Annotated in this window: 198 protein-coding genes, 3 tRNA genes and 4 pseudogenes (1 of these 205 only partly in view); 98 read left to right on the forward strand and 107 right to left on the reverse strand. The window is 71.6% G+C overall.

Annotated elements, in window-relative coordinates:
- Positions 1-852, reverse strand: the 5' portion of a protein-coding gene (locus ACGF5T_RS07895; RefSeq protein WP_366766706.1) for an ABC transporter substrate-binding protein. It extends 468 nt beyond the left edge of the window; only the first 852 of its 1,320 coding nucleotides appear in the window; its start codon is at positions 850-852; its stop codon lies off the left edge, out of view.
- A 117-nt stretch (positions 853-969) separates the two neighbouring features.
- Here ACGF5T_RS07895 and ACGF5T_RS07900 point away from each other — a divergent pair, with 117 nt between their 5' ends.
- Both ACGF5T_RS07900 and purU read left to right on the forward strand, forming a co-directional pair.
- A complete protein-coding gene (locus ACGF5T_RS07900; RefSeq protein WP_356608330.1) occupies positions 970-1,470 on the forward strand; it encodes a hypothetical protein in 501 nt (166 codons plus the stop codon).
- A 112-nt stretch (positions 1,471-1,582) separates the two neighbouring features.
- A complete protein-coding gene (gene purU, locus ACGF5T_RS07905) occupies positions 1,583-2,476 on the forward strand; it encodes a formyltetrahydrofolate deformylase (RefSeq protein ID WP_053132812.1) in 894 nt (297 codons plus the stop codon).
- A gap of 24 nt (positions 2,477-2,500) precedes the next feature.
- Here purU and ACGF5T_RS07910 read toward each other — a convergent pair whose 3' ends face one another.
- Together ACGF5T_RS07910 and ACGF5T_RS07915 are read right to left on the reverse strand one after the other, a co-directional pair.
- Positions 2,501-3,931 carry a zf-HC2 domain-containing protein gene (locus ACGF5T_RS07910; RefSeq protein ID WP_366766705.1) on the reverse strand — a complete coding sequence of 477 codons (1,431 nt, stop codon included), beginning with the start codon at positions 3,929-3,931 and terminating at the stop codon, positions 2,501-2,503.
- The gene (locus tag ACGF5T_RS07915) at positions 3,928-4,518 is read right to left on the reverse strand and encodes a sigma-70 family RNA polymerase sigma factor (protein WP_356608326.1); all 591 of its coding nucleotides are present in this window, start codon (positions 4,516-4,518) and stop codon (positions 3,928-3,930) included. Before ACGF5T_RS07915 ends, ACGF5T_RS07910 begins: the two co-directional genes overlap by 4 nt.
- Before the next feature lie 372 nt (positions 4,519-4,890).
- Here ACGF5T_RS07915 and ACGF5T_RS07920 point away from each other — a divergent pair, with 372 nt between their 5' ends.
- From ACGF5T_RS07920 to ACGF5T_RS07930, 3 genes are all read left to right on the forward strand, one after another.
- Positions 4,891-5,271 carry an STAS domain-containing protein gene (locus ACGF5T_RS07920; RefSeq protein WP_053132806.1) on the forward strand — a complete coding sequence of 127 codons (381 nt, stop codon included), beginning with the start codon at positions 4,891-4,893 and terminating at the stop codon, positions 5,269-5,271.
- A gap of 137 nt (positions 5,272-5,408) precedes the next feature.
- Positions 5,409-5,921, forward strand: a complete 513-nt coding sequence (locus ACGF5T_RS07925; RefSeq protein ID WP_356608324.1) for an EF-hand domain-containing protein — start codon at positions 5,409-5,411, stop codon at positions 5,919-5,921.
- Between the two features lie 493 nt (positions 5,922-6,414).
- Entirely contained in the window at positions 6,415-6,888 is a 474-nt protein-coding gene (locus ACGF5T_RS07930; protein WP_356608705.1) for an ATP-binding protein, read from the forward strand.
- A 374-nt stretch (positions 6,889-7,262) separates the two neighbouring features.
- Here ACGF5T_RS07930 and ACGF5T_RS07935 read toward each other — a convergent pair whose 3' ends face one another.
- A complete protein-coding gene (locus ACGF5T_RS07935) occupies positions 7,263-8,360 on the reverse strand; it encodes a helix-turn-helix domain-containing protein (RefSeq protein ID WP_361015556.1) in 1,098 nt (365 codons plus the stop codon).
- Positions 8,361-8,431: 71 nt separating this feature from the next.
- Between ACGF5T_RS07935 and ACGF5T_RS07940 the strand changes: the two genes are divergently transcribed.
- Positions 8,432-9,748 (forward strand): MFS transporter, encoded by a 1,317-nt coding sequence (locus ACGF5T_RS07940; RefSeq protein ID WP_356608320.1) that lies wholly within the window; start codon positions 8,432-8,434, stop codon positions 9,746-9,748.
- 54 nt (positions 9,749-9,802) lie between these two features.
- Here ACGF5T_RS07940 and ACGF5T_RS07945 read toward each other — a convergent pair whose 3' ends face one another.
- Complete coding sequence (locus ACGF5T_RS07945; RefSeq protein ID WP_366766704.1) at positions 9,803-11,005, reverse strand: NAD(P)/FAD-dependent oxidoreductase; 1,203 nt, start codon at positions 11,003-11,005, stop codon at positions 9,803-9,805.
- Positions 11,006-11,119: 114 nt separating this feature from the next.
- Here ACGF5T_RS07945 and ACGF5T_RS07950 point away from each other — a divergent pair, with 114 nt between their 5' ends.
- Entirely contained in the window at positions 11,120-11,728 is a 609-nt protein-coding gene (locus tag ACGF5T_RS07950) for a GNAT family N-acetyltransferase (protein ID WP_366766703.1), read from the forward strand.
- A 101-nt stretch (positions 11,729-11,829) separates the two neighbouring features.
- On the opposite strand, the gene ACGF5T_RS07955 is transcribed toward ACGF5T_RS07950, so the two are convergent.
- The 3 genes from ACGF5T_RS07955 to ACGF5T_RS07965 all read right to left on the reverse strand — a co-directional run bounded on the left by ACGF5T_RS07955 (position 11,830) and on the right by ACGF5T_RS07965 (position 13,764).
- On the reverse strand, positions 11,830-12,501 hold the full coding sequence (locus ACGF5T_RS07955) for a pyridoxal 5'-phosphate synthase (RefSeq protein ID WP_361015553.1): 672 nt from the start codon (positions 12,499-12,501) through the stop codon (positions 11,830-11,832).
- A gap of 80 nt (positions 12,502-12,581) precedes the next feature.
- Complete coding sequence (locus ACGF5T_RS07960) at positions 12,582-13,007, reverse strand: pyridoxamine 5'-phosphate oxidase family protein (RefSeq protein ID WP_356608312.1); 426 nt, start codon at positions 13,005-13,007, stop codon at positions 12,582-12,584.
- 121 nt (positions 13,008-13,128) lie between these two features.
- Complete coding sequence (locus ACGF5T_RS07965) at positions 13,129-13,764, reverse strand: TetR family transcriptional regulator (protein ID WP_053132778.1); 636 nt, start codon at positions 13,762-13,764, stop codon at positions 13,129-13,131.
- Between the two features lie 134 nt (positions 13,765-13,898).
- Between ACGF5T_RS07965 and ACGF5T_RS07970 the strand changes: the two are divergent.
- A pseudogene (locus ACGF5T_RS07970) lies at positions 13,899-14,676 on the forward strand (VOC family protein).
- A 192-nt stretch (positions 14,677-14,868) separates the two neighbouring features.
- Positions 14,869-17,250, forward strand: coding sequence for a serine/threonine-protein kinase (locus tag ACGF5T_RS07975; RefSeq protein WP_366766702.1), 2,382 nt, complete (start codon positions 14,869-14,871; stop codon positions 17,248-17,250).
- 109 nt (positions 17,251-17,359) lie between these two features.
- Here the strand turns inward: ACGF5T_RS07975 and ACGF5T_RS07980 are convergent, their stop codons facing one another.
- The 3 genes from ACGF5T_RS07980 to ACGF5T_RS07990 form a co-directional block, all read right to left on the reverse strand.
- Entirely contained in the window at positions 17,360-17,545 is a 186-nt protein-coding gene (locus ACGF5T_RS07980) for a hypothetical protein (protein ID WP_366766701.1), read from the reverse strand.
- Positions 17,546-17,782: 237 nt separating this feature from the next.
- Positions 17,783-20,734 carry a BTAD domain-containing putative transcriptional regulator gene (locus ACGF5T_RS07985; protein ID WP_366766700.1) on the reverse strand — a complete coding sequence of 984 codons (2,952 nt, stop codon included), beginning with the start codon at positions 20,732-20,734 and terminating at the stop codon, positions 17,783-17,785.
- Positions 20,735-20,824: 90 nt separating this feature from the next.
- The gene (locus ACGF5T_RS07990) at positions 20,825-21,313 is read right to left on the reverse strand and encodes a nitroreductase/quinone reductase family protein (RefSeq protein WP_392887359.1); all 489 of its coding nucleotides are present in this window, start codon (positions 21,311-21,313) and stop codon (positions 20,825-20,827) included.
- A 95-nt stretch (positions 21,314-21,408) separates the two neighbouring features.
- Between ACGF5T_RS07990 and ACGF5T_RS07995 the strand changes: the two genes are divergently transcribed.
- From ACGF5T_RS07995 to ACGF5T_RS08005, 3 genes are all read left to right on the forward strand, one after another.
- The gene (locus ACGF5T_RS07995) at positions 21,409-22,224 is read left to right on the forward strand and encodes an endonuclease/exonuclease/phosphatase family protein (protein WP_366766699.1); all 816 of its coding nucleotides are present in this window, start codon (positions 21,409-21,411) and stop codon (positions 22,222-22,224) included.
- Between the two features lie 285 nt (positions 22,225-22,509).
- Positions 22,510-22,941, forward strand: coding sequence for a hypothetical protein (locus ACGF5T_RS08000; RefSeq protein ID WP_366766698.1), 432 nt, complete (start codon positions 22,510-22,512; stop codon positions 22,939-22,941).
- Positions 22,942-22,993: 52 nt separating this feature from the next.
- Positions 22,994-23,269 carry a hypothetical protein gene (locus ACGF5T_RS08005; RefSeq protein ID WP_366766697.1) on the forward strand — a complete coding sequence of 92 codons (276 nt, stop codon included), beginning with the start codon at positions 22,994-22,996 and terminating at the stop codon, positions 23,267-23,269.
- A 213-nt stretch (positions 23,270-23,482) separates the two neighbouring features.
- Here ACGF5T_RS08005 and ACGF5T_RS08010 read toward each other — a convergent pair whose 3' ends face one another.
- Positions 23,483-25,000, reverse strand: a complete 1,518-nt coding sequence (locus tag ACGF5T_RS08010; RefSeq protein WP_366766696.1) for a CehA/McbA family metallohydrolase — start codon at positions 24,998-25,000, stop codon at positions 23,483-23,485.
- Positions 25,001-25,219: 219 nt separating this feature from the next.
- Here ACGF5T_RS08010 and ACGF5T_RS08015 point away from each other — a divergent pair, with 219 nt between their 5' ends.
- Together ACGF5T_RS08015 and ACGF5T_RS08020 are read left to right on the forward strand one after the other, a co-directional pair.
- Positions 25,220-27,814 carry a bifunctional FO biosynthesis protein CofGH gene (locus tag ACGF5T_RS08015; RefSeq protein WP_356608296.1) on the forward strand — a complete coding sequence of 865 codons (2,595 nt, stop codon included), beginning with the start codon at positions 25,220-25,222 and terminating at the stop codon, positions 27,812-27,814.
- Positions 27,815-27,910: 96 nt separating this feature from the next.
- Positions 27,911-28,468 carry a hypothetical protein gene (locus ACGF5T_RS08020; protein ID WP_361015542.1) on the forward strand — a complete coding sequence of 186 codons (558 nt, stop codon included), beginning with the start codon at positions 27,911-27,913 and terminating at the stop codon, positions 28,466-28,468.
- On the opposite strand, the gene ACGF5T_RS08025 is transcribed toward ACGF5T_RS08020, so the two are convergent.
- The 5 genes from ACGF5T_RS08025 to ACGF5T_RS08045 are packed head-to-tail and all read right to left on the reverse strand — an operon-like array spanning position 28,452 to position 31,322.
- Positions 28,452-28,964: a DUF2165 domain-containing protein gene (locus tag ACGF5T_RS08025; protein WP_356608293.1), complete on the reverse strand. Its 513-nt coding sequence runs from the start codon at positions 28,962-28,964 to the stop codon at positions 28,452-28,454. The genes ACGF5T_RS08020 and ACGF5T_RS08025 overlap by 17 nt on opposite strands.
- Before the next feature lie 29 nt (positions 28,965-28,993).
- Positions 28,994-30,079, reverse strand: coding sequence for a tyrosine-protein phosphatase (locus ACGF5T_RS08030; RefSeq protein ID WP_366766695.1), 1,086 nt, complete (start codon positions 30,077-30,079; stop codon positions 28,994-28,996).
- Positions 30,080-30,128: 49 nt separating this feature from the next.
- Positions 30,129-30,329 carry a DUF397 domain-containing protein gene (locus tag ACGF5T_RS08035; RefSeq protein ID WP_356608289.1) on the reverse strand — a complete coding sequence of 67 codons (201 nt, stop codon included), beginning with the start codon at positions 30,327-30,329 and terminating at the stop codon, positions 30,129-30,131.
- On the reverse strand, positions 30,326-30,514 hold the full coding sequence (locus ACGF5T_RS08040) for a DUF397 domain-containing protein (protein WP_356608287.1): 189 nt from the start codon (positions 30,512-30,514) through the stop codon (positions 30,326-30,328). Before ACGF5T_RS08040 ends, ACGF5T_RS08035 begins: the two co-directional genes overlap by 4 nt.
- The gene (locus ACGF5T_RS08045) at positions 30,471-31,322 is read right to left on the reverse strand and encodes a helix-turn-helix transcriptional regulator (RefSeq protein ID WP_356608285.1); all 852 of its coding nucleotides are present in this window, start codon (positions 31,320-31,322) and stop codon (positions 30,471-30,473) included. The genes ACGF5T_RS08040 and ACGF5T_RS08045 overlap by 44 nt, the downstream gene beginning before the upstream one ends.
- Before the next feature lie 116 nt (positions 31,323-31,438).
- On the opposite strand from ACGF5T_RS08045, the gene ACGF5T_RS08050 reads away from it, so the two are divergent.
- Positions 31,439-31,870, forward strand: a complete 432-nt coding sequence (locus tag ACGF5T_RS08050; RefSeq protein ID WP_356608701.1) for an ATP-binding protein — start codon at positions 31,439-31,441, stop codon at positions 31,868-31,870.
- Positions 31,871-32,095: 225 nt separating this feature from the next.
- The gene (locus tag ACGF5T_RS08055) at positions 32,096-32,959 is read left to right on the forward strand and encodes a helix-turn-helix domain-containing protein (RefSeq protein ID WP_366766694.1); all 864 of its coding nucleotides are present in this window, start codon (positions 32,096-32,098) and stop codon (positions 32,957-32,959) included.
- Between the two features lie 90 nt (positions 32,960-33,049).
- Here the strand turns inward: ACGF5T_RS08055 and ACGF5T_RS08060 are convergent, their stop codons facing one another.
- On the reverse strand, positions 33,050-33,397 hold the full coding sequence (locus tag ACGF5T_RS08060) for a DoxX family protein (RefSeq protein ID WP_356608281.1): 348 nt from the start codon (positions 33,395-33,397) through the stop codon (positions 33,050-33,052).
- An 85-nt stretch (positions 33,398-33,482) separates the two neighbouring features.
- On the opposite strand from ACGF5T_RS08060, the gene ACGF5T_RS08065 reads away from it, so the two are divergent.
- The 5 genes from ACGF5T_RS08065 (at position 33,483) to ACGF5T_RS08085 (ending at position 40,489) form a co-directional block, all read left to right on the forward strand.
- Positions 33,483-34,391, forward strand: a complete 909-nt coding sequence (locus ACGF5T_RS08065; RefSeq protein WP_366766693.1) for a LysR family transcriptional regulator — start codon at positions 33,483-33,485, stop codon at positions 34,389-34,391.
- Positions 34,392-34,494: 103 nt separating this feature from the next.
- A complete protein-coding gene (locus tag ACGF5T_RS08070; RefSeq protein ID WP_366766692.1) occupies positions 34,495-35,610 on the forward strand; it encodes an ADP-ribosylglycohydrolase family protein in 1,116 nt (371 codons plus the stop codon).
- 342 nt (positions 35,611-35,952) lie between these two features.
- The gene (locus ACGF5T_RS08075) at positions 35,953-36,468 is read left to right on the forward strand and encodes a hypothetical protein (protein WP_356608275.1); all 516 of its coding nucleotides are present in this window, start codon (positions 35,953-35,955) and stop codon (positions 36,466-36,468) included.
- Positions 36,469-36,584: 116 nt separating this feature from the next.
- Positions 36,585-39,893, forward strand: coding sequence for an RHS repeat-associated core domain-containing protein (locus tag ACGF5T_RS08080; protein WP_366766691.1), 3,309 nt, complete (start codon positions 36,585-36,587; stop codon positions 39,891-39,893).
- A gap of 185 nt (positions 39,894-40,078) precedes the next feature.
- On the forward strand, positions 40,079-40,489 hold the full coding sequence (locus ACGF5T_RS08085; protein WP_366766690.1) for a VOC family protein: 411 nt from the start codon (positions 40,079-40,081) through the stop codon (positions 40,487-40,489).
- Between the two features lie 53 nt (positions 40,490-40,542).
- On the opposite strand, the gene ACGF5T_RS08090 is transcribed toward ACGF5T_RS08085, so the two are convergent.
- From ACGF5T_RS08090 to ACGF5T_RS08100, 3 genes are all read right to left on the reverse strand, one after another.
- Entirely contained in the window at positions 40,543-42,126 is a 1,584-nt protein-coding gene (locus ACGF5T_RS08090; RefSeq protein WP_356608269.1) for a sodium:solute symporter family protein, read from the reverse strand.
- A 202-nt stretch (positions 42,127-42,328) separates the two neighbouring features.
- Entirely contained in the window at positions 42,329-44,191 is a 1,863-nt protein-coding gene (locus ACGF5T_RS08095; RefSeq protein ID WP_356608267.1) for an MFS transporter, read from the reverse strand.
- A gap of 194 nt (positions 44,192-44,385) precedes the next feature.
- Entirely contained in the window at positions 44,386-46,950 is a 2,565-nt protein-coding gene (locus tag ACGF5T_RS08100; protein ID WP_366766689.1) for a D-alanyl-D-alanine carboxypeptidase, read from the reverse strand.
- A gap of 178 nt (positions 46,951-47,128) precedes the next feature.
- Here ACGF5T_RS08100 and ACGF5T_RS08105 point away from each other — a divergent pair, with 178 nt between their 5' ends.
- The 3 genes from ACGF5T_RS08105 to ACGF5T_RS08115 all read left to right on the forward strand — a co-directional run bounded on the left by ACGF5T_RS08105 (position 47,129) and on the right by ACGF5T_RS08115 (position 49,469).
- Entirely contained in the window at positions 47,129-47,890 is a 762-nt protein-coding gene (locus ACGF5T_RS08105) for a GPP34 family phosphoprotein (RefSeq protein WP_356608263.1), read from the forward strand.
- A 288-nt stretch (positions 47,891-48,178) separates the two neighbouring features.
- Positions 48,179-49,036, forward strand: coding sequence for a helix-turn-helix transcriptional regulator (locus ACGF5T_RS08110; protein WP_356608261.1), 858 nt, complete (start codon positions 48,179-48,181; stop codon positions 49,034-49,036).
- A gap of 241 nt (positions 49,037-49,277) precedes the next feature.
- Positions 49,278-49,469, forward strand: a complete 192-nt coding sequence (locus tag ACGF5T_RS08115) for a DUF397 domain-containing protein (protein WP_356608259.1) — start codon at positions 49,278-49,280, stop codon at positions 49,467-49,469.
- Between the two features lie 97 nt (positions 49,470-49,566).
- Here the strand turns inward: ACGF5T_RS08115 and ACGF5T_RS08120 are convergent.
- From ACGF5T_RS08120 to ACGF5T_RS08130, 3 genes and pseudogenes are all read right to left on the reverse strand, one after another.
- A pseudogene (locus tag ACGF5T_RS08120) lies at positions 49,567-49,887 on the reverse strand (MerR family transcriptional regulator); the annotation flags it as partial.
- A 25-nt stretch (positions 49,888-49,912) separates the two neighbouring features.
- Entirely contained in the window at positions 49,913-50,434 is a 522-nt protein-coding gene (locus ACGF5T_RS08125) for a glutathione peroxidase (RefSeq protein ID WP_366766688.1), read from the reverse strand.
- A 25-nt stretch (positions 50,435-50,459) separates the two neighbouring features.
- Positions 50,460-51,479 carry an ArsR family transcriptional regulator gene (locus tag ACGF5T_RS08130; protein ID WP_366766687.1) on the reverse strand — a complete coding sequence of 340 codons (1,020 nt, stop codon included), beginning with the start codon at positions 51,477-51,479 and terminating at the stop codon, positions 50,460-50,462.
- A 128-nt stretch (positions 51,480-51,607) separates the two neighbouring features.
- Between ACGF5T_RS08130 and ACGF5T_RS08135 the strand changes: the two genes are divergently transcribed.
- Positions 51,608-52,825, forward strand: a complete 1,218-nt coding sequence (locus ACGF5T_RS08135) for an MFS transporter (protein ID WP_366766686.1) — start codon at positions 51,608-51,610, stop codon at positions 52,823-52,825.
- Between the two features lie 24 nt (positions 52,826-52,849).
- On the opposite strand, the gene ACGF5T_RS08140 is transcribed toward ACGF5T_RS08135, so the two are convergent.
- Together ACGF5T_RS08140 and ACGF5T_RS08145 are read right to left on the reverse strand one after the other, a co-directional pair.
- Positions 52,850-53,590: a DUF5701 family protein gene (locus tag ACGF5T_RS08140; protein ID WP_392887363.1), complete on the reverse strand. Its 741-nt coding sequence runs from the start codon at positions 53,588-53,590 to the stop codon at positions 52,850-52,852.
- An 86-nt stretch (positions 53,591-53,676) separates the two neighbouring features.
- Positions 53,677-54,573: a virginiamycin B lyase gene (locus ACGF5T_RS08145; protein WP_366766684.1), complete on the reverse strand. Its 897-nt coding sequence runs from the start codon at positions 54,571-54,573 to the stop codon at positions 53,677-53,679.
- A gap of 67 nt (positions 54,574-54,640) precedes the next feature.
- Here ACGF5T_RS08145 and ACGF5T_RS08150 point away from each other — a divergent pair, with 67 nt between their 5' ends.
- The 8 genes from ACGF5T_RS08150 to ACGF5T_RS08185 all read left to right on the forward strand — a co-directional run bounded on the left by ACGF5T_RS08150 (position 54,641) and on the right by ACGF5T_RS08185 (position 63,364).
- Positions 54,641-55,285, forward strand: coding sequence for a TetR/AcrR family transcriptional regulator (locus ACGF5T_RS08150; RefSeq protein ID WP_356608247.1), 645 nt, complete (start codon positions 54,641-54,643; stop codon positions 55,283-55,285).
- 225 nt (positions 55,286-55,510) lie between these two features.
- Positions 55,511-57,040 (forward strand): MFS transporter, encoded by a 1,530-nt coding sequence (locus ACGF5T_RS08155; protein WP_366766747.1) that lies wholly within the window; start codon positions 55,511-55,513, stop codon positions 57,038-57,040.
- A gap of 112 nt (positions 57,041-57,152) precedes the next feature.
- Positions 57,153-57,512 (forward strand): hypothetical protein, encoded by a 360-nt coding sequence (locus ACGF5T_RS08160; protein ID WP_356608245.1) that lies wholly within the window; start codon positions 57,153-57,155, stop codon positions 57,510-57,512.
- Between the two features lie 392 nt (positions 57,513-57,904).
- Entirely contained in the window at positions 57,905-57,994 is a 90-nt protein-coding gene (gene kdpF, locus ACGF5T_RS08165; protein ID WP_037922167.1) for a K(+)-transporting ATPase subunit F, read from the forward strand.
- Between the two features lie 7 nt (positions 57,995-58,001).
- Positions 58,002-59,702 carry a potassium-transporting ATPase subunit KdpA gene (kdpA, locus tag ACGF5T_RS08170; protein WP_366766683.1) on the forward strand — a complete coding sequence of 567 codons (1,701 nt, stop codon included), beginning with the start codon at positions 58,002-58,004 and terminating at the stop codon, positions 59,700-59,702.
- On the forward strand, positions 59,699-61,891 hold the full coding sequence (gene kdpB, locus ACGF5T_RS08175; protein ID WP_366766682.1) for a potassium-transporting ATPase subunit KdpB: 2,193 nt from the start codon (positions 59,699-59,701) through the stop codon (positions 61,889-61,891). Before kdpA ends, kdpB begins: the two co-directional genes overlap by 4 nt.
- A gap of 5 nt (positions 61,892-61,896) precedes the next feature.
- Positions 61,897-62,565, forward strand: coding sequence for a potassium-transporting ATPase subunit C (locus ACGF5T_RS08180; protein WP_366766681.1), 669 nt, complete (start codon positions 61,897-61,899; stop codon positions 62,563-62,565).
- Between the two features lie 193 nt (positions 62,566-62,758).
- Positions 62,759-63,364 (forward strand): dihydrofolate reductase family protein, encoded by a 606-nt coding sequence (locus ACGF5T_RS08185; protein ID WP_366766680.1) that lies wholly within the window; start codon positions 62,759-62,761, stop codon positions 63,362-63,364.
- 103 nt (positions 63,365-63,467) lie between these two features.
- Here ACGF5T_RS08185 and ACGF5T_RS08190 read toward each other — a convergent pair whose 3' ends face one another.
- On the reverse strand, positions 63,468-64,193 hold the full coding sequence (locus ACGF5T_RS08190) for a phosphodiesterase (protein WP_356608235.1): 726 nt from the start codon (positions 64,191-64,193) through the stop codon (positions 63,468-63,470).
- Positions 64,190-64,495, reverse strand: coding sequence for a hypothetical protein (locus ACGF5T_RS08195; RefSeq protein ID WP_366766679.1), 306 nt, complete (start codon positions 64,493-64,495; stop codon positions 64,190-64,192). Before ACGF5T_RS08195 ends, ACGF5T_RS08190 begins: the two co-directional genes overlap by 4 nt.
- 180 nt (positions 64,496-64,675) lie before the next feature.
- On the opposite strand from ACGF5T_RS08195, the gene ACGF5T_RS08200 reads away from it, so the two are divergent.
- On the forward strand, positions 64,676-65,197 hold the full coding sequence (locus tag ACGF5T_RS08200; RefSeq protein ID WP_366766678.1) for a hypothetical protein: 522 nt from the start codon (positions 64,676-64,678) through the stop codon (positions 65,195-65,197).
- Between the two features lie 51 nt (positions 65,198-65,248).
- Here ACGF5T_RS08200 and ACGF5T_RS08205 read toward each other — a convergent pair whose 3' ends face one another.
- The 5 genes from ACGF5T_RS08205 to ACGF5T_RS08225 all read right to left on the reverse strand — a co-directional run bounded on the left by ACGF5T_RS08205 (position 65,249) and on the right by ACGF5T_RS08225 (position 69,186).
- Positions 65,249-65,791: a DUF1360 domain-containing protein gene (locus ACGF5T_RS08205; protein WP_356608229.1), complete on the reverse strand. Its 543-nt coding sequence runs from the start codon at positions 65,789-65,791 to the stop codon at positions 65,249-65,251.
- Entirely contained in the window at positions 65,775-66,746 is a 972-nt protein-coding gene (locus ACGF5T_RS08210) for a Rieske (2Fe-2S) protein (protein ID WP_356608227.1), read from the reverse strand. Before ACGF5T_RS08210 ends, ACGF5T_RS08205 begins: the two co-directional genes overlap by 17 nt.
- A gap of 110 nt (positions 66,747-66,856) precedes the next feature.
- On the reverse strand, positions 66,857-67,447 hold the full coding sequence (locus ACGF5T_RS08215) for a hemerythrin domain-containing protein (RefSeq protein ID WP_356608226.1): 591 nt from the start codon (positions 67,445-67,447) through the stop codon (positions 66,857-66,859).
- 10 nt (positions 67,448-67,457) lie between these two features.
- The gene (locus ACGF5T_RS08220; RefSeq protein WP_356608224.1) at positions 67,458-68,657 is read right to left on the reverse strand and encodes a hypothetical protein; all 1,200 of its coding nucleotides are present in this window, start codon (positions 68,655-68,657) and stop codon (positions 67,458-67,460) included.
- A 454-nt stretch (positions 68,658-69,111) separates the two neighbouring features.
- Positions 69,112-69,186, reverse strand: a tRNA-Arg gene (locus tag ACGF5T_RS08225).
- 585 nt (positions 69,187-69,771) lie between these two features.
- On the opposite strand from ACGF5T_RS08225, the gene ACGF5T_RS08230 reads away from it, so the two are divergent.
- The 8 genes and pseudogenes from ACGF5T_RS08230 to ACGF5T_RS08265 all read left to right on the forward strand — a co-directional run bounded on the left by ACGF5T_RS08230 (position 69,772) and on the right by ACGF5T_RS08265 (position 77,571).
- Positions 69,772-70,761, forward strand: coding sequence for a ParA family protein (locus ACGF5T_RS08230; RefSeq protein WP_366766677.1), 990 nt, complete (start codon positions 69,772-69,774; stop codon positions 70,759-70,761).
- A gap of 2 nt (positions 70,762-70,763) precedes the next feature.
- Entirely contained in the window at positions 70,764-71,753 is a 990-nt protein-coding gene (locus tag ACGF5T_RS08235; protein ID WP_366766746.1) for a PIN domain-containing protein, read from the forward strand.
- A gap of 521 nt (positions 71,754-72,274) precedes the next feature.
- Positions 72,275-72,499: a hypothetical protein gene (locus ACGF5T_RS08240; RefSeq protein ID WP_224317475.1), complete on the forward strand. Its 225-nt coding sequence runs from the start codon at positions 72,275-72,277 to the stop codon at positions 72,497-72,499.
- A gap of 8 nt (positions 72,500-72,507) precedes the next feature.
- Positions 72,508-73,240: pseudogene (locus tag ACGF5T_RS08245) on the forward strand (GntR family transcriptional regulator).
- Positions 73,237-73,536 (forward strand): hypothetical protein, encoded by a 300-nt coding sequence (locus ACGF5T_RS08250; RefSeq protein WP_366766676.1) that lies wholly within the window; start codon positions 73,237-73,239, stop codon positions 73,534-73,536. Before ACGF5T_RS08245 ends, ACGF5T_RS08250 begins: the two are co-directional and overlap by 4 nt.
- Before the next feature lie 524 nt (positions 73,537-74,060).
- Positions 74,061-74,981 carry a hypothetical protein gene (locus ACGF5T_RS08255; protein WP_366766675.1) on the forward strand — a complete coding sequence of 307 codons (921 nt, stop codon included), beginning with the start codon at positions 74,061-74,063 and terminating at the stop codon, positions 74,979-74,981.
- A 9-nt stretch (positions 74,982-74,990) separates the two neighbouring features.
- The gene (locus tag ACGF5T_RS08260) at positions 74,991-75,479 is read left to right on the forward strand and encodes a hypothetical protein (RefSeq protein WP_366766674.1); all 489 of its coding nucleotides are present in this window, start codon (positions 74,991-74,993) and stop codon (positions 75,477-75,479) included.
- 22 nt (positions 75,480-75,501) lie between these two features.
- Positions 75,502-77,571, forward strand: coding sequence for a hypothetical protein (locus ACGF5T_RS08265; RefSeq protein WP_366766673.1), 2,070 nt, complete (start codon positions 75,502-75,504; stop codon positions 77,569-77,571).
- Between the two features lie 13 nt (positions 77,572-77,584).
- Here the strand turns inward: ACGF5T_RS08265 and ACGF5T_RS08270 are convergent.
- From ACGF5T_RS08270 to ACGF5T_RS08280, 3 genes and pseudogenes are all read right to left on the reverse strand, one after another.
- A pseudogene (locus ACGF5T_RS08270) lies at positions 77,585-78,350 on the reverse strand (transposase family protein).
- 140 nt (positions 78,351-78,490) lie between these two features.
- Positions 78,491-79,366 (reverse strand): hypothetical protein, encoded by an 876-nt coding sequence (locus tag ACGF5T_RS08275; protein WP_366766672.1) that lies wholly within the window; start codon positions 79,364-79,366, stop codon positions 78,491-78,493.
- Complete coding sequence (locus tag ACGF5T_RS08280; RefSeq protein ID WP_366766671.1) at positions 79,366-80,859, reverse strand: AAA family ATPase; 1,494 nt, start codon at positions 80,857-80,859, stop codon at positions 79,366-79,368. Before ACGF5T_RS08280 ends, ACGF5T_RS08275 begins: the two co-directional genes overlap by 1 nt.
- Positions 80,860-82,251: 1,392 nt before the next feature.
- Between ACGF5T_RS08280 and ACGF5T_RS08285 the strand changes: the two genes are divergently transcribed.
- Both ACGF5T_RS08285 and ACGF5T_RS08290 read left to right on the forward strand, forming a co-directional pair.
- Positions 82,252-83,349, forward strand: a complete 1,098-nt coding sequence (locus ACGF5T_RS08285; protein WP_366766670.1) for a hypothetical protein — start codon at positions 82,252-82,254, stop codon at positions 83,347-83,349.
- A 288-nt stretch (positions 83,350-83,637) separates the two neighbouring features.
- The gene (locus ACGF5T_RS08290) at positions 83,638-84,813 is read left to right on the forward strand and encodes a glutathione-independent formaldehyde dehydrogenase (RefSeq protein ID WP_366766669.1); all 1,176 of its coding nucleotides are present in this window, start codon (positions 83,638-83,640) and stop codon (positions 84,811-84,813) included.
- Positions 84,814-85,002: 189 nt separating this feature from the next.
- Here the strand turns inward: ACGF5T_RS08290 and ACGF5T_RS08295 are convergent, their stop codons facing one another.
- The 10 genes from ACGF5T_RS08295 to dnaK all read right to left on the reverse strand — a co-directional run bounded on the left by ACGF5T_RS08295 (position 85,003) and on the right by dnaK (position 95,056).
- The gene (locus ACGF5T_RS08295) at positions 85,003-86,757 is read right to left on the reverse strand and encodes an FAD-dependent oxidoreductase (RefSeq protein WP_366766668.1); all 1,755 of its coding nucleotides are present in this window, start codon (positions 86,755-86,757) and stop codon (positions 85,003-85,005) included.
- On the reverse strand, positions 86,757-87,020 hold the full coding sequence (locus ACGF5T_RS08300; RefSeq protein WP_087808817.1) for a UBP-type zinc finger domain-containing protein: 264 nt from the start codon (positions 87,018-87,020) through the stop codon (positions 86,757-86,759). Before ACGF5T_RS08300 ends, ACGF5T_RS08295 begins: the two co-directional genes overlap by 1 nt.
- A 63-nt stretch (positions 87,021-87,083) precedes the next feature.
- Positions 87,084-87,512: a DUF2267 domain-containing protein gene (locus ACGF5T_RS08305; RefSeq protein ID WP_087808818.1), complete on the reverse strand. Its 429-nt coding sequence runs from the start codon at positions 87,510-87,512 to the stop codon at positions 87,084-87,086.
- Between the two features lie 70 nt (positions 87,513-87,582).
- Positions 87,583-88,077 (reverse strand): Hsp20/alpha crystallin family protein, encoded by a 495-nt coding sequence (locus ACGF5T_RS08310; RefSeq protein WP_366766667.1) that lies wholly within the window; start codon positions 88,075-88,077, stop codon positions 87,583-87,585.
- Positions 88,077-88,547, reverse strand: coding sequence for a thioredoxin (gene trxA, locus ACGF5T_RS08315; RefSeq protein WP_366766666.1), 471 nt, complete (start codon positions 88,545-88,547; stop codon positions 88,077-88,079). The genes ACGF5T_RS08310 and trxA overlap by 1 nt, the downstream gene beginning before the upstream one ends.
- Positions 88,544-91,186: an ATP-dependent chaperone ClpB gene (gene clpB, locus ACGF5T_RS08320; protein WP_366766665.1), complete on the reverse strand. Its 2,643-nt coding sequence runs from the start codon at positions 91,184-91,186 to the stop codon at positions 88,544-88,546. The genes trxA and clpB overlap by 4 nt, the downstream gene beginning before the upstream one ends.
- Positions 91,177-91,584 (reverse strand): chaperone modulator CbpM, encoded by a 408-nt coding sequence (locus tag ACGF5T_RS08325; RefSeq protein ID WP_366766664.1) that lies wholly within the window; start codon positions 91,582-91,584, stop codon positions 91,177-91,179. The genes clpB and ACGF5T_RS08325 overlap by 10 nt, the downstream gene beginning before the upstream one ends.
- On the reverse strand, positions 91,581-92,534 hold the full coding sequence (locus tag ACGF5T_RS08330) for a J domain-containing protein (protein ID WP_366766663.1): 954 nt from the start codon (positions 92,532-92,534) through the stop codon (positions 91,581-91,583). The genes ACGF5T_RS08325 and ACGF5T_RS08330 overlap by 4 nt, the downstream gene beginning before the upstream one ends.
- Positions 92,535-92,540: 6 nt before the next feature.
- On the reverse strand, positions 92,541-93,152 hold the full coding sequence (locus ACGF5T_RS08335; RefSeq protein ID WP_366766662.1) for a nucleotide exchange factor GrpE: 612 nt from the start codon (positions 93,150-93,152) through the stop codon (positions 92,541-92,543).
- Positions 93,153-93,160: 8 nt separating this feature from the next.
- The gene (gene dnaK / locus ACGF5T_RS08340) at positions 93,161-95,056 is read right to left on the reverse strand and encodes a molecular chaperone DnaK (RefSeq protein WP_366766661.1); all 1,896 of its coding nucleotides are present in this window, start codon (positions 95,054-95,056) and stop codon (positions 93,161-93,163) included.
- Between the two features lie 320 nt (positions 95,057-95,376).
- Here dnaK and ACGF5T_RS08345 point away from each other — a divergent pair, with 320 nt between their 5' ends.
- Positions 95,377-97,158 (forward strand): helix-turn-helix domain-containing protein, encoded by a 1,782-nt coding sequence (locus ACGF5T_RS08345; protein ID WP_366766660.1) that lies wholly within the window; start codon positions 95,377-95,379, stop codon positions 97,156-97,158.
- Positions 97,159-97,193: 35 nt separating this feature from the next.
- Here the strand turns inward: ACGF5T_RS08345 and ACGF5T_RS08350 are convergent, their stop codons facing one another.
- Both ACGF5T_RS08350 and ACGF5T_RS08355 read right to left on the reverse strand, forming a co-directional pair.
- The gene (locus ACGF5T_RS08350) at positions 97,194-99,407 is read right to left on the reverse strand and encodes an FUSC family protein (RefSeq protein ID WP_366766659.1); all 2,214 of its coding nucleotides are present in this window, start codon (positions 99,405-99,407) and stop codon (positions 97,194-97,196) included.
- A 132-nt stretch (positions 99,408-99,539) separates the two neighbouring features.
- Complete coding sequence (locus tag ACGF5T_RS08355) at positions 99,540-100,658, reverse strand: hypothetical protein (RefSeq protein WP_366766658.1); 1,119 nt, start codon at positions 100,656-100,658, stop codon at positions 99,540-99,542.
- 376 nt (positions 100,659-101,034) lie between these two features.
- Between ACGF5T_RS08355 and ACGF5T_RS08360 the strand changes: the two genes are divergently transcribed.
- Positions 101,035-101,484, forward strand: a complete 450-nt coding sequence (locus ACGF5T_RS08360) for a DUF1931 family protein (protein WP_087808829.1) — start codon at positions 101,035-101,037, stop codon at positions 101,482-101,484.
- Positions 101,485-102,026: 542 nt separating this feature from the next.
- Here ACGF5T_RS08360 and ACGF5T_RS08365 read toward each other — a convergent pair.
- On the reverse strand, positions 102,027-102,569 hold the full coding sequence (locus ACGF5T_RS08365) for a flavoprotein (RefSeq protein WP_366766657.1): 543 nt from the start codon (positions 102,567-102,569) through the stop codon (positions 102,027-102,029).
- Positions 102,566-103,780, reverse strand: coding sequence for a helix-turn-helix transcriptional regulator (locus ACGF5T_RS08370; RefSeq protein ID WP_366766656.1), 1,215 nt, complete (start codon positions 103,778-103,780; stop codon positions 102,566-102,568). Before ACGF5T_RS08370 ends, ACGF5T_RS08365 begins: the two co-directional genes overlap by 4 nt.
- 71 nt (positions 103,781-103,851) lie before the next feature.
- Between ACGF5T_RS08370 and ACGF5T_RS08375 the strand changes: the two genes are divergently transcribed.
- Positions 103,852-104,517, forward strand: coding sequence for a hypothetical protein (locus tag ACGF5T_RS08375; RefSeq protein ID WP_392887229.1), 666 nt, complete (start codon positions 103,852-103,854; stop codon positions 104,515-104,517).
- Between the two features lie 429 nt (positions 104,518-104,946).
- Here ACGF5T_RS08375 and ACGF5T_RS08380 read toward each other — a convergent pair whose 3' ends face one another.
- The 10 genes from ACGF5T_RS08380 to ACGF5T_RS08425 form a co-directional block, all read right to left on the reverse strand.
- Positions 104,947-105,291, reverse strand: a complete 345-nt coding sequence (locus ACGF5T_RS08380; RefSeq protein WP_366766654.1) for a helix-turn-helix domain-containing protein — start codon at positions 105,289-105,291, stop codon at positions 104,947-104,949.
- 175 nt (positions 105,292-105,466) lie between these two features.
- Positions 105,467-106,558, reverse strand: a complete 1,092-nt coding sequence (locus tag ACGF5T_RS08385; protein WP_366766653.1) for a tartrate dehydrogenase — start codon at positions 106,556-106,558, stop codon at positions 105,467-105,469.
- 109 nt (positions 106,559-106,667) lie between these two features.
- Entirely contained in the window at positions 106,668-107,588 is a 921-nt protein-coding gene (locus tag ACGF5T_RS08390; RefSeq protein WP_366766652.1) for a LysR family transcriptional regulator, read from the reverse strand.
- Between the two features lie 51 nt (positions 107,589-107,639).
- Positions 107,640-108,779, reverse strand: a complete 1,140-nt coding sequence (locus ACGF5T_RS08395; RefSeq protein ID WP_366766651.1) for a glycerate kinase — start codon at positions 108,777-108,779, stop codon at positions 107,640-107,642.
- The gene (gene dctA / locus ACGF5T_RS08400; RefSeq protein ID WP_366766650.1) at positions 108,779-110,101 is read right to left on the reverse strand and encodes a C4-dicarboxylate transporter DctA; all 1,323 of its coding nucleotides are present in this window, start codon (positions 110,099-110,101) and stop codon (positions 108,779-108,781) included. The genes ACGF5T_RS08395 and dctA overlap by 1 nt, the downstream gene beginning before the upstream one ends.
- Positions 110,102-110,441: 340 nt before the next feature.
- Positions 110,442-112,133 (reverse strand): relaxase/mobilization nuclease domain-containing protein, encoded by a 1,692-nt coding sequence (locus ACGF5T_RS08405; RefSeq protein ID WP_366766649.1) that lies wholly within the window; start codon positions 112,131-112,133, stop codon positions 110,442-110,444.
- Complete coding sequence (gene mobC, locus ACGF5T_RS08410; protein WP_366766648.1) at positions 112,130-112,648, reverse strand: plasmid mobilization relaxosome protein MobC; 519 nt, start codon at positions 112,646-112,648, stop codon at positions 112,130-112,132. Before mobC ends, ACGF5T_RS08405 begins: the two co-directional genes overlap by 4 nt.
- 236 nt (positions 112,649-112,884) lie before the next feature.
- Positions 112,885-113,691: a DUF2637 domain-containing protein gene (locus tag ACGF5T_RS08415; RefSeq protein WP_366766647.1), complete on the reverse strand. Its 807-nt coding sequence runs from the start codon at positions 113,689-113,691 to the stop codon at positions 112,885-112,887.
- 207 nt (positions 113,692-113,898) lie between these two features.
- On the reverse strand, positions 113,899-115,155 hold the full coding sequence (locus ACGF5T_RS08420; protein ID WP_366766646.1) for a DUF3631 domain-containing protein: 1,257 nt from the start codon (positions 115,153-115,155) through the stop codon (positions 113,899-113,901).
- 146 nt (positions 115,156-115,301) lie between these two features.
- Positions 115,302-115,538, reverse strand: coding sequence for a helix-turn-helix domain-containing protein (locus ACGF5T_RS08425; RefSeq protein ID WP_366766645.1), 237 nt, complete (start codon positions 115,536-115,538; stop codon positions 115,302-115,304).
- A gap of 385 nt (positions 115,539-115,923) precedes the next feature.
- On the opposite strand from ACGF5T_RS08425, the gene ACGF5T_RS08430 reads away from it, so the two are divergent.
- The gene (locus ACGF5T_RS08430; protein ID WP_087808844.1) at positions 115,924-116,205 is read left to right on the forward strand and encodes a helix-turn-helix domain-containing protein; all 282 of its coding nucleotides are present in this window, start codon (positions 115,924-115,926) and stop codon (positions 116,203-116,205) included.
- A 54-nt stretch (positions 116,206-116,259) separates the two neighbouring features.
- Positions 116,260-117,444, forward strand: coding sequence for a site-specific integrase (locus tag ACGF5T_RS08435; RefSeq protein ID WP_366766644.1), 1,185 nt, complete (start codon positions 116,260-116,262; stop codon positions 117,442-117,444).
- Positions 117,445-117,533: 89 nt separating this feature from the next.
- Here the strand turns inward: ACGF5T_RS08435 and ACGF5T_RS08440 are convergent, their stop codons facing one another.
- From ACGF5T_RS08440 to ACGF5T_RS08495, 12 genes are all read right to left on the reverse strand, one after another.
- The gene (locus ACGF5T_RS08440; RefSeq protein ID WP_133889062.1) at positions 117,534-117,881 is read right to left on the reverse strand and encodes a hypothetical protein; all 348 of its coding nucleotides are present in this window, start codon (positions 117,879-117,881) and stop codon (positions 117,534-117,536) included.
- 113 nt (positions 117,882-117,994) lie between these two features.
- Positions 117,995-118,067 (reverse strand) — tRNA-Arg (locus ACGF5T_RS08445).
- A 154-nt stretch (positions 118,068-118,221) separates the two neighbouring features.
- A complete protein-coding gene (locus ACGF5T_RS08450) occupies positions 118,222-118,866 on the reverse strand; it encodes an SDR family oxidoreductase (RefSeq protein ID WP_361019799.1) in 645 nt (214 codons plus the stop codon).
- A gap of 52 nt (positions 118,867-118,918) precedes the next feature.
- A complete protein-coding gene (locus tag ACGF5T_RS08455; protein ID WP_356608184.1) occupies positions 118,919-119,899 on the reverse strand; it encodes an aldo/keto reductase in 981 nt (326 codons plus the stop codon).
- Between the two features lie 49 nt (positions 119,900-119,948).
- On the reverse strand, positions 119,949-120,377 hold the full coding sequence (locus tag ACGF5T_RS08460; protein WP_366766745.1) for a MaoC family dehydratase: 429 nt from the start codon (positions 120,375-120,377) through the stop codon (positions 119,949-119,951).
- A gap of 7 nt (positions 120,378-120,384) precedes the next feature.
- Entirely contained in the window at positions 120,385-120,837 is a 453-nt protein-coding gene (locus tag ACGF5T_RS08465) for a MaoC family dehydratase N-terminal domain-containing protein (RefSeq protein ID WP_392887240.1), read from the reverse strand.
- A 37-nt stretch (positions 120,838-120,874) separates the two neighbouring features.
- The gene (locus ACGF5T_RS08470; RefSeq protein ID WP_366769504.1) at positions 120,875-121,951 is read right to left on the reverse strand and encodes a hypothetical protein; all 1,077 of its coding nucleotides are present in this window, start codon (positions 121,949-121,951) and stop codon (positions 120,875-120,877) included.
- A gap of 143 nt (positions 121,952-122,094) precedes the next feature.
- Positions 122,095-123,867: an acetyl/propionyl/methylcrotonyl-CoA carboxylase subunit alpha gene (locus tag ACGF5T_RS08475; RefSeq protein WP_392887243.1), complete on the reverse strand. Its 1,773-nt coding sequence runs from the start codon at positions 123,865-123,867 to the stop codon at positions 122,095-122,097.
- Between the two features lie 58 nt (positions 123,868-123,925).
- Entirely contained in the window at positions 123,926-124,729 is an 804-nt protein-coding gene (locus tag ACGF5T_RS08480) for an AfsR/SARP family transcriptional regulator (RefSeq protein WP_356609086.1), read from the reverse strand.
- 128 nt (positions 124,730-124,857) lie between these two features.
- Positions 124,858-125,631 carry a 4'-phosphopantetheinyl transferase superfamily protein gene (locus tag ACGF5T_RS08485; RefSeq protein ID WP_366766813.1) on the reverse strand — a complete coding sequence of 258 codons (774 nt, stop codon included), beginning with the start codon at positions 125,629-125,631 and terminating at the stop codon, positions 124,858-124,860.
- Positions 125,632-125,752: 121 nt separating this feature from the next.
- The gene (locus ACGF5T_RS08490) at positions 125,753-127,432 is read right to left on the reverse strand and encodes an MFS transporter (RefSeq protein WP_366766812.1); all 1,680 of its coding nucleotides are present in this window, start codon (positions 127,430-127,432) and stop codon (positions 125,753-125,755) included.
- A 258-nt stretch (positions 127,433-127,690) separates the two neighbouring features.
- A complete protein-coding gene (locus ACGF5T_RS08495) occupies positions 127,691-128,974 on the reverse strand; it encodes an alpha/beta hydrolase (protein ID WP_356609080.1) in 1,284 nt (427 codons plus the stop codon).
- Positions 128,975-129,162: 188 nt separating this feature from the next.
- On the opposite strand from ACGF5T_RS08495, the gene ACGF5T_RS08500 reads away from it, so the two are divergent.
- Positions 129,163-129,750, forward strand: a complete 588-nt coding sequence (locus ACGF5T_RS08500; RefSeq protein ID WP_356609078.1) for a TetR family transcriptional regulator — start codon at positions 129,163-129,165, stop codon at positions 129,748-129,750.
- 115 nt (positions 129,751-129,865) lie between these two features.
- On the opposite strand, the gene ACGF5T_RS08505 is transcribed toward ACGF5T_RS08500, so the two are convergent.
- The 4 genes from ACGF5T_RS08505 to ACGF5T_RS08520 all read right to left on the reverse strand — a co-directional run bounded on the left by ACGF5T_RS08505 (position 129,866) and on the right by ACGF5T_RS08520 (position 132,843).
- A complete protein-coding gene (locus ACGF5T_RS08505; RefSeq protein WP_356609076.1) occupies positions 129,866-130,315 on the reverse strand; it encodes an ester cyclase in 450 nt (149 codons plus the stop codon).
- 118 nt (positions 130,316-130,433) lie between these two features.
- Entirely contained in the window at positions 130,434-131,138 is a 705-nt protein-coding gene (gene fabG, locus ACGF5T_RS08510; RefSeq protein WP_356609074.1) for a 3-oxoacyl-ACP reductase FabG, read from the reverse strand.
- Between the two features lie 20 nt (positions 131,139-131,158).
- Complete coding sequence (locus ACGF5T_RS08515) at positions 131,159-131,836, reverse strand: HAD family phosphatase (RefSeq protein ID WP_356609072.1); 678 nt, start codon at positions 131,834-131,836, stop codon at positions 131,159-131,161.
- Positions 131,830-132,843 (reverse strand): ScbA/BarX family gamma-butyrolactone biosynthesis protein, encoded by a 1,014-nt coding sequence (locus tag ACGF5T_RS08520; RefSeq protein WP_356609070.1) that lies wholly within the window; start codon positions 132,841-132,843, stop codon positions 131,830-131,832. Before ACGF5T_RS08520 ends, ACGF5T_RS08515 begins: the two co-directional genes overlap by 7 nt.
- Before the next feature lie 272 nt (positions 132,844-133,115).
- On the opposite strand from ACGF5T_RS08520, the gene ACGF5T_RS08525 reads away from it, so the two are divergent.
- Both ACGF5T_RS08525 and ACGF5T_RS08530 read left to right on the forward strand, forming a co-directional pair.
- On the forward strand, positions 133,116-134,747 hold the full coding sequence (locus ACGF5T_RS08525; protein ID WP_366766811.1) for an acyl-CoA carboxylase subunit beta: 1,632 nt from the start codon (positions 133,116-133,118) through the stop codon (positions 134,745-134,747).
- A 35-nt stretch (positions 134,748-134,782) separates the two neighbouring features.
- Entirely contained in the window at positions 134,783-135,040 is a 258-nt protein-coding gene (locus ACGF5T_RS08530) for an acyl-CoA carboxylase epsilon subunit (protein WP_366766810.1), read from the forward strand.
- Positions 135,041-135,276: 236 nt separating this feature from the next.
- Here the strand turns inward: ACGF5T_RS08530 and ACGF5T_RS08535 are convergent, their stop codons facing one another.
- Positions 135,277-136,317, reverse strand: coding sequence for a ketoacyl-ACP synthase III family protein (locus ACGF5T_RS08535; protein ID WP_356609064.1), 1,041 nt, complete (start codon positions 136,315-136,317; stop codon positions 135,277-135,279).
- 205 nt (positions 136,318-136,522) lie between these two features.
- Here ACGF5T_RS08535 and ACGF5T_RS08540 point away from each other — a divergent pair, with 205 nt between their 5' ends.
- Genes ACGF5T_RS08540 through ACGF5T_RS08550 form a run of 3 tightly spaced genes read left to right on the forward strand, consistent with a single transcriptional unit; the run spans position 136,523 to position 139,159 of the window.
- The gene (locus ACGF5T_RS08540; protein WP_356609062.1) at positions 136,523-136,801 is read left to right on the forward strand and encodes an acyl carrier protein; all 279 of its coding nucleotides are present in this window, start codon (positions 136,523-136,525) and stop codon (positions 136,799-136,801) included.
- Positions 136,794-138,017 carry a beta-ketoacyl-[acyl-carrier-protein] synthase family protein gene (locus ACGF5T_RS08545; RefSeq protein ID WP_356609060.1) on the forward strand — a complete coding sequence of 408 codons (1,224 nt, stop codon included), beginning with the start codon at positions 136,794-136,796 and terminating at the stop codon, positions 138,015-138,017. Before ACGF5T_RS08540 ends, ACGF5T_RS08545 begins: the two co-directional genes overlap by 8 nt.
- The gene (locus tag ACGF5T_RS08550) at positions 138,014-139,159 is read left to right on the forward strand and encodes a beta-ketoacyl synthase N-terminal-like domain-containing protein (RefSeq protein ID WP_366766809.1); all 1,146 of its coding nucleotides are present in this window, start codon (positions 138,014-138,016) and stop codon (positions 139,157-139,159) included. The genes ACGF5T_RS08545 and ACGF5T_RS08550 overlap by 4 nt, the downstream gene beginning before the upstream one ends.
- Here ACGF5T_RS08550 and ACGF5T_RS08555 read toward each other — a convergent pair.
- On the reverse strand, positions 139,145-139,897 hold the full coding sequence (locus ACGF5T_RS08555; protein ID WP_356609056.1) for a response regulator transcription factor: 753 nt from the start codon (positions 139,895-139,897) through the stop codon (positions 139,145-139,147). The genes ACGF5T_RS08550 and ACGF5T_RS08555 overlap by 15 nt on opposite strands.
- Positions 139,894-141,105: an ATP-binding protein gene (locus ACGF5T_RS08560; protein WP_356609054.1), complete on the reverse strand. Its 1,212-nt coding sequence runs from the start codon at positions 141,103-141,105 to the stop codon at positions 139,894-139,896. The genes ACGF5T_RS08555 and ACGF5T_RS08560 overlap by 4 nt, the downstream gene beginning before the upstream one ends.
- Before the next feature lie 382 nt (positions 141,106-141,487).
- Here ACGF5T_RS08560 and ACGF5T_RS08565 point away from each other — a divergent pair, with 382 nt between their 5' ends.
- A complete protein-coding gene (locus tag ACGF5T_RS08565; RefSeq protein WP_356609053.1) occupies positions 141,488-142,150 on the forward strand; it encodes a helix-turn-helix domain-containing protein in 663 nt (220 codons plus the stop codon).
- 117 nt (positions 142,151-142,267) lie between these two features.
- On the opposite strand, the gene ACGF5T_RS08570 is transcribed toward ACGF5T_RS08565, so the two are convergent.
- Complete coding sequence (locus ACGF5T_RS08570; RefSeq protein WP_366766808.1) at positions 142,268-142,969, reverse strand: ScbR family autoregulator-binding transcription factor; 702 nt, start codon at positions 142,967-142,969, stop codon at positions 142,268-142,270.
- 156 nt (positions 142,970-143,125) lie between these two features.
- On the opposite strand from ACGF5T_RS08570, the gene ACGF5T_RS08575 reads away from it, so the two are divergent.
- The 3 genes from ACGF5T_RS08575 (at position 143,126) to ACGF5T_RS08585 (ending at position 146,421) form a co-directional block, all read left to right on the forward strand.
- A complete protein-coding gene (locus tag ACGF5T_RS08575) occupies positions 143,126-144,094 on the forward strand; it encodes a ScbA/BarX family gamma-butyrolactone biosynthesis protein (protein WP_356609049.1) in 969 nt (322 codons plus the stop codon).
- 11 nt (positions 144,095-144,105) lie between these two features.
- Complete coding sequence (locus ACGF5T_RS08580; protein ID WP_356609047.1) at positions 144,106-145,044, forward strand: NAD-dependent epimerase/dehydratase family protein; 939 nt, start codon at positions 144,106-144,108, stop codon at positions 145,042-145,044.
- Positions 145,045-145,437: 393 nt separating this feature from the next.
- Positions 145,438-146,421, forward strand: a complete 984-nt coding sequence (locus ACGF5T_RS08585) for an acyl-CoA thioesterase II (RefSeq protein WP_366766807.1) — start codon at positions 145,438-145,440, stop codon at positions 146,419-146,421.
- A 10-nt stretch (positions 146,422-146,431) separates the two neighbouring features.
- On the opposite strand, the gene ACGF5T_RS08590 is transcribed toward ACGF5T_RS08585, so the two are convergent.
- Both ACGF5T_RS08590 and ACGF5T_RS08595 read right to left on the reverse strand, forming a co-directional pair.
- Complete coding sequence (locus ACGF5T_RS08590; protein WP_366766805.1) at positions 146,432-148,045, reverse strand: IclR family transcriptional regulator C-terminal domain-containing protein; 1,614 nt, start codon at positions 148,043-148,045, stop codon at positions 146,432-146,434.
- A 106-nt stretch (positions 148,046-148,151) separates the two neighbouring features.
- Complete coding sequence (locus tag ACGF5T_RS08595; RefSeq protein WP_366766804.1) at positions 148,152-149,450, reverse strand: M6 family metalloprotease domain-containing protein; 1,299 nt, start codon at positions 149,448-149,450, stop codon at positions 148,152-148,154.
- A 304-nt stretch (positions 149,451-149,754) separates the two neighbouring features.
- On the opposite strand from ACGF5T_RS08595, the gene ACGF5T_RS08600 reads away from it, so the two are divergent.
- Both ACGF5T_RS08600 and ACGF5T_RS08605 read left to right on the forward strand, forming a co-directional pair.
- Complete coding sequence (locus ACGF5T_RS08600; RefSeq protein ID WP_366766803.1) at positions 149,755-150,408, forward strand: helix-turn-helix domain-containing protein; 654 nt, start codon at positions 149,755-149,757, stop codon at positions 150,406-150,408.
- A 205-nt stretch (positions 150,409-150,613) separates the two neighbouring features.
- On the forward strand, positions 150,614-152,149 hold the full coding sequence (locus ACGF5T_RS08605; RefSeq protein ID WP_356609037.1) for an MFS transporter: 1,536 nt from the start codon (positions 150,614-150,616) through the stop codon (positions 152,147-152,149).
- A 100-nt stretch (positions 152,150-152,249) separates the two neighbouring features.
- On the opposite strand, the gene ACGF5T_RS08610 is transcribed toward ACGF5T_RS08605, so the two are convergent.
- Positions 152,250-152,774 (reverse strand): MarR family winged helix-turn-helix transcriptional regulator, encoded by a 525-nt coding sequence (locus ACGF5T_RS08610; protein ID WP_392887259.1) that lies wholly within the window; start codon positions 152,772-152,774, stop codon positions 152,250-152,252.
- A 133-nt stretch (positions 152,775-152,907) separates the two neighbouring features.
- Between ACGF5T_RS08610 and ACGF5T_RS08615 the strand changes: the two genes are divergently transcribed.
- Entirely contained in the window at positions 152,908-153,669 is a 762-nt protein-coding gene (locus tag ACGF5T_RS08615; RefSeq protein WP_356609108.1) for a class III extradiol ring-cleavage dioxygenase, read from the forward strand.
- 63 nt (positions 153,670-153,732) lie between these two features.
- Here the strand turns inward: ACGF5T_RS08615 and ACGF5T_RS08620 are convergent, their stop codons facing one another.
- Positions 153,733-154,251 carry an N-acetyltransferase family protein gene (locus ACGF5T_RS08620; protein ID WP_356609033.1) on the reverse strand — a complete coding sequence of 173 codons (519 nt, stop codon included), beginning with the start codon at positions 154,249-154,251 and terminating at the stop codon, positions 153,733-153,735.
- Positions 154,252-154,480: 229 nt separating this feature from the next.
- On the opposite strand from ACGF5T_RS08620, the gene ACGF5T_RS08625 reads away from it, so the two are divergent.
- Together ACGF5T_RS08625 and ACGF5T_RS08630 are read left to right on the forward strand one after the other, a co-directional pair.
- Positions 154,481-155,479, forward strand: coding sequence for a sigma-70 family RNA polymerase sigma factor (locus ACGF5T_RS08625; RefSeq protein WP_356609031.1), 999 nt, complete (start codon positions 154,481-154,483; stop codon positions 155,477-155,479).
- 461 nt (positions 155,480-155,940) lie between these two features.
- Positions 155,941-156,693: a TetR/AcrR family transcriptional regulator gene (locus ACGF5T_RS08630; protein WP_392887263.1), complete on the forward strand. Its 753-nt coding sequence runs from the start codon at positions 155,941-155,943 to the stop codon at positions 156,691-156,693.
- Positions 156,694-156,797: 104 nt separating this feature from the next.
- Here ACGF5T_RS08630 and ACGF5T_RS08635 read toward each other — a convergent pair whose 3' ends face one another.
- On the reverse strand, positions 156,798-157,769 hold the full coding sequence (locus ACGF5T_RS08635; RefSeq protein WP_356609029.1) for a YafY family protein: 972 nt from the start codon (positions 157,767-157,769) through the stop codon (positions 156,798-156,800).
- A 62-nt stretch (positions 157,770-157,831) separates the two neighbouring features.
- On the opposite strand from ACGF5T_RS08635, the gene ACGF5T_RS08640 reads away from it, so the two are divergent.
- From ACGF5T_RS08640 to ACGF5T_RS08655, 4 genes are all read left to right on the forward strand, one after another.
- Entirely contained in the window at positions 157,832-159,352 is a 1,521-nt protein-coding gene (locus ACGF5T_RS08640) for an MFS transporter (RefSeq protein WP_356609027.1), read from the forward strand.
- A 226-nt stretch (positions 159,353-159,578) separates the two neighbouring features.
- Positions 159,579-160,340, forward strand: coding sequence for a DeoR/GlpR family DNA-binding transcription regulator (locus ACGF5T_RS08645; protein ID WP_366766802.1), 762 nt, complete (start codon positions 159,579-159,581; stop codon positions 160,338-160,340).
- Positions 160,337-161,284 carry a 1-phosphofructokinase gene (pfkB, locus tag ACGF5T_RS08650; protein WP_366766801.1) on the forward strand — a complete coding sequence of 316 codons (948 nt, stop codon included), beginning with the start codon at positions 160,337-160,339 and terminating at the stop codon, positions 161,282-161,284. The genes ACGF5T_RS08645 and pfkB overlap by 4 nt, the downstream gene beginning before the upstream one ends.
- 202 nt (positions 161,285-161,486) lie before the next feature.
- A complete protein-coding gene (locus ACGF5T_RS08655) occupies positions 161,487-163,613 on the forward strand; it encodes a fructose-specific PTS transporter subunit EIIC (protein WP_361013879.1) in 2,127 nt (708 codons plus the stop codon).
- A 120-nt stretch (positions 163,614-163,733) separates the two neighbouring features.
- On the opposite strand, the gene ACGF5T_RS08660 is transcribed toward ACGF5T_RS08655, so the two are convergent.
- The 4 genes from ACGF5T_RS08660 to ACGF5T_RS08675 all read right to left on the reverse strand — a co-directional run bounded on the left by ACGF5T_RS08660 (position 163,734) and on the right by ACGF5T_RS08675 (position 168,723).
- Complete coding sequence (locus ACGF5T_RS08660) at positions 163,734-164,480, reverse strand: DUF6227 family protein (protein WP_356609020.1); 747 nt, start codon at positions 164,478-164,480, stop codon at positions 163,734-163,736.
- 177 nt (positions 164,481-164,657) lie between these two features.
- Positions 164,658-165,881, reverse strand: a complete 1,224-nt coding sequence (locus ACGF5T_RS08665; protein WP_361013873.1) for an Ig-like domain-containing protein — start codon at positions 165,879-165,881, stop codon at positions 164,658-164,660.
- Positions 165,882-166,152: 271 nt separating this feature from the next.
- Positions 166,153-167,190: a P1 family peptidase gene (locus ACGF5T_RS08670; RefSeq protein ID WP_356609016.1), complete on the reverse strand. Its 1,038-nt coding sequence runs from the start codon at positions 167,188-167,190 to the stop codon at positions 166,153-166,155.
- A gap of 291 nt (positions 167,191-167,481) precedes the next feature.
- Complete coding sequence (locus tag ACGF5T_RS08675; protein ID WP_356609014.1) at positions 167,482-168,723, reverse strand: low temperature requirement protein A; 1,242 nt, start codon at positions 168,721-168,723, stop codon at positions 167,482-167,484.
- A gap of 143 nt (positions 168,724-168,866) precedes the next feature.
- Here ACGF5T_RS08675 and ACGF5T_RS08680 point away from each other — a divergent pair, with 143 nt between their 5' ends.
- Complete coding sequence (locus ACGF5T_RS08680) at positions 168,867-169,043, forward strand: hypothetical protein (RefSeq protein WP_356609012.1); 177 nt, start codon at positions 168,867-168,869, stop codon at positions 169,041-169,043.
- 55 nt (positions 169,044-169,098) lie between these two features.
- Here ACGF5T_RS08680 and mscL read toward each other — a convergent pair whose 3' ends face one another.
- The 6 genes from mscL to ACGF5T_RS08710 all read right to left on the reverse strand — a co-directional run bounded on the left by mscL (position 169,099) and on the right by ACGF5T_RS08710 (position 175,266).
- Positions 169,099-169,569, reverse strand: coding sequence for a large conductance mechanosensitive channel protein MscL (mscL, locus tag ACGF5T_RS08685; RefSeq protein ID WP_356609010.1), 471 nt, complete (start codon positions 169,567-169,569; stop codon positions 169,099-169,101).
- A 189-nt stretch (positions 169,570-169,758) separates the two neighbouring features.
- Positions 169,759-170,307 (reverse strand): hypothetical protein, encoded by a 549-nt coding sequence (locus ACGF5T_RS08690; protein ID WP_356609008.1) that lies wholly within the window; start codon positions 170,305-170,307, stop codon positions 169,759-169,761.
- A gap of 441 nt (positions 170,308-170,748) precedes the next feature.
- Entirely contained in the window at positions 170,749-171,591 is an 843-nt protein-coding gene (locus ACGF5T_RS08695; protein WP_366766800.1) for an S-methyl-5'-thioadenosine phosphorylase, read from the reverse strand.
- Between the two features lie 153 nt (positions 171,592-171,744).
- Entirely contained in the window at positions 171,745-172,080 is a 336-nt protein-coding gene (locus ACGF5T_RS08700) for an FmdB family zinc ribbon protein (protein WP_366766799.1), read from the reverse strand.
- Positions 172,081-172,148: 68 nt separating this feature from the next.
- Positions 172,149-173,474, reverse strand: a complete 1,326-nt coding sequence (locus tag ACGF5T_RS08705; RefSeq protein WP_361013863.1) for an MFS transporter — start codon at positions 173,472-173,474, stop codon at positions 172,149-172,151.
- A gap of 247 nt (positions 173,475-173,721) precedes the next feature.
- Positions 173,722-175,266: a potassium/proton antiporter gene (locus ACGF5T_RS08710; RefSeq protein ID WP_356609000.1), complete on the reverse strand. Its 1,545-nt coding sequence runs from the start codon at positions 175,264-175,266 to the stop codon at positions 173,722-173,724.
- Positions 175,267-175,541: 275 nt separating this feature from the next.
- On the opposite strand from ACGF5T_RS08710, the gene ACGF5T_RS08715 reads away from it, so the two are divergent.
- Positions 175,542-178,370 (forward strand): penicillin acylase family protein, encoded by a 2,829-nt coding sequence (locus ACGF5T_RS08715; protein WP_366766798.1) that lies wholly within the window; start codon positions 175,542-175,544, stop codon positions 178,368-178,370.
- 90 nt (positions 178,371-178,460) lie between these two features.
- On the opposite strand, the gene ACGF5T_RS08720 is transcribed toward ACGF5T_RS08715, so the two are convergent.
- The gene (locus ACGF5T_RS08720) at positions 178,461-179,075 is read right to left on the reverse strand and encodes a 5-formyltetrahydrofolate cyclo-ligase (protein ID WP_356608996.1); all 615 of its coding nucleotides are present in this window, start codon (positions 179,073-179,075) and stop codon (positions 178,461-178,463) included.
- Between the two features lie 93 nt (positions 179,076-179,168).
- Here ACGF5T_RS08720 and galU point away from each other — a divergent pair, with 93 nt between their 5' ends.
- From galU to ACGF5T_RS08755, 7 genes are all read left to right on the forward strand, one after another.
- Positions 179,169-180,071 carry a UTP--glucose-1-phosphate uridylyltransferase GalU gene (gene galU / locus ACGF5T_RS08725; protein WP_356608994.1) on the forward strand — a complete coding sequence of 301 codons (903 nt, stop codon included), beginning with the start codon at positions 179,169-179,171 and terminating at the stop codon, positions 180,069-180,071.
- A gap of 71 nt (positions 180,072-180,142) precedes the next feature.
- Positions 180,143-181,426, forward strand: coding sequence for a gephyrin-like molybdotransferase Glp (glp, locus tag ACGF5T_RS08730; protein ID WP_366766818.1), 1,284 nt, complete (start codon positions 180,143-180,145; stop codon positions 181,424-181,426).
- An 86-nt stretch (positions 181,427-181,512) separates the two neighbouring features.
- Complete coding sequence (moaC, locus tag ACGF5T_RS08735) at positions 181,513-182,034, forward strand: cyclic pyranopterin monophosphate synthase MoaC (protein ID WP_356608992.1); 522 nt, start codon at positions 181,513-181,515, stop codon at positions 182,032-182,034.
- Complete coding sequence (locus tag ACGF5T_RS08740; protein WP_366766797.1) at positions 182,031-182,534, forward strand: MogA/MoaB family molybdenum cofactor biosynthesis protein; 504 nt, start codon at positions 182,031-182,033, stop codon at positions 182,532-182,534. Before moaC ends, ACGF5T_RS08740 begins: the two co-directional genes overlap by 4 nt.
- Before the next feature lie 17 nt (positions 182,535-182,551).
- Positions 182,552-183,166: a GNAT family protein gene (locus ACGF5T_RS08745; protein WP_356608988.1), complete on the forward strand. Its 615-nt coding sequence runs from the start codon at positions 182,552-182,554 to the stop codon at positions 183,164-183,166.
- A gap of 172 nt (positions 183,167-183,338) precedes the next feature.
- Positions 183,339-184,631: a gephyrin-like molybdotransferase receptor GlpR gene (gene glpR / locus ACGF5T_RS08750; RefSeq protein WP_366766796.1), complete on the forward strand. Its 1,293-nt coding sequence runs from the start codon at positions 183,339-183,341 to the stop codon at positions 184,629-184,631.
- Positions 184,632-184,714: 83 nt separating this feature from the next.
- Positions 184,715-184,788: transfer RNA gene (locus ACGF5T_RS08755), tRNA-Ala, on the forward strand.
- A 149-nt stretch (positions 184,789-184,937) separates the two neighbouring features.
- On the opposite strand, the gene ACGF5T_RS08760 is transcribed toward ACGF5T_RS08755, so the two are convergent.
- Positions 184,938-185,423, reverse strand: a complete 486-nt coding sequence (locus ACGF5T_RS08760) for a GNAT family N-acetyltransferase (RefSeq protein ID WP_361013845.1) — start codon at positions 185,421-185,423, stop codon at positions 184,938-184,940.
- A gap of 48 nt (positions 185,424-185,471) precedes the next feature.
- Between ACGF5T_RS08760 and ACGF5T_RS08765 the strand changes: the two genes are divergently transcribed.
- Positions 185,472-186,296 carry an exodeoxyribonuclease III gene (locus ACGF5T_RS08765; RefSeq protein ID WP_361013952.1) on the forward strand — a complete coding sequence of 275 codons (825 nt, stop codon included), beginning with the start codon at positions 185,472-185,474 and terminating at the stop codon, positions 186,294-186,296.
- 60 nt (positions 186,297-186,356) lie between these two features.
- Here the strand turns inward: ACGF5T_RS08765 and ACGF5T_RS08770 are convergent, their stop codons facing one another.
- Entirely contained in the window at positions 186,357-187,583 is a 1,227-nt protein-coding gene (locus ACGF5T_RS08770) for a recombinase family protein (protein WP_366766795.1), read from the reverse strand.
- Between the two features lie 224 nt (positions 187,584-187,807).
- On the reverse strand, positions 187,808-188,461 hold the full coding sequence (locus ACGF5T_RS08775; protein ID WP_361013839.1) for a MerR family transcriptional regulator: 654 nt from the start codon (positions 188,459-188,461) through the stop codon (positions 187,808-187,810).
- A 133-nt stretch (positions 188,462-188,594) separates the two neighbouring features.
- Between ACGF5T_RS08775 and ACGF5T_RS08780 the strand changes: the two genes are divergently transcribed.
- The 4 genes from ACGF5T_RS08780 (at position 188,595) to ACGF5T_RS08795 (ending at position 192,307) form a co-directional block, all read left to right on the forward strand.
- Positions 188,595-190,160, forward strand: coding sequence for an NAD(P)/FAD-dependent oxidoreductase (locus ACGF5T_RS08780; RefSeq protein ID WP_361013836.1), 1,566 nt, complete (start codon positions 188,595-188,597; stop codon positions 190,158-190,160).
- Positions 190,157-191,101 (forward strand): alpha/beta hydrolase, encoded by a 945-nt coding sequence (locus ACGF5T_RS08785; protein ID WP_361013833.1) that lies wholly within the window; start codon positions 190,157-190,159, stop codon positions 191,099-191,101. Before ACGF5T_RS08780 ends, ACGF5T_RS08785 begins: the two co-directional genes overlap by 4 nt.
- The gene (locus ACGF5T_RS08790; RefSeq protein ID WP_356608974.1) at positions 191,098-192,003 is read left to right on the forward strand and encodes an SDR family oxidoreductase; all 906 of its coding nucleotides are present in this window, start codon (positions 191,098-191,100) and stop codon (positions 192,001-192,003) included. The genes ACGF5T_RS08785 and ACGF5T_RS08790 overlap by 4 nt, the downstream gene beginning before the upstream one ends.
- A gap of 88 nt (positions 192,004-192,091) precedes the next feature.
- Positions 192,092-192,307 (forward strand): hypothetical protein, encoded by a 216-nt coding sequence (locus tag ACGF5T_RS08795; RefSeq protein WP_361013830.1) that lies wholly within the window; start codon positions 192,092-192,094, stop codon positions 192,305-192,307.
- 85 nt (positions 192,308-192,392) lie between these two features.
- Here ACGF5T_RS08795 and ACGF5T_RS08800 read toward each other — a convergent pair whose 3' ends face one another.
- Positions 192,393-195,929: a S41 family peptidase gene (locus ACGF5T_RS08800; protein ID WP_366766794.1), complete on the reverse strand. Its 3,537-nt coding sequence runs from the start codon at positions 195,927-195,929 to the stop codon at positions 192,393-192,395.
- A 168-nt stretch (positions 195,930-196,097) separates the two neighbouring features.
- Here ACGF5T_RS08800 and ACGF5T_RS08805 point away from each other — a divergent pair, with 168 nt between their 5' ends.
- The 5 genes from ACGF5T_RS08805 (at position 196,098) to ACGF5T_RS08825 (ending at position 201,002) form a co-directional block, all read left to right on the forward strand.
- Positions 196,098-196,700 (forward strand): TetR/AcrR family transcriptional regulator, encoded by a 603-nt coding sequence (locus tag ACGF5T_RS08805; RefSeq protein ID WP_356608968.1) that lies wholly within the window; start codon positions 196,098-196,100, stop codon positions 196,698-196,700.
- 181 nt (positions 196,701-196,881) lie between these two features.
- Positions 196,882-199,152 carry an MMPL family transporter gene (locus ACGF5T_RS08810; protein ID WP_361013823.1) on the forward strand — a complete coding sequence of 757 codons (2,271 nt, stop codon included), beginning with the start codon at positions 196,882-196,884 and terminating at the stop codon, positions 199,150-199,152.
- A gap of 139 nt (positions 199,153-199,291) precedes the next feature.
- Positions 199,292-199,804 (forward strand): YbaK/EbsC family protein, encoded by a 513-nt coding sequence (locus tag ACGF5T_RS08815; protein WP_356608964.1) that lies wholly within the window; start codon positions 199,292-199,294, stop codon positions 199,802-199,804.
- Entirely contained in the window at positions 199,801-200,643 is an 843-nt protein-coding gene (locus ACGF5T_RS08820) for a DMT family transporter (RefSeq protein WP_356608962.1), read from the forward strand. The genes ACGF5T_RS08815 and ACGF5T_RS08820 overlap by 4 nt, the downstream gene beginning before the upstream one ends.
- 83 nt (positions 200,644-200,726) lie before the next feature.
- Positions 200,727-201,002, forward strand: a complete 276-nt coding sequence (locus ACGF5T_RS08825) for a DUF1876 domain-containing protein (protein WP_356608960.1) — start codon at positions 200,727-200,729, stop codon at positions 201,000-201,002.
- 42 nt (positions 201,003-201,044) lie between these two features.
- On the opposite strand, the gene ACGF5T_RS08830 is transcribed toward ACGF5T_RS08825, so the two are convergent.
- The 4 genes from ACGF5T_RS08830 to ACGF5T_RS08845 form a co-directional block, all read right to left on the reverse strand.
- Positions 201,045-202,259: a serine hydrolase domain-containing protein gene (locus ACGF5T_RS08830; protein WP_366766817.1), complete on the reverse strand. Its 1,215-nt coding sequence runs from the start codon at positions 202,257-202,259 to the stop codon at positions 201,045-201,047.
- A gap of 89 nt (positions 202,260-202,348) precedes the next feature.
- Positions 202,349-203,128, reverse strand: coding sequence for an ABC transporter ATP-binding protein (locus ACGF5T_RS08835; RefSeq protein WP_356608958.1), 780 nt, complete (start codon positions 203,126-203,128; stop codon positions 202,349-202,351).
- Positions 203,116-203,907, reverse strand: coding sequence for a cobalt ECF transporter T component CbiQ (gene cbiQ, locus ACGF5T_RS08840; RefSeq protein WP_366766793.1), 792 nt, complete (start codon positions 203,905-203,907; stop codon positions 203,116-203,118). Before cbiQ ends, ACGF5T_RS08835 begins: the two co-directional genes overlap by 13 nt.
- Position 203,908: 1 nt before the next feature.
- Positions 203,909-204,970 (reverse strand): energy-coupling factor ABC transporter permease, encoded by a 1,062-nt coding sequence (locus ACGF5T_RS08845; protein WP_366766792.1) that lies wholly within the window; start codon positions 204,968-204,970, stop codon positions 203,909-203,911.
- A 165-nt stretch (positions 204,971-205,135) separates the two neighbouring features.
- On the opposite strand from ACGF5T_RS08845, the gene ACGF5T_RS08850 reads away from it, so the two are divergent.
- The gene (locus tag ACGF5T_RS08850; protein WP_356608952.1) at positions 205,136-205,513 is read left to right on the forward strand and encodes an SsgA family sporulation/cell division regulator; all 378 of its coding nucleotides are present in this window, start codon (positions 205,136-205,138) and stop codon (positions 205,511-205,513) included.
- Between the two features lie 33 nt (positions 205,514-205,546).
- Here the strand turns inward: ACGF5T_RS08850 and ACGF5T_RS08855 are convergent, their stop codons facing one another.
- The 3 genes from ACGF5T_RS08855 to ACGF5T_RS08865 form a co-directional block, all read right to left on the reverse strand.
- A complete protein-coding gene (locus ACGF5T_RS08855) occupies positions 205,547-207,217 on the reverse strand; it encodes a penicillin-binding transpeptidase domain-containing protein (RefSeq protein ID WP_356608950.1) in 1,671 nt (556 codons plus the stop codon).
- Positions 207,218-207,329: 112 nt separating this feature from the next.
- Positions 207,330-208,964 carry a penicillin-binding transpeptidase domain-containing protein gene (locus ACGF5T_RS08860; RefSeq protein ID WP_356608948.1) on the reverse strand — a complete coding sequence of 545 codons (1,635 nt, stop codon included), beginning with the start codon at positions 208,962-208,964 and terminating at the stop codon, positions 207,330-207,332.
- Positions 208,965-209,109: 145 nt separating this feature from the next.
- Positions 209,110-210,855 (reverse strand): phospholipid carrier-dependent glycosyltransferase, encoded by a 1,746-nt coding sequence (locus ACGF5T_RS08865; protein ID WP_366766791.1) that lies wholly within the window; start codon positions 210,853-210,855, stop codon positions 209,110-209,112.
- 114 nt (positions 210,856-210,969) lie between these two features.
- Here ACGF5T_RS08865 and rsmI point away from each other — a divergent pair, with 114 nt between their 5' ends.
- The 10 genes from rsmI to ACGF5T_RS08915 all read left to right on the forward strand — a co-directional run bounded on the left by rsmI (position 210,970) and on the right by ACGF5T_RS08915 (position 223,407).
- Positions 210,970-211,827 carry a 16S rRNA (cytidine(1402)-2'-O)-methyltransferase gene (gene rsmI / locus ACGF5T_RS08870; protein WP_356608944.1) on the forward strand — a complete coding sequence of 286 codons (858 nt, stop codon included), beginning with the start codon at positions 210,970-210,972 and terminating at the stop codon, positions 211,825-211,827.
- Between the two features lie 157 nt (positions 211,828-211,984).
- A complete protein-coding gene (locus ACGF5T_RS08875; protein ID WP_356608942.1) occupies positions 211,985-212,413 on the forward strand; it encodes a hypothetical protein in 429 nt (142 codons plus the stop codon).
- A gap of 30 nt (positions 212,414-212,443) precedes the next feature.
- Positions 212,444-213,328, forward strand: a complete 885-nt coding sequence (locus ACGF5T_RS08880) for a TatD family hydrolase (protein ID WP_356608940.1) — start codon at positions 212,444-212,446, stop codon at positions 213,326-213,328.
- A gap of 153 nt (positions 213,329-213,481) precedes the next feature.
- Positions 213,482-214,783, forward strand: coding sequence for a ubiquitin-like domain-containing protein (locus ACGF5T_RS08885; protein ID WP_366766790.1), 1,302 nt, complete (start codon positions 213,482-213,484; stop codon positions 214,781-214,783).
- 58 nt (positions 214,784-214,841) lie between these two features.
- The gene (rsmA, locus tag ACGF5T_RS08890) at positions 214,842-215,702 is read left to right on the forward strand and encodes a 16S rRNA (adenine(1518)-N(6)/adenine(1519)-N(6))-dimethyltransferase RsmA (RefSeq protein ID WP_361013794.1); all 861 of its coding nucleotides are present in this window, start codon (positions 214,842-214,844) and stop codon (positions 215,700-215,702) included.
- A gap of 7 nt (positions 215,703-215,709) precedes the next feature.
- A complete protein-coding gene (locus ACGF5T_RS08895) occupies positions 215,710-216,609 on the forward strand; it encodes a 4-(cytidine 5'-diphospho)-2-C-methyl-D-erythritol kinase (RefSeq protein ID WP_366766789.1) in 900 nt (299 codons plus the stop codon).
- A 56-nt stretch (positions 216,610-216,665) separates the two neighbouring features.
- Positions 216,666-218,480, forward strand: coding sequence for an ABC-F family ATP-binding cassette domain-containing protein (locus ACGF5T_RS08900; RefSeq protein WP_361013788.1), 1,815 nt, complete (start codon positions 216,666-216,668; stop codon positions 218,478-218,480).
- Between the two features lie 250 nt (positions 218,481-218,730).
- Positions 218,731-220,512: a PQQ-binding-like beta-propeller repeat protein gene (locus ACGF5T_RS08905; RefSeq protein WP_356608930.1), complete on the forward strand. Its 1,782-nt coding sequence runs from the start codon at positions 218,731-218,733 to the stop codon at positions 220,510-220,512.
- 106 nt (positions 220,513-220,618) lie between these two features.
- Positions 220,619-222,544: a PQQ-binding-like beta-propeller repeat protein gene (locus tag ACGF5T_RS08910; protein ID WP_356608928.1), complete on the forward strand. Its 1,926-nt coding sequence runs from the start codon at positions 220,619-220,621 to the stop codon at positions 222,542-222,544.
- A gap of 188 nt (positions 222,545-222,732) precedes the next feature.
- Positions 222,733-223,407, forward strand: coding sequence for a LuxR C-terminal-related transcriptional regulator (locus ACGF5T_RS08915; protein ID WP_356608926.1), 675 nt, complete (start codon positions 222,733-222,735; stop codon positions 223,405-223,407).
- Positions 223,408-223,611 lie beyond the last annotated feature (204 nt).

The following is a 223,611-nucleotide window of genomic DNA, read 5'->3' on the forward strand; positions in this document are numbered from 1 at the left end:
GCCGAGCACGGTCGCGGTCCGCACCTCGGGGTGGTCCTCGCGGGCCCGGCGGAAGGAGTCCATGAAGATGCCCGTGCGGTCCCCGAGAACGGGCACCACGCACCCCCGGTCCGGTGAGCCGGCGGTCGCCCACCGCAGTGCCTGCTCGGACTGGCCGCCGTACTCGGTGGCGTCCTCCGCCGCGCGCTGGTCGTGGGCGTGCTCGTGACCGCCCGAGGCGAGCCCGGAGTCGAGCAGCACGGGCAGCTCGTCGCCCGCGATGGTGTCGGGCCGGACGAGGGTGACCGGCCCGCAGGAGCCGGCGAGGGCGCTGCCGAGGCCGGCCAGCAGCGCGGGCTGGCCCCCGTTGACCGGGTAGGACAGCGGGCTGGTGAACTCCGTGTTGGTGATGCCGTAGCCGCCGATGTAGGGGATTCCGGCGCCCTCCAGCACGGGGAGGAAGGAGTCGGCGTGCTGGCTGTAGGAGCCGACGACCGCGACCACGTTCTCCTTGACCGCGAGGCGGGCGCACTTCGCGGCGGTCACGCTGTCGTTGTGGTCGTTGCAGGTGAGGACGTTGAGCTTGCGTCCGCCGAGCCCGCCCTGGGCGTTGACGGAGCGGGCGTAGGCCTGGGCGAAGGCGGGCATGCCGGGCTTGTTGGTCGCGCCCGTGTCCTGGGGCGCCCAGGTCATGACGGTGATCGGGTCGTCGTCCCCGGAACCCCCCGTGGTACCGGGGACGACCCCGCAGCCGACGGCGAGCGACGCGCACGCCACCAGCGCGCCCGCGGACAGGACACCGGTGCGGGATGCCCGGGAGCGGCCGCGGAGGCCGCGGAGGAAGGTGCTGCGGGTGGGTCGCCTGCCGGTCATGTGCCCGCACGATTCCGTCACACGGCTAACCTGGAAGTGACCTGCGGTCAACGCAGGGTGACGCCGGGGTGAATTGCGGGGGCCGGTGAGGCGTGAGCGAGGGGGAACGTACGATCGATGACCGTGCAAGGTTCGGAGAACTCTTCCCGTCGCGGCCGCCGCTCCTCCACCATGGGCGGCATGCCACTCAACGACATGCCGTGGTGGCGCTGGCGCAGCCAGGTGCGCTCCGCGCTGCACATGCTCTCCGCCCCCGCCTTCCAGCGGGACGTCTGGCTCGCCGGTGTGGACGGCTACGGTGACGTCACGGACGCGGTCTACCGGCTGGTGGAGGACACCTGGCTGGACCACTGGTCCGCCGAGAAGTACGTGGGCACGGTCTTCCGGGACTCGCAGGAGGCGGCGCTCGTGGACACCGCCGTGCTGCGGGTGCTGCGGATCATGCACCAGGTGGGGCCGGACGCGCCGGTGACCGCCTACCTCGAACACCCCGACTGGCCGGAGGCGGTCCGGGCGGCGCGCGACGCGCACGTGCGGCTGGCCACCAGCGACGGCGAGGACCCGGAGGCGGAGCCGCGCACGCTGGAGGTGCTGCGCATCCTGACCCGGTCCGCCTGAGCGGGCGCCCGGGCCCGTCGCGCGGGCCCGCAGGGTCCGGCCGCGTGGCGTCCGGGTCCGCCTGGCGGGACGCCACTCGGCCCCGCGGCCCGGATATGGGACCCTGTCCTGCATGAATGAGCCGTCCCCCGCCGCCGTCCCGCCGGCCGTCGCCCCGGCCGACCAGTACGTCCTGACCCTGTCCTGTCCGGACAAGCAGGGCATCGTGCACGCCGTGTCCAGCTACCTGTTCATGACCGGCTGCAACATCGAGGACAGCCAGCAGTTCGGCGACCACGACACGGGACTGTTCTTCATGCGCGTCCACTTCTCGGCCGAGGCGCCGGTGACCGTGGACAAGCTGCGCGCCAGCTTCACGGCCATCGGGGACGCCTTCCACATGGACTGGCAGATCAACCGGGCCGACGAGAAGATGCGCGTCGTGCTCATGGTCAGCAAGTTCGGGCACTGCCTGAACGACCTGCTCTTCCGGGCCCGGATCGGTGCGCTGCCGGTGGAGATCGCCGCAGTGGTGTCCAATCACACCGATTTCGCCGAGCTGGTGGGTTCCTACGACATCCCCTTCCACCACATCCCCGTGACACGGGACACCAAGGCGGAGGCGGAGGCGCGCGTCCTGGAGATCGTGCGCGAGGAGAACGTCGAACTCGTCGTGCTGGCCCGTTACATGCAGGTCCTCTCCGACGACCTCTGCAAGCAGCTCAGCGGCCGGATCATCAACATCCACCACTCCTTCCTGCCGAGCTTCAAGGGCGCCAAGCCGTACCACCAGGCGCACGCCCGGGGCGTCAAGCTGATCGGGGCGACGGCGCACTACGTGACGGCCGACCTCGACGAGGGGCCGATCATCGAGCAGGAGGTCGAGCGGGTCGGGCACGACGTCACGCCGGACCAGCTGGTCGCCGTCGGGCGGGACGTGGAGTGCCAGGCACTGGCCCGGGCCGTGAAGTGGCACGCGGAGCGGCGGATCCTCCTCAACGGGCGCCGCACGGTCGTCTTCGCCTAGGGCCGCGGGGGCGGCGATCCGCTCCTACATCCTGCTCAGGCTCGCCGCGGCGAACAGCACGTCCCTGATCGCCTCGCGGTCCCCCAGCTGCCCCGCCGCGGCGTCCGCCGGAGGCACGTGGCCCGCGGCCAGCCGGCAGAACTCCACGCCGTCCAGCGCCACATGGGCCACCTCGTGGTCGGCGGAGCCCAGCGCGCCCGGGGAGTCGAGCGGGATGAACCACTCCCCGCCGCCCGAACCCTCGATCTCCAGGCGCAGGCTGCGCCCCGGCTCCCCCGCGGCCACCAGGCGCGGGCGGGCTGCGGGCGAGGCCAGCCCGTCCCGGCGACGGGCCGCGAGGACGTCCGGCAGCATCCTGGCCGCCAGGTCGATCATGCGGTGCAGGTGACGCGCGGAGGGCGGCCCGTACGGGTAGTCCACCGCCTCGGCGATGTCCTCCGCGTGCACCCAGCACTCGAAGGCGCGGTCCAGCATGGCGTCGTGCAGCGGCAGTTCGAAGTCGCCGTAGGACACCGGCATCCGGCCTGCCTCGCCGGTGAACGACACGGTCCGTACGATGCCGTGGCTCTGCTCGCGCCAGGGTGCCCGCACCGCGCGGGTGGGCGGGTAGTGCGACGCCCGCCAGTACGCCTCGGTGCGGCCGGCCGGGGCGGCGGAGGGCGCGGTCACGTCGCCCAGCGGGTCGGCGAGACCCAGGGCGACCGCGACCAGGCCGTCGACGCTCAGCAGGTGCGCGATGACCCCGGCGACGGTGGTACGGCGGCTCGCGGCGCCGTCGGCCTCGTACCAGCGCAGCCGGACCGGCGCGTGCCACTCGGCGTCGCCGATGTCCTGGAGCAGCGCGTCCAGCCGGGCCGTCTCGGCGTCGTACGGCGTCGCCCACTCGGGCACCGGGATGCGCGGCGGGCGCCGTTCCAGGCAGCCCTCCAGGACGCGGGTGCGCAGGGCGGGGTCCAGGTCGAGGCTCTCCGGGCGTTGCAGCAGTCCGACGGCCTCGCGCAGCCGCAGCGCCTCCTCGGCACAGGGGTCGCACTCGCCGAGGTGCTCCTCGACGGCGGCCGCCTCCTCCGCCGAGCAGGCCGCCAGCGCCCACGCGCCGAGCAGGGACGTCAGCACCTGGTGCTCCAGCGCGACCGGCCCGCCCGGCACCGCGTCGGGCAGCGCCCGCCCACCGTCCTCGACGGACACCCGGGGGAGCGGTATCCGCGCCGGGGACGCGTCGCCGCCGGGACGGCCGGGGTCGGCGGGGTCGGCGGGGTCGCCGGGGGCGACGGGGGCGTCGCGCTCTGTGCTACTGCCGGAGACTCCCGGACCTCCCGCGTCCCCGGCATCGTCCCGGGGCCCGTCCGTGCCGGGGCCGTGCCCGTCCGCGGGGTCGCCGTGGGCGCGCGGCTGCCCCGGGTTCTCGTGGTCGGTGTTCTCGTTCTCGTCGTGGGTGCCGTGCGCGTCCCTCATGCGGCGCCTCCGTATCCCGGCGGCGCCCCGGGTGCCCCCGGGGAGGCGGCGTCCCGGGCGGTGGAGAGGAGCTGGAGGCCGAGACGGAGGCGGCGGCGGGCCTCGTCCTCCGTGACGCCGAGGTCGACGGCGGTCTGGCGGTAGTCGCGGCGCTGGAAGTAGGCCAGCTCCAGGGCGGCACGCAGCGGGGCCGGCATGGACTGGACGATGTAGTCGGCGCGGGCGGCGACCGAGGCGTGGCGCACCCTGCTCTCCAGCTCCTCGGTGGTCCCGGTGCCGCTGCGGGCCAGGGCGGCCGTCTCGGTGGCCCGCAGCCGCTGCACGGCCAGGCGGTGCGCCAGCGTGGCGACCCAGGTGCGCAGCGGGCCCTGCCGGGGGTCGTAGGCGTCCGGATGCTCCCAGACGTACGCGAAGACGTCGCGGGTGATGCGGTCGGCGGCCCGCTCGTCACCGAGCACCCGGTGCGCGAGACCGTGCACGAGGGAGGCGAACCGGTCGTACAGCTCTCCCAGGGCGGCGGCCTCGCCGCGCGCGAGGCGCTGCTGCATCTTGCGGTCCCAGCGCAGCGGTGTGTCGCTCTTCGCCATACGGCCTCTCACCCCCAGTCCGTCGCCTGCTCGCGTCGTGCCCGTTCCGGTCTCCAGCCTGCGGCCGGCGTCCCTCCGAATGTAGTCGGCACGTCCGACGTCGCACGCCCCTTTGTGCCAATGCGCGCCCCCGGCCGCCCGTAGGTGATAAGCCCCTCCCCTACCCTCTATCGTGCGACCGGATGCGATCGAACAGGATCGAAACAGTCTGGAACAAGCCGTTTCCGATCGACTCCCGTTTTCCGTGAGGCGTTTGCGGGAACGGCCGCTGGGCAGGTGCGCGCCCAAGAAGCGTAAGCACGGCTTCCGTTTCAGGAGCATGTGGTGAGATTCGGGTGATTCCGGACGTCCGTTGACCGGCGAATGAAGGGCATGGTGGTGACGCTCAATGTGACCGGCGGTGAGCAGGGCGAGTGGGCCGTGCTCCAGGTGTCGGGCGAACTGGACCTGGTGACGTCACCGGTGCTGCGGCAGCGTGTGCACGACGAGGTGGCCGAGGGGCGGCACAGCCTCGTCCTGGATCTCTCCGAGGTCCTGTTCTGCGACTCCAGCGGGGTCGGCGTGCTGATCGCCTCCCGGCGGCTCATCCGCTCCTGCCAGGGCCGGCTGCGCCTGATACTGCCCGCGCAGGGCGCCGTGGACGGTTCCCACGTCAACCGCGTCCTCGGCGCGCTCGGCGTGCGACGGCTCTTCGACGTGCATCCGGACCTGGCCTCGGCGACCGGCGACGAACCGCGCCCGCTCTCCGCGTAGCCGTCCCGTCACGCGACCCCGCACCACCCACCCGACCGGCGCACAGACACGCGGAACCCGCCCGCGCCCGCGCCCGGCGTCGTACGCTCCGAGCGAGACGCAGACCACCCACCGACGTGAGGCGGCCGGAGAGAACAATGGTCAACAGCGAGTACGAGCGCAGGATCGCCGCGCGGTTCGCCACCTTCGACCAGGACGGCAACGGCTACATCGACCGCGCGGACTTCAACTCGGCGGCCAAGGCGCTGCTCGCCGAGTTCGGGACCGCCGCGCGGTCCGAGAAGGGGCAGGCCCTGTACGGCGGCGCGGAGGCGCTCTGGCAGGGCATGGCGGGCATCGCCGACCGGGACGGCGACCAGCGCATCACCCGTGAGGAGTTCGTCACGGCGGCGGTCAAGCGGCTGCGGGACAACCCGGACCGCTTCGCCGAGATCGCCCGCCCCTTCCTGCACGCGGCGCTGGCCGTCGCCGACACCGACGGCGACGGAGCCGCCACGGTCGAGGACGCCGCGCGCGTGCTCACGGCGCTCGGCGTGCCCGGGGACGGCGCCCGGTCGGTCGCCGCCGCGCTGGACACCGACGGCGACGGCAAGGTGGGGGAGGCGGAGATCGTCCCGGCCTTCGCCCGCTACTTCACCGTGCCCGAGTAGCGCCCGCCGGGCCGGCGACGCCCGGATGTCGCGGATCGTGGCGCGATCACGTCACTGAGCGTCGATACCGGGTCGTGTCCACCGCGTGACCCGTCACGGCCCGGAGTCGGCGCCACACTCCGGTACCTTGTGTGGGATGCGAGTGGTCCCGAGCGCCAGCCGTGCCGGAGTTGCCCCTGGGGCGGCTCCGGAAGCGGCGGTGTCCGCCTTGCCCCGCAGGGTGGAACGGCCGCCGGCCCCCGCCTGTTCGACTTCCCGTGACGGGCGTCGCACAGTATGCCGCACCCGTACTCCTTCGCGCTGGAATATGCCCGAAGCGCTTGTTGGCGTGACTGTACGTCAACCATGCTGTCCCACAGGGGATTCACGTTCCGTGATTCCCGGCCCGGCCGTTGTTCTGGCCATGCAGAAAATGGCCACGATCGTGGCCCTCATGAGGCGCGAGCCTATGTTTCCGCCGGTTCGGATGGTGTGAGCGGTGCAGGTGCTTCAAGTGCAGCTGGAGGTCCGGCCCGACCCCTCGGAAGTGGGGCGTGCCAGACGGTGGGCGCGCTCACGGCTCGCCGGTGCCGGGATACGGGACGACGAACCACTCGCCGAGACGCTCGTCCTGCTCGTCTCCGAACTCGTCACCAACGCCGTGGTGCACACCGGCCGTTCGGCCGTACTGCGACTGGTGCTGCCGGGTGCGGTGACCGAGGAGACGCAGGAGGCGACCGTCCGCCTGGAGGTGGACGACGCCAGCGAACGGGCCCCGGTGCCCCGTTGTGTGGACGGCGAGGCGACGGGCGGCCGGGGACTCGCCCTGGTCGACGGCCTCGCCGACCGCTGGGGCTGGAGCCGGGAGGGCACCGGCAAGCGCATCTGGTGCGAACTGGACCGCTGCCGCGGGCGGGAGGAGACCGCACCGGCCTGCGGGGGCGACGGCACGGTGACGTACGAGGGATTCGCGTTCGAGGTGGTGTGACGGCGGCGGCGCCTGGGGCGCCGGGTGCACGGAGCCCCGCTTCTCAGCGGAGCGGTGCGGCGGTGCGCCGGGGTGTGCTTCCGTGCGCGTCCCGTACGAACAGGGCGTGGGTGAGGAACCCCCCTGCGCCGGTTGACGGATCGTGACCGCCTCCTCACGCTGGGAGGCAGCGATTCGCCGCGAGGGGACGACGAGGGCTCGGTGACGGAGCCCTCGACGAGTGTGGGTCGTGATTCGGCGGCGGTGTCCTTCGGGGGCGGGGGGAGCCGGGCGGGGGCGCCGGAGTCGGGTGGCGGCGCGCGGTGCCATGCTCGGGGCGGACAGCGCCGCGCCGCCGGCCGACGAGTTCCGCGGAGGATGCCGCGGGGGCTCGCTCACTCTCCACAGGCTGTGGACGACTCCGCCCGGAAGGTCCGCCGGTAGGCGGTCGGCGTGACCCCGAGCGCCGCCTGCAGATGCTGCCGCATCGACTGGGCCGTGCCGAACCCCGCGTCCCGGGCCACCTGGTCGACGGAGAGGGCGGTGGACTCCAGCAACTGCCGGGCCCGTTCGACCCGCTGCCGGGTGAGCCACTGACCGGGGCTGACGCCGGCCTCCTCGCGGAACCGGCGGGTGAAGGTCCGCACGGACATGGACTCCCGCTCCGCCATGTCCCGCAGCTGGATCGGCTCCTGGAGCCGGCCGAGCGCCCAGGCGCGGGCGTTGGCCGTGGAGGACTGCTGCGGGTCGGGCACCGGCCGCGCGATGTACTGGGCCTGCCCGCCGTCGCGGTGGGGCGGTACGACGGTGCGCCGGGCCACCTCGTTGGCGACGGCGGCGCCGTGGTCCCGGCGCACGATGTGCACGCACAGGTCGATGCCGGCCGCGACCCCGGCCGAGGTGAGCACGTCCCCGTCGTCGACGAACAGCACGTCCGGGTCGACCCGCACCTTCGGGAACAGCCGCTGGAAGTGCTCGGCGGAGGCCCAGTGCGTGGTCGCCGGACGGCCGTCGAGGTGGCCGGCGGCGGCGAGGACGTAGCCGCCCGTGCAGATCGCGACGAGTCGGGTGCCGGGCCGGACGTGGGCGAGCGCGGCGGCCAGCTCCGCGGTCAGCACGCCCCGCTCGTGCACCGGGCCCAGCTCGTACGAGGCGGGGACGACGACCGTGTCGGCGGTCGCCAGGGCCTCGGGGCCGTTCTCGACCATGACGGCGAAGTCCGCGTCGGTGGCGACCGGCCCCGGCGGGCGGACCGAGCAGGTGACCACCTCGTACAGGGGGCGCCGCCGCTCGTCCCGGGCGAGGCCGAAGATCCGCTGCGGGATGCCGAGTTCGAAGGGGAGCAGGCCGTCGAGGGCGAGGACCACGACGCGGTGCGGCCGGGGCGGGGCGGACGGGGCGGGCACGGTGACCGGGCCGGGCACGACGGAGAGGCCGGGCGCGGTGGGCGGGCCGGGTGGGTCCGGCGGGCCCGGGCGGCGGGCGGACGTCATGGCCCGATCCTAGCGAACCATGTCCTTCGGGCCACTCGATCGGACGGGTGGCGCGCCGGAAGCTCTATGACGTGACCGAGACAACCGCCGCCGCAGCGGCCGACGCCCACCAGCCGGAGCCCGCCCGACCGCGCCCCCGGTTCCGGGTGCACCGCGCCTGGTGGGTCGCCGCCGTCACCTTCGTGACGATCATCGGTGCCGCCGCCTTCCGCTCGCTGCCCGGCATCCTCATCGACCCGCTCCAGGACGACTTCGGTTGGTCGCGGGGCACGATCGGCGCCGCCGTCTCCGTGAACCTCGCGCTCTACGGCCTGACGGCCCCCTTCGCCGCCGCGCTCATGGACCGCTTCGGCATCCGCCGGGTGGTCGCCGTCGCCCTGACCGTCATCGCGCTGGGCTCGGGGGCGACGGTCTGGATGGAGTCGGCCTGGCAGCTCATCCTCTGCTGGGGCCTGCTGGTCGGTCTCGGCTCCGGCTCGATGGCACTGGCCTTCGCGGCCACCGTCACCAACCGCTGGTTCACCGAGCGGCGCGGCCTGGTCACCGGCGTCCTCACCGCCGCCTCCGCCTCCGGGCAGCTGATCTTCCTGCCGCTGCTGTCCTGGATCGTCGAGACGCACGACTGGCGTCCCGCGGCCGTCACGGTGGCCCTGGCCGCCCTCGCCGTCGTCCCCTTCGTCTGGCTGCTCCTGCACGACCACCCCGCCGACGTCGGCCAGAAGCCCTACGGCGCCACGGAGTTCGTCCCCAAGCCGGCCCCCGTCCCGGGCGCCGCCCGCCGCGCCCTGCGGGTCCTCTTCTCCGCCGCCCGCACCGGCCCGTTCTGGCTGCTGGCCGGCACCTTCGCGATCTGCGGCGCCTCCACCAACGGCCTGATCCAGACCCACTTCATCCCCGCCGCGCACGACCACCACATGCCGCTGACGACCGCCGCCTCGCTGCTCGCCGTCATCGGGGTCTTCGACGTGGTCGGCACGATCGCCTCCGGCTGGTTCACCGACCGCTTCGAACCGCGCCGCCTGCTCGCCGTCTACTACGCCCTGCGCGGGGTCTCGCTCCTCTTCCTCCCCCTGCTGCTCGGGCCGAGCGTCCACCCGCCGATGCTCTTCTTCATCGTCTTCTACGGCCTGGACTGGGTCGCCACCGTCCCGCCCACCCTCGCCCTGTGCCGCGAGCAGTACGGCGAGGACAGCGCGATCGTCTTCGGCTGGGTCCTCGCCTCCCACCAGGTCGGCGCCGCCCTCGTGGCCTTCCTCGGCGGCGTCGCCCGCGACCGCTTCGGCTCCTACGACGTGGTCTGGGTCGCCTCCGGCGCCCTGTGCGCGGCGGCGGCGCTGATGGCGCTGGTCATCCGCCGGCGGACGGCACCGGTGGCCGCCCTGTCGTGACCCCGGCGCGTCCGCCCCCGCCCCCGCGTCCGGGGACGCGGGGGCGGCCGGGGTTCAGCGCGGCAGCCGGGAGGCCCGGGCCCCGTCCCGGCGGGCGAGCGCCTTGGCGATCCGCTCCGCGTCGCGGGCCAGCTCGCGGAGCATGCCGCTGATCGGGTTGGTGAAGCCGGTGAAGTACAGGCCGGGTGCGTCGGCCGGGGTGCGGGGGCCGTGGACGACCGGTCGGCCCCGCGCGTCGAGCACGCCGAGATGGCCGACCAGCCCCTCCAGCCCGCGGAGGTAGCCGGTGGCGGCGATCACCGCGTCGGGGGCGACCCGGGTGCCGTCGGCGAGGACCGCCTTGCCGTCCTCGAATCCCTCCAGGGCGGCCACGATCTCCACCCGGCCGCCGCGCACCGCGTCGATCAGCCCGACGTCCTGCACCGGGATCGCGCCCTCGGCGGCCCGGGTGAGGAGGCCGGTGTCCGGGCGCGGCAGCCCGTGCGCCGACAGGTCGGGCGTGCTGATCCTGGCCAGCGGCCGGGCGAGCCGGTCGACCAGGCGGGCCGGCAGCCGCCGCACGAGGACGCCGTTGTACTGGGCGGGCCAGCCCGCCGTGGAGCGGCGGACGATGTGCGGCGCGGTGCGCACGGACAGCCGCACCCGGGCCGCCCCGCCTTCCACCAGGTCCACGGCGATCTCGGCGCCCGTGTTGCCGACGCCGACGACCAGCACGTCCCGGCCGGTGTAGGGGACCGCGTCGCGGTACTCGGCGGCGTGCCGGAGCTCGCCGGTGTACGTGTCCCGGCCGGGCCACTGCGGCAGGCGCGGGGTGTGGTTGTAGCCGGTGGCGACCACGACCGCGGCGCCGGTCAGCTCGCGGCCCCCGGAGGCGTGCAGCAGCCAGCCGGTGCCGTCGGGCGCACGCTCGACGCGGAAGACCTCCACGCCGGTGACGATCTCCAGCTGGTGGTGCTCGGCGTACTTCTCCAGGTACCGCACCACGTCGTCCCGGGACACCCACCGTCCGAAGCGGCGCGGCATCGGCAGGCCGGGCAGCGCGGACAGGCGGCGGGTGGTGTGCAGGCGCAGCCGGTCGTAGTGGCGCCGCCAGGAGGCCCCGACCCGGTCCTCCCGCTCCAGGACGACGGCCCGGATGCCGCGGGCCCGCAGGGCGTGGGCGACGGCGAGACCACCGGGACCGGCGCCGATGACGTACACGGGGCGGTCCGCGGGGTGGGCGGGCTGCGGTTCAGCGGACGCTGTGGAGTCGGCCATGCCGCGAGCGTAATCAAGGCTCCGGTTGATGGGTCTCGGTCAAAGAACGGAATCGGTTGCGGATCGGTCACGGCCCCCGTCCGGGTGCGCCCGGCGGTCGGCTTGAATGGCTCGATGGCCTCCTCACGCATGCTCACCGTAGACCCGTCCCTGAGCGAACCCCGCGGCCACGGCCTGCGCCTGCGGCCCTGGGACGCCGGCTCCGACGACGACGCGCAGACCTGGCTGCGCGGTTTCCTGGACGCGGAGTTCCAGCGCTGGAACACCCCGCTCACCCTGTGGACCGACCTCGAGGGCGCCCGCGAGTCGCTGCGCGGACGGGCCCGGGACGCCCGGGAGGGCCGGTCGGCGTCGTTCCGGATCACCGACGAGGAGAACGGCGCGGCGCTGGGCCACATCGGGGTGAACGAGATCAACCTGCCGCTGAAGCTGGCCCGGATCGGCTACTGGGTGCTCCCCGAGGTCCGCGGCCGGGGCGTCGCCACCCGCGCCCTGCTCCTCGCCTCGCGCTGGGCCTTCGCCGAACTCGGCCTGCACCGCCTGGAACTGGGCCACGCGGTGGAGCATGCGGCCTCCTGCCGGATCGCCGAACGCGGCGGGTACGCCTACGAGGGCACGCTGCGCGGGGCGATGTTCGAGGCCGGCCGGCACGACACGTTCCGCGACGCGCACCTGCACGCCCGCCTCTCGACGGACGCGGAACCGGCGGCGGACGGCCGTTGAGGGGCGGCGGGCCGCAGGGGCTCAGGGGCTCAGGGCCGTAGAGGCTCAGGGCCGCAGGGCCGTAGAGGCTCAGGGCCGCAGGGGCTCAGGGCCGTAAGGGCTCAGGGCCAGAGGAGGCCCTTGGTCCAGCTCCCGTCCTCCGTGCGCCGGTAGGCGAGCCGGACGTGGCGGCGGCGGGCGTCGCCCTGGAAGAACTCCACCTCGTCGGGGTGCAGCCGGTACAGCGTCCAGGACGGGACGGGGGCGTCCGGTTCCCGGCCGGCCCGGTCCCAGGCCGCCCGCGAGGCGCGGGCCAGCTCGTCCGCCGAATCCAGGTCCTCGCTCTGCCGTCCGGTGAGGGCGGCGGCCAGGGCGCCGGTCGACCGTGCGTGCAGATCGGCCTGCGCCTCTCCGGCCGGGGCGACGGCGACCGGGCCGCGCAGCCGCACCTGGCGTCCCAGCACCGGCCAGTAGAAGACGAGCGCCGCGTACGGGCGGGCGGCGAGGTGGCGGCCCTTGCGGCTGTCGGCGTGCGTGGCGAAGGACCAGCCGTCCGCGTCCGCGCCGTGCAGCATCACCACCCGCGCGTCCGGCAGGCCGTCCGCGTCCGCCGTCGCCAGCGACACCGTGTGCGGCTCGGTCTGGCCGGCCGCCACCGCGTCGGCGAACCACCGGGCGAACAGGGGCAGGGGCGCGCCGGGCGCGGTGTGCGGATCGAAGGGCGGCAGCTCGGTGACCGCCGCGTCCCACACCCGCAGCGACCTCAGCGACTCGTGGAGATCGGTTCCGTCCATGCCCCGATTGTCACGCGCCCCCGCGCGCCCCGCCGCACCCCGCTGCCGCGCGCAGGCGGGAATCGTCGGACAGGGCAGCCCTAGACCGAACCGAGGTCGGAGGAGACCCAGCGCTCGGGCCGCATGCGGACGACGACCTGCTCGCCGTGGTTGGCGGTGGCGAAGGCGACGTACCCGTCGACCTTCTCGGCCGGGAGGTAGCGGGCGGTCATCTCCCGCAGGTGCTCCTCCGTGGCGGTGACCGTCTCCACGACCGGGCCCTCCACGGACACGTACCGGATGGTGGGCTCCAGGCGGTCGACCAGCAGGGAGAACCGGCCCGCCGCCTTGATCAGCTGGTTCTTGCGGCTGTCGAGCCCGGTCATGATCCACACGTCGCCGCCGGGTGCGTACTGGTACCAGATCGGCACGCTCAGGGGGGCGCGGCCCGCCTCCGCGTCGACCGCGAGTGCGGCGACGTGGGGTTCGGCCAGGAATGTCTCACGCTCTTCGCGGGTCAGTGCCATCGCGGTCTCCTCCAGCGGGTGCAGCGGACACGGGCGTCGGTCGTCGAGCACAACACCGTGCGGGCGGGCGGCTGTTCCCCGGAGGATGACAGGACGGGGCGCCGCGCGACTGCCCGGCGTGCTACTTGGCGGGCTTCTTGCCCGTGACGCCCAGGTGCAGCAACAGGGCGAGGGTGGGCTTGAGTTCCGCCTGCTTGACGCCCCAGGAGGAGAATCCCTTCTGGTGCGAGGCGGCGGCCGCGAGCATGACGACCAGGGAACCGGCGATCGCCGCGGGGTTCACGTCCTTGTCGATCTTTCCCTTGGCCTGCAGTTCGGCGACGGAATCCGCGAGGGAGGAGTTCACCGAGTTCAGGATCTTCATGCGGATCTTGGAGAACCGTTTGTCGCCCTCCGCGGCACCCAGGTCGACGACCCGGAGAATGGCGTCGTTCTTCCGCCAGAACTCCAGGAATCCGTCGACGAGTTCCTGCGCCGTCTGCCAGCCGGCCTTGCCGACCCACGAGCGTCCGGCCGTCGACTCGGCCAGTCCGGCGCTGTCGGCGGCCATGTGCTCGGCGATCTCCAGGACGGCGCCTTCGACGTCCGGGAAGTACTGGTAGAAGGTGGCGGGCGAGGTGCCCGCCTTGCGGGCGACATCGATGACCTTGACATCGCGATAGGGGGAGGAGCTGAGCATTTCGCTGAGGCAGTCGAGCAGTTTCTGCCGGGTCGCCTGCCCACGTCGACCGGCCACGCGGCCGTCAACGGTACGCACTTGTCCTGTCATGCCGTCAGCTTACCGACGGGGGATCTGAGCGCGATTCGGCCGACTGCAAATGGGGTGCACGGGCGGCGAGAGGCTGGTGTGCCTGGTCTGCGCGGTGCGGGCCGCGCGGTTACTTTGACGGCATGGCCGAAAATGGGGCATCCGCGAAGCGGACATCCAGCGACCCGTCGTCGTCTCCCTCCCCGCGGCGGGAGGGCGTCCCCTGCTGGGTGGACGCACAGCTTTCGGACGTCGAGGCGGGCAGGCGCTTCTACGGAGAGCTCTTCGGGTGGACCTTCGGGGCGGCCGGGGAGGCGGGGGAAGCGGGCGAGGGCCTCGTGTGGGCCCGTCTCGACGGCGAGCCCGTCGCCGCGCTGGTCCGCAAGACGGACGGGCGGATGCCCACCGTGTGGTCCGTGTACTTCCACACCCCGGACGCCGGCGCGCTGGCCGGACGCATCCGCGGCCGGGGGCCAGATCGTCGTCCCGCCCCACCCGCTCGGCGCCCTGGGCACCACCGCCCTCGCCGCCGACCCCGAGGGCGCCGTCTTCGCCCTCTGGCAGCCGGACGGCCACCCCGGCTTCGGACGCCGGCGCGTGCCGGGCGCCTTCGCCTGGGCCGAGCTGTACACCCGGGACACGGAGGCCGCCAACACCTTCTACGGTGACCTGTTCCACGACGCCCTCTTCGGCCCGGACGCCGCCCCCGACTTCGGCCGCGCCCCGGTCACCGACGTCTTCGCCGCCGAGATGCCGCCGCATTTCCTCGTCCACTTCCTGGTCGAGGACGCCGAGGCCGCGCTCGGCACGGTGACCCGGCTCGGCGGGCGGGTGCGCGTCCCGCCGTTCGAGACGTCGTACGGCGGGGTGGCCGTGGTCTCGGACGACCAGGGAGCGTCGTTCGCGCTGCTGCAACGCTGAACGGCGCCGCGCGTAGCACGTCCGTCTGCCCGGGATGGGATGAGACACCCTGATTGTCCTCAGGTTCGCCACCAGCGCTCCGGACAGGAAGAATCGGGGTGCGTGGCGCCACGGAGGTGCGGTGGTGAGACGCTGCACTTCGGTCGCGTACATATGTGGATGGCGTGGCCCGTACGGGGAGGTGGCAGGCAAGTGGTGGATCAGCTGACGCAGCACGATCCGCGGCGGATCGGGCCGTTCGAGGTGCTGGGGCGGCTCGGCGCCGGCGGCATGGGGCTGGTCTATCTCGCGCGCTCGGCGTCCGGCCGGCGCGTGGCGATCAAGACGGTCCGGACGGAGCTGGCGGAGGACCAGCTGTTCCGTGTCCGCTTCACGCGCGAGGTGGAGGCAGCCCGCGCGGTCTCCGGTTTCTACACGGCGGCCGTGGTCGACGCCGACCCGCGCGCGGCGGTCCCGTGGCTGGCCACCGCGTACGTCCCCGCGCCCTCCCTCGAGGAGATAGTGAACGAGTGCGGGCCGCTCCCGGCCCAGGCGGTGCGCTGGCTGGCGGCGGGCGTCGCGGAGGCGCTCCAGTCGATCCACGGCGCCGGACTGGTCCACCGCGACCTGAAGCCCTCCAACGTCCTGGTCGTCGAGGACGGGCCCCGGGTGATCGACTTCGGCATCGCGTCCGGCGTCTCCAACACCCGCCTGACCATGACGAACGTGGCCGTCGGCACCCCCGCCTACATGTCGCCCGAGCAGGCGAAGGACTCCCGCAGCGTCACCGGCGCCAGCGACGTGTTCTCGCTCGGCTCGATGCTGGTCTTCGCCGCCACCGGGCACCCGCCCTTCCACGGCGCCAACCCGGTCGAGACGGTCTTCATGCTGCTGCGCGAGGGCCCCGACCTGGAGGGCCTCCCGGACGAGCTGCGCCCGCTCATCGAGTCCTGTATGCAGATGGAGGCCACGGCCCGCCCCAACCCGGCCGACCTCCAGTCGCAGCTCGCCCCGCACCTGTTCGGTTCCGGCTCCGACGACAGCGGTACGGCGTCGGCGTGGCTGCCGGAGCGGGCGGTGGGCCTGATCGAGGGCCGCCGGGGCGGACGTCCCCCGGTCAAGCTCGCCACGACGGCCGGTGGCCGTGGCCCGGCCGGCGCCCATCCCGTCGTCCCGGCGCCGCCGCTCCCGCCGCCGCCCTCCCACGACCCGGTCGTCCCGGCGCCGCCGGTGCCCGCGCCGGCCGGCGCCCCCGACACCGGCCCGATCCGGCTGGCCGGCGCCGCGGTGCTCATCGGCCCCGGCCCGCGCGTCGCCGACATGCGGGCCGCCGCCGTGGCGGCACCCCCGCCGGAGTCCGCCCTGGCCGCGTCCTGGTCCCGGGCCCGCCCCGGCGTGAACGGCGCCGACCCGGCCGTGACGGCCGCGCCGCCCGCCCCCGCCGCACCGCCCGAGGCGTCGCCGGCCGGCTGGCGCCCGTGGCGCTTCCGCATGTCCAACGACGTGTGGGGCACCCCGTCCGTCGCCGGGGACCTCGTCTACGTCACCTCCTTCGAGGTGCACGCCCTCGACGTGGCCACCGGGCGCCGCCGCTTCAAGACCCGGGACGTCGCCTGGTCGATGGCGGTCGCGGACGGCCGTATCCACGCCTCCGACGGCCCTACCCTCTTCGCCCTGGACGCCCGCGAGGGCGGCGACCTGTGGCGGGTCCAGACCGACGCCTGGGTGTACTCCCTGCGGGCCGACCGGGGCACGGTCGTCACCGCCACCCGCGGCGGCGGCGTCCAGGCCTGGGAGGCCTCGGGCGGCCAGAAGCTGTGGGAGATCACCGGCTGCCAGAGCGACTTCGAGTCCCCGGAGGCGGGCGCCGCGGTCCACGAGGGCACGGTGTACGTCTGGCAGGACGCCCGGCTGCGCGCCCTGGACGCCCGTACCGGCGACGAGAGATGGTCGTACCCGATCGGCGACGCCGCGTCCTGCGGCGGGGTCCCGGTCCGGGTCGCCCCCGCCCCCGACGGCTACGTCTACGTCTCGGCCGGCACCCGGGTCCTCGCCCTGGAGGTCACGTCCGGCCACGTCCGCTGGCACTTCGAGGCCCCGGCGGTCTTCCTCGCCCCGCCGGCCTTCGTGCCGGGCCCGGCGGTGACCGGCGGCGGGGTCTACCTGGCCGACTACCTGGGCACCGTCTACGCCCTCGACGCCACCGACGGCCGCGACCGCTGGCGCATCGCCACCGAGGCACGGTCCTCGACCGACCCGGTCCTGGTCGCCGCCGGACACGTCCACGTGGGCAGCGGCAAGGGCCTCTACACGCTGGACGCGGTGACGGGGACTCCCAAGTGGCGCTTCCAGGCGGGCGGCGACATCGTGGGCGCCCCCGCGGTCGCCGAGGGCCGGATCCACTTCGGCTCCACCGACCACCTGCTCTACACCCTGAAGGCCGACGACGGCCGCCTGCGCTGGAAGCTGGCGACCGGCGGCGAGATCACCGGCTCCCCGGTGGTCCGCGACGGCATCGTGTACGCGTGCAGCAAGGACCGCTGCGTGTACGCGCTGGACGCGGAGAAGGGAACGGGGACGGCCCGCACGACCTGAGGCCGTGCGGGCCGTGACGCCGTGCGGGCCGGCGGGAGCGTCGGGACACACGTCGGCCGCGGCGGCTCCCCTCCGCGCCGCCGCGGCCGATCCCCGTGGGGAGGAAGGTCTACTTGCCGTCCAGGTCCAGCGCGGGCGGGGCCGGCATGGCGTTGTCCATCGTCGTGATCGCGTCCCGCGCGGGCCCGCTCGGCATGGCGTTGTCGAGCGTGGTGACGGTGGTGTCGTCCGCCGGCGGAGCCGGCATCGCGTTGTCCTGCGGCGTGGCCGCGGCGTCCTTGGTCGGGTCGCTCATGTCTTCAGTCCTTTGCTGCGGAGTCGGCGAGTGGGCAACGCCCGCCCGGTGGCTCCCCCGTGGGCCGCCGGACGGGCGTTCGGAGCCGCACGATACTTCCCGGGCTCCCGGCCACCCCGTCTGCCCCCCGACGCGACGGTGTGACATGGACGACTCTGCCGCAGGGCGATAAACGAACGCTGAACGCCGCGGTGGCGCCCCTCGACCCCCCTCACCGGCCCGCCGGGCCGGGCCGGTTCAGGCGGCGGTCGCCGGCGCGAGGAGGGCCTGCACCTCGGCGGCCTGCGGGGCGCCGCACTGCTGGAAGAGGCTGAGCGCTTCCTGCCAGCAGGCCTTGGCCCGGTCGGCCTGTCCCAGCCCGGCCAGTGAACGCCCCAACAGTGTCAGCACGTTGCCCCGCATCCGGTCGCCGCCGATGCAGCCCAGCGCCAGCGCCTGCTCCGCGTGCCGGGCGGCCTGCGCCGGGCGGTGGGCCGCCAGGTGCACCTCGGCGATACGGAAGTTGGTCGTCCCCTGCCAGAGGCGCTGCCGGTGGACCTCGAAGATGCGCAGGGCGTCGGCGAACTGCTCCAGGGCCTCGCCGTGGCGGTCGGCCGCGGTCAGCGCGATGCCGAGGGTGAAGTGCCCGTTGGCCAGCCGCATCGTCCTGCCGATGTCGAGCTGGGCGGTCAGCCCGCGGTGCGCGATGGCCACCGCCTTCGCGGTGTTGCCCATCCCCAGGTGGGCGCGGGACAGGTTGCACAGACTGAGCGCCTCGCCGGCGCGGTTGCCGGCCGCGCGGTAGCCCTCGATGGCCTGCTCCAGGAAGGTCCTGCCGTCCGCGTACCGGCCCTGGTGCAGCGAGATCAGCCCCCGGTCGTTGGCGACCCAGCTGACGGCGGTCGTGTCCTGCTCGGACTCCGCCAGCGACATGGCCGTCTCCGCCTGCTCGGCGGCCTGCTGGATACGGCCGGAGACCAGGAGGACGTTGGTGAGGGTCGTGCGGGCCCTGCCCTGCGCGCGCCGGTCACCGGCGGCTTCCGTGGCCTCGCACATCGCCCTGGCCGTCGTCTCGTACTGGCGCGAGTCGGCGCCGGACTCCGCCAGGTCCTTCGCCGCCCACAGCAGGTCCACCGCCCGCCGCAGCCGGTCCGTCCCGGCGGACTGCCGCACGCAGGCCAGCAGGGGCGACGCCTCGCTGTACAGCCAGTCCCGCGCCGCCGGTCCCTCGGTGAAGACGAGCCCCGGGTACGCCGTCGGCTCCAGGCCGTCCACCAGCCGGTCCCCGGGCCGCTCGAACGCGTACACCGCCGCCGCCGTGGCCAGGTAGAAGTCCAGCAACCGCGACAGCGCGGCCCCCCGTTCGCCCGGCGGGTGCTCGTCCCGCTCGGCGCACGCACGCGCGTAGAGGCGGACCAGGTCGTGCAGCCGGTAGCGGCCCGGCGCCGCCGACTCCAGCAGCGAGGTGTCCACCAGGGACTCCAGCAGGTCCTCGGTGTCCTCGGCGGGCAGGTCCAGTACCGCCGCCGCGGCGGCCAGGGAGATGTCCGGGCCGTCGGCCAGGCCCAGCAGGCGGAAGGCGCGGGCCTGGGCCGGTTCCAGTTGGCCGTAGCCCAGTTCGAAGGTGGCCTTGACGGCCAGGTCGCCGGCCTGGAGTTCGTCCAGGCGGCGGCGTTCGTCGGCCAGCTTCGCGGCGAGGACGGACACCGTCCAGGTGCGGCGGGCCGCCAGCCGGGACGCGGCGATGCGGATGGCCAGGGGCAGGAAACCGCACGCCCCGACCACGTCCAGTGCCGCCTCCCGCTCCGAGGACACCCGCTCCTCGCCCACGATCCTGGTGAAGAGCGCCAGCGCCTCGTCCGGCGACATCACGTCCAGGTCGACCAGGTGCGCGCCGGCGAGGTCCACCATCCGCACCCGCGAGGTCACCAGCGCCGCGCAGCCCTCCGTGCCGGGCAGCAGCGGGCGCACCTGGGCGGCGTCCCGGGCGTTGTCGAGGAGGACGAGGACGCGGCGGCCGTCCAGGACGGACCGGTAGAGCGCGGCCCGTTCCGCGAGGGAGTCGGGGACGGCGGAGTCGGCCGTGCCGAGGGCACGCAGGAAGGAGCCCAGCACCGTCTCCGGTTCCGCCGAGCGCCCGCCCGCCCCCTGGAGGTCGACGTAGAGCTGCCCGTCGGGGAAGGCGGCCCGCGCCCGGTGGGCGACGTGCACCGCGAGGGTGGTCTTGCCGACACCGCCGATCCCGGCCAGCGCCGAGACCGCCATCACCCGGCCCGCCGCCCCGTCCCCGGAGGCCGAGGCCAGTACGTCGCTCAGCTCGCGGACCAAGGACGCGCGTCCGGTGAAGTCGGGCACCGTGGCGGGGAGCTGGGCCGGGCGGACCGGGGCCGTCGTCGTCTCGGCGGCCGGCGCCGACGGTTCGGCCAGGTCCGGGTCGGCCCGGAGGATGCGCTGCTGGAGTCCCTGGAGGCCGGGGCGCGGGTCGACGCCCAGCTCGTCGGCGAGCAGGCGCCGGGTGTCGGCGTAGACGGCGAGGGCCTCGGCCTGGCGTCCGCTGCGGTAGAGGGCCAGCATCAGCAGCTCGCGCAGGCGTTCCCGCAGCGGGTGCGCCGCGGTGAGCGCCGTCAGCTCCGAGACGGCCTCCGCGTGGCAGCCCTGTTCCAGGTCCATGTCGAGGCAGGTCTCGAGGAGTTGGAGCCGCCACTCCTCCAGGCGGACGCGCTGGGCCTCGGCGTAGGGGCCCGGTACGCCGGCCAGTGCCTCGCCGTCCCACAGTGCCAGCGCGCGGCGCAGCACGTCGCGGGCGTGGCACAGGTCCCCGGCGCCGCGCGCCTTCTCCGCGGCGGCGGCCAGGTCCTGGGCCCGCGCGAGGTCCGACGCCCCGTCGGCCAGGCCTCGCACCGCGTAACCGCCGGACTCGCTCACCAGGACGCCGGGGTCCAGGACCTTCCGCAGCCGGGACGCGTACGTCCGCACCGCCGCCAGCGCCTGCAAGGGCGGTTCCTCGCCCCACAGGGCGTCGATCAGCTCGGCGGCCGTGGCCGTGCGGCCCTCGCGCAGCAGCAGGGCGGCCAGCAGGGCGCGCTGCTGCGGGGAGCCCGTGGCCAGCGGTTCGTCGCCGCGCCAGGCACGCACCGGCCCGAGCACACCGAAGCGCAGCGCGGCCGGGTCGGGACGCCGCTGCTCCGGGACCTGCGGTACACCGTCCATGCAGTCCCCCTAGACATCCTGAGCAACTACGTCAGTTTGCCTTGTTCATGCCGACCTCGTCAGCCGTGGGAGACGCCGATCACAGGTCCCTCACCTGCTCCCTGACCCCTCCAGGTCCACCCGTACCGTCAGCAGCCCCGGTCCGACCCCCATGGCCCGCACCGCCAGGCTGTTGAACCGGGGGAGGAGCCGCAGCCGCGCCACCGGGTCGTCGTCGGGCAGGACGTGGGCCGTCCCGGCGTGCCAGCGGCCGCGTACGCGGACCCGGACCCGCGGATCGGCGCGGATGTTGCGGACGTACTGGGACCGCTCACCGAACTCCGACACCAGCCAGAAGGAGCCGCCCACCCGGCGCCCGCCGACCGGCGTGCGGCGGGGGAGGCCGGAGACGCGGCCGGTGGTCTCCAGCAGGGTCTGGGTCGGCAGCCGGCGCAGGACGGCGTTGAGGCGGCGCTGGACGGCCGTGACCGTCCGGTACTTCCGCTCGGCGTACGTCGGCCGGGGGGTGCCGTGGGGCTCGGGGGTGCCGGCGGGCTCGGGGGTGCCGGCGGGCTCGGGGGTGCTGGAGGATCTCGTCATCACGCGTTCACGCTCCCGTCTCGTGTGCCTCCATGTTCCCCGGAAAACCTGAAGGGGAAGGTAGGTGGCTGGGCCAAGAGACGGGCGGTGCGGTCGTGCGGGTCGTGACCTGGAATCTGTGGTGGCGGTTCGGGCCGTGGGCCGACCGGCAGAAGGCGATCCTCGCCGTGCTGCGGGAGCTGCGGCCGGATGTCGTCGGTCTCCAGGAGGTGTGGGCCGCCGACGACGGCTCGAACCTCGCGCAGTGGCTGGCCGGTGAACTCGGCCTGCACTGGGCCTTCGCCGCGTCCGAGGCCCCCGGGCGGTGGCAGCGGCGGATCGGGGACGACACGGTGGGCATCGGCAACGCCGTGCTCAGCCGCTGGCCGGTGACCCGGCGGGCGGCGCTGCGGCTGCCCGCTCCGGAGGAGTTCGACGACGGGCGCCTCGCGTTCCACGCGCTGCTGGACGCACCCGGCCACCCCGTCCCCTTCTTCACCACCCACCTGAACTCGGGCGCCCACGCGGCGGCGGTGCGCCGCGAACAGGGCGCGGCGCTGGCGGAGTTCGTCGCCCGTCACCGCGACGGGCCCGGCTTCTTCCCGCCCGTCGTCACCGGCGACTTCAACGCGACCCCGGACTCCGCGGAGGTCCGGCTCCTCACCGGGGCCGCCGTCCCCGCGGGAGCCGCCCTGCTCGACGCCTGGGAGCACGCCGACCCCTCGGCGCCGTCCGCCACCTGGGACGGCGCCAACCCCTACATCCCCGGCGGGTCCGGGCCGGGCGCCCGGATCGACCACATCCACGTGGGCCCGCCCGGACCCGGCGGACTCGGCCGGGTCCGGGCCGCGCGCCGCGCCGGCGACGGCCCCGTGGACGGCGTCTGGCCCTCCGACCACGCGGCGGTCGTCGTGGACCTGGCCGGGAATTGACATCGGGAAACGGTCTCGGGCACCGGCATGAATTCGATGAACGCTCAATTACCGAGGGTGTATGTGACGGTGGTCAAGTGATCGATTCGTGGGTAGCATGCTCGTGTGCCGGGCGCTCCACCGACCAATGGAGTTCCGGCACATGCTGTTTCCTCTCCTGACCAGAGAGGGCGCGGCAGACCGAATCGGGGGAAGAAGTACCAGGGGGACCGTCGGTTTCCACGCCTGTTCAGATCGCCCATGCATGGGCTTCTTTCCCCTTGCGGCGACGCAAGGAAGACACGAATGAACAGCAATGCAGTGCGCATGGCCGCCGTTTCGGCCGTCACGGCCATCGCTCTCGGCGCAACCGCGGGCCTGGCCCAGGCGTCGGAGCGTGCCCCGGCGGGCACGGCGCGGACCGCGGCCACCGCTCCGCAGCAGGCCGAGGCCCAGCCGGCGGCGCGCACCCTGCTCGCGAGCCCGCTGGCGGCCGAACTGTCCGCGGTCGAGCGCTCGGAGATGCGCGCCGTCGCCGACGGTCAGTACGCGGCAGTCGGCAAGTGGAGTGCCATCAAGGCCGCGTTCAGCAAGATCGGTGGCTTCGCGAAGGCCATCAAGGGCAAGTACGGCGACTTCAGGAAGTGGTACGACGGGCTGTCCTGGTGGGTGAAGGCGCCGCTCAAGGCCATCACCCCCGGTCTGACGCTCCTCGAGATCTACAACGCCCTCCGCTGACGCGGGCCCACCCGGCCGGAACACGGAGACACGGAGACACGGAGCACCTCGGATGACCGACATCACGTCCTCCCGCGCCGCCACCGAAGGCACGTGGGCCCTGCCCCTGCTCGCGCTCGCCCCCCTGGCGCTGGTCAGACTCCTCACGGAGTCGTCCACGCCGTGGCTCACCGCTTCCTGGGTGCTGCTCACCCTGTCGTTCGCCCTGGTGGCGGCCGGGTGGGCCACCGTGCTGCGGCACGGGACCCGTACGGGCGGGGCGTGGGTGACGTGCCTTCTCGCCCACGGGGCACTGGTCTGGAATGTGATCGCCCTCATTCGCCAGTAGCGCGTCCGGGAATTACCCGGCGCGCATTCTCCGGCTGTGCACAGGAAGAGTAATCGGGGAAGGAAGTCCAAGGGACCTTCGGTTTCCACGCCTGTCAGATCACTTGAGGCTTCCTTCCCCTTGCGATAACGCACCACGATCTACATGAGCGCTACCCGGCCCGAGTCAGCAATGGGGAATTGCACCGGGTTCCCGACCGATTCCTCCGTCGGCCTACCGCCGCCCCAGGAAAATCGGATTCGTGAACGCCGCCAGCGCCCCCGGCACCGGTCCCGCCGCCGCCTCGTGGCGCAGTTCCGCCCGGACGTACGCCGCGTAGGAGGCGGTCGTCCGCCATTCCACCGTGCCCGTGCCGGACACCGGCAGCGGGGCGCTGGTGAAGAGCACGCCCTGGTCGGTGACGAGGCGGACCGTGCAGCGCGGGGCGCCCGTCGCCTCCAGGCGGACGGTGACCGGGGTCTCGTCGTCCACGCGCAGCCGTTCGCCGATGCCGGCGTGCTCCCCCCGGCCGCCCGAGGCGGTGAAGGCCAGCGACACCTGCGAGGACTCGGCGACGTACGAACGCCCCGCCCGCAGGCCCTCCTGGACGGCCTCCCGGGTCAGGTCGTCGGCGAGGACGACGGTCTGCGGGCGGCCGATCACGTCCGGGGTGCGGTGGGAGTCGCTGCTGCCCATCGCCGGCAGCCACCCCCCGCCGCCCCGCCCCTCCCGCACGGAGGCGACCAGCATGCCGTCCCAGTCGGCCAGCGCCACCTCGTCGTCGGGTGTGTAGGCCCCGTTCCACACCTCGACCGCGTCGGCCTCCCCGAAGCCGAACTTCCAGTTGCAGCCGATGCAGGTGGCGTGCGGGTGGGCCGGCACGACCAGGCCGCCGGCGCGGCGGATCTGGCGTGCGAAGCGCCCGAAGCGGTTGTCCCGGGCCCGGTAGCGCCAGTCGACGAAGGTGCCGGGGTCGGTGCCGACGGCGACGACGTGCCCGTTGCGGGTCGTCACCTCCTCGCCCAGCATGACCAGCAGGTCGTCACCGGCCACCTCGGCCCAGTGGGCGTGCGCCGCGTGCGTGTTGTGCTCGGAGGAGTTGATGAAGTCCAGCCCCGCCGCCCGCGCAAGCTCCGCGATCTCGGCGAGGGTGTAGCGGCCGTCGGAGTACACGGAGTGCAGGTGGCAGTCGCCCCGGTACCAGGCCCGCCCCCGCCCCCTGGCGCGCTCGGGCGGGTACACCGGCCGCACGGCCTCGCCCTGCTCGCCGTAGGTCAGCGTGATCGTGATCTCGTACGACAGCCCCTGCGGAGCCACCGTGTACGGGCCGAGCGCGATGTGCCACGTGCCCGGCCGCACCGGCCCCGGGAGGTACCCGGGGGTCGCCTCGTCGGCCCGGACGAAGAACTCCGTGCGTGCCCCGCCCGACCAGCCCCGGAAGCCCCGGCCGCCCAGGTCGGTGCCCCGCTCGTCGAAGAGGCCGATGTCCAGGGCGTTGCCCGCGGTGCCCGCCGGGACGGCGGGGCGGTCGTAGGTGTAGGCGACGTGGATCTCCCGGACACCGGCCGGGACCTCGACGGGGACGTACACGAAGTCGGGGGAGCCGGTGGGCAGGGTGCCGCGGACCGTTCTCCTGCGCTGCTCCCGGGGTGCCGCCGACGCGAAGCTCACGCTTGCCAACGTAAGCGCTGCGGCGGCTCCCGTCGCGAACACCGCGCGCCTGCCGATCCCGCTGTGGTCGTCCTCGCACATGCTGCTGCTCCCAGGGTGTCGTGAGTGACCTGACGTGGGTGGTGCAGGGTGGTGCGTGCAACCCTCGTATTGAGCCGTGAACTCCCGTGCAAGGAAAGGGGTTCGGGGCATGGAGAGCGAGAAACCGCCCGGTGGGGAGAGGCGCGGGGCGGGGCGGGGCGGCCGGGCGGCGGCGGGCGGGCCCCCGCGTCCTGATCACCCCGCTCGTATGCTCGAAGGATGACGACTTCCGCGACCCCCGGAACCGGCCCCGCAGGCCCCACCGAGAACGCCCTGCGTCGCGCCCTCAAACGCGCGCGGGACGGTGTCGCCCTCGACGTGTCCGAGGCCGCGGTGCTGCTCCAGGCCCGCGGCGAGCACCTCGCCGACCTCACCGCGTCCGCCGCCCGGGTCCGGGACGCGGGCCTCGAGGCCGCGGGCCGCCCCGGCGTCATCACCTACTCGAAGAGCGTCTTCATCCCCCTGACCCGGCTGTGCCGGGACAAGTGCCACTACTGCACCTTCGTCACCGTCCCCGGCAAGCTGCGCCGCGCGGGGCACGGGATGTTCATGTCCCCCGACGAGGTGCTCGACATCGCCCGGCGCGGTGCCGCCCTCGGCTGCAAGGAAGCGCTGATCACCCTCGGCGACAAGCCCGAGGACCGCTGGCCCGAGGCCCGCGAGTGGCTCGACGCGCACGGCTACGACGACACGATCGCCTACGTCCGCGCCATCTCGATCCGCGTCCTGGAGGAGACGGGCCTCCTGCCGCACCTCAACCCGGGCGTCCTGACCTGGACGGACTTCCAGCGCCTCAAGCCGGTCGCGCCCTCCATGGGCATGATGCTGGAGACCACCGCGACCCGCCTGTGGTCCGAGCCCGGTGGCCCCCACCACGGCTCCCCGGACAAGGAGCCCGCGGTGCGCCTGCGCGTCCTGGAGGACGCCGGCCGCTCCTCGGTGCCCTTCACCTCCGGTGTCCTGATCGGCATCGGCGAGACGTACGAGGAGCGCGCCGAGTCGCTCTTCGCGCTGCGCAAGGTCTCCCGCGCCTACCACGGCATCCAGGAACTGATCATCCAGAACTTCCGTGCCAAGCCGGACACCGCGATGCGCGGCATGCCCGACGCGGAGCTGGACGAACTGGTCGCCACGGTGGCCGTCGCCCGGCACATCATGGGCCCCTCGGCCTGCCTCCAGGCGCCCCCGAACCTGGTCGACGCCGAGTACGAGCGGCTGATCGGCGCGGGCATCGACGACTGGGGCGGGGTCTCCCCCCTCACCATCGACCACGTCAACCCCGAGCGCCCCTGGCCGCAGATCGACGAACTCGCCGAGAAGTCCCGCACGGCCGGCTTCGAGCTGCGCGAACGCCTCTGCGTGTACCCGGAGTTCGTCCGGCGCGGCGAGCCCTGGCTGGACCCGCGGCTGCGTCCGCACGTGGCGGCCCTCGCCGACCCCGCCACCGGCCTGGCCCGCGCGGACGCGACGGTCGAGGGCCACCCGTGGCAGGAGCCGGACGAGGCGTTCACCGCCTCCGGCCGCACCGACCTGCACACCACGATCGACACCGAGGGCCGTACCTCGGACCGCCGCGACGACTTCGACGAGGTGTACGGCGACTGGGGCGCCCTGCGCGAGGCCGCCGCCCCCGGCATGGCTCCCGAGCGCATCGACACCGACGTGCGCCAGGCGCTGGCCACGGCCGCCGACGACCCCACGAGGCTGACCGACGACGAGGCGCTCGCCCTGCTGCACGCCGACGGCCCGGCGCTGGACGCCCTGTGCCGGGTCGCCGACGACGTCCGGAAGTCCGTCAACGGCGACGACGTGACGTACATCGTCACCCGCAACATCAACTTCACCAACGTCTGCTACACCGGCTGCCGTTTCTGCGCCTTCGCCCAGCGCCGCACCGACGCCGACGCGTACACGCTCTCCCTGGAGCAGGTCGCCGACCGCGCCCAGCAGGCCTGGGACGTGGGTGCGGTCGAGGTCTGCATGCAGGGCGGGATCCACCCCGACCTGCCCGGCACGGCGTACTTCGACATCGCGCGGGCGGTCAAGGAACGCGTCCCCGGCATGCACGTGCACGCCTTCTCGCCCATGGAGGTCGTCAACGGCGCGACCCGTACCGGCCTGTCGATCCGCGAGTGGCTGAGCGCGGCCAAGGAGGCGGGGCTCGACTCGATCCCCGGCACGGCGGCGGAGATCCTCGACGACGAGGTCCGCTGGGTGCTCACCAAGGGCAAGCTGCCGACGGCCACCTGGATCGAGGTCGTCGAGACCGCCCACGAGCTGGGCATCCGCTCCAGCTCCACGATGATGTACGGCCACGTCGACCAGCCCCGCCACTGGCTGGGCCACCTGCGCACCCTCGCCGGCATCCAGCAGCGCACGGGCGGCTTCACGGAGTTCGTGACGCTGCCGTTCATCCACACCAACGCGCCGGTGTACCTGGCGGGCATCGCGCGGCCCGGCCCCTCCGTGCGCGACAACCGCGCGGTGACGGCGATGGCCCGCCTCCTCCTGCACCCGCACATCCCCAACATCCAGACAAGCTGGGTGAAACTGGGCACCGAGGGTGCGGCGGAGATGCTCCGCTCCGGCGCCAACGACGTCGGCGGCACGCTCATGGAGGAGACGATCTCCCGCATGGCCGGCTCGTCGTACGGCTCGTACAAGTCGGTCAAGGACCTGGTCGCGGTCGCGGAGGCGGCGGGCCGCCCGGCGAAGCCCCGTACGACGCTGTACGGGCCGGTACCGCAGGAGCGGCAGCGGGCGGCGACGGCGTCGGACGGGCACCTGCCGGAGCTGCTGCCGGTGCTGGACTGACGGGTGCGCCTCCCGGGCCGGGGCACGGGCCGCCCGCAGTACGATGATCGGGCCCCCGGTGTGTCGGGGTTCTCGTAGCTGAGGAGATGCGTGCCCGTGCCAGCCCGACTTCCCTCATGGGCCTGGGTCTCCGGTCTGACCGTGGGGGCGATCGCGGCGGTGAGCGTCCTGGCCGTACAGGCGGACCAGGGCCCCCACCCCACCGCCGCCGCCACGAAGCCCCGCCCCTCGGTCTCGGCGCAGCCGACGCCGAAGGAGACGGCACCGGCCCGGGTGCCGGACGGTTCCGGCACCGGGCGGCGCATCGTCTACTCGGTCGGCCAGGACCGGGTGTGGCTGGTGGACGCCAGCGACGCCACCCGCCGCTCCTTCACGGTGTGGCCCGGGACGGTCGACCCGGACCCGGGCACGTACAGCGTCGGGACCCGCCGTGAGGAGCCCACGACCGGCTCCGACGGGGTGCGGATCGAGCAGATCGTGTACTTCGTCCAGGAGGACGGCGTCTGGGTCGCCTTCTCCAATGCCGTGGACGGCTCCTCGCCCCCTCCGTCGGCCGCGGGTGTGAAGACGGGCGGCATACGCCTGCCCAAGGCGGACGGCGACGCACTCTGGGAGTTCGGGACCTCGGGTACGCCGGTCACCGTGGTCGCGTAGCCTCCACCTCCGTCTGCGGGAACGGCAGGTGCGCGACGATCAGCACGACGCCGCTCAGCAGGAACACCCGGGTCGCCGCGTCCAGCCCGTTCCAGTCCGATGACTGCCACATCGAGAACCACTCCCCGCCGATCGCGATGAACCCGGCCCCGAAGAGCAGCATCAGCATGAGCGTGCCGTACGTGGTCATGCGCCGTGCGGCGGTGTGGTCGCGGCGTATCCACAGCCAGGTCGCCCAGAGCAGCACGAGCGCGGCCACCGTCTCCCACACGATGATCGCGACGTACGCGGCGTCCTGGACGCCCTTGTTCGTGATGGCCCGCCACATCAGGTCGTCGTCCTTGAAGGTCGTGTCCATCGCGAGCACGTGACGCACGAACTGCTGGTTGGTGCCGAAGTCGGTGATGTTCCCGAAGGCGACGAGCGCGATGTAGAGGGCCAGGACACCGGTGAGGACGGTGGCGGCCAGGGAGAGAGTGTGTCTGCTGGTGGTCATGGACACACCCTTCCCCATGTCGATCTCGGTCAGCCAACCAGGAGGTCGGCCTTCAGCCGCCGCACCTCGCGGGCGTCCAGCCCCAGCGCCTTCTTCTCGTAACGGGCGAAGGACCCGTACGCGTCCTCGACCTCGGCGAACCCGGAGTTGAGGTACTCGGCACGCACGTCGAGCATCGGCTTGTAGACCGCGGCCTGTGCGGCGGGCATCGCGGCCAGGGCGGCGGCGTTGGCCTCGGCGCGGTACTCGTTGGAGGCGAGGTAGTCCTTCATGACCGTCTCGCGCGGCACACCGAGCGCGGTGAGCAGGGCCGCGCTCGCCCAGCCGGTGCGGTCCTTGCCCGCGGTGCAGTGGTAGAGGACGCCGTCGGCGTCACGCACCAGGCCGGAGAACACGGTGGAGTAGGCGGCCTTGGCGTTCTCGCCGCTGACCATCGTCTTCTCGCCGTCGATCATCATCTGCTCGGCCTCCGCCGCCGTGGTCGGCAGGGCGAAGACGGGGGAGTCGGCGCCGAGGACGTCCGCCACGACGTAGCGCGCGCCGGCCGGGACGCGGTCGGGCGCCGACGCACGCTCGGAGGCGGTGCGCAGGTCGTAGTCGACGGAGATGCCGAGCCGCTTCAGCTTCGCCAGGTCGGCGTCGGTGAGGCGGTCCAGGGAATCGGTGCGGTAGACCGCGCCCATGCGCACCCACTGCCCGTCCTCGGTGCGGTAGCCGCCCGCGTCGCGGAAGTTGACCGTGCCGTCCAGTGCGATCAGCCGGTCGGCGAGGCGCAGCCGCTCACCCCGGTCGGGGACCAGGTCGAACCACTGCCGGTCGGCGGCGGGCAGCCCCGCCACGGTGACCCTGCCGGTCGACCCGCCGGTGGCGACGGTACGGCCGTTCGCCCGGACGGCGACCTTGCGGACGCCGGGGGCCTTCCAGGTGATCGTGTACGTGCCGTCGTCCCGGGCGGTCACCTCGGCGGCGGTGAACGGTATCGCGCGGGCCGAGTGACCGGGGTGCCCGTGGTGGTGACCGGCGGGGGCGGCCGTCGCGGCCGGGGCCGCCACGCCAGTGAGCAGTGCGGCGGCCGACAGGGCGCAGGTCAGGGTGACACGTGTCTTGGTCGTCATGGCCGGATCGTTCTGCGTCCGGACGGGCGCCCTGCCAACGGATCATGAACTATGCGGGGCGGACGGCCGTCGTGATGGTGTGCACGAACGTGGTCCAGGAGGCGTCGGCGAAGGTGAGGTGGGGGCGGGTGGTGTCCTTGGAGTCGCGGACGTGCATGGCGGCGCCGGTGAGGGACAGGGCGGCCTCGACGCACTCGGGTCCGTCGTTGCTGCTGTAGCTGCTCTTGGACCAGTTGAGCGTGGGGGTCATGTCTTGTCTCCGACGGCTCCGATGAAGGTGGTCCAGGAGATGCCGTTGAAGGTGAGGTGGGGGCGGGTGGTGTCCTTGGAGTCGCGGACGTGGATGGTGAAGTCGGCGGGGGGTATGGCGACCTCGACGCAGTCGGGGCCGTCATTGCCGCTGTAGCTGCTCTTGAACCAGTCCAGTGCGGTCATGCTCTTCTCCCAGCACTTTCTCGATGAAGGCCAGCGACTCCCGGGGGGTGAGAGCCTGCGCCCGGATCATGCCATAGCGCATTTCGAGGATTTGGACCTCTCGAGGATCGTGGATCACTCGGCTGTACAACTGACCTTCCGAGTGCCCGAGTGTCTTGCCGTCCTGCAGCTTCAGCAGACGGAACGAACCCATCACACCCGCGTGTTCTTCCCGGTCCGTCGGCATCACTTGCAGCTCCACGTAACGCAATGCGGCGACTTCAAGCAGATGTTCGAGTTGCCGACGCAGCACCATTCTCCCCCCGTAGGGCCGTCGCAATGTCACCTCCTCCAGCACGAAGGTGATCGTCCGCCGAGGCTTGGACTCGAAGACGACCTTCCGTGCCATGCGACCTGCGACGTGCCGCTCGATCTCGTCATCCGTGTACGCGGGCCGACGCATGGCATACAGCGCCTCCGCGTAATCCGCTGTCTGGAGCAGGCCGTGGATGTGGTGGCTGGCGTAGGCACCCATCTCGACGGACTCGGCCTCCAGCTTCGCCAGATCCCGGACCAGTTTCGGGTAGCGGCCCTGCTCCACGTCCTGCTTCATCGCCGCGAGCTTTCCGCCCGCCCGCAGAACCTCGTCGGCCTTGTCCAGGAAATCCGCCTTGGGAATCCTGCGCGCGCGCTCGACAGAGGAGACCATGTCCTCGCTGTACCCAATAGCAGCGCCCAGCTCGGCCTGCCGCATGTCTGCAGCTTCACGCCACACCTTGATCTGCCGTCCGACCGCCCTGAGCACGGCCGCGGTCTCCTCGTCCTCCACGTCTTCCCCTCCTGGCGTACGACCCGTACGACCACGTTAGGCACCCGGACAGTCACTCTCGGTACCGAGGTCGGTGCTGTTCAGGGTAGGGAGGAACGGCCACGCTGGGTGACGTGATGCAGAAAATGGACCTGTCCGTCGCCCCGAACGCGCCGCATTTCGCGGTCCAGTTGTCCGCGACGCGCAGAGGTGCCCGGCTCGCGCGTCTGCTCGCGGAGCGCCAACTGGACGACTGGGGTGTGCCGTCGGGAGCCGTGGTGCAGGTGGTGGCGGAGCTGGCGGCGAACGCGGTGCTGCACGGGCGGGTGCCGGGGCGCGACTTCCGGCTCGCGCTGCGGCTGCGCCCCGACGGTGTCCTCCGTGTCGAGGTCACCGACGCCCGGGGTGACCGGGTCCCGCGTACCCACGCCCCGGTCGTCGAGGACGCGGAGCACGGGCGGGGGCTGCGCATCGTAGCGGCGTACGCGGACCGGTGGGGCGTCGATGTGGGGCCCGCGCCCGCCAAGACCGTGTGGGCCGAATGGTCGCCGGGTCGCGGGCGGACGTGACCCGGTCGGACGCGACGCCAAAGACCAAAGAACCGGGGAAAGAACCCAACCCACCCCCACCGCCCCCGTCGGTCACTCTCCGGAGTGAACATCGCCAACTCGGCTGGCGCGGGCGGGCATTCATGGTGCAGCGTCAGCCGCGAAGACCCCGGACATGAAGCGGCCCCCGCCGGGACTGGCATCCCACTGCGAGGGCCTGATCACCTAGGAAGAAGACGCTTCCCGATGACTGAGCAGCACCCTAGCGCGCACGCGCGCGCCGCGTCCGGCCGTCGCCCCGGCGGTGTCGAGCACGAGAACCACCCCCACGACGACCACTTCACCGTGGTCGGGAACCACCTCCTCCAGCATCCCGAGCTGTCCCTGACGGCGATCGGCCTGGCCGTGCACATCCAGTCGCTGCCCGCCGGTGCGCCGGTCGGGATCAAGACGCTGGCGGGCAAGTTCCCCGAGGGCGAGATCCGGATCGCCGCCGCCCTGCGGGAGCTGGAGGAGCACGGCTACCTCGCACGCACCAAGGAGCGTCTTCCATCGGGCCGAGTCGTGACCCGGACGGTCTCCCGCAACAAGCCCCGCGCGTTCCTGGCCGCCGCAGCCGCAGCCGCCGTACCCGCACAGCCACATCCACCGGCACAGGTACCGGCACCTGCACAGTCACCGGCGCCCGAGGCGGCGGCCGACCCGGCACCGGCACCGGCGCCGGAGACCGTCCGGTCACCGGCGGCCGATCTGCTCGCCCGTCTGCGTGTGCACGACTCCCGGCTGCTGCTGACCGAACGGGACGTCCGCCGCCTCGCGCCCTGCGTGACGGTCTGGCTGGAGCGCGGTGTGCCCGCGACCGCGGTGGAGCGGACCCTGACGGCCGGGCTCCCCCAGGAACCGATCCGCCACCCGGCGGCCTTCCTGGAGCGCCGCCTGACCACCGATCTGCCGCCGGTGCTGCCCGCGCCCCGTCCACAGGCGCCCGGCCGGCTGCTCCCCGACCCTCTCCAGACCTGCGACGGCTGCGAACGCGCCTTCCGCTCCCCGCTGCCCGGCCGCTGCCGCGACTGCCGCGCCACCCGCCCGACGGAACACATGGCCGCGTAAAAGCGTGAACACCGTACGGCAAACCGTCATCCAACAGCTCACATGAGCGCACCGATGACAGACGTGGCCAGACTGCTCACGCCGTCCGGCTCACACAGCCACCAGGACGAGTGCGGCCGCGTTCAGGGCCAGGTACCCGGCGGGAAACGCGATGTTGTGGAAGACCCGCGCGCGGACGTGCGCGACGACCGCGCCGACGAAGAAGAGGACCAGGCCGACCGCAGCGGCCACGCCGAGGAGCCGGAAGCCCAGGAGGCCGGCGAGGAGCCCGGCGGCTCCGGCGGCCTTGAGCACCGCGAGCCACGGCAGCCACGACCCGGGGACCGCCACCTCGGCCGAGTTGGCGAGGACGAACCGCGCCCGCATCAGGTCCGCGACGGCGATCCCGGCATCGGCGACGATCGCGGCGACGGTGACGAGCACGTAGGCGGTGTACACGGACTCTCCTTCCGGCCGTTCCCCCGGAATCAGCCTCGCGGTACCGTCCCGCGCCGTCCAATACCTGCACCCATAACCTGGAGGCATGGATGTCGACACGCGTCTGCTGCGGTACTTCGCGGCCGTGGCGGAGGAGGGCAGCGTCACCAGGGCCGCCCAGCGGCTGTACGTGTCCCAGCCCGCGCTGACCAAGCAGATCCGACAACTGGAGGCCGTACTGGGCACGGACCTGTTCACCCGCTCCCGGAACGGCATGACGCTCACCGAGCCGGGTCGGGCGCTGGCGGAACGGGTCCCCGCCCTGCTGGCCGGATGGGAGGCGGCGCTGCGGGAGACGAGGGCGGCGGCGAGCCGGGCGGCCCGCGTCCTGCGGGTCGGCTTCCTCGCCAGCGCCGCCAACGAGGCGACGCAGCCGATCATCGCCGAGTTCGCCCGGCGCCGACCGGGCCGGCGGGCCGAGATGCGGCAGGCCGCCTGGTCGGACCCGTCCGCCGGACTCGCCGACTCGGACGTCGACGTCGCCCTGGTGCGCCTGCCGTTCCCCGGCCAGGAAGCGTTGCGGGTCTTGCCGCTGTTCAGCGAACCCCGCTGCGTCGCACTGGCCAAGTCCCACCCCCTGGCGGCCCGCGAGACGATCGCCTTCCACGAACTGCGTGACGAACCGTTCGTCGCCGCTCCGCCCGAGACGGGCCGCTGGCGGGAGTACTGGCTCGCCGCCGACGAACGCGACGGCCACCCGGTGCGCGTCGGCGCCGTCACCGAGCACCCGGACGACTGGCTCGCCGCGATCGCCAACGGCTACGGCGTCGCCCTCGCCCCGGAGTCCGCCGCCCGCTTCTACACCCGCCCCGGCGTCGTCTACCGCCCCGTCACCGGAGTCGGCCCCAGCGGGGTCGCGGTCGCCTGGGCCCCTGCCGCCGACGACGATCCCGTCGTCCAGGACTTCGTCAGCTGCTGTCGCGAGGCGCTCCGCGCCCGACCGGACGGCGCGTGAAGGTTTCCACACCTCCACGGCCCTGAACCGTCCCCCCTGGTTCGCATACAGTGCTGGACGTCGTACGTACGGACGCATGTGGAGAGGTCGAGGGGAGGTCCGGGTGAGCGGGACAGCCGGTGCCGTCTGGGGGCGTGCCGAGCAGCAGGACTTCCGCAGCCGGGTCCGCGGGACGCTGCTCGGGGCTGCCGTCGGCGACGCCCTCGGCGCACCCGTCGACGGGCTGAGCCTCGACGCCATCCAGGAGGCGCACGGCCCGGACGGCCTCGCCGACCTCGCCCCCGCCCACGGCCGACGCGGCGCCGTCACCCACCTCACACAGCTCACCCTGTTCTCCGTCGACGGGCTCATACGCGCCCAGGTCCGGCGGGACACCGGCGCCTGGCACCCGCCGACCGACCTGCACCGGGCCTACCGGCGCTGGGCGGCCACCCAGCGCGACTGGGGGCCCGACCTGCGGCGCAAGGACGACGGGTGGCTGGCCCACGAGGAGTGGCTGTACGCCCGCCGGGACGCGACGCGTGCCCTGCTGCTCGGACTGGGCGACGAGACCATGGGCACCCCGGAGGCGCCCAAGAACCCCGGTGAGCGCGGACCCGAGGCCGCCGCCCGCTCGGCGCCCTTCGGGCTGCTGGTCGGCTGGGAGCCGCAACTGGTCACCCAGCTCGCCGTCGAGTGCGCGGCCCAGACCCACGGCCACCCCACCGCCGGTCTGGCGGCGGGCGCCTACGCCGTGGTCGTGCACGGGCTGGCCCGGGGGGAGAGCCTGGACGCCGCCGTGCAGCGGGCCCTCGCGCTGCTGGCCCCCCGTCCCGGGCACGAGCCCGTCGTGGACGCCCTCCAGCACGCGCTGGGCGCCGTCCGGCAGGGGCTGCCGGGCCCGGCACGGGTGACCGGGCTGATCGGCGCGGGGACGGCGGAGTGCCTGGTCGCCGCCGCCGTGTACTGCGCCCTCGTCGGCGAGGACATCCGGCACGGGCTGCGGCTCGCCGTCAATCACGACGGGCCCTCCGCCGCGACCGGCGCCCTGACCGGCGGACTGCTCGGCGCCCTGCACGGGGAGACGGCGCTCCCGCCGGCCTGGCTCGCCGAACTGGAGGGCCGCCCCACCATCCTGGAACTCGCCGACGACTTCGCCATGGAGATGACCCAGGGCCCCGCCCTGCACGGCCCGGCGGGCTCGTCCCCGGGGTGGCTGGTGCGCTACCCGCGCGCCTAGGCCCCGCGGTCCACCGTCCCGACGGCACGGACTACTTGAGGGAAAAAGTTCCGGTCGTGGATCACTGCCGCTCTGCCGCTGTGCGGCTCACCTGTGGCTGCGAGTGGCCAGATGACGGCGTGCCGGACCGCCCGAAAAGCGCCATGCGGAGGGGCTGATTCTGGCCCGTATAGCTCGCGTGTTCGAGGGCACGGCGGCCGACGTGTGTGGTTTCTGTGACAAGTTGTGGGCTCCTCGTGACCACTGGGGTCTGCGAGGTCTGTCTTCCTGTGGGGGGAAGTCTTGATACGACGCACCAACGGTGCGCGGTCTTCGCGTGCCCGGAAACACTTCAGATCGCTTGTGTGCGCGGCTGCCGCGTCGGGGGCCTTCGCCCTGACACTGGCCGGAGCGGGTACGGCGTCCGCGGGCACGGGGCCGCGCCCCGCACCCGCACCCGCCCAGCCCTCCGCCGCGAGCGCTCCGACGGAGGAGGGGAACCCCTCGTCCGCCAGGGCTTCGGCGGCCGGCGTCTGCTCGGACGCCTACCAGATCGGCACCACCTCGTACATCTACCGGGAGTCGGTGCAGATCGCCTCGGTGAAGCAGTTCTACTCGCCGCAGTGCAACGAGAACTACGGCTACGTCTGGGTGTGGAAGTCGTTCCTGGACAAGAAGATCACCTTTGATCTCCAGGTCGGTGTGTGGTCCTACGACCGCTCCGCGCTGATCGGTGTGGACCGCCAATACGACACGCTCGAACAGGAGTTCTGGGGCAATGGCGCCGACACCGTCGACGACTGCACCTCGGGCGACGGAACCCTGACCATCCTCAGCGAGCAGGGCAGCTACCACAGCCGGACGTCCAAGCGCTGCTGACGGGACGCGGAGTGCGGGTGGCCGCCGCCCACCGGCCGCCACCCGCCGGGTCCCGCTCCCGCTCCTCACCTCACCAGGCCCCGAAGCCTGATCGACCGATCCCAGGAGAGTTCCTCATGCACTTCGGCATGCCCGAAAACCGGCGGATCAGACGCGGCAGACGCTCCGCAGCCACCGCCATGGTCGCCTCGGCCGCCGGGGCAGCGCTGCTCGTCGCCCTGATACCCGCCCAGGCATCCGCCTCACCGGTCGGTAAACCGGCCCCGCCCCGGCCGACGGCCTCCCCGGTCGGGAAGACCACGGCCCCCGCGAGCACACCCATCGGCGTCGCGGGCAAGGACCGCGCGCTGGTGGAGCCCGGCATCCTCCAGTCCACCTTCCAGGGACTGGGCATCGGCCAGGTCCCCTGGTCGGAGTTCCACGAGGCGCCGCTGTCCGACTCGGTCGGCGCGCAGGTCAACTACGGCAACGGCAACCTGCTGGTCTCCGTGAACGCCTTCGACATCGCCGACGCGGGCCCGGGCCTTTCCCTGGGGCACGCCTACAACGGCCTCAACACCAGCTGGAAGGCGACGACCGGCAGCGACTACCTGATCCACGAGCCGAACACGACGTCGGTCTACGTGCAGGGCCCCTCCAGCACCATCGCCGTGTTCGAGCGGGACGGCTCCGGGTTCACCCCGGCGCCCGGCTACAAGCAGGACCTGACCCAGTCCTCGGACAAGAAGTCCTTCACCCTCACCTCGCGCAAGAACGGGCAGAAGACCACCTTCACCCGCTCCGGCACCACCGGCGACGCCCGCGTGAGCAAGGTCGAGGACAAGAACGGCAACGCCACCACGATCTCCTACTCGGGCGCCTTCACCTCGAAGATCACCGCCGCTTCCGGACGCACCCTGACGTTCGACAACGATGGCAAGCAGATCACCAAGGTCACGGACAACACCGGCCGCTACGCCACGTACTCGTGGTCCGGGAGCGATCTGAAGACGTTCACCGACACCGACGGCAGAACCACCGTCTTCGACTACGACACCTCGCACCGCATGACGAAGGTGACCACTCCGGAGGGCCGGGAGACGCGGTTCACCTGGAACACCAACCTCCTCGCCTCGATCACCCGCGTCGTCGACAAGACCACGGGCACCGGCGCGACCACCGCGTTCCGCTACATCCTTCCGCAGCCCGGCACCGAGGGTGAGGGCGTGGCCCGCATCACCGACCCGCTGGGCAAGCACACCGAGAAGACGGTCGACGCCCGCTGGCGGGTCAAGAAGACGACCGACCCGCTCGGCCGTGAACGCTCCCGGACGTGGGGGCCGGACAACAACATCACCAGCGCGGTCGACGGCATGGGCGTGGGATCGACGCCGGGCAACACCGTCAAGTTCGACTACGACGACTCCTTCAACCCCAAGACCGCCACCCAGCCCACCGGCGCGCAGTCCACGATGGCCTGGACCCAGAAGGCCGGCGGCCACTACCCCGAGACCCTGACCTCCGCGAGCGGCGACAAGGTCACCAACGGCTACGACACCTCGGGCAACATGATGTCGCAGACCGACACCACGACCGGCTCCGACGGCGCCAAGTGGACCTACGACTACAACCCGAGGTCCGGCACGATGAAGTGCGACGGCCTGCCCGGCCAGCGCTGCTCGGCCACCGACCCCGAGGGCAACAAGACGTCCTTCACCTACGACGCCAAGGGCAACCTGACGAAGGTCGACCGCCCGTCCGCGCAGGAGGACGTCACCTTCACCTACGACGCCCTGGGCCGCACCGACACCGTCACCGACGGCCGCGGCGTGGAGACGGTCTACACCTACGACAAGCGCGACCGGCTCAAGACGCAGACCAGCGGCGGCAAGCTCACGACGTTCGAGTACGACGCCGACGGCAACATCAGGTCCCGCATCTCCCCGGCCGGCACCAGCAGCTACACCTACGACGAGCAGAACCGCGAACGCGTCCGCACCCTGCCCGCCGGCGGTACGACCACGGTGACCTACGACGCCGCGGGCAACGTGAAGACCGCCACCGACGCCGGCGGCACCCTCACCTACGACTACAACGACGCCAACCAGCTCACCACCCTGACCCAGCCGGGCGGCGCCGAGACCACGTACGACTACGACAAGAACGGCGACCGCACCACCACCACCTACCCCGGCGGCACGGTGCAGAAGACGGACTACGACAAGTCCAGCCGCGCCCAGAAGATCGAGGTCAAGAACGGCACCACCGTCCTGTCCACGATCACCTACGACTACAACAAGTCCGGCAAGGACAGCGACAAGATCCAGAAGCGGACCACCGACGGCGCCACCCTCGCGTACACCTACGACACCAAGGGCCGCCTCACCAAGGCCGTGGAGACCAAGTCCGGTTCCACCACGGCCGGCTGGGCCTACTGCTACGACAAGTCCGGCAACATGACGGGCCGCTCCACCGGCACCAGCCTCCCCGCATGCGCCGACGCCCAGTCCGTCCGCGAGTACAACAACGCCAACGAACTCACCTCGCTCGGCGGCAACACGAACTTCACCTACGACGGCGACGGCAACGAGACCTCCGCCGCCTCGCCCACCGGCACCCGCACGGGCGGCCAGTGGACCCCGTACACCCAGCTCTCCGCGCTGACGGCCTCCGGTACCGCGTCGACGTACGGGTACGCGGGCCTCGACCACAACGACCGTCTGACGCGCGGCAGTTCGACGTTCACCAACGCCGCGATCGGCATGACGAGGGAGAACGGCACCGGTTTCGTCCGCGAGCCCTCGGGCACCCTGACAGCCATGACAGCGGGCGGGGCGAGCCAGTACTACCTCACCGACGTCCAGGGCAGCGTCATCGGCCTGGTCGACGCCACCGGCAAGCGGACCGCGACCTACAGCTACGGCCCCTACGGTGAGGCCCGCACCACCAGCGGCACCAACCAGCCCTATCGCTACACCGGCACCTATCTCGACCCGTCCGGCCTGTACAAGATGGGCGCCCGCTACTACGACCCGCAACTCGGCCGCTTCACCCAGCCCGACCCCTCCGGCAAGGAGTCCAACCTCTACGCCTACGCCGCGGGTGACCCCGTCAACCGGATCGACCCCAGCGGACTCGACTTCCTCGGACTGTCCGGCGGAGAGTGGCTGTCGCGCGGTGGTCAGGCGTTGGGGCTCGCTGCCATGTTCGTTCCCGGCGGTCAGGCCGTCGGTCTTGGTCTGGCGGCTGCGGGAATCGGAATGGAAGCCGCTGGTGGAGCCATGGAAGGAAAGAGCGGTTCGGAAATAGCAGGAGGCGTCATGGTCGGCCTCGTCGGAGGCAAGGTCGGCTTCGCTACCAAGGCGCTCAAGGCATCGAAGGCCATGGAGTATGGCGTGAACGGATCGTATTGGGCCGGTGGCGTTCTGGCTGGAGAACTCATGTAGGAGGATCAATGCACCCGCAGGCGGCTGCGATAACCGACAACTGGCCGGCCACGATCATCATGCTGATCCTGGGAATAGTGGTCATCTCGTTCTTCATAGTCAGAAGCAGAAGGAAGTAGTGGAACGGGGGGTTGCCCAGCGGAGCGATCCGCTGGGCAACCCCCCGTTCCCGTTAGCGTTGCCCTATGGGTATCAGCATTCACACCACCGTCCTCCCGCACGACGATCCGGACGCGTCGCTGGTGTTCTACCGCGACGTCCTCGGGTTCGAGGTCCGCCAGGACGTGGGGCAGGGCGCGATGCGCTGGATCACCGTGGGCCCCGCCGACCAGCCGGACGTCTCCCTGCTGCTGTCACCGCCCGCCGTCGACCCCGGCATCAGCGAGGCCGAGCGCCGCACCGTCGCCGAGATGATGGCCAAGGGCACCTACGGCTGGCTCCTGCTGGCGACGAACGACCTCGACGGGACCTTCGAGAAGCTGCGCGCCGGGAACGCCGAGATCGTCCAGGAGCCGACCGAGCAGCCGTACGGCATCCGCGACTGCGCCTTCCGCGACCCGGCCGGCAACCAGATCCGCATCCAGGAAGTGCGCTGAACGGCCTCCGACCGGTGCCCGCCCGGGCACCGGTCGGAGGGCGTTCGCCCCGGCTAGTCGCCCGTCTTGCTGCCGGTCCTCGCGTCGCCCACTCCGCCCGCCGGCGCCGGGATCGCCGCCGCCGCGCCGGACAGGTCGTCGTCGTCGTCCGTGTTGACCCGCTCGATGATCGCCAGGCGCTCGGGAGTGTCCTCCGGCTTGAGGAAGCCGACCAGGACGTAGAGGACCAGCGACACCGCCAGCGGGATCGACACCTGGTACTCCAGCGGCACACCGCCTTCCACGCTCCAGTTGATCGGGTAGTTGACCAGCCAGAAGGCGAGCAGACCCATCGACCAGCTGGTGAGCGCGGCCGTCGGGCCCGACCGGCGGAAGGGCCGCAGCAGACCCAGCATCATCGGGATCGCGATCGGGCCCATCAGACCGGCCACCCACTTGATCACGACGGTGATGATGTCCTTGAAGGTCGGCGAGTCGACCTGGGTCGCCACCGCCATCGACAGCCCGAGGAACACGACCGTCGCCAGCCGCGCCGCCAGCAGCCCGGTCCGCTCGCCCCACGTCCGCGCCCGCTTCGACAGCACCGGTGCCACGTCGCGGGTGAAGACGGCCGCGATGGCGTTGGCGTCCGAGGAGCACATGGCCATGGTGTGCGAGAAGAAGCCGACGATGACCAGGCCCAGCAGGCCGTGCGGCAGCAGTTGCTCGGTCATCAGCGCGTAGGAGTCGGAGCCGTCCGGCTTCTGGGACTCCACCAGCAGCGGTGACATCCACATCGGGAAGAACAGCACCAGCGGCCAGACCAGCCACAGCACCGCCGACAGCCGCGCCGACCGCTCGGCCTCGCGGGCGTTGGGCGTGGCCATGTAGCGCTGGGCCTGGTTGAGCATGCCGCCGTTGTACTCGAAGAGCTTGATGAAGAGGAAGGCGAGCAGGAACACCGTGCCGTACGGGCCGACCAGCGGTTCGCCGTGTCCCTGGAGGGCGGGCTCGTCCCAGACACCGAAGAAGCCGCCGTAGTCGCCGAGTTTCGCGACGACGGCCACGAACATCGCGATGCCGGCCAGCAGCTGGATGATGAACTGGCCCAGCTCGGTCAGCGCGTCCGCCCACAGGCCGCCGATCGTGCAGTAGATGCCCGTGATGACGCCGGTGATCAGGATGCCCTGGTTGAGGCTGATGCCGGTGAAGACCGAGAGCAGGGTGGCGATCGCCGCCCACTTCGCGGCCACGTCCACGATCTTCAGCAGCATGCCGGACCAGGCCAGCGCCTGCTGGGTGGGCAGGTTGTACCGGTTCTTCAGGTACTCCAGGGGAGAGGCCACGTGCAGCCGTGAGCGCAGCCGGTTGATGCGGGGCGCGAACAGCTTCGAGCCGATGGCGATGCCGAGGGCGATGGGGAAGGACCAGGTGACGAAGGACGTGACGCCGTAGGTGTAGGCGATCCCCGCGTACCCGGTGAACATCACCGCGCTGTAGCCCGACATGTGGTGCGAGATGCCCGACAGCCACCAGGGCATCTTGCCGCCGGCCGTGAAGAAGTCGCTGACGTTGTCCACGCGTTTGTGCGACCACACGCCGATCGCCACCATGATGGCGAAGTAGCCGATGAGCACGGACCAGTCGAGACCGTTCATGTGCCCCCTTCCGGGGTCCGCCTTGTGAACTCCGCTCAGCTGGCTGGCACTTCGCACGAGCGGGGTAGGGGCGAGGCAGGGCGCGAAGTGCCCGCTCATCGTGGTTGCGACGACGCGGGCACGACAAGGAAGCGGAAGGTCAAGAGCAAGTAAAAATGTTCGGCTTGCTGACCTCCGTTCAGCTATATGAACGACCGGTGCTCTACTTCAGCTCGTCCGGGCAGGGGGTGCCGCGCGGCACGTCGTAGGGCGCCGACAGCCGGTACGTACCGGCCTCGGGGGCGATCAGCATCGTCCACTTGTCGCCCTCGGCGGTCTCCTCCGTCTCCATCAGACAGCCGTTGACGTTGTCGTACGTCTTCGGCGTGCCCTCCGGGGCGTTCTTGGAGGCCTCCGTCTCCTGCGGCGCCTCCAGCTTCTTGCCCTCGGCGTCGACGAGGCTCAGCCACGGCGAGTACGGCATCCGGACCAGGATGCGGCCCGGCCGGCGCACGTCGATGGTCCACTCGCCCTGCTCGGCCCGCTGGACGAACGCGTCGGGCTCCGCCAGCGGCGTGGGGTTGGTCACCTGGAACAGCTGCCAGTTGGCGTCGCCCCAGATCTGCTTCAGGTAGGGCAGGCCCCGCTGCACCAGCTCCCGCTCGCGCTCACCGCCGTCGCCGTCCGGCTCGCCCTTGGGCAGCACCACGTAGTGCACGGCCCAGCGCTTCAGCCACTCGTGGTAGTTCGCCGAGTTGAGCGTGTCGTCGTAGAAGAGCGGGTTGCGTTCCATGTCGGCCTGGCGGAGCCAGCCACGCGCCAGGTTCACGTACGGCGCGAGGGCCGAGGCCTCCCGGTGGGAGCGGGCGGGCACGACCTCCACCCGGCCCTTCTCGGCACCGACCTCCTGCAACTCGTTCACCAGCGGAGCCAGCTCGCGGGCCCAGGAGGCGGCGGGCGTGGTGTGCACGATGTCGTCGGCCGACTTGAAGCCGATCCAGCCGACGAAGCCGGCGATCGCGAGCACGAGCGCGTACCACTTGCGGGTCCGCTCCACCGTGAACGGCAGCGCGGCCACCAGCGCCACCCCCGCGAAGAGCATCGCGAGGCGCGTGATGTTGGAGCCGATCTGGGAGCTGATCGCCCAGACCAGCAGCACGGACAGCCCGTAGACCGCCGAGGTGATCCGCACGGTCGTCCAGGTGCGCGGCACGAACACGTACACCAGACCCGCGTACACCACCGGCAGGACCGCCGAGCCGAAGCCCATCGGCTGCGTACCGGAGAAGGGGAACAGCCAGGTCGACAGCGCGACCACCACGGTCGGCGCCACCCCCAGCGCCCAGGCGCCCGGGCGGCGCTTCTGCAGGAACAGCGCCACCGCCACCAGACCCACGAACAGGCCCGCGACCGGAGAGGACATCGTGGCCAGCGCGGCCAGCGGCGCCGCGCACAGGCCCTTCGCCCAGCGCTCGTACCGCCAGCGGTACGGCCAGCAGAACACCACGGCGACCGCGCCCAGACCGAACATCATGCCCAGCCCGAACGTCACCCGCCCCGACGCGGCGTTGGCCAGCAGGCCGAAGAGGCCCGCCAGTGACGCCCACAACGGGTTGCGGACCGCCCGGCTGCGGATCAGGAGCATGGTCAGCAGCCCGGCCGACAGCGTCCCGGCGATCATCATCGTCGTGCGCACGCCGAGCACCGACATCAGATACGGCGAGACCATGCTGTACGACACCGGATGCGTGCCGCCGTACCAGGCGAGGTTGTACGCCGAGCCGGGGTGCCGACCCACGAACTCCGCCCAGGCGTCCTGCGCCGCGAGGTCGCCGCCACTGTTCGCGAAGGTGAAGAACCAGGCGATGTGCAGCACCGCGGCCAGGGCGGTGACGGAGAGCACGGGGTGGCGCAGCATCCGCTCACGCAGGGCCAGGAAGGCGGCCTTCACCGCGGACGGCGCTTCCCGCTCGGCACGGCCGGGATCATGGTCGCCGTCCGGGCGCGGTGCGGGTACGCGCGGTCGCGGACCGGCTCCCGAACCCGTGTCGGCGTTCTCGGCGCGTGTCGGCTCCGCAGTGGCCACCTGAAGGCACTCCCCGTGTCCTGTTCTTCTGCTTCGGCCGTGTCCCGTTTGCCGCGACCGGCGACCTGCCCCGTCTCGCGACGCTAGCACGCGCTCCCGCGCCGTCGCTTCCTCGCCTCGGTCACGCGAAAGCCCCCGCGGCCGGGTGGCCGCGGGGGCTCTGTGCACCGGGTCCCGCCCGGCGGGGCCGGCGGTCAGCCCAGCCGGGTCAGCTTGTCCGACAGCGCGGGCTCCACGAGATCCTTCTGGAGCGCGACCGGTACCTTCACGGCCCCGGCGGCGCCCCCGTCGCCCACCGTGAGGGCACCGACCTTCGTGCCGGCCGGTGCCGTGTGCGGCACCTCGTCCGCCGTGAACGTGAGCTTCACGGTCAGGCCCGGCCAGCCCACGGCCTTGACGTCCTGCGTGGCGACGACCGGCGTACGGCCGCCGAGACCGTCGTCGACGTACCCGACGACGCTCCCCTTCTTCAGGATCGTCGACGACTCCAGCGTGTCCTGCGCGGCCCGGATCAGCTGGTCGCCGGAGGTCAGCGCGGCGCTGAGGATGGTGTTGTCCTTGCCGCCCGCGGGCTGGCGCACCACGGCCCCGACGATGGTCCGGGTCTCGCCGCCGACCTCCTTCTTCGCGGCGAAGACGAGGTTGCCGAGGGCGGAGGTGGTGGTGCCGGTCTTGATGCCGACGACGTTGTTGGAGCCCACCAGCTGGTTCCAGTTGGGGTGGTTGACGCCCTTGTAGTCGTCGTACGACATCTGCGCGGCGACCTCGCGGAAGGCGGGCGACTTCATCGCCTCCTTGGCCAGCTTCACCTGGTCCACGGCCGTGCTCACCGTCGTGTCGTTCAGCCCCGAGGGGTCCGTGTACGTCGTGTTCTTCATGCCGAGGTCCTCGGCGGCGGCGTTCATCTTCTCCACGAAAGCCTTCTCGGACCCCGCGTCCCAGCGGGCGAGCAGCCTCGCCACGTTGTTCGCGGACGCGATCAGCACGGCCTGTAGGGCCTCGCGCTGGGAGATCGAGTCGCCCGCGTAGACGTGGGCGGTCGACTCCTGCCCCGCCTCCGACTGGTCCTCGGCGGCCTGGTCGATCGGGATCTTCGGGCCGTCGGCGCCGCTCTTGAGGGGGTGGTCGCGCAGGATCACGTACGCGGTCATGACCTTGGCGACGCTGGCGATCGGCACGGGCTTCTGCTCGCCGGACGAGCCGAACGTGCCGATGCCCTGCACGTCGAGCGCGGCCTGGCCGTCGGCCGGCCACGGGATCTGCGGCTTGCCGCCCTCGAAGGTGAAGCTGTCCTGAGCGGTGAGGTCCAGCTCCGGCGCGGGCAGGGCCCGCATCGACTGCACGACCCCGAGGACGATCAGCAGCAGCAGGACCAGCGGCGTCCAGATCTTGACCCGGCGGACCGTCGTCCGCAGCGGCGTCTCCGGGGGCGGCGGGGTGTTCGTCAGCTCCGCCAGCAGGTCCAACGGCGGCTTCGGCGGCAGCGGCTGCTGCGTGGTCCGCTCGGGCTCGACCTGCGGCACGGCGGCGGTGACCCCGGCCCGGGGTGCCTGCGCCGCCCGGGGGGCCTCGGGCGGGGGCTTGCGCGTGGCGGGGTCGTCAGGATGCCGCAGCGCGACGAACTTGCTGGTCCGCTCGGCGTCCCGCTCGGCCGGGGCGGCCGCGCCCCCGCCCTTGCCGGTTTTCCCGGCTCGGTCGGCGTCCTTGGCGTCCTTGGCTTCCTTGGCTTCCTTGGCCTTGCCGGCCGTAGCGGCGGCGTCGCCCAGCTTCAGCATCGTCGTCGGCTGGTCCACGGCGGGCGCGGAGGGGCGTACGGCCTTGAAGACGGCGGTGGGCTGATCGACGGCCCGCTCCCCGCCCCCGGCCTCTCCGGCGCCCTTCTCGGGCCCCTCGGCGGTCGCTTCGGCGTCCGTCGCGGCGACCCGTTCGTCACCGGTGTCGTCGGCCACCTCGCCGTCGGCGGGCTCCTCGGGACCGTCGGCGGCCCCCGTCGCGCCCCCGGCTCGACCGTCGGCGTCGGCGTCGGTGTCGCTTCCCGTCACGGTGTCCGCGTCGGTGTCGGTGCCGGTGTCCGTGTCCGTGTCCGTCGCGGCGTCCGCGTCCTCGTCGGCGTCTGCCGGGGATTCGGTGCCGGTACCGGCGTCCGCGTCCGTGTCCGCCCCGCGGGGGGCGTCAGCGGGCGCGTCCGGGTCCTTGCCGTCCTCCTCGGCGGCAGCCGCGCCCTCAGCCGGTTCCGCGTCCGCGGTCCGCGCGTTCGCGGCGGCACGCTCGTCCGCGGTCGCCACCCAGGCCGCGACGGCGTCCCGCAGCCGGCCGTCGCCGCCCGTGGCGGGCTCGGCGCCGGGAGCGTCGGACGTATCACCGGAATCGGATGAAGGGGATGAAACAGGCGAAGGGTCTGAATCGGATGACGTAGGCGTGTCGGACGTCTCGGGAGTGTCCTCCTCGGCGGCGCCCTCCTGTTCGGCGTCCTCGCCCTCGCTCCGGGCGTCCGTCTCGCGGACCGACAGCACCCGGGTCGCCGTATCGACGCCACCCCGGGACCCGCCCGACCCGGCGGACCCGGCGGACTCCGCGGACCCGGCGGACGCCGAGGGCTTCGCGGTCTCCCGCGTCACCGCCAGCCGCGGATCGGGCGTCGTGTTCGCCTCGGTCCGCGCTTCGGGAACCGGACCCGCGCTCCCCGACGTCGGTTCTTCCGACGACTCGCGCTGCTTCGACCTGTCGGGGGACTCGCCCGCCACCGATGCCTCCTCCATGCGCCGCACGTCCTGTGTGCGCTACCGAAACCATGTACCAGTGTCCTGTGTACGGGTAGGACCCACGCGGTAGACGAGAACGACATACCTACTGGTTCCACTACGAACCGGTCACGCACCCTCGACAGACCAATGTGAGAGGGGTCACCCTGTCTGTCATCCACGCGGGGAGGCATGGATGGGCAGGAGCCGCAGAACACTTCCGGAGGAGCTTCTGCTGCTGGCGTTGGACCCGACCACGGGCACCACCGCACAGCCGCAGTCGCTCGACCTCGGTCTGGCCGGAGCACAGCTGGTGGAGCTGGCGCTGGCCGGACGGATAGCCCCAGACGGGGATCGTATCGCCGTGGTGGCACCACGGCCGACTGGAGATCCAACACTGGACTGCGCGTTGGAGTTGCTGCGAAGGCGTGGCGCTCCCGTACGGGCGGTCAACTGGATTGGCGGGCCCCGCCTGGGGCTGCGCCAGACCTACCTCTCGCATCTGGAGCGATGCGGCATGGTGCATGCCGTGGAGGGCCAGATGTGCGGGGTGCTGCCGACGACTCGCTATCAGGCGACGGACACGGCGATCAGCAGGGAGATCAAGACCCGGCTGGACTCGGCGATCCGCACCGGCGTACCGCCGGACCCGCGGACCGCGGCGCTCGCCGCGCTGGCCCACGCGGTCGGACTCGGCAAGCACCTCTATCCGGGCAACGAAGGACGCTCGTCACGGTCCCGCCTGCGGGACCTCATCAGACACGACCCGATGGGCGGTCTGGTGGCGCACGCGGTGATGGACGTCCAGAACGGCGCGGTGGCCCAGCCACGCCGCGCTCCGGCACCGGCTGGCCGCCAGGCCGCCGCCGGACCGGGGGCCAGGCCGGCCCCGGAACCCGCACGCGGCGTTCCGGCGCAACCGCGCCACGGATCCATGGCACGCGCCGTGGCCCACTGAACCGCACCTCGCAGCACCGCACCGCCGCACCACAGTCCCCGAGACCCGGTCACGGGAGCCGCGGGTCCGCGCGGGGCGGCGGGACAGCCGAACGTCCGGCACGTCCGGACACCGGCACGGTCCCGCCGTCCCGCGCGCGGCCATGTGTACGGGTGGCGCCCCGAACTGGCGTGTACGCGGCGCATATCGACCGTTTCCCAGCGGTAGAAAGCACCTTGGTGGCAGTCTGCTCAGCAGCAGATACGCAAAGTGGCACACATGAGTCACGCAGCCGGAGGTGCACGTCCCGTGGCGTCCAATGTCAATCCCACCGTCAGGCGGCGCCGGCTCGGCCAGGAGCTGCGTCGGCTGCGCGAAGTCAAGGGCATGACGGCCGAGGAGGTGGCGGAGCGGCTGCTGGTCTCGCAGTCGAAGATCAGCCGCCTGGAGAACGGCCGGCGCAGCATCAGCCAGCGGGACGTCCGCGACCTGTGCGGGGTCTACGAGGTCGAGGACCAGCGGATCGTCGACTCGCTGATGCAGATGGCCAAGGACTCCCGGCAACAGGGCTGGTGGCACGCCTTCGGGGACATCCCGTACAGCGTCTACATCGGCCTGGAGACCGACGCGGAATCGCTGCGGACCTACGAACCCCAGATCATCACCGGCCTGTTGCAGACCCGCCCCTACGCGGAGGCGCTCATCCAGGGCGCCCTGCCCGAGACCTCCGTCGCCGACATCGAGAAACGGGTCCAGGTCCGCATACGGCGACAGGAGCGGATCTCCGCCGACAGCAACCCGCTGCGCCTGTGGGTGGTCCTCGACGAGGCCTGCCTGCACCGGACGGTGGGCAGCAGGCAGGTGATGCGCGAGCAGTTGGAGCACGTCGCCGAGATGTCGCAGCTCCCGCACATCACCGTGCAGGTCCTGCCCTTCGACGTGGGCGCGCACCCCGGCATCAACGGGCAGTACTCCATTCTGGAGTTCGCCGACACCGCGGACTCCAGCGTCGTGTACATCGAGGGCGTGACCAGCGACCTGTACCTGGAGAAGGCGCAGGACGTGCAGAAGTACACGGTGATGTACGAGCACCTGCGGGCGCAGGCCCTGAACGTGGAGCAGTCCCGGCAGCGCATCGAGGACGTGGCGAAGGAGTACGCGCGCTGAGGCCGGCCGGGCTGACGAGGCTTCCCGGCTGGTGAGGGCGGGATGTTACACCCCGGCCGGGGCGCACTGGAAGACTCACCTGGAATATGCCATCCGGTCGGGTGAATGGCGACACCGGGGGGAGAGGTCAGCGAGTAGCGTCGATCACGCCAAAGATCAAGCGTCATTGGCGTGAACCACGCCGCGGTCCCATGGGCCCGTGGCGCGGCGACACACTCAGCGACTCGCCATCGGAGCAGACATGGCAATTCTTCAGGGCGCCCAGGAATCGTGGATCAAGTCCTCCTACTCCGGAGGAAACGGCGCGTGCGTCGAGGTCAAGTCACCGGTCGTGGCGGCGCTCGCCGTCCGCGACTCCAAGGTCCTCGAGGGCCCGGTCCTGGCTTTCCCCGCCGACGCGTGGAACGCCTTCGTGACCTCGGTCAAGGAGTAACGGCTCCACGCGCCACCGGCCGACGGAGCCCTCTCGACCAGTTCGCCGACCTTGCCGAGAGGGCTCTGTTCAGTTCCGGACCCGGGGCCGGCTCACCTCACGGGGACGCCACGTCGCACACCGGGTCCTCGGGACCCGCCGCCTCGCAGTCGGTGAAGTACACCTCCCGGCACGGCCCCGCCACCGTCAGTTCCCGAGCGGCGATCCACTCCTCCACCGCCTCGAAGGCGGCCAGGATCTGCGGATGGGCCACCTGCGCCTTGGTGATACGGGTGTAGGCCAGCCGCCGGGCCGGCTCCACCCGCACCCGCGACCGCCAGGCCCGCCCCCGCTGTCCGGCCCACTCCCGGGCCCCCGCCTCGTCGGCGACCGGCACGCACGACTCCGCCGGGCCGTCGCTCTCCATCGACACCTCGGAGGGCGAGGTCGACCGACGCGTCCGCTCAGCCCGCCAGCCGCTCCTCCACCGCCGCCACGACCTCGGCCGACTCCGGCTCGGTCTGCGGAGAGAACCGGGCGGCGACCTTGCCGTCCCTGCCGATCAGGAACTTCTCGAAGTTCCAGCGGATGTCCCCGCTGTGCCCCTCGGCGTCGGCGAAGCCGGTCAGCCGGTCGTACAGCGGATGCCGGCCCTCCCCGTTGACCTCCACCTTCTCGGTCATCGGGAAGGTCACGCCGTACGTCGCCGAACAGAACTCGGCGATCTCGCCGGCGGTGCCCGGCTCCTGGCCCATGAACTGGTTGCACGGCACGCCGAGGACCGTGAGGCCCTGCTCCGCGTACCGCTCGTGCAGCCGCTCCAAGCCGGCGTACTGCGGGGTCAGTCCGCACTTGGAGGCCACGTTGACCACCAGCACGACCCGGCCCGCGTACCGGGAGAGGTCGGCGGAGCCGCCCTGGAGGGAGCCGATCTCGACGTCGAGGGGGAGGCTGTCGTTGTTGCGCGCGTTCTCTGCGGTCGTCATGAGCGGATGCTAGCCCCGCACCACGTCACCCCCGCCGCCGCCCGTCCGGCACCGCGTCACCCGCCGCGCCGGAGCCCGCCGCGCCGGAGCCCGCCTCGACGAGGACCTCCCCGGCCGCCGAGCGCGAGTACAGCACCGACCGGCCCGCGCGCCGCCGCTCCACCAGCCCGGCGTCCAGCAGCACCCGCAGGTGCCGCCCCACCGATCCGAGGCCCTGCCCGGTCACCCCGACGAGCTGGCTGGTGCTCATGGGGGAGCCGAGCAGCACCAGCACCCCCGCGCGCGCCGGCCCGAGCAACGCGCCCAGGGCCGCGGGCACGGTCCGGGCGCCCTCGTCCGCGAGCGCGCCGACACAGGGGTAGACCACCGCGTACCGCTCGGTCCCCTCCCACGACACCCAGCCGTGCCGTTGCACGGTGATCGGCACGAGGACCAGCTCGGCGCCGGCGAGCGCCCGCGGCGGGTAGGGGTGTGCGTTGACCTGGAGGCGGCTGTCCCCGAGCCAGCGCGTGCCGGGCCGCAGCGCGTCCAGCACCGCCGCCCAGCCGCCCCGGCTCACCTGTGCCGTCCGCGCGGCCACATCCGCCTCCAGCACCCGGCGGCGCCGCTCCCAGTCCGGCCGTACGGTCTCGGCCCAGACGTACTCCAGCAGGGCGGCGGCCCGCTCGGGCAGGTCGTCGCGGTCCAGGGCGGAGGGGAGCGGACCGGCGAGGGACAGGCGCAGGTCCGCGCGGGCCTCGTCGCCGCGGACCGCGCGGACGCGCCCGACCCCCTCCTCGAAGGACTCGTCCTCGCGCGGGGCGGGCGTGAGGAAGTCGGCGATCCACCGTCGCCCGAGCCCGGAACGGACGAGCAGCGCGGTCAGCGGGTCGTCCGCCAGCCGGCGCCGGTAGCCGGGCAGGTGGGTGTCGAGCCAGGCCTGCTCACCCGGATGCGCGGCCGCCCCGGCGTGCAGCAGCTTCAGGGCGGCGAAAGCCTCGGCGAGCGGCGAGAGCACGAACCGGCTGCGGGCGAGCGTGTCGGCGCTGATCCGCCACCAGCCCATGCGACCCGCCCCCCGTCCGGTGTCCCGGCCACTCGTCCCCGGCGCCTCGGCGGCCTGGCGCCCCGGCGAGGTTTCGCCGGCACGCGAAACACTAACGGCCGGGTTCCGCACCGGCCCAGACTCCCCGCATGCCAGACACGACTCGCCGCCAGAGCTACACGGACCTGTTCCGCACCCCGGAGTTCACTCCCCTCTTCCTCTCCTCCGCGGCCAACATCGCCGCCCAGACGCTGAGCGGACTGGCGCTCGGCATCCTGGTGTTCCGGGCGACGGACTCGCCGCTGCTGTCCGCGCTGAGCATGTTCGGCCCCGCCCTCGCCCAGGTCCTCGGCGCCACGCTCTTCCTCTCCGGAGCGGACCGGCTGGCGCCGCGCGCGACGCTGGCCGGACTCTCGCTCGCCTTCGCCGTCGCCACCGCCGCCCTCGCCCTGCCCGGGCTGCCGGTCTGGGCGATGCTCCTCATCGTCCTCGCCGAGGGGCTGATCGCCTCGCTGGGCGGCGGGGTCCGCTGGGGGCTGCTCACCGAGATCCTGTCCAAGGACGGCTACCTGGCCGGGCGTTCGCTCTTCAACATGACGAGCGGCCTCATGCAGATCGCCGGTTACGCGACCGGCGGTCTCCTGGTGGCCGTGCTGTCGCCGCGCCTGTGCCTGCTGCTCGCCGCCGGCCTGTACGGCACGGCGGCCGGCCTCGCGCTGCGGCTGACCCGGCGGCCACCGCGCGCCACCGGCCGCCCCTCCGTACGGGCGACCTGGCGCGCCAACTCCCTGCTCTGGTCCTCCCGTCCACGCCGCCACCTCTACCTGGCCCTGTGGATCCCCAACGGCCTCGTCGTCGGCTGCGAGTCCCTGTTCGTCTCCTACGACCCCCGCGCCGCGGGCACGCTCTTCGCCTGCGCGGCGTTCGGCATGCTGGTTGGGGACGTGACGGTGGGACGGCTGCTGCCCGCCCGGGTGCGCCCGCGTCTGGGCGTACCGCTGCTGGTGCTGCTGGCCGCCCCCTACCTCGTCCTCTTCCTGCGCCCCCCGCTGCCGCTGACGGCCGTGCTGGTCGCGCTGGCCTCCGTCGGCTTCGGGGCGAGCCTGGTCCAGCAGGAGCGGCTGGTCGCCCTCACCCCCGAGGACCTCTCCGGGCACGCCCTCGGCCTGCACTCCGCCGGGATGCTGACCATGCAGGGGCTCGCCGCGCTGCTGGCCGGCACGGTGGCGCAGTTCAGCTCCCCGGCGACGGCGATGTCCGTGGCGGCGGCCGGCTCGCTCGCGGTGACGCTGGTGCTGACGGTGACGAGTCGACGGGGGGCGGCCGACGGGGGGCTGCTGCCGGTGCGCGTGGCGCGCGCCGGTTGAGACCCCGCGGCCGGGGCCGCGGTCTCAGGGCCGGGCGGCGCCGCGGGCACCGGCGGACGCCATGCCGAGCCAGGTGTGCGGATTGCCCGCCCAGCACCAGCCGAGCTTCGGTGCCCTCCTGCTGATCCAGATCGCCGGGACACGGCGGTCGCCGGACCGTGAACCGCCCAGCGAGAAGCACTTGTTCTTGACCAGGAGCTGCGGTGTGTGCGTCATCAGCGCGATGCCCTCCTCGATGGTGAGCAGGCTGCGGCCCCGCTCGGCGAGGGCGGCCATGGCGTCGTTGGGCACGACCCCGCAGAACTCCTCCCCGCGCTCGACGTCGAACAGCAGGTGGACCCCGTTCCCGCCGGGGGGCTGGGCCTCCTCGGTGGCGACGAACCGTTCCAGCGAGCCCGGTTCGAAGGTGCGGTCGACGAAGCCGGGCAGCCGGCCGCCGTGGAGCGTGGTCAGCGGCATGGTCCGCTCGATCGCGGCGAGTTCGCGGGTGACCACCAGGACGAAGGGCACGCGGCCGGTGGCGGCGGGGTCGTACTCCCCACCGTCGCCGTCGCCGTCGCCGTCGCCGTCCTTGGCACCGACATGGGCCACGGCCTCGGCGCGCAGCGGGGCCACCAGCTCGGCGAACTGCTCCGGGGTACGGCCGGAGAGCGCCGGGTAGCCGAGCGCGACGAGCGTACGGACCTGCCGGTCGAACTCGGCGGCGGCGTCGAGGGAGGGGGCGGCGGCGGTGGGGGCGGCGGGGGAGTGCGTCCGGTTGGTCAAGCGGGTTCCTTCCGTGGAGGCCTGGGGGTGCGGGGCGTGCTGGGCGTCCCGCGCGAGCGGGTGCGGGACGCCGGCGTCGGGAGCGGTCATGCCGGGACCTCGATCCGGGCGAGGGCGCCGGTCTCCAGCGCGCACCACAGCGCGCCGTCGTGCACGGCGATGCCGTGCGGTTCGCTGTCGGGGCGGGACAACGCGTACGAGGTGAGGGCGCCGTCGACGGTGATCCGGCCGACCCGGCCGCTGCCCCACTCGGTGAACCACAGCGCGCCGTCGGGCCCTGCCGTGACCGCGTGCGGCCGGGCCGCCGGGTCGGGCAGCGGGTACTCGGTGATGTCGCCGTCCACCGTGATCCGGCCGATCCGCCCGGCCCCGATCTCGGTGAACCACAGTGCGCCGTCGGGCCCCGCGGCCATGCCCACCGGCGCGGCGCCCTCGGTCGGCAGGGGGTGGGCCGTGCCGCGGCCGTCGACGGTGAGCCGTCCCACGGCGTTCTGCTGGTTGAGGGTGCACCACAGGGCCCCGTCGGGGCCGGTCGCGAGGGCGGACGGGAAGGCGCCGGGCGCCGGATGCTCGGTGACCTCACCGTCCACGGTGACGCGGCCGACACGGTCGACCGAGGAGAGCGTGAACCACATCGCCCCGTCCGGCCCGGCGACGATCCCGAACGGTCCGCCCTCGGGCGTCAGCGGCGCGTGGGAGGAGTAGGTGCCGTCGAGGGCGATCCGCCCGATGCGGTGCGCCCGGTACTCGGTGAACCACATCGCCCCGTCCGGTCCGGGCGCGATGACGGTCGGCCCGGCCCCCACCGGGTGGACGGTGACGCTGCCGTCCCGCGGATCACGGCGGGCGACGGCGTCCTGGTGGACGAGGGTGAACCAGAGGGCGCCGTCCGGTCCTTCGGCGAGCGCGTAGGGCCCGGCGTCGGGGCCGCTGACGGTGAACTCCTGTACGGGCTCGGTGCCCGGCTCGATAAATTCGTTCATCGGTAGTAACTTTAGCCAGAAGGAAGCTAGCCGTCAACATAAAATTACGACAGAGGTAAGATTTTTGATGGACCCGACCGGCGCCGTGCCCCTGGGCCTGCGCGAGACCAAGAAGCGCGAGACGCGGCAGCTCATCTCCGACCGGGCGACCGGGCTCTTCCTCGAGCAGGGCTTCGAGCACACGACGATCGCCGAGATCGCCGACGCCGCCCGCGTCGCCAAGAAGACGGTGACCAACTACTTCCCGCGCAAGGAGGACCTGGCCCTCGACCACCAGGAGGAGTTCGTCGCCGCCCTGGCCGGCACGGTGGACGCGCGCGAGCCGGGGGAGGCCCCCCTGTCGGCCCTGCGCCGTGCCTTCCTGGCGGCGGTGGCGGCCCAGGACCCCGTCGCGGGGTTCGCCGGCCCCGCCTTCACCCGCATGATCGCCGACAGCCCCACCCTCACCTCCTGCCTGCGCGGGCTGCACGACCGGCGGGAGGACGCCCTCGCCGAGGCACTGGCCAGGGCCACGGCCGCCTCGCCCGAGGACATCACCCCCCGCACCGCCGCGGCCCTGCTGGGCGGGGTCCACCGCGTCCTGTTCACCCGCATCCAGGAACTGACGCTGGCCGGCCGCACCAACCCGGAGATCGCCGAGCTGCTCGGTCAGGAGGCCCCGCGCGCCTTCGACCTGCTGGCGCCGGCCCTGGCGGAGTACGGGCGCGGCTGAGCCCCCGTCCCTGCCCCGACCCCGTCCCTGCCCCGCCCCCGCGCCCGCCCCCGCGCCCGCCCCCGCGTCCGGCAGGGCGTCCTACGGCGGGCAGGCACCCACCTTCCGCATGCGCCGTCACCTGGCCGGACGCACACTGGCCGGGTGAGCAGAACGCACCCGGGACGGGACGCGAAGACGCCCGGAGCCGGTCACGCCGCCTCCCAGGCGCTGGCCCTCGCCGCGATGATGTTCGCGGTGGCGATGACGTTCATCGACCAGACGATCGTCTCGATCGCGGCCCCCGACATCGTCGCCGAACTCGGCCTCTCCAGCTCCGGCATGCAGTGGGTGATCAACGCCTACCTGCTCTCCCTGGCGGCGTTCTTCGCCCTCGGCGGACGCCTGGCCGACCTCTGGGGGCCGCGCCGCGTGGTCGTGACGGGCACCCTGATCTTCGTCGTCTCCTCGGTCCTGTGCGGCTGCGTACCGGCCGGGGACTCCGCGCTGACCTGGCTCATCGTCTTCCGGACCACCCAGGGCCTGGGCGCCGCGCTGCTCTTCCCGGCCGCGCTCGCCGTGGTCGTGGCGGTCTTCCCCGTCGAACGCCGGGGCCGCGCCCTCGCCCTCTTCTTCGGCCTCACCGGCGCCCTCACCGCCGTGGGCCCGCTGCTCGGCGGCTGGCTGACGGCGTGGACCTGGCGGTCCGTCTTCTGGGTCAACGTCCCCGTGGCGATCATCGCCCTCGTCCTCACCGCGCTCGCCCGCATCGCCGACCACCGCCGCGACGAGTCGCTGGACGTCAAGGGCGCCCTGCTGATCGTCGCCGGCATGGGCCTGAGCGTGCTCGGCTTCCAGCAGGCCTCGTCCTGGGGCTGGGACTCCGCGGCGACCTGGGCCTGCATCGCGGCGGGCCTCGCCCTCCTCTACGTCTTCTGCCGCTACGAACTCCGCGTCACCGGCCACCCCCTGATCAACCTCGCGGTCTTCCGCGACCGCGCCTTCACCGTGGACGCGCTGGTGCTGTTCTTCGCGATGCTGGCGTTCGTCCCCGTGTTCTTCTTCGCCTCGGTCTACGCCCAGGTCTCCCTCAGCGCCTCGCCCAACCAGGCGGCCCTGTACCTGCTGTACTTCTTCGTCGGGTTCGCCCTCGCCTCCCAGTGGGGCGGCCGCATCCTGGACAAGCGAGGCGCCCGACCGGCACTGAGGACGGGCTGCCTGCTCGGCGCCGCCGGCTTCGCGCTCTGGGCCGGCAAGCTCACCGACCTGTCGATGCACGACCAGTGGCCCTACGTCGCGCTCGCCGGCGCGGGCATCGGCCTCATCCTGGCGCCGGCCTCCACGGACGCGGTCAACCGGGCCCTCCACGCCTCCTACGGCGAGGTCACCGGCATCACCCAGACCGTCCGCAACTACGCGGCGAGCGTGGGCCTCGCCGTCTTCGGCACGATCCTGACGCACACCATGACCGACAGGGTCACGGAGACGCTCCGCTCGCGCGGGGTGCCCCCGGACGCCGAGCACGCCGCCGCCCGCGACGTGACGGAGGCGATCACCGGCAACGCGGACACCCGCGCCCCCACGGGAGACGGCGCCCTGGCCACGACGGTGCGGGAGGCGATGCCCGACATCCGCATGGACTTCGCCGAGGCCAACCAGTGGGTCTTCTACGGCATGGCCCTTGCCATCGCCGTCGGCTACTTCTGCGCCCTGCGCCACCCCGGCGGACGGGCGGCGGAGCCCACGACGCGGGCCGCCGGCGACGACCGCGCCTGACGGAGCGCGGGGGCGCGGGCGGTCGTGCGGAGCGCCGCCGTGCACGCCCCTCCCGGCCGGTGGCACCACCGGCCGGACCGCCCGGGCGGTCCGGGGCATAGAATCCGTCGTCATGCCGAAGCCTGACGAGCTGATCGTTGACATCGCTGCCCTTGTGGAGTCCGGGCAGAGCAACCAGATGTCCCTGACCGTGGTCACCGGTGGTGCTGTCATCACCGGTCGCCTTGCTCCCGAAGCCGTGTGGAGGCAGCGGGTGTCCGAGGTGCTGGCGGACTCCGCCCGCCTCGGTGACTTCGCCGCCGTCTTCAACACCCCCGCGAAGAAGGACGGACCGCCCACGCACCTCCACTTCCACGTCGCCCGCATCCTCCAGGGCACGGTGGGGATCCCGGAGACCGGCGGGATGTACCGCATCGCCATCGAGGACGTCAGCGCCTGGACCGTGGGCGACTTCAGCTACTCCAACCGCTGACCCACCGCGCCGGGAGCGCCCACCGCACGTCAGCACGTCAGCCCTGTCGGCACCCGCCGGCAGGGCTGACGTGTCCGCGGTAGCGGCCGCGTACGACGGCGACGACCAGCCGGTCCGTCGCCGGCCCCGGCATCCCCGGGCCGCCGCCCAGCGCACGCGGCAGTCTCCTGCGTCGTCACGCCAGCTCCGTAAGAGAAGCGTCAAAGCCGTTCAGGCCACCGTAAGGAAGCCATCAACGGCGAACGAATCCGGCCAGAGGGGGGCTTCCCTCTTCTTGTCAGACTTCCGTTCGGACCTCACTAGGAGCTCGCGATGGCCGACGTGGCCTTCGTCGTCACCATGATCGCGGTGTTCGCGCTCGTGGCTCTCGTCGCCAAGGGGGTGACGAAGCTGTGACCGCCGAGAACATCGTCGGCCTGATCGTGGCCGTCGCCCTGCTCGGGTACCTCGTCCTCGCCCTGATCCACCCGGAGAGGTTCTGAGCACCCCATGAGCCCCGTCCTCGCCGGCCTGCTCCAGACGCTCGCCCTCGTGGCCGCGCTGGCGCTCGCCTGCGTCCCCCTCGGCGACCACATGGCCAGGGTCTACTCCTCCGGTACGCACTGGCGTGTGGAGAAGTGGATCTACAAGGGCATCGGTGCCGACCCGGACACCGAGATGCGCTGGCCCGCCTACCTGCGCGGCGTCCTCGCCTTCTCCCTCGCCGGAGTCCTCCTCCTCTACCTGCTCCAGCGGGTCCAGGGCGTCCTGCCCGGCTCCCTCGGCTTCGCCTCCATCGACCCGGACCAGGCGTTCAACACCGCCGCGTCCTTCGTGGCCAACACCAACTGGCAGTCGTACTACGGCGAGCAGGCCATGGGCCACGTCGTGCAGACCGCCGGTCTGGCCGTGCAGAACTTCGTCTCCGCGGCGGTCGGCATCGCCGTCGCCGTCGCCCTGGTGCGCGGGTTCGCCCTCCCCCACTCCCGGCTTCGCTCGAGCGGGGGGACCCCCATCCACACCGGCGAGCTGGGCAACTTCTGGGCCGACCTGGTGCGCGGCGTCGTGCGTGTCCTGGTGCCGCTGGCCGTCGTGGGCGCGGTGGTCCTGGTGGCCTGCGGAGTGATCCAGAACTTCGCCGGCATCCACGAGGTCGGCCAGTTCACCGGTGGCCCGCAGCAGTGGAACGGCGGTGCGGTCGCCTCGCAGGAGGTCATCAAGGAGCTGGGCACCAACGGCGGCGGCTACTTCAACGCCAACAGCGCCCACCCCTTCGAGAACCCCACCCCGTTCACCAACCTCTTCGAGATCTTCCTGATCCTGCTCATCCCGGTCGCCCTGACCCGCACCTTCGGCGTCATGGTCGGCTCGGTGCGCCAGGGCTGGGCGATCCTCGGCACCATGGCCGGCATCTGGGCCGGCTTCGTCGCCCTGATGATGTGGGCGGAGTTCGCCCACCACGGCCCGGCCCTGCAGGCGGCGGGCGGCGCGATGGAGGGCAAGGAGCTACGCTTCGGCATCGGCGGCTCGTCGCTCTTCGCGGTGTCCACCACCCTCACCTCGGCCGGCGCGGTGGACTCCTTCCACTCCTCGTTCACCGGTCTCGGCGGCGGCATCACGATGCTCGGCATGATGCTGGGCGAGATCGCGCCCGGCGGTGTCGGTTCCGGGCTCTACGGCATGCTGATCATGGCGGTCATCGCGGTGTTCATCGCGGGGCTCATGGTCGGGCGCACCCCGGAGTACCTCGGCAAGAAGATCGGCAGCCGTGAGATCAAGTTCGCGGCCCTCTACATCCTCGTCACCCCCGCGCTGGTCCTGACCTTCACCGCCGCGGCGATGGCCCTGCCCACCCCCGGCGACTCGATGACCAACAGCGGGGCGCACGGCTTCTCCGAGATCCTCTACGCCTACACCTCGGCCTCGAACAACAACGGTTCGGCCTTCGCCGGTCTGAACGCCGACACCCAGTGGTTCAACACCACCCTGGGCCTGGCCATGCTGCTCGGCCGCTTCCTGCCGATGGTGTTCGTCCTGGCGCTGGCCGGCTCGCTCGCCGGACAACGACCCGTCCCGGCCACCGCGGGCACCCTGCGCACCGAGAAGCCGCTGTTCACCGGCCTGCTCGCGGGCGCCGTCCTGATCATCACCGGTCTGACCTACTTCCCGGCACTCGCCCTGGGCCCGCTGGCCGAAGGGCTGGCGTCATGACCACCGACACGCAGAAGCACGAGGACGCCATGTCCACAGCCACCCCGACCCGGGCGCCGCACGGCGACGCACCCACCGGTCACCAGGCCGGGGAGGGCCGCGTCGGCGCGGGCCTCTTCGACCCGAGGCAGCTGCTCACGTCGCTGCCCGAGGCCTTCCGCAAGCTCGACCCGCGGGTGATGGTGAAGTCGCCCGTCATGTTCGTGGTCCTCGTCGGCTCGGTTCTGATCACCGTCTTCTCCTTCCGGAATCCCGGCGACTGGTTCGGCTGGACCATCAGCGCCTGGCTCTGGCTGACCGTGCTCTTCGCCAACCTCGCGGAGGCGGTCGCCGAGGGCCGCGGCAAGGCCCAGGCCGACACCCTGCGCAAGGCCAAGACCGACACGGTCGCCCGCCGTCTCGTCGACGGGCGTCCCGACGACGGACGTCTTGGCGGCGGGCGTCCTGCCGACGGGCGTCCCGTCGGCGGGCGCGAGGAGCTGGTGCCCGGCACCGGGCTGCGCGTCGGCGACCTGGTCGTCTGCGAGGCCGGCGACATCATCCCCGGCGACGGCGACGTCGTCGAGGGGGTCGCCTCCGTCGACGAGTCGGCGATCACCGGCGAGTCGGCACCCGTGATCCGCGAGTCGGGCGGTGACCGGTCCGCGGTGACCGGAGGCACGAAGGTGCTCTCCGACCGGGTCGTCGTCAAGATCACGACGAAGCCGGGGGAGACCTTCATCGACCGCATGATCAACCTGGTCGAGGGCGCGGCCCGGCAGAAGACGCCGAACGAGATCGCGCTGAACATCCTGCTCGCCTCGCTGACCGTCGTCTTCCTGCTGGTCTGCGCCACCCTCCCGCCCCTCGCCGCCTACGCGGGCTCCGACCTGACGATGGTCGTGCTCGTGGCGCTGCTGGTCTGCCTCATCCCGACCACGATCGGCGCCCTGCTCTCCGCGATCGGCATCGCCGGCATGGACCGTCTGGTCCAGCGCAACGTGCTGGCCATGTCCGGCCGCGCCGTCGAGGCCGCCGGTGACGTCTCCACCCTGCTGCTCGACAAGACCGGCACCATCACCCTCGGCAACCGGCGGGCCGCCGAGTTCGTGCCGGTGCGCGGCACCACCGGGCCGGAGGTCGCGGACACCGCCCAGCTCTCCTCACTGGCCGACGAGACGCCCGAGGGCCGCTCCGTCGTCGTCCTCGCCAAGGAGACGTACGGCCTGCGCGAACGCCACCGGGGCGAACTCGCCGGTGCCGCGTGGATCCCGTTCACCGCGCAGACCCGCATGTCCGGCGTGGACGTCGACGGCCGCAGGGTCCGCAAGGGCGCCGCCGGCTCCGTCGTCGCCTGGGTCCGCGAGCGCGGCGGCACGGTGGCCGAGGATGCGGAGGCCGTCGTCGAGCGCATCTCCGCGGCAGGCGGCACACCGCTGCTCGTCGCCGTCGAGGACGAACGCGGCGCCCGCGTCCTCGGGGTCGTCCATCTCAAGGACGTCGTCAAGCAGGGCATGCGCGAGCGGTTCGAGGAACTGCGGCGCATGGGGATCAAGACCGTCATGATCACGGGCGACAACCCGCTGACGGCCAAGGCCATCGCCGACGAGGCCGGTGTCGACGACTTCCTCGCGGAGGCCACGCCCGAGGACAAGATGGCCCTCATCCAGCGGGAGCAGGCCGGCGGCAAGCTCGTCGCGATGACCGGCGACGGCACCAACGACGCCCCCGCGCTCGCGCAGGCCGACGTCGGCGTGGCGATGAACACCGGCACGTCGGCCGCCAAGGAGGCCGGCAACATGGTCGACCTCGACTCCGACCCGACCAAGCTCATCGAGATCGTCGAGATCGGCAAGCAGCTCCTGATCACCCGCGGCGCGCTCACCACGTTCTCCATCGCCAACGACGTCGCCAAGTACTTCGCGATCATCCCGGCCCTGTTCGCCGCGGTCCACCCCGGCCTGGACAAGCTCAACATCATGGGCCTGTCCTCGCCCGACTCCGCGATCCTGTCCGCGGTGGTCTTCAACGCCCTGGTCATCGTCGCGCTGGTCCCGCTCGCCCTCAAGGGAGTGCGCTACCGGCCGCTCAGCGCCGACCGGCTGCTCCGCCGCAACCTCGCCGTCTACGGCCTGGGCGGCCTGATCGCGCCGTTCATCGGCATCAAGATCATCGACCTGCTCGTCTCGCTCATCCCCGGAATCGGTTGACCGCCATGAACACCTCCGTCAGCAACACCGCCCGGCTGCTCGGCGCCGGCCTGCGCGCCCTGCTCGTCCTGACCGTCGTCACCGGCATCGTCTACCCCCTCGTCGTCACCGGCATCGCCCAGGGCCTCTTCCCCGGCAGGGCGAACGGCTCCGAGATCGAGGCCGACGGCAGGGTCGTCGGCTCCTCCCTGATCGGCCAGTCGTACAACCTGCCGCTGAAGAAGGGGGAGGAGACCCCGGAACCGGACCTGAAGTGGTTCCAGGGCCGCCCGGCGAACGGCCTCGGCACCAACACCGTCAACACCCAGTACGACCTCCTCCTGTCCGGCGCCACCAACCGCTCCGCCGACAACCCGGAACTCGTCCGGTGGGTGAAGGACGCCAAGGCCGCCGTCGTCGCGGACAACTCCGTACGCGGCTACACCGTCGACCCCGCCGACGTGCCCGCCGACGCGGTCACCTCCTCCGGCTCCGGCCTGGACCCGGACATCTCCCCCGCGTACGCGGACCTCCAGGTCCACCGGGTCGCCGAGAAGAACGGCCTGCCCGTCGACCGGGTCCGGCACCTGGTCGACGAACACACCGAGAACCGCACCCTCGGCTTCCTCGGGGAACCCCGGGTCAACGTCCTCGAACTGAACATCGCGCTCAAGGAACTCGTCGCCGGGAGGTGACGGGCCGCCTGTCCCCTGTCGGTGTCCCCTGGTTTCGGTCGCGGCACGGATTCCGCTCACGCGGAGCAGACCGCCTCATGCGCCGCAGGCCGCCGGGCCGGCGAAGGCGGGCTCGTCACTCCCGCAGCGCGACCGATGAGTTTGTGGCTCCCGGCCGGTCCGAACTCATGACACCCCAGGAAAGGACAAGGCCATGTCGGAACTTCTCGTCGACTTCATCACCTCCCTCGACGGCTACGCATCGGGAGAGGGATGGCCCGGGTTCTGGGGCCTCGAAGGCCCGGAGTACCTCGCATGGCTGGGCGAGCAGCCCGAGGTCACCTACCTGATGGGAGCCAACACCTACCGGCTGATGTCGGGCTTCGCCGCAGGCGAGGTCCCGGAGGGCCAGGACGAGTTCAGGCCCGAAGAAGAGGCCTCCGTCGACGAGCTCACGCAAGCGGCCAAGGTGGTGTTCTCCTCCTCACTCCAGGAGCCGCTGACGTGGGCCAACTCCAGGCTGGTCCGCGACGACGCCGTCGAGGCGGTCCGCGCCATGAAGTCGAGCGGCTCGGGTCTCCTCAGTACGATCGGCAGCCTCAGCCTGTGCCGGTCCCTGCTACGGGCCGGACTCGTCGACCGCTTCCGGGTCGTGATGTTCCCGGTGATCACCGGGGCCACGGGCGCAGAACGCATCTACGACGGCTATCCGGACGTTGCCCTCGAGATGATCGGGCACCGCACCTTCGACGGCCGCATCCAGCTGGTCGAGTACAAGCCCCGCGTGCTCGAGCACCCCCCGCTCGGCGTCTCCGGGTGACGTCTCCACGGAGCCAGTGATCATGCTGTCGTCGAGCCGGCCTCACCGCGTCGACGGCGAGGGGTGAGGACCCCCGGTCCGAGGGCATGGGGTCGGCCGGGGATCACCTACGGGCGTCCCCGGTTCCGTCCGGCTCGCCCGTGGTCCGTCCGTGGCGGGAGCCCGCGTAGGCGGCGTCGCGGAGTCGGCGCAGGCGTCCGGTGGGGTGCAGTCCGGGCAGGCTGTGGGCGTAGGGGTCGTAGGACACGGTGCTGGTGGCCGGAGCGGGGTGCACGGCTTCCAGGGACAGCGAGGCGAAGGTGCGCCAGGGTTCGTCGGGGGCGGCCGCACGCAGGTCGAAGCGGACGGGCCGGCGGGCGAGCTCCTGCCACAGGGTCGGCAGGGTGTCTTCCGCGGTGCCGCCCGGGCCGGGGACGGGGAAGGCCGCCAGGACGCGTTCGCGCTCCCCCAGCCGGTAGGACAGCAGGGTCGAGTACGGGCCGGCCAGGGCGTCGGGCCGCAGCAGAGGAAGATGGCGACCGAACCGGCCTGCGCGGCTGGACGTGAACAGCACGTCGAGCGGGTTGCCGAGGCCGTCGGCGTCCTCGACCCGTACGGCCAGGCCCAGGCCGTCCGGCAGCCGCCGGGGCAGGCCGAGCGCCCGGGACCAGCGCACGGTCGCCCGGTAGGAGCCGGGCCGGTCCAGCCACGGCACGCCCCATCCGGCGTCCGCGTCGCCGGTCACTGTCAGCGTGCCCGAGCAGAGCACCCCGTGGGGGTGCAGGGCCGGTGCCGAGCGCCACCGGGCCAGCCGGTCCGCCACGCGGTGAGCCGGACGCTCGGCGATCACGCTGCTCCTCGGGGCTCGGGCCGGATGACGGCGCGGACGCAGCCGTCGGTCTTCTGCTTGACCATGTCGTACGCGGTGGGCGCCTGGTCGAGGGAGAGGGTGTGGGTCGCGAGGTGGGCCGTCTCGATCTCGCCGGCGGCCATCCGCTCCAGCAGCATCGGGATGCAGCGCTGGCCGTGCGTCTGCGCGCCGCGCACGGCGAGCCCCTTGTTGATCACGGCGCCGAGCGGAACCTGTCGACGGCGCCCGCGAAGACGCCCAGGGGCGGCCACGACCGGCACCGCCCGCCACAGCTTCTTCATGGAACGCCCTCCACTCCGGTGTCCGGCGGCCACCGTCCGGCGTCGGGTTTCCGCGGCCTCCCGGACGAAACGGGGGCGGTGCCAAGGAGCCGGGAAGCCGGAGGCACGGGAGCCGGGAAGCCGGAGGCCGGGGAGTCGGGGAGCAGGTGGAACCGGGGAGCCTTGGGTACTCGCGGCGGCATGATGAAGCGCGCGCTGTGGCAGGGACTGGTGGCCGGCACGGCCGGGGTACTGGCGATGACGCTGGGCGAGAAGGCGGAGCAGCGGCTGACCGGGCGCCGTGACTCCCACGTGCCCGCCCGCACCCTGGAACGCCTCACCGGCCTGCGGGAGCATCCCCGCCGCCAACCCGTACCACTGAACCTGGCCATGCACGTGGGGCAGGGCGCCCTCCTCGGCGTGCTGCGGTCGGTGATGTCGCAGGCCGGGCTGCGCGGACCCTGGTCGTCGGCGAAGTTCGCCGTCGTCCGCCTCACCAACGACCAGATCCTGGAGAACGCCACCGGTGTCGGCGCCCCGCCCCAGACCTGGCCGCGTCGCGAACTCGTCGTCGACCTGCTCCACAAGACGGTGTACGCCTTCGCCACCGGTGCGGTCGCCGATGCCCTGGCCGCCAGGTCGGGCCTCGGCCCCGGTCAACGACACGCCGCCATGCGCCCGGGCCGCCGCTCCGACGTGGGTCCGCCGCCTCGGGGCCGGTGACCGCGACGCCGGGCTCCGCCGGAAGGCGTTCCGGCGCGTGGTGGGACGGGCTCACTCACCGGTCGTCTTGTCCACCAGCGCGCTGTACGTCAGCTGCAACGCGTCCGCGCCCGCCAGCGCGGTGAGCGCCCCCATGGCCGTGCGGGTGGCGCGGGGCCACAGCAACTGCCCGGCGGTGAGGGTCGAGGCCACCCACACGCTCATGCAGAACGGGCAGGTCAGCAGCTCGCCGACCGTGTCCTTGGCGCCCTCGGACCGCGCCTCCTCATGCAGCTCGGCCGGCCCCTGCGGACCCTGATACGTGGTGAAGGGGGCCCTCAGCGGGCTGGTCACCGACGCCTTGCTCAGCAGTCGGCTCAGCCGGAAGGTCGCCACCGCGGTCAGCGCCACGTCCCAGGGCACGGGCCGGTCCGGCAGCGGACGGCCACGCATCCTGACCACCGTCGCCCACCCCGCCGTGTACGCGCCGAAGGCCGTCATGGCCGCCAGATAGCCGCGCAGCGGGCGGGCTTCCCCCGCCGAGTACGTGCGTTCGGTGTGTCGCAGCCGTCGCCTCAGACGCTCCGCGAGACGGCCGTCAGTCGCTGAACCCATGGCCCCTGCTCTCCTCTTCCCGCTTCGGTGCCTCGTCCGCTTCGCGGTCGGCCGGCTTCTCCGTCCCGTCCTCCCGGCGCAGCCTGATCTCCACCTGTGCGTCGACGACGCGGGTGTCGAAGGCCGGCTGGGGCGCGGTGGCGGGGCCGCGGACGTTCCAGCCGTCCGAGAGCCGGAAGACACTGCCGTGCCAGGGACAGCGGACGCACCCGTCGGCGACCGTGCCCTCGGACAGCGGGCCCGCCAGATGACTGCACCGGTCCGCCAGCGCGTGGAAGGTGCCGCCGGTCTCGCGCACCACCAGGACCGGTACGTCGTCCACGGCACGCCGCACGGGCCGGCCGGCGGGGAACTCGTCCACGGTGCCGATCCGGTGCCAGCCCTCGCCGACGACGTGCGGCACCTCCTCGGCGTGGTTGGCGCCGGAAGCCTGCCGGTAGGCGAGGTGGCCGCCCAGCATGCCGCCCAGCCCCACCACCGTCAGCCCGAGAAAGCCGTACGCGCGGCCCGCACCGGCCCGTCCGGTGAGGCGGCACAGGAGCGAGGCGCCGTACAGTCCCACGGCCGCCGTGTTGGCCACGGCGTGCACCAGCCCCACCCGTGTCTGCTGCCGATGGAGTTCGGCCCAGTCGACCGCGCCCGCCAGCGCAGCGGGTCCGGCCGCCGCCAGTCCCACACCCACCAGCAGGCCGGCCTCCCGGGAACGGCCGGGCCACAGGTCGAGCACGGCGGCGGACATCCAACTGCCGATCGGCACCTGCACCATCAAGGGGTGTACGGGATGCCCCAGCCACCTGCCGTGCAACCCGTCCCGCGCGCGGCCCAGCGGGAGCGCTCGCACGCGTGTGGTCAGCTTGTCGATCGCCGCGTCCGCCCTGGGATCACGCTCCAGGGCGTCGAGCAGCCACAGCATTCGGTTCTGCCCCGTACGGCGGCGACCTGGCTTCTTGCTCATGGGCGGAGGGTCCCCCCAGGGGCAGGGGGCAAACAGCCGCTGTGGAGGGCACCGCTCTCGCGTCCCGGCCGACCGGTCACAGGGGCCCGGCCGGCCAGGAGGACGCGGAGTCAGCCCTTGCCCATGGCCTTGCGGACGGCGTCCTTGGTGCGGTCCATGAGGGCGGCGACCGGCCCGAGCGCCATGTTCTTCGCCCCGGACTCGACACCCGGGTGGGGACGGGTGGGCGCCATCGCCTCGGCGGCCTTGATGGCCTTGGCCATCGCGGCGAGGTTGGTGGCGTCGGTGCTGCGGCGGATGTGGGTGAACTCGTAGCGTTCCTCGGCCCGCGCGTGCTCCTGCACGTCCTTGCGCAGCTTGAGCAGCTGGGGCATGAACTTCGGGTCGTCGGTGTCCATCTCGTCCAGCGCGGACAAGGTCTCCTTGGCCGCCTTCTCCTCGGCGAGCCGGTCCTTCACCACCTGCTCGCCGCCGGGGAAGCCCTTGCGCGCGAAGGGGTGGACGACCTCCTCCTCGGCGGTCTCGTGCACGGCCAGCAGCCGCACCAGACGGTGGAAGGCGTCCCGGCGCTCCTCACCCTTGGTGGCCTCGACCTCGTCGAAGAGGTTGCGGATGTCGCCGTGCTGGCGCATCAGCAGGGAGACGACGTCGTCGTCCTTGGAGAGGTCGTCCCCGGCGTGCGGGGTCTTCAGCTCGGACATGGCGGCCTCCCTACTTCTCGCGCTGCGCGGGGTCGGGGTGCTCGCCTTCGCTCTGGACGCGGTACTCGCGCCCGAACATCTCCTGGTGCTCGTGGATCACCCGGTCGCTGGGGGGTGCCTCGCCGCCGTGGATCTGCTCCTGCATCTGCTCGAACCGCTCGTGCGCCTCACGCACATAGCCGGCGCCCAGGGTCGTGAGGTCCATCTGGGTGTCGAGCAGCTCCCGCAGGTACCCCTTGTTCGGCTCGAAGGTGAGCACGTTGGGCAGCTCGGGGGCCAGCACCGAGGCGGGGTCGCGGCCGTCGTGGCGGCGCATCAGGTCGCAGGCGGCGTGCAGGTGCTCCAGCTCCATGTTCAGGTGCAGCTCCCAGATCGCCTTGACCCTGGGATCGCTCTCCTGCTCCATGAAGGAGTAGTAGAGGTAGCACTCGTTGTACTCGTGGTTGACCAGCTGCTCCCACCACGTCTCACCCGGGTCCACGAGCGACTCGTAGTGGGTGACGTGCTCCTCCTCGATCAGCCCGATCTCCTGGTAGAGCTGGCGGGCGATCGGCTCCATGTAGGTGGGGCCGGTGTTCATGTAGAAGTTCATGGTCTGCTGCTCCGCCGACATGATCGTCAGGGCGTGCAGCTTGGACAGCGGGTTCGTCTGGTCCTTGGCGTACGGGTCGCGGACGTTGTCGACCGGATTGCGGTGGTGGTACCTGGTGGGCCGGCCGGGCATGACCTCGGTCAGGCCGTCGACGATCGACTCCGCCTTGCGGTGCTCGATCATCTCGTACAGGTTCGCGTACCGGTACAGGTGGTCGAAGTCCTCCAGCACCCCGAACTGGTACGCCTGCTTCAGGTACGGGTCCGGCTCCATCCGTGCCACCCACGCCGTCAGGTCCACGGCGACCTGCTCGTATGCGATGGTCGTCTCCAGCACCGAGGAGACTCCGGGGAGCAGCCAGTTCACGACCTTCTGCTGCTGCGCCTCGATGTAGCGCACCCGCGCCAGCTGCCGCTTGACCTCCGGGTCGACCGTGTTCCGGGCGAGCTGGTGGCTGAAGAGGATCGCCTCCACCTCGATGCCGTTCATCGTGATGATGCGGCAGCGGGTGTACGGGTCGCAGTGGTCCGGGTCGATCGGGTCCACGTTCAGCTCACGCCAGTTGCGCAGCTGCCGGTCCAGCGGGATGCCCCGCTGCTCCAACGGATTGAACGTCATGGGCGTTGCCTCCTGGGGGGCGGGACGAGCGGAGGGCTCGTGCGCCGCCGGGGTACCCCGTTTCGGGCGACGAGCACGGACCAGCTCCCCAGTCTCTTCACCAAGCGCGCCTTTGAGCCACTGCTCACGCCCGCGCGCCGCGTGGTTCCCTCCGCTGGGTCAACTCGACCGGCGAGTGCCGTCGCGCTCTGACGCGAAACGCACCCCCGCGCCCGCGCCCCGCCCCGACCACGACGCGCCCCGTGCCCCGTGCCCTGATCACGGTGGGCTCGTGCGGGCACGCGAAGCCAACGCCAGAAGCGCCGCGAGCAGGTGGATGAGGATCGCTGACGGGCTGAGCCCTGCTGTCGGTAGCGGCGCGCGGTTGTGCACTGGGTGTGCCATGTCTGCTGCCGCGAGGAAGAAGGCCCTCCCGTCCGTCGGACGAAAGGGCCTCTGACCATGTGCTTCTCTGTGCCCCCGGCAGGATTCGAACCTGCGACACCCGCTTTCGGAGAGAGGCTGGGTGATCTGCTGGCTGAGCTGCGGCTTCGCCGGCCGAGGAAGCGGGCGGCTACTTGACCGCGGGGCACCGGGGCTGACCGTGGCTGACCTCTGCATCTGGCACCTTTGTGGCACGAACCTCAGCCGACGACAGTCAGCCACGACGGCGGGTGCGCCGACCGATCAGGCGCGCGTGTGCCTCGCTGCACCCCCGCCGGCCTTCACCACGATGTCAGTGCCGTCGCCCAGAGCAAGCAACGGCAGCCGGCACGTGTTGCTGAGTCCTCAACTTGGGAAGCTTGGGGTGTGCTGAAGCCACCGACGAAGTGACCTGCGATGGAGCGGGGTCTCACCTATGGTCTGATCCTTGCCGCTGCCCGTAAGCCACCGGATGTTCCGCCATGTGAATGGCACGGCGATATTCCATTACCGCAATCTGACTGTCACGAGTAGAGCGGAAGAGTCGAATGAGGAGCCTAGACTCGCTACGATCTCTGGATCGAGGGGCGCGGCAAAAAAGACACTCGGGAAATTGCGTATATATCCACCCATCTCCACCCTGCCTTCGACAGTCGAAAGTTGCGGGCGCTTCGGGGCATCGTGAATTTGTGCGGACTATGGAGAACATTGCATGAAAATCATTTCCTTCTTCAATCATAAGGGTGGTGTCGGAAAGACCACTCTCGTCTATAACATTGGCATCGCTTTGGCAAAAACGAAGCGAGTTCTTTTCATCGATGCTGACGCGCAGGCCAACCTGACAAGCGCTGCCCTGCCCGTAACTAAAGTTGAGTCATTGTTCGGTTCGGGTGGGACGATCTATTCTTGTCTGCGCCCCGTAGTCGAGGGGTCAGGCGCTCTCAAGGTGATTCGCCCGGTAAAAATCAGGGATTCTGCCTGGGTCCTACCGGGGGACATTCGATTGAGCGATTACGAAGAGTTCGCCCCCACGGGGTGGACTGAGGCTCTGGCGGGTCAGCCGCGAGGTTTCCAGGTAAGTACGGCCATCTATCGGTTGATTATGGAAATCGCGTCTCAAGTCTCGGCTGATTATGTCTTCGTTGATCTTGGGCCGAACGTCGGAGCGCTAAACAGAAACGTCATAGTTGGTTCAACCGGATTTGTGGTGCCCCTCGCCCCAGATCTCTTCTCGCTAACGGCGCTACCTAGCGTTGGCAAGAGTGTTGCCAACTGGATTGACGAGTGGGGTACAGCGAAGAGGGCAGTGGAGAGAAGAGGTCTGGAATTTGATTTCGAGCTTCCGCCGGGCCTTCCGAGTCCGCTCGGCTATGTGAGTCAACAGTTCACTGTTTATCGAGACCAACCAGCAGAGGCGTATAAGCATTGGAATGAGCGAATTCCCGATGCTTACCAATCGGGAATTGTGGCATCTCTAGGAGGTGTTGGGGTGCTTCCTCCATCAGGTGCGGCATCGATCGGCGAGGTGCCCAACCTCTCTAGTTTGGTGCCTATTGCTCAGCGGACACACAAGGCCGTATTCGAACTGAATGGAAGCGAGGCCCGGGGTGCGCATTACACTCGGGCCCGAAATGCCATCAACCTCTTCAGTTCCCTCGCTGATGAAATCTCTTCGCGCGCTGACGAAGTAGCGGACAGGTGATCATGCTGATCGTTCTCGACACGAACCTATTGCCCAGACAAGGAAAGGTCAAGAATGTGGCAATCTCCACGTTGCTGCGCATAGCCCCTGCCCTTGGTGCCACCGTGGCGATTCCTCGTGTCGTGCTGGCGGAGTCAATTAATGCTAGGCGGCAGGTGGTGCAACAAGCCATCGACCAGCACAATGCTGCTGTGGCGAACCTTGCGAAGTACTGCGAGATTAACGCAGCCTATTTCCCTTCGCTGGAAACTATTGTCGATGAATGGAAGGAGGAGCTGGAGACCTCATTCGCCGTTCTTGAGTTGGATGGAGAAGACGCGATTGAGGCACTGGAGCGCGAGGCTATGAGGCGAAAGCCGGCGAAGGTAAACGGCACGGGTGCTCGCGACTCAGCGATTTGGCTCTGTGTCAAAAGGTGCCACTTCGAGAGGGCAGGGGACACTCATTTCGCTTCCGGAAATACAGAAGACTTTGCCACTTCGAAGCGGGACCATTCCTTGCATCCGAACCTTGTGGAGGAACTGGGTGAGAGATCCTCTGATTTTCACTATCACACCAGCATCGATTCGGTGATTGACGCTCTCTGTTCGCGCACTAAGGTGTCGCTGACCATGAAAGCCTTGTCGAGTGAAATACTCCTCTCGATCATTGATCAAATTGTTGATCACGAAGATTTGGGGAACTTTCCAGAGTTTTCCGATCGAAGCCCTGAGGATTTCGGGCCAATCGAGTCGCTCTATTTCACTAGTATTGACGTGCGCAGTGCGTACTCTGCCGCAGAGGTGACGGTAGGTTTCGGTTCTGCCACATTCCAGATGCCGCTCGCGCCCGAAGCGCATGAAACACTCGGAACGTCGGTGACTGGAAGGCTGGGGGGTTGGTTCGCGCTCACCGGAGATGGGCAAGTAGCTGAATTTGATGTGACAATGCTCAGGAGCCTTTCCTACGTGAGGGCGTGGGAAGAGCAAGATGGCGCTGCGGCCGAGCTTTGATATCCGATCCAAGCCTTCGGAGCCGACCGCCCCAGCCGGGACGTACCCCTCCCACGGCAAATAGCTGAATTATGTACCGCGCGCGGTGAGCGGAGCGAGCCGCCTTGAACCAGTAGAGGGAGTTTGAATCATGCTCGGGCTGCTGCCCTGTCCGGTCCCGGTGGATGCTTGACAGTGCGGCCCCGGTTGACGGTTGCTGGGCTGAGCAAGCCTGGCTGCTGCTGGCGCGTGGTGATGGAAGGACGCGTCCGGACACGTGCGATGGTCATCGCCCCTCGCCTCTCGGCGGACGCCTGGTCAGCGCTGACAGGGGCTTGCTGTTGCCACATCGTCGACAGCCGCACATCGCAGACGCCGCGTCCGTCCCCTACCGCTCGACTGCATGTCGGATCGGCACGCACCACGTCTGCGCCGACGCCTCCCCGACGCCGGCCCCGTCCGACATCCCGGTGATCTGCGAGGCGTGCGACTGCCCCGTGCCACTCGGGTGTTGACCCGTCCGCGTCCTTGGAGGTGACGCGGTGACGGCGTATGCCCCCGGCGGCGCGCTGGTCTCCAACGTCGAGGTCACCGCGACCACCGTGCAACGCGGCGACATTATCCAACTCGGCGGCCATGCCTTCCGGGTGAGAGACCTCTTCCAACTCCCCCAGGGAGCGAAGCAACTGGTCTTCGAGTCGGGCGAACTGCTGACCATACATGCGCGTACCCGGCTCGTCGCCGTGCGAATGCTGAGAAGGCGGTGACCGGCTCCATGCGCTCACGCCACCTCGACATCGCCGACGACCTCCGGCAGCAGATCACAGCCGGCCGCATCCTGCCGAGCGAACGCCTTCCATCCGAGGCTGCTCTCGCCGACCGCTACGGGATCAGCACGGTGACGCTGCGAAGAGCACTCGCCGTGCTCCAGAGGGAAGGCCTCGTCGAGAAGATCCACGGCAAAGGCAACTTCGTCCGCCGCCCTCACCGCAAGATCATGTACGTCGGCGGCTGGGGCACCCTGGACCCGTGGACCGCCGCCGAACCGGACTTGCGCGTCACCATCCGCAGCACCGCAGTTCAGGCACAAGCGCACTTGGCGACCTTGTTGAAGGTGCCGACGGGCAGCCCCGTCGTGGAGTTCACCTGCCTCAGCCGCGCAGGTGTGTCACCACACGGCCTGGCGCGCGTCTACATGCCGCACGACCTGGTCCCGCCCGAAGCTACTCGACGACCCCTCCACGTCCAGAGAGGCAGCCAGAAGGTTCGCCTTCCTCGTTCCACCCCCGACTGCTGCCCGAGAGACGGTGAGCGCTCGCTTCCCGACACCGGACGAAGCCTCGGCCCTCCGAATCGGCATCGCGTCAGTCGTCCTCTCCATCACTCGCATCGCCACCGACTCCACGGGCCGCGTCGTCGAAGCCACGCTTCTGGCCTTCCCAGGGGATCGAGTCGACGCCGTGTTCACCACCCACCACGTGATCGACGAAAGGCAGAGCAAGGGATGACGGCACCGAACGAACTGCGGCTCCTCCCGTGGTCGGGCCCGGAAGGCAAGCCCTGCTACCTGAGCACCGATGAACGGGGCGGCTACATGTCTCGCCTGGCGGACAATGTCGAGGCGGTCCAACTCGGCATGGCGGCCGAGCTCCTGGAGGAAGCCTCCGAAACTCTCAACGACCGGGATGTGGCCCTTGACGAGATGTGGCGCTTGGCGAAGGAGCTGAGCGGGGCTCTCCGGGACGTCCTACGCGTTGCTACTAGTCGCGGGCATCTCCTAGCGCTCGGGGAGCCGCGCCCCTGAGAGACCACCAAGAGCGGCTGCTCTGCGGCGACGTCCCTCGACACACGCAGAGAGAAGCCCGCCTACTGATCATTCCTTCCGCTGACCAGCGGAGCTGAGATGCCCACGGCTCTGACCAGATCAGACGTCGTGGGCTTCAGCGCTGTTGGTTGGCAGCGACTGGCCTTGGACGGCCCAGGGACGCCCCCGGGGGGCCGGTCGCCAAGCGCTTAGAAGATGCGGGCACACCTTGGCGGGTCCAGCCGATCGGCCTACGCCGGCGCCATGCAGGGCCGTCAGACGCCCCTGAGGCCCGCCTCCGCTGCCGTCCACGCTGCCGTAGCCGTCAAGGGCTGAGCCGGGCACGGGCTCCCGAACGAGCCGCGTCCCCGGCGACGATCGCTACGAGGACGACGCTTCGCCACAGGTGGCACGCACGGGCTTCTGCACGGCCTGCAGGCCCTTACAGCGCGAACTTGGTCAGCAAGCAGTCGATTTGACTAACAGGTGAGACAAGTGACCATGTCGGCAGCTAGCTTCATGTTGTGGATCAGAGCATGCATGGCTTGATCGGCCTCAGTGGCGCGGAGTGGCAGGACCTGTGCACGCGAGTGCTCAGGATGCAGCACGGGGCCGACCTTGTCCCTGTCCCAGACACGGGCGGAGACCATGGACTTGAGGCGTACACGCTAAGTGGTCACCTTTTCCAGTGTTACAGCCCCGAAGAGCCACTGTCGCATCAGAAGCGATACGAGAAACAACGCGACAAGACAACGAAGGATGTCGGCAAGTTTATCGATAACGCCGATAAGCTCAAGAAGCTCTTTGGTGAGCACGTGAAGATCAACCGCTGGATCATCATGTGCCCTTACATCGACAATAAGGATCTTGTAGCTCACTGTGCATCGCAAACGAAAAGAGTTCGCGATGCGAATCTTGTTTACGCAGACCCTGAAATCCACGTCATCTGCCAGACAATGGAGGACTACGAGCTCAGCTACAAGAGGGTAGTCAACGCGCAACTCGCTCGCATGCATCTGCCGCCGCTTTCCGAGCCGGACTATAGTTCAGTCGATAGTGCTAACGCAGATAAGATGCGCGAGAAGCTCGGCAAAGTGCACCGATTGCGCGAAGAGTCACGTAGAAGTGAGTACGTGACAGGTCTCCTGCGCTCGTACATCAACAGTCAGGAATTTCGCGCGTACATCAAGCTTCATTACACCGAAATTCATACACTGCTTGAGTCGGAACTAGACGACTTGGAACAGCGTCTCGTAATGGAGTTCAGTCTAGACGATAGTCGTCCTGCCACGCTGCTGCAGCGGGTCCTGCTAGAGACTGAGAGCAGGGTAAGGGCATGTGCGCCGGATACCACGTCAGGTGACTCGCGGACGCTGGCCCAAGGGCAGGTCGCAGAGTGGCTGATGAGGTGCCCACTGGACTTCTATGAAGATCTGGCATCCTAGGGAGCCGATATGACCTCCGGATTTTTGGGTGTCCACGACGAACTCGCCAATGCGCGGATCGAGTTTCGCAGCCAACCTCACCCGATCCCAGCCGATGCGCGCGTTGCCTATAAGCTTGCTCAAGTCGCGCTAGTGCTGAGCGCCTTCAATAATAATAGTGCGACCATTGAGAATCTTCATCTATTTACGTGGTCACTGCAGAGCAAACGCGCGGGTCAGATGCTCCTGTCGTGGTGGTCTGGCAGTAGATACGCGAATACTGTCACTCAAAGGTCCGATCCCCACCTTCCTGTTGCGCTTAACGTCGGGCTCATTCGGGGTATCGTGAGTATTACGGGTGCGAGCCATAACCGCGTCACTCTCCAGCCGCCGGGTGTTCTGTTCGCTCAACAAATCGAACTTGATGAGGAACTTATGAGCGCCGAGAAGGCGTACATCCGTCAATTCAGCAAGCTAAGTGACGCGGCAGTTGCGCGACGGCTTACGCGCGCTTCCTAATGGTCAGGCTGAGGGGTTTGGAATGAAGACCAGGATTCGAGCGGTAAAACTGCGTGTTCACAGTGCAGCCGGGCCCGCTGGCGCAACCGTTAGTTTCACACCCGGCCTGAATGTCTTGCGAGCCAGTAACAGTCGCGGAAAGACGCAATCACTGCAGGCCGTTGTCTATTCATTGGGGCTGGAATCTATGTTCGGCCCTAATTCGGGAACGTCACTTGGTAGCGCTTTAACGACCCAGATCTCCTACGGAGAACCCGAACGCGCCGTAGCGGTTGGATCGAGCTGGTGCGCAGTAGAGCTAGAGAACGCAAACGGAATCATCACCGCTCAAAGAGCCGTCAAGAACAGTCGGGTGCAGCCGAATCTGGTTCGCGTATGGCGAGGCGCTGCCATCACAGAGGGTGTAACAAATATCCGTCACGAAGAATATTTCGTGCGAGAATCAGGCTCTGCGAGAAACCCGCGGGGCTTTCATCGCTTCCTGGCGGAGTATCTAGGATGGCAGCTTCCTGCCATCCCTAAGTACACTGGCGGCGAGGCGTTGCTCTATCCTGAGATCATTTTCCCCTTCCTGTACGCGGATCAGCGTTCATGGGGATCTGCGGGACCTCGGCCTGTCACCCAGTACCAATTGCGTGAGCCAACGCGACGAGCTGCAGAGTTCCTTCTCGGATTCGCTGGACCCGAAACGGCGGCTCAGCGCTATCGTCTTGAGGATAAGCTCAAAAAGCTGCGTAGTGATTGGAGCAAAAAGCTAGCAGCCGTGGAGGCTACGGCCTCTGCTGCCGGCGGACGGGTCATTGGCTTGCCAGAGTTGCCTGTTGGGGCTAGGGCTCGAAGTGGCTCTAGGCCGACGCGCCCAACAGTAACTGCAGAAGCTCGCTTGCAGGTTCTTGTGGACGAGGAATGGGTCAGCGACGAGGAGTTGATGCTGTCTCTGCGTGAGGCCGCTACCCCTGAGCCAGCACCGCAAGTAACTGAAGTTGGATACGACTTGATCCGGGAGCGGCTGTCGGAGCAGGAAAGGGAGCTAAGGCGGCTCACCACGATGGCTAAAATCGTGGAGCAGAATTTGACGCTGAACGAAAAGCAGGTCGCGATTCTCGATGACCGGATCACTGCAATGTCCGACGAGAAGCTTAAGAATCAAGACGTCAAGACACTGCTCAGGCTGGGAGCGTCTAGCGATGTGCTTGATCTAGAAGCAACTGATTGCCCCACCTGCCATCAACCGTTGTCAAATGTTGAAGTTGAGCATGTCGGTCCAGTTCTAGACGTCGACGCTACGATCTCGCTACTGTCATCACAGATTAGAACATTCGAAGAGATGCGACGACAGGCGCGGGAAGCGGCGACAGAAAGCCGAGTTTCCTATCGGGCCATTCAAAGGGCTGTGGACGTCTGCCGGATGGAGATTAAAGCGCTCCAGGATGATCTAGTGGTGCCTGGTGAGTTCCCTAGTTCAGGGGATATTGCGAAGCGGGTTGCTGCAGAAGTTCGTCTGTCTGAATTTACCAGGGCGAGGGAGGCTGTACAGGACCTCCTTATTGAGATGCAAGAGTTGGCGAATGAGATCTTGGAGGTTCGTTCTGAGCTCTCAGACCTGCCGAATGTGACGCCGCAGGAGGACTATCGCCGGCGCGACATGCTGCAGAGGTCAGTGAGAGAGCAGCTGACTGACTTCGGTTTTAGTAGCTATGATGCCGCTCTGGTAAGCATCGACGAGGAGACGCTTAGGCCTGAGCGAGAAGGGCTCAACCTCGACACGGATGCGAGCGCGAGTGACGTTGTTCGTACGAAGATCGCATACCTGAACGGGATTCGAGAAGTAGCAAACTCGCTGCGAACTCAACATCCGGGTTTTCTGATGTTGGACGAGCCCCGCCAGCATGAACTGGACGAAGATCACTTTCGGGCGACGCTGCGAAGGCTTGCGGAGTGTTCTGATGTCGGTGACCAAGTAATCGCGACTTCCGCTGCTTCCGTGTCGACGCTGTCCGCAATGCTCGGTTCGGCTTCGGCCAACGTAATCGACCTGGGCAGCCAGCGACTGATCCGGCCAGCGGCAGGAGAAGATTCCATGGACTTTTAGCAATGAGCGCATTTCATCTTGGCGTTGACCTGGCCAGATGAAGGGTGAGGACGGCTCGGACAAGGTCGGTGATCCGGTTGGTGCTGCATCGGATCTTGCGGAGGACTCGCCAGCCCTTCAGCGTGGCGACGGCTTGTTCGCCGACGCAGCGGATCTTGGCGTGGGTTGTGTTGTGGTGGCGCTGCCACCACTTGAGTTTCCGGCCGCGGATCGGCACCCGGATGTGTCGCCCCGCCGCCTGGTATGCGCGGTCGGCCCCAGGTCGTCAGCCCGGTGGTGCTCAGGGCCACCACGATCCCGTGGGTGCGGGCGGCGGTCAGGTCGTGGGTGGCACCGGGCAACGCAGGCGAGGCCCACAGCAGTTTGCCGTGCGGATCGGCGATGAGCTGCACGTTCATTCCATGGCGTTTGTGTTTCCCGGAGTAGTACGGGCGGTCGGCAGCGATCCGGTCGATCGGCAGGAGCGTGCCGTCCAGGATCAGGAACGCCTTGCGTCGGGCCTCGTCCATGGCCTGCTGGAGCGTCGGGGCGAGGACGGACAGGACTTCGATCGCCTCGCGTATGTAGCGGTAGGCCGTGGCGGTGCCGATGCCGAACCCTGCGGAGAGCTGGGCGTAGGTATCGCCCTTGCGCGGGTGGGCCAGGACCAGCAGTGCCTGGCGGCCCGGCGGCAGGCGCCGCCACCGCGTGCCCTGCCGTCGATGCCGCGAGCGCAGTTGGCCGGCCAGGAAGCGCAAGGTGAAGCTGGACAGGACGATGCCGGAGCGGTAGATAAGCACGCGAAGCCTTTGGTGGATCTGGTTCTCTTGGTCGAAAACCCATCTACCAGGGGCTTCTTGGCGCTGGCCGCCCAACGAGTAAGCCAGTCCGGCAGTGGAACAGGCTCGTTCACCGCGGAGCGCCCGTGCCGCACCGGTCTTCACCCCGCAGCGATGTCTCGGAACCCGCCCTCGCAGTACCAGGGGCTGTCGGCGAGCGCGCGGTACAGGGCCGCCATCCAGGTGTTCTGCCGGGGCTTGCTGCGAAAGCGCATCAAGCTTGCGAGCTCGGCCCGGACGTCCCCCGCCCCACCAGCAAGGAACACCTCCTCCAGAGCCGCGCCGACAGTGACGAGTTCGTCGGCGCACTGCTTCGCGAAGAGCGTGTCGAGCTCGAAGGCATCGAAGTGGAACCGCACGCGGTCGGCGAGGTCCTCACCCCAGGCGGGGTGCGGGTCCACGAAGTAGCGGACCCGCCAATCGAGCGGCCCCGGGACAGGTTGGACGAGGAGTTCGGCGCGCAGCCAGAGCTGGTCTTCGATGTCGTCGTAATAGGGGTGGAGGCTCTGCTCTCCCCCTGTGGCCGGGAAGCGATCGAGCTTGACGGTATTGCAGTCGGCGCAGACAGGGATGAGATTGTCGGGCGCCACCGCCAGGAAGGGGTAGTGGGCTTTCGGCAGGTGATGGTCCACCTGCTTGATGCGGCCGATCCCGCACAACGGGCACTTGCCCGGGGCGTTCCTGATCCGGTCGTAGAGCGGGCGCCCGGGGTATTCCTTGTCCCGCAGCCGCCGGTCGTAAAGCCTTATCAGCGCCTTGGTGTGATTCTTATCGGGCGGGTTCGGGCCGAACGCCCCGCGGTCCAGTGAGTGCAGCGCAGACGCGGTGCACGCCGCGTCGAAGGTCTCTGCCGCCTTGACTATGGACTCCTCGTATCCCGACAGAATCTTTCCCTGCACCTTGCCGACCTTGGTGCTGGTGCAGAGCTGGAAGACCTCACGGGCGGATTCCTGCACCGGGCGGTCGATGTGCAGCATCAGCGCGTCCCGTCCCGGTGGCGGCGAGCGGCCACACGGGCCAGCCCACGGCCCTCTGCCCCCAGCGCGTCGTCGAAGGCGTCCAGAATGTCCTCGTAGGTGTACCCCTCCCTCGCGAACTGCTCGATCATGGCGTGGAATCCGGTGCGGGTGATTTCTAGACCAAAGATCTCCCGGGTGATGACCCCCACGTTCTCCCCGAACGTCTCGATCTCGGGGTGATCCACCGCCACGTCGCTTCCCGCCCGGCGCAGCGCCCACACCGCGCGGCGCGGTGTCTCCTGGAGGACCACCGGCGAGTGCGTAGCGATGAGCGCGACCCCGTTGGTGTCCAGGAGCAGTGCGGACAGCACCCGGATGAAAGTCGACAGCAGTGGCGGGTGCAGGTGTGCCTCGGGCTCGTCGACCAGGACCAGGGTCCGCTCGGTGCAGTGCTCGACCAGTCTGGCCAGGGTGAGAAGGACAATCTTGTGCCCCGAGCTCAACGGGGCGAAGACGCTCTTCGCGTCGGGCCGTTCGCCGTCGGGGGCTGCGAGGAGAGCGATTCGCTGGTCCTGGAAGATTGGGTCGGTCTCCTCCAAACGCTCCAGGGCCTCACGCCAGCGCTGTTCGCGTACGGGGCCTTGGGACACGCAGGCGCTCGCGCTGTCGGCGAACTCCTGCCCGAGCTCGGATGGCCCTTTCAGGCTGCTTTCCCCGCGTTTCTTCAGGCCGACGTACTGGTAGCCGACATGCCGGGTCGGGGCGAGCGGCTCAAGGGCGTCGAAGGCGCTGAACCCGACAGAAACCAGGTTCGCGAACGGATGGGCATAGTTCCCCGCACGGTCGGTGAGCCGACTTCCATCAATCGGTTGAAGACGCGCGCCAAGCACGGTGCGGGCGAGCGTGTCCAAGACGTGGGTCTTGCCGACACCGTTGCTGCCGATCAGTGCGTGCACGTTGGTCGGCGGCATGGCATCGGGGTCGACTTCAAGGCCCAGGCGGATCCACGACCGATCGGGCTCCGAGACGCGCTGGCGGTAGTCGATGTCGAATTTGGAGCGTGTCGGCCCTCCGGTCGCGATGCGGTGGAACTGGCCGGTCACCGTCTCGGGTTCCGTGCCTCGCAAGAGCGAAGTTGTCATCGCCGCCTCTTCGGAGGCGACCTCGAAGAGGTGGGGATCGAACGCGGCGTCCTTCAACGTCCTGAGGATGGACTCGCGCGTGCTGGAGTCGAACTCGTCACGCAACTGGGTGTAGTAGCTTTCGTCGACCCCCAGCGAGAAGTACCGGTCGGAGAGATGCTCGAACGTCTGCGGGAGGTCGACCCTGCCCGATTCCATCCCGTAGCAGGCAACCTTGCAGATACCGATCTCGATCTGCCGTGAGCCGTTGAAACACCACAGTGTGAAACTGGTCTTGAACCCGAAGTCGTCCCACATGTCCTGAACAAGGAACGCACCCGGTGCCTCCCTCGGAGGCACACGGCGCGGCGGTATCTGCGTGAAGAGCACCCACGCACGCTACCCGGACCGGTCGCACCACGTCCGCCCGATACTTCTCCTCGCCCGAAGCAATCACCGAATCGCCTCGATACTCGGCGCATCGCGGGAGGGTCTGGTCACCCTCGCGTCGTCAGCGGCCACGGCCAGGAACGGCAGGGCGAACATAGCCAGAGTGACGTGCTTGTGCCCGGCGATCCAGCTGCGGACCTGGTAGTGGTTCAGGGCGCCCTGACCCTTTGCGACCTGGCGCACCACCGTCGGGCGGGCGCGGAACGTCGTCGCCGCACCCGCACCCGCGTGGATGGTCCCAGACCTGGGACATCTCGATACCGCACCCACGGTCTACCCCAGCCGAGTTCCCGCGGCCGAAGCGAAGCTGGTGTTCTACGAGGCACGGCTCCTTCGGATGCGAGTCATGGATGACATTCTCCCACAGCCCAAGATCGGCAAGACAGAACCTAGTCGTCCTTCACCACGCATCAGCGTGAGGTTGGAAAGCGCTCAATGGTGCCATCTTCCTCAGCCGTGCTTGTTCAGGTCGGTGGAGCGGCTTTGGGCTGGAGCTGCTTTGGGGCGAGTGATCTTGGCCCCGTAAGCTGATGGCGAGTCGGGCAGTCTGTGGACCTGCCCGTAAAGCACGACGTTGGGGCCAAGATCTTAGAGGCTCGCCCCAAAGTGGCTGCCTAAAGCCGTGGAGCCGACCGCCCCAGCCACAGAGGGTGTCTCCCCACTTCATGCCCGCAGTCGCCGAGCGCGCCGCCGGGCGCGGCCAGCCGGGGCGAAGACAGGAGGCGGGCCGCGCCGTAGAGGCGGCGCGCGCCCGCGCCGTGCGCGGGCCTTGATGAAGTAGGGAAAGTCTTATCCCGCTGGGATGAAGCGGGACGTCGCCGCCCACATGGTGTCGGTCGTGGATGTCAGCAGGGGCTCACCTCCGGGAATCCGGAGGTGAGCCCCTGCTGGACTGGTGCCCCCGGCAGGATTCGAACCTGCGACACCCGCTTTAGGAGGTCCTTATGACCTGGGCCTTGACCTGCGGGAATGCTGGCAACACGCGCCCTGGTCAGGGAATCATGACGCCATAGTTCTCACATCTTCGCGGGGCTTCCCGTGTTCATATGTGCTGAACATGTGCTGTTCGGGAAACCGAGAGAGGTCCCGTCGTGTGGGCGGGAGACGTGCGGGGCGGGCAAGGTCGCTGCTCCGTAAAATCGATGGAACCGCTGGTCAAGGCATGGCGTCGCCCCGACTGACGACAGGGATGCGGCTCGATGCCGGCCTCCGGGTTGGGCGCCGATCGTGGTCCGGCGTGGCAAACGGTGCAGGCCGGGGTGCGCCGACACGTCCGCGGAGGCAATCTTTGGTCACCTGCGATCGCGGGCGACCGACGAGAAGGGTCCAGTCATGCGGGTGGTTCTCCTGGCGGATCCCGATGCACCCACGGAGATCGCTCAGCGTGTGGCGCGGAGACTTCCTGATCGACTCGCCGGCAAGTCGGGCCGGGGGAGACGGTTCGACGTAGAGGTGGTCAGTGAGCCGTTCACTTCGGGGACGGAGGATCCGCCCACCTTGATGCGCCGGATCAGGGACCGCGGGCGTGAGGAGAACTGGGACATCGTCGTGGCCCTCACCGATCTCCCGCTGCACTCTCATGGGCGCAAACTCGTGGTCGATCTGAGTCATGAAGACGGTTTGGCGCTGCTGTCCCTTCCCTCGCTGGGGGGCCTGCGGCTGCAGACAAGGGTTCGACGGGCCGTGGAGGAAGCCGTACTCAGCTTGGCCGGCGCGCGTGCCAGGGAGGGTGAAGAGGCTGGATCGAGTCGGCTGTCGCTGGAGCCTTCCGTCGGCCGTCACGCGCCTGTCCAACCAGACCCGGTCGCAGAGGAGGAATCTGCCGATCTGAGGTACGTCACCAGTGGGCTGCGCGGATACCTCAGGGTCCTGGTCGGCATGGTTCGCGCCAACCGGCCCTGGCGGTTGGTGCCGGGTCTGTCGAAGGCCCTGGCAGCCGCACTCGCCACGGGAGCCATCGCCACGGTGAACTCCACCGTCTGGAGCCTCGCCGCGTCTCTGAGCACGCCACGTCTCGTGATCGCCACGGTCGGGTCTGTCGCGCTCATGATCGGCTGGCTGATCGTGGATGCGAAACTGTGGCATCGAACGGCGGAGGAGTCACCGGAGGCGAGGAAGCAGGCAGCCCTCTACAACATCTCGACCGTCTTGACCGTGGGCATCGGGGTAGTCGTCTGCTACGTGGGTTTGCTGGTCATCAACTTCGTGTGGGCGTTGTTCATCCTCAACGACAGGGTGTTCGCCTCCTTCACTCGAAACCCGCTGGACGCCACGGCGTACTGGACGCTGTCCTGGTTCGTCGCTTCGATCGCCACGGTGGGCGGCGCCCTCGGATCGGGCTTGGAGACCGACGAGGCGATCCGGGCAGCCGCCTACTCCAAGCGCGAGCAAGAGCGTCGCCGCATGCTGCAGAACGATCAGGACCACTAGCAAGACGCGTCTACGGGGCAACGACAGAGTCCGGAGAATTTGCGCTGATCGGGCGGTGCGTTGCTGTTACGCGTTGAGGTCCACGGGGACCCGGACAGCATGCCGCCGGAACACTGGAGTTTCGCCCGGCAGGACGGCGGCACCACCGTTCCCCCTTGATTCGGGTGAACGGCCCGCAGAGGCGTGCCGGAGCCCAGTGGCCCCTCGCAGCGACTCACGGGAGTCAGGGCCTACGCCGTCTCAACCCGTCAGTGCCGTGCTCGAGCAGCGGCACCGAAAGAAGTCATCATGAAAGCAGCGGTATACGAAGGTCCGCGAACGGTCGCAGTGAAGGACGTACCGGACCCGAAGATCGAGCACCCCTGCGACATCATCGTCAAGATCACCGCTACCAACATCTGCGGTTCTGACCTGCACATGTATGAGGGCCGCACCTCGTTCGAGTCCGGCCGCACGCTGGGACACGAGAACATGGGCCAGGTCGTGGAGGTCGGCCCGGCCGTGAGCAAGGTGAAGGTCGGCGAGTACGTGGTTCTGCCTTTCAACATCGCCTGCGGCTTCTGCAAGCAGTGCGAGCGAGGGCTGACCAACTACTGCCTGACCATGCAGCCGGAACCCGCCCTCGCCGGAGCCGCCTACGGTTTCGCCGACATGGGCCCCTACCAGGGTGGCCAGGCGGAACTGCTGCGCGTGCCCTACGGCGACTTCAACGCGCTGCGCCTGGGCGAGGACGCCGCCGAGCGGCAGACCGACTACGTGATGCTCGCCGACATCTTCCCCACCGGTTACCACGCCACTGAGATGGCCCACGTCAAACCGGGTGACCAGACGATCATCTTCGGGGCGGGCCCCGTCGGGCTGATGGCGGCCTACTCCGCCGTGCTCAAGGGCGCCGGCCGTGTCTGGGTGGCCGACCATCAGCCCGACCGGCTGGGCAAGGCGGAGGAGATCGGGGCCATCCCGATCAACACCGCCGAGCAGGACGCGGCGGAGGTCGTGAAGGAGGCGACTCTCGGTCTGGGCGCCGACAACGGGTGTGAGTGCGTCGGGTACCAGGCACATGACCCCGAGGGCCACGAGGACGCCAGCCTCACCCTCAACAACCTGATCGACTCGGTCAGGTTCACGGGCGACATCGGTGTGGTGGGCGTTTACCTGCCTCAGGACCCTGGCGGCGAAGAGGCCCAAGGTGAGCTGGAGGCACAGGGCAAGGTGCCCATCGACTTCGGCATGATGTGGTTCAAGGGTCAGCACATGGGGACCGGCCAAGCGCCGGTGAAGAGGTACAACCGGGCACTGCGGGACCTGATCGCCGGCGAGAAGGCGACGCCGAGTTTCATCGTCTCCCACCAACTCAGCCTGGACGAGACCCCCACCGCCTATGAGCACTTCGACGCCCGTGAGGAGGGCTGGACGAAGGTGGTGCTGCATCCCGACGGCCACGGCAACGGCCACAAGCGGTAGGGGCCCCGAGGACCGCAATCCGATGCCCACCCCCGGGTCGGCCCGACCGACACGTGGCGAGCGGTCCGGGTCGGGGGCGGGCCCCGGCATCGGGTGACGACGCCGGGGTCTGGCGCGCCGGACCTCACGGTAGACAGCACACGTCCTGCACGACGCGGGCGCACACCCGTCAGCAGACCAGCGCAGATGTCAGTCGGCCGCGGGTACCGAACTCCTCACCGGCCGACGCCCCTCCGGGCCCGCGGCACGGACCAGGTTGCCCGTCTGCTCGCGGTGCTCGTGCACCAGATGGATCGACATCGCACCCTCACCGGCCGCCGCGGCCACCCGCTTGACCGAACCGCTTCTGACGTCGCCGGCGGCGAAGACGCCGGGAAGGGTGGTCTCCAATGGCAACGGACCACGGCCGAGAACAGCCCACCGGGCCGGATCGGCCAACGGCTGGGCGTCGGCGCCGGTGAGGACGAAACCCTTCTCGTCCAGAGCCAGCACATCCCTGAGCCATTCCGTGCGCGGCCGGGCTCCGATGAACACGAACAGCGCCGCGGCTTGCAGTTCTCGCCGTCGGCCGCTCGTGTTGTCCTCCACCAGCAGAGCTTCCAGCTTTTCCGACCCGAAGACGCGTCGGACCTCGGTGTGCAGCAGTACCTCGATCTTCGGGTGCCGTTCCACTTGGTCGACGAGGTAGCGCGACATGTCCGCGTTGAGGTCGTCGCCCCGGACGAGGAGCTGGACCCTGGACGCGTGGTTCGCGAGGAACAGCGCCGCCTGTCCGGCGGAGTTCCCGCCGCCGACCACCGCGACCGGATCGGCCCGGCAGAGGCCGGCCTCGTGGACGGTCGCCGCGTAGTAGACACTGATGCCCTCCAGACGGTCGATGCCGGGCACCTCGAGTCTGCGGTACCAGACGCCCGAAGCGAGCACCACGGCGTTCGCGCGAGCCCTCGACCCGTCGGCGAAGGTGACGACGTACTCGTCGTTCTGAGGAGTGAGCCCGGTGACCTTGGCGGGCACCATGAGGCGGGCGTCGAACTTGCGGGCCTGGAGCACCGCGCGTTCGATGAGTTCGCCCCCGGAGATGCCCGACGGGAAGCCGAGGTAGTTCTCGATGCGGGACGAGGTACCGGCCTGGCCACCGGTGGCCACAGCATCGACGACGGCGGTGGTGAGGCCGTCGGAGGCGCCGTACACGGCGGCGGCGAGTCCCGCGGGACCTGCACCGACCACCATCACGTCGTACCGCCCTGTCTCCGGCGAGGGGGCGGGCAGCCCGATGATCCGGGCGAGTTCGGCGTTGCTCGGGTTGCGCAGCACCTGGTCGCCCTTCCAGAGGACCACCGGAGTCTCCTCGGATCGGATCGCGAACCGACGCAGCAGCGCCTCCGCTTCCCTGTCCTTCTCCAGATCCACCCAGCGGTGGGGCAGCCTGTTGCGGGCGGCGAACTCACGCAGCCGCAACGTGTCCGGTGAATAGCACGATCCCAGGATCCGGAAGCCCGCGCCGAGGCCGATGAGCAGATGTCTGCGGCCCAGGTATGCGCGGAGAATCAGGTCACCGAGGACGGGATCGCGGCCGACCAGGGCGCGTTGCCGGTCCACCGGTACGGCCAGGATCTCGCCCGGCTCACGCACCACGGCGGTGTCGAAGGCCGCCTGGCCCTCCAGCAATCCGAGTTCGCCCAGGAAGCGGCCGGGTCCGTGGACCGCCACCGTGCGCTCCTCGGGTCCGCCGTGGTCGTGGACGATCTCGACGGTCCCGCTGAGGATCGCGAGGAACTCCCGGAACGGCTCACCCTCGCGGTACAGCACCTCGTTCTCGGCCGTCCTGCGGCGCTCCCCGTGCGGGGTCAGGACCTGGAGCTGCTCCGGTGAGAGGCGCGGGAACGCCCCGTACTGGTCCGGTGTCTCGCGGGGGCCACCCTGCCCGTGCTCGGCGCTGCTCATCAGACCATCGCCTCGTGGACGTAGCACCAGCGCCAGTTCTCCCCGGGCTCGAAGGACTGCACGACGGGGTGACCGACGCCGGCCGCGTGGCGACTGGCGTGCTTGAGGGGCGAGGAGTCGCAGCAGCCGACGTGCCCGCAGGTGAGGCAGAGCCGCAGGTGCACCCACGGGGAGTGGACCCTGAGGCACTCCTCGCATCCTTCCGGGGTACGCGGACTCACGGGACGCACCATCGCCAGGTGCGGGTCGGGGATCGTAACCATGAGGGGGTGCTCCTTCCTGGACAGGGGCCGCTTCGCAGCTGTGCGCGGCAGCGCGCCGAGCGTCTACGGCAGCACGGAGGCCAGTGACTTCGGCAGTCCGGACTTGAGGTGGTTCCACTCGCCTTCGCTCACGTGGCGTTCCAGAACCTCCAGCACGGTGTGCACGACTCGTTCGACGCCACCGTCGACCGCGTAGGGAAACTCGTCCCGGACGCGCTGGAGGAACTCCTCGCCGCTGAGTTTCACCGGTGTCTCGGACGGCTTCCAGCCGTCGTAGTAGACGCCTCGGATCAAAGTGGGTAGCTGTGCCCCGAAGTGCGCGGCCCCGTCGACGGAGAGGCGGTCCCGTAGCCGGTGCAGGACGGCGCGCAGTGCGGCGTACGACTGCTTACGGCGCTCTTTGGGCCAGCCGTTGGCTTCCTCGATCTCCCTGAGGAGCCGGTTCGCCTTGTCCACCATGGTGTCGAAAGAGGAGAATCCTGTTTCGGTCATGACCGGGCTCCCTTCGCTCCCGGCGGGCCGGCGGTGCCGGACCGCGGTCCCGCACCGCCGGGCTCCCGGGTCAGCGATCGCCGCTCTCGCCGCTCTCGGTGATCTGGATGTGACGGGGCTTGGCGACCTCCGCCTTGGGGACGGTGACCGTGAGTACACCTGCCGACATCTCCGCTGTGACCTTTTCGGTGTCCACCTCGCCCGGCAGCCGCAGCCGGTACTCGAAGGCACCGGTTCGGCGGGCGCGGCGGCGCAGGACGCCGCTACGCTCCCTTTCCTTGATCTCTCCGGTGACCACCAGTTCCTGTCCGTTGGCCTCGACGTGGATGTCCTTGCTCTTGACGCCAGGAAGTTCGATCTCGACCTCGAAGGCGTCATCGGTCTCCGTGACGTCCGCGAGGGGGGTCCAGGCGGCTGCGGGCGCGGCCGCCCCGCCCACCGTCGATTCGAGCAGTCCGCTCATCTGGTTGAGCAGTTCGTCGAATTCCGTCAGTGGATTACGGGCCCACCCGAGAGGCCGCTCTGCTGTCGCGCCACCGCGGTGGCTGCGGACGGGCATGTTCATCACCGATCACCTCCGCTTTCTCGTCGGTCCGGTCGGCCTGCCATGGCCTGTTCGACCCAGTCCCGCAGGACGTGCGCGGGTGCCGCGCCGGCCTGCCGGGCGACCGTCTCGCCCCGGTCCAGGACAAGCAGTGTGGGCACCGCCTGCACCTCGAACCGTTGGCTGAGCAGTGGGTTCTTGTCGACGTCGACCTTGACGAGCTTGATCCGTCCGGCAAGGTCGCGAGCCACTTGTTCGAGGGCGGGGCTGACCATGCGGCAGGGGCCGCACCAGGTCGCCCAGAGATCGACGACGACGGGCACCGTGGCCTGCTCGACGACCTCGCGGAAGTCGCCGTCGCCCGCGTCGACGATCCAGGGCAGGTACTGCTTGCAGTGACCGCACCTGGGGCGTCCCTCGGCGGTGACGGGAATCCGGTTCTCGCGCTCGCAGTGCGGGCAGGTCACCGTCGTGGTCCGGCTGGTGTTCACGCGGCCCTCGCTTCCCGGGCGGCGGCCTCCCGCTGGTCGTAGGTGACCACCAGCTCTCCGTTCTCGGTGTCCACGCGGACCGTCGCGCCGTCCTGGACGTCGCCGCGCAGAAGGGCGCGCCCGACCAGTGTCTCCACCTCGTGGGAGATGTAACGCCGCAGCGGGCGCGCCCCGTACACCGGGTCGTAGCCCTGATGGGCGATCGCCTCACGCGCCTGATCGGTGAGTTCGACCTCGATGCGGCGCTCGGCGAGTCGCTGTCGCAGTTCGTCGAACTGCAGCTCCACGATCCGCTCGATCTGGCGCTCGCCGAGCGGCTTGAACAGCACGATGTCGTCCACGCGGTTGAGGAACTCCGGGCGGAAGTGCCCGCGCAGTTCGCCCATGACCAGGGCGCGGGCGTCCGGCTTGATCTCGCCCTCGGCCGTGACGCCGTCCAGGAGGTGCTCGGAGCCGATGTTGGACGTCATGATGATCACGGTGTTGCGGAAGTCGACGGTACGGCCCTGGGCGTCGGTGATGCGGCCGTCGTCGAGGACCTGCAGCAGCGTGTTGAAGACATCGGTGTGCGCCTTCTCGATCTCGTCGAACAGCACAACGGAGTACGGCTTGCGGCGTACGGCCTCGGTGAGCTGGCCGCCCTCCTCGTATCCGACGTATCCGGGCGGTGCGCCCATGAGCCGGCTGACGGTGTGCCGTTCCTGGTACTCGCTCATGTCGAGGCGGACCATGTTCTCCTCGGAGTCGAACAGGGCCCGGGCGAGGGTCTTGGCCAGCTCGGTCTTCCCCACGCCGGTGGGGCCGAGGAAGACGAACGACCCGATGGGGCGGCGCGGGTCGCGGATGCCGGAGCGGGCGCGGATGATGGCGTCGGCGACGAGCTTGACGGCCTCGTCCTGGCCGATGACGCGCTCGCGCAGGATCTCGTCGAGACGCAGCAGTTTCTCCCGTTCTCCCTCCTGGAGACGGGCGACGGGGATGCCGGTCCAGGCGGCGACGATCTCGGCGATCTCCTCCTCGGTGACGACCTCGCGCAGCAGCCGGTTCTCCCCTTGCTTGGAGGCCAGCTGCTCCTCCTCGGCGGCGAGCCGGCGCTCCAGGTCCTGGAGGCGTCCGTAGCGGAGTTCGGCGGCGCGGTTGAGGTCGTAGGCGCGTTCGGCCTCCTCCGCCTCGTGGCGGACCTGCTCCAGCTCCTGGCGCAGTTCCTGCACGCGGCGGATCGCCTGCCGTTCGGCCTCCCACTGGGCGTGCTTGGCGTCGGCCTCGCCGCGCAGGTCGGCCAGCTCCCTGCGCAGTTCCTCCAGGCGGGCTTCGCTGGCGGGGTCGGTCTCCTTGGACAGGGCTGCCTCCTCGATCTCCAGACGGGTGACCCGGCGGGTGATCTCGTCGAGTTCGGCGGGCATCGAGTCGATCTCGGTACGCAGCCGGGCGCATGCCTCGTCGACGAGGTCGATGGCCTTGTCGGGCAGGAACCGGTCGGTGATGTATCGGTGGCTCAGGGTGGCCGCGGAGACAAGCGCGGTGTCTTGGATCTTGACGCCGTGGAAGACCTCCAGGCGTTCCCGTAGTCCGCGCAGGATGGAGATGGTGTCCTCGACGCTGGGTTCGTCCACCAGGACCTGCTGGAAGCGGCGTTCGAGGGCGGCGTCCTTCTCGATGTGCCGGCGGTACTCGTCGAGTGTGGTCGCGCCGATCATGTGCAGTTCGCCGCGGGCGAGCATCGGCTTGAGCATGTTGCCCGCGTCCATGGCCCCTTCGGCGGCGCCGGCGCCGACGACGGTGTGCAGTTCGTCGACGAAGAGCAGGATGTTTCCTTCGGCGGCCTTGACCTCGCTGAGCACGGCCTTCAGGCGTTCCTCGAACTCGCCGCGGTACTTGGCGCCGGCGACCAGGGAGCCCATGTCGAGGGCGAAGACGATCTTGTCGCGGAGTCCTTCGGGTACGTCCCCGCGGACGATGCGCTGGGCGAGTCCTTCGACGATGGCGGTCTTGCCGACGCCGGGGTCGCCGATCAGGACGGGGTTGTTCTTGGACTTGCGGCTGAGTATCTGGGTGACGCGGCGGATCTCGGAGTCCCGGCCGATGACCGGGTCGAGCCTGCCGTCCCTGGCCTCGGCCACGAGGTCGCGGCCGTACTTCTCCAGGGCTTCGTAGGCCACTTCCGGGTTGGCGGAGGTGACGCGCTGGTTGCCGCGTACCTGGGTGAGCGCGCCCAGGAACGAGTCCGTCGTGATGCCGGCCCGGCCGAGCAGTCGTCCGGCGGCGGTCGAGGAGCCCTCCCCGGCCAGGGCGAGCAGGAGGTGTTCCACGGACACGTACTCGTCCTTGAGGCGCTTGGCCTCCTGTTCGGCGGTGTCGAGCAGGCCGGCGAGGCGCTGAGTGACGAAGACCTGGCCGGGTGCCGCGCCGGGGCCGGTGACCCGCGGGCGGCGGGAGAGTTCGTCGCGCACGGCCTCGCGCAGTTCCTTCGGCTCGGCGCCGGCCTGCTGCAGCAACCGCGGGATCAGACCGTCCTCCTGGTCGAGAAGCGCGAGCAGCAGGTGTTCCCCGTCGACCTCGGTCTGTCCCATGCGGGCGGCCGCGGTCTGGGCCTCCTGGAGGGCTTCCTGGGATTTCTGGGTGAGACGGTTCATGTCCATGGGGGTGTTTCACTCCTCGTGCCGCGGACGCGTAGGGCGGACTCGAGCAGGCTGATGCGGTCGAGCAGGTCGAGCACCAGGCCGATGGCCGCGTAGTTGAGGCAGAGTCCGGCGCGCAGCCGCTGGATGCGGGCGAGTACCGCCGGGGCGGTGGGATCGAACACCAGCTGTCCCGCGGCGTCGCGTTCGGCGTCGACCAGTCCCAGGGCGACGAACCGGCGGACGAGATCGGGGTGGAGGCCCGAGCGGCGGGCCACGGCGTCCAAGGAGAGCCTCGGTGCGGGCACGAGTGCGAACCGGACGGCCGTGGAGGCGGTCACGTCGGCGGGCGTCCGGGCCGGGCGGTCGCCCAGCCCGGTCCGGACGGGGCCTGCCGCTCTCTCGGGTCGGTCTTTCATCGTGTCCTCCTGGGGTCGAAGGAAGAGGTGGCGGCGAGCTCCTCGAACAGTTCGCGCTCCCGGTCGCCGAGGGTGGACGGCACCATGACACGGACTTCGGCGTAGAGGTCACCGCCGGCGCCGCGCGGATTGGGCATGCCCTCGCCGCGCAGTCGCAGCCGCCGGCCGCTGGACGAGCCCGCGGGCACCGTGACCTTGGCCGTGCCACCGCCGGGGGTGGGCACCGGCACGGTCGCGCCCAGCGCCGCCTCCCACGGGGCCACCGGGAGCTGCACGTACACGTCGCGGCCTTCCAGCCGGAACCGGGGATGGGGCTGGACACGCACCCTCAGGTACAGGTCGCCCCCCGGGGCGTCGCCACTGCCCCGGCCGCCCTCACCCGCCAGCCGGATACGCTGCCCGTCGGTGACGCCCGGCGGCACGTCGACGTCGTACCGCCGCGGCTGCCCGCCGGGGCCGGCGAGCGTGACGGTGCGGCGGCCGCCCCTGTACGCCTCCTCGACGGTGAGCGGCAGCTCGGCCTCCTGGTCGGCTCCCGGTACACCGCCGGGGGCCGCGCCCGCGCCGAAAAGCGAACCGAGCAGATCCTCGATGTCGACACCCTCCCCCGCGAAGTCGTCGCCGAAGCCGGTGGCGTACCGGACGCGGGGGCCGCCCGTGCCCGCGGGCCCCCGGGCGCGGAACCCGCCACCCGCTCCGGCCGCGACCCGTTCGTCGAAGTCTTCGGGGATCTTGCGGAAGTCCTCGCCGAAGCGGTCGTACCGGGCCCGGGTCTTCGGATCCGAGAGGACGCTGTACGCCTCGTTGAGGTCCTTGAAGCGTTCCTCCGCTCCCGGATCCTTGTTGACGTCGGGGTGGTACCTGCGGGCGAGCTTGCGGTAGGCCTGCTGGATCTCGTCCTGGCTCGCGGTCCGCGACACGCCCAGCACCTCGTAGAAGTCCCGTGCCATGACCCGTCACTCCCGCTTCGCGACCGTCACGGCGGCGGGCCTGAGCTGCGTCTCACCGTCGCCGTAGCCGGGGCGCAGCACCTCGACGACGGTGCCCGGTGCGGCGTCGGGGTCCTGGACGACGCCGACGACCTCGTGCCGGGCCGGGTCGAAGGCGACACCGATCTCCGCGTGCCGCGGGTAGCCCAGCAGTTCGAGGACGTTCACCGCCTGGTCCCGGACCGCCCGGATGCCCTCCACGATCGCGCCGGGGGCGGTACCGGCGTGGTTCAGGGCGAGTTCGAGGTTGTCGATGACGGGGAGGATAGCCGCTGCGGTGCGGGACCGTTCCGCGGCCCGTTCCCGTTCCAGCTCCCTGGCGTGGCGCTTGCGGAGGTTGTCGAGGTCGGCGAGCGCGCGCCGCCAGCGGTCTTCGAGTTCCTGGACCGCGGTCGCATATTCGTCGTCGGCGGGCTCGGGGCCGGCGGTGTCGGGTTCCGATTCGTCGTGCGCTGCTTCCGGTCCAGGCGGTGGCGGGTCCGGTCGCGGCACATCCCCGTGAGGCGGACGTTCGGCTTCCGGCGCCGGCTCGGCCGGGTCCGACGCGGCGCGGTCGGGTTCGTTCGGGTGGGTGGGCATGGCGTGCCTCAGTCCTTGTCGAACTCGGCGTCGATGACGTCGTCGTCACCGCCACCGGCGGGACCACCGTCGGCGGTGTCTTGGCCGGGCCCGCCCGCGGCGGTGGCGCTCTGCTGGGCAGCCGTCAGCCCGGCCAGCACCTGCTGGAGTTCGGAGGTCAGCGGCCGTACGCGCTCCACGCCCGCCTCTTCCTTGACCGCCGCCCGAGCGTCGGACACGAGCATCTCGGCGCGTGCCTTCTCGTGCGCCGGGGCGGTGTCGCCCAGTTCGGCGAGGCGCTTCTCGACCTGGTAGGCGACGGCGTCCAGCTCGTTGCGGGCGTCGACGGCTTCGCGGAGTGCCTGGTCCTCGCCCTGGTTGCGCTCGGCTTCCTGGACCATCCGTTCGACCTCACTGCGGTCCAGGTTCGAACTCTCGCTGATGGTGATGCCCTGTTCCTTGCCGGTGTCCCGGTCGCGGGCCTTGACCTCGAGGATGCCGTTGGCGTCGATGTCGAAGGTGACCTCGATCTGCGGTTCGCCCCGCGGCGCCTGCCGGATGTCGGTGAGCTGGAACCGGCCCAGCACCCGGTTGTCGGCGGCCCGCTCGCGCTCGCCCTGGAGGACCACCACGTCGACGGCCGGCTGGTTGTCCTCGGCGGTGGAGAAGGTCTCGCTGCGGCGTACCGGGATGGTGGTGTTCCGTTCGATGATCTTCGTCATCACGCCGCCACGTGTCTCCACCCCGAGCGACAGGGGCGTGACGTCGAGCAGCAGGACGTCCTTGACCTCGCCCTTGAGCACCCCGGCCTGGATCGCGGCGCCCAGGGCCACGACCTCGTCGGGGTTGACGCTCATGTTGGGATCCTTGCCGCCGGTCAGCCGGCGCACGAGCGACTGGACGGCGGGGATACGGGTGGAACCGCCGACGAGGATGACCTCGTCGATGTCGCTCTCGCCGACCTTGGCATCGGCCATGGCCTGCTGGACGGGCCCCAGGCACCGCTCCACCAGGTCGCTGGTGATCTGCTCGAACGTGGAGCGCATCACCGAGTCGGTGAGGTGCTTGGGACCCGAGGCGTCGGCGGTGATGAACGGCAGGCTGACCTGCGTCTGCGTCACCGAACTCAGCTCGGTCTTGGCCTTCTCCGCCGCCTCGAAAAGCCGCTGCAGCGCCTGCGGGTCCTTGCGCAGATCGACGCCGTTCTCCTTCTGGAAGTCGTCCGCGAGGTGATCCACCAGACGCCGGTCGAAGTCGTCACCGCCCAGGTGGCTGTCGCCGGCGGTGGACCGTACCTCCACCACGCCGTCGCCCACGTCGAGAATGCTCACGTCGAAGGTGCCGCCGCCCAGGTCGAAGACCAGCACCGTCTCGTGCTGCTTCTTGTCCATGCCGTACGCGAGGGCGGCCGCCGTCGGCTCGTTGATGATCCGCAGCACCTCCAGTCCGGCGATCCGTCCGGCGTCCTTGGTGGCGGTGCGCTGCGCGTCGTTGAAGTAGGCCGGCACCGTGATGACCGCCTCCGTCACCCGCTCGCCCAGCTGCTTGGAAGCGTCGTCGGCGAGTTTGCGCAGCACCTGCGCGCTGATCTCCTCAGGCGCGTACAGCTTGTCGCCCACCTTGAAGCGGGCCGCCCCGCCGTCGCCCTCGACGACGTCGTACGCCACCGCTCTGGCCTCGTCCGAGATCTCGTCGAAGTGCCGGCCGATGAACCTCTTGGCCGAGTAGATGGTGCCTTTGGGGTTGAGAATCGCCTGGCGACGGGCCAGCTGGCCCACCAGGCGCTCACCGCTGTCCGTGAAGGCCACCACGGATGGTGTGGTGCGGTTGCCCTCGTTGTTGGGCACGACGGACGGCTCGCCGCCCTCCCACACGGCGATCACCGAGTTGGTGGTGCCCAGATCGATGCCCACTGCCTTGGCCATGAGGATCTCCTCCTGCTCTGGCGGCCCGCGCCGACTCTCCGGATCGCGTGGGTTCACTTACGACCGGAACCTCCTGGCCTGCAGGGCGGGCTCCTCGGGCATCGCCCAGCTCTTGCCGCCGGTGTGGACGGAGGTTCTCGGACACACCCCAGGGTGGTGAGACGAGAAGGAGCACGCCTGCTCCTGGCGAGTCGAGATTGCCCGCGGCCGTTCGCACCGTCGGCACAAGACGGTGCAAGTCGTGTATCTCGAATGAGTCGGCTTGTGGACGGGTACCCGTCAGCTCGTCCACCGACGGCTCGGGCGGACGGAGCCATCCCATGGCCGGCAGCCGGGTGCAGGATCCGTACTCCAGCGGCCCCGACCGGGAGAACGATCTCCCACGGGGCGGCGCCGGGCTGGCTCCCGCGGCCGCCCCGGCGACGGGCCGGCCACCATCGGCCGGCCAGTTCGACCGTGCCCTCAACGACCTGGCGGCGCTCTCCTACGCTCTGCTCGACACCCTGGACGAAGCTGAGATCCTCGGGCTGGCCATGGCCCACGTGGAGGCCGTAGGGGCCTACAGAGCCGAGGCCGGATTCGTCGAAAGGGGTGGTGATCTGTTTCCGGCTCCGGCCAACGGACGGAATCACGCCTCGGCGGTGGACCAGAGAGTGCGGGAGCTGGCCGGCCAGGACGGGCCGGTGACCGTACCCGACAGGCCCTGGGGCCGCGCCCTCGGGCTGCACGGGCTGGAGCGACTCCACGGTTACCTTGTGGTGACGTCCGATTCCGAGCCCACCGAGGCAGAACGATTCCTGCTGGCCACGCTCGTCCGGCACACCGCCGCCGCTCTCTCGCTCGCTTTTGCACACCGCCGCCTGCGTGACCAGGCGGTGGAGCTCCACCGGGTGAGGGAGGAACGCACCGCCCTTCAGCGACAGCTCATCTCGGTCGTGGCCGAGCAGCGGTACCAGCGGGCCGTTCACACGCTCATCACCGACGTCGCCGCCGCGGGCGGCGGAGAGGAAGCCGTCACGCGGGCACTCCACGGTCTCACCGGACTCCCCGCGCTGGTCGAGGACCGTTTCGGCCGGTTGAGGTCCTGGAGCGGCCCCAGCCGGCCCGACCCCTATCCGGAACCGGACCCCGTGCGTCAGGACGAGATGCTGCACGCCGTCGCACGGGAGGCCGGGCCGGTACGGATAGAGGACCGGCTGCTCACGCTGGTCCGCCCGCACGGCGAGATCCTGGGCGTGCTCGCCCTGATCGATGCCGGAGGCGAGGCGGACGAGCACACCGTGCTCGCGCTGGAACACGCCGCCACGTCACTCGCCCTTGAGCTGGCGCACCTGCGCAATCTTGCCGAAGTCGAGCTGGGACTGCGCCGCGAGCTGGCCGACGACCTCCTGGCCGGGACGGACACGGCGAGCGCCTACGCCCGGTCCGAGGCGATCGGCCACGACCTGCACCGCAGCCACTACATCGTCGTGGTGCAGTGGTCGAAGCGCACCGTGGACGACTCCTTCGCGGAGACCGTGGGCCGGGCGGCCACCGCCCAGGGCATGCGCTCGCTGCTGACCCGGCGCTCCGATCAGGTGGTCCTGGTCGCCGACGCCAGACCGCGCGCCCGCGCGCTGTACGAGGCGCTCGCCGTGGAGACGGGGACCCGTTCAGGGGTCATCGGGGTGAGCGCCCCGTGCGACTCCCCGAACGGCATCCCCCGGGGTTACCAGGAGGCGCAGCGTGCCCTGGAGGTGCGCCGCCACTCCCGCGAGGGCCACGGCACGACGTTCTTCGACGAGCTCGGCCTCTACCGCATCCTCGGCCCCGGCAACGACTACCAGCAGTTGGAGGCGTTCGTCCACGAGTGGATCGGGCAGCTCATCGACTACGACTCCCGGCACCACGCGACCATGGTGGACACCCTGACCCGGTACTTCGACTGCGGCGGCAACTACGACGAGACCGCCGCGTCCCTCGCGATCCACCGAAGCACGCTGCGCTATCGGCTGCAGCGAATCCGTGACATCAGCGGCAACGACCTCGCGAACGTCGAGGACCGGCTCAACCTCCAGGTGGCGACCCGCGTATGGAAGATCGTGCTGGGCGGAGCCGGCTGACTCGGGAGACGCCGCGCTCCTCGACGCCGAAACCCTCACCCACCCCCGCGAGCGGGCGTTGATCCGTCACCCTCCGAAGCCAGAGCCGCCCGCACCCGTTGCTCCTCGCGAGCAGAGCCGACGTCCCGCTCCAGGGGTGTGCGGCTCACGGCTGTCGCGAGGTTGTCCAGGGCCTTCTTCTGCAGTTCCGCACCGCGTCGCAGGACCGGGCTGCGGTCCCCGGCGGCACCCTCCCAGGTGTCGAGCACCTCCGCCACGCGCCCCCAGTCCGGGTTCCTGTGCTCGCGCATGTCTTCTGCCGCCTGGGCGGTATTCGCTTCCAGAGCCTCGGCGAACCTCTCCACCTCGGGGGCAGGACGACTGTCGGCCCCCGGGAGGTGGCTCTCCATGAGCATCGTCGCTCGGTCGAACCCCTTGAGCGCCTCCTGCGCCTCCTCCGCCTCGCGGGATGTCAGGCCCCTGGGGCGGACGGGTTCTTGCCTCGCCTGGTCATAGGCTTCCTGCCAGGCGGCACGTGCCTCCCGGCTCGCCAGCAGGGCCCCGCGCATGTCGGCGCGATGCTCCCGGGTCGGTTCGGCGTAGCCGCGGAGCACCGCGGCCGCGTAGCGGCCGTTTGCGGCGAGCCAGTCCGCGAGCCGACCCGGGAGCCGGGGAGTCTCCCACGCGGGGAACACCACGTACGCCAGCATCGCCAGGGCCCCGCCGAGCAGGGTGAGCACCACCCGCTCCGGGACCGTCTGCTCCCACGCGTGGCCCCCCATGCCGAGCAGGAAGACGACGTACGCGGCGGTGAAGCACTGGGAATACGCGTAGCCGGTACGGAGCAGCGTGTACGACAGGGCCGCCGATACCACCGCGAGCGCGCCGAACACATGGGCGTCCGGGCCAAGGGCCCGCACCATCCCGGTGGCGAGGGCCACGCCCGCCAGGGTGCCGGCGAGGCGGCCCACCGCACGGGCGTACGTCCGGTGGAAGTCCGGCCGCATGACCATGACCGAGGCGATGGGCGCCCAATACCCGTGGCCCACCGGCAGCGGGGAAGCGATGAGATAGCCGAGCGTGGCCACCGCCGCCAGGCGGACGGCGTGCCGGAACACGGGTGAGTCGCGGCGCAGCTCACGGCGGACCGCCCGGACGACAACCGGGAGCAGCCGGAACAAGGTCGGGCGCACCAGGAACTGAGCGCTCGCGGGACCGGATGACGCAGGCGCCTTCTCGTGCGCGCCAACGCCCCCGGCGACCTCCAACGTCTCGGCGAGCAGCTTCACGAGCTCTTCGGCGGCCTGCCGGGCATGGCCCTCCAGCACCTCGCCCTGCCCGGCCTGCCGGGCATGGCCCTCCCGCACCTCGCCCTGCCCGTCGAGGCTCAGGACGTCCGCGCTGCGGGGCGGAACCTCGATGGAAGTGCCGCGGCGGATCGAACGCGCGGCCGCGTCCAGCACCTCGGCGGCCGCATTGAGCATCTCCCGTACGCGGTCCCGCCCGGGTCCCTCCGCCGGGGCGCCGACGTCCGGGTCGGCGAGCGCGGCGACGACCGGCACGATGCGCTCGGCGAGGCCCCGGGGGCCGTGGAGGACGGGGGGCCGGGTGCGGGCCTGCGACGGCGTCACGGCGGCCGCGTCCCGGGCCGTCATCAGGGGCTCCGGGTCGAACGGGGCAGCCGGGTCGTCATGCAGCCGACGGGCATAGTCGGCCACGGCGGCCAGCGCGTCGGCGAGCGCGTCGCGATGCGCCCCCCACCGCCGGATCGGGAACAGCAGGATCAACACGGCCTGCGCCACGCCTCCGAGCGCGATGACGCCGGCGTGTTCCAGGGCGAGCCCGACGCTCGTGGGCAGGGTGACGGTCACCAACATGCTGCCGACCGTCGTCGCCGCGACGATCCCAGCGGTCGATCCGAGGGCCCACGCCATCCCTGCGGCAAAGGCCCATACGGCCAGCAGCGGGAGGAAAGTCGCGAGCCGCCCCGCCGCCAGGTAGCCCACGAAGGTACTCAGCGCCAGGCCCGCCCCCGCGCCGAGCGCGATCACCTTGCGCGGACGCCAGGTGCGCTGGAAGGTGGCCGTACCCGCGGAGAAGGCCCCGAGGGCGGCGGACGCGGCGAACGCGGGCGAGACCAGCCACAGCGCGGGCCCGACGACCAGCGCCACCCCCGCAGCCGTGCGCAGCGCGAGCAGAGGCTCCAGCCGGGTCTCCTCGATCGTGAGCCCGGATCGCGCGACCTCCCCGAAGGTCCGAAGCCACCTCACGGCGTGAGCCCGGCCGGAACGCCCTGCCGGGGCTCGACGGCTTGGTCGAGGTGGACCACCCGGGCGGGCGAGACTGCCGCAGGGCCCAAGAACGACCACCGGTCGGCGACGTATGTCCGACTCGGACCCCGGCTAGTCATCGTGGGCGCCCTGGAGCCTGTGGCGACGTTCCTGTTCGCGCTTGGAGTAGGCGGCTGCACGGATGGCCTCGTCGCTCTCCAAGCCCGATCCCAGCGCGCCCCCCACGGTGGCGACCGACGCGACGAACCAGGACAGCGTCAGGTACTCCGTGGCGTGCAGCGGGGATCGCGTCATGGAAGCGAACACCTGGTCGTTGAGGATGAACAGGGCCCACACCAAGTTGATGGCCATCAGACCCACGTAGCAGACGAGAGCCCCGATACCCACGGTCACGACCGTCGAGGCGTTGTAGAGCCTGGCCCTCTGCCTCGCCTCCGGTGAGCCTTCTGTTGATCGATGCCACAGTTCTCCGTCCACGATCAGCCAGCCGATCATGAGCCCGACGGACCCGACCATGGCGATCACGAGGCGCGGTGCGCTCAGGGCCTCGGCAAGGCTCCAGGTGGTGGAGTCGAGGGTGGCGATGGCCCCGGTGGCGAGTGCGGCGGCCAGGGCTTTCGACAAGCCCGTCACCAACCGCCACGGCCGGTTGGCGCGGACCATACCGACGAGTACCCGCAGGTAACCACGCGGTCCGCTGACGACGTACCGGAGATCGTCGGCTTCCGTCTCACCGATCGGGCCCGGATGAACAGGCTCGAGACGATCGTCTGGAGGCGGGGACGGCTGACCTAGCGGAAGTCCTTCGACCGCCGTGGTCTGGGGACCCGCCAGGCCGAGCACGGCTTCTTCGACGGCCCGCCGGGCCCTCGAATGCAGCCGCAGGCCCCCCAGCGAAGGAAGAGAGAGCAGCGCCAAGCCGTGCTCGTGATTCAGATCCACAGCGAGCCTGCGACCGTGGGCGTGCAGCGGAAGGTCGGTGAGGGCCACGACGATGTCCCAGTCCTCCGCACTCCCGCGGTCCATGATCCGGCGCATCAAGGTGGGCGGGTCCTCCGTCCCCGAGGTGAACGGCTCACTGACCACCTCGACGACGAAACGCCGCCCCTGGCCCGCCTTGTCGGCGAGCCGAGTGGAAAGTGTCCGGGCCATGCGCTGCGCGATCTCCGTCGGCGTGTACGGATCCGCCAGAAGAGCCACGACCGTAACGCCGTGAGACGACACCCGCATGACAGGAACCTCCTCGTCGGCCGCCCCGCGACCCCAAGTTCCCGCAGACGCGTCCGGGGTAACGCCGACGCCGCCTGCTCCTGCCGGCCGTACGACCGGCCTGCGCAGGCGACAGCGCTGGACCCCGCCCGGTGTCGTAACGGCTGGTGGGCGGGATGAACCGCGTCAGCCGGCCCCGGCTGCTGCCCACCCGGCTCTCCCGCCCCGCACGTCCGTCCGACAACCCCGGCGATCGGGAGGCATGGACCTGGCAGGGCGAGACAACGAGCCTGATTCGGCCCGGCATGCGCATGCGTTCACGCGCTCCCGTCGGCCAGGCTGGCTGGACAGCCCACGGGCCGGGAATCAGCCGTCCCCCGCAGCCGGAGGTTGCGTCATGACAGTGATGTCCATCGCCAGATTCGAGAGGTTCTTTCGCGCGGCCGCAGGGCTGAACGTCGACAAGAACGATCTCAAGCGCTACAGCGACTTCGTCGACGCCAAGCTCTACGATCTGCTGACCGTCGCCCAGGCCACGGCCAAGGCCAACGGGCGCGACATCATCCGTACCTGTGACCTGCCGATCACGAAGGGCTTGCAGGAGAGCATTCACCGCTTCCGGAAGATCGATCAGGAGGTGGAGATCAAACCGATCCTGGAGCAGCTCGCCACCCATCCCGCTCTGGACCGCACGCCCGATGAGGAGACCGAGGCGGCCTATCCCGACATCGTGGGCGGCCTCAGCCTCGCCCTTGGCCAGAGCTTCAAGATCCTCCACCCCGACCTGAAGAACCCCCAGACCCAGCACTGGGACGAGGCCCGAGCCGTCTTCGACCTCCTGCTGTGAGCGGCGACCGGAACAGGCGGCGCGGGCCACGGCCGGGACTGCCCGTGGTCCTTGACCGGTACCGCCGAGGCGACGGCTTGGCGGAGTACGTTGTCCGGCTGGCGCCGTGTTGCCGTACGTGAACTCCGCCCAGGCCGGGCCTCGCCGGCCAGGGAGCGATGGGGCCGACCGCTACCGCGGGGAGTAAGCGCTGGCGGTGCTTGCCTCGGGCTGTTGCCGCCGTATCTGGGGCAGGACCCGCCCAGCCAGGGGAAACCCCAGCTCAGGGCCACACCGAGCAGTACGGCCCGTGTGCCGCCTCGTGCGGCCGATATGAGACGTCCTGCCACTTGTGCAGCGAATGGGAGTGGCGGGGCGCTGACCTGGTGTTTCCCGGCGATATGGGCGCTGAACAGCGAGAACTACTCTCGGTAGTTCTCACTGGTCGGCGTCTTTTACCAGGCTCATGTGCCCTGGATGTGCCCTCCTGGAAACCTGTCGGCGCGATAGTCGAGTCAGGGGGCAGTTGTGGTCGGCCGTGGAGCCTGACGCCGTGTCCGGGTTCAGGCGTCGGTCCGGCATCGCACGCCGGCGAGTGCCTTCCCCCAGGGATATGCCTTCGGGTCCCCCTGCTTCGGAGGGTGCGATTCGTACCCGTCCGGGCCGTCGAGGACGAGAACGCCTTGAGCGCGGAGCGTGGCGACCGATCGCGCCACTGCCGGCTGCGCGCCTTGTGCCTGGTTGAAGTAGGGCATCGCAACCACCGGCACGCCCATGTTGACCGCCTCAGAGGGGATGCCGATCGCCAGGGTGTCGCTGATCCCGGCCCCCCACTTGTTCAGCGTGGTGCACGACATCGGGGCCACCAGCATCGCGTCCGCCTTGGGCAACTGGTCTTTTTCCCAAGGCAGCTTGTACTGCGATCGCACCGGGTGCCCCGTGAGGTCGACGAGTTCCTGCAAACGAGGCTCCCACCAGTGCACGGCGGACGGCGTGAGGATCAGGCACACGTCCCAGCCGTCCGCCCGGGCGGCGCGCACGCCGTCGTCGATGTACTGGGTGGGACCCGCCGCACAGGCGATCAGATACAGAACCGGCTTCGTCATGCGCGCAGTCCACAGCGCTCAGCCAGTGCACGCAACTGGCCACCGGGTCGCGCGGTTGCGCCGACGACGTCCTTGACCAGGTCCACCGTGTCCGGCCTGCCCCGCACCTCTTCGGGTGCCAGCTTCTCCGCCGCAAGTAGCGCTGCTGCCGCATTGTCCTTGCGCCTTGTCAAGAGCGAAGCGCGTGCCATCGCCACACAGTGCCCGGCCCGGCGTTCCCGGGTCATCCTGGCCAGGGCCTCCGGGACGATGCTGTCGGCGGCTTCCAGCGCCGACCAGCCGTTCTCGAAACGGACCAGCATGTCCACGCGGTGCAGTCCGACGTTGGTCGGGCCGAACATGGTCCAGTCCATGTTGAGGTCCGTGCCCTGCTGCTCGGCGACGTCTGCGGCCTCGTCGACGAAGACGGTGGCCGCCCGTACGCGTGCGGTGGTGCGCTCTTGTGAGGATGCCGCCAGGGCTGCTGACAGATACAGCATGCCGAGGGTCGACAGCCCCAGCGGCCCACGCTCGGTCAGTCCGTCGGCGAGACGCCGGGCGGTGACCGTCGCGAACTCGGCAGCCGTCTCCGCCCGCTGCTGGTATACCAGGCTCTTCACCACCCGCCGGGCTGCGGCCCCTAGCTGGACCGGGTCACCGGATCGTTCTGCTGCGGTGAGCGCTCGGTCCGCGGCGAGGGAAGCCTGGACCGCAGTCGGGTGCCCGTACTTGTGCAGATATGACGCCACCAGCTGATAGACGCGGGAGAGCACTGCATGAGCCTCGGACTGCGCGCCGACGGGAGCACTGTGTGCTGCCTGCTCGGCCCCGACGATCAGTGGCGGCAGCTCGCGCGCGAGCGTGGCGTAGTGGCATGCCTGGAACGCTTCGCAGCAGTAGCCCAGCCGTCGCTGGATTACGGCCAGGACGGGCGGATGGGTGGAGTCGGAGTTCTTGTACAGGGCGTCGAAGACACCGAGAACGTCGGCGGGAGGGGAGCTGTCGGCGGACGGCTCGGGTCGACTGTCGGTCAACAACTGCTCCAGGGAGATGCGGAGGACGTCTGCCGCGCGCATCAATACCGACAGGCGGGGATCCTGCTGTCGCTTGCCGCCTTCGATGTCCTGCACCCAACGCTTCGTCTGGCCCATGAGCTGTCCGAAGTCGGTCTGGGTGAAGCCGCGTCGATCACGCCAGTAGGCGATACGGCGGCCGATGCCAGAAGTGTCCATGACGCGCTCCCGAGCCGAGGCACGCACTTTGCGTGCTTCCGTCTGTTGTACCGCCTCCTACCGTCGCCTGTGTGAGACGGATCACCGCCACTGTGGAGGCCCCAGTCATGCCGAGCGACCTTGAGCGCAGCAATGAGTCCCAGCCCGCCCTTCACTCTGTCGAGGCAGAGCCCGGTGTGCTCGTGCACACCAGCAGTGTTCGGCGGCTGGCCGCCGAGCACTGGATGCTGTCCACTCATCCGACTCCGCGTCGCGCCCGCCTGGAGTGGCAGGAACACGGAGTGGCCGTGCTGCCACTGGGCACTCTCTTCTCCGCGGTCAGGGTCCCCGGCCGCCTCGTCCAGGCCGTTGCTGCGAGCACGGACCTGGCCGACATCGACGCAGTCCTTGACGAGGTCCTCGACGGCCCCGTCATCTGCGATGTACGCGGCCCCCGCTACTACGCGCTGGTCCCAGCCGGCGTGCCGCGAACGTACCGGCAGGCCGTCGAGGACTGGCAGGCACAGGAAGTGGAGTGCCTGGGGCGTGGCGCGTATCTTGGCGTCCCGCGGCTGGACATGGCCGATTACCCGGAGAAAGGCACTCGTTCGTACTGGTCGGTGCCGATGGAGTCCGCAGCCGTCCTGTGTAAGCCGCTCGCTGTCGCGCGCCTGATCGCGGCGGGGGTGCATGAACTGGCCGAGAACCCGGGGGTACGGTCGGCGGACGCGTCACTCACCCCACAGCGGAGCGTGTAGCAGTGCTCACCGCTGACCCTTGCCGCCGTTTTCGGTCTGCCGCCTCCGCCTCCGTCGGCACTTTCTGGGGAAGCCGCCCTTCTCCAGATTTTGATGGGTCTCATGAGACATTGAGGTTCCCCGAGATGCGGGGAATGGTGACAGGGCGCTCGGCATATCTGGTCGTGTGCTGAGCTTCGCAGTGGCGGCGGAAGCATACGAATCGTGCCGACTGGTCATGGTCACCGTGTCCCCTCCTGACGAGTCCATGCTTGCCGAACTGCGCAAGCAGGTGCCGACGAACGGCAGACCGGCGCGGGCTGCGCCCGAGGACTCGCGACCGGCTGGGCATGGGGGCAGGAGCGCAGCATTGCTCGTCGGTCAGTTCGGTGAGGGCGGAGCAGCCCTCGGCAACCACAGAGTCGCCGAGGCCCGTTCGTGGTTGATCACCTAGCGGTCTTCGGCCGCCGGTGAAACCTCTGCTAATGCCGGCCCGCCCAAGGGGCCTCTTCCTTGGTGCTCTGCCGGGCGGCCTGATCCCTCATGCAGGTCGTGCCGCTTTGTTACCAGCGACCCCAACTCGGATATCACAGCACCGAGTCGGTACAGGTTCGCCTCTCGTTCCAGCAGGCCCAGCCGCGTCAGTTCGCGGCATAGACGGAACGTCGTTGTCATGGGCAGCCCGCTCTGTGCTGCCAGTTCCGTCAGTCGAAAAGGATCTCCGTCACAGCGGTAGCAGTTGAGGATACTGATCGCCTTGTCGAGCATGTTGTTCGGAGAACCGTGCTGCTTCATGTCCCTCCCCTCGATCGATCGCTGCGATCACGCGTCGGTTTCCACATGGCTGTGCCGGGCTCCCTGGGGCTGGAAGCCCGGCACAGTTCGTGCCCGCTGCACGACGGCTGCCGCGGTCTGTTGGCATGAGCAGTCGGCCGAGACGCGTGAAGCGGACGTGCGGGGGAATGCGGATCTAGCTGTTCAGCGCATCGATGAGGGCCTTGACGACTTCCTCGGTGGTGGCGGTGCCGCCGACGTCGCGGGTGAGGATGCCGGCGCCTGTGGTCGTCTCGATGGCCTTGTTGAGGCGGGCGGCCTGGTCGGGGAGACCGAAGTGCTCCAGCATCAAGGCGGCGCTACCGACGGCTCCGACGGGGTTGGCCAGGCCCTGTCCGGCGATGTCCGGCGCGGAACCGTGCACGGGCTCGAACATGCTGGGGAAGCGGCGATCGGGGTTGAGGTTGGCGCTGGCGGCCAGGCCGAGGCTGCCGGCGAGCGCGCTGCCGAGGTCGGAGAGGATGTCGGCGTTGAGGTTGGAGGCGACGACGACGGAGAGGTCCTCGGGATGGAGGACGAACTTGGCGGACATGGCGTCCACGAGCACGCTCTCGGTCTCCACGTCGGGGTAGTCCTGGGCGACGCGCTTGAAGGTGTCGTCCCACAGAACCATGCCGTACTGCTGGGCGTTGCTTTTGGTGACGGAGGAAACCTTGCGGCGGGTGCGGGTACGTGCGAGGTCGAAGGCGAAGCGGATGATGCGTTCGCAGCCGACCTCGGTGAACAGGGCAGACTGAATGGCGACTTCGCCGCCGGGTCCGCGGCCGGAGAGGTTGCGTCCGCCGACGCCGGCGTATTCGCCTTCGCTGTTCTCGCGCACGACGACCCAGTCGAGTTCGGTGTGGTCGGCCTTGCGCAGCGGGCTGGTGATGCCGGGCAGGAAGTGCACGGGGCGGATGTTGGCCCACTGGTCGAAGTTCTGGCAGATCTTCAGCCGCAGGCCCCAGAGACTGATGTGGTCGGGGACGGTGGGCCAGCCGACGGCGCCGAAGTAGATGGCGTCGAAGTCCTTGAGCTGCTCCAGGCCGTCGTCGTCGATCATCTTGCCGGTGCGCTCATAGAAGTCGCAGCCCCAGGGGAAATCTTTCCACTCGAAAGCGAAGGGGTCTGCGGAGGACTGGGAACCGGCGGCCAAGGCGTCGAGTACGGCGCGTCCGGCGGCGACGACCTCTTTGCCTACTCCGTCGGCGGGGATGGCTGCGATGCGGAACGTGCGGGTCTCGGTCACGGGTGCCTCCGGCGGCTCGCTTCGGTGCGGTTGCTCATGAGTCAACACAGTCGTGCGGGGAGGCGTCCAAGACCTGCTTTCGATGCCTTGTATAGGCAGAGCCGATGGGTCAGGCGTCAGGACTGTTGGGGTAGGTGTCCGTGTCACGGCCCTGCGCGAAGGACTCGGTGAGCCCACGGAAGGCGCGTGCGGCGGGGGTGAGATGTGCGGGCAGGCCGACCATCGATACGTGCAGGTGGGCGGTGGGATCCAGGGGCGCGACCACCGCGCCGCAGCGTCGGGCCAACCGGGTCCAGGAGGACGGCAGGACGGCGATGCCCATCCCGGTAATGACCAGGGGCAGGATCGAGGTGCGGTGGTCGACGACGGTCACGATCTCGGTTCCGGTTCCGCCGGTGGTGATGTCGTCGACGATGCTGCGCATCAAGCTGCCGGGGCGGGAGGCGATGAGTTTCTGCCCGGCGAGTTCCTCGGGACGAAGGGTGACGCCGTCCTGAATGGTTCCGCCGGGTGCGGCCACCACGACGTACGGCTGGTTCTCAATGTGCAGGACCCACAGACCGGTAGGTCTGCTGGGCGCCGCGCTGCCCAGCAAACCCAATTCACAGACACCGCTGCGGACGAGCTCGACGACCTCGTCCGGAGTGAAGGCGGCATGCGTGTTCACGGTGACGGACGGGTGCAGCTCGGTGAAGCGGTGGATGAGCGTGGTGAGGGGTTCGATGCCGGGTGAAGGCATCGTGGCCACCTGAACCGTGCCGCCGTGAAGTCCGACGAGTGAAGCGGCGGTGTCCCGGACTGCTGCCATGTCCCGCAGCACACGCCGGCTGGGTTCCAGCAGGTTCGCTCCGGCCTCGCTCAGTACGACTCCGCGGCCCATGCGGTGGAAGAGCGCGACTCCCAGGTCGGCCTCCAGATTGGCCATGGCCTGGGACAGGGAGGGCTGGGCCACGTGAAGAGCCGCGGCGGCTTTGCTGAAGCCGCCGTGTTCCACGATGGCGAGGAAGTACTCCAGCTGCCGGGCGTCCACGGTGCCTCCCTGCTCATGTGCCGGTGGGACACGGGGAGCCTACTTGCCGGTTCACGGCTCGCCGTTGCTGATCCACCGGTCCGCGAGTGTCCGACCGCACCGGCTGAGGAGGTGTGCGGATAGAGCGCTGTCACTCGCGCAGTCCTGATCGGTCAGATCGGTCAGTGCCTGCACGGAACGGAAGTGATTCATTGTCTGTTCGACGGGCAGAGTGCATCGGCCGGCTACGGCATGGACGTCAGTGCCATATCGACGGGCCCGCCGCGCAAGCGCGACCGGCAGCTTGCCGGACAGAGTCTGCTCATCGAGGCTGCCCTCGCCGGTGACGACGAGGGAGCTGTCGGCCAGCAGCTCATCGGCACCGAGCAGGGTGAGGAAATAGTCGGCACCGGAGCACATCCGTCCGCCCAGTAGCATCCCGGCGAAGCCCAGACCGCCGGCCGCGCCGGCACCGGGAGTCTGCGCCAGTCCGAACGCCTCCGCGACGCCCGAGGCTTCCAGCCGCCGTGCAAAGCCGGCGAGCGCGTTGTCCAGATGGCGTGCGTCCTCCGCCGTCGCTCCCTTCTGAGGACCATAGACATGCGCACAGCCCGTCGGACCGAGCAGCGGGTTGTCGACATCGGTGGCGAGAACGAGGTCGATGCCCGCCAGCGCCGCACGGGCTTCGGCGACATCGACGGTGCGCAAGGCGGTGAGTGCGCCGCCGCCCGGCCCGATCGGCGTGCCGTCCTTCTGGCACAGGACAGCGCCGAGCGCTTGGAGCATGCCCGCCCCGCCGTCAGTGGTGGCCACCCCGCCGAGGGCGAGGACGATGGTGTCGGCACCGGCTGCCACGGCGTACTGGATGGCCTGGCCGATACCCCGGCTGGTGGCCGTGAGAGGCGCCTTGAGCCCGCCTGGCAGTACGCCGAGGCCGCAGACGGTGGCTGCTTCGATCAGGACGGTGCGTTCGTGCACCGCGACTGCGGCTCGCAGCGGGCGGCCGGTGGGCCCGGTCACCGCCACCTCTTCGGCGACAAATCGGCCGGAGCAGGCTGCGGCGACGCTTCCCTCACCGCCGTCCGCCAGTGCGAGCCGGCGTACCCGGGCGTACGGGGCGCCTTCGCGCAGTCCGCGTTCCAGCGCATGGGCGACCTCGTCGGCACTCAGGGACCCCTTGAACTTGTCAGGGGCGATCAGCACGGACACCATCAGGACGTCACCTCGGTGCTTTTGGCAGCGGCGGACACCACGGCCGGAGGGGAAGACTTGTCGTCAGCGTCCTCGGGAGCCTCGGCCGAAGTGGGCGGTTCTCCCACTTTCCCTGCCAGGACCGCGCGAGCTCGCACGAGGTCGAGGTTGTTCTCCCATTTCGCCACGAACAAGGTGGCCACGGCGTTGCCGAAGAAGTTCACCAGTGCCCGGCACTCGGACATGAACTTGTCGATGCCGAAGATCAGCATGATGCCGGCGGCCGGAATGTGGCCGACCGTCGACAGAGTCGCCGTGAGTGCGATGAAGCCGCCGCCCGCGACACCCGCCGCCCCCTTGGAGGTCAGCAGCATCACAGCAAGCAGTCCGAGCTGCTGGGTGATGGACAGCGGGGTGTCGGTGGCCTGGGCGATGTAGAGCGAGGCCAGCGACAGATAGATCGCCGCACCGTCGAGGTTGAAGCTGTAGCCGGTGGGCACGACCAGCCCCACCGTGGATCGGTCGACACCCATGAACTGCAGCTTGCGCATCAGGCCCGGCAGAGCGGGCTCGGCCGTCGACGTGCCCAGGACCAGGAAGAACTCTTCCTTGAAGTAGCGGAACAGCTGGAAGATGTTCAGTTTCACAAAGGCGGCGAGCACGCTTCCGAGACCCACTACGACGAACAGGATCGAGGTGGCGTAGAACAGGAGGATCAGCGAGCCGAGGCTGGTCAGCGTGGACAGGCCGAACTTGCCGATCGCGTACGCCATGGCGCCGAACGCGCCGAGCGGGGCGACCTTCATGATGTACGACAAGACCTTGAAGACGACCTCGGTCAGTCGCTGCACGCCGGCGATGATCGGCTCGCCGCTCTTGCCCACCGCCTTCAGAGCGATGCCGAAGACAACGGCCAGGAAGATTACCTGGAGGATGTCACCGTCGACGAACGCGCCGAAGAAGCTGTCAGGGACGATGTGGGTGAGGAACTCCCACCAGTGCTGGTTCTCGCCTTTCGTGATGTATTGGTCGGCGTCGCCGGTCGTCTGCAACTTCGACGGGTCGGCGTGCACACCGTCGCCGAGGCGGAAGACGTTGATGGCGACCAGACCGGTCAGCATCGCGATGATCGTACCCACCTGGAAGTAGGTCAGCGCCTTGACGCCGGTCAGGCCGACTTTCTTCAGATCCGCGACACCGGCTATTCCACCGATGATGGTGAGAAAGACGATCGGGCCGATCAACATCTTCATCGCGGTGATGAAGGTGGTGCCGATCGGCTCCATGGCAGTGGCGAGATCCGGCCACCGCCAGCCCAGTACGATGCCGATCACGATCGCCACAAGCACCTGGACATACAACTGTCGGTACCACGGCTTCGCTGCGGCTGGACCCCTGTCCGGGGTGGTTTCTGGGGTATGCGTCATTGCAGCCTCCCTCATTGCGCGACACCGAGCCCGATCGGCGCGCGCCAGCTCTGCGCCACAGTGAACCGGGACACATGGCAGGGGGTCCACGACCAAAAATCGATGCCCCGCATAGGTACTACCTATGGGTGCTGTTTCGCACGCAACCGTGCCTGAGTCTGGTCGTGCTTGTTCGCCGTGCTGCCTTGTAGCTGTTCGAGTCACCGGGATGGGGCAACTTCAGGTATCTGGAGAACCGAGGAGGTTCCGACGAACGTTAGCGGTGCCGGAAGTCTGTCGCCGCACGACGGTGTCGCGAGGAGGGAGCCGGTCCCGATCGTACGGGTGCGGGAGCTTGGGCGGTCTGTGCTCGGTCGCTGGACGCTTGCCCCGGGGCCAGACGCTGGATACGCCAGGCGAGCGTCCTGGCAGGGGAGCGGGCATCATCCAGCGCTCGCTGGGCGGCAGCCCGCTGGATGAGCGCCCGGGAGGCATGGCCAGTTGTCTCGGCGCGGGCGAGAGCGGCTGCCAGCACCGGCCATGCGACGTCGTTGAGAACCTGCTCGGCGTGGTCCGGCAGGACGGCCCGTACGTGCTGTGCGTAGCTTTCCGCGGTGTGGGCAGATGGCTGGTTCCGGATCAAGGTAGTCAACGGTTGAGTTGCCGCCTGCTGAAAGGCCGCCTGAAGATGGGCCAGGGCCTGGTGAGCGGCGGCAGCCTGTTGGTCGTGCCGACGAGCCCGGTGCCAGCGGGCGGTGGCGATGACGACCAGGACGGCCACGTCGAGGAACATCGCCAGTCCCGTTACGTCTCCGGTGACCGGTGCTGCTCGCAGGGCTCGTACGGCACCGCGCAGGACGCGAGCCTGGTCCTGCTTGGCCCGGACACGGGAGCGAGAGGCGCGTTCGAACGCGCTTGCAGCCTCCAGGAGCTGAATCCGCAGGTGGCCGGGGGCGAGCAGTGGAAGGACGTCGAGAGCCTCACCGAAGGCCGTGATGTGTGCCTGGGCTACGGCGTCGTCGCCACCGTCGAGTTGACGGGGGATGTGTTCGGCCGCAGCGGTGGCCTGGTGCCAGGAGTCCGCCCTGCACGGACCGCTCGATTCGATGGCCGATGGGGCTGCGATTCCGGTGAGGCGTTCCGCGACCTTGGGAAAGGACAGGTCAGGGGCGAGTTGGGAGCCGGAGAACCAGACGGGCTCGCCGGCGGCGTTGGTGTCGCCTTCGACGGCGACCTTGTAACCGCGTATGTCCCCAGAGGGAAAGTGCTGGATGTCGACGACCACACCCTCGACACCGTCGAGAAGGCTGAGGAACTCCTCGGGGCTGGTGGCGATGGACACCAGTTGGCGGACAGTGGTGCGCAAGCGCTCGCGGGAGGTCTTCTGCCGTCCTTGGCGGCGGGCCTTCTCCTGCTCCGCCCGAGTGGGCCGCTTGGCGGCGGTACGGTCGCCGCGCACGACCCGGTGGAGACCGTATTCCTTCTCGATCTCGACGAGTTCGCGGTCGGCGGTGAGGTAGTCGTTCCAGTGGCGAGCGGTGCCCAGGTCGCCGCGGACCTTGGTGGCGGCGATGTGGATGTGGTCGGGGGCGTGACGGACGGCGACCCAGCGGCAGCCGTCCGGGTCGTCTTGTGGCGCGATGCCGGTGGCGGCCATGACGCGGCGGGCTATGTCGGCCCACTCCTCGTCGCTGAGGTGGCGGTCGGTCGTGGCGGTGCGGAGAGAGCAGTGCCAGACGTGGCGCTCGGGTGCTCTGCCGAGTCGGCGGGCTTGCTTGACGCGCAGGTCGAGGTCGGCCACCAGGAGCTTCTTTGTGGCGGTGAAGTCGTCGGTGCGGCCGGGGTCGGGAGCGAAGCCGTCCCAGGAGGCGACGAGGTGGGGGTCGATGTGGTCTTTGGCCTTCTTGGTGTCGAACAGGTAGCGGATCAGACCGGCCGTGTCCTTACCGCTGCTGATCTTGGCGATCACCGGGCTGCCTTGTTGGTGACGGCCTGGTTCGCCGCTGCCGCGATCTCGCTGATGGCAGTACGGACCGCGACCAGGGTGCGTTCGGTCTGGGCGAGGGCGGCGGTATCCCCAGGGTGTGGATGGCCGCCGGAGTTGAGTTTCCGGGCGATTTGGTTGGCGTTGTTGCCGATCTTGGCGATCTGCTCGCGCAGGGCGGTCAGCTCGTCGATGTAGTCGTCCAGCGGAGTGCGCTGGCCGGGTAGGGCGAGATCGCCGTGGATGTGGGCCATGACGACGGCCCCGACGTAATGGGCGCCGGCGATGTTGAGCGACCGGGCTCTGGTGAGGATGGCGGCCTTCTCTTCGACGCTGTAGCGCACGTCGACGCGCTCCTTGCGCTGGGTGTCTTTGCGCTTGCGGCGACGGGCAATGCGGTGCAGGGCGGCGGCTTCGGCGGCGCGCGGCAGCGCGACAGCGGCGGCGTTGGCGCGGTGTTCCCCCTCGGGTGCCCCCTGGCGCCCGAGGGTCTCCGCCACCCCCGGGGCGGAACTCCCGTTGGACCGACCCTTGGACGGTCCAACGGCATACCTTGCTGGCTGGGTGACGCTTGTGGTCATCTCCCGCTGTCCGGCGGGCAGCTCACGTCGGGCTTCGCGCATCGGGGCAGTCCTTACTAGGAGTCGGCGGACGGGATGTGCCTGGGGTGGTCGGCTCCGCCCTTTGTCCACTCGCTGAGCAGCGCGATGACGGGAGGTACCGACCGGTCAGCGCGCTAGGAGACGCGCTCGGGCGCACGGTCGAGTTCGGCCTGCAGGCGGCGGGTGATCTCGGCGAGGCGGTCTTTGCCGACGGGGTAGCCCTGAGCCCGGATCGCCGCTTCGACGTGGCGGCGGGAGATACGTCCTTGGCGGCCCAGGGGCGCGGCGCGGCCGAGAGCCAGGAGCGTTTCCGTGGAAGCGCTGGGCTGCCGACCCTTGATCGGGCTGTGGGGCTGACGCGCATCCGCCACTTCGGCCGGGGGGTCCGCCACGTCTGCGATGTCCTCCGCCACAACTTCGGGCCGTGCTTGTGCCGCGTTCTTCGAGGCCTCGGCCGTGTCGGTGTTCAGAGCGGGCCGCCGCACGTTCTCGACGTGAGTGTGGCGCTGATCACTGACCGGTTCAGTCGAGGGCCGTCCGGTGGGGTGGCGGCGTATGACGAGATCCAGGTGGACGGCTCCGGCGAGCGCGAGCGGGGCGATGGCCGACAGGGCGCCGACGGTGACGTCGTCCAGGTGGAGCCCGGCTGCGTCGCCCTCCTGGTTGAGACGGACGGCGTGCAGGGCGTTCGCCCAGATGCTCGTGATGGTGGCAATGCCGACGAGGGCCCAGACGTAGAGGCGAGATCGCCAGGGGGCGGCGCGCAGGATGAGCAGGGCCGCAACGCCGATGGCGATGAACCCGTCGATCACGAGGGGGAAGGCGTACGTCAGCATTCCGCGGATGTGGATGGCCACTGCCATCTGCCGCAGGGCGTCGTACGAGAGGGCGAAGCCGATCGTGCCGACCAGAGCGACTCCCAGGCGGATCGCGGCGGTCATGGTCGGTACTGGGGTCGCGGTGGTGCGTACGGGCAAGCGGGTTCTCCAAGCGGGGAGGGCTGGTGGGCAGCGAGGTGGCGGACCCGTCGCACCCGTCGCACGGCTGGTCAGAGCAGGTACGGGTGACCGTCGAGGTACGAGACGACTCGTCGCAGCGACGACACCCGTCACGGGGTTGACCTGCGATGCGACGGGTGCGACGAGTCTTTACGGGTGCGGGCCCGGCTCCATCGGCGTGCTCTCGTCACCGCTCTTGGAGGCGGACTCCTCTGGGCAGTACCGCGCCCAGGCGTCGGTGAAGCGGAGGCGTGCGAAGCCCTTGGCCTGCCTGCCACCCTCGAAACGGAGGGTGGCGGCCTTGATGTCGAAGTCCTTCAAGAGGAGCCCAAGATGGCGTGGGCTGAGACCGGTGGTGCCGTACTCGGCCCACGGAGCCTCCTGGTCCTTGAGAAGCTCCTCCAGCAGGTCCCGGGTACGCATGATGTCCGGGTCGCCGCAGCGGGCGAAGGCGCGCCGGATGTCCTGCAGCAGGCGGGTCTTGAGATTGGACTCGTCGTCCTTGTCCGCCTCGGCGGCGCACATGGCCGCGCACGCCGCGCGCGCGTCCTCGGGCCAGGTACCGCCGGCCAGCTCCGCAACGATCACGAGCGGTTCCCAGGTGTCCGCCGCGCGGTCCTGCACCGGCATCCGCGGTACCAGGCCCTCGGCGCTGTCCAGGAGCGGACGGAGCCACGCCTCCAAGCGGTCCCGCACAGCGTGCAAGGCTGGGATGTCGCGGCGGGAGCGGAACTGTTCGACGCGCTCGCCGTCCTTGCGGCGCTGCATGCGGATCACCACCGCCCGGTCCATGACCGTGTCCGGCAGGGCGCCGATGCCGGCAAGCGCGGCCATGGCGAAGGTGGGGAACTTCCGCGTCTTGTGCTCGGGGCCGGAGATCCGCAGGGCGGGCCGGTTGCGCTGGTGGCCGGCGTTGAGCAGGCCGCGCAGTTCCTCGTTCTTCTCGGCGGCCTTGATGCTGCCAAAGATGGTGTCGGCCTCGTCCACCAGCAGAGGGGGCGGGTCCTCACCGATGGCGCGAAAGACGACAGCCGGGCTGGTGTTCACCGTGATCAGCGGGTCGTGCGCCGTCTCCGTGATCACATCCAGCAGTCGGGATTTCCCGCACCGCTTCGCGGGCCCGACCACCGCCAGGCGCGGTGCGTGCTGCAGTGCGGGCTGGATGTGCGTGGCCGCCACCCACAGCGTGACGGCGGTCAGCGCGTCACCGTTGGGCAGGATCACGTATCGGGCGATCGCCGCCCGGAGCTCGTCCAGCAGTGCTGCGCCCTCGTTGGCGCTGTATGGCTGGTTACCCCCGGAGGACGGGGGCTCGGTCGCATCGCCCTGGCCGGGGACGGCCACGGGTGGCCAAGGCAGAAGGCTGGCGGGTGCGGTGGGGGTCGGAGAGGTCGTAGATTCATCCACAGGCGTTCCTCCCTGGTGGGCCGGACGGGCAAGGTCCGGATTCACCGAGACAGATCGTTTTCTGGCAAGGGGCGATGAGGGCAGGGACCGCGCGGCTCCCGGCGGTGGCTCGCCGGGAGCCGCTTCGCTTTCCCTGTGGGGCGGTCTCAGACGGCGAGGTCGTACGCGGCCTGGGCGTTGAGCCAGGCGTCCACCTCGGCCCAGCGGTAGCGCAGGTGGCGGCCGACCTTGTGCACGTTCGGGCCGATGCCCCGGTACTTCCACTGGTAGAGCGTCTTCACCGGCACCCCGAGGTACTCGGCAACTTCCGCCGGGGCGGCCAGGGGGCCGCGTCGGTTGGGGTCGGCAGAGGTGTGGGCAGGGCGGGGGGAAAGGCTCGGCATAGGGCTCCCTTTCGGTTTCGGACAACTGCGTGGACAACACAGCCACACCCTGGGCGGAGAAGTCCAGAGTTGGTTCTAGAAGACTCCAGAAGTTCCCGTTGGTGAGCACGGGAGGCAATACCGTAAGGGCGAATTGGCGGTTGACCAAAAAATCGGCGCCAGGGTGACAGGCTGTTCGTAAGCCCAGGTGATGGTCCATCGTCGATGGATGCAGTCAGCTACACTGCGCTCGCTTTCCGGTGAGCGTAATCTGCAGCGGAGCCCTCTGGGTGTCGCGTGTGAGGCATTAGTCGGGGCGGTCGTTGATTCGGCGGTGCGCGACTTCTGTAGGGTTTAAGAACCAACTATTGCCAAAAAGGTCGGCCGCACGTTACAGCTACGTGTTATGGCAACTCGACCCATAGAAATCGGCCCTGCCGGTCTCCATACCGCCCAGGCGATAGAGCACGTGCGCCTCAACCGCGGCCTCACTCAGCAGCAACTCGCGGCTGGCTGTGCGGCTCTGGGGCGCCCGATGACCAACACCGCTCTCAGCCGTACGGAGCGCGCCCGCCGCCGTTGTGACGTCGACGACCTCGTGGTGATCGCTGCCGTGCTCGGGGTTCCTCCGACGGCCCTGCTTCTTCCGTTCGCCTCTTCACCCGGTACCGATCGGGAGGGACGCTAGTTGGCCCGCGTCTGGATCGAGGACCGCATCGGTCACGCGGCTTACGCGCGTGCGGTGACCGAAGCCAAGCGAGTGGGGCGCACCCCACCTGGGCGCTACCGGGTTCGCTGGTACGGCCCGGACGGCAAGCCGAAGATGAAGACCTTGGCCCGCAAGGTCGATGCCGACGCCGAGCGATTGAAGGTGGAGTCGCGTCTCAACGACGGCTCCTACCGCGACCCGGCTGCCGCGCGCGCCAAGTTCGCTGAGGTCGCGGACTCATGGCTCGCCGCCCAGATTCACCTGAAGCGTTCCACGCGCAACCGGTACCGGGGCGTGCTGGACGTCCACGTGGTCCCCAGGTGGGGCACCACCTCCCTCGACCGTATCCATTTCGAGGACATCGCCGAGTGGCTGGCGGACCTGCTCTCCGGCCAGGCGACGGGAGGCCGGAAGCTCAGCCCGCGATCGGTCAGCAAGGCGTATGTGGTGCTGAGCCGTGTCCTCGGTTACGCGGTCAAGGCCCGACGCCTGGCCGTGAATCCCGCCCTCGGGGTACCCCTGCCGAAGCCGGCTCCGACCGACCACGTGTACCTCGACGACATGCAGGTCGAGGCACTGGCGAACGCGGCAGGTGCCTACCGGGTGTTCATCCAGCTCTTGGCCTATACCGGTCTGCGGTGGGGCGAAGCGTCGGCGTTGAAGGTGGGCCGTGTGGACCTGGCTGCCTGCAGGGCCCACATCGTCGAGGCGTACGTCGAGGACAACGGCAAGCTCTACCTCGACACCCCCAAGAACCACGAGCGCCGGTCCGTGCCGATCCCGCGCTTCCTTGCCGAGGAGCTGAAGCCCCACGTCGAGAAACGGGACGATGAGGAGTTGCTCTTCACGGCCCCCCAGGGCGGCCCCCTACGAGCACGCAACTTCCGTCAGCGGTTCTTCGCGCCGGCGGTCATTCGGGCGGGGCTGGGGCATCTCAGGGTCACCCCGCACAAGCTGCGACACACGGCAGCCTCGCTGGCCATCGCCAGTGGCGCGGACGTCAACGTCGTTCAGACGATGCTGGGTCACAAGTCGGCGACTCTGACCCTGGACACGTACGGACACCTCTTCCCGGACCGCCTGGACGAGGTGTCGAAGAAGATGCACAAGCGGCGCTCCAAGCAGTTGGCCAAGGCGAAGGCCAAGCTGGAGAAGGCGGAGCGGAAGGCCCGAGAGGCCGCAGTAGCGGTGGCCGTTCTGGAGGAGGGCTCCGCGTGACGTGTGTCTGATCCGTGCTGGAAACCGCGGTCAAGGGCGTCGTTCGTCGCTCCGCGCGGTGGCGCGGCGCACTCCGGACTGTCTTCGAGTCAGGTCAGCCGCGGCCGGGAAGCCCTTTCCCGTGCGCGGTCGACGGCCTCTGCGGTCGCATCGCCGGCCAGCCGCTCGATCTCCTCGGGTACCTCCCGTTGGTCAAGCACGAAGAGCCTGCCGTCGACGAGTCGAGTGGCCACCTTCCAGCCGAGACGTCCTCCGGCCTCCCGAGCGGCTCGTCGAAGGTCTTTGAGTTCACCCATCTCGGTAAGGTCCTCGCGGCCGAGAACCAGCTGGCCGTAGTAGCCCTCGTACATGGGGTTCAGGCCGGCGCGCATCAACGTCTCCAGCCGGTCGACCAGCTTCTCGTACCGGCGTCGGGCCAGCTCGTCCTCTGAGGGCATCTCGCACAGCTCCCCACCTCTGCCCGCAGCCGCGTGTGTGCCATATGTGTGCCGCGAGTACGAAGGCCCTTCCGTCCGGTGGACGGAAGGGCCTCTGACCAGGTGTTTCTCTGTGCCCCCGGCAGGATTCGAACCTGCGACACCCGCTTTAGGAGAGCGGTGCTCTATCCCCTGAGCTACGAAGGCGGGGCTTGGCGGGAAGTCTGTCAAGCCCTGAGCGTCCGGGGCCGGCGGCTGCGGCAGGTGTCGCAGGGCCCGCCTGGGCGCTCGGTCCACAGGGTACCGGATCGAGGCACGGGCGGGTGCTGCGTCATGGGGGTGTGGGGGAGAGGTGAACGGGTCAGGTCAGCGAGGTCAGGGCGTCGGGGATCGGGCGGCCTCCTCCGGTGACCTCGAAGAGCCGGTCGTGCGTCGCGGCCGTGTCCAGGCAGGCGACGGCGACCGCGGCCAGGTCGGCGCGGCTCAGGGAGCCCTCCGGGACCTGATCGCCGACGGTGATCAGGTGGGTGGCGGTGCCGTCGGTGAGCCACGGCGGGCGGATGACCGTCCAGGTCATGCCGGAGTTCGTGAGGTGGACGTCGGCCGTGTGCTTGGCATGGCCGGTGGCCCGCAGGTAGCCCGGCAGTCGCGACGGGTCGCCGGAGCCCATCATGGACACCTGGATCCAGCGCTTCACGCCCGCGGCGGACGCGGCGTCGATGGCCGCGACGATGCCCTGCCGGTCGATCAGGTCGGCCTGCTTCTTGGTCATGCTGCGGGTGGCGGCGGCGTTGATGACGACGTCGGTCCCCGCGAAGACCTCCGCGAAATGGTCACGTGCCGGGGTCGCCAGGTCGAGTGCCACGTACTCCACCGTGCCGGGGGCCGACTTCGCGGACCTGCCCGGCTTGCGGACGGCGCCGCGCACCGGGTGGCCCAGGGAGGTGAGGCGCTCGACGATGAGGCGCCCGGTGGACCCGTTCGCGCCGAGGACGGTGATGGTCATGGGGTGGTTCCTTCGGGTCGGGGGGTGTGAGGGGCGGGGCGGGGCGTGGGTCTCACAGGTTCAGCGTGGCCATGCGGGCCGGGTCGTAGCGCTCGCCGACCACGGCGTCGGCGGCCACCGCCTGCGCCACGGTGCGGACGAGGTCGTCGGGGAGGGGCAGGGCGGCGGCCCGCAGGTTCTCGTCGAGGTGGCCGCGTCGCCTGGTACCGGGGATCGGCACGATGTCGGTTCCCTGGTGCAGCAGCCAGGCGAGGGCGAGCTGGGCGGGGGTGGCCTCGACGGTGGCGGCGAGGGTGCGCAGCCGCTCGACGAGGGTGAGGTTGGTGACGAGGCTGGCCTGCTGGAAGCGCGGCGCCAGTCGGCGGACGTCCCCCTCGGGGAACTGGCCTGGGCTCGTCACGGTGCCGGTGAGCAGGCCGCGTCCCATGGGGGAGTAGGCGACCAGACCGATGCCCAGCTCGCGCAGGACGGGCAGGTGCTCCGCCTCGATGCCCCGGCTGAACAGGGAGTACTCGTACTGGCCGGCGGTGATCGGATGGACCGCGTGGGCCCGCCGAACGGTCGTCGGGGCGGCTTCCGAGATGCCCAGGTGCCGCACCTTGCCCGCCGCGACCAGCTCCGAGAGCGCCCCCCAGGTCTCCTCGACGGGGACCTGCGGGTCGATGCGGTGCTGGTAGTACAGGTCGATGTGGTCGACGCCGAGGCGCTGGAGGGAGGCGTCGCAGGCGGATCGTACGTAGTCGGGGCGGCCGTTGATGCCCTTCATGGTGCCGTCCGGCAGGCGCTCGACGCCGAACTTGGTCGCCAGGACGACCTCGTCCCGGCGGTCCGCGATCGCCCGGCCGATGAGCCGCTCGTTGGTGAACGGCCCGTACATGTCGGCGGTGTCGAGCAGCGTGACGCCCTGGTCCAGGGCGTGGTGGACGGTGGCGATCGACTCGGCGTCGTCGCCGGGACCGTAGAGATCGCTCATGCCCATGCAGCCGAGCCCGAGGGCCGGGACGGTGAGGGTGGACAGGCGGTGCTGGAGCATCGTTCTCCTGTGGAGGAGGGCGGTGGGAGGAGGTCGTGGGAGGGGGTGGTCAGGCCAGGCGTACGACGGCTCGGGACATGCCGAGGACCTTCTGGCCGGCGCTGGTGGCGGTGAGGTCGACGCGGACGGTGTGGTCGTCGAGCTTGGCCGCGACCTTGCCGCTGACCTCGATCACGGCGCCCTGGCCGTCGTCGGGGACCACGACGGGCCGGGTGAAGCGGACGCCGTACTCGACGACCGCCCCCGGATCACCGGTCCAGTCGGTGACCACACGGATCGCCTGGGCCATCGTGAACATGCCGTGCGCGATGACGTCCGGCAGACCGACCTCCCTGGCGAACCGCTCGTTCCAGTGGATCGGGTTGAAGTCGCCGGAGGCACCCGCGTACCGCACCAGCGTGGCGCGGTCCACCGGGAAGCTCCGCGCGGGCAGTTCGGTACCGACCTCGACGTCGCTGTACGCGACCTTCGCCGTCATGGGATGCTCACGCCTCCTCGGCCGCGCGGGCCACGAGCTTGGTCCAGGCGGTCACGACGTGCTCGCCGGCCTCGTCGTGCACCTCACCACGGATGTCCAGGATGTCGTTGCCCGCCATCGACTTGACCGCCTCGATGGTCGAGGTCACCGTCAGCCGGTCACCGGCCCGCACCGGACGGACGTAGGCGAACTTCTGGTCGCCGTGCACCACCCGGCTGTAGTCCAGGCCCAGTTGAGGGTCCTCGATGACCTGCCCTGCCGCCCTGTACGTGATCGAGAAGGCGAAGGTCGGCGGCGCGATCACGTCCGTGTGGCCGAGGGCCTTCGCGGCCTTCGTGTCCGTGTACGCCGGGTTCGTCTCCCCCACCGCCTCCGCGAACTCGCGGATCTTCTCCCGGCTCACTTCGTACGGCGCGGTGGGCGGATACGTCCGCCCCGCGAACGCCTGGTCGAGCGCCATGGCTCTTCCCCCTCCGATGTCGGTAGCGGTGGCGATGTCAGTAGCGGCGCAGCACGAAACCGTCGCGGGTCTGCGTGCCGCCGCTCTGGAAGAGGACGTCGACGTTGCTGCTGAGGACGTAGTCGCCGGACGGCGTGAGGGCCATCGTGGTGGGGGCGGCCTCGGGGGACGCCTGTTCGCTCACGACGCGGGCGCTCCGCCAGCCGTCGTCCGAGCGGAGCTTGAACAGGGCGTCGACGCCGGTCGAGCGAATCGTGTTCGTCGCCGCGTACAGCGTGCCGTCCTTGCCGAGTGCCATGCCGTCGGTGCCGGGGATGCGGCGGTCCATCCGGACCTCGGTCACGCGGCCGGGGTGGCGCAGCGGGATGCGGAAGAGCTGACCGGTGTCGTAGCGCACGGTGATGAGGAAGCCGGCGGGGTCGTAGACGATGCCGTTGACGCCTACGTTGGGCAGGCCGGAGGAGTCCTGGCCCGCGTCGAGCCTCGGGTCGTCGGCGAAGGTCGACGCGGTGCCGGACGGGGTGACCTTGAAGATCTCGCCGGTGAAGGAGTCGGTGACGTAGGCGTTGCCCGCGGGGTCCAGGACGAGGTCGTTGGCGAGGTGCAGGCCCGCCGCACGGCCGAGGTCGACGCGCTTCTCCAGGGCCCCGGTGGTCAGGTCGAAGATGGCGAGGCCCGCGTAGCGGCCCCGGGTCTCGGGGGTCGATCCCACGCTGAGCAGGGCGTCGGGTCCGGCGTAGACGTCGCCGTACGTCGCCAGGAGCCGGTTGCGGGCCGGGTCGACGCGGATGCCGCCGGTCGCGACCAGGCTGGGGTCGTCGACCAGGGTGCGCGGGGTGCCGTCGGCGCCCACGACCGAGATGGTCCCGTAGCGCAGCGAACCGATGAGGAAGGCGTCGCGGGTCGGGTCCCAGGCGAAGCCCTCGGGGTGGATGGCGTGGCCGGTGCCCCGGACGATCTCCGGGAGGGCGGCGGCAGGGGTGTCGCGGGGGGACGGCGGTGCGGGTTCGGCGGCCTGGGCCAGCGGACCGAGGGCCAGGGTCAGGGCCGTGGTGAGGGCGAGGGCTCCGGCCTTGGCGAGGAAGGGGCGCCGGGTGGCGGTGTGTCTGGGCATGACGGCTCCAGGGGTTGGAAGGGCTGTAGAGGTCTCAGGGCTTACGGGGAACTCAGGGGTTCCGGGGGAAGCGGGGAGAGAGGCGCAGAGGTACGTGCCTGAGAGGTGAGGGGTACGGCGCCGGGAGGGCGTGGACTGTCGTGTCAGTCCTTGATCTCGCAGATCGCGGCGCCGGAGGTGACGGAGGCGCCGACTTCGGCGCCCAGGCCCTTGATGGTGCCGGCCTTGTGGGCGTTGAGGGGCTGTTCCATCTTCATGGCTTCCAGGACGACGATCAGGTCGCCTTCCTGGACTTCCTGGCCTTCCTCGACGGCGATCTTGACGATGGTGCCCTGCATGGGTGAGGCGAGGGTGTCGCCGGAGGCGGCGGGGCCGGACTTCTTCGCCGCGCGGCGCTTGGGCTTGGCGCCGGCCGCAAGTCCGGTGCGGGCCAGGGACATGCCCAGGCTGGAGGGCAGGGAGACCTCCAGGCGCTTGCCGCCCACCTCCACGACGACGGTCTCGCGGCCGGTGTCCTCGTCGGTGTCGGCGTCGGCGACGGCGCTGAAGGGCTTGATCTCGTTGACGAACTCGGTCTCGATCCAGCGGGTGTGGACCGTGAACGGGTCGGTCGAGCCGGTCAGCTCGGGGGCGAAGGCGGGGTCGCGGACGACGGCGCGGTGGAAGGGGATGGCGGTGGCCATGCCCTCCACCTGGAATTCCTCCAGGGCGCGGGCGGCGCGCTGGAGGGCTTCCTTGCGGGTGCGGCCGGTGACGATGAGCTTGGCGAGGAGGGAGTCCCAGGCGGGGCCGATCACGCTGCCGGATTCGACGCCGGCGTCCAGGCGGACGCCGGGGCCGGTGGGCGGGGCGAAGGTGGTGACGGTGCCGGGGGCGGGCAGGAAGCCGCGGCCGGGGTCCTCGCCGTTGATGCGGAACTCGAAGGAGTGGCCGCGCAGGACGGGGTCGTCGTAGCCGAGTTCCTCGCCGTCGGCGATGCGGAACATCTCGCGGACCAGGTCGATGCCCGCGACTTCCTCGGTGACGGGGTGTTCGACCTGGAGGCGGGTGTTGACCTCCAGGAAGGAGATCGTGCCGTCCATGCCGACGAGGAACTCCACCGTGCCGGCGCCGACGTAGCCGGCCTCCTTGAGGATCGCCTTGGACGACGCGTACAGCTCATCGAGCTGCGCCTCGGAGAGGAAGGGTGCGGGGGCCTCCTCGACGAGTTTCTGGTGGCGGCGCTGGAGGGAGCAGTCGCGGGTGGAGACGACGACCACGTTGCCGTGGGTGTCGGCCAGGCACTGGGTCTCCACGTGGCGGGGCTTGTCGAGGTAGCGCTCGACGAAGCACTCGCCGCGGCCGAAGGCGGCGACCGCCTCGCGGACGGCGGAGTCGTAGAGTTCGGGGACCTCGTCGAGGGTGCGGGCGACCTTCAGGCCGCGTCCGCCGCCGCCGAAGGCGGCCTTGATCGCGATGGGCAGGCCGTGTTCCTTGGCGAAGGCCACGACCTCCTCGGCGCCGGAGACGGGGTCGGGGGTGCCGGCGACCAGGGGGGCGCCGGCGCGTTGGGCGATGTGGCGGGCGGCGACCTTGTCGCCGAGGTCGCGGATGGCGTGGGGCGGCGGGCCGATCCAGGTCAGACCCGCGTCCAGGACCGCCTGTGCGAACTCGGCGTTCTCGGAGAGGAATCCGTACCCGGGGTGGATGGCGTCCGCGCCCGACTCGCTCGCCGCTCTGAGGACCTTGGAGATGTCCAGATAGCTGGCCGCGGGGGTGTCACCACCCAGGGCGAACGCCTCATCAGCGGCGCGGACATGCAGGGCGTCCCGGTCCGGGTCCGCGTAGACGGCCACGCTCGCGATCCCGGCGTCCCGGCAGGCCCGGGCCACGCGGACAGCGATTTCGCCACGGTTGGCGATGAGCACCTTGCGCATGTGCGCTCCTCGGTCAGGACAGTAGTCGTGCGACGGCTTCATTCGGTCCCGCCGCTTCTCAGCAAGCACTCGGGAGTTGACCGACCGAGGGTGCCCACTGCCATGAGCGCGGCATTCTGAGCGTGTTCTCCTCGCCACCGGAAAGAATGTCCTGCTGCATCTGCTGAATGGCGCGGGAGGGGTCCAGGCCGAGTTCTTCCTGGAGAATTCCGCGGAGTTCCTGGTAGGCGTGGAGCGCGTCTCCGCGGCGGCCGCTCAGGTAGAGGGCGTTGATGAGCTGGCCGTGCAGCCACTCGTTGAGCGGGTGACGCACCACGAGCCTTCGCAGTTCGGCCGCGAGACCGCCGTGCCGGCCGAGCCGCATGTCCGCCTCGATCCGCTGTTGCAGCACCCGCATGTACATCTCCTGGAGATGCTGGACGTGCTGGGTCAGCACGGGGCCGCACGGCACGTCGGTCAGCACACCGCCGCCGCACAGCTCCAGCGCCCGGGACAGGGCCCGGGACGCCTCCTCGGTCTCTCCGGCCCGCAGCAGGGTCTCGCCCTGTCGGGCCAGCCGGAGGAACACCTCGGCGTCGACCTGCTCCGGTACGGCGCGCAGGACGTAGCCCGCGGACCAGGTGTCGACGAGGTTGGCGGTGGCACGGTCGTCGATCGCCCGGGAGAGGATCTTCCTGAGGTGGTAGACGTGCGTGCGCACCGTGGAGAGCGCGGTCTTCGGCGGGTTCTTCCCCCACAGTTCGTCGACCATGAGGCCGTGGGACACGACCGATCCGGGTTGCATGACCATCATGGACAGCAGTTGGCGGACCTTGGGGCCGCGCGGCACCGGAACGGCCTCGTTGTTTACTCGTATTTCCAATGGGCCGAGAACACTGAACGTCAACACTTGTTTCCCCCGCTGGACTCGCCTTGTATTACGGGCACCAACGGAATGCGAGCCTTCCATCCGCCGCGGCGGCGGGGCAAGGAAGTGATCCCAAGGTTGACCTAGAGCACATCGAAGGGGGCCACCGACGGCACCCCGCCCGGTCGGTGGTCCTCGGAGAGCACGGCCACCGAGGTCATGACGTGGTGGCCCGGCAGCAACCGTACCCAGCCCGCGAGCCGTGAACCGGACGGCAGCAGACCGTGGGTGAGGTGCGCGTGGAGCCTGCTGCCCGCGACCCTCAACTCGATGTCGTGGAAGACGGGTTCGGGTCGGTCGAGCGCGGACAGGGCCTTGTAGACGGCCTCCTTGGCCGAGAAGACGACCGCCAGCCGGCTCTCCGGGCGGCGGGCCTGCCGGACCCACGCCCGCTCGTGCGGGGTGCACACCAACCGTTCCGCGTCCCGGCCGAGGCGGTCGGTGCGCTCCAGGTCCGTGCCGGTGGCGAGGACCTGGGGGTGGACACTGGCGAAGCACGCTCCGATGTGCCCCACGCAGTGGCTGACGGAGCCGCGGACCCCGGCCGGGAACACGGGCCGCCGTCCGTCCCGCAGCACCGGACCGCCCACCCTCAGCGCCCCCAGCGCGCGGGCCGCCGCGGCCCGTCCGGCGACGAAGTCGGGGCGCCGGGCGGGCGGCAGGGTGCTCGCCAGTCGCGCCTCCTCCAGGTGGAGGGACGTCGGCGTCCGCTCCTCGTCGTACCGGCACAGGGCCAGGGCCGTGGCCGGGAGGGGGCCGAGCAGCAGGGTGTCGGCGAGGTCCGCCGCGGTGCCGGGCTCGTGGGGGCCGTGGGAGCGGGCGGTGCGTGGCACGGGGAGGCGGGCGGTGGACGGCATGGCGTGCTCCTGCGGGCGGGCCGGTCGGGGCGCCCGGTGAGGTACGCCGGGCGCCCCGAGGCGGGGAGGACTCGTGGTCGCGGGGGAGCGGCCGGGCCGGTGGGGGCCCGCCGCGCGCCGCTCAGACCCTCGCGTCCGCGGACTCCCGCGGCGCGGCCTGCTCGTTCGGCGCGGCCTTCTCGTTCGACGCGCCCTCCTCGTAAGAGGCCGTCTCCCCGCTCGATGCCGTGTCCTCGTCCGGCGCGGTCTTCCCGGTGCCGTCGGCCGAGGTCTCGGGCGCCGGGCGGTCGGTGAGGATGAGGTGCAGGACCAGCGCGCTGACCAGGCAGACCACGACGGTGCCCCAGAGCACGACCTGGAAGCCGTGCGTGTAGCCCTGGCCGAGGAAGTCGGTGAAGGCCTCACGGCTCGCGGCCGGCACCTCGTCGACCGCCGCCTCCACGTTGCCGCTGGAGACGCTGTCGGTGACGCTGCGGGTGGTGAGGTCCGTGCCCTCGGTCCAGCGGCCCAGGCCGTCGGAGATGCGGCGCTGGACGAGGGACATGAGGGCGGCGACCATACCGGCGACCGCGACCGCCTCGGTGGCCAGGCGGATGGTGTTGAACATGCCGCTCGCCATGCCGACCTTGGCCGGGGGGACGGTGCTCACGGCGGCGCCGTCCATCAGGCCGTAGATGAGGCCGATGCCGATGCCGACGAGCATCAGCGGTCCGGCGAGCCCGAGCAGGCTGATCCCGGGGTGGACGGTGGTCAGCCAGGCCAGACCGGCGGCGACGAGGACCAGGCCGCCGCTCAGGATCGGCCGGATGGAGACGCCCGCCTGCACCAGGCGCCCGGAGACCAGCGGGAAGGCGAGCACCGGAGCGGTCAGCAGCAGCATCGTGAGGCCGGCGCCGCTGTCGGAGAGCCCGTTGGCGCCGACCAGGTACGAGGGCAGCAGCACCATCAGGCCGACGAAGCCGAAGGAGACGGCGGTGGCGAGCAGGTTGACCGCCATGAACCGCGGTTCGGCGAACAGGGAGAGGTCGAACATCGGGAACCGCTGGCGGCGTTCGACGAGGACGAAGCCGGCCAGCAGCAGCACGCAGCCGGCGAACAGGCCGAGGACGCCGGCGCTGCCCCAGCCCCAGGCCGGACCCTGGATGACACCGAGGGTGAAGCAGCACAGCGCGAGGGTGAAGGTGACCGTGCCGGCCCAGTCCACGGCGTGCGCGTCCGGGTTCTTGGACTCCTGGAGCAGCTTCAGCCCGAGCATGGACGCCACGGCGATGGCGAACTGCACCCAGAAGATGGAGCGCCAGCCCAGTTCGGAGACGAGCAGGCCGGAACTGGTCGGGCCGACGGCGAGGCCCGCGCCGATGGTGACGCCGACGAAGGCGAAGGCCTTGGTGCGGGCGGCCCCGTGGAACATGTTGGCCATGACCGACACACCGGCGGTCATCATGGCCGCGGCGGCCACGCCGGCCACGCCGCGGGCGGCGTCGAGGACCAGCACGTTCGTGGCGAGCGCGCCGATCAGCGCGGAGACGGCGTACAGGACGACGCCGAAGGAGAAGACCCGCTTGCGGCCGATGCGGTCGGCGATCGACCCGGCGGCCATCATGAAGCTCGCGGCGGTGACGTTGTAGGCGTTGACGACCCAGTTCAGCGGTACGACGCCGGCGTCGAGGTCGCGGCCCATCGCGGGGAGCGCCACCGGGGCGCTGCTGAGGCCGTAGGGGACGATGAAGACGGCCAGGCACAGGGCGAAGATGATGAGGCCCGCGCGGGGCGGTGCCTCGGGGGTGGCGGCGGCTGCCATCGAAGCTCTCCTTGATCTCATGAACGGTGAGGCGGGGCGGCTTGATCTCGAACGGTGAGGAGGGGCGGCAGGAGGACGGGGGATGGACTCCTGCCGCCCCGGTCGGTGGGGTCGCTCCGCCCGGGTCCGGGGGTGTGCTCCGCCCCGGTCCGGGGGTGTGCTCCTCCGGTCCGGGGGCGGGGGGTGTGCTCCGGCCCGGAGGCGGGGCCCGGTCAGGCCTGGCGTCGGGGTGCGGTCAGGCCGGGCTTCGACGTGCGGTCAGGCCTGGCGTCGGGGCAGGCCGCGCAGGAACTGGGCGAGGGTCTGCAGGAAGCGGTTGTCCTCCCACTGGGCGTAGACGACGTCCTGGTGGGTGAGGGCCGGGTCGGAGAACAGCGACAGCTCCGGGATGCGGCTGGCGGCGGTGACGGCCGCGGCGGCCTGGCCGGTGGTGCCGTTGGTCAGCCCGGACTGGAAGGTGTACAGGGGGACGTCGATGGCCTCGGCGTGGGACAGGCGCAGGCCGAGCATGCGGGTCAGCTCGGTCTCCTTGAAGTCGATGGCCGCGACCAGGTCGAGCATCACGCGGCCCAGCGTGTACCAGAGCCAGGCGCCGGGGCGGGGGCCGGCAAAGGCCTCGGCGACGGTGCGCAGCCGGGTGGGGCCACCGTCGACCCAGGAGCCGTCGTCGTCGAGGTGGCCCGCCTGCACGGAGTACGACGGATGCGCGCTCGCGGCGTCGACGAGCCGGCCCAGCAGGCCCGCGTTGGTCAGCTTGCCGTCGGTGCGGAACTGCTCGGGGACGCGGTCGGCGAGCACGGCGGGGCCGTCCGGGTCGGCCAGGGCGTGCCCGGCCGCGAGCTGGAACCAGAGGGCCGCCGACTCCGGCCGGTCGCCCAGGCCGGTGGTGGTGCTGGTGAAGTCCTCGAAGACGGCCCCGGACTCGATCGCGGCGAGCCATCCCCTGGCCGCCTCCAGCGGCAGGTCGAACTCCATGCCGGCGCCCGAGTAGGCGTTGAGGACGCCGCCGTCGACCACGGCCAGTCCGGCCAGGTCGCGGTAGCCGGGGGTGCCGTCGAAGTCCCACGCGGCGTACAGGAGCGCCTCGCTGCCGCCCACGGACACGCCGCCGAGGACCACGTCGCGGCGGCCGCCGTCCGAGGCCTCCCGGACGACCCGGCGCACGTCCTCCAGCAGGACCTCCAGGCCCCACTGGGCGGCGAAGGCCGAGGCGGCCGGGTCCTGCACCCGGTAGTGGCCGCCCAGGTAGTACTCGGTGGCCTGCTCCGGGCTCTCCGCGAAGCCGGAGAGGTCGGCGAGGTTCTGCTCGCGCCGGTCCACCGCCCACACCTGGAGGTCGTCCCCGGCACTCGCGAGGGCCCGCGCGGTGTGCCGGAAGACGCCGGCGCCGCCCTCGCGGCCGCCGAGCAGGACCAGGACGCGGCGGGCGTCCCGGCGGCCGACCTTGAGCACCCCGACCCGCTGTGCTTCCGCCGGGCCGGCGGCCTGGACGCCCTGCACGTAGTCGTACGCCTCGATCCAGTCCTGCTGAGCCTGCGACATCTCGATTCACTCCTCGGTAGTTGCATGTCTGCGTCGAACCGCGACATCAAAGTATCAGAGAGAGAGCTAGATGCAACACAGGTGATGCAACTAATCCTTGTCTTGCAACTTTGGTGTCACCTAAACTGGTGGAAGAACCATGGAAGAACTGGTGGAAGACCCATCCGCGACCGAGAGGCGGCCACGACGTGACCGAGACGACTACGAGGGACCGGCCGCTGCGCGCCGATGCCGAACGGACCGTGCGGACGATCCTGGAGGTGGCCGAGCGGGTGCTCGGTGAGGACCCGACCGCGAGCCTCGCCCAGATCGCCGCCGCGGCCGGCGTCGCCCGCACCACGCTGCACCGCCGCTTCGCCTCGCGCGAGGCACTGATCGACGCGATGGCGGTGCACGCCTTCCGGCAGGTCGAGGAGGCCATCGACGTCGGCCGGCCGGAGACGGCCCCGCCGCTGGTGGCGCTGCACCAGATCACCGCCAACGTGATCCAGGTCAAGAGCGGCTGGCGCTACACGGTCGGGCAGCCGCAGCTGCGCGCCCCGGAGGCCGTCGCCGCGCACGAGCGCATCTTCGCCAAGGGCCACGTCCTGCTCGACCGGGCCCAGCAGGCCGGTCTGCTGCGCCCCGACGCGGATCTCGAGTGGGCCCGGCGGGTGTACCACGCCCTCATCGAGCAGGCCATCCAGGTGCAGGCCGAGACCTCCGCCGACCCGGACACGCTGGCGGCCTCGGTCGTCGACACGCTCCTCGGCGGACTGGGCGGGAACAGGTCCTGACACCCCGGCCGGGACACACGGCAGGGCGGCACCCGCGATGCGGATGCCGCCCTGCTGTGCGCGTGTTCCGGTACCAGGCCCTTTTCCGGTGCGGGCCCCTTCCCGGTACGGTCCGTCAGGCCGCGGGCGCGGGCTTCGGGGCGCCGGTCAGCGGCTTGTCCCAGGCGCCGAGCTGGCGGAAGAGCTCCAGGTCGTCACGGACGGCCCAGTGCTGCACGACCTGCCCGTCGGCGACCCGGTACACGTGCAGGTGCTGCACGCGCACCTCCTTGCCGGTGGCGGGCACGCCCATGAACTCGGCGACCTGACGGCCCGAGAAGACCAGGCGGATCAGCGCCTTGTCGCCCTTGGCGAAGGCGTCGACCACCTCCCAGCGGGCGTTCTCCCAGACGCCGCGCATCCAGTGGGCCGTGCGGATGTAGGCCTCCGCCCCGATCGGCGCGCCCTCCGGGGCCTCGTAGTCGACGAAGTCCTCGGAGACCAGGCGCCGGGCGACCTCCTCGTCACCGTCGTTGAAGATCTTGCCCATCTCCAGGGCGACCTGCAGTACCTCTTCGTCGGTCATGACACTGTCCCTTCGTCGGCGGTGCCTGTGCGTGGCACGGATCGGCCCGCACGGGGCACCGGGTGTGCGGTGCTGTGGTGCGTACGTGAGCGGTGGTGCGGGAGGCGGGAGGGCCGGGTCACTGCCCCATGCCGATGCCGCCGCCGACCGGGATCGCGGCCCCGGTGACGTAGGCGGCGCCGTCGCCGGCGAGGAAGGTGACGACGTCGGCCACCTCCTGGGGGGTGCCGGTGCGGCGCAGGGGGGTCTGGCTCAGCAGCTGGGTGCGTCGCTTGTCCGTGACGGCCTGGATCATGTCCGTCTCGATGAGCCCGGGCGTGACCATGTTGACGGTGACGTTCCGCGAGCCGAGTTCCCAGGCCAGCGACCGGGTCAGGCCGAGCATGCCGGACTTGGAGGCCGCGTAGTTCGACTGCCCGGGGGAGCCCAGGAAGCCCATGATCGACGAGACGAACACGATGCGTCCCCACTTGGCGCTGATCATGGAGCGGGACACCAGGCGGGCCATCCGGAACGAGCCGACGAGGTTCGTCTGGACGACGTCCTCGAAGTCCTCGTCGCGCATGGTGGGAGCCAGGGCGTCGCGGGTGATGCCCGCGTTGGCCACCAGCACCCCGACCGATCCGAACTGCGCCTCGACCTCGGCCACGGCGCGCCGGGCGCCCTCGGGGTCCCGGACGTCGCAGCGCACGCCGAACAGTCCGTCCGGAGCCTCGCCGCTGCGGTGGGTGATCGCGACCTTGTCGCCGTTCTCGGCGAAGCTGCGCGCGATGGTCAGACCGATGCCCCGGTTGCCTCCGGTGACCAGAACGGTGCGTGACATGAATGGGGAGCCCTTCTGTTTCAGACCGCCGCCCGGCCGGTGGCGACCGGGCGGGCGAGACGGCGGGCGACAGCGGCCGCCGCGGTGTCGGTGTCGGTGAAGTGGACGCTCTGCCAGCCGGCGGCCTCGGCCCCGGCGCAGTTGGTCTCGATGTCGTCGACCAGGAGGCACTCCGCGGGCGCGACGCCCGCGATCTCGGCGGCCGCCTCGAAGATGCCGGGCTGCGGCTTGCGTACGCCGATCCGGAAGGACAGGGCCAGCCCGTCGAACAGTCCCTCCGGCGGGACCATGCGCCGCCAGTGCCGGTCCCACGCGGGGGGCATGTTGGAGAGCATGCCGACGAAGAACCCCTCGGCGTGCCAGGAGCGCAGCTGCGCGAGCCAGGCGTGGTTCGTCTCCCGGCCCTCGAACCAGCGCTCGCCGAAGCCCGTCAGGTCGGCGTCGACGCCGCGCTCGCGCAGCTCGGCGTTCATCCGCGCCGCCCACTGGTCCTCGGTGAGCAGCGGGGTGTCCAGCGGCGCCATGAGGTCGCCGCCGTACGGCGCGGCCACCGCGGCCATGGCGCCGCGGAAGGCGTCCGCGGGAATCCCGGTCCGGCGGCAGAAGGTCTGGAGGTCCTCCGGGATCGGCGGCGTGAGCACCCCGCCGAAGTCCGTCCACACCGCGCGCACCGGGGTGCCGCCGCCCGGGGTCACCACGCCGCTCCGCCGACCGCGCCGTCCAGGGCCGCGGCCACCGGCGCCGGAGTGAACTCGAGCGCGATCCGGCCCGCCGGGGCGCCGTCCTGTGCGAAGACGACGGTGCGGCCGGTGCGGCCGTCGGCGGCGGCTTCCGGGTGGGCCGTGGCCACCAGCGGCGAGTCGAGCTCCGCGAACCTTGTGAAGTCGGCGGTGCACCCGGTCACGGTGGCGTCGGTGGGGACACCCGAGAGGTGGGCGAGCTGCCGGGCGGCCTCGGTCAGCACCATGGCCGGGACGTGGTCGTAGGTGTGGTCGAACAGGCTCTTGTTCTCGAAGAGCGGCTCCACCTGCGCGGACACACTGTCACCCTGGAGGCTCGGTTCGCCGAGCACCACGTTGGCGGGGTGGGAGCGGCCCACCTCCGCGGCGGCGGCCGGGCGGCTGCGCAGCAGGTCCGTCAGCTCGGTGGTGAGCGGCGGCGTGGACCGGCGCTGGAGGAAGCGGAGCTTGCCGTAGTCGGCGCTCTTCGCCGTGCCCACGTCGATCCGGGTACGGGCCACGGGCCGGCCGGCGATGCTCAGGGCGACCTCCGAACTCACCCCGCGCAGACGCCCGTTGCGTGCGGTGACCGGGGTGACGGTGCCGGCCAGGGCCAGCTCGCCGGGCCGGTCGCCGGGCGCGAGGGCGAGGGGGTCCTCGATCCGGATCGACCAGTTGTTGACCAGGAACGTGGTGTCCAGGGAGATGCCCAGCTGGCGGTGGGAGGCGGCGACGCCCGCCTGGCGCGCGGCCTCCAGCAGCAGGAGGAAGTCGTACGTCACCGGCGTACGCACGTGGTCGCTGAAGTAGGGGTGGCCGATGGGGAGTTGCGCACCGGCCAGAAAGTCCTCGGGCCCGGTCCGCACCAGGTCGGTGACCAGGACCTCCGAGACTGCCGCCCGGTGCACCAGGGCCCGGTCGATGGTGCGGGCGAAGGTCGGTGCGCGGACCGGCTCCGGTTCCGCCCTGTCGATAGACGTTGTCATTCGCGAAGAACTCCTTGTCCGGGCCGCCTGCGGCGGAACTCCGAAAATCGCGCTACGGCCCCGATCCGGGCCCGTCGGCAATGATTCCGAGCCGATATAGAAGTCCTGTGGAAAGCGTATGGAGGGGGGTCCGGTCGGCAGATGCGAGGGTGTCCGGCGGACGCGCCTCGCGGCTTTGAGGCAACTTTCATCACGGCACCACACTCTGTTGGAAACATCTCGGGGACCGTTTTCTGTTCGGCCCGCCGTCCGCCGCAAGGGAGTGCGTTTCGATGACCGCTTTGGATGACCGTCCCCTCGCCGTACCCGTACCCGTACCCGTACCCGTACCCGTGCCGGCGCGGCCGGCCGAGCCGGGCCTGCCGGCGCGTACCGAGGAACTGCTGCACCTGAGGCAGGCGGCGCGCGGCGGGCCGAGCGCGGCGGCCACCCGGGCGCAGCACGAGCGCGGCAAGCTGACGGTGCACGAGCGGCTGGAGCTGCTCTTCGACCAGGGCACGTTCACCGAGATCGAGGGCCTGCGCCGGCACCGGGCCACCGGGTTCGGCCTGGAGGACCGCCGCCCGCACACCGACGGCGTGGTCACCGGCTGGGGCCGCGTGCACGGGCGCACGGTCTTCGCCTACGCCCACGACTTCCGGATCTTCGGCGGCTCGCTGGGCGAGTCCCACGCCGAGAAGATCCACAAGATCATGGACATGGCCGAGGCGGCCGGCGCTCCGCTGGTGAGCCTCAACGACGGCGCCGGCGCCCGTATCCAGGAGGGCGTCTCCGCGCTCGCCGGGTACGGCGGCATCTTCCGCCGCAACGTCCGCGCCTCGGGTGTGATCCCGCAGATCAGCGTGATGCTGGGGCCGTGCGCGGGCGGCGCCACCTACTCGCCGGCGCTGACCGACTTCGTGTTCATGGTGCGCGGCATCTCCCAGATGTTCATCACCGGACCGGACGTGGTGGAGACCGTCACCGGCGAGAAGGTGTCCCAGGAACAGCTCGGCGGCGCCGACCTGCACGCCGCGATGTCGGGCGCGGCGGCCTTCGCGTACGACGACGAGGAGTCCTGCCTGGAGGACGTCCGCTACCTGCTGTCCCTGCTGCCCTCCAACAACCGGGAGGCGCCGCCCTCCGCGGGGCCGGCCGCCCGGCTGCCGGCCCTGGACGAGGAGCTGCTGCACCTGGTGCCGGCCGACCCGAACCAGCCGTACGACATGCGCGAGGTGATCGCGCGGCTGGTGGACGACGCCGAGTACCTGGAGGTCCACGAGCGGTGGGCGCCGAACCTGCTGTGCGTGCTGGCGCGCATCGACGGTCGGACGGTCGGGCTGGTGGCGAACCAGCCCAGGCACCTGGCCGGCGTGCTGGACATCGAGGCTTCGCAGAAGGGGGCCTCGTTCATCCAGACCTGCGACGCCTTCAACATCCCGCTCGTCACCCTGGTCGACGTCCCCGGCTTCCTGCCCGGCACCGACCAGGAGCACGGCGGCATCATCCGCCACGGCGCGAAACTGCTCTACGCGTACTGCAACGCCACCGTCCCGCGGGTCCAGGTGATCCTGCGCAAGGCCTACGGCGGTGCCTACATCGTCATGGACTCGCGCTCCATCGGCTGCGACCTGTCCTACGCCTGGCCGACGAACGAGATCGCCGTGATGGGCGCCGAGGGCGCGGTGAACGTGATCCACCGCCGCGCCGTCGCCGCCGCCCCGGACCCGCAGGCCACGCGCAGGGCGCTGACCGACGAGTACCGCGAGGCGCTGATGCACCCGTACTACGCGGCCGAGCGCGGCCTGGTCGACGACGTGATCGACCCCCGCACCACGCGCTCGGTCCTGGCGGAGGCGCTGCGGATGCTGCGTACGAAGCAGGAGACACTCGTGCCCCGCAAGCACGGCAACCCGCCGATGTGACCGCGCACCGCGGAGGAAACGAGGCGTCCCCCCCAATGGACACGGACACGGACACGGACATGGACACGGACATGGACACGGACACAGCCCCTGCCGGACCACCCGCCCTGCGCGTGGTCCGGGGCGATCCCGCCCCCGACGAACTGGCCGCGCTCACCGCCGTCCTGCTGGCCCGCGGCGGTGCCGCGCCGCCCGACGGCCCCCCGGACACCGCCCCCGTCCCCGCCGCCCCCGGCTGGCTGCGGGCGGGGCGGCACCGCCCGGCGGGGGCGTGGCGCACGCTCCCGCACTGAGCGGCACCGGGCGGCACTGAGCTGTTCCGAGCCGCGAGCCGCGAGCCGCATGGGGCGGCCACGGGCGGCACTGAGCTGTTCCGAGCCGCGAACCGCACGGTGCGGCCACGGGCGGCACCGTCCCGCACCGAGCCGCACCCCGGTACGACACGTCGGCCGGGGCCGCGCCGAGTCCCCCGGGAGGGATCGGCGCGGCCCCGGCCGACGTCACGCGCGCGTCGTCCGCGCGCCGTCGTTCAGTGGGGTGCGGGGGCCTCGACCACCGCGCAGGACCAGGTGAAGCCGGCGCCCGCGTTGAGCACCAGGCCGATGTCGCCGGGGCCCAGGGCCGAGCGGCGCAGCACCTCGTACAGTCCCGCCGGCAGGTCGCCCGTGCCCAGGTGGCCGGTGTCGGCCCCCCAGTCGACGGGGCGGGCCGCGACGGTCTCGCGCAGGGTCGGCACCCACGCGGCCTCCAGCGTCCTGCGGCCGAGGCGGGGCAGCAGGACGAACCGGATGCGCGGATCGTCCGCCGCGAGACCGGCGTCCCGCAGCGCCCCGCCGACCACGCACCGGATCATGTCCCGGTTGACCTTCTTGAAGGGCGCGACCCCGTGGTCGTGCAGATAGGCGCGCTTGGTGCGCCGCATGTCGACGACGGGCGAGTTCTCCCGGGGCAGCCGGGCGAACGGGTCGTCACCCCGGTGCATGGCCTCCAGGTGCGGGGCCGCCGCGGTGTGCAGGGCGCGCAGCAGCAGGGGGTCGCCCGAGCGGGCCGGGTGGCGCAGCAGCACGGCCGTGGCCGCGTCCCCGTACGCCGCGCCGTAGTCGCTGCGCCACCGGTCGAAACCGGGCCCGGTGAACCGGTCCGCCGTGGTGACCAGGGCGTGCCCGGTGCCGGTGTGCAGGGAGAGGCGGGCGACGGCCAGTTCCACGGCCGCCGCGCCGCCGTTGCAGATCTGCTGGATGCCGACCGGCACCGAGTGGTGCGCGCCGATCTGGTGGGCGACGTAGTGCGCCGGCGACCACAGGTCGTGGCCCTGGTAGTGCATCCAGGCGTGCAGCACGAGCGTCAGGTCGCCCGCCGCGACCCGGCCGTCGCGCAGGGCCCGCTGCGCGGCCAGCACGGCCATCTCGGGTGCGGAGACGTCCTCGGCGACCGGCAGCCGGGGGTGCCCCAGGTCCCGTGCCACCTTCTCCTCGACCCGCTGCTCGGCCACGGCGTCGTCCGCGCCGTCCCTCTTCTCGGGCAGCCACAGCGCGGCTGCGGCGATACCCACCGGCGCGGTCGTTCTCATGACGGGAGCCCCCTTTGATTCTGGCAACACGCATATTGTTCCCAGGGTGGAATGGAATGCGTGTAAAACCCGCATGGAAGAGGGATTGAATTCGTTTTTCGAGGGTTCTCCGCCGTGTGTGGAATGTGGCAGCATGAATTCGCCAACCACATTTCCGCCCGCAGTCGATGGCGGGATGTGTCCATATGCTGAAGGGAACACGGTCATGTCGGGCAACCTGGTCAACGAAATCTCCCCCGAGCTGCGCATCCGCGTCCGGGAGATCGTGGCGGACGTGCTGGAGGTCTCCGCCGAGGAGGTCGAGGAGCGGCACAGCTTCGTCGAGGACTTCGACGCCGACTCCCTGCTGATCATCGAGATGTTCTCGCGCTTCGAGAAGCAGCTGGGCATCGAGATACCGCAGGAGGAACTGGTCGACCTCGACGACCTCGGCACCGCCTACGAGCTGATCGCACGTCACGCGACCGCCGTCGCGCATGTCTGAGCGCGCGCCGCGCCGTGTGGCGGTGACCGGCCTGGGCGCGGTGAGCAGTCTCGGCATCGGCGCCGAGGCCTTCACCGAGGCCGTTCGCGAGGGCCGCAGCGGCATCACGGAGATCAGCTCCTTCGACAGCACCGGCTTCCGGCACACCCGGGCCGGTGAGGTGCACGACTTCCGGCCGCAGGACCACCTGGAGCGGCTGCCGGCCGAGAAGTGGGGCCGCAGCGGGCAGTTCGCCGCGGCGGCCGCCCGGCTCGCCGCGCGGGACGCGGGCTGGGCCGGCGACGACCTGTCCGAGGCCCGGGCCGGCAGTGCCATGGGGACGACCAACGGAGAGGCCCGCGCCTTCCAGGAACTGACCGAGCAGTGGCTGGACCGGGGCCTCGACGGGATCGACGGGGATCTCGCCGCACGTGCCTCCGCGGACCGCATCGCGGCCGCCGTGAACACCGAACTCGGCCTGCACGGCGAGGCGCAGACCTTCGGCACCGCCTGCTCGGCGAGCAACTACGCCATCGGCTACGGCTTCGACCTCATCCGCAGCGGCGCCATGGACGTGATGATCGCCGGCGGCGCCGACGCGGTGAACCGCGCCACCCACGCAGGTTTCCACCGGCTGGGCGCCATCGCCCCCGACCTGTGCCGCCCGTTCGACGAGGAGCGGGCCGGCATCATGACCGCGGAGGGCGGCGCCGCCCTGGTCCTGGAGTCGTGGGACGACGCCGTCGCCCGCGGCGCCCGTATCTACGCCGAGGTGCTGGGATACGGTCTGACCTGCGACGCGAAGCACCCCACGCAGCCGGACCGGGACGGTATCGCCGAGTGCATCCGCCGGGCGCACAAGGACGCCGGCATCGAGCCGGACGCCGTCGACTACGTGTGCGCCCACGGCACGGGCACGGCCGCCAACGACTCCACCGAGGTCGCGGCCGTACGGGAGGTGTTCGGCGACCGCGTCCCGCCGATCAGCTCCATCAAGTCGATGCTCGGCCACACCATGGGCGCCGCCAGCGGCTTCGGTGCGCTGGCCTGCTGCGCGGCGCTGCACCACGGGTTCCTGCCGCCGACGGCGACGGTCCGCGCGGTGGACCCCGCCCTCGGCCCGGACCTGGACTGCGTGCCCGGCCGGGCCCGGGACGCCCGGCCGAGGGTCGTGGAGAACCACGGGTTCGCCTTCGGGGGCAACAACGCCATCGTGATGCTGGGGAGGGCCGCATGAGCGCCACCGCACAGTCCACTGCCGTACGGATCACCGGTTACGGGGTGCTCAGCGCGGCGGGCCCCGGCGGCAAGGCCCTGTACGAGGCGGTCCGGTCGGGCGTGCTGCCCCCGGGTGAGGACCCCGCGCGGCTGCTGGACGGGCAGCCGGCGCCGCCGGGCGTCCGGCTGGTGCCGGTACCCGACTTCGCACCGCAGGAGTACCTGGGCCGCAAGGGGCTGAGAGCGCTCAGCCGCACCACCACGCTCGCCATGGCGGCGGCGGAGATGGCGCTGGACAGCCTGCAGGAGTCCGACGGGTCCCGCGACGTGGACACCGGTGTGGTGCTCGGCACCAGCACCGGCAGCGCCCGGGCCTTCGCGGAGTTCTTCCGCGAGACCTACGAGGCGGAGCGCCCCTACCTGGTGAGCCCGGCGCTCTTCCCGGGCCTGCTGCTGAACCACGGTGCCAGCCAGGTGGCCATGCGGCACTCCCTCACCGGCGTGAACGCCTCGCTCGCCGGCGGTCCGGTCTCCGCGCTGTCCGCGCTGCGCTACGCCCGCACCGCGCTGCTGACCGGCCGGGCGGAGCGGCTGCTGACCGGGGCGGTGGAGGAACTCAGCGCGCACACGGCCTGGGCCTGGCACCGGGGCGGCGCGCTCGGCGACCGGCCGGCCATCGGCGAGGGCAGTGCCGTGTTCGTCCTGGACGCGGCGCCGGAGCCGGCCGCGCCGGGCTCGCCGCAGGTCGAACTGACCGCCTGCGAGGTGGCCTTCACTCCGCCGGAGGAGGGACCCCACGCGGTGGCGGCGGCCCTGGCCCGTTGTGTGGAGAACGCGCTCCAGGCCGGCGGCGCCCGGCCGGGCGACGTCGACGTCGTCTCGGCCGGGGCGGCCGGCGGTCCGGGCTGGGGCGCGGTGGAGACCCGGGGGCTGCGCCGGGCACTGGCCGGGCACGCGCCCGACGTGCTGCGGGTGAGGGACGTCCTCGGGGAGACCTACAGCGCCGGCGGCGCGCTGCAACTGGCCGCGCTGCTCGCGCACTGGGAGGGCGGGCCGGGAGGCGCGGACGACGCTGTCCGCCGCTTCGGTCTGGTGACGTCCGTAGGCCACGACGGATCGGTGGGCGCCGCCGTGCTGCGCCGGCCGTCAGCCACCGGATGAGCGAGGCAGCCGGTCGCCGGTCGCCGGGGAGGAGCGTCTTCCCGGCGACCGGCGCGGTGCTGCCGCGGGCACGTCGGGGGAGGGGATGAGGGCGGCGCGGACCGCCTTGTTGACGGCGTCCACCCGGGACACCGCGTCCAGCTTGCGGAAGACGCGGTTCAGGTGCCGTTTGACCGTTCCCTCGGAGATGCCGAGCCAGTCGGCGATCTGCCGGTTGCTCATCGCCGACGCCGCGCCGACCAGGGCCTGGTGCTCGCGCCGCGACAGCGGCTCCTCCACACCCTCGTGCCGCGCGGTGCCGGAGGGGACCAGGACGGTCGTGTGCCGGGCGTCGGTGAGCGCGTTCGAGACGGCCATCAGCAGCGCCGTGCGGTCGATGCCCTTGTGCAGGAAGCCGCGTGCGCCGGCCGCGAGCATCTCCTCCACGAGGTAGGACTGCGCATGGGCGGTCAGGCACAGCACGCGGGTGCGCGGGGAGACGGAGAGGATCTCGCGCACCGTCCCCGCTCCCCGGCTGCGGGGCATCTGGACGTCGAGCAGCAGCAGGTCGGGCCGCTCCTCGGTCGCGCACCGGACGGCCTGCGCGCCGTCGGCGGCCTGTCCCACCACGGTGAGGCGGGGCTGCGCGTCCAGCAGGTCGGCGAGCGTCTCGCGGAACAGTGCGTGGTCGTCGGCGATGACGATGCGCACCGGGCGTACGGAGGGCGGCTGTTCGGTGGTGGACGCCGGCACGGTCACGGCCGTGCCCCGAGCGGCACGTGCAGTTCGGTGCGGGTGCCCTCGCCGGGCGCGCTCGTGAGGCGCAGCCGGCCGCCGAGGTCCTCGACCCGCTCCCGGACGGCGGCCAGACCGTGCCCGGCGCGCGAGCCCGCCGCGGCGGGGCGTACGACGAAACCCGCACCGTCGTCGTCGACCCGGGCGTACACCCACCGCCGGGTGACGCGGACCGTCACCTCGACGTGCGCGGCCCCGGCGTGCGCCAGGCAGTTGCGCAGGATCTCGCGCAGGACGAGGAGCAGTTCGCGGCGGCAGTGCTCCGGGGCGACGGTCTCGTCGCCGATGATGCGCACCGAGACGTCCGTCGGCGTGGCCAGGTCGCTCGCGAAGGCGTCGAGGGCGGCCCGCAGCGGCGGCGTGCGGGTGCTGTGCCGCAGGCCCGCGATCAGGCTGTGGTTCTCCCGTACGGCCTGGTCCAGGGCCCTTCTGGCCACGGCCAGGTGGGCGGCGCCGCCGGCCGGGTCGCTCTCGCCGAGTTCGACGCGGTGCAGGGCCACGGCCAGGGTGCTGCCCAACTCGTCGTGGAGCCGGCGGGCCAGCCGGCGGGACTCGCTCCAGCCGCCGTCACCGCGCCAGAAGTCGGCCTGGGCCGTCCGCAGCACGTCGGCGAGGTCCCGCACGGCGGCCAGGGCCCGCGGCAGCGCCGGCCCGTCGCAGCCGGACGCGCTCTCCAGCGCGTCGAGCAGCGCGCACTCGTACAGCAGGCCGACCGCAGCCACGAGGTGGTGGGGCCCGACCTCGCTGGTGGCGGGGAGGAACGGGCGTGCTCCCGGCGGCCGCTCGTCGGCGCGTGCGGCGTGCTCCAGTACGCGCCGGGCGAAGGCGGCGAGTGCCGAGGTCAGCGCGGCCCGCTCGCGGTCGGCGGGCGGCAGGACCGCCGGGAGGGCGAGCCGGAACCGGTGCAGGACCGCCTCGTGACCGGCCCGCGCGGGCGCGGGCGCGGGGGTCGGCGGCGGCCGCCGGGGGTGGGCGGGCGCGGACCCGGCCGGTGCCTCCGGACGGAGCCCGGCCGCGACGCGCGGTACGGGGGGCCGCGGGCGCGTGTCCGGACGCGTCGCGCGGATCAGTCCCTCGCGCAGGGCGGCGACGAAGACGGTGCCGGGGGGAGTGGCGGTCGCGGCCGGTGGTCTCCCGTCCGGCCGACGTATCGGTGTCGTCGGGTCGTCCATGAGGACTCCTCACGCTCGGATTCCAGACACGAGTGACATTAACAAACAGGCTTGTCTGTTTGTCAACGGGATCTGGACCGCGCGACCGCGCCGCCTCCGGTGTCCCTTGAGGGGGTGGTGCAGTGCGTCGGGCCGCGGTTCTCGACGTCTCCGTATCGGTCATCGGTGTCGTTTGGCCAGCTCATAGGCGTCGCGGTGAGGGTGAGGGGGTGGCCGTGGCGCCCGGCGGTGGGGTCCGTGCGGTCGGGGCCGACCGGAAGAATAAAGCAGGCAGACTTGTATGGTTCGGGTTCCGGTGCTTCACTTGACCTCTGGCGACGGGGCCCGGTCTCCGTCGCGCAAGACCGCCGCCGCGCCGTGCGAGGAAGGACCGCGCCGTCCGATGCAGAAGCGAGCCGAGCAGACCCGCCAGGCCATCCTCCGTGCCGCCGCCGAACTGATCGGCGACGGAGGTCCGGAAGCGGCCGGACTGGTCGAGATCTGCCGCGGTGCGGGAGTGAGCAGGGGCGCCCTGTACCACCACTTCGCCGCGAAGGAGGACGTGGCGGTCCGGGTGCGCGACCAGGCGCGCAGCAGGACCACCGCGCTCGTCGACGAGGCCTTCACCGCGGACCCGGCCGATCCGTCCGAGGACGCGGTCCTCGCGGCGCTGTCCCGCTTCACCGCCGGACTCGGCAAGGCCCTGGGCGACGAACCCGTCGTACGCGCCGGGCTGCGGCTGGACCCGGACGGGTCCGCGGACCCCTCCCGCCGGCTGCGGCAGGAGGTGCTGGACTCCGTGCACCACCGGCTGCGCGGGCTGCTGTCGTCCGCCGCCCCGGCCGACCGCGCGGCCGAGCCCCAGGACCTCGCCGACCTCGCCGTGGCGGTCGTCGCGGGGCTGGAGTCGCTGGGGAGGGCGGAGGCGGACTGGTGGTCGCCCGCCACGTCCGAACGGATCTGGCGCACCCTGCGCCCGCTCTTCCCGCCCCCGGGGCCGCCCACCGACGGCGCTCCGGTGCCGGCGGCCGTCCGGGCCGTCGCCGAGGTCGACGCCGGGGTGTGACGCCACCGGCCGCCCGGTGCGCGGCCCCGCGGTCCCCGTGCCCTCCGTGCCCTCGCGGTTCCCGTGCCCTCGCGGTTCCCGCGCCCTTCGTGCCCTCGCGGTCCCCGCGGGCGCGGCTCAGCCGTGCACCGGCTCCCCGGGTGCCGCCGCGGAGGTCCGGTCCGCCCCGTCCGTCCCGCCTGCCCCGTCCGTCCCGTCGGGCTCGTCCGTGACGGCGGGGGGCGGTGCGACCCGCAGCCGCGCGAGCACGCCCGGAGTGGCGACGCCCGGCAGCACCAGCCGCCACATCGTCCGCACGCGCTGCATGAGGTCCCGGCGCCGGCTGTACACCTGCGACATCAGCTGGACGCCGGTGAACGCGCCCACGATGAACTGCGTGACCTCCTCCAGGTCCGCGCCGGGCAGCAGCTCGCCCTGCTCCGCGGCCACCTCGAGCAGGCCGAGGATGGCGTCGGCCGACTGCTGGTACGGCGTCACGCCGGGGCGGGTGAACGAGCTCTGCTCGATGGTCAGCCGCACGCTCGCCCGCAGCACCGGGTCGCTCTGCAGCCGGCGGGCGTACTCCAGCGTGAGGTCCACCACCGCCTGCAGCTTCATCGGCTGCTCGGGGACCACCAGGGCCTCGCTCTGCGCCGCCACCAGGGCCGCCGCGATGGCCTCCTTGGAGGGGAAGTGGTGGTAGAGCGCGCCCCGCGTCAGCCCGCTGCGCGCCAGGATCTCGTTCGTACTCGCCGCGTCGTAGCCGCGTTCGTCGAAGACTCGCGCAGCCGCCTCCAGGATGGAGCGCCTCGAGCGCTCACCCCGCTCCTGCACTGCCATCCCGACCTCACATCTTCGTGAACAACAAAATCTGTCTGGCAAACCGAACCGACCTGTCTGTATCTTAGCCCTTGGCAAGGTCATGTTGACCAGCGCAGGGGGGCTGTGCGCCGGTGCGGTCGTTCGCCCTGCACGCAGAGAGAACAGGTGTCATGCATGTCGCGCACGCTCAGTGCCGTTGTTCCTGATCAGCGCACCCGCACGGGGGCCAGGAACATGTTCGCGAGCACCAGGCTCACCACCACGGTGCCCCGCGAGTACGTTCACCGCGCCGCCGTCTCCGAAGTGTTCCTCACCCACTGGGAAGCAGACAGCCCCGACCGGTTCTCCGTCACGGCGCAGTGGCCGCGCGCCCACGCGCTGTTCGTCCCGGTGGGCGGCTACCAGGACCCGCTCCTCCTGGTGGAGTCGGTCCGCCAGACCGGGGCACTGCTCGCACACGCCCAGTACGACGTTCCCTTCGGGCACCAGTTCTTGATGTGGCACATGTCCTTCGACGCCCGGCCGGAGGCGCTCGTGGCCGGCCCCAGACCCACCGAGGTCGTGCTGCGGGCCGAGTGCGGCGACATCACGCGCCGGGGCGGCAAGCTGGCGGGCATGGAGTACCAGGTGACCGTGGAGCGCGACGGCGCCCCGCTCGCCACGGCCACGGCGGCCTTCAGCTGCACCAGCCCGTCCGTCTACCGCAGGCTGCGGGGGGACCGGACCGGCGGGGCGAGCGTCCCGCTGCCCGTCGGCATAGCGCCGGAGAGCGTCGGCAGACAGGGCTCGCGCGACGTCGTCCTGGCCGCCGCCGACCCGCACTCCCCGCACCGCTGGCAGCTGCGGGTGGACACCGCGCACCCGGTCTTCTTCGACCACCCGGTCGACCACGTGCCCGGCATGGTGCTCCTGGAGGCGGCCCGGCAGGCGGCGCACGCCGCGACGGCCCTGCCCGACGCCCTGCCCGTCGGACTGGAGAGCGCCTTCGCGCGCTACGCCGAACTCGACGCGCCCTGCTGGATCGACGCCGAAGCCGGCCGTCCGGACAGCGCCGGCCGCGTCCCGACGACCGTGCGCGGCACGCAGAACGGCAAGACGGTCTTCACCGCCACCGTGGTCCTGTGCCCGACCCGGACCCGGTGAGGAGGCGGACCGTGCCCACCCTCGTGATCACCGGCGCCGGCGGCTTCATCGGCGGCCACGTAGTCCGGGAGGCCGAACGCCTCGGCGCCACCCTGCGCCTGACGGCCCATGACGCCCGGGTGCGCGCGGACGGACCCCGCACCACGGTCGTCCGCGCGGACCTCACCGACCCCGCCACCCTGCGCGGCCTGTGCGACGGGGCCGACGCCCTGGTGCACTGCGCCTCCCTGATCGGCGGCCCGGAGGAACGGTGCGAGGCGGTCAACGCCCGCGGCACCGCCGCACTGGTCGCCGAGGCCCGCCGCGCGGGCGTCGGCCGGATCGTCCAGCTCAGCACCGCCGCGGTGTACGGGCGGGGCACCTTCCGGCGCGCCCGCCCCGAGGAGCTGCGACGGGCGCCCGGGTCGGCCACCTCGCGGACCCGGGCGGCCGGCGAGGACGCCGTACTGGCCGCGGGCGGCACGGTCGTCCGCCCGCACATGGTGTACGGCCGCGGGGACACGAGGGTGGTGCCCGCGCTGGCCCGGCTGCTGCGGGTCCTGCCCGGCACCGTGGCGGGCTGGCGGGCGCAGGTGTCCGTCATCGCCGCCGAGGACCTCGCCCGCGCGCTGGTCGCCGCGGCTCTCGCGCCCGCCGGGCGGCTCACCGCGCCCGTCTACCACGCCTGCCATCCGCGGCCCGTGCCCTGGCACACGGTGCTGCGCGCGGTGGCCGCCGCCGCGGACGTCCCGTGGCCCGAGCGCGACCTGACCCTCGACCAGGCGTACGAGGCGGTGCGGGCCCGCGGGGGGTCCCGGCACGACCTCGACCTGCTGATCAGCGACCACTGGTTCGACGCCGACCCGCTGTGGACGGACCTCGACAGCCCGCCGGGCCCGGCGTTCGAGGAGGGCTTCGCCCGGCACGAGGACTGGTACCGGCGGGCGCTGGCCCCGTCGGACGGGGCCTAGCCGGCCGTACGGACGCGCCGGACCGAACGGACGCGCCGGACCGAACGGACGCGCCTGACCGGCCCGGACGGGACGGTGATCACCCGAGCCGGTCGGGGCCCGCCCCCCGGCCCGGCGTGTCCGGGTCCGGGTCCGGCGCCGTCGTCCCCGGCGGCGGGGCGTCGGCGTCCGCACGCCGGTGCTCCGGGCGAGGCCTCCGGACGTCCCTCCGACCGGAATCCGGACGGCGCCCGGGACTTCGATCCGGCTTTCATCCGCCTTCCACGCGCCGCTGCGACGCTGCCGGTGTGCGGCGCGGCCGCGCCCGGACGGCCCCGCGCCGCCCCGACCCACCACCCCGGAGGCCCCGTTGCACAGCACCCCCCGGTCCCGCGTCGTCCCGGAGCCCGAGTGATGACCATGACGACGACCCTCGCCCTCCCCCTCGCCCACGCGCCCGCACGGCCGCTGCTGGAGACGCTGTCCCTGGTCCCGGTGGGACCGGACGCGTTCCGCGCCCTCGGCACGGTCCCGGCCACCGGGTCCGCGGTGTTCGGCGGCCAGACGGTCGCGCAGGCGCTGAGCGCCGCCGGCCGCACCGTGCCCGGCGACCGCGAACCGCATTCGCTGCACGGCTACTTCCTCTTCCGCGCCGATCCGGCCCGGCCCATCACCTACCGCGTGGAACGGCTGCGCGACGGCCACTCCTTCACCAGCCGCCGGGTGGTGGCGGTGCAGCCCGGCGGCCGCGGGGAGCAGGAGGTGTTCCACATGACGGCCTCCTTCAAGAGGACGTCGAGGCTCGGTGCGGAGCACCAGGTGGACATGCCCGCTACCCAGCCCCCGCACCACCTGCCGCACGCGGCCGACGCGCCCCCGGCGCACGTGCACCCCGCCGTCATCCGGCTGCTGTCCGACCTGCGCGACGCCGTCGACGTGCGCTACACCGACAGGTCGGGGCCGGTCACCCGCGTCTGGTTCCGGGTGCGGGAGCTGCCCGACGACGTGGCCGCCGGCGGGGCGGCGCTGCACCAGTGCCTCGTCGCCTACCTGTCCGACCTGACCCTGCTGGACTCCGCCTCCCCCCACCACCGCACCGGCCTGCCCAACGACGGGCAGGGGGCCGCGGCCAGCCTCGACCACGCGATGTGGTTCCACCGCCCCCTGCGGGCGGACCAGTGGCTGTTGTACGAGCAGCGCAGTCCGTCCACCGCCGACGGCCGGGCGCTGGCCCACGCGAGGATCTACACGTCCGACGGGGCGCTCGCCGCGACCGTCGTCCAGGAGGGCGTGATGCGGCCCGGCCGCGCGGCGGGCCGGGACCGTGCGCCCGAGGAGGCACCCGAGCCGGACATCGACCCCTTCTCCTGGGCGGTGGCCAAGCCCGAGACGGACTGACGCGCCGGGGTCAGGTCGTCGGCACCGTCCTGAACCGCCCCGCCACCCGCAGGTCCGCCTCGACGAGGTCGGCGGTGCGCCGCAGTTCCGGCAGGACGTCCGCCACACAGGACGCCGCGCTGCGGCGGGCCGCGTGCGTCGCCACGTTCACGGCCGCCACCACCCGGCCCGTACGGTCGCGCACCGGTACCGCGAGGGAGCGCAGACCCGCCTCCAGCTCCTCGTCGACCAGGGCGTGACCCTGGGCCCGGACCTCGGGAAGGGCGCCGCCGGGCCGACCGGCCAGCAGGACGCGCCCCGGTGCCGTCGCGTACGCCGGGCGCCGGCCGCCGACCGTGACGTGGGCGCTCAGCACGTGGCGCGTGGACGCCCGGGCCGTGTACTGGATCTCCTCGCCCGAGTCCGCCAGGACGGCCAGGGAGGCCGGCTCCCGGACGCGGTCGGCGAGGGCGGTCAGGTGCGGCTGGGCGATCTCGGGCAGGGAGGTGCGGGAGAGCGGCGGGAAACCGAGGGACAGCACCCGCGGGGTGAGCGTGAAGGCGCGGCCGGGGGCGGGTGCGACCAGCCCCGCGTGTTCGAAGGTGATCAGCGCCCGTCGTACGGTCGCCCGGGCCAGGCCCGTCGCCTTCGCGATCTCCGTGAGGGTCGGCGCCGGCCGGCCCTCGCCGAAGGCGGTCAGTACGGTCAGCCCGCGGGCCAGCGACTCGACGAACTCCCTGCCCAGCTCCTGCTTCGACGCGCCCGTCCAGACGGCGAGGCCCGCGGGCGGCGGCCCGGGCTCCGGCGGCGGGGCGGTGCGCAGGTCGTCCTCCATCGCCGCGACGGCCGTGCGCAGGTGGGGGAGCAGGGCCGCCCGCAGGTCCCCGGCGGTGTGGCGGCTGGTGTGGCTCACCACGCTCGCCACGCACGCCACCCGGCCGGAACCGGGGTCCCGGACCGGGACCGACACCGCGACCAGGCCCGGTTCGATCAACTGGTCGTCCAGCGCCCAGCCGTCGGCCGCCGCCCGCGCCGTACGGTGCTCGAAATCCTCGTCGTAAGCGGTGTGTTCCCGCGGGGGGACGGCCGGGAAGGTGCGGTCCCGCGGGTCCGCCGCCCGGCGGTCGTGCCAGCGGCGCCAGTCGGCGTCCGTCCACTCGGCGGCGAACAGCGGGCCCGGCGCGGTGCGTTCGGCGGGGAGCAGGTCGCCGATGCGGAAGCTGAGGGACATCGCGCGGCGGCGGGTGGCCTGGTGGATGAAGCGGATGCCGTCGCGGTCGCCGACCGCGAGGGACACCGACTCGTCCAGTTCGTCGGCCAGGGCGTCGGCCCGGGCGGACAGCAGGGCGGGCAGGCGCAGCGCGGCCAGGTAGGCGTTGCCCAGTTCGGTCAGGCGGGGGGCGAGCGTCACGTCCCGGCCGTCGAGGCGGACGTATCCCATGCGGGCGAGGGTCGCCGTGACGCGGTCGACGGTGGAACGGGCCAGGCCGGTCGCCTTCTCCAGTCCGCTGAGGCTGAGGGTGCCGCCGTCCGCCTCGGTCAGCCGGCGCAGTACGGCGAGGCCGCGCAGCAGCGGGGCCACCGCCTCGGCCGGGGCGGCGCCACCCCCGTCGCGCGGGGTGTCGTTCGTGGTGTGGGCGGGCATCGGCTCTCCGGTACGGCGATCGCGGCAGGCCTACCGTAATCCCGGCCGCCCCGGGCCCGTGCCGCGCGGCGGCCCCGCGTCCGTAGGCCCGCCCGCCCCCGGTCGTTCACCCCCGGGTGACCCGTACCTTGTGGTCGCCGTTCGGGTCCGCCGCCGACACCGTGATCGTGACGCCCCGGCGCGGGTCCTCGAAGGTCTCCCCGGGAGTGAAGGCGGCGTCCGAGAGTTCGGCGTGGACGTTCGGGCTGCGGGTGCAGCCGCCGCTGTCCCGGCGGGAGTCGTACACCGTCACGGGGCCCATCCCGGTGTCCACGTCCGCGTCGACCTTGTAGATCAGCACGCCCGGCCGGCACACCGTGTCGTCGTTGCCCTCCTGGGTGCGCAGCTCGACCGCGTACCCGCTGCGGCCGTCCAGCGGGACGACGACCACCTTGTCGCCGCCCCTGCGGGCCAGCGGCGTCAGCGTGTACTCCTTCGTCCCCGGGGCCGACGCGCAGTGCACCTGGGCGGGGTCCAGCCAGCCCAGCTTCCACTTGTGCCAGCCGAGGAGGTCGTTGTTGGCGCCCCAGTCCTCACTCATGATGTCCCAGTGGCCGACGGCCCCGCCGCCCTCCTGGGTGTAGAGGTCGGGGAGGCCGAAGACGTGGCCGTTCTCGTGGGGGAGGACGCGGTAGCCGGTCTCGTCGTAGGAGCCCGAGCCGTCGTCCTGCCGGGAGTAGACGAAGGACGCGTTGGCCACCGGGACGCCGTCGGCGACCGGGGCCTCGGGGTTGCCGGCGAAGGTGACGGACAGGACGGTGTCCAGGGCGGACGGGCCGGCGTTGGGGGTGACCAGCACGTTCAGGAGGTCGTACGCCTGGAAGTCCACCTCCGCGTCGGCCTCCGCGACCAGGTCCTGCACCATCTCCCGGTAGCCGGGCTCGAAGGGCGCGCCCCGCTCTATGACGTACGCGGCGAAGGACTTCGGCATGCGCAGCCAGTCGCGGACCGGGGTCTCGGGGCGGTAGTCGAGGCGGCCGTAGGAGCTGGTGCGGAACCACTCCGCGGTCTGCGGCAGGAACTCCGCGTACCGGTCGAGCGCCTCGCCCTCGCCGGGCGCGTCGGAGAAGTCGATCATCAGGGTGAGGGCGCGGACGGTGCCGGTGGAGCGGGCGTAGCCGGCGGACGTGGGGACGCCCTCGGACATCTGGACCTCGGGTCCGCCGGTGATCATGCAGGGGCCGTGCGCGGAGGACCGGGAGAGGGCGGCCGGGCCGGGTCCCGCGGCCGTGGTGCCCGGCGCGAGCCCGCCGGTGCCGGCCGAGGTGCTGACCGCGAAGGTCACGACGGTGACGGTGGCGATCGCGGCCAGCCGGCGCGGGCGTATCCGACGGCTCGGCGGCTGCACCTGCGGCTGCGGCTGCATGCAGACCTCCCGGACCACGGCAGCCGCCGGACACCGGCTGCACCCTTTCGATCACCCTGTGCCGAGGGCGGGAGGGGCGCGCGCTGGAGGAGCCGATCGTGGGTTTCTCACCGGTAGCCGCCGACCGGGGGAGAGGGGACGGAGGAGGGCAGCAGGGGAAGGCTAAAGAAGTGTGACCCACGTCACGGCATTTCTTTCCCGGCCGGGGAAATAACCGGGGATCGTTTCCCCGTTTAGCCAGGTGTCCGAGTGAAACGGGGACTCCCTCCCCGGATCGCCAGCCCCACCGCCCGAGGAGTACGCCGTGGAGACCGCAACCCCCGAGCAGCACAAGGTGACCCGGCCCCGAGCCGACGCCCTGCGCAATCGGGAGCGGATCGTCACCGCCGCCCGCGAGATGTTCGTCGAGCACGGCCCCGACGTGCCGCTCGACGACATCGCCCGCCGGGCCGGCGTGGGCAACGCCACGGTGTACCGCAACTTCCCCGACCGCGACGCCCTCGTCCGCGAGGTCGTCTGCTCGGTCATGGACCGTACGGCACGGGCGGCCGAGCTCGCGCTCGCGGAGAACGGTGACGCCTTCGGAGCGCTGGAGCGCTTCGTGCACGTCGCCGCCGACGAGCGGATCAGCGCCCTGTGCCCCATGGTCTCCAGCACCTTCGACCAGCACCACCCCGACCTGGAGGCGGCGCGTGAACGGGTCGAGCGGCTCATCGCCGAGGTCATGGACCGGGCGAAGGCGGCCGGTCAGCTCCGTACCGACGTGGGCGTGGGCGATCTGATGATCGCCGCCGCCCAGCTCAGCCGGCCCCCGGCCGGTACGGGGTGCCTGAGCGCCGACCGGTTCGTCCACCGCCATCTGCAACTGTTCCTGGACGGGCTGCGGGCTCCGGCCCGCTCCTCCCTGCCGGGCACCGCCGTGACCATGGAGGAGCTGCGCCGGCCCTGCGACCGGTAGCCCCGCTACCGCTGTCTTTCTGAACCGCCTCCCTCGACCGTCTCCCTGAACGACTGACGCCCCGAACCGGCGGACGGCGGCTACGTGGCCGCCGTCCCGGTACCGGTCGTCCCTGCTCGTCTTTTCCGTCGTCCCGAATTCACGTTCTCCGTCACGTCACGAAGTCCCGTTTTCTCCGTCACGAAGTCCCGAAGTGGGTATCCCCATGTCTGAAACAGCCCTCAAGGCCCCCGGCGTCCCGGACGCCGGCCGCTGGAAAGCGCTCGTCTTCATCGCGCTCGCCCAGCTGATGGTCGTCCTGGACGCCACCATCGTGAACATCGCCCTGCCCTCCGCCCAGCAGGACCTCGGCATCTCCGACGGCAACCGGCAGTGGGTCGTCACGGCCTACGCCCTCGCCTTCGGCGGTCTGCTGCTGTTCGGCGGCCGGATAGCCGACCTGTGGGGCCGCAAGCGCACCTTCGTCACCGGCCTGGCCGGCTTCGCCGTCGCCTCGGCGCTCGGCGGCGCGGCCACCAACGAGGCGATGATGTTCGGCTCCCGCGCCCTCCAGGGCGTCTTCGGCGCCCTGCTCGCGCCCGCCGCGCTCTCCCTGCTCGCCGTGATGTTCACGGACGCCAAGGAGCGCGCCAAGGCGTTCGGCATCTACGGCGCGATCGCCGGTGGCGGCGGCGCCGTCGGCCTGATCCTCGGCGGTTTCCTCACCGAGTACCTGAACTGGCGCTGGACGTTCTTCGTCAACATCCCGTTCGCGATCGTCGCGGCGGCCGGCGCCTACCTCGTCATCCGGGAACCGCAGGGCAGCCGCAACCGCTCGCCCCTCGACGTGCCCGGCGTCATCCTCTCCACGCTCGGCCTGGTCGCGCTCGTCTACGGCTTCACCCGCGCCGAGTCGAACGGCTGGAGCGACGCGGTGACGGTCGGCATGTTCGTCGGCGCGGCCGTGCTGCTGCTCGCCTTCGTGGTCGTCGAGTCGAAGGTCAAGGCCCCGCTGCTGCCGCTGCGCGTCGTCACCGAGCGCAACCGGGGCGGGATCTACCTCTCGCTGGGCCTCGCGATCATCGCGATGTTCGGGCTGTTCCTCTTCCTCACCTACTACCTGCAGATCGTGCAGGGCTACTCGCCGGTCAAGACCGGCTTCGCCTTCCTGCCGATGATCGCGGGCATGATCACGGGCTCCACGCAGATCGGTACCCGGCTGATGACCCGGGTCGCGCCCCGGCTGCTGATGGGCCCGGGCTTCCTGGTCGCCGCCCTCGGCATGCTGCTGCTGACCCAGCTGGAGATCGACACGTCCTACACCGCCGTGCTGCTGCCCGGCATGCTGCTGCTCGGCCTCGGCATGGGTACGGCCTTCATGCCGGCCATGTCCATGGCCACCCAGGGCGTCGAGCCCCGGGACGCCGGCGTCGCCTCCGCGATGGTCAACACCTCGCAGCAGGTGGGCGGTGCGATCGGTACGGCGCTGCTGAACACGATCGCCGCCTCGGCCACCACGTCCTACATCGCCGACCACATCGGCGGCGCCGCCTCCCGCTCCCAGCAGCAGCTGGTCCAGCTGGAGGGCCAGGTGCAGGGCTACACCAGCGCGATCTGGTTCGCCGTCGGCATCCTGGTGGCCGCCGCGGTGATCGCCCTGACCTTCGTCAACGCCGGGCGGCCGGGCGGCACCACCGTCACGGGTTCCGGTGCGGGCGACGCCGTCGAGGACGAGCTGCCGGTGCCGGTCGTCGCCCACTGACGCCGGACACCGCACCCCTTCGGGTCTCCTGTTCCATCCGTGCGCAGGGGGAGGGGACGCCCCCGGCGCACGGCTCCCAGGACCTGCCCCGGCCGCGCGCTCAGCGCAGCCAGGGCAGGTCCGCGCCCGCTTCGCTGGGCTGAAGTCCCTCGGCGACGATCCGCATGATCTCGCCGAGGGACTTCTGCTGTTCGGGGGTGAGTCGGTCGAACACGGCCTGGCGCACGGCCTCCACATGTCCCGGCGCGGTCTGCCCGAGGACCGCGTAGCCCTCGTCCGTGAGCACCGCGAACTGGCCCCGCTTGTCGGAGGGGCAGTCCTCGCGGCGCACCCAGCCGTTCTTCTCCAGCCGCGCGATCGCGTGCGAGAGGCGGGAGCGGGTGATCTTCGCGTACCGGGCCAGCTCCGTCATCCGCAGCCGCCGCCGGGGTGACTCGGCGAGCTTGACCAGCAGGCCGTAGTAGACGTGCGGCATCCCCGCGTCGCGCTGGAGCTGACGGTCGAGATGGTCCTCGAGGAGGGTGGCGGCCTCGATGTACGAGCGCCAGACGCGCTGTTCCTCGGCGCTGAGCCAGCGGGGCTCGTCGGCGGGGGACGGGATGGGTGCCGTGTTCATGTATCCCATCGTACGGAACCACTGCTTGAAATTTAAACAATGGGCGGGTAGATTCCTGAACAGCAGAGCTTGAGTTTTCAAGCAGTTCAGCAAGGCCAGCAGTACTGGAGGAGGCCCCATGTCCGCCGCCCCCCGGGAGCGCATGCCCGCCCTCTATCTGAGCCACGGCGCCCCGCCGCTCGCCGACGACCCCGTCTGGCCCGGCGAGCTCGCCGCGTGGGCCGCGGACCTGCCCCGCCCCCGGGCCGTCCTGGTCGTCTCCGCCCACTGGGAGGAGGCCCCGCTCGCCCTCGGCGCCACCCGGACCGTCCCCCTGGTCTACGACTTCTGGGGCTTCCCCGAGCACTACTACCAGGTGCGCTACGAGGCTCCGGGAGCCCCCGCGCTCGCCGAGTCCGTGCGCAAGCTGCTGCGTGCCCCCGGGACGCCCGTACAGGACGTCCCCGACCGCGGCCTCGACCACGGTGCGTACGTGCCGCTGGTCGAGATGTACCCCGGCGCCGACATCCCGGTCCTCCAGGTCTCCATGCCGACCCTCGACCCGGCGCGGCTCATGGAGATCGGCCGCAGGCTCGCGCCGCTGCGCGACGAGGGCGTCCTGATCATCGGCTCCGGCTTCTTCACCCACAACCTGGCCGCCCTGCGCCGGTCCGGCGTCCCCGGCTGGTCCGCCGAGTTCGACGACTGGGGCAGGCGCGCGCTGGACGCCGGTGACGTGGACGCGCTGCTCGACTTCACCCACAAGTCCCCGGCGGGCCTGCTCGCCCACCCGCGCACCGAGCACTTCGCCCCGCTGTTCGTGACGATGGGGGCCGCGGACGCCGCCGGCGAACTGGATCTGCGCAGGTCCGTGATCGACGGGTTCTGGATGGGGCTGGCCAAGCGGTCGGTGCAGTTCGGCTGACCTGGGCGGGCAGGGGCGGGCAGGGGCGGCTGGGGGAGGGTCGGCCAGGGCGGGCCGGGGGCCCTACAGCGGCTTCTCGTACCAGGCCACGTCCCAGTACCGGCCGAACTTGCGGCCCACCTCGCGGTACGTGCCGACAGGGCGGAAGCCGAGGCGCGTGTGCAGCCGGACGGACGCCTCGTTGGGCTGGGTGATGCCCGCGTAGGCGCGGTGCAGGTCCTGGCCCGCCAGGGCCTCGAAGAGGGCCGTGTAGAGAAGCGTGCCGATGCCCCGGCCACCGGCGTGCGGGGCCACGTAGACGGTGGTCTCCACCGAGGTCCCGTACGCGGCCTTCGCGCGGTAGGGGCTGGACGTGGCGTACCCCAGGATCGTCCGCGAGTCCGCGTCCGTGGCAACCCTCAGGCGGTACGGGCCGTCTTCAGGGTGGGAGAGCAGCCACGGGCGGCGCTCCCGCGGAGTGAACGGTTCGGTGTCGAACGTGAGGGGCGTCTCGCGTACGTAGTGGTTGTAGAGGTCGGTGAGGGGCTCGAGGTCGTCCTCGACCCACGGTCTGACCTGGACCTCAGTACGTTCCGTCGGCATCGTGCCTCCCTGTGTGGCGGCACAGGGTACTGCATGATCAGAAAAATCGGAGGGAGCGCTGGGAATTCTGTCCGGTTTCCAGTCGTTGTTTCCATCGGATGCAGGGCACCCGAGGAGAGTCCCGAGAGAGACAGGAGCGTCCCGAGAGTGGATCGGGACCGGAGACGACCCCACAGGTGACCGACGTCCACAGGACCGCCCGCTGAACCACCATCGCAAGGGAGCACGCATGGCAACCCGTGCCGTCGCCCGTCGTAAGTCCGCCACCGGCGAGACGAGCGCCGCGGCAACCAGCGTCCGCGCCAACGGCGGCGAGCTCGCCGACCGCGATCTGGTCGGCATGTACCTCGACGAGATCGCGCGCACACCGCTGCTCGACGCCGCCAAGGAGGTCGAGCTCAGCCAGACCATCGAGGCGGGTGTGTTCGCGCGGCAGGTCCTCGAAGGCTACGAGGAGACCGGGGCGGACGCCACCCGGGAGGAGCTCCAGGCCCTGATCGACGAGAGCGAGCGGGCGAAGGACGTCTTCATCCGTTCCAACCTCCGTCTGGTCGTCGCGGTCGCCCGCCGCTACCCGCGCAGCGGCCTGCCGCTTCTCGACCTCATCCAGGAGGGCAACGCCGGCCTGGTCCGCGCGGTCGAGAAGTTCGACTACCGCAAGGGCTTCAAGTTCTCCACGTACGCGACCTGGTGGATCCGCCAGGCCATCACCCGGTCCATCGCCGACCAGTCCCGCACCATCCGGCTCCCCGTCCACCTGGTGGAGGAGCTGGGCAGGATCCGGCGCGTGCAGCGCGAGTTCAACCGCGAGCACGGCCGCGAGCCGGAGCCCGCCGAGATCGCCGCCGAGCTGGGCTCGACGCCCGAGCGCGTCACCGACGTCCTCGACTGGGCCCGCGACCCGGTCTCGCTGAACATGTCGGTGGACGACGAGGGCGAGACCCAGTTCGGCGACCTGCTGGAGGACACCTCGGCCGTGTCGCCCGAGCAGTCGGTGATGACGCTGCTGCGCAGCGAGGAGCTCGACGACCTCATCGGCCGCCTCGACCCGCGCACGGCCTCCATCATCAAGATGCGGTACGGCATCGACGACGGCCGCGAGCGTACGCTGACCGAGGTCGGCAAGGAGCACGGACTGACGCGCGAGCGCATCCGGCAGATCGAGAAGCACGCGCTGCTGGAGCTGAAGAAGCTGGCCCGCGACACCGGCTTCGAGGCGGCGGCGTAGGCAGGACGCGGCACGGCCGGCGGCACCGCCCGCGACGATCGCGCCGCCGGCGCCCGTGAGGGAGGGGGCGTGGCGTGATGCGTGGGGCGCACGCCGGTGGCCGAACCCCGCGCAAACATGGCCGTACAACGCTGCTTCAACCGGCGGGGGCCCGGGAAAAACTACTCCGGGCCCAGCGGTTCCGCCCCGGACCACCGCCTCGCGGACCGGCCTACGGGCCACCCAGGACCACGTCCCGACGCACTCCCCCCGGCGCCGGGACGCTCCCGAGCCGGGCTCGGCGCCCCTTCCCCCCGGGGTGCCGCAGCCCGGCTCCTTCCGTGTGGGAGCGCGGACGCGCACCGTCGCGCAGCGAGGCGGACGCACCGGGCGGTTCACCAGGGCGGCGGGACACCCCGGACCTGAACCCCGGGGTGGCCCGCCGGATGGCAGATTCTGCCACAGCGGCATAGCCTGCCGAAGTGAGCAGCTCCACCCCCGCATCGTCCGGCCACCCCGCGTCGTCCGGCCACCCCGTCCCGTCCGCCGGTCCGGCGCCCCTCGCCTCCTCCCCGCCGTCCGCCTCCGGTACCGGGGAGCTCTCCCTGACCGAGCGGCGCAAGGCCGAGACCCGGATGGCCATCGCCCGCGCGGCGGCCCGCCTCTTCGTCGGGCAGGGGCTGCGGGCCACCCGGGCCGAGGACATCGCCCGCGCCGCCGGCGTCGCCCCGCGCACCTTCTACCGCTACTTCGCCACCAAGGAGGAGGCCGTCGCCCCGCTCTACGCGCTGGGCGCCGAGCGCTGGGCGGCGGCGGTGCGCGAGGCCCCCGCCGCGCTGAGCCCGTCCGAGGCGCTGGAACACGCCGTGCGGCACACGCTGACCCCGGGCGCCGGCGTCTCGGCGGCCTCCTGGGAATGGGCCCGCACGCTCATCCGGCTGGCCGAGAGCAGCCCGGCCCTGCGCAAGGTGTGGGCGGAGGTCTGCCACACGACGGAGCGGGCCCTGGTGGAGGTGCTGGCCGAGCGGATGTCCGGCGGCGACGACAACGTTGCCGCGCGCCTGAGGGACACGCCCGAACTGCACTTCGGCGCCGCCGTCGCGGGGGCGGCGGTACGGGTGGCGGTGGAGCGCTGGGCGTCCTCCCCCGACGCCGCCCGCAGTCCCCTGGAGCCGGCCCTGCGCAACCTGGAAGCCATGCGGGGGTTCACGTGGGAGCCCGGCCCCCGGCCCTAGGCCGACGGCGCGTGGGGCGTGGAGCGTGGGGCGTGGGGCGTGGGGCGTGGCACCCACGGTGTCCTCCGCGCCCCCGTGGGTCACAAGCCCTCCCCCCTCGGCGGTCACGGCCCCTCCGCCGCCCTAGCCAACCGCGCCCCCAGCCGTCGTACGCACTCCACGAGCTCCACCGGCTCCCGCACCCGGAAGTCCACGTCCAGCATCGCGAGACGCAGCGCCATCCACTCCACCGAGTCGGACACGGTCGCCCGCAGGACGCACGACGTGCCGTCGTCCGCCGCCTCGGGTGCCCCCAGCCACTGCGGGAGGCGTGCCGCGACGACCTCGGCCGGGGCGTCGAAGGCGACCACGATCCCGTACGAGCCGGCCTGCCGCTGCATCGAGCGCCGCAGGTACTCCGCCGCGCTCCCGGTCGGCAGCTCGCGCGGAGCGAACCGCGCCCCGGTCGCCGACGGCTCGCTCACCCGGTCCACCCGGAAGGTCCGCCAGTCCTCCCGGTCGAGGTCGTAGGCGACCAGGTACCAGCGGCGCCCCGTCGACACCAGCCGGTACGGCTCGGTCACGCGCCGCGACTCGGTGCCGTCCCCCGCGCGGTAGGCGAACCGCAGCCGCTCCCGCCCGGCCACCGTGGACGCCATGACGGTCAGCGTCTCGGGGGCGATGCTCGGGCCGTCCCCGCTGGTCAGCGGTGTGGTCGCGGCCTGGAGCGTGGCGACGCGATGGCGTAGCCGCGACGGCAGCACCTGTTCCAGCTTGGCCAGCGCCCGCACCGACGCCTCGTCCACGCCCTCCACCGCGTGCCCGGCGCCGGCCCGCAGCCCGACCGCGATCGCCACCGCCTCCTCGTCGTCGAGGACGAGCGGCGGCATCGCCTTGCCGGCCACCAGCCGGTAGCCCCCGTCGGCGCCCATGGTCGCCTGTACCGGATAGCCCAGCTCGCGCAGCCGGTCGATGTCCCGGCGGACCGTGCGACGGGAGACCCCGAGCCGGTCGGCCAGCTCGCCGCCGGGCCACTCGCGGGGCGTCTGGAGGAGGGAGAGGAGCGTCAGCAGCCGGGCCGGAGTATCCGTCGTCATGATGCCGAGGATGCCGCATATCTAGGACCGGATCTGTCCTATTGAGGGCCTAGCTTCGTTCCATGACCTTCTCGCACACCCCGGATCCCGCCCCGGCCCGGCAGGCCGCCGGCGACCGCCGTCGCTGGTTCGCCCTCGCGATCGTGATGACCGCCGCCTTCATGGACCTGGTCGACGTCACCATCGTCAACATCGCGATCCCGTCGATCCAGCGGGACGAGGGCGCCACCTTCAGCCAGATCCAGTGGATCACCGCCGGTTACGCCCTCGCCTTCGCCGCCGGCCTGATCACCGGCGGACGGCTCGGCGACATACACGGCCGCAAGCGGGTGTTCCTCGTCGGCATCGGCGGCTTCACCGTGGCGTCCGCGCTGTGCGGCCTCGCCGTGAACCCGGAGATGCTGGTCGCCTCCCGCATCCTCCAGGGCGCCATGGCGGCGCTGATGGTGCCGCAGGTGCTGTCGATCGTGCACGCCACCTTCCCTGCGCACGAACGCGGCAAGGTGTTCGGCCTGTTCGGCGCGATCGTCGGCCTGGGTGCCGTGTCCGGCCCGCTGCTGGGTGCCCTGCTCACCGAGTGGAACCTGTTCGGGCTCGAGTGGCGGCCCATCTTCCTCATCAACCTGCCGGTCGGCGTCGCCGGACTCGTCCTCGGCAGCCGCTACATCACCGAGTCGAAGGCGCCGCGCGCCCTCAAACTCGACCTGGTCGGGGTCGCCCTGGTCACCCTCGGTCTGCTGATGCTGGTCTACCCGCTCACCCGGGGCCGTGAGCTGGGCTGGCCGCTGTGGGGGTACCTCTCGATGGCCGGCGCGGTCGTGGTCCTCGCGGTGCTGGTGGCGTACGAGCGGCGCAAGAGCGCCCGGGACGGTTCGCCGCTGGTCGAACTGTCGCTGTTCCGGGTGAAGAGCTTCGCGGCCGGTATCGCCGTGCAGACCGTGTTCGGTGTCGCGCTCGGCGTCTTCTTCCTGGTGTGGACGCTGTACATGCAGGTGGGGCTCGGCTGGAGCCCGCTGCGGGCCGGACTGACGGGCGTGCCGTTCTCGCTCGCCGTCTCCGTGGCGGCCGGGGTGTCGGTGCAGAAGCTGGTGCCGCGCTTCGGACGCAAGGTGCTCCAGGCCGGCGCGCTGGTGATGGCGGCCGGTGTCCTGCTCTACATCTGGGAGTCCGCGCACTACGGCCTCGGCGTCACGTCCTGGCAGATGGCGCTGCCGCTCGTCGTCATGGGCGTCGGCATGGGCCTGATCGTCGCCCCGCTGACGGACGCGGTGCTGTCCCAGGTGCCGCGGGAGCACGCCGGGGCCGCGTCCGGGCTCATCAACACCGTGCAGCAGATGGGCAACGCGCTCGGGCTCGGCCTGGTGTCGGTGGTCTTCTTCGGCACGATGAGCGACCACTTGGCCCCGGCCCGCGTCGGCCCTGCCTATGCGGACGCCTTCGAGAACGCGCTGGGCTGGGTGGCCGCCGTCCTGGCCGTGATCTTCCTGCTGATGTTCGCGCTGCCCAAGCGGCCCGCCCAGCACGTGGAGGGGGCGCAGGACGACACGGGCCCGGCGCTGAAGAAGGAGCCCACGCTGGTCTGATCACCGCGTCCCCGCGGGCGGCGAAGGGGGCGGGTCCGGCACTCCGGTGCGGCCCCGCCCCCTTCGCCGCCCGCGCTCTCCCACCCCTGTTCCGCTCTCCCCCACCGCATGTCTGTTCATGCCCGTTCGTGTGGGACTGCTTCCGCTTCTCTGTTTACAAAGCGGAATGCCGGGCGTAGCCTCCCGTGAAACCACAGGTTCGGGCATGAGGTGGAGGCGAACAGGCATGTACGCACCGGAGCGGCAGCAGGAGATCCTCCGGCTCGCCCGGGACGGCGGCCGGGTGGACGTGGTGTCGCTGGCCGAGGAGTTCCAGGTGACGGCGGAGACGATCCGCCGGGACCTGAAGGCCCTCGACCGCGCCGGTGTGCTCCGCCGGGTGCACGGGGGCGCCATCCCCGCCGGCCGGCTCGACTTCGAGCCCGACCTCGCCGAGCGCGAGTCCACGGCGGCCGACGAGAAGGACCGCATCGCCAAGGCGGCCCTGGCGGAGCTGCCGGCCGACGGCACCGTGATCCTCGACGCCGGTTCGACGGTGGCCCTGCTGGCCGCGGCCATCCCGCCGGAGGCCTCGCTGACCGTCGTCACCCACAGCCTGCCCATCGCGGCCCGCCTCGCCGACCACCCCGGCATCCAGCTGCACCTGGTCGGCGGGCGCGTGCGGCACCGTACGCGCGCCGCCGTGGACGCCTGGGCGCTGCGCGCGTACGGCGAGATCCGCGCCGACGTGGCCCTGGTGGCCGCCAACGGCTTCTCCGCCGGGCACGGCCTGACCACGCCCGACCTCGCCGAGGCCGCCGTGAAACGCGCCGCCGTCGCGGCCGCCCGGCGCGTGGTGCTGCTCGCCGACTCCTCCAAGCACGGGCAGGAGCACTTCGCCCGCTTCGGTGCGCTGAGCGACGTGGACCTGTTGATCACCGACAGCGGGCTGAGCCCCGACGACGCCGCCGCCGTCGAGCAGGCCGGCCCGGAAGTGGTCCGCGCATGATCCTCACCGTCACCCCCAACCCGTCCCTGGACCGCACCTACGAGGTGCCCTCCCTGGACCGCGGCGAGGTCGTCCGCGCCACCGGCGAGCGCGTGGACCCGGGCGGCAAGGGCGTCAACGTCTCGCGCGCGGTGGCGGCCGCGGGCCGGCGTACCGTGGCGGTGCTGCCGCTCGGCGGCGCCCCCGGCACTCTCGTGGCCGACCTGCTCGACGCCCAGGGCATCGAGGTGGCGGCGGTGCCGATCGCCGGCGCCACCCGGTCCAACATCGCGCTCGCCGAGGCCGACGGCGTCCTGACGAAGATCAACGCACCGGGGCCCGAACTGTCGCAGGCCGAGCGGGACCTGCTGCTGGAGACCGTGCGGCGGCAGTCCCGCGGCGCCGACTGGATCGCCTGCTGCGGCAGCCTGCCCCGCCCGCTGGCCCCCTCCTGGTACGCGGCCCTGGTCGCCCGGGCGCACGCCGCCGGGGTCCGCATCGCCCTGGACACCTCCGGACCCGCCCTCCTGCACGCACTGCGCGAACGCCCCGACGTGGTCAAGCCGAACGCCGAGGAACTGGCCCAGGCCGTCGGACGCCCCCTGGCCACCGTCGGCGACGCCCTGAAGGCCGCGGAGGAGCTGCGCGAGCTGGGCGCCCGGTCCGTACTGGCCAGCCTGGGCGCCGACGGACAGCTGCTCGTGGACGACGCGGGCGCCTGGTTCGGCAGCGCCCGCGTGGCGGCCGTACGCAGCAACGTCGGCGCCGGTGACTCCTCGCTCGCCGGGTTCCTCGTCGCCGGCGGTGCGGGGCCGGACGCCCTCGCCTCCGCCGTCGCGCACGGCGCGGCCGCCGTCCAGCTCCCCGGCAGCGTGATGCCCGCGCCGGCCGACCTCGACCCGGGCGCGGTGACGGTCACGGCCGAGGTGCCGGTGGACCGCGCGCTGCGGGAGCCGGCGTCATGACCGTCGCGTGCGTGGCCCTTTCCCCAGTGACGGGCGGGTCCGTACCCCGGACGCCCGTCGCCGCCGTCCCGGGCCGCCGTGGCCCGGGCCCCCGACCCCACCGCAGCACTCCCTCCCCTCTCCCCGTCCGTACCCCCGCCCCCCTCCCCGTCCTCGCCCACCACCTCACCTCCCGGGCGATACGCGAGCTAAGGAGCCCGCGATGAGCGACATGATCACCGCGGATCTGGTCGACCTCGACCTGTCCGCCGACACCAAGGAAGCGGCGGCACGTGCCCTCGCCGGGCGGATGGCGGCCCTGGGCCGGGTGACCGACCTGGAGGGCTTCCTGGCCGACGTGGCCGCCCGCGAGGCGCAGATGCCGACCGGCCTCGACGGCGGCATCGGCATCCCGCACTGCCGCAGCGAGCACGTCACCGAGCCGACGCTCGCCTTCGGGCGCAGCGCGGACGGCATCGACTTCGGGGCGGCGGACGGCCCGGCCGACCTGGTCTTCCTGATCGCCGCGCCGGCGGGTGCCGACGACGCCCACCTGACGATCCTCTCCGCCCTGGCCCGGCAGCTCATGAACGCCGAGTTCACCACCGCGCTGCGGTCGGCGGGCGAGGCGGGGGAGGCCGTGGCACTGATCCGGGGCGAGGCGCCGGCCGACCTCGCGGGCGGACCCCGTACCGCGGACGGACCCGCGGGCGCCCAGGACCCCGTGGCGGACTCGGCGGCGGCCTCCGCCGAGCCCGCCACGGACAGCACCGGCAGGGCGGACGCGGCGGAGGCCGGCCGGGCGCCGGGGGCGGGGGCGGAGGAGCCGGCCGCACCCGGGCACCCCTTCCGCATCGTCGCCGTCACCTCCTGCCCCACCGGCATCGCGCACACCTACATGGCCGCCGAGGCGCTGGAGAACGCGGGCCGTGAGGCGGGTGTCGAGGTCGTCGTCGAGACCCAGGGATCGGCCGGCTTCAGCCGCCTCGACCCGGCGGTGATCGCGGCGGCGGACGGCGTGATCCTCGCCCATGACGTGCCCGTGCGCGAGAAGGACCGCTTCGCCGGGAAACCCACCGTCGACACCGGCGTCAAGGCCGCCGTGAACCGGCCCGGCGAACTGATCGGCGAGGTCCGCGCCAAGGCGGCCCGCGGCGAGGTCACGGCCGCCGGGCCGGCCGGCGGGGCGCCCGCCGAGCGCGGCCGCGAGGCCGGTGAGGGGTACGGCACCACACTGCGCAAGTGGCTGATGTCCGGCGTCAGTTACATGGTCCCGTTCGTCGCGGCCGGCGGTCTGCTCATCGCCCTCGGCTTCGCGATCGGCGGCTACGAGATCAACAAGGCGCCGTCGGTGACGGACCACTTCGTGTGGACGCAGGTCGACAGCTGGGCGGCGCTGCTGTTCCAGATCGGCGGCGTGGCCTTCGCCTTCCTCGTCCCGGTGCTGGCCGGCTACATCGCCTACGGCATGGCCGACCGGCCCGGCCTGGTGCCCGGCTTCGTCGGCGGCTCGATCGCGCTGACCATCGACGCCGGTTTCCTCGGTGGTCTGGCGGCCGGTCTGCTCTCCGGTGCCGTGGTGATGGCCATCCAGCGGATACGGATCCCGGCGGTGCTGCGCGGCATCATGCCGGTGGTGGTGATCCCGCTGATCTCCGCGGCCGTCGTCGGGTTCCTGATGTTCGTGGTGATCGGCAAACCCATCGCCTCCGCGCAGCAGGCGATGACCGACTGGCTGGGCGACCTGTCCGGCGCCAACGCCGTCCTGCTCGGCGCCCTGCTCGGCCTCATGATGTGCTTCGACCTGGGCGGCCCGGTCAACAAGGTCGCCTACGCCTTCGCCACCGCCGGCATCGCCGTGTCGGACCCGAGCGACTCCGCGATGAAGATCATGGCCGCGGTCATGGCGGCGGGCATGGTCCCGCCGCTGGCGATGGCCCTGGCCACGACCGTCCGCGCCCGGCTCTTCGACGCCGCCGAGCGCGAGAACGGCAAGGCCGCCTGGGTGCTGGGCGCCTCCTTCATCTCCGAGGGCGCCATCCCGTTCGCCGCCGCCGACCCGCTGCGGGTCATCCCGGCGTCCATGGCGGGCGGCGCGCTGACCGGGGCGCTGTCGATGGCCTTCGGTGCCACGCTGCGCGCCCCGCACGGCGGCGTCTTCGTGGTCCCCCTCATCGGCAATCCGCTGCTCTACCTGGTCGCGATCGCGGCGGGCGTCTGCGTCACCACGGCCCTGGTGGTCGTCCTCAAGGGCCTGCGCAGGCCGGCGCCCGGAGTGGCGGCCCAGGGGCCCGGCGACGCCGATCCGTCCGCCGCGGCGCCGGGAACGAAGCGGCCGGTGGCCGCGTAGGGCGTGAGCGACGTCGATCCGGCGTTCTCCGGGCCGGGTTCCGACGGGGCCCGGCCCGGTCGCGTCGCCCCGCGGGAGCCGGTCTCCCGGAGGCGCGCGGGCTCCTCGTCGCGGGGACGCTCAGGAGACCTGCGCCGCGCGCAGCTCCATCGCCCGCCGGGCGGCGTCCTCGCTCTCGTACACCTCGCACATGTGCCGCCCGTCGGGCGTGGCCGTGTGCTCGACCTCCCAGAGGGAGAGCTCGGCGCCGTCACGCAGCAGGAAGGCGTGCTCGTAGAGCGAGAAGCCGACGCGGGCGCGGCCCGCGCGGCCGGGGCCGCCGAAGGCCTGGGTGATCCGGTGCCCGGACGCCGTCGCCAGCCGGGCGGCGAGGTCGGCGCCGGGCCGGTCCGGGTTCTCCGCGCGGCGCAGCAGCCGGCGGGCATGGTCCGCCGAGGCGTCCGGGACGTAGGCGTGCCGCGGGGCGGGGGCCGCAGAAAGCTGCACCTGCACCGGCAGTTCGAAGTCGGGTGCGTCCGGCGGCAGGGCCAGCCGGGCGGTGGCGGTGCGCAGCTCCTCCTCGTCGACGTACACCTCGTGCTGCGGTTCGCTGCCCGGCGCGGTGTTGTGCACGATCTCCCAGAGGGTGAGCGCGGAGCCGTCGGCGAGCAGCCAGGTGTGGCGGTACGTCTCGCGGTGCAGGCCCGCGCTGTGGTGCGCGGAGTGCAGCGAACCGTCGTGCGCCAGCGCGCAGTCCAGCTGCCGTATCGTCTCGTCGGGCAGCTCGAACGAGTTCAGGGCGCGACCCAGCAGTCGCATGAGGTGCTCCTCCGGAGACTCCGGCGACTCGGGTGGTTCGTACGCTGCCGTCTCGTACGGAACGCTCAAGGTTTCTCCCGGCGTTGCTGCATGTCACCTTGTGGGTGCATACCGTAGCCCCTCGGTCGGACATCATGTCCGGGAACCGAGAAAACGTACGCACGAAAAACGAGCGGGCCGCGCGAAATGTTCCCGCGCGACCCGACGGTCACTCAAAAAACGCTGCTCAGGGGGTCGGTCGGCCGGTCAGACGGCGCTGCCGTCGACCCACTCGCCCCATGCCATGTTCCAGCCGTTGAGGCCGTTGTCCGGCGCGATCGCACCGTCCGGGGAGTTCTTGACGGTCACCACGTCCCCGATCAGCGAGTTGTCGTAGAACCACTTGCCGTCGGTGGCGCCCTGCCCGCCCTGGGCGTCCCGCAGCCCGACGCAGCCGTGGCTGGTGCCCTGGACGCCGAAGGGCGGATTGCCGCGGTCGTACCAGTAGTTGCCGTGGACGAAGGTGCCGGACTGGCTCAGCCGCATCGCGTGCGGCACGTCCGGGATGTCGTACTCCCCGCCGAAGCCGACCGTCGACCCGTCCATGTGCGTCCGCTCGGACTTCTCCGAGATGACCATCTGCCCGTTGTACGTAGGGTTCTCGGCGCTGCCCGCCGAGATCGGGACCGACTTGAGGGTCTTGCCGTCGCGCACGACCGTCATGGTCTGCGTGTCCGCGTCGACCGTGGAGACCTGGGCACGGCCCACCGTGAAGGTGACGGTCTTGCGCTGCACGCCGTGGATGCCGTTCGCACCCTCGACCCCGTCCAGGTCGATCTTCATGGTGACCTTGGAGCCGGCCTTCCAGTACTCCTCGGGCCGGAAGTCGAGCCGCTGGTCACCGAACCAGTGCCCGACCACCTCCTGGCCGCTGCTGGAGGTGACCGTGATGTGCGACTGCACGTTCTTCCGGTCGCTGATCGCCTTGTCGAAGGTGAACGACACCGGCATCCCCACACCCACCGTGGTGCCGCCGTCCGGGGTGTACGAGCCGATGAAGCTGTTGGCCGAGGAGACGGTCGTGAAGACCGAGTCGGCGGCGGCCGTACGGCCGTTCGCGTCCTTGGCCTGTGCCGTGATCCGGTACTTGGTGCCCCGCTCCAGCTGCTCCTTCGGCTTCCAACTGCCGCCGTCCGCCGACACCGCGCCCGGCACGGCCGCGCCCGTCTCGGCCACCGTCATCCGCACGTCGGTCAGCCGGCCGTCGCTGACCTTCACGCCGGTCGCGTTGATCGAGGCGCCGGTCGAGCCGTCCTTCGCCGAGATCACGACCTCCGCCACCGAGGTCTTCGCGGAGTCCGCGCCGCCCTTGCCGTCCTTCTTGTCCTCCGCGCTGGCGCTTCCGCCGCAGGCGGTGAGGGCGAGGGCGCCGACGACCAGGGCGGCGACCGCCACCGGTACGCGCCGCGATGCTATGTCCGCCGTTGTCACGGGCTGCTCCAGGTTCAGGTGTCGTACGGTGTCCGCTTCAGCCCTGTAGAGGCGGTCGACGACCGCCGGGGTTCCCACCGGTCGCCCGGAACGCCGACGCGTGACAGAACCGGGACAATCACCCGCCCGTCCGCCCAACCGGCCCCCAAACGCCGCCCGTAGAGCCTCGCGCCCGACCCCGCCCGACCCCCTGCCGCCGCTCGCGAACCACCCCGCACCGGCTGGGACGGGTCGCCCGACGACGCTTCCGGCCGGCGCCGGGCGGAGGCACTCAGGGCTGCTCCACCCCGTACAGCTCCTCGTAGGACGGCCACGCCCCGCCCGGCCCGTCCACGGGCCCGGCGGCCCGTACGGCGCGCACGATCGCGCGGGTCACCACGTCCGCGCCCGCCGCCAGCACCTCGTTCAGCGCGAGCGGCTGACGCGGGTCGAGAGGGCGCTCGCCGGTCGCCAGGGCGAACACCGTGTCCCCGTCGCTGAGCAGGTGCACCGGCCGGACCGCCCGGGCGATGCCGTCGTGCGAGGTGCCGGCCAGCTTCTGCGCCTGTGCCTTGGACAGGTCCGCGTCGGTGGCGACCACGGCGAGCGTGGTGTTCAACGGCGGCGGCGCGTTCCTCGCCGCGACCTCGTCGAGACGCCGGCCGGCGGCCGCGTGGACGGCGGGTGCCGGATGGCGGACCCGCCCACCCCGGAACAACTCCCCGTACAGAACCCCCGTCTCCGGATCCGTCACCGACCCCGCCGCGTTGGCCACGACCAGCGCCGCCACCGTGATCCCCGAGTCCAGCACGGTGCTCGCCGTGCCGATCCCGCCCTTCAGCGTGCCGACCACGGCTCCCGTGCCCGCCCCCACGCAGCCCTCGGCGACCTCCGCGCCCGGTCCGCTCGCGTGGGCCGCCTCGACCGCCGCCCGTCCCGTGGCCGCGTCCGGCCTGGCCCGGAAGTCGCCCCCGCGCCCCAGGTCGAAGACGCAGGCCGCGGGCACCACCGGCACGACGTGAGCGGGGTCCGGGCCGACGCGCACCCCACGCCGGTGCTCCTCCAGCCAGGCCATCACCCCCGACGCGGCGTCGAGCCCGTACGCGCTGCCCCCGGTCAGCACCACCGCCTGCACCTTCCGCACCAGGTTCCGCGGATCGAGCGCGTCGGTCTCCTTGGTGCCGGGGCCGCCTCCGCGCACGTCCACGCCGGCGACCGCCCCGCCCTCCGGCGCGAGCACCACCGTCGTGCCCGTGAGCCACCCGTCGCCGGTCCGCGTCGCATGCCCCACCGACAGGCCGGCGACATCCGTCAATGCGTCAACTGTCATGCCGCCAGTCTCGACGAGGCACGGGCACGGTCTCGACTAGGCACGGGCACGGGCACGGGCGCGGTCTCGACGAGGTGCGGGCATGGGCGCGGTCTCGACGAGGTGCGGGCATGGGCGCGGTCTCGACGAGGTGCGGCCCGGTTTTCGAGGCGGCCCGGCCCGGTCCCGACGCGGCGCGGGCACGTCTCCGCGGGTGCAGGCGCGGTCTCCACGGGCGACGGGCACGGTCGCCACGCGGCCCGGGCGCGGGCGGGCGGAGACACGAGCACGGCGGAGGACGCCCAGGCGGTATCAGGCGTCCGGCGTCACCTGTTCCCGGCGGTGGACACTCCGCCGCGCGGTCAGCGCCACCCCCGCCGTCACGGCCAGCGCCAGGACGATCCCGGCCACGAGCACGGCCATGTCGCCGAGGAAGGTGCAGCAGATCACGAGCAGCGCGGCCGTCGGCAGGACCAGCTGCTCGGCCAGGCCGACCTTGAAGTGCCGGGCGTGCAGGGCCCACACCGTGAGCAGGAAGAGCGCCGTCGGCAGGGTCACCGCCGCGGACGCCGCCAGCTCCGAGATGTGCGCCTCGCCCACCGCCTGTTCCACCGCCACCTCCAGACCGGCACCGATCGCCGCGGCGGAGGCGAACACCAGGTAGTGGCCGTAGCCCCACAGGAACGACTGCCTGCTGGACCGCAGGTACCCGTGGACGGGCACGACGAAGTAGATCCACCAGGCGGCGAAGACGATCAGCAGACCGCCCGCCGCGATCGGCAGCAGCTCGCCCAGCGCGTCGTTCTCCTCGATGCCGGACTTCACCGCGACCGTGGCCGCGGCGATGGTCTCGCCGAGCACGATGATCGTGAACAGCCCGTACCGCTCGGCGATGTGGTGCGGATGCCAGGACGACGGGTGCTTGCGCTCCGCGAAGGCCGGCACGCACAGCTCCAGCACCACCATGACCAGGAACAGCCAGCCCTGTCCGCCCTCCGGCAGGAACAGCAGCCCCAGCCAGCCGAGCTGGCAGACCAGCACGCCCCCGGCGTACCTCAGCGCCATCGCGTTCTCCGGCGGCCCGGCGGAACGGGCCGCCCTCAGCCACTGCGCCGACATGGCCACCCGCATGATCACGTAGCCGAGCACCACGGCCGTCCAGTCGTGGTCCTCGAAGGCCCGGGAGACCCCGGCCGCGAGGACCAGCACACCGGCGATCTGCACCAGGGTGACGATGCGGTAGAGCACGTCGTCGTTGTCGTACGCCGAGGCGAACCAGGTGAAGTTCATCCACGCCCACCAGACGGCGAAGAAGACCATCGCGTAGTTGAGGACGCCCTCGCCGGCATGGCTCTCGGCGACGGAGTGCACCAACTGGGCGCCCGCCTGGGCGACGGCGACCACGAAGCACAGATCGAAGAAGAGCTCCAACGGGGTGGCGGCGCGGTGCGCCTCGTGCCGGCCGCGGGCCGTCAGCCTGCGCAGGGGCGGGCGCACGCCGGGAGCGTCGGGCGGCCCCGAGGGCGCGCTTGCGGGGGTGGGACTGGACGTCATGGTCCCCAGCACAGCAGAGACGGCCCGGATGTGCTTGCGGACGCTCCCGTACGCCGGGAGGGGCGGGGAAGGCGGAGCGCCGCCCACCGGGAGGGGCGGGGAAGGCGGAGCATCGGCCGCCGGGCGAGCCGTACCCTGGAGCCATGAGTACCGCCCCCGATCCCGAGCCCCGCGCACCCCGGCCCGCGCTGGTCTTCGACGACCCGCTGGACCAGCAGACCTCGGACGACACCGACCGCGGCTGGGGCGAGCGGACCGAACGCGACAGCGCGGCCGACCTCAAGCGCTTCCTCGACGAGAAGCCGCCCCACCACCTGTGAGCGAAGCGGGCACCCGCCCGCGGTCCAGCCGTTCCCGCCGCGGGCGGCGACGGCGTTACGGGCGGTCGTGACCCGACCCGCGCTGCGCGACCAGCGCGTCGCGGATCTCCTTGAGCACCTCCAGCTCGGAGACCTCGATGATCTCCTGCGTGCTCTCCTTCGCCTTGCGACGGGCCTCCATCTTGGCCAGGTACTTCGACATGGGCAGGACCATCAGGAAGTAGACGACGGCCGCGGTGATCAGGAAGGTGAGGGTGGCGCCCAGCACCGAGCCCCAGAGGATCCGCACGCCCGTCGCACTGTCGCCGGTCCCGGTGCAGGGGCCCTTGAGACAGGAGCTGTAGCTGTCCAGGCTCTGGGTGCCGAACGCTCCGATCAGGGGGTTGATGACCCCCTTCACCACCGAGTTGACGATGTTGGTGAAGGCGGCGCCGATGACCACCGCCACCGCCAGATCGATGACGTTCCCGCGCATCAGGAAGGCCTTGAAGCCCTGCCAGACGCTCGGCTCGTTCTTCTCGCTCACCTCGGGGGCTCTCCTCGCTTGAACAGGTCTCGCCCGACCGGGGTGCGCGGGAACAGGGCGCGCACGAACGGGTCTGTCGCGGACCAGGTGGGGAACAAAACGCTCCGCAACCTACGTCAGCGTTGGGCCGTCCTGTCCAATCAGGCCCCTCGATCGAGCGACCGGAGGGCGCTGGGCGGTCGCGGGTACTCAGCACAGCGTCACCGCCAGCCGTGCCGACGCCCCCGCGCCGACCAGCCGGTGCGCGGTGGCGCGCGGCACCGAGACCACGACCAGCGCCCCGCCCGCCGTGGCCCCGTCCTCGGGCTCGGGCAGCTTCGTCACCCGCGCTCCGCGCGCGATCACCGAGGCGTCGCCCGTGCCGCCGTCGCCGGCCGCGACGACATCGACCCGGTCGCCCGGCCTGAGCAGTCGGACGGTGGCCGCGTCGGCGATCCGCAGCGGCGCCGTCACCAGCTCCGCGCCGTGCCGCTTGCGGACCTGCTCGGTGACCGGGTGCCCCCGCGCCCGCTGGGCGTCCTGGGGACCGGCTCCGGGGCGCGGGCCGGCCGCGACCAGCGCCGCGGCGGTGACGACGAGCCCGGCGGCCACCGCCCGTCGCCGGTGCCTGAGGAGCCGGTGCAGCTGCTGCCGCCCGCCGCGCACCCGCACGGGAGCGAAGTGCGGGACCTCGCAGGTGGGCGGGGCGTCGGTGCCGAGCGGCAGCGCGGCGTGACCGGTGGGACGGGACAGGGACATGGGGACCACCACCTGTGACGAGGGAACGGCTTGCGGACCCACGATGGGCCCTTCCGCCGCCGCCCGCCGGAGCCCGTGGACCACCGCCCGACTGTGGAAAACTCCGCCACTCGAACGGGACGCTCCGGTCGGTCCGGGCTTCACCGCCTGCCCAGCCCGTCCCGCGGCCTGCCAGGCTCCTGCCCCTGCCCGGCCCGTCCCGTGGCCTGCCCAGGCTCCTGCCCTGCCCGGCCCGTCCCGTGGCCTGCCCAGGCTCCTGCCCTGCCCGGCCCGTCCCGCGGCCTGCCCAGGCTCCTGCCCCCGCCCGGCCCGTCCTGCGGCCTGCCCAGGCTCCTGCCCTGCCCGGCCCGTCCCGCGGCCTGCCCAGGCTCCTGCCCCCGCCCGGCCCGTCCCGTGGCCCGCCCCGCTCCACCCAGCGCTACGGCCCCGCTCCACCCAGCGCTACGGCAGCGCGATCCCCGGGTCCATGCCGCCGAGGGCCGTCGCGCACCGGCAGTCGCGCTCCCCGGTCGCCGGAAGCGCGGCCACCGTGTCGAACAGGACGCCCCGCAGCCGGTCCACGTTCGCCGCGAACACGCGCAGGACCTCCTCGTGGGAGACCCCCTCGCCGGTCTCCGCGCCGGCGTCGAGGTCGGTGACGAGGGTCAGGGAGGTGTAGCAGAGCTCCAGTTCACGGGCGAGTGCCGCTTCCGGGTGGCCGGTCATGCCCACCACCGACCAGCCCTGCGCCCGGTGCCACAGCGACTCCGCACGCGTCCCGAAGCGCGGTCCCTCGACCACGACCAGGGTGCCGCCGTCCACGGGTTCCCAGTCGCGTCCCCGGGCCGCCTTCAGCGCGGCGGCCCGGCCGACGGCGCAGTACGGGTCGGCCAGCGAGACGTGCACGACCTTGGGCACCGTGCCGTCGGGCGTCGGCAGCCCGTCGAAGTAGGTCGACGGGCGGGTCCTCGTACGGTCGACGAACTGGTCCGGCACCAGCAGGGTCCCGGGACCGTACTCGGGGCGCAGGCCGCCGACCGCGCACGGGCCGAGGATCTGGCGCGCGCCGACCGAGCGGAGCGCCCAGAGGTTCGCCCGGTAGTTGATCCGGTGGGGCGGCAGATGGTGGCCGCGCCCGTGCCGGGGCAGGAAGGCGACCCGCCGGCCGGCGACCTCGCCGAGGAAGAGGGAGTCGCTGGGCGGCCCGTACGGGGTGTCCACCTCGACCTCGGTCACGTCGTCGAGGAACGAGTACAGACCGGAGCCGCCGATCACGCCGATCTCGGCATTCACCTTGTTCGCCATGCCCGCACCCTAGCCGCCCCGTGAAACGCCGAGGACCCCGTCGTCGGAGGACGACAGGGTCTCGGGAGGAACCGTGAAAAGGCCTCCGCAGCGGTGGAGCCCACGCGGCCCGGCGGGCCTACGCGGCCACGGACACCGCACGGCTGCCGGGAACTATGCGGCCGTGGAACCCGCGGAGCTGCCGGAGCCCGACTTCGAGGACGAACCGGAGCCCGACGACGAACCCGAGTCCGACGAAGAAGACGAAGACGAGGACGACGTCGAGGAGGTGCCCGACTTCGAGGACGACGACGGCGAGCTGCTGGACGAGCTGCCGCGGCTGTCGTTGCGGTAGAAGCCGGAGCCCTTGAAGACGATGCCGACCGCGGAGAACACCTTCTTCAGGCGCCCCTGGCAGTTCGGGCATTCGGTCAGAGCGTCGTCGGTGAACTTCTGCACCGCCTCGAGGCCCTCGCCGCACTCGGTGCACTGGTACTGGTACGTCGGCACTTGTCTTCCTCCTGGCACTCTCACTCGATGAGTGCTAACGACGGTCCATAGTGACGCATTCCTCGGGATCAGTCCACTACGGCAGGCTCTCGGTGACCGACGCCACGTGTGACCGTGCGCGCGACCTCACGCGCGTGCGGCCGGGCCGCCAGCCGCGAGCGCAACGCCAGCAGCGTCGCCAGCGCGAGCACCGTGCCGCCCATCGGCACCAGGAACCCGGCGCCGCCCCACAGCCGGTCCTCCAGCTGGCCGGAGACGGTCACGGCCGCCGCCTGGCCGAGCGCCACCGCGCCGGTGAGCCAGGTGAAGGCCTCGGTGCGGGCGCCGGCCGGGACCAGGCCCTCGACCAGGGTGTAGCCGGTGATCAGGGCGGGCGCGACGCACACGCCGACGAGCAGGCCGAGGCCGGCCAGGACCAGCACCGAGTGCGCGGCCCACAGGCCGGACGCGGTCAGCGCCAGGGCGGTGTACCCGACCAGGAGGCGCCGCTGCGGGGCGGCCTTCCAGGCGATGGCGCCGCAGGCCAGGCCGGAGAGCATGTTGCCCGCCGCGAAGACGCCGTACAGGACGCCGTTCAGCCCGGGCTCGCCGATGGACTCGGTGAACGCGGCCAGCGACACCTGCATGCCGCCGAAGACGGAACCGATGCCCAGGAAGACCACGATCAGGACGCGCACCCCGGGGATGCGCAGCGCCGGAACGTGCTCCACGCGCGCGTGGTCGCCGTCGGAGCGGCCGACCACCGGCTGGGTGCTCTTCTGCGCGGCGAACAGCAGACCGCCCACCAGGGTGAGCGCGGCCTCCGTGACCAGGCCCGCGGCCGGGTTCACGGCCGTGCACAGGGCGGTCGCCACCAGCGGGCCGAGGACGAAGGTCAGCTCGTCCGTGACGGACTCGAAGGCGGCCGCCGTGCTCATCAGGGGGGATCCCTTGAGCTTCACGGCCCAGCGGGCCCGCACCATGGGCCCGACCTGCGGCACCGAGGCGCCGGTGGGCACGGCCGCCGCGAACAGCGCCCACAGGGGTGCGTCCGCGAGGGCGAGGACGGTCAGGGTCAGACCGGACGCCGTGTGCACCAGCACGCCGGGGAGCAGCACGGCGCGCTGTCCGTGGCGGTCGGCGAGCCGGCCGCTGTAGGGGGCGAACAGGGCCATGGAGACGCCGGTGACGGCCGCCACGGCGCCCGCGACGCCGTAGGAGCCGGAGGTGTGCTGCACGAGCAGCACGATGGAGAGCGTCAGCATGGCGAAGGGCTGGCGCGCCGCGAAGCCGGGGAGCAGGAACGTCCAGGCGCCGCGGGTGCGCAGCAGCTGCCCGTACCCGGGCCGGGCGGAGGCGGGCGCGTGCGGGTCCCTCTCCTGCGACTTCTTCGACGGGGTGACCGTGGATGCCACGGCCCGTGCCTTTCTGCCGCCTGGTAGCGCGGTTCCCGTGCATGGTTCGTGGCCGTGCGGGAGCGCCGAGAGCTGTCCTCTTGCGCGGACTGCGGTAGATGCCGGAGCCCGAAAGGGGAGGGGGCGTCCCGGCCGCCATACGGTCGCGCCAGCTCTGCGTCAGGCAGAGTTGGTTCGATCAGGTGCCGCCTTCATCGTACAGGGATCAAAGGGGCGCGGCCTGTGAAAGCGAGCACCCCTCTCCCGTTCACCTGCGATTGCCGCCCGCGTCTCCGGAGTGCAGCCAGCCGGCCAGCTTGCCGCCCTGGCCGACCGCGCGCAGCCGCGCCTCGGCGGCGTCCCGGACCGGGTCGGTCGCGACCACCAGCAGCTCGTCCCCGCGCCGCAGCCCCGTCGTCGGCAGCGGCACGAACGACTTGCCGTCGCGGACGACCAGCGTGACGGCGGACCCGGCCGGCAGCCGCAGCTCGTTGACCTCGACGCCGTGCATCCTCGACCCCTCGGGGATGGTCAGCGAGAGCAGGTGCCCGCGCAGCCGCTCCAGGGGCGCCGACTCGATGCCGAGGTCGGCGGCCTCGTCGGCGTTGCCCAGGCGCAGCTTGCCGGCCAGCCAGGGCAGCGTCGGCCCCTGGACCAGGGTGTAGACGCAGACCAGCACGAAGACGATGTTGAAGATCCGGCGGCTGCCGTCGACGCCCTCCACCATGGGGATCGTCGCCAGGACGATGGGCACCGCGCCGCGCAGCCCCGCCCAGGACATCAGCGCCTTCTCCCGCCACGGCACCCGGAACGGCAGCAGGGACAGCACGACGCTCAGCGGGCGCGCCACCAGTGTCAGCACCAGCCCGATGACCAGGGCGGGCAGGATGTCGTCGCCCAGTTCGTGCGGGGTGACCAGCAGGCCGAGCAGCACGAACATGCCGATCTGCGCGAGCCAGCCGAGCCCGTCGGCGAACCCGCGGGTGGCGGGCCAGTGCGGCAGCCGGGCGTTGCCCATGACCATCGAGGCGAGGTAGACCGCCAGGAAGCCGCTGCCGTGGGCCATCGCGCCGGCCGCGTAGGCCGCGACGGCGATCGACATGACGGCGATGGGGTAGAGGCCGGAGGCGGGCAGCGCGACGTGCCGCAGCCCCCACGACCCGAGCCAGCCGACCGCGAGGCCGATGGCCGCGCCGATGGCCAGCTCCAGGGCGATCTCGCCCAGCAGCAGGTACCAGTGCTCGATCGGACCGGCCGCGGAGAAGGCGACCACGAGGATGACCACCGGGGCGTCGTTGAAGCCCGACTCGGCCTCCAACGTGCCCGTTATGCGCGCGGGCAGCGGAATCCTGCGCAGCACCGAGAAGACGGCCGCGGCGTCCGTCGAGGACACCACCGCCCCCACGATCAGCGCCTGCCGCCACTCCAGCCCGGTCAGGTAGTGGGCGCCCGCCGCCGTGACGCCGACACTGATCGCGACTCCGACCAGGGCCAGCGCGGAGGCGGCCGGCAGGGCCGGTTTCGCCTCCTTCCACTTCGTGCCGAGGCCGCCCTCGGCCAGGATCACGACCAGGGCGGCATAGCCGATGACCTGGACCAGTTCGGCGTCGTCGAACCTGATGTCGCCGATGCCGTCCTGGCCCATGGCGACGCCGATGGCCAGGTAGACGAGCAGGCTGGGGAGCCCGCTGCGCGAGGAGATCCGGACCGCCGCCACGGCGATGAGCAGGACCAGTGAGCACAGGAGCAGGAGCTGGTTGAGGTGGTGGACAGTCAGCGGCCGTTCCCTTCCCTGGCGCACAGCACGGTTCACAGCACGTACCACGGCGGGCGGGCGCGCCCGCGCGGTGAGCTACAAGCACACCCCCATGGCACACGAAGCCGCAGTGCTCCGCGGACAACTACTTCGTTACCTTACCTAACTCTTGACGCTTTCTTGACGCTCGCCTTGGCAAGATCGAACGCCCGTGCGCGCCCGTACCCGACTCCGCGTCAAGGGGGAGTGGGGCCTGCGCCTACAGTTGCTCCAGCGTTCAGTACAAAGCACAGCCCGCCCCTGCCGCTCGTGTTAGGACAGCAAGGACAGCGATGCCCCCCACCAAAACCGCCTCCACGGGTCAGCAGCCCGGCAAGTCCGGCAGGAAGAAGGGGCGCAAAGCGCGCCTGCTCGTCCTCGTGCTGGTACTGGCCCTCATCGGCGGCCTCGTCTACGGGGCGTACTGGTCCATCAGCACCGTCCGCGCGTCCTTCCCGCAGACCAAGGGCTCGATCACGCTCAAGGGCCTGGCGGGACCGGTCGACGTCAAACGCGACGGCTACGGCATCCCGCAGGTCTACGCGTCCTCCGACGAGGACCTGTTCATGGCGCAGGGCTACGTCCAGGCGCAGGACCGGTTCTACGAGATGGACGTGCGCCGGCACATGACCGCGGGGCGCCTGTCGGAGATGTTCGGCAAGGGCCAGGTCGACAACGACGAGTTCCTGCGCACCCTGGGCTGGCACCGGGTGGCGCAGAAGGAGTACGACGAGAAGCTGTCGGCCTCCACGAAGAAGTACCTCCAGGCGTACGCCAAGGGCGTCAACGCCTACCTGAAGGGCAAGGACGGCGCGGACATCTCCCTGGAGTACGCGGCCCTCGGGTTCACCAACGACTACAAGCCCCAGGAGTGGACCCCGGTCGACTCGGTGGCCTGGCTCAAGGCCATGGCCTGGGACCTGCGCGGGAACATGCAGGACGAGGTCGACCGCGCCCTGATGACCAGCAGGCTGGGCCCCAAGCAGATCGCCGACCTGTACCCGGCGTACCCGTACGACCGGAACAAGGCGATCGTCCAGGAGGGCCAGTACGACGAGGTCACCCAGACGTTCGACGGCGGCGGGTCGTCCGGCGGCGACGGCTCCGGAACGGGCACCGGCACGGGGTCCGGCACCGGCACGGGCACAGGTACCGGCACGGGCACAGGTACCGGCACGGGCACAGGTACCGGCATGGGCACGGGCACCGGCGCCGGCGCCGGCCTGGAGAGCCAACTGGCCAGCCTCCAGAACGTCCTGGACGACGTCCCCACCGCCGTCGGTGTGAACGGCAACGGCATCGGCTCCAACTCCTGGGTCGTCTCCGGCGAGCACACCATCACCGGCAAGCCGCTGCTGGCCAACGACCCGCACCTGTCGCCGTCGCTGCCGTCCGTCTGGTACCAGATGGGCCTGCACTGCCGCAGCGTCTCCGCGAAGTGTCAGTACGACGTCGCCGGCTACACCTTCGCGGGCATGCCCGGCGTGGTCATCGGCCACAACCAGGACATCGCCTGGGGCCTGACCAACTCCGGCGTCGACGTCACCGACCTGTACCTGGAGAAGATCACCGGCGCCGGCTACCAGTACGACGGCAAGGTGGTCCCCTTCGAGACGCGCGAGGAGACCATCAAGGTCGCCGGCGGCGAGTCCAAGAAGATCGTCGTCCGCGAGACCAACAACGGCCCCCTGCTCTCCGACCGCGACGACGAGCTGGTGAAGACCGGCAGGAAGGCCACCGTCGACACCTCCGCCCCCGACCGCGGCGACGGCTACGGTGTCGCGCTGCGCTGGACCGCGCTGGAGGCGGGCACCACCATGGACGCCGTCTTCGCGATCGACCGGGCGAAGGACTGGGACGACTTCCGCGAGGCCGCCACGCTCTTCGACGTCCCCTCGCAGAACCTCGTCTACGCCGACGCCGAGCACATCGGCTACACGCTGCCCGGCAAGATCCCGGTGCGCGCCGAGGGCCACGACGGCTCCGTCCCGGCACCGGGCTGGAACTCCGAGTACCGCTGGACCGGCGAGTACATCGACCAGGACGAGCTGCCCTACGAGTACGACCCGGACCGCGGCTACATCGTCACCGCCAACCAGGCCGCCGTCGACGCGGACGAGTACCCGTACACGCTGACCGCGGACTGGGGCTACGGCACCCGCAGCCAGCGGATCACCTCCCTGATCGAGCAGAAGATCAAGGACGGCGGCAAGATCTCCACCGACGACATGCGCCAGATGCAGCTGGACAACAGCAGCGAGATGGCCAAGCTGCTCGTCCCCCAGCTGCTGAAGATCGACGTCGGCGACAAGGACGTCCGCGAGGCGCAGAAGCTCCTCGAGGGCTGGGACTACACGCAGGACGCCGACTCGGCGGCCGCCGCCTACTTCAACGCGGTCTGGCGCAACCTCCTCAAGCTCGCCTTCGGCAACAAGCTGCCCAAGGAACTGCGCGTCGAGGGCCAGTGCCTGTGGGTCGACCCGGTCAACACCACCGGACCCGCGGACGAGACCAACAAGGTCCGCGAGTGCGGCCAGCGCGACGCCGACCAGGCGCAGCCCGACGGCGGCGACCGCTGGTTCGAGGTCGTCCGCAACCTGCTGGACAAGCCGAAGAGCGACTGGTGGACGACGCCCGCCAACGGCACCCGCAAGGGCGCCGACCACAACCGCGACGACCTGTTCAAGCGCGCCATGGTGGACGCCCGCTGGGAGCTGACCGCCAAGCTCGGCAAGGACATCGACTCCTGGAACTGGGGCCGGCTGCACCGCCTGTTCCTGAAGAACCAGACCCTGGGCACCGAGGGCCCCGGCTTCGTGAAGTACGCCCTCAACCGCGGGCCCTGGAAGCTCAGCGGCGGCGAGGCGGCGGTCAACGCCTCCGGCTGGAACGCGGCCGGCGGCTTCGGGGTGGTGTGGGTGCCGTCCATGCGGATGGTGGTCAACCTCGGCGACCTCGACAAGTCCCGCTGGATCAACCTCACCGGCGCCTCCGGACACGCCTACAGCGCCCACTACACCGACCAGACGGACAAGTGGGCCGACGGGGAACTGCTGCCGTGGGCCTTCTCGAAGAAGGCCGTCGACGAGAGCACGAGCGACACCCTGGTGCTCAAGCCCTAGCCCTCGCACCGCTCGACGGGAACGGCCTCCACGCGCGCGTGGAGGCCGTTTTCGCGTCCGCCCGGCGTCAGCGGGTGTCTCCGCCCGCGGTCAGCGGAACCGCCGCACCCCCGAGGGCGTCACCACCGCGTCCACCGGCCGGTCGTGCGGCTCCCCGGGGACGTGCGCCACGACCTCCCAGTCGTACAGCAGCACCAGCAGCGCGGACCGCGTGTCCGCCCGCTCCAGGCGCGCCAGAACCCGGTCGTACGACCCGCCGCCGCGCCCCAGACGCATGCCGCGCGCGTCGACCGCAAGCCCCGGCAGCAGCACCGCTCCGGCTCCGGTCACCGCGTCCGGCCCCAGACGCTCACCGGCGGGCTCCCACAGGGCCATCCGCCCCCCGTGCCGCACGCGCGCGAGGGACTCCTCGCCCGTGTACGCGCCCCAGTCCAGGTCGTTGTCCGGCAGCAGCGCGGGCAGCAGGACGCGCACGCCCCGCGCGCGCAGCGCGTCGAGGAGCGTGAGGGTGCCCGGTTCGGAGCCCACCGACACGTACGCCGCCACGGTGTGCGCCCCCGCCACCTCCGGCGACGCGAGCGCCCGCACGGCCAGTGCGTCCGCCGATTCCCGCACGTCATCCGCGGTCAACCTGCTCCTCGCCGCGAGGAACTCCCGCCGCAACGTGCGTTTGTCAGGTTCGCTTCCGGGGTCGATGTGACGCACTGCTCACTCCTCGAACGCTCTCATGCGCTCATATGAGCGCCACTGATTCGGAGTCACGGATTCTCCCTATTGGCACCGGATATGGTGTCGCGCATGACTCAGTCCCACCCCAGGATCAGCAAGGCTGTCATCCCCGCAGCCGGGCTCGGTACCCGGTTCCTGCCGGCAACGAAAGCCACTCCCAAGGAGATGCTGCCGGTCGTCGACAAGCCGGCGATCCAGTACGTGGTCGAAGAGGCCGTGTCCGCCGGCCTCGGCGACGTCCTCATGGTCACGGGCCGCAACAAGCGCCCCCTCGAGGACCACTTCGACCGCAACTACGAGCTGGAGTCCGCCCTCCAGAAGAAGGGCGACGCCGGCCGGCTGGCCAAGGTCCAGGAGTCCAGCGACCTCGCCATGATCCACTACGTCCGCCAGGGCGACCCCAAGGGACTCGGCCACGCCGTGCTCTGCGCCGCCCCGCACGTCGGCAACGAGCCCTTCGCGGTGCTGCTCGGTGACGACCTGATCGACCCCCGCGACCCGCTGCTGCAGCGCATGATCGACGTGCAGGAGCAGCACGGCGGCAGCGTCATCGCCCTCATGGAGGTCGCGCCCGAGCAGATCCACCTCTACGGCTGCGCGGCCGTCGAGGCCACCGAGGACGGCGACGTCGTCAAGGTCGGCGGACTGGTCGAGAAGCCCGACCCGGCCGACGCCCCCTCGAACTACGCCATCATCGGCCGCTACGTCCTCGACCCGCACATCTTCGACATACTCCGCAAGACGGAGCCGGGCCGCGGCGGCGAGATCCAGCTGACCGACGCCCTCCAGCAGCTCGCGGAGGACGAGAAGGTGGGCGGCCCGGTGCACGGTGTCGTCTTCAAGGGCCGCCGCTATGACACCGGCGACCGCGGCGACTATCTGCGTGCCATTGTCAGACTCGCGTGCGAACGTGAAGATCTGGGCCCGGACTTCCGGACCTGGCTTCGCAGTTACGTAGCCGAGGAGATGTAGCGACGTTGAGCAGCACCGCGCACCGTGACGCCGGCCACGACCACACCGCGGCGGACTTCGGTCCGGACCGTCTGTGGTCGGTGCAGGACCACCTGGACGACATCCTGGCCACCGTCCGCCCCCTGGAACCCATCGAGTTGAACCTGCTCGACGCCCAGGGCTGCGTCCTGGTCGACGACGTCACGGTGCCGCTCTCCCTGCCGCCGTTCGACAACAGCTCCATGGATGGGTACGCGGTGCGGGTCGCCGACGTCGCGGGCGCGAGCGAGGAGTTCCCCGCGGTCCTGGAGGTCGTCGGGGACGTCGCCGCGGGCCAGGCCGACCCGCTCCCCGTGGGCCCCGGCCAGGCCGCCCGCATCATGACGGGCGCCCCGCTCCCGCCCGGCGCCGAGACCGTCGTCCCCGTGGAGTGGACCGACGGCGGGCTCGGCGAGGGCCCGGCGGCCGGCATGCGCGCCCGCAGCCTCGCGCCGGAGGGTGCCGAGGGCCAGGTCCACGTGTACCGGCCGGCCGAGGCACGCGCGCACGTGCGCGCCAAGGGCAGCGACGTCAGGTCCGGCACCCGCGCGCTGGAGGCCGGCACGATCCTCGGCCCGCCGCAGATCGCCCTGCTCGCCGCGATCGGCCGCGGCCGGGTCCGCGTGCGACCGCGTCCGCGCGTGGTCGTGCTCTCCACCGGAAGCGAACTGGTCCAGCCCGACGAGGAGCTGGCCGCCGGTCAGATCTACGACTCCAACAGCTTCGCCCTCACCGCCGCCGCCCGCGACGCCGGCGCGATCGCCTACCGGGTGGGCGCCGTCGCCGACGACGCCGAGACCCTGCGGTCCACCATCGAGGACCAGTTGGTCCGCGCCGACCTGATGGTCACCACCGGCGGGGTGAGCGTCGGGGCGTACGACGTGGTCAAGGAGGCGCTGGCGCACGTCGCCGACGAGGACGAGCCGGGCAGCGGCGTCGACTTCCGCAAGCTCGCCATGCAGCCCGGCAAGCCCCAGGGCTTCGGCTCCGTCGGCCCCGACCACACCCCGCTCCTCGCCCTGCCGGGCAATCCGGTGTCGTCGTACGTCTCCTTCGAGCTCTTCGTCCGCCCGGCGATCCGCACCCTCATGGGACTCCCCGACGTCCACCGTCCCACGACCACCGCGTCGCTCACCGCCGACGAGGCGCTGTCCTCGCCCAAGGGACGCCGGCAGTTCCTGCGCGGCACCTTCGCCGACGGCGCGGTCACCCCGGTCGGCGGCGCCGGCTCCCACCTCGTGGCCGCCCTCGCGCACGCCGACGCGCTGATCGTCGTGCCCGAGGACACCGAGACCGTCGAGCCGGGCGCCGAGGTCGAAGTGGTCCTGCTCGGCTGACCCCGCCCCCTTGGCGGTACCGTGTCGCGCACAGCAGGCCCACGCGCCGCACCGCGCCGGGCCCGGACCGGGAGCGCCACACGAGCATGAGTACGCAGGACCGACCCCCGCACCACGGCCAGGACGCGCACGACCCGCGAGGCCGGCTGACGCACATCGACGAGGCGGGCGCCGCCCGGATGGTCGACGTGTCCGGCAAGGACGTGACCGCACGCACCGCGCGCGCGAGCGGACGCGTCCTCGTCGCCCCCCGTGTGGTCGAGCTGCTGCGCGGCGAGGGCGTCCCCAAGGGCGACGCCCTGGCCACCGCGCGGATCGCGGGCATCATGGGCGCCAAACGCACCCCGGATCTGATCCCCTTGTGCCACCCGTTGGCGCTCTCCGGTGTGAAACTGGACCTGTCGGTCGCGGACGACGCCGTGGAGATCACCGCCACGGTGCGGACGACGGATCGCACGGGTGTGGAGATGGAGGCGCTCACCGCGGTCACCGTCGCCGCGCTCACCGTGATCGACATGGTCAAGGCGGTCGACAAGGGAGCGGTCATCACGGACGTGCGGGTCGAGGAGAAGACGGGCGGCAAGTCGGGCGACTGGAGCCGGTCATGAGCTACCGCGCGCTGGTGGTCACCGCCTCCAACCGGGCCGCCGCCGGCGTCTACGAGGACAAGGGCGGCCCGCTGGTCGCCGAGGGACTGCGCCGCTTCGGGTTCGCCGTCGACGGCCCCCGGGTCGTCCCGGACGGCGACCCCGTCGAGGCCGCCCTGCGGGCAGGCGCCGAGGCGGGGTACGACGTGATCGTCACCACCGGCGGCACCGGCATCTCGCCCACCGACCGCACCCCCGAGGCGACGCGCGCGGTGATCGACCACGAGGTCCCCGGCATCGCGGAGGCGGTGCGGGCGTACGGCCGGGAGAAGGTGCCGACCGCGGTGCTCTCCCGGGGCGTGGCGGGAGTGGCGGGCCGCACGCTGATCGTCAACCTGCCGGGATCGTCCGGCGGGGTGCGGGACGGCCTCGCCGTGCTGGAGCCGCTGCTCACGCACGCGGTCGACCAGCTCCGCGGGGGCGACCACCCCAGACCGGCCAGTGACGGGGGTGCGAGCTGAACAGCGCCTCCTGGCCCGTGGAGCTGGTGGACGGCGATCTCGTCCTCCGGCCGATAAGGCTGCGCGACCAGCGGATCTGGCGAGAGGTCAACCGGCGCAACCGGGACTGGCTGCGCCCCTGGGAGGCGACCATCCCGCCGCCCACGCCCGGTGGCCCGCTGGTGAACCGGCCGACCTACCGCCAGATGGTGCGGCACCTCCGGTCCGAGGCACACGCCGGACGGATGCTGCCCTTCGTCATCGAGTACCAGGGCCGCCTGGTCGGACAGCTGACGGTGGCCGGGATCACCTGGGGCTCGATGTGCTCCGGGCACGTCGGCTACTGGGTGGACGAGGCGGTCGCCGGCCGCGGGGTGATGCCGACGGCCGTGGCGATGGTGGTGGACCACTGTTTCCGCACCGTCGGACTGCACCGGGTCGAGGTCTGTATTCGCCCCGAGAACGCGCCCAGCCGACGGGTCGTGGAGAAACTCGGATTCCGCGAGGAAGGGCTCCGGCCGCGTTATCTCCACATCGACGGAGCCTGGCGCGACCACCTGGTCTTCGCGCTCACCGCGGAAGAGGTCCCCGAGGGGCTGCTGCGACGCTGGCACCGGTCGCGGGACCGGAGCGCTCGGAACTCGGGTAATTGAATAAACGTTCGAAAATGATCGGGCCGTGACCGTCCCGAACGGATAATTTCCCCGCATCGGTGGTGTGCTGATCGCATCGATCACAAAAAAAGTTCGAAATATCAGCCAGATCGTGCGACACACCGGCCCAATTGGCGGATGGCCCCGCGCAAACCCCTCTACCGTGTGAGGCGTGAGCAGCAGTGGCCTCATCTACGCAGTCATCGTCGGGGCCTGGGCCGCCTACTTGGTGCCGATGTGGCTCCGTAGGCAGGACGAGCTGAACGAGGCCCGTCCGACGGAACGCTTCAGCACCGCCATCCGGCTGCTGTCCGGACGGGCGGGCATGGAGCGCCGGTACGCCAAGGACCTGCGGTCCCGCTCCGCCGACGAGGCGGAGCCCGACGCCGACGCCCCGGACGCCGTCACCGACTCGGTGGACGTCCGGGCCTTCGCCGTGTCCAGAACCCGCCGGTACACCCAGCCGGACGCCGGGGGACAGGCGCACGGCCGCAGGCCCGGGCAGCCCGCCGAACCCGCGCGGTCCCCGGAACCCGAGCGGACTCCCGAGCCCGACCGGTCCCCGGAAGCCGAACGGCCCCGGGAGCCCGAGCGGCCCGAGCGGCCCGGGCAGTCCGGACAGGCGCCCCGGGGCGGCGGCGCGGCGGCACGCGGACGCGTACCCCAGGCCCGGCGCGCCCCCGAGTCACCGGCGGCCGCGGCCCGCGCCCGGCGCACCAAGGCACTCGCGCGCCGACGGCGTACGACCGTGATGCTCTTCCTCGCCTTCACGCTCGGCTCGGTCGTCGCGGCGGTCGGCGGGCTCGCCTTCCTCTGGGCCCCCGGTGTGCCCGCGGTGCTGCTCAGCGCCTACATCGCCTACCTGCGCACGCAGGAGCGCCGCCGGTTCGCCTTCCAGATGGACCGGCGGCAGGCCGAGGTCGCCGCCCAGCGGCTGCGCGAGGGCCGTCCCCGCAGGCGCACGCCCGCCGACCCGGCCGCCCCCGCCGGCGACCCGGACGCCGAGGAACCGGACGACGGGCCCGAGGCGGAGTCCGACCCGGGCCTGTCGGCCCTCGCCGCGGACCGGCGCGCGCTGGTCGAGCAGACCGACCACGCCGAGTGGGTCGACCAGCAGCGCGAGCGGCAGCGACGGCCCCAGGGCGACAGCTGGGACCCCGTGCCCGTGCCGCTGCCCACCTACGTGACCGCGCCGGTCGCCCCCCGCGCCACGCCGGACGTGGACCTCTCCGCGCCGGACGCGTGGAGTTCGGCGCGGTCCAGTGCCGTCGCCCCCGAGCAGCGGGACGCGAGGGCCGACCCCGGCCCGGACCGCCCCGCCCCCCAGGCCGAGGAGCGGCCGGAGACACCCGGCCGCAGCGGCGTCCGCCGGGCCGCGTCCGCCCGACGGGCCCGGGAACGGGGCCGGACGCCGCTCTTCGACCAGTACGAGGACGGCGACCGACCCCGCGCCGCCAACGAATAGCCCCGCCGGGGCCGCCCCCTCCCGGTCCCCGGAAGCGATTTTTGAGCAGGCCCCTCGGGGTGCTAAAGTTTCACTCGTTGCAAGGGCCTGTGGCGCAGTCCGGTAGCGCACCTCGTTCGCATCGAGGGGGCCAGGGGTTCAAATCCCCTCAGGTCCACGCACATTGACGAAGATCCCGTCCGATCATCACGATCGGGCGGGATCTTCGTCGTTCTCATGGCCGAGTCCCCCCCGGCGCTCACCGCGGGCGGGGGACGTGTCACCCGGCGACAGCCGCGTGAGGCGTCCCCCGTCGACCGAAGGGCTCTAGGGGACTTGGAGGGCCTTCGCGTAGCAGAGGCTGTCCTCGTGGAAGCGGTAGTAGCCGAACTTGGTGCACGGCTCGTATCCGCTGGAGGTGTACAGGGCGACGGCCTCCGGCTGCTTGGTGCCGGTCTCCAGGACCATGCGGGTCCGGCCGGCCGCGCGGGCGTCCTCCTCCAGGGCCGCCAGGATGCGGCGGGCCAGCCCGCGGCCGCGCACCTGCTCGATCACGAACATCCGCTTGAGCTCGGCGTCCCCGTCGAGGTTGCCCTCGGCGTTGGCGTCCTGGCCGCGCCAGCCGCCGGAGGCGACCGGGACGTCGTTCTCGTCGTACGCGATCAGGTACAGGCCGTTCGGCGGCGCGAAGTCCGACGGGTCCAGGTGCGTGGCGTCGCCGCCGTCGCCGTAGCGGACGTCGTACTCGGCCTGGACCTCGTCGTTGAGTTTCACGGCGTCGGGGTGGTCGAAGGGGACCCGGCGTATGTTCATGCTACCTACCGTATATCGATGCGAGATCCGGGATCGGGGCACCGTCCAGTGTGCCGGTATCGTGCCCTGGTGCTCACCGTGACCTCCGTGAATGTGAACGGTCTGCGCGCCGCCGCGAAGAAGGGCTTCGTGGAGTGGCTCGCCGACACCTCCGCCGACGTGCTGTGCCTCCAGGAGGTGCGGGCCGAGCCCCAGCAGCTTCCCGAGCACGTCCGTACGCCCGAAGGCTGGCACGTCACGCACGCCCCCGCCGCCGCCAAGGGCCGGGCCGGCGTCTCCCTCTACACCCGCCGCGAGCCCGACCGCGTCCAGGTCGGTTTCGGTTCGGCGGAGTTCGACACCAGTGGCCGCTACGTCGAGGCCGACCTGCCCGGTGTGACGGTCGCCTCCCTCTATCTGCCCTCCGGCGAGGTCGGCACCGAGCGCCAGGAGGAGAAGGTCCGCTTCATGGGCGAGTTCCTCGCCTACCTCAAGGAGCTGCGCGAGCGCGCCGCCGCCGACGGCCGCGAGGTCGTGGTCTGCGGCGACTGGAACATCGCGCACCGCGAGGCCGACCTCAGGAACTGGCGCGCCAACCGGAAGAACTCCGGGTTCCTCCCGGAGGAACGGGAGTGGCTCGGCCGCGTCCTCGACCCGGCCGAGGGCGGCTACGTCGACGTGGTCCGCGCCCTGCACCCGGACACCGAGGGGCCGTACTCGTGGTGGTCGTACCGGGGGCGGGCCTTCGAGAACGACGCTGGGTGGAGAATCGACCTTGCGGTGGCGACTGCCGGGCTAGCCGGGCGTGCCGTCAAGGCGTTCGTAGAGCGAGCTGCCAGTCATGAGGAACGCTGGTCGGATCACGCGCCGGTGACGACCGTCTTCGAACAGTGACGGCAGGGAAGGCGGGGCGCAGCTTTGTCACGCCCCGCACTGTGTCCCGACTGCGGTTGATCAGGCAGCAGGCGGCCTCTCGATGCTGAACCTCAGCCGTGAAGTGTCCGGACCGGCCAGCCGTTCCGGGCCACCGCCGGACCGTCCCTTGGCAACGGTCACGCGGGCCCCGTGCTTGAGGAGCTGCTCACGAGTGACGTCGACCGCCGCGGTGTACACCTCGCGGTAACGGTCGACGGTGTAGTCGTCCAGCCAGCTGGCGCGAATGGCGGCCGGAGCGGGACAGGTCGTACCTCGTGCGGAGGCGCGGCACGCATAGTCGCCGTACGCGTAGGCCTTCCTCGCGGCGAAGTACATGCGGCCACCGCACCCGGCGCAATGGGCTACGCCGATCAGCAGGGCGGTCTCACGGCGTCGGGGGTGATGGCCGATCGATCGGGCATCAAGGACCTTCTGCAGAGCGTGGAACTCCTCCTCGGTCAGCAACGGTGCGCCGATCAGAACGGGTGAGCCGTCGGCGGCGCGGACCGACTCTCCTTTGTGAACCCGATGCCCCATCAGTGCCGGTGTGCGAAGGATCTTGGACAGACTGCCGCCCGTCCAGCGGAATCGCTCGAAGTCCCGTCCGTGGCGTCTGCCACCAGTGGGGCGTCCTTGAAGCTGGGCGTGCCGGTCCCGTGGCACCGGGATGCCGGCGTCTTCGAGTGCACGTGCAAGGGCGACCAGCGAGAGCCCCGAATGCACACCGTTGACAAGGGTGCGGACGACTTCGGTGGTCTCCGGATCAGGAGCCAGGCACCACCCGACACCAGAGGGATGGGGAGCCTTCATGTACCCGAATGGAATTAGGCCCCCGGCATACCGGCCCGACGCGCGCAGTGCTTCGTGGGCGCTGGTGAGCCGAGCGGAAAGGGCACGGGTCTCCTGCTCGGCGGCGTAGGCCAGCCCCATGCAACGAAGGATGACCTTGCCGCTGGCCTGTTGCGGGACTACGAGTGGCTGTTCGTCCTCGGGTTGGCAGAAGACGAGCGTCGTCGTGTGCTGCTGTCCCCACTCGATCAGCTGGGACATGTGAGCGACGGACCGTACGGCTCGATCCACATGTGACCACACGATGGCCTCGTACTGCTCAGGGCGCTGGAGCCAAGGCGCGAGGGAGGGTCGCTCGAACGGTGACGAGGTGCGTGCGGAGACTCCGAGATCGGCGGCCTCGGCGATGAGCATCAAACCCATCTGCCGGGCGCGCAGGCGGATCGCCGCCCGTTGCCTGTCGGGGGAAGTGGTCACACTGGTGACGGTGCTGAGACGTACGGCGCCGAGGGCTCGCGGTGCTGGGCCGGGAGGCGAAGCGGGCAGGTGGCTACGCTGTGGCATGTCGACGCTCCTTGACAGGGTCGGCCGTACCCCGGGGCTGGTCGCACAGCCGCCGGGGCCTTTTCGATCTCACTGTCGGAGCAGGAACTGACTTTCGTAGGCGGATTCCGGAGAAGTAGCCCGATGGGGTGAACGAGTCAGGTGGAGTCCGTTCGCGTCCTTATCCGCCGGTCCAACGCCAGGGACAGTTCCGCCTCGACCACGCTGCGGGCGAGGGGGCGCAGGCGGTCGAGGTCCTGGGCGGGGGCGTGGCGTCGTACGAGGTCGGCGAAGAGGTCGGCCAGGGCGTCGGCGTGTTCGCGGACGCGGGCGCCGGCCCGGAGGACCTCGCCGAGCGGGATGCCCTCGCGGACCAGGGCCGAGGAGACCTCCAGCAGGCGGTGGCTGATGTGGACGAGTTCGTCGCCGTCGGTGCCGAGATAGCCGAGGTCCATCGCGGCGGCCAGGTTCTCCGGGGTGACCTCGCCCTCGAAGCGGGCGGCGAGTTCCTCGGGGGTGAGGCGGACCGGGGTCTCCTCGGTGGGTTCGCCGAGGCCGAGCAGGTCGCCGACGTCGCGGCCGTGGTCGAAGGCGTCGGCGAGTTCCGCGATGCCGTTCAGGGTGTGGCCGCGTTCCAGGAGGGCGGCGATGGTGCGCAGCCGGGCCAGGTGGTGGTCGTCGTACCAGGCGATGCGGCCCTCGCGGCGGGGTGGCGGGATCAGTTTGCGTTCGCGGTAGAAGCGCAGGGTGCGCACCGTGATGCCGGCCAGCCGGGCCAGTTCCTCCATGCGGTATTCACGCTTCTCGGTCACGCCCCGACCTTAAGTCGTACCGCGGGTAACTTTCCTCGCCGCGCCCCCTACCCATGAGTACGGAGCTGTTCTACGCTCCCATTGCGCCAGTGTTCACTGGCAGAGTCCTAGGCGATGCGTGGAGGCTTACGGGATGGCCGAGCACGAGCAGGTTCAGGAACACGTGCGGGTGGCGGTGATCGGGTCGGGCTTCGGCGGGCTGGGGGCCGCCGTGCGGCTGCGCCGTGAGGGGATCACCGACTTCGTCGTGCTGGAGCGGTCGGACAGCGTCGGGGGCACCTGGCGGGACAACAGCTACCCCGGCTGTGCCTGTGACGTGCCCTCCCACCTGTACTCCTTCTCCTTCGCCCCCAATCCCGAGTGGCCCCGCACCTTCTCCGGGCAGGAGCACATCCGCGCCTACCTGGAGCACGTGACCGACACCTTCGGGCTCCGTCCCCACATCCGCTTCGGCTCCGAGGTGAAGAGGGCGGCCTGGGACGGTGAGCGGATGCGGTGGGAGATCGACACCGCGAGCGGCAGCCTGACCGCCGATGTCGTGGTCTCCGCCACCGGGCCGCTGTCCGACCCGAAGGTCCCGGACATCCCCGGGCTGGAGTCCTTCCCCGGCGAGGTCTTCCACTCGGCCCGCTGGGACCACGACTACGACCTCACCGGCAAGCGGGTCGCCATGATCGGTACCGGCGCCTCCGCGATCCAGATCGTGCCGTCCATCCAGCCGCAGGTGGGCCGGCTCACGCTCTTCCAGCGCACCCCGGCCTGGGTGATGCCCCGCATGGACCGGGCGATCAGCGGTGCCGAGCGGGCCCTGCACCGGGCGCTGCCCGTCACCACCAAGCTGCGCCGGGGACTGCTGTGGGGCATCCGGGAGCTCCAGGTGCAGGCGTTCACCAAACACCCGAACGAGCTGGGCTTCGTCGAGCAGATCGCCAAGCGCAACATGGGCGCCGCCATCAAGGACCCGGCCCTGCGCGCCAAGCTGACCCCCGACTACCGCATCGGCTGCAAGCGGATCCTGCTGTCGAGCACGTACTACCCGGCGCTCGCCCAGCCCAACGTCGACGTCGTCGCGAGCGGGCTCAGCGAGGTGCGCGGCTCGACCCTGGTCGCCGCCGACGGCACCGAGGCGGAGGCGGACGCGATCATCTTCGGTACCGGCTTCCACGTGACCGACATGCCCATCGCCGAGCGTGTCGTGGGCGCGGACGGACGGACCCTCGCCGAGACCTGGAAGGGCGGCATGGAGTCCCTGCGCGGCGCCTCGGCGGCCGGCTTCCCCAACTTCATGACGATCATCGGGCCCAACACCGGGCTCGGGAACTCCTCGATGATCCTGATGATCGAGTCCCAGCTGAACTACCTGGCGGACTACCTGCGTCAGATCGACGTGCTCGGTGGCACGGTCGCCCTCGACGCCCGCCCCGCCGCCGTGCGGACGTGGAACCACCGGGTGCAGGAGCGCATGAAGCGCACGGTGTGGAACACCGGCGGCTGCACCAGCTGGTACCTGGACGCGAGCGGCCGCAACACCACCGTCTGGCCCGGCACGACCGCCGAGTTCCGCCGGATGACGCGGCGCGTGGACCTCGCCGAGTACGAGGTGCTGCGGGCGCAGGCCGCCACGAGGGCGGCCGCCGGGGAGGGCGAGGCGCAGACCACCGGCCCGAGCACCGGCCGGAGCACCGGGGTGAGCGCGTGAGCCGCATCCTGCACGACGCCGCCGGGCCGTACGCCCCGCCCGTCCCCGCCCACGAGACGACCGTCGTCGCGGCCGATGGCGCCCGCCTCCACGTCGAGGTGCACGGCCGCGAGGACGCGCCCGCGGTCGTCCTCGCGCACGGCTGGTGCTGCTCGACCGCCTTCTGGGCGGCGCAGATCCGCGCGCTCGCCGCCGACCACCGGGTCATCGCCTACGACCAGCGCGGCCACGGCCGCAGCCCGGCCCACCCGGCCTGCTCCACCGAGACCCTCGCCGACGACCTCGAAGCCGTCCTCGCGGCCACGCTCGGCCCGGACGAACGGGCGGTGGTCGCCGGGCACTCCATGGGCGGCATGACGGTGATGGCTGCCGCCACCCGGCCCCGGGTGCGGGCGCACGTGGCGGCCGTCCTGCTGTGCAGCACGGGCAGTTCGCGGCTGGTGGCGTCCTCGACCGTGGTGCCGCTCGGGGAGGGCCGGGTGCGGACCTGGCTGACCCGGCGGATCCTCGGCTCCCGGGCGCCGCTCGGCCCGGTCACTCCGCTCGCGCGCCGCATCCTCAAGTACGGGACACTGGGCCCCGGTTCGGGCCCGCACATGGTGGAGGCCTGCGCCCGCATCGTGCACGCCTGTCCGCGCGGGGTGCGGCACGCCTGGTCGCAGGTGCTGGACCTGCTCGACCTGGACGAGGGGGTGCGGGAGTTGACGATGCCGGTCGAGGTCGTGGTCGGCACCGCGGACCGGCTGACCCCGCCGGTGCAGGCCCGTGCGCTCGTCGCCGCACTGCCGAACTGCGTGGGCGTCACGGAGCTTCCCGGCGTCGGCCACATGACGCCGGTGGAGGCGCCGGACCTGGTCACCGGGAAGATCCGCGCCCTCGCCGCCGCCCACCTGTCCACTGCACGCGAGGAGCGTGCCGTACCCGCAGAGGAGAGCGCATGAGCAGGGTGAGCCTGGAAGGACGGGTCGCCGTCGTCACCGGAGCGGCACGGGGCGTGGGGGAGTTGCTGGCCCGCAAGCTGTCCGCGCGCGGGGTGAAGCTCGCCCTGGTCGGCCTGGAGCCGGACGCGCTGAAGCAGGTCTCGGCGCGGCTGCACAGCGAGAGCGAGCACTGGCACGCCGACGTCACCGACCACGAGGCGATGGCCCGGGTCGCCGAGGAGGTGAAGCAGCGCTTCGGCAGGGTCGACATCGTCGTCGCCAACGCGGGCGTCGCCACCGGCGGTCCCTTCGTCGACTCCGACCCGGAGTCCTGGCGGCGGGTGATCGAGGTCAATCTGATCGGCTCGGCGGTGACGGCCCGCGCCTTCCTGCCGGCGCTGCTGGAGAGCCGTGGCTACCTGCTCCAGATCGCGTCCCTCGCCGCCCTCACGCCCGCGCCGATGATGTCGGCGTACTGCGCGTCCAAGTCCGGTGTGGAGGCGTACGCGCACAGCCTGCGCGGTGAGGTCGGCCACCGGGGGGTGAAGGTCGGCGTGGGCTACCTGTCCTGGACCGACACGGACATGGTGCGGGGGGCCGACCAGGACGACGTCATGCGGGAGTTGCGGCAGCGGCTGCCCTGGCCGTCGAACAAGACCTATCCGCTGGGTCCGGCGGTCGACCGGCTCGTGGAGGGCATAGAGCGCCGCTCCGCCCACGTCTACGGGCAGTGGTGGCTGCGCGGCATGCAGGGCGTGCGCGGGTACCTGCCGGCCCTCATCGGCACCGTGGGACAGCGCGAGATGCGGCGCTTCGGGGACCGGCTGGACCACGTGCGCGTGGGCCTGGTCGGGGCCGGCGGAGCCGCCGACGAAAAGCAGCGGAACAGCCCCGCCACCAGCACCGTTACGGTCCGTAAGTGATCGACATGCGCACGGTCACCGCCCATGTGAATCTGATCGGGCACCCGGCCGATCCGGTCGGGCCCGATCAGCACAGGAGTGAACCCACATGGGTATGAAGGACCAGTTCCAGGACAAGGCCGAGCGCATGCAGCAGCAGGGCAAGCAGCGGGCCGAGCAGGCCAAGGACCAATTCCAGAACCGCGACCGCCGTCGCGACGAGGACGAGGTCGACCCCGCCCGTCGCCGGGCCGCGGAGGAGCGGGACCCGTCCTCGCGCCGTCGTGACGCCGACGAGCGTCTCGAGGAGAGCTACGACGCCTGACGCGTCGAGGCCGAGGTGAAGGGGCGTCCTCCCACGGGGGAGGACGCCCCTTCACCGTGCCCGGCCCCCGTCCCCGGCCCTTGTGTCACGCCCGCGGTGGCAGCGGCGGGCGGGAGCGGTCGGGTACGTCCCCGTAGCCGGGGGGCGTGGCGGGCGGGTCGGTCTCCAGCAGCTCCAGCGCCAGCCGGACCGCCTCGTCCAGCACCGGGTAGCGGCCCTCCGCCCAGTCCAGCGGGGTGCGCAGGGCCTCGACGTCGGGGGCGACGCCGTAGTTCTCCACGGACCAGCCGTAGGCGTCGAACCAGGCCGCGTTCATCGGCACCGTGATCACCGTGTCGTCGCCGAGCCGGTGCCGGCCGGTCATGCCGACGACTCCGCCCCAGGTGCGCTGGCCGACCACCGGGCCGAGCCGCAGCAGCTTGAACGCGGCCGTGATCATGTCCCCGTCGGAGGACGTCGCCTCGTCCGCGACGGCCACCACGGGCCCGCGCGGCGCGTTGGAGGTGTACGACACCGGTTGCGCGTTGCGGGTCAGGTCCCAGCCGAGGATGGTGCGGGTCAGCTTCTCGATGACGAGTTCGCTGATGTGCCCTCCGGCGTTGCCGCGCACGTCCACGATCAGCGCCGGACGGGACACCTCCATGCGCAGGTCGCGGTTGAACTGCGCCCAGCCGGAGCCGCCCATGTCGGGGATGTGCAGGTAGCCGCAGCGGCCGTCGCTCAACCTCCGCACCACCTCGCGGCGTTTGGCCACCCAGTCCTGGTAGCGCAGCGGTCGTTCGTCGACGAGCGGTACGACGGCGATGCGCCGGGCCGGGCCCAAGCAGCCCTCCGCCGGGTCGAAGGTCAGCTCCACCGTCGTGCCGCCCGCGCCCGCCAGCAGCGGGTAGGGACCCGTCACCGGGTCGACCGGCCGGCCGTCGACGTGCGTGAGCACCGCCCCCTCGCGGATGCCCGTACCGGCCAGCGGGGAGCGGGCCTTGGAGTCGGAGGAGTCACCGGGCAGGATGCGCTTGACCAGCCACCGCCCCTCCCGGCACACGAGGTTGGCGCCGAGCAGGCCCTGCCGGCGCTGGTAGTGCGCGGGGCCCTCGTTGCGCCGGGCGGCGGAGACGTAGGCGTGGGAGGTGCCCAGCTCGCCGAGCACCTCGCGGAGCAGGTCGGCGAACTCGTCCGGGGAGGCGACCCGTTCGACCAGCGGGCGGTACTGGTCCAGCACCGCGTCCCAGTCGATGCCGCACATGCCGGGGTCCCAGAAGTAGGCGCGGATCAGGCGGCCCGCCTCGTCGTAGGCCTGGCGCCACTCCGCGCCCGGGTCGACCTCGTGCAGGATGCGCCGCAGGTCGATCCAGGTGGTCGTGTCGCTGTCGCCGGCCTCGGCGGCGGGCACCGCGCGCAGGTCGCCCTCGTCGAGGACGACCAGGCGGGTGCCGTCGCCGCTGACCCGGAACCAGTCGAGGTGGTCGACCAGTTCGGACTTCCTGGCCTTGGCGAGGTTGAAGTGCTCCAGGGTCGGCCGCTCGCTCGGGTCCGCCGGGTTGGCGAAGGTCTCGCCGAGCGCGCCCGAGATCGGCCAGCGCAGCCAGACCAGGCCGCCGCCCGCGACCGGGTGCAGCGCCGAGTACTTGGAGGCGGTGACCGGGAACGGTGTCACGCGGCTCTCCAGCCCCTCCACCTCGACGGTCACCGTGCCGCCCTCGCCGGGCTCGTCGTCCAGCGGGTCCAGGCCGCCGGCGGCGGGGCGGCCCTCGGGGTTCAGCGCGAAGGGGGAGGGGGTCGCGGAGGAGAGCGGCACCAGGTAGGGGCGGCAGCCCAGCGGGAAGGACAGGTCGCCGGTGTGCACGTCGTACACCGGGTCGAAGCCGCGCCAGGACAGGAAGGCGAGGTAGCGGCCGTCCCGGGTGAAGACCGGGTTCTCGTCCTCGAAGCGGCCGTTGGTGACGTCGACGACGAGGGGGCCCTCCGGCCCGTCGATGCGGGCCATCCTGATCTGCCGCAGCGAGCGCCCGATGCCGGGGTGCGACCAGGTGAGCCAGGCCCCGTCCGGGGAGAAGGCGAGGTCGCGCACGGGACCGTTGTCGGACCGGACCAGCTCGGTGACGTGGCCTCCGGCGGTTCCGGTGGGGGTGACCACCTCGGCCGGGCTCCCGGCGTCTCCCGAGGCTCCCGCGTCTCCCGTCTTCCCCGCGCCTCCCGCCTTCCCGGCGTCTCCCGAGGCTCCCGCGTCTCCCGTCTTCCCGGCGTCTCCCGTCTTCCCGGCGTCTCCCGCCTTCCCGGCGTCTCCCGAGGCTCCCGCGTCTCCCGAGTCCCCCGCCTCTCCCGAGTCCCCCGCCTCTCCCGAGTCCCCGACGCCCCCCGCGGCCAGCGCCTGGGCGGCCTCCCCGTCCTCCTCCGAGACGTCGAGCAGCAGCAGCCGGCCGTCGTGGGAGGCGAGGGCGAGGCGCTCGCCCGCCGGGTCCGAGACCAGCTCCAGGACCCGGCCCAGCGCTCCGGACGCCAGCCGCCGGGGTGCGCGGCTCCCGGTCGCCCGCGGCAGGTGGACGATCTCGACGGCGTCCTCGCCCGCCGCGTCCGTCACGTACGCGATCCGTCCGCTCGCCCCGAGCATCTCCGGCAGCCGCACCCGTACTCCCGGGGTGTCGGCGAGGGTGCGGGCCGGTCCGTCGCGGTGGGTGAGCCAGTACAGGCTGCCGCGCACCACCACGGCGCTCGCCCGGCCCGTCTCGTCGACGGAGAAGCCACCCACGTGCTGGGCGGCGGGCACCGGGTGGGTGCGCCGTCCCGCGCGCGGCCCGCTGAGCCGGACGTCGAGCCGGCGCGGCACCGAGCCGGGCGACAGGCTGTCGACGATCCACAGGTCGCCGGCGCACTGGTACACCACGCGGGTGCCGTCGCTCGCCGCGTGCCGGGCGTAGAAGGCGTCGTGGTCGGTGTGCCGGCGCAGGTCGGTGCCGTCGTGGGCGCAGGAGTAGAGGTTGCCGACGCCCTCGTGGTCGGAGAGGAAGGCGATCCGGCCGCTGACGAACAGGGGGGAGTGCAGATGGCCGCCCAGGTCGGGCAGGAGCCGCTGCCCGTGCAGCCAGAGCCGGCCGGTGGCCCCGCCCCGGTAGCGCTTCCAGGAGGCGGGTTCGTGCGGCGGGGTGCCGGTGAGCAGGAGGGTCCTGCGTTCGCCGTCGAGGTCGGCGGCCTGGATGTCGGTGACCGGGCCCCAGGGGAGTTTGCGGCCGGGGTCGCCGGCCGGGTCGACCTTGTAGGCCCAGGTGAGGTGGGAGAAGGGCTCGCCGTGGGAGGCGACGGCGAGGATGGCGGCGGTGCCGTCGGGCTCGGGGGGCGACCAACCGCAGACCCGGGTGTCGAGGCCGCCCCAGTGGGTGAGCCGGCGCCCGGGGCCGCCGTCGACGGGGACGAGGTGGACCTCCGGCACCAGGCTGCGCCAGCTGGTGTACGCGATGTGGCGCCCGTCCGGGGAGAAGCGCGGGTGGCCGGCCTTGGCGCGGTCGACGGTGAGCCGCCAGGCGCGGCCGGGACCGTCGAGGTCCGCCAGCCAGAGGTCGTCCTCGGCCACGAAGCACAACTGGTCGCCACTGAGGTGGGGAAGGCGCAGATAACTCACCCACCCCATGCTTTTCCGGGCCCGGGGTACCGGCAACTTATGGGGAGCTGACAACCGTGACCCAAGCCACGTACGAAACCGTTTCGTTTCGATAGGGGGTGGGGTACCTTTTCGGTGTACGAAACGGTGTCGTTCTGACCGTCGGCACCCGGGGAAGTGGAGAGAGAGGTGAGCGGGATGACCGAGGCAGCCACCGTGCGCCGCAGTCGGATCACTCCCGAGCGCGAGGCCGAGCTGTACGAGGCCGTGCTCGACCTGCTCCGCGAAGTCGGCTACGACGCCCTCACCATGGACGCCGTGGCCGCCCGCACCCGCTCCAGCAAGGCGACGCTCTACCGCCAGTGGGGCGGCAAGCCCGAGCTGGTCGTCAAGGCGATGCGGCACAACAAGCCGGGGGAGATCAGCGAGGTCGACACCGGCACGCTCCGGGGCGACCTGCACGCGCTGCTGGCCCGCGAGGACGACTGCACCATGGCCCAGAACTCCGCGCTGATGCGGGGCGTGGCCATGGCCCTGCACCAGAACCCGGACCTGCGCCAGGCCTTCCGGGAGCAACTCGTCGAACCGGAGATGGCGGAGTTCCGGCGCCTGCTGCAGCGCGCCGTCGACCGGGGCGAGATCAGAGCGGACTGCCCGGCGCTGGAGTTCCTCGTGCACATGATGGTCGGCGGCTTCGCCACCCGGACGCTGCTCGACGACCAGCCCCCCACCCGGGCCTTCCTCACCTCGTACATCGACGCCGTGATGCTCCCCGCCCTCGGCGTCTCCCCCACCCCCTGATCCGTCCCCCCACCCTCGGGCGATCCCCACCTGGTCCCCGACCGCATCCACCTGAGCCCCACCTGAGCCCCACCTGACGTCACCTCCCCCATTGCCTCAAGGGCATGGGTGGTACCCCCACCGTCGTCGGGCTGATCACCCCTGCCCTGAAGACCCACGACCTGACCGGGAGTACGCCCCCGTGGCAACGTTCCTCTACAAACTCGGCCGGCTCGCCTTCCGCCGACGGCACTTCGTCGCCCTCATATGGGTGGCCCTGCTGACGCTCGCCGGCGTCGGCGCGGCCAGTGCCCCGCCCGCCGGCACCACCTCCTTCTCCATCCCCGGCACCGAGGCCCAGAAGGCCTTCGACCTGCTCGAGGAGCGCTTCCCGGGACAGAGCGCCGACGGGGCCACCGCACGCGTGGTCTTCAAGGCACCGTCCGGCGAGAAGATGACCGACGCCGGCCACAGGGCCACCGTCGAGAAGGCCGTCGCCGACCTGGCCGACGGCTCCGAGGTCGCCTCGGTCGCCGACCCCTACCAGGGCAAGGCCGTCAGCAAGGACGGCGCGATCGCCTACGCGTCGGTCCGGTACGACGTCTCCGGCATGGAGCTGGAGGAGTCCACCAAGGACGCCCTGGAGGACGCCGCGCAGCAGGCGCGTGACGCCGGGCTGACCGTCGAGGTCGGCGGTGACGCGCTCCAGGCGGTGCCGCACACCGGCGCCACGGAGATCATCGGCATCGCGGTGGCCGCCGTCGTCCTCGTCATCACCTTCGGCTCGCTGGTCGCGGCCGGACTGCCCCTGCTCACGGCCCTGATCGGCGTCGGCATCGGCGTCTCCTCCATCACCGCTCTCGCGAGCGTGCTGGAGCTGGGCTCCACCACCTCCATCCTGGCGATGATGATCGGCCTCGCGGTCGGCATCGACTACGCCCTGTTCATCGTCTCCCGCTACCGCGCCGAACTCGCCGAGGGGCGTGAGCGCGAGGAGGCCGCGGGCCGGGCGGTCGGCACCGCCGGCTCGGCGGTCGTCTTCGCCGGCCTCACGGTCGTCATCGCCCTGGTGGGCCTCGCGGTCGTCAACATCCCGATGCTGACCAAGATGGGCATCGCGGCGGCCGCCACCGTCGCCATCGCGGTCCTGATCGCCCTGACGATGGTCCCCGCGCTGCTCGGTTACGCCGGCCGCCGGGTCAAGCCGACCGGTGCGAAGGGCAGGCTGCTGGGCGGCGCCCGGAAGAAGGACGCCGCGAAGGACGCCGCGAAGGACGGCACGAAGGACGCCGCGAAGGCCCAGGGCGGGCCCGCCAAGGCCAACCTCGGCACCCGCTGGGCGAGCTTCGTCGTCCGCCGTCCGCTGGCCGTCCTGCTGCTGGGCGTCGTCGGCCTCGGGGCCGCCGCGATCCCCGCGGCCTCCCTGGAACTGGGCCTGCCCGACGACGGCTCCCAGCCGACGTCCACCACCCAGCGCCGGGCCTACGACCTGCTCTCGGAGGGCTTCGGCCCCGGCTTCAACGGGCCGCTGATGGTCGTCGTGGACGCCAAGGGCAGCGAGGCCCCCCAGCAGGTCTTCACCGACGTCTCCGACGAGATCAAGGGACTCGACGACGTCGTGGCGGTGACCCCGGCCGCGCCCAACAAGGCCGGCGACACCGCGACGATCACCGTGATCCCCGACTCCAAGCCGTCCTCCGTGCAGACCGAGGACCTGGTGCACGCCATCCGCGACGCGGGCGGCGCCATCAAGGCGGACACCGGGGCGGAGACCCTCGTCACCGGTTCGACGGCGATGAACATCGACGTCAGCCAGAAACTGAACGACGCGCTGGTGCCGTACCTGGTCCTGGTCGTCGGCCTGGCCTTCCTCCTGCTGATCGTGGTCTTCCGCTCGATCCTGGTCCCGCTGAAGGCGGCCCTCGGCTTCCTGCTCTCCGTCATGGCGGCGCTCGGCGCGGTCGTCGCGGTCTTCCAGTGGGGCTGGCTGTCCGGCCTGATGGGCGTCGAGGAGACCGGTCCGGTCATGTCGATGATGCCGATCTTCATGGTCGGCGTGGTCTTCGGCCTGGCCATGGACTACGAGGTCTTCCTGGTCACCCGCATGCGCGAGGCCTACGTCCACGGCGAGAAGCCGAACCAGGCCGTCGTGACCGGCTTCAAGCACGGCGCGAGGGTGGTTACAGCGGCGGCGGTCATCATGATGGCGGTCTTCGCGGGCTTCATCGGCTCCAGTGAGGCGATGGTCAAGATGATCGGCTTCGGGCTGGCGATCGCCGTCTTCTTCGACGCGTTCGTCGTCCGCATGGCCATCGTCCCGGCCGTCCTCGCGCTGCTCGGCAAGAAGGCCTGGTGGCTGCCGAGGTGGCTGGACCGCGCGCTGCCCAACGTGGACGTCGAGGGTGAGGGCCTGCGCACGGCCGAGGAGCGGGGCTCCGGCCCCGACGAGGACCGGGAGCTGGTGCGCACCTGACCCGCCCCCTCCGACAGGAGGGGCGAACGACCAGCCGGTGAGGGCTTCCGTGGGGACGGGGCTGCCCTCACCGGCTTCCTCCGTGCACGCCCCGCAACCCGCTCGCACGGGGACCGCACCCACCGCTAGCGTGCCCCGCATGACCACGACCGACGGCACCCCCGACGCGCCCGCAGCCCACCCCCGTTTCGCCGAGGCCCTGCGGGAGCTGGGCCTGGCTGACCTGGCGGCGCGGGCGCGGCGCTTCCCGGAGGCCACCCGCACCGCCGCCGAGGCCGCCGCCGCGATCGGGTGCGAGCTGAGCCAGATCTGCAAGTCGCTCGTCTTCGCCGCCGACGGCGTGCCCGTCCTGGTCCTCATGGACGGCGCCTCCCGCGTCGACCTGGAGCGGGTCCGCGAGGAACTCGGCGCCGACAAGGTCACCCGGGCCAGGGCCGACGTCGTACGGGAGACGACCGGGTACGCGATCGGAGGCGTGCCGCCCTTCGGCCACCGTGAACGGACCCGGGTGCTCGCCGACCGGTCCCTGCTCGCGCACGACGTCGTCTGGGCCGCCGCCGGCACCCCGTACGCCGTCTTCCCGATGGAGCCCGAGGAGCTCGTCGCCACCGCCGGTGCCACCCTCGTGGACGTGCGCGAGCGCACCGGATGACCCCGCTGGTCGCCGGCGCCGTCCTGCTCGCCGCGGTGACGCACGCGAGCTGGAACGCGATCGCCCACCGCATCCCGGACAAGCTGACCGGCTTCGCGCTGATATCCGGCGGCGGGATGCTCATCGGGCTCGCGCTGCTGCCGTTCACGGCGTTCCCGGCGGCCGGGGCGTGGCCGTACCTCCTGGCCTCCGCCGCGATCCACCTCGTGTACTACGCCCTGCTGATGCGCTCCTTCCGGCTGGGCGACTTCGGTCAGGCCTACCCGATCGCCCGCGGCAGCGCGCCGCTGGTGGTCACCGTCCTCGCCGCGGTCTTCGCGGGAGAGGTGCCGGACCGCTGGGCCACCGGCGGCATCCTGCTGTCCTGCGCGGGCCTGACCGGCGTCGCCCTGTGGGGGCTGCGCGGACGGAGGCCCGACTGGGCGGCGATCGGCGCGGCCCTGGCGACCGGGGTGACCATCGCGGCGTACACGGTGGTCGACGGGCTGGGCGTCCGCGCCTCCGGGTCCTCCCTCGGGTACATCGCCTGGCTGATGACGGTGCAGGGCACGGCCCTCCCGGCGTACTTCCTGTACCGCCACCGCACCGGCGCCTGGGCGTTGCTGCGGCCGCAGGCGAGGCTCGGGCTGCTCGGTGCGGGGCTGTCCGTCACCGCGTACGGGCTCGTCCTGTGGGCGCAGACCCGCGCCGAACTCGCCCCGATCGCGGCGCTGCGCGAGTCCTCGATCCTGGTCGGCGCGGCGATCGGGGCCCTCTTCTTCCAGGAGCGGTTCGGCGCGCCCCGGCTCGCGGCGGCGGGGCTCCTCGTCGTCGGGATCGGGCTGATGCTGCACACGTGAGCGACGCGGTGCGGGCGGCGGCGTGGTGCGCCGGGCGGCCGCGAGGAGCACCCTGGAAGCAGGTACTCCGGAGGTGACCCGTCATGATGCACACCGCAGTGGGATGGCATGTCGAGATGGAGTTCATGGAGGACGACCAGCACACGCGGGCCGTCGCGATGGTGCGGCTCCCCGACGGCAGCGAGGTCCGCGCGCACGGCCACGCCAGCCGGCACCGCGTCGACGCCCAGCAGCCGAGGGTAGGTGAGGAGGTGGCGGGGGCACGCGCGTTGAACGAGCTGGCGATGCAGCTGCTCACCAAGGCGCACGAGGAGATCGACGCGGCGTCGGGGCGGACGTCCCACCCGATCCACGTCTGAACCGGCGGCGCCCGAAGGTCTCCCGCGGCGGCGTCCGCCGGGTCAGCCCGCCTCGATCGACGCCCGTACCGCCCGCACCAGTGCCTGGGCCCGCGGGTCGGCCGTCACCGTCTTGCGGAAGCCGTTGGTGACGTAGCCGAAGGCGATGCCCGACTCCGGGTCGGCGAAGCCGAGGGCGCCGCCGCGGCCGGGGTGGCCGAAGGACCCGGGCGACAGGAACGGCGACGCGCTGCCGTGCAGCATGTAGCCGAGGCCGAAACGGGTGGGGACGACGAGGACCCGGTCCGGTCCGGCCGACTCCTCGCGGCGGGCCGCCTCCATGGTGGCCGCGTCGAACAGCCGCACGTTCCGGGTCACGCCGTCGACCTCGCCGATCAGCGCCGCGTAGAAGCGGGCCAGCCCCTCCGCCGTCGCGATGCCGTTGGCCGCGGGGAGGGCGGCGGCCCGGTAGACGGGGTCGTTCTGGTCGGGGAACGGGGTGATCGCGGCGAAGGCGCGGCGGGTGAGGGAGTCCGGGTCCCCGTAGGCCTCGGTGACGGCGCGCTTGGGGCGCAGCCGCGGCCCGCTCCCCGAGGGCTCGGGCTCCTCCAGGCGCCCGACCCGTCCGGCGCGGCCCGCCGCCTCCTCCGCGGCCGGCAGTCCCACCCACAGGTCCAGTCCCAGCGGCCCGGCGATCTCGTCCGCGATCCACTCACCGGCGCCGCGCCCGCCCGTCACCCTGCGGACCAGCTCGTCGAGCAGCCAGCCGTACGTCAGCGCGTGGTAACCGTGGTCGGTGCCGGGCTCCCACACGGGTGCCTGGGCGGCGACGGCCCGCGGGCCCCGCAGCGGGTCGAGGGTCTCCTCGGGGGTGAGCGGGCGGTCCAGGACCGGCAGCCCCGCCCGGTGGTTCAGCACGTGCCGGACCAGCACCCGCTCCTTGCCGTGCGCCTTGAACTCCGGCCAGTACGCGCCCACCGGCGCGTCCAGGTCCAGCTTCCCGCGCCGGTGCAGCAGCAGCGGCACGGCGGCGGCGACGCCCTTCGTCGCCGAGCGCACGAGCTGGGCGGTGCCCCGGCGCCACGGCTCCCGGTCGCCGGCGCCGTCCGCGCCGTCCGCGCCGTCTACGTGTTTGGTGCCACCCCACAGGTCCACGACCTTGCGCCCGTCCCGGTACACGGCGACCGCCGCGCCCCGCTCCCCGAGCGTCGCGAAGTTCCGCGCGAACGCGTCCCGGACCGGCTCGAAACCCCCGGCCACCGTGCCGTGCACGTCCACGCCCACGCCCGCTTCCGCGTCCACTTCCCGGTGTCCCTTCCGATCGCCTGCGACAGTGGGTGCAACCCTCGCCGGGCGCCTGCGATTCCTCACCCGCGCGTCGACACCGACCGCGGGTCGAAGCCGAAGGGCAGCTCCAGGCGGTGGGCGCGCATCAGCGCGTCGTCGGAGAGCAGGTCCGCCGTCGGGCCGTCCGCCGCGATCACGCCGTCGCTGAGGATCAGGGCCCGGGGGCACAGCTCCAGGGCGTAGGGCAGGTCGTGGGTGACCATCAGGACCGTGACGTCCAGGGAGCGCAGGATGTCGGCGAGTTCGCGGCGCGAGGCCGGGTCGAGGTTGGAGGAGGGCTCGTCCAGGACCAGGATCTCCGGCTCCATCGCGAGCACGGTCGCCACCGCCACCCGGCGCCGCTGGCCGAAGGAGAGGTGGTGCGGGGGCCGGTCCTTGAACTCCGCCATGCCGACCAGGCCGAGCGCCCGGTCCACGCGGGCCTCCAGCTCCGCCCCCTTCAGCCCGGCCGCCGCCGGTCCGAACGCCACGTCCTCGCGCACGGTCGGCATGAAGAGCTGGTCGTCCGGGTCCTGGAAGACGATGCCGACCCGGCGCCGGACCTCCGCCATGTTCCGCCGGTCCACGGGCAGCCCGGCGACCGTGACCGTGCCGGTGCCGCCGCTCAGGATGCCGTTGAGGTGGAGCACCAGGGTGGTCTTGCCCGCGCCGTTCGGACCGAGCAGCGCGACCCGCTCACCGCGGGCGACGGAGAAGTCCACGCCGAAGAGGGCCTGGTGCCCGTCGGGGTAGGCGAAGGCGAGGCCGGAGACCTCCAGGGAGGCGGGCACGGTGTCGGTGGCTGCGTTCACAGGGTCCATCCCAGCAGACAGACGACGAGAGCGGCGACGGGCAGGGCCAGCGCGTACGACCACTGCGCCCGGGATGCGGTCACCTCGTCGATCACCGGCATCGAACCGGTGTAGCCGCGGCTGACCATGGCCAGGTGCACGCGCTCGCCGCGCTCGTAGGAGCGGATGAAGAGCGCGCCGGCCGACTTGGCGAGCACTCCCCAGTGCCGTACGCCCCTCGCCTCGAAGCCGCGTGACTCCCGGGCGATCCGCATCCGCCGCATCTCGTCCGCGATGACGTCCCCGTACCGGATCATGAAGGACGCGATCTGCACCAGCAGCGGCGGCAGCCTCAGCCGCTGGAGGCCCAGCAGCAGCTCGCGCAGCTCGGTGGTGGAGGCGAGGAGCACCGAGGCGGCGACGCCCAGGGTGCCCTTGGCCAGGACGTTCCAGGCGCCCCAGAGGCCGTTCACGCTCAGCGGCATGCCGAGCACCTCGATCCGCTCGCCCTCCGCCACGAACGGCATCAGGACCGCGAACGCGACGAACGGCACCTCGATCAGCAGCCGCCTCAGCAGGAAGCCGGCCGGGACGCGCGCCGCGTACGCCACCGCCGCGAGCAGCAGCGCGTACACGGCGAAGGCCCACATCGCCTCGCGCGGCGTCGACACCACGACGATCACGAACGCGAAGACCGCGGCGAGCTTGGTGTGCGGCGGCAGGCCGTGCACGGGGGAGTGTCCGTGCCGGTAGAGCCGGTGTGCTCCCCCGCTGCTGACGCCGTGGGAGGTGCCCCCATCCGCGCCCATGTCAGACCGACGTGTCCGTGTTGGTGTCCGTGTTCGTCGGGGAGGCGTCGTCGCCGCGGCGCCTGCGCACCGACCAGAACACCGCGCTGCCCGCGACGACCGTGACACCGACCCCGATGACGCCCGCGAGACCGCCGGAGACGCGGGCGTTCGTGATGTCCTCGACGCCGTAGTCGGCGAGCGGGGAGTCGGAGTTCGCGTGCTCCTTCGCCTTCTCGTCGATGCCCTTGTCGGCGGCGACCTTCTCCAGCCCGTCCGGGTCGGCGGAGGCGTAGAAGCTGACGATGCCGGCCAGGACCAGCGAGGTGGCCAGGCCGGTGATCCACAGGGTGCGGTGCGAGCGGGCGGGGGCGGGGGCCGGCTCGGCCGCCGGGGCGTCGACGAGTTCGCCGTGCACGCGCAGCTTGAGCCGCTGCGTCAGGCCGCGCGCCCCGTACACCAGGTCCGGGCGCACGGCGATGACCGCGCCGACGGTCAGTGCGGTGATCGCGGCCTCGCCGATGCCGATCAGCACGTGCACGCCGACCATCGCGGTGGCGACCTTGCCGATGGCGATGTCGGTGGTGCCGCCGATCCAGTACAGGAAGGTGAAGGCGAGGGCGGCGGCCGGGACGGAGACGAGGGCGGCGACGAAGGAGGCGACGGTCACCGAGCGGCGGCTCCGGGGCAGGACCTTCACCAGGCCCCGGAAGAGGGCGTAGGCGACGACCGTGGTGACGATCGCCATGTCGGTGATGTTGACGCCGAGCGCGGTCAGGCCGCCGTCGGCGAAGAGGATTCCCTGGAGGAGCAGGACCACGGAGACGCACAGCACCCCCGTGTACGGGCCCACGAGGATCGCGGCGAGGGCTCCGCCGAGCAGGTGCCCGCTGGTGCCGGCGGCTACCGGGAAGTTCAGCATCTGCACCGCGAAGATGAACGCCGCGACCAGCCCCGCCAGCGGAGCCGTCCTTTCGTCCAGCTCCCGTCGGGCGCCCCGCAGGCTGACCGCGATGGCGCCCGCGGCGACGACGCCGGTGACGGCGGAGGTCGGGGCGTCGATGAATCCGTCAGGTACATGCACGAGTCGATGATAGGGACCAGTTGCGAGCCGTTTGCAAGAGCGAGGTAAAGGCTGATCTCACATGTGGTATTCGGCTCGAAAGGCGTGAGACGGGAAATGTGGGACATTGGACAAGGGGTGGACGCACAGCTTTCGCCAAGGTGACGCAGCGCAAGGGGCGATCCGATGTCCGTAGTCGAACAGTACGCACGAGCCCACATCCTGACGGACGCGGATCTGCCGGACGAGGACGACGGCGGAGCGATACCCGTCGTCCTGCGCTACGACCCCGACCACGACCCCCGGTCGGTGTGCGTCGCCCTCCCGGCGCGGGGCGGCGGCCGCGGCTTCCGCGAGTGGACCTTCGACCGGTCGCTGCTGGAGCAGGGCCTGCGCGCGCCCGCCGGGACCGGTGAGGTACGGGTCTGGCCGTGCGGGCGGGTGCAGGCCGTGGTCGAGTTCCACTCCCCGCAGGGCTGCTCGGTGGTCCAGTTCGAGACCAAGGCCCTCATGCGCTTCCTGCGCCGCACCTACACGGCGGTGGCGCAGCCGGTGGCCCACTGAGCCACCGGCCGGGCGCCCTTCCGTACGCGCCGGTCAGCCGGCGTTCTTCAGCAGCGCCGCGACGATCGGGCCCGCGGTGTCGCCGCCGTGGCCGCCCTGCTGGACCACGCCCGCCGCGGCCAGATCGCCCTTGTACGCCGTGAACCAGCCGTTGGGCTTCTTCTGCCCGTCGACCTCGGCGGAGCCGGTCTTCGCCCCGGCGCCACCACCGACTCCCGCCATCGCCTTCGCGGCGGTGCCGTACGCCGCCGTGTAGGACATCAGCTCCCGCAGCTGGGCCAGCGTGCCCGCCGACAGGGTGCGGGAGGCCGTGGCGAGCTTGCGCCCGTCCACCGACGGGGCGACCAGGTACGGCTGGTGGAAGGCCCCGGACTTCACGGTCGCCGCGACGGACGCCATGTTCAGCGGGTTCATCCGCACGCCGCCCTGCCCGATGAGGGAGGCGGCCATCGGGGCGGCGTCCTGCACCGGCACCGCGCCGTCGAAGGTGGGCACGCCCACGGACCAGTTGTTCATGGACAGGCCGAAGACCTCCTTCGCCTGCCGGGTCAGGTCGTCGTTCTCCAGCTCGGGCGCCTGGCTGATGAAGGCGGTGTTGCAGGAGCGGGCGAAGCTCGCCTTGAAGGTGCCGTCCTTGATCTCGAACTTGTCGTCGTTCTGGAACTTCCAGCCGCCGTAGCTGAAGTACTTCGGGCACGGGTGCTTCTTGTCCATCGACGCCAGGTTCTTCTCGATCAGCATCGAGGCGGTGACGACCTTCATCGTGGAGCCGGGGGCGAGCGAGCCCTGGAAGGCGGTGTTGAAGCCGTGGCCGCCGTTGGCGACCGCGAGGATCTCGCCGGTGGAGGCGCGCAGCAGCACCACCGACGCGCGCGCCTTGCCGGCCACCTGCTTCTCGGCGGCGTCCTGGAGGGCCGGGTCCAGGGTCGTCCGCACGGTGCCGGGCGTGCCCTCGCTCAGTTCCAGCAGCGTCTTGTCGGACACCTTCGCCGCCTGGGACTCCTTGCCGCGCACCACGCGCAGTTCGACGCCCGGGGTGCCGCCGGCCTGCTTGCCGTACTTCTCGCGCAGGCCGTCCAGGACGGTGCCGAGCGAGGGGAACCTCGCCGCCGTCAGCTCCGCGCCGTCCCGGTCCAGCGCCTTGACCGGCGGGTCCCCGGACTCCCCGGTGACGAGCCGGTCGCCGTCCCGCAGCTCCGGGTGGACGACGGCGGCGTGCCAGGCCACCCGCGGTTCGCCGTCGCCGGCCCGGCGGACGACGGTCAGCGCGCTGTCGTACGCCAGGGGCTTCGAGGTCTTCTCGTGGGCGACGACGGCCTTCACGGCGAACGGGACCCTGCCGTCGGCCGGAGTGCCCGGGGTGAACGTGACGTCCTTGACGCGGGCGTCCTTGGCATAGCCGGTGAGCAGGGCCTTCGCGGCCTCGGCGTCGTCGGTGGCGGCGGCCGCCGCGGCGATGTCGCCCTTCTGCCAGGCGGTGAGGAACCGCTGGGCCGTCGTGGTGACCTCGGCGGCCGACAGGGGGCCCGACCTGGCCTTGTCCTCGGCCGTGGCGGACTTCGTCCGGGCCGTGTCCTCGCCGGACCCGCCGCCGTACACCGCGTAGGCGCCGAATCCGGCGCCGGCCACGACCACGGCGGCCACCCCGCCGATCACGACGGGTCTGGTCCTGCGCCGCTCACCGGCGGCCCTTCTGCTGCCCACTGCGTCCCGTTCCTCCACGGCTCCGGCTCCCCGGAGTGCCGCGGTGCCCTGTGTGCCTCACGATTCCAACGACGGCGACCACAGTAGGGGCACCCGTCGCGTCCGGTGCGCCTCAGCCCCCCGCCCGCAGCACGTCCGCCACGATCGGGCCGGCCGCGTCACCGCCGTGGCCGCCCTCCTCGGTCATGGCCGCCGCGGCCACGTCGCCCCGGAAGCCGGTGAACCAGCTGTTGGACGTGGTCTGCCCGTCGACCTCCGCCGACCCGGTCTTGGCGCCGATGTCACCGCCGAGCCCGGACATGGCCGCCCGTCCGGTGCCCTGCGTGGCGGTGAGCCGCATCATCTGCTTCAGCTGGGCGGCGGTGCTCTGCGGCAGGCCCTTGGCGGTGGCCAGCCGCCGGTCGTCCAGGTCGGGCGGGACGAGGAAGGGCTGGCGGAACTCGCCGGTGATGGCGGTCGCCGTCACCGAGGCCATGTTCAGGGGGTTCATCTGGACCTGGCCCTGGCCGATGGCGTTGGCCGCGCGGTCCGGGCCGCCGGACGCGGGGACCCGGCCGTCGAAGGAGACGATGCCGGTCTGCCAGTCGTCGCGGCCCAGCCCGAAGCGCTCCTCGGCCTCCGCCGTCAGCGAGGAGTCCGTCAGCGGGTCCTCGTCGACGAGCTTGATGAAGCCCGTGTTGCAGGACCGCATGAAGGTGTCGGCGAGCGAGGCGCCCTCGTCGGCCGGCATACCGGTGAGGTTCTTGAAGGTCTGGCTCTGCCAGGTCGCCGTGGCCGGGCAGGGCGCCGGGCCGTCCATGTCGGTCACGCCGTTGTCGATGAGCATCGCGGCCGTGATGATCTTCATGGTGGAGCCGGGGGCGACGCGTCCCTGGAAGGCCGCGTTGAAGCCGTCCGCGCGGTTGTTCGCCACGGCCAGCACCTCGCCGGTGCTCGGCCGGACGGCGACCACCGAGGACTCGCCGTACCGCTTCACGGCCTTCTCGGCCGCCGCCTGCACGCCCGCGCTGAGCGTCGTCTCCAGCGTGCCGGGCTTCCCCTCGGCCAGGGTCAGCAGCGGGGTGTCCGGCCCCCCGTCGTTACCGTGCCGGATCACCAGCTCGACACCGGGGGTGCCGCCCGCCTTGTCGCCGTACTTCTCGCGGAGCGTGGCGAGGACCGGGCCGAGGGAGGGGTACTTCTTCTCGGTGAGCACGGCACCGTCGCGGCCGACCGCCTGGATCTGCGGGGTCGCCGACTCCTCGGTGACCAGAGTGTCGCTGTCCTTCAGGTCCGGGTGGACGACCGACGGCTGCCAGTCGACCAGCGCGCGTCCGGTGGTCTCCCCGCGGACCACGGTCAGCCGGCTCCTGTACGTCAGCGACTTGCTCTCGCCCTCGTACGACACCTTCGCCTTCACCGTGAACGGCACCTCGGCGCCGGCCGTCGTGCCGGGCGTGATCTCGACGTCGGTGATGTGCGCGTCGGTGCCGTAGGCCGTCAGCAGCGTCCCGGCGACCGCGGCGTTGTTCGTGTGGGACGCGGCCGTCGTCGCGTCCCCCTGCTCCCAGGCCGTGAAGAACTTCTCCGCGGTCTCCTCGACCTCGTCGCCGCTCGGCGGCCCGCTCTTCCTGGTGGTCGCCCCGGCGGCCCCCGTACTCCCGTCGCCGTCCAGCGCCGACACGATGTTGTAGGCGCCGTACCCGGCCCCGCCCACCATCACCGCGAACACGCCGCCTATGACGGCGACCTTGACCCCCCTGCCCATCGGCAGTCCCTCCCCGTTCATCCCCGTAGAGAACTCCCAGGCGCTTTGAACACGTTCAGAAGCGCGTGTGGTGGCACTCTATGTGCGGGGAGTGACCGGCGGTACGGGTGTTTCCGGATGTTGACCGAATGGAGATCCGGCGCCCTCAGACCCAGGTGTCGAGCCACATACGTGACCGCCAGTCCTCCATCGGGATCGCCGTCCCCGTGTAGAGGGGCCAGAAGTAGATGAAGTTCCACGCGATGAGCAGCACCAGCACGCCCGCACCCGTCGCGCCCGCGACCCGCCGGGCGTCGCTGCAGCCGGGGCGGCCGATGACCGCCCCCAGCAGCATCGCCACCGCGAGGCACAGGAAGGGCAGGAAGACGACGGCGTAGAAGAGGAAGATCGTGCGCTCCTGGTACAGGAACCAGGGCAGATAGCCGGCCGCGATGCCGCAGGCGATGGCGCCCGCCCGCCAGTCCCGGCGGAAGACCCAGCGCCACAGCACGTAGAGCAGCGCGAAGCAGCCCACCCACCACAGCAGCGGGGTGCCGAGCGCCAGGACCTCGCGGGCGCACTTCTCGCCCGCGTCCACCGGGCAGCCGTCCGCTCCGGCCGCCGGGGACTCGTAGAAGTAGGAGACCGGGCGGCCCAGGACGATCCAGCTCCACGGGTTCGACTGGTAGGTGTGCGGCGAGGTCAGGTGGGTGTGGAACTCCAGCACCTGCGACTCGTAGTGCCACAGGCTGCGCCACCAGTCCGGGAAGAGCCAGGACCAGGAGCTGTCCTTGCCGTCGGTCGCCGCCCAGTCGCGGTAGTAGCCGCCGCTGCCGTCGGCGGGGGAGAGGATCCAGCCCAGCCAGGACAGCACGTAGGTCACCAGCGCGACCGGCACCGTCGACAGGAACGCCCAGCCCAGGTCGTACCGCAGCACCGCCCGGTAGGGCCGGTGGGCGCCCGCGACCCGGCGGGCGCCGACGTCCCACAGCACGGCCATCACGCAGAAGGCCGCCATGACGTACAGGCCGTTCCACTTGGTGGCCGCGGCCAGGCCCAGCATCAGACCGGCCGCCAGCCGCCAGGGCCGCCACCCGAAGCGGAAGGTCTCGGCGAGGTCCGCGTCCGGCCGGACCCGGCCGTCGTCGTCGACGGGCAGCGCGGCGGCCAGTCTGCGCCGGGAGCGGTCCCGGTCGGCGAGCAGGCAGCCGAAGGCGGCCAGCACGAAGAACATCAGCACGCTGTCCAGCAGCGCCGTGCGGCTCATCACGAAGTGCAGCCCGTCCACCGCCATCAGCGCGCCCGCCAGGCAGCCCAGGAAGGTGGAGCGGAACAGCCGGCGCCCGATCCGGCACAGCAGCAGCACCGACAGCGTGCCGAGCAGCGCCGTCATGAAGCGCCAGCCGAACGGGTCGAAACCGAACAGCAGCTCGCCCAGCCCGATGACGTACTTGCCGACCGGTGGATGCACGACGTACGCCGCGTCCGTCGGGATCGGGACGCCACCGCCGGAGTTCAGGATCAGGTCGTTGGCGTTCTTGTCCCAGTTGACCTCGAAACCGCGGTGGATCAGCGCCCAGGCGTCCTTCGCGTAGTACGTCTCGTCGAATATCACCGCCTTCGGGCTGCCCAGGTTCCAGAACCGCAGCACCCCCGCCAGCAGCGCCACCAGCAGCGGCCCGCCCCACGCCGACCAGCGCACGAGCCGGTCGGCGCGCACCTTGGACAGGCCGAGGAAGACCCACAGGCGCTCACCGGGGCGCGTGTACGGGGGCACCAGCCGGTCGCGGACGTCGTCGGACGCGGGCCCCGCCGTGTAGCCGAAGCGGCGCAGCCGCTGCTGCCAGGTGGGCCGCTCGTCGAGCGGGGCCTGCTCCTGCCGGGTGTCCGTGGAGGACGCGGTACTGGTCACCGCGCCATCGTAGGGAACCGCGCTGTGCACGTCCCGCGCATGCCCCGGACCGGCCGGGCCGCGTCCCCGTCCGCCCCCGGGAAGGCATCCGTCCGCTCCTGGGAGGATGGGGGCGTGACTGGAACCCTTGTACTGGCGGGCACCCCCATCGGCGACGTCCGGGACGCGCCGCCCCGGCTCGCCGAGGAACTGGCCGGCGCGGACGTCGTCGCCGCCGAGGACACCCGGCGGCTGCGCCGCCTCACCCAGGCGCTCGGCGTCACGCCCCGGGGGCGCGTCGTGTCCTACTTCGAGGGCAACGAGTCCGCCCGGACGCCCGAGCTGGTGGAGGAGCTGGCGGGCGGCGCGCGGGTGCTGCTGGTGACCGACGCCGGGATGCCCTCCGTCTCCGACCCCGGCTACCGGCTGGTCGCCGCCGCCGTCGAGCGGGACGTGCGGGTCACCGCGGTGCCCGGCCCGTCCGCCGTGCTCACCGCCCTCGCCCTGTCCGGGCTGCCGGTGGACCGGTTCTGCTTCGAGGGCTTCCTGCCGCGCAAGGCGGGCGAGCGGCTGACCCGGCTGCGCGAGGTGGCCGGGGAGCGCCGGACCCTCGTGTACTTCGAGTCCCCGCACCGCGTCGACGACACCCTCGCCGCCATGGCCGAGGTCTTCGGCGCCGACCGGCGGGCCGCCGTCTGCCGGGAGCTGACCAAGACCTACGAGGAGGTCAGGCGCGGCGGGCTCGGCGAGTTGGCGGCCTGGGCCGCCGAGGGGGTGCGCGGCGAGATCACCGTCGTCGTCGAGGGCGCGCCGGACCAGGGACCACAGGAGATCGGCCCCGAGGAACTGGTGCGCAGGGTGCGGGTGCGCGAGGAGGCGGGCGAGCGGCGCAAGGAGGCCATCGCCGCGGTCGCCGCACAGGTGGGCGTGCCCAAGCGGGAGGTCTTCGACGCGGTGGTGGCGGCGAAGAACACCGGCGGGCAGGGGGCGTGATCCGGCCGCTCTTGACTCGTCCCTGACCTTTCGGGCCCTTGCGCCAAGGGCGGCCCAAATCGGCTCAAACACTCGGCAGATCCGGTGCTTTTCCACCGGTGGAGGAGTCCACTGGAAGAAGGGCCGACGAAGCGGCCGGTGAACCGAGGGAGCCGGGATGAGCATGAGTGAGAGTGCGGCGCGGTCCGGACCGCACGCCGGTGCCACCGCCGTCGTCCACGAGTCGTACTCCTTCGCCTGCATGCGCTGCGGGCACGGCTGGGAGCAGTCGTTCGAGATAGGGCACCACCGGGACGCGGACGGCGGCGAGTACGTGCTGTACGTCGCGGACGGCCGCGTCGTGCCCTCCCCGCTGACCCGCCCGACCTGCGCCAACTGCGACAGCCACGTCGTACGGATCATGCGGCCGGGGCGGGTCGCGTCGGTGCGCGGCACCCTGTCCGGCGACCACCGGGTGGAGCCGGCCGGCCTCCCGGGAGCGCCCGAGCGGCCGGGGCCCGGAGCGCCGGGGCTCGAGCCCGGGCATGGGCACCGGCACCTCACCGACCTCCTGCACGCCCTCCACCTCCACCGCAGGGCCGGCTGACCCCCGCCGCGCCTTCCGTAGGATCGGGGCATGCCTTCGAACGCCCCGGCCGACAAGAACGCGGCCCCGCCGCTCCCCGAACCGCTCCGCGTCCCGGTCGCCGACTCGCACACCCACCTCGACATGCAGTCGGGCACGGTGGCGGAGGGCCTCGCCAAGGCCGCCTCCGTCGGCGTCACCACGGTCGTCCAGGTCGGCTGCGACCTCGCCGGCTCCCGCTGGGCGGCCGAGACGGCCGCCGCGTACGAGGCCGTGCACGCCACCGTCGCCCTGCACCCCAACGAGGCGCCGCGGATCGTGCACGGTGATCCCGACGGCTGGTCCCGGCAGGGGGCGCGTCGGCCCGGCGGGGACGCCGCGCTCGACGAGGCCCTCGCCGAGATCGACCGGCTGGCCGCGCTGGACCAGGTCAAGGGCGTCGGCGAGACGGGACTGGACCACTTCCGCACCGGGCCCGAGGGCAAGGCCGCCCAGGAGCGGTCCTTCCGCGCCCACATCGAGATCGCCAAGCGCCACGGCAAGGCCCTGGTCATCCACGACCGCGACGCGCACGCCGACGTCCTGCGCGTCCTCAAGGAGGAGGGCGCCCCCGAGCGGACCGTCTTCCACTGCTACTCCGGCGACGCCGAGATGGCCGAAATCTGCGCCGGCGCCGGCTACTACATGTCCTTCGCCGGGAACGTCACCTTCAAGAACGCCCAGAACCTGCGCGACGCCCTCGCCGTCGCGCCGCCCGAGCTGATCCTGGTGGAGACCGACGCGCCGTTCCTGACGCCGGTGCCCTACCGGGGCCGGCCGAACGCCCCCTACCTGGTGCCGGTCACGGTGCGCGCCATGGCCGCGGTGCGGGGCGTCGACGAGGACACGCTGGCGACGGCCCTCGCGGCGAACACGGCCCGCGCCTTCGGCTACTGAGCGCTACTGAGCGCCACCGAGGGCTCCTGGATGTCCACCGACGCCGTACGACACGCCGTACGTTCGCCACGCTGAGTAGCCGCGCCGCTTTGGAGAGTGACGGGCGCTCCGCTAGGTTCTGGGGGCCCGATCCGGACCCTGGAGCGTGTCGGCGTGAGCAGAACCCAGCCCGAGACCCACGAGTCGCCCGCGCCGTACGACGTGCACAGCGCGCCGACCCTGGCGTACGGGGAGACCTACCGGCCCGCCCGCCGGGCTGCCGGGGCGGTGCTGCCCCGGCAGGGCGCCGCGAAGGCACCGGCCCCGGTGGCGGCCGACGGCAGGGCGGCACGCCGCCGCCGGGCCCGGGAGGCCGCGCGCGGGGACGGCTCCCTGCGCCGGCTGGTGCCGCGGGCCCTGGTCGTGGCGTTCCTCGCGGGCGGCACCACCGCCTTCGTCGCCAAGGACAAGGCGGTCGAGCTGACCGTCGACGGCACACCGCGCACCCTGCACACCTTCGCCGACGACGTGACCGGACTGCTCGCCGAGGAGGGCGTCCAGGTCGGCGCCCACGACGTGATCGTGCCCGCGCCGGGCACCCCGCTGACCAGCGGCGAGGACGTCACCGTCCGGTACGGACGGCCCGTGCTGCTCACCCTCGACGGCCACCGGCGCCAGCTGTGGACGACCGCGGAGACGGTGCAGGGGGCGCTGCGCGGACTCGGTGTACGCACCGAGGGCGCGTACCTGTCAGCCCCCGCCTCCCGGCGCATCGGACGCGAGGGCCTCGCGCTGGACGTGCGGACCGAGCGGGTGGTGACGGTGCTGGCGGACGGCCGGGCCCGCACCGTCCGCACCAACGCCGCGACCGTGCGCGAGGCCGTCGAGGAGGCCGGGGTGACGCTGCGCGGGCAGGACACGACGTCCGTCCCGGCGACCGGCTTCCCCCGCGACGGGCAGACCGTCACGGTGCTGCGCATCACCGGCTCGCAGGAGGTCCGCGAGGACCCGGTCCCCTTCGCCGTACGACGGACCGAGGACCCCTCGCTCCAGCGGGGCACGGAGGTCGTCGAGCAGGCGGGCACACCCGGCCTGCGGCGGACCACGTACGCCCTGCGCACCGTCAACGGCGTCCGGGAGAAGCCCCGGCGGCTGCGCACCGAGGTGGTGCGCGAACCCCGTCCGCGGATCGTGCGGGTCGGCACCCGCCCCCGGCCCGAGTCCGTGCGGGGCGCCGACCACCTGCACTGGCAGGCGCTGGCCGCGTGCGAGTCGGGCGGGCGGCCGGACGCCGTGGACCCCTCGGGCACCTACGGGGGGCTCTACCAGCTCGACACCCCCACCTGGCACAGCGTCGGCGGCGAGGGCCGCCCCCAGGACGCGGCGCCCGCCGAGCAGACGTACCGGGCGAAGAAGCTGTACGCGCGCAGCGGCTCCGCCCCCTGGCCGCACTGCGGCGCACGACTGGAGGGGTGACGGGCGCCCGACCGGCCGCCCGGGCGGTCACCCGGCCGCCCCCGGCTACCCTTGCGGGGTGAGCAGCCCCACCCCCGACGCCCTTCTCGGGCCCGCCGACGTCCGCGAACTCGCGGCGGCGCTCGGCGTGCGCCCCACCAAGCAGCGCGGTCAGAACTTCGTCATCGACGCCAACACGGTCCGTCGTATCGTCCGCACCGCCGACGTACGCCCCGACGACGTGGTGGTCGAGGTGGGACCGGGTCTCGGCTCGCTCACCCTGGCCCTGCTGGAGGCCGCCGACCGGGTCACCGCCGTCGAGATCGACGACGTCCTCGCCGGCGCCCTCCCCGCCACCGTCGCCGCCCGGATGCCGGAGCGCGCCGACCGGTTCGCGCTCGTCCACTCCGACGCGATGCAGGTGACCGCGCTGCCGGGCCCCGCCCCGACCGCGCTGGTCGCCAACCTGCCGTACAACGTGGCCGTGCCCGTCCTCCTGCACATGCTGGAGACCTTCCCCAGCATCGAGCGCACCCTCGTCATGGTGCAGGCCGAGGTCGCCGACCGGCTCGCCGCCGGACCCGGCAACAAGGTGTACGGCGTGCCCTCCGTGAAGGCCAACTGGTACGCCGACGTGAAGCGGGCCGGCTCCATCGGCCGCACCGTCTTCTGGCCCGCGCCCAACGTGGACAGCGGGCTGGTGTCGCTCGTCCGGCGCAGTGAGCCGCTGAAGACCACCGCGTCCCGGCGCGAGGTCTTCGCCGTCGTCGACGCCGCGTTCGCCCAGCGCCGCAAGACCCTGCGGGCCGCCCTCGCCGGGTGGGCGGGATCGGCCGCCGCCGCCGAGGCCGCGCTCGTCGCCGCGGGCGTGTCGCCGCAGGCGCGCGGGGAGGCGCTGACCGTGGAAGAGTTCGCGCGTATCGCCGAACACAAGGAGTGACGAGCAAGTGAGCGTGACGGTCCGCGTCCCCGCCAAGGTCAACGTCCAGCTCGCGGTCGGCGGCGTGCGCCCCGACGGCTTCCACGACCTGGCCAACGTCTTCCTCGCCGTCTCGCTGTACGACGAGGTCACCGCGGCCCCCTCGCCGGAGGGCCTGCGCGTCACCTGTGAGGGGCCGGACGCCGACCAGGTCCCGCTGGATGGCACCAACCTCGCCGCCCGCGCCGCGCTCGCCCTCGCCGAGCGGTACGGCCGCCGCCCCGACGTGCACCTGCACATCGCCAAGGACATCCCCGTCGCCGGCGGCATGGCGGGCGGCAGCGCGGACTGCGCCGGCGCGCTGGTCGCCTGCGACGCCCTGTGGGGCACCGGCGCGTCCCGCGACGAACTGCTCGCGATCTGCGCCGAGCTGGGCAGCGACGTGCCGTTCAGCCTGGTCGGCGGGGCCGCGCTCGGCACCGGGCGGGGCGAGAAGCTGACCGGTCTCGAGGTCGGGGGCGACTTCCACTGGGTCTTCGCGGTGGCCGCCAAGGGCCTGTCCACCCCGGCCGTGTTCCGCGAGTTCGACCGGCTGGGCGAGGGGCTGGAGATCCTCGAGCCGGCCGCCGACCAGGCCGTGCTGGACGCGCTCGCCAAGGGCGACCCCGCCGCGCTCGCCGTCGCCGTCTCCAACGACCTCCAGCCCGCCGCCCTCTCCCTCTTCCCGCAGCTGTCCGACACCCTCGCGGCCGGGCGGGCGGCGGGGGCGCTGGCCGCGCTGGTCTCGGGCTCGGGGCCGACCACGGCCTTCCTCGCCACCGACGCCCGTTCGGCGTCCGACATCGCCGGGGTGCTGCGGGCCTCCGGGACCTGCCGCGACGTGCGCACCGCCTGCGGGCCGGCCCCCGGGGCGACCGTGCGGGACTGAGTCCCGGTCCGGCCGGACTACCCTGGAGGGTCGATCGTCCCCCAGGCAGGAGAGAAATGGCCGTCAACCTGGTCAATGTCGAGAACGTCAGCAAGGTGTACGGCACCCGTGCCCTGCTCGACGGGGTCTCCCTCGGCGTCTCCGAAGGGGACCGCATCGGCGTCGTCGGCCGCAACGGCGACGGCAAGACCACGCTGATCCGGATGCTCGCCAAGCTGGAGGATCCGGACACCGGCCGCGTCACCCAGTCCGGCGGGTTGCGGCTCGGCGTCCTCACCCAGCACGACTCCCTCGACCCCGCGGCGACCGTCCGCCACGAGGTCATCGGCGACCTCGCCGACCACGAGTGGGCGGGCAACGCCAAGATCCGCGACGTGCTGACGGGCCTCTTCGGCGGCCTGGACATGCCGGGTTTCCCGCAGGGCCTGGACACCGTCATCGGACCGCTCTCCGGCGGCGAGCGGCGCCGGATCGCGCTGGCCAAGCTGCTCATCGACGAACAGGACCTCATCGTCCTCGACGAACCCACCAACCACCTCGACGTCGAGGGCATCGCCTGGCTCGCCCAGCACCTGCGCACCCGCCGCTCGGCCCTCGTCTGCGTCACCCACGACCGCTGGTTCCTCGACCAGGTCTGCACCCGCATGTGGGACGTGCAGCGCGGTGACGTGTACGAGTACGAGGGCGGCTACTCCGACTACGTCTTCGCCCGTGCCGAGCGCGAGCGGATCGCCGCCACCGAGGAGACCAAGCGGCAGAACCTGGTCCGCAAGGAGCTGGCCTGGCTGCGGCGCGGCGCTCCCGCCCGCACCTCCAAGCCCCGCTTCCGCGTCGAGGCCGCCAACGAGCTGATCGCCGACGTGCCGCCGCCCCGGGACAGCAGCGAGCTGATGAAGTTCGCCTCCTCCCGGCTCGGCAAAACCGTGTTCGACCTGGAGGACGTGACCGTCCAGGCCGGCCCCAAGGTGCTGCTCAAGCACGTCACCTGGCAGCTCGGCCCCGGCGACCGCATCGGCCTGGTCGGGGTCAACGGCGCGGGCAAGACCTCCCTGCTGCGGGACCTCGCGAACGCCGCGTACAGCGACGGGGAGCAGCAGCCCGCGGGGGGACGCGTCAAGGTCGGCAGGACCGTCAAGCTGGCCTACCTGTCCCAGGAGGTCGCCGAACTCGACCCCACCTGGCGGGTGCTGGAGGCCGTGCAGCGCGTCCGCGAGCGCGTCGACCTCGGCAAGGGCCGCGAGATGACCGCCGGACAGCTCTGCGAGACCTTCGGCTTCGGCAAGGAGAAGCAGTGGACGCCGGTCGGCGACCTCTCCGGCGGTGAGCGCCGCCGGCTCCAGCTGCTGCGGCTCCTCATGGACGAGCCCAACGTCCTCTTCCTCGACGAGCCCACCAACGACCTCGACATCGAGACCCTGACCCAGCTGGAGGACGTGCTCGACGGCTGGCCCGGCTCGATGATCGTCATCTCCCACGACCGGTTCTTCGTCGAGCGCACCACCGACCGGGTCTTCGCCCTGCTCGGCGACGGCGCGCTCAGGATGCTGCCGCGCGGCATCGACGAGTACCTGGAGCGGCGCCGGCGGATGGAGGAGGCGGCCGCCGCCTCCGCCCCCGTGGCCGCGGTGAGGCCGGCCGAGGAGGCGCCCGAGAAGAGCGCCGCCGACGTGCGCGCCGCCAAGAAGGAGCTCCAGAAGATCGAGCGGCAGCTGGACAAGGTCTCCGAGAAGGAGGCCACGCTGCACACGCGGATCGCCGAGAACGCAACGGATTTCGCGAAGGTGGCCGAACTCGACGCCGAGCTGCGCGGACTGGCCGGGCAGCGCGAGGAGCTGGAGATGCGCTGGCTGGAACTGGCCGAGGACGCCTGACGGGGGCAGCGCCCGGGTGCACCCGGGGGCGTGCGTGGCGTGAAGAGGGCGTGAAGGCGCGTAACAGAGGCATCACGGGCCGGTTCTCCCTTGGGTACAGGGGCGGACGCGGCCCGGTGTGCTGTCCGGCCCGGGTGATAGAAAGGCCGTCCGAGAACTGTCTGAATGACTGCCGTCGAACGACTCCGAGGCCAGCGCGTACCCCGGGGACGTGGCCAGAAATCAGTGAGTAATAAGGGGGAACGCGCTGATGAGCCAGCCGCCGAACCAGCCGCCGCAGGGCGGCTTCGGAGCACCGCAGGATCCACCGCCGGGAGGCTTCGGGGCACCGACCCCGCCGCCCCCGCAGGGCCCGCCCCCGACGCCGCCGCCCCCGCAGGGCCCGCCGTCCGGACCGCCGCCGCAGCCGGGGTACGGCTACCCGCAGCAGCCGGGGCAGCCCGGCCCGTACGGACAGCCGGGACCGTACAACTCCGGCCCGTACGCACCGCCCCAGCAGCCGGGGCCGTACGGCGCGCAGCCCGGCTACGGGTACCCGCAGCCGCAGTTCCCGGGCGCGCCCGGCACCCCGCCGCCCGGCGGTTCCGGATCGCGCAACCCGTTCAAGGGCAAGCCGGCCCTGGTGGTGGGCGCCGCGGTCGCGGCCCTGCTCGTCATCGGCGGCAGCGTGTGGGCGGTCACCGCGAGCGGCGGCGACGACAAGGACAAGAAGCCCGTCGCCGGCAAGAGCGACGACCCGAAGCCCTCCGGCTCCGGCGGCGCCCCGGTCAACCCCGGTGACGGCAGCGGCGACGGCGGCGAGGACCCCGACAACCTCAACGAGGGCCGCCAGGCGGGCGAGTCGAAGGTGCTCTGGTACAAGGAGGCGCCCGACGCCCCCGGTTCCGGCGCCGACGCCCCCGGCATGTGGGTCACCGACAAGACGGCCGTGAAAGCCGCGTACAAGCAGCTCTTCGCGTACGACGTCGGCGACGGCAAGCCCTCCTGGGACCCGGTCGCCTTCCCGGAGAAGATCTGCGCGGTCACCCCGGAGAAGACGGCCGACGACAAGATCGTCGTCGCCTACATGAGCGGCTCCAGCGACCGCGCCAAGTGCAACAAGCTCCAGGAGATCGACCTCGCCACCGGTGCGAAGGGCTGGAGCGAGGAGGTCCCCGACGGCGAGCTGTTCGACTCCACGCTCTCCGTCGAGCTGAACCTCAGCGGCAACATCCTCATGGTCGGCCGCTCCCAGTCCGGCACCGCCTACGACGTCACCAGCGGCAAGAAGCTGTACGACAAGAAGCGGTACGGCGACGCCTGCTTCCCGGCCGGCTTCGCGGGCAGCGCCACCAAGCTCGTCCAGGTCGCCTCCTGCGGCGCCGGCGGCAACAACGCGCACGACGAGATCCAGGGCCTCGACCCGAAGACCGGCAAGGTCCAGTGGACCTACAAGTACGAGAAGGGCTGGCGGGTCGCCCGCGCCTACTCCGTCGACCCGCTCGTGATGTACGCCACCAACGAGGAGAAGAAGGTCTGGAACATCTCCACCTTCACCTCCGGCGGCAAGGTCCTGCAACAGGTCGGCGTCGACGAGGACTTCGCCCCCGAGTGCGGCTGGGCCATCCTCGAACGCGACCTCCAGGGCTGCGCGGGCGTCGCCGTCGCCGCGGGCACCCTCTACCTGCCGACCGAGGCGACCACCGGCGCCAACGAGATCGTCGCGATCAACCTCACCACCGGCAAGGAGAAGTGGCGCGTCAAGTCCCCCGCGGAGGAGACGATGACGCCGATCAAGGTCGAGGGCGACCGGCTCATCGCCTACGTCCAGCCGTCCTACGACGCGGGCGGCCGGGTCGTGTCCATCGCCACCGGCGGCGGCAGCCACGAGCCGACCGAGCTGCTCAGGAACCCGCAGGGCGTCGCGGACATCGAGAGCAGCTTCTACTCCAAGGACATCGACTGGGTCGACGGGCGGTTCTACCTCTCCAGCACCCGTCTGACCGGGAACGACGACGCCAAGGAGAAGTTGATGCTCGCCTTCGGCAAGTGACTCCTCCCGCCCGTTCCGTCCCCTCCCGAGGACCCGTCCGTCCGGGCCCGCGCCGCCGGCCCGGACGGCTCTCCCCGCCGTCTCCGCTCCCCGAGGTACTCACGCCATGACCCAGCCGCCGCCCCCGCCGCCCCACCAGCCCCCGCAGGGGGGAGGCTTCGGCCCCCCGCAGGACCAGCCGCCGCAGCCGCCGACCCCGCCGTCGGGCGGTGCGCCGAATCTCGGCAAGACGCCGGAACCGGGCTACGGCTACCCGCAGACCCCGCCGGCCGCCCCGCAGACTCCTCCGTCGGCGCCGCAGACCCCGCCGGTGCCGCCCCAGACGCCGGTGGGCCCGCCGCAGCCGCAGCCCGGGTACGGGTACCCGCAGGCCCCGCCGCAGCCCCAGCCCGGGTACGGCTACCCCGGCCAGCAGCCCGGCCCGTACGGGCAGCCGCAGCAGCCGGGACCCTACGGGCAGCCGACCCCGCCGTACGGGCAGCCGGGGCAGCCCGTTCACCCCGGCCAGCCCGGCTACGGCTATCCGCAGGCGACCGTGCCGATGCAGGCCCAGGCGGGCAGGCCGGGCGGCGGTGGGAAGATCAACGCACAGCTGGCGATCATCGTGGCGGCGGTCGTCGCGATCGCACTGATCATCGGCGGCGGTGTCTGGTACGCCGGTTCCTCCGGTGACAGCGGCAAGGACGACACCGCCGGCTCCAGCGGCGGCACCGGTGGCAAGGGCGGCACGGACGGCAAGGGCGGCGAGGGCGCGCCCTCCGGCAGCGAGGAGAAGGTGCCGTCCGACCCCGCGTCCAAGGTGCTCTTCCAGGTGCCCGCGCCCGCGGTGAGCAAGGACGACAACAGCGTCGTCGTCTCCGGCTCGTGGCTCACCGACCAGGTGTACGCCAAGAGCGGCATCGCGGAGGTCGTCGGCTACGACCCCGCCAAGGGCAGCAAGAAGTGGACGATCAAGCTGGCCGGGCCCGTGTGCACGGCCACCAAGCACGTCACCGACGACAACAAGACGGTCATCGTCCACCAGCCCGCGATGCCGACCAAGGCGGAGCCCTCGCACGGCTGCACCCAGGTCGCGGTCATCGACCTGGACGCGGGCAAGAAGGTGTGGACGAAGACCGCGGGCGACCAGCCGATCTCCTTCGACAACGTCACGATCAGCGGCGACACCGTCGCGGCCGGCAGCAGCGAGGGCGGCGTCGCCTTCGACGTGGCCAAGGGCGAGGTCCGCTGGTCCCCGAAGGCGACCGACACCTGCCAGGACATGGGGTACGCGGGCGGCGAGAAGCTGGTCGCGGTGCGCCGCTGCGGGTCGTACGACGCCCGGCAGCTCAACATCCAGACCATCGACCCGAAGTCCGGCAAGGTGATCTCCGAGTACAAGATGGCCAAGGGCATCGAGTACGCGGGCGTCGTGTCGACGAACCCGCTGGTCGTGGCCGCCGACGTGGCGGACTCCGCCGGTGACGGCAGCGGCATCTCGGACCTGTTCTCCATCGACAACAAGACCGGGAAGCTGCTGAACCGCATCTCGGTGCCGGGCGACGAGTTCGGGGCCGAGTGCGACATCATCACCAAGGTCGAGGAGTGCACCGGCCTCGCGGTCGGCAACGGACGGCTCTACATCCCGACCGAGGAGCACGAGGGCAGCGGCGAGTCCTACAGCCGGACCAACGAGGTCGTCGCCTTCGACCTCGCCACGGGCAAGCAGACCGGGCAGCGCGCGGACGCCGGCGAGGACTACACGATCACCCCGCTGCGCATGGACGGCAACAACGTGATCGCCTACAAGCGCCCGCCCTACGACAAGGGCGGCCAGATCGTCAGCATCGACGGCGGGACCTTCAAGCAGACCACGCTGCTGGAGAACCCGGCGACGGAGACGGTCCGGGACGTCGAGGCGAGCATGCTGCCGGAGTACTCCGAGTACCTCTACTCGCAGGGGCGCCTGTACATGGCGCAGACGTACGCCAGCGAGCCGACCAGCGCGGACGAGAAGGAGTACCTCGCGATCGGGTTCGGCACCAGCGGCTGAGACGCGCCGCTGCGGCTTCCTGCGGCCCCGTCCCTGTTCAGGGGCGGGGCCTCTCCCGTGGGGGCGCGCGCCGGCGGGGCGTGGCGCCGACGGGTCGGTGATCCGGGGCGGTTATCACCGGTAGGGCAGCGCGACGTCGAGCCAGCGTGTAGCTTCCGGGGCAGGCCGGGTGACTGGGGGGTTGCTCCATGGGAGTGAGGCTCATGGTGGTCGACGACCACCGACTGCTCGCCGAGGCGCTGGCCTCGGCGCTGAAGCTGCGGGGGCACCGGGTGCTCGCCGCGGCGGCGCCGGCCGCCGGGGCGGCTGAGCTGGTGATCAGCCGGGCGCCGGAGGTGTGCCTGCTGGGGACGGCGACGCCGGCCGAGCCGGGGATCTTCGATCCGGTGGTGCGGATCAAGCGGGAGCGTCCTCAGGTGGCGGTGCTGGTGCTGGGCCCGGTGCCGAACCCCCGCGGGATCGCGGCGGCGTTCGCGGCGGGGGCCTCGGGGTACGTCCGGCACGACGAGCGGATAGAGGGCGTCGAGCGGTCGATCATGAAGGCGCGGGCCGGGGAGGCGGCGGTGGCGCCGTCGTTGTTGCAGGGCGCCTTCGGCGAGCTGCTGAATCCCGCGGCGCAGCCCGACGACGAGGGGCAGCGGCTGCTGCAGATGCTGACGCCGAGGGAGGTGGAGGTGCTGGTGCGGGTCGCCGACGGCGAGGACACGCGGCTGATCGCGGCGGGGATGGGGATCGCGCCGTCCACGGCCCGGACGCATGTGCAGCGGGTGCTGATGAAGCTGGGGGTGGGGTCGCGGCTGGAGGCGGCGGCGCTGGCGGCTCGGACGGGGTTGCTGGAGCGGGCGGGGGCCTCCGGCGGTTGAGCGGGGGCCTGCGGCGGCCTGTACGGGCTCGGTGGGGGTGCGGCGGCCTGTGCGGGTTCGGTGGGGGTGCGCGGGTGCGGTGCGCGGGTGGGGGGTCGGGGGCGGGCCCGGGGGGGGGCGGCCGCGGGACCGCGCGGGAACGGTGGCGTTGAAAGGGGGGGGGGGTTTTCGCGCCCACCCCGGCGGGCGGGCACCCCCCCACCC

This window comes from Streptomyces sp. NPDC047853, from assembly GCF_043204535.1.
GTDB lineage: Bacteria > Actinomycetota > Actinomycetes > Streptomycetales > Streptomycetaceae > Streptomyces.

What these genes read in the sequence shown, in the direction of transcription:
- ACGF5T_RS08330 (WP_366766663.1), bottom strand. Translation starts at nt 92,534, where the DNA reads ATGGCACGGGACTTCTACGAGGTGCTGGGCGTGTCGCGGACCGCGAGC.
- ACGF5T_RS08560 (WP_356609054.1), bottom strand. Translation starts at nt 141,105, where the DNA reads ATGGACGACCCGACGACACCGATACGTCGGCCGGACGGGAGACCACCG.
- ACGF5T_RS08235 (WP_366766746.1), top strand. Translation starts at nt 70,764, where the DNA reads ATGCTGATCGTTCTCGACACGAACCTATTGCCCAGACAAGGAAAGGTC.
- ACGF5T_RS08625 (WP_356609031.1), top strand. Translation starts at nt 154,481, where the DNA reads ATGGCAACCCGTGCCGTCGCCCGTCGTAAGTCCGCCACCGGCGAGACG.
- ACGF5T_RS08910 (WP_356608928.1), top strand. Translation starts at nt 220,619, where the DNA reads ATGACCCAGCCGCCGCCCCCGCCGCCCCACCAGCCCCCGCAGGGGGGA.
- ACGF5T_RS08590 (WP_366766805.1), bottom strand. Translation starts at nt 148,045, where the DNA reads ATGCCCGCCCACACCACGAACGACACCCCGCGCGACGGGGGTGGCGCC.
- ACGF5T_RS08880 (WP_356608940.1), top strand. Translation starts at nt 212,444, where the DNA reads ATGCCTTCGAACGCCCCGGCCGACAAGAACGCGGCCCCGCCGCTCCCC.
- ACGF5T_RS08130 (WP_366766687.1), bottom strand. Translation starts at nt 51,479, where the DNA reads ATGGGCTGGTGGCGGATCAGCGCCGACACGCTCGCCCGCAGCCGGTTC.
- ACGF5T_RS08875 (WP_356608942.1), top strand. Translation starts at nt 211,985, where the DNA reads ATGAGCATGAGTGAGAGTGCGGCGCGGTCCGGACCGCACGCCGGTGCC.
- ACGF5T_RS08055 (WP_366766694.1), top strand. Translation starts at nt 32,096, where the DNA reads ATGACTGAGCAGCACCCTAGCGCGCACGCGCGCGCCGCGTCCGGCCGT.
- ACGF5T_RS08260 (WP_366766674.1), top strand. Translation starts at nt 74,991, where the DNA reads ATGACCTCCGGATTTTTGGGTGTCCACGACGAACTCGCCAATGCGCGG.
- ACGF5T_RS07900 (WP_356608330.1), top strand. Translation starts at nt 970, where the DNA reads ATGACCGTGCAAGGTTCGGAGAACTCTTCCCGTCGCGGCCGCCGCTCC.
- ACGF5T_RS07910 (WP_366766705.1), bottom strand. Translation starts at nt 3,931, where the DNA reads ATGAGGGACGCGCACGGCACCCACGACGAGAACGAGAACACCGACCAC.
- ACGF5T_RS08325 (WP_366766664.1), bottom strand. Translation starts at nt 91,584, where the DNA reads ATGAAAGACCGACCCGAGAGAGCGGCAGGCCCCGTCCGGACCGGGCTG.
- ACGF5T_RS08860 (WP_356608948.1), bottom strand. Translation starts at nt 208,964, where the DNA reads ATGGGCAGGGGGGTCAAGGTCGCCGTCATAGGCGGCGTGTTCGCGGTG.
- ACGF5T_RS07990 (WP_392887359.1), bottom strand. Translation starts at nt 21,313, where the DNA reads ATGACGAGATCCTCCAGCACCCCCGAGCCCGCCGGCACCCCCGAGCCC.
- ACGF5T_RS08490 (WP_366766812.1), bottom strand. Translation starts at nt 127,432, where the DNA reads ATGGCAGCCGCCGCCACCCCCGAGGCACCGCCCCGCGCGGGCCTCATC.
- ACGF5T_RS08090 (WP_356608269.1), bottom strand. Translation starts at nt 42,126, where the DNA reads ATGAACGGTCTCGACTGGTCCGTGCTCATCGGCTACTTCGCCATCATG.
- ACGF5T_RS08065 (WP_366766693.1), top strand. Translation starts at nt 33,483, where the DNA reads ATGGATGTCGACACGCGTCTGCTGCGGTACTTCGCGGCCGTGGCGGAG.
- ACGF5T_RS08740 (WP_366766797.1), top strand. Translation starts at nt 182,031, where the DNA reads ATGAGCTACCGCGCGCTGGTGGTCACCGCCTCCAACCGGGCCGCCGCC.
- ACGF5T_RS08200 (WP_366766678.1), top strand. Translation starts at nt 64,676, where the DNA reads ATGATGAAGCGCGCGCTGTGGCAGGGACTGGTGGCCGGCACGGCCGGG.
- ACGF5T_RS08150 (WP_356608247.1), top strand. Translation starts at nt 54,641, where the DNA reads ATGGACCCGACCGGCGCCGTGCCCCTGGGCCTGCGCGAGACCAAGAAG.
- ACGF5T_RS08365 (WP_366766657.1), bottom strand. Translation starts at nt 102,569, where the DNA reads ATGACGAAGCCGGTTCTGTATCTGATCGCCTGTGCGGCGGGTCCCACC.
- ACGF5T_RS07945 (WP_366766704.1), bottom strand. Translation starts at nt 11,005, where the DNA reads ATGGCCGACTCCACAGCGTCCGCTGAACCGCAGCCCGCCCACCCCGCG.
- ACGF5T_RS08675 (WP_356609014.1), bottom strand. Translation starts at nt 168,723, where the DNA reads ATGACGTCCAGTCCCACCCCCGCAAGCGCGCCCTCGGGGCCGCCCGAC.
- ACGF5T_RS08370 (WP_366766656.1), bottom strand. Translation starts at nt 103,780, where the DNA reads ATGGACACTTCTGGCATCGGCCGCCGTATCGCCTACTGGCGTGATCGA.
- ACGF5T_RS08545 (WP_356609060.1), top strand. Translation starts at nt 136,794, where the DNA reads ATGTCTGAGCGCGCGCCGCGCCGTGTGGCGGTGACCGGCCTGGGCGCG.
- ACGF5T_RS08715 (WP_366766798.1), top strand. Translation starts at nt 175,542, where the DNA reads ATGCCCCCCACCAAAACCGCCTCCACGGGTCAGCAGCCCGGCAAGTCC.
- ACGF5T_RS08230 (WP_366766677.1), top strand. Translation starts at nt 69,772, where the DNA reads ATGAAAATCATTTCCTTCTTCAATCATAAGGGTGGTGTCGGAAAGACC.
- ACGF5T_RS08825 (WP_356608960.1), top strand. Translation starts at nt 200,727, where the DNA reads ATGATGCACACCGCAGTGGGATGGCATGTCGAGATGGAGTTCATGGAG.
- ACGF5T_RS08290 (WP_366766669.1), top strand. Translation starts at nt 83,638, where the DNA reads ATGAAAGCAGCGGTATACGAAGGTCCGCGAACGGTCGCAGTGAAGGAC.
- ACGF5T_RS08820 (WP_356608962.1), top strand. Translation starts at nt 199,801, where the DNA reads ATGACCCCGCTGGTCGCCGGCGCCGTCCTGCTCGCCGCGGTGACGCAC.
- ACGF5T_RS08905 (WP_356608930.1), top strand. Translation starts at nt 218,731, where the DNA reads ATGAGCCAGCCGCCGAACCAGCCGCCGCAGGGCGGCTTCGGAGCACCG.
- ACGF5T_RS07920 (WP_053132806.1), top strand. Translation starts at nt 4,891, where the DNA reads ATGGTGGTGACGCTCAATGTGACCGGCGGTGAGCAGGGCGAGTGGGCC.
- ACGF5T_RS08620 (WP_356609033.1), bottom strand. Translation starts at nt 154,251, where the DNA reads ATGCCGACGGAACGTACTGAGGTCCAGGTCAGACCGTGGGTCGAGGAC.
- ACGF5T_RS08900 (WP_361013788.1), top strand. Translation starts at nt 216,666, where the DNA reads ATGGCCGTCAACCTGGTCAATGTCGAGAACGTCAGCAAGGTGTACGGC.
- ACGF5T_RS08565 (WP_356609053.1), top strand. Translation starts at nt 141,488, where the DNA reads ATGCAGAAGCGAGCCGAGCAGACCCGCCAGGCCATCCTCCGTGCCGCC.
- galU (WP_356608994.1), top strand. Translation starts at nt 179,169, where the DNA reads ATGACTCAGTCCCACCCCAGGATCAGCAAGGCTGTCATCCCCGCAGCC.
- ACGF5T_RS08805 (WP_356608968.1), top strand. Translation starts at nt 196,098, where the DNA reads ATGACCGAGGCAGCCACCGTGCGCCGCAGTCGGATCACTCCCGAGCGC.
- ACGF5T_RS08695 (WP_366766800.1), bottom strand. Translation starts at nt 171,591, where the DNA reads ATGGCGAACAAGGTGAATGCCGAGATCGGCGTGATCGGCGGCTCCGGT.
- ACGF5T_RS08415 (WP_366766647.1), bottom strand. Translation starts at nt 113,691, where the DNA reads ATGACCGCCGCGATCCGCCTGGGAGTCGCTCTGGTCGGCACGATCGGC.
- ACGF5T_RS08100 (WP_366766689.1), bottom strand. Translation starts at nt 46,950, where the DNA reads ATGGAGGAGGCATCGGTGGCGGGCGAGTCCCCCGACAGGTCGAAGCAG.
- ACGF5T_RS08800 (WP_366766794.1), bottom strand. Translation starts at nt 195,929, where the DNA reads ATGGGGTGGGTGAGTTATCTGCGCCTTCCCCACCTCAGTGGCGACCAG.
- ACGF5T_RS08010 (WP_366766696.1), bottom strand. Translation starts at nt 25,000, where the DNA reads ATGTGCGAGGACGACCACAGCGGGATCGGCAGGCGCGCGGTGTTCGCG.
- ACGF5T_RS08425 (WP_366766645.1), bottom strand. Translation starts at nt 115,538, where the DNA reads ATGCCGAGCCTTTCCCCCCGCCCTGCCCACACCTCTGCCGACCCCAAC.
- ACGF5T_RS08160 (WP_356608245.1), top strand. Translation starts at nt 57,153, where the DNA reads ATGCCGAAGCCTGACGAGCTGATCGTTGACATCGCTGCCCTTGTGGAG.
- ACGF5T_RS08815 (WP_356608964.1), top strand. Translation starts at nt 199,292, where the DNA reads ATGACCACGACCGACGGCACCCCCGACGCGCCCGCAGCCCACCCCCGT.
- ACGF5T_RS08670 (WP_356609016.1), bottom strand. Translation starts at nt 167,190, where the DNA reads ATGACAGTTGACGCATTGACGGATGTCGCCGGCCTGTCGGTGGGGCAT.
- ACGF5T_RS08535 (WP_356609064.1), bottom strand. Translation starts at nt 136,317, where the DNA reads ATGAGAACGACCGCGCCGGTGGGTATCGCCGCAGCCGCGCTGTGGCTG.
- ACGF5T_RS08305 (WP_087808818.1), bottom strand. Translation starts at nt 87,512, where the DNA reads ATGACCGAAACAGGATTCTCCTCTTTCGACACCATGGTGGACAAGGCG.
- ACGF5T_RS08505 (WP_356609076.1), bottom strand. Translation starts at nt 130,315, where the DNA reads ATGACCGACGAAGAGGTACTGCAGGTCGCCCTGGAGATGGGCAAGATC.
- ACGF5T_RS08005 (WP_366766697.1), top strand. Translation starts at nt 22,994, where the DNA reads ATGACCGACATCACGTCCTCCCGCGCCGCCACCGAAGGCACGTGGGCC.
- ACGF5T_RS08430 (WP_087808844.1), top strand. Translation starts at nt 115,924, where the DNA reads ATGGCAACTCGACCCATAGAAATCGGCCCTGCCGGTCTCCATACCGCC.
- ACGF5T_RS08595 (WP_366766804.1), bottom strand. Translation starts at nt 149,450, where the DNA reads ATGCAGCCGCAGCCGCAGGTGCAGCCGCCGAGCCGTCGGATACGCCCG.
- ACGF5T_RS08790 (WP_356608974.1), top strand. Translation starts at nt 191,098, where the DNA reads ATGAGCAGGGTGAGCCTGGAAGGACGGGTCGCCGTCGTCACCGGAGCG.
- ACGF5T_RS08205 (WP_356608229.1), bottom strand. Translation starts at nt 65,791, where the DNA reads ATGGGTTCAGCGACTGACGGCCGTCTCGCGGAGCGTCTGAGGCGACGG.
- ACGF5T_RS08570 (WP_366766808.1), bottom strand. Translation starts at nt 142,969, where the DNA reads ATGGCAGTGCAGGAGCGGGGTGAGCGCTCGAGGCGCTCCATCCTGGAG.
- ACGF5T_RS08640 (WP_356609027.1), top strand. Translation starts at nt 157,832, where the DNA reads ATGACCTTCTCGCACACCCCGGATCCCGCCCCGGCCCGGCAGGCCGCC.
- cbiQ (WP_366766793.1), bottom strand. Translation starts at nt 203,907, where the DNA reads ATGGGCGCGGATGGGGGCACCTCCCACGGCGTCAGCAGCGGGGGAGCA.
- ACGF5T_RS08030 (WP_366766695.1), bottom strand. Translation starts at nt 30,079, where the DNA reads ATGACGACCAAGACACGTGTCACCCTGACCTGCGCCCTGTCGGCCGCC.
- ACGF5T_RS08295 (WP_366766668.1), bottom strand. Translation starts at nt 86,757, where the DNA reads ATGAGCAGCGCCGAGCACGGGCAGGGTGGCCCCCGCGAGACACCGGAC.
- ACGF5T_RS08285 (WP_366766670.1), top strand. Translation starts at nt 82,252, where the DNA reads ATGCGGGTGGTTCTCCTGGCGGATCCCGATGCACCCACGGAGATCGCT.
- ACGF5T_RS08080 (WP_366766691.1), top strand. Translation starts at nt 36,585, where the DNA reads ATGCACTTCGGCATGCCCGAAAACCGGCGGATCAGACGCGGCAGACGC.
- ACGF5T_RS08115 (WP_356608259.1), top strand. Translation starts at nt 49,278, where the DNA reads ATGGCAATTCTTCAGGGCGCCCAGGAATCGTGGATCAAGTCCTCCTAC.
- ACGF5T_RS08645 (WP_366766802.1), top strand. Translation starts at nt 159,579, where the DNA reads ATGTACGCACCGGAGCGGCAGCAGGAGATCCTCCGGCTCGCCCGGGAC.
- ACGF5T_RS08780 (WP_361013836.1), top strand. Translation starts at nt 188,595, where the DNA reads ATGGCCGAGCACGAGCAGGTTCAGGAACACGTGCGGGTGGCGGTGATC.
- ACGF5T_RS08540 (WP_356609062.1), top strand. Translation starts at nt 136,523, where the DNA reads ATGTCGGGCAACCTGGTCAACGAAATCTCCCCCGAGCTGCGCATCCGC.
- ACGF5T_RS08440 (WP_133889062.1), bottom strand. Translation starts at nt 117,881, where the DNA reads ATGCCCTCAGAGGACGAGCTGGCCCGACGCCGGTACGAGAAGCTGGTC.
- pfkB (WP_366766801.1), top strand. Translation starts at nt 160,337, where the DNA reads ATGATCCTCACCGTCACCCCCAACCCGTCCCTGGACCGCACCTACGAG.
- ACGF5T_RS07950 (WP_366766703.1), top strand. Translation starts at nt 11,120, where the DNA reads ATGGCCTCCTCACGCATGCTCACCGTAGACCCGTCCCTGAGCGAACCC.
- ACGF5T_RS08635 (WP_356609029.1), bottom strand. Translation starts at nt 157,769, where the DNA reads ATGACGACGGATACTCCGGCCCGGCTGCTGACGCTCCTCTCCCTCCTC.
- ACGF5T_RS07925 (WP_356608324.1), top strand. Translation starts at nt 5,409, where the DNA reads ATGGTCAACAGCGAGTACGAGCGCAGGATCGCCGCGCGGTTCGCCACC.
- ACGF5T_RS08015 (WP_356608296.1), top strand. Translation starts at nt 25,220, where the DNA reads ATGACGACTTCCGCGACCCCCGGAACCGGCCCCGCAGGCCCCACCGAG.
- ACGF5T_RS08615 (WP_356609108.1), top strand. Translation starts at nt 152,908, where the DNA reads ATGCCCGCCCTCTATCTGAGCCACGGCGCCCCGCCGCTCGCCGACGAC.
- ACGF5T_RS08145 (WP_366766684.1), bottom strand. Translation starts at nt 54,573, where the DNA reads ATGAACGAATTTATCGAGCCGGGCACCGAGCCCGTACAGGAGTTCACC.
- kdpB (WP_366766682.1), top strand. Translation starts at nt 59,699, where the DNA reads ATGACCACCGACACGCAGAAGCACGAGGACGCCATGTCCACAGCCACC.
- ACGF5T_RS08835 (WP_356608958.1), bottom strand. Translation starts at nt 203,128, where the DNA reads ATGGACCCTGTGAACGCAGCCACCGACACCGTGCCCGCCTCCCTGGAG.
- ACGF5T_RS08550 (WP_366766809.1), top strand. Translation starts at nt 138,014, where the DNA reads ATGAGCGCCACCGCACAGTCCACTGCCGTACGGATCACCGGTTACGGG.
- ACGF5T_RS08530 (WP_366766810.1), top strand. Translation starts at nt 134,783, where the DNA reads ATGGACACGGACACGGACACGGACATGGACACGGACATGGACACGGAC.
- ACGF5T_RS07960 (WP_356608312.1), bottom strand. Translation starts at nt 13,007, where the DNA reads ATGGCACTGACCCGCGAAGAGCGTGAGACATTCCTGGCCGAACCCCAC.
- ACGF5T_RS08000 (WP_366766698.1), top strand. Translation starts at nt 22,510, where the DNA reads ATGAACAGCAATGCAGTGCGCATGGCCGCCGTTTCGGCCGTCACGGCC.
- purU (WP_053132812.1), top strand. Translation starts at nt 1,583, where the DNA reads ATGAATGAGCCGTCCCCCGCCGCCGTCCCGCCGGCCGTCGCCCCGGCC.
- ACGF5T_RS08655 (WP_361013879.1), top strand. Translation starts at nt 161,487, where the DNA reads ATGAGCGACATGATCACCGCGGATCTGGTCGACCTCGACCTGTCCGCC.
- ACGF5T_RS08195 (WP_366766679.1), bottom strand. Translation starts at nt 64,495, where the DNA reads ATGAAGAAGCTGTGGCGGGCGGTGCCGGTCGTGGCCGCCCCTGGGCGT.
- ACGF5T_RS08050 (WP_356608701.1), top strand. Translation starts at nt 31,439, where the DNA reads ATGCAGAAAATGGACCTGTCCGTCGCCCCGAACGCGCCGCATTTCGCG.
- ACGF5T_RS08450 (WP_361019799.1), bottom strand. Translation starts at nt 118,866, where the DNA reads ATGACCATCACCGTCCTCGGCGCGAACGGGTCCACCGGGCGCCTCATC.
- ACGF5T_RS08265 (WP_366766673.1), top strand. Translation starts at nt 75,502, where the DNA reads ATGAAGACCAGGATTCGAGCGGTAAAACTGCGTGTTCACAGTGCAGCC.
- ACGF5T_RS08155 (WP_366766747.1), top strand. Translation starts at nt 55,511, where the DNA reads ATGATGTTCGCGGTGGCGATGACGTTCATCGACCAGACGATCGTCTCG.
- ACGF5T_RS08135 (WP_366766686.1), top strand. Translation starts at nt 51,608, where the DNA reads ATGCCAGACACGACTCGCCGCCAGAGCTACACGGACCTGTTCCGCACC.
- ACGF5T_RS08680 (WP_356609012.1), top strand. Translation starts at nt 168,867, where the DNA reads ATGAGTACCGCCCCCGATCCCGAGCCCCGCGCACCCCGGCCCGCGCTG.
- ACGF5T_RS07935 (WP_361015556.1), bottom strand. Translation starts at nt 8,360, where the DNA reads ATGACGTCCGCCCGCCGCCCGGGCCCGCCGGACCCACCCGGCCCGCCC.
- ACGF5T_RS08520 (WP_356609070.1), bottom strand. Translation starts at nt 132,843, where the DNA reads ATGACAACGTCTATCGACAGGGCGGAACCGGAGCCGGTCCGCGCACCG.
- ACGF5T_RS08795 (WP_361013830.1), top strand. Translation starts at nt 192,092, where the DNA reads ATGGGTATGAAGGACCAGTTCCAGGACAAGGCCGAGCGCATGCAGCAG.
- ACGF5T_RS08455 (WP_356608184.1), bottom strand. Translation starts at nt 119,899, where the DNA reads ATGCTCCAGCACCGCCTGTCCACCCTCACCGTCCCGGCCCTCGGGCTC.
- ACGF5T_RS08470 (WP_366769504.1), bottom strand. Translation starts at nt 121,951, where the DNA reads ATGCCCAGACACACCGCCACCCGGCGCCCCTTCCTCGCCAAGGCCGGA.
- ACGF5T_RS08460 (WP_366766745.1), bottom strand. Translation starts at nt 120,377, where the DNA reads ATGACGGCGAAGGTCGCGTACAGCGACGTCGAGGTCGGTACCGAACTG.
- ACGF5T_RS08360 (WP_087808829.1), top strand. Translation starts at nt 101,035, where the DNA reads ATGACAGTGATGTCCATCGCCAGATTCGAGAGGTTCTTTCGCGCGGCC.
- ACGF5T_RS08915 (WP_356608926.1), top strand. Translation starts at nt 222,733, where the DNA reads ATGGGAGTGAGGCTCATGGTGGTCGACGACCACCGACTGCTCGCCGAG.
- ACGF5T_RS07915 (WP_356608326.1), bottom strand. Translation starts at nt 4,518, where the DNA reads ATGGCGAAGAGCGACACACCGCTGCGCTGGGACCGCAAGATGCAGCAG.
- ACGF5T_RS08025 (WP_356608293.1), bottom strand. Translation starts at nt 28,964, where the DNA reads ATGACCACCAGCAGACACACTCTCTCCCTGGCCGCCACCGTCCTCACC.
- ACGF5T_RS08300 (WP_087808817.1), bottom strand. Translation starts at nt 87,020, where the DNA reads ATGGTTACGATCCCCGACCCGCACCTGGCGATGGTGCGTCCCGTGAGT.
- ACGF5T_RS08485 (WP_366766813.1), bottom strand. Translation starts at nt 125,631, where the DNA reads ATGCCGTCCACCGCCCGCCTCCCCGTGCCACGCACCGCCCGCTCCCAC.
- ACGF5T_RS08035 (WP_356608289.1), bottom strand. Translation starts at nt 30,329, where the DNA reads ATGACCCCCACGCTCAACTGGTCCAAGAGCAGCTACAGCAGCAACGAC.
- ACGF5T_RS08105 (WP_356608263.1), top strand. Translation starts at nt 47,129, where the DNA reads ATGGGCAGGAGCCGCAGAACACTTCCGGAGGAGCTTCTGCTGCTGGCG.
- ACGF5T_RS08310 (WP_366766667.1), bottom strand. Translation starts at nt 88,077, where the DNA reads ATGAACATGCCCGTCCGCAGCCACCGCGGTGGCGCGACAGCAGAGCGG.
- ACGF5T_RS08220 (WP_356608224.1), bottom strand. Translation starts at nt 68,657, where the DNA reads ATGACGTTCAATCCGTTGGAGCAGCGGGGCATCCCGCTGGACCGGCAG.
- clpB (WP_366766665.1), bottom strand. Translation starts at nt 91,186, where the DNA reads ATGGACATGAACCGTCTCACCCAGAAATCCCAGGAAGCCCTCCAGGAG.
- ACGF5T_RS08585 (WP_366766807.1), top strand. Translation starts at nt 145,438, where the DNA reads ATGACCATGACGACGACCCTCGCCCTCCCCCTCGCCCACGCGCCCGCA.
- ACGF5T_RS07985 (WP_366766700.1), bottom strand. Translation starts at nt 20,734, where the DNA reads ATGGACGGTGTACCGCAGGTCCCGGAGCAGCGGCGTCCCGACCCGGCC.
- ACGF5T_RS08465 (WP_392887240.1), bottom strand. Translation starts at nt 120,837, where the DNA reads ATGGCGCTCGACCAGGCGTTCGCGGGGCGGACGTATCCGCCCACCGCG.
- ACGF5T_RS08345 (WP_366766660.1), top strand. Translation starts at nt 95,377, where the DNA reads ATGGCCGGCAGCCGGGTGCAGGATCCGTACTCCAGCGGCCCCGACCGG.
- ACGF5T_RS08335 (WP_366766662.1), bottom strand. Translation starts at nt 93,152, where the DNA reads ATGCCCACCCACCCGAACGAACCCGACCGCGCCGCGTCGGACCCGGCC.
- ACGF5T_RS08185 (WP_366766680.1), top strand. Translation starts at nt 62,759, where the DNA reads ATGTCGGAACTTCTCGTCGACTTCATCACCTCCCTCGACGGCTACGCA.
- ACGF5T_RS08355 (WP_366766658.1), bottom strand. Translation starts at nt 100,658, where the DNA reads ATGCGGGTGTCGTCTCACGGCGTTACGGTCGTGGCTCTTCTGGCGGAT.
- ACGF5T_RS08040 (WP_356608287.1), bottom strand. Translation starts at nt 30,514, where the DNA reads ATGACCGCACTGGACTGGTTCAAGAGCAGCTACAGCGGCAATGACGGC.
- ACGF5T_RS08850 (WP_356608952.1), top strand. Translation starts at nt 205,136, where the DNA reads ATGTCCGTAGTCGAACAGTACGCACGAGCCCACATCCTGACGGACGCG.
- kdpA (WP_366766683.1), top strand. Translation starts at nt 58,002, where the DNA reads ATGAGCCCCGTCCTCGCCGGCCTGCTCCAGACGCTCGCCCTCGTGGCC.
- ACGF5T_RS08380 (WP_366766654.1), bottom strand. Translation starts at nt 105,291, where the DNA reads ATGAAGCAGCACGGTTCTCCGAACAACATGCTCGACAAGGCGATCAGT.
- ACGF5T_RS07955 (WP_361015553.1), bottom strand. Translation starts at nt 12,501, where the DNA reads ATGGACGGAACCGATCTCCACGAGTCGCTGAGGTCGCTGCGGGTGTGG.
- dnaK (WP_366766661.1), bottom strand. Translation starts at nt 95,056, where the DNA reads ATGGCCAAGGCAGTGGGCATCGATCTGGGCACCACCAACTCGGTGATC.
- ACGF5T_RS08250 (WP_366766676.1), top strand. Translation starts at nt 73,237, where the DNA reads ATGACGGCACCGAACGAACTGCGGCTCCTCCCGTGGTCGGGCCCGGAA.
- ACGF5T_RS08180 (WP_366766681.1), top strand. Translation starts at nt 61,897, where the DNA reads ATGAACACCTCCGTCAGCAACACCGCCCGGCTGCTCGGCGCCGGCCTG.
- ACGF5T_RS08760 (WP_361013845.1), bottom strand. Translation starts at nt 185,423, where the DNA reads ATGAACATACGCCGGGTCCCCTTCGACCACCCCGACGCCGTGAAACTC.
- ACGF5T_RS08690 (WP_356609008.1), bottom strand. Translation starts at nt 170,307, where the DNA reads ATGTCCCTGTCCCGTCCCACCGGTCACGCCGCGCTGCCGCTCGGCACC.
- ACGF5T_RS08395 (WP_366766651.1), bottom strand. Translation starts at nt 108,779, where the DNA reads ATGGTGTCCGTGCTGATCGCCCCTGACAAGTTCAAGGGGTCCCTGAGT.
- ACGF5T_RS08605 (WP_356609037.1), top strand. Translation starts at nt 150,614, where the DNA reads ATGTCTGAAACAGCCCTCAAGGCCCCCGGCGTCCCGGACGCCGGCCGC.
- ACGF5T_RS08610 (WP_392887259.1), bottom strand. Translation starts at nt 152,774, where the DNA reads ATGGGATACATGAACACGGCACCCATCCCGTCCCCCGCCGACGAGCCC.
- fabG (WP_356609074.1), bottom strand. Translation starts at nt 131,138, where the DNA reads ATGTCACGCACCGTTCTGGTCACCGGAGGCAACCGGGGCATCGGTCTG.
- ACGF5T_RS08125 (WP_366766688.1), bottom strand. Translation starts at nt 50,434, where the DNA reads ATGACGACCGCAGAGAACGCGCGCAACAACGACAGCCTCCCCCTCGAC.
- ACGF5T_RS08525 (WP_366766811.1), top strand. Translation starts at nt 133,116, where the DNA reads ATGACCGCTTTGGATGACCGTCCCCTCGCCGTACCCGTACCCGTACCC.
- ACGF5T_RS08085 (WP_366766690.1), top strand. Translation starts at nt 40,079, where the DNA reads ATGGGTATCAGCATTCACACCACCGTCCTCCCGCACGACGATCCGGAC.
- ACGF5T_RS08475 (WP_392887243.1), bottom strand. Translation starts at nt 123,867, where the DNA reads ATGCGCAAGGTGCTCATCGCCAACCGTGGCGAAATCGCTGTCCGCGTG.
- ACGF5T_RS07980 (WP_366766701.1), bottom strand. Translation starts at nt 17,545, where the DNA reads ATGAGCGACCCGACCAAGGACGCCGCGGCCACGCCGCAGGACAACGCG.
- ACGF5T_RS08210 (WP_356608227.1), bottom strand. Translation starts at nt 66,746, where the DNA reads ATGAGCAAGAAGCCAGGTCGCCGCCGTACGGGGCAGAACCGAATGCTG.
- ACGF5T_RS08575 (WP_356609049.1), top strand. Translation starts at nt 143,126, where the DNA reads ATGTCGCGCACGCTCAGTGCCGTTGTTCCTGATCAGCGCACCCGCACG.
- ACGF5T_RS08495 (WP_356609080.1), bottom strand. Translation starts at nt 128,974, where the DNA reads ATGTCGCAGGCTCAGCAGGACTGGATCGAGGCGTACGACTACGTGCAG.
- ACGF5T_RS08275 (WP_366766672.1), bottom strand. Translation starts at nt 79,366, where the DNA reads ATGCTGCACATCGACCGCCCGGTGCAGGAATCCGCCCGTGAGGTCTTC.
- moaC (WP_356608992.1), top strand. Translation starts at nt 181,513, where the DNA reads ATGAGTACGCAGGACCGACCCCCGCACCACGGCCAGGACGCGCACGAC.
- ACGF5T_RS08215 (WP_356608226.1), bottom strand. Translation starts at nt 67,447, where the DNA reads ATGTCCGAGCTGAAGACCCCGCACGCCGGGGACGACCTCTCCAAGGAC.